This is a genomic window from Pseudomonas sp. GW821-FHT09C10, from assembly GCF_059418085.1.
Genome location: NZ_JBWKPE010000004.1, coordinates 55714 through 286399 on the forward strand (window position 1 = coordinate 55714; position 230686 = coordinate 286399).

Here is a 230686-nt window from a genome sequence, read left to right on the forward strand (position 1 = left end):
CATCAGGTGCCGATCGAATTCGGCGTTGCTGCCCATGGCCGAATACACCCGGTCGCGGCCTTCGATCAGTCCGGGCAGGATGTCGTCGATATCGGTGATGGGGAAGGCGTCGTCGGCGCCAAAGTCACGGATGGCGCCTTCGGTACCGGCACGCAGGCCGTCCCACAATTCGCGCTCGGCATTGCGTTCGCGGCAGAACAGCACGTACTCGCCATGCTGGCGACCGGGCATCAGCACGATCACCGCTTCCGGCTCGGGGAAACCGCTCAGGTACTGGAAGTCGCTGTCCTGACGATAGACGTGCTCCACATCGCGATTGCGGATCGCCACGGCGGCAGCCGGCAGGATCGCGATGCTGTTGGGTTCCATCTGCGCCATGAGCGCCTTGCGACGCCGGGTGTATTCCGCTTTGGGGATATGGATCATGGGCAGATGGGCTTCCTTTCTCTTTTAGTGCAGCGAAGGCTTGGGTGCAGCAGGCTCAGCGGACTTCCTGGTCTCGGTGAACAGCAGCAATGGCGCGACGCGCAGGTATTCCATGACTTCCATGTAGTCGCCTTCACCGTCTTCGGACTCTTCCAGGGCATCCTGCACCTGGGAGATGGCCGCCAGGTCCTGCAGCACTTCCTTGGCGTCGGTGCTCAGTTCCAGGCCGCCGGCGTTCACGCCGAAACCGTGGAGGAAACCCTGGCACCATTGGCCCAGTGCGGCGGCGCGTTCGGGGAGCGGTGCATCGTCGGTCGGCAGCAGCAGGACCACGGTGACGTCATCACCGGTCAGTTCGCCCTTGACCATCTCTTGCAGGCCGATCAGCGCGTTACGCACGTTGTCGGTCGGTTCGGTTTCCAGCAGCTCGGCCACATCGGCCAGCCAGTTGTCGGCATCAAAGCCAACACCGGTGCAACTGCGGCCGAGCAGCACGCCATGCAGCTCGGCGGGCGAGCAAGGATGGCCGCTGGTGCTCAGCAGTTTGGAAAAAGCATCGTACGGGGAGTTCTGAATGGGCATGGTGAGCTAGGCGCCAGACGGCGCAATGTCTAGAATGGAGCGCTGTATCCTAGCACCGGCAGACGTACCAAGACTATCGAGGGCGTCAGATCGTTTATCCTGCAGTTGCCATTCATCAGACAAATCCAGTGGAACCCAATGGAAGACACCGACCTGCAAGCGCTGATGGCCAGACTCGAATTGCTAATTACTCGGGTCGAGCAACTTAAGAGTCAAAACGGACTCCTATTAGCTCAGGAAAAGACCTGGCGCGAGGAACGCGCTCACCTCATTGAAAAAAACGAAATCGCCCGGCGTAAGGTCGAATCGATGATTTCGCGCCTGAAGGCCCTGGAGCAAGACTCATGAGTTCAAGCAATAGCGTCACCGTGCAGATCCTCGACAAAGAATACTCGATCATCTGCCCCCAGGAAGAGCGCAACAACCTGGTGAGCGCCGCCCGCTACCTGGACGGCAAGATGCGTGAAATCCGCAGCAGCGGCAAAGTCATCGGTGCCGACCGCATCGCCGTAATGGCCGCCCTGAACATTACCCACGACCTGCTGCATAAGCAGGAGCGCCCTGACGTACAGGCCAGCGGCTCGACGCGCGAGCAGGTGCGCGACCTGCTCGAACGCGTCGACCTGGTGCTTTCCAGCGACACAGAGCAACCCAAGGGCTGATTGCCGCGACTGTTTAAGGTATACTCGCCCCACTCCCTGGCGTGCTTGCCAGTCGGCGATGTCCCGGAGCCGATTCGCACTACCCTGGAAGTTGCACGTTGGGCTGGTGTGCATGTCCGCTAGACGGAAAGCCTTAAAGCCTACTGCTTCTTCCACCTTGAACTTTCGGGTTCAAGGGCTGAGTCGACAGCGGCTCTGTCGGGGAGCCTGAATTCCAGAACTCAATGCCAGTCCCCGGACTGGCATTGTTTTATGAGCCGAAAAACCATGAACGAACCTGCGCCGCTTTCCCGTCCGCACCTTCGACGCATGTTGCGCAAAGCCCGCCGCGCCCTCACGCCGAGCGAGCAGCGCCAGGCCGCCCATGGCCTGTATCGGCAACTGGCACAGCACCCGCGGTTTCGCCGGGCCAAACATATTTCCCTGTATCTACCGACGGACGGTGAAATCGATCCGCGCCTGCTGCTGCGTGCGGCACAGCGCCGGGGCAAGGCCACTTACCTGCCGGTGCTCAGCGCCTGGCCACGGACCAAGATGGTGTTCCAGCGCGTGAAGCCTGGAGAAACGTTGCTGCCCAATCGCTTTCGCATTCTGGAGCCACGGGTCAACGCCAGGCGCCAGCGCAAGGTATGGGCGCTGGATCTGGTGTTGCTGCCGTTGGTGGGGTTCGATGATGCCGGTGGCCGCCTGGGCATGGGCGGCGGTTTCTACGACCGCAGCCTCGCCTATCTGGCACGCCGCAAAAGCTGGCGCAAGCCGGCGCTGCTGGGCCTGGCCCATGAATGTCAGAAGGTCGATCGATTGGCACAGGCCAGCTGGGATGTGCCGTTGGCTGGCACCGTTACCGACAGGCAGTGGTATGTCGCAGAAACGCCGCAGGAAGCTACGGCGTCTTGAAGAAGGGTCAGCGCTTGAAGGGTTGCGGCTGCTGCTGAGTCAGTTCAACTGGCGCATCGGTCTTGTTCGACCACAAGCTTTGCGCATACCCGGTGGTCACGACGCCCAGACCAAACAAAATCACCAATATCCATAGTAAATCCGGTTTACGTTGCATCGATTGCCCCCCTTCAGGCATCTCGTACACGATGACAACAACGTTCCAAAGTAGTCCGTTGCAGCTGCGTCAAGCTTAAAATCCCGGCATTCTGCGATAACGTGAACCAACACGCAAACCTTGACGCCAACCGACTGTCGGTTTGTCATCAAATTGCCTGACAACTTGCCCACCGCCTTTTTCAGGAGCGCAAAAATGGCCTACTGGCTGATGAAATCCGAGCCCGACGAACTCTCCATCAACGGCCTGGAAACGCTGGGCGAAGCGCGCTGGGACGGGGTACGCAACTACCAGGCACGCAACTTCCTGCGCGCCATGGCGGTGGGTGACCAATTTTTCTTCTACCACTCCAGTTGCCCCGAGCCCGGCATTGCCGGCATCGGCAAGATCATCGCGGCCGCCTATCCGGACCCTACCGCGCTGGAACCGGACAGCCATTACTTCGACGCCAAGGCCACCCCGGAGAAAAACCCGTGGAGCGCGATCAATGTCGCGCACGTCCAGACCTTTCCCAAGGTGCTGGGGCTGGGCTACCTGAAACAGCAAACCGCCCTCGCCGAATTGCCCCTGGTACAAAAAGGCAGTCGCTTGTCCGTGATGCCGGTCACGGCAGAGCAATGGGCGGCGGTGCTGGCACTGCGCTGACCAGAACCCTGCGGTCACGCTCCCGGCGCATGCATCTGCACCTGAACCGGGTTAGGCTTGCGCTTCATTTGACCGGCATCAACGCCCCTCGGGCTGCCTCGGTCAAACTAGGACGCTAACGCCGCAGGATGCACCCATGTCGATCACGCCCCGCTCCTCCCACTTGTTTGCCGCTTTGTTGATTGCCTTGTTGCTCGCCGCCGGCGGCTTCGGTTACTGGAAGTCCACCCAGGATCGCCTGCCCGAAGGCTTGGGCATGGGCAACGGCCGCCTGGAATCCACCGAAGTGCAGATCGCCGCCAAGATCCCCGGCCGCCTGGCCGAGGTGCGGGTGGATGAAGGTGACAAGGTGCTCAAGGGCCAGTTGCTGGCGCGCATGGACACCCGCACCCTGGAAGCCCAGCGCGCCCAGGCCGAAGCCGAAGTGCTGCGCGCCAGGGAAAACTTCGCCGCCGCCGAGGCCAATGTGCAACTGCGCCAAAGCGAGCAACTGCTGGCCAACCAGGAACTCAAGCGTACCCAGGAACTGTACAAGCGCGGCTTTGCCAGCAGCCAACTGATCGACCAGCAGCAGGCCCGCCAGAACACCGGCAACGCCGCCGTGATCGCCGCGCAAGCCCAGGTCAATTCGATCAAGGCCGCCATCGGTGCCGCCCAGGCCCAGGTCGCCCAGTTGACCAGCGAAATCGATGACAGCAGCCTGCGCGCGCCCATCGACGGCATTATCCAACTGCGCCTGGCCGAGCCCGGCGAGGTCCTCGGTGCCGGCGGGCGCGTGCTGTTGTTGATCGACCCCGAGGATCAGTACATGAACCTCTACCTGCCCGCCTCCGTCACCGGCCGCCTGACGGTGGGCAGTGACGCACGCATCCTGCTCGATGCCCTGCCCCAGCAACCGCTGCCGGCCAAGATCAGCTTTGTCGCCGCCAAATCGCAGTTCACCCCCAAGGAAGTGGAAACCCGCGACGAACGCCAGAAACTGGTGTTTCGCGTCAAGCTGCGCCTGACCCAACCCAGCGCCGTGCCCCAGGCCAAACCGGGGATGCCCGGCGCCGGCTACGTGCGCATGGCTGACATCGACTGGCCGGCCAACCTGCAATGACCGGCCTGGCGCTGCACGCCACCGCCATCAACCACCGTTACGGCAAGCAGCAGGCCTTGATCGACATCGCCTTCAGCCTGCCCACCGGCACGCGCTGCGGACTGATCGGCCCGGATGGTGCAGGCAAGTCGAGCCTGTTGGGGTTGATCGCCGGGGTTAAAAAGTTCCAGGACGGCCAACTGGAGGTGCTCGGCGGCTCCATCCAGGACCGCCGCCACCGTAACAGCCTGTACCCGCGCATCGCCTTCATGCCCCAGGGCCTGGGCGGCAACCTGTACCCCGAACTGTCCATCAGCGAAAACATCCGCTTCTTCGCCACGCTGTTCGGCCTGTCCAACGCCGACTGCGACCAGCGCATGCACAACCTGCTGTTGGCCACCGACCTTGCACGCTTTGCCGAGCGCCCGGCCGGCAAGCTCTCCGGTGGCATGAAGCAGAAGCTCGGCCTGTGCTGCGCGCTGATCCACGACCCGGACCTGTTGATCCTCGACGAACCCACCACCGGCGTCGACCCGCTGTCGCGGCGGCGCTTCTGGGAACTGGTCGAGACCGTCCGCAGCGAGCGTCCGCAACTGACGCTGCTGGTGGCCACCGCCTACATGGAAGAAGCCGAACAATTCGAACATTGCCTGATGCTCGACCGTGGCCAGCTGATCGCCGACGGGCTCAGCAGCGAACTGGCGGCAGCGACCCCCAGCGGCAAACTGGATGAGGCCTTCACCCACTTCCAGGGCGACAGCGCCCACGACAACCAACCACTGGTGATCCCGCCAAGGGAAAACGCCAACACCGATATCGCCATCGAAGCCCACGACCTGACCCTGCGCTTCGGCGACTTCACGGCGGTGAACAAGGTCAGCTTTGCCATCGGCCGTGGCGAGATCTTCGGCTTCCTCGGCTCCAACGGCTGTGGCAAGACCACCACCATGAAAGTCCTCACCGGGCTGATGCCGGCCACCGAAGGCAGCGCCACGTTGCTGGGCAACCCGGTGAACGCCAAGGACCTGGCCACCCGCAAGCGCGTAGGGTTCATGTCGCAAAGCTTCTCGCTGTATGGCGAGCTCAGCGTGCGCCAGAACCTGGTGTTGCACGCGCAACTGTTCGATTTGCCCAAGGCCGACAGCGGCCCGCGCATCGATGAGCTGATCCAGCGTTTCGACCTCGGTGAAGTGGCCGAGCAGCCCTCCGGGGAACTGCCCCTCGGCCTGCGCCAACGCTTGTCATTGGCCGTGGCGGTGCTGCATCGCCCGGAAGTGTTGATCCTCGATGAGCCCACCTCGGGCGTCGACCCGGCGGCCCGGGATGATTTCTGGCGACTGTTGATCGAGTTGTCCCGCGAACAAGGGGTGACGATCTTCCTGTCTACCCACTTCATGAATGAAGCCCAGCGCTGCGACCGCATCTCCTTGATGCATGCCGGCAAGGTACTGGCCTGCGACACACCGGACGCACTGCAACGGCAATTCAACGGCGACACCCTGGAAGCCGCGTTCGTCACCTGCCTTGAGCAAGCCCAGGGTGATGCCGAACCTGCCACGTCGGCCAAAACCGTCAGCGAAACCCATGCGCCGCCCATCAGCAAGCGTGGTTTCAGCCTGTCTCGCCTGCTGGCCGTGGCCAGCCGCGAAGGCAAGGAACTGCTGCGCGACAAAGTACGCATGGCCTTTGCCCTGCTCGGTGCGATGTTCATGATGGTGATCTTCGGCTACGGCATTTCCCTGGATGTGGAAAACCTCGCCTTCGCCGTCTACGACCAGGACCAGACGCCACAAAGCCGCGCCTATCTGGAAGCCTTCCGCAGCTCGCGCTACTTCGCCGAGCAGGCGCCGATCCAAAACGCCCCCGAATTACACCGACGCCTGCAACGCTCGGAAATCAAACTGGCCCTGGAGATCCCGCCCGGCTTTGGTCGCGATCTCTATGCCGGGCGCCAACCCACCGTGGCCGCGTGGCTCGATGGCGGCATGCCGTTTCGTGCGGAAACCAGCCGCAACTATGTGGAGGCGGTTCACCAAGGCAACCTGCAGCAACTGGCCGAACTGAGCAGCCTGCCGCGCAGCACCCAGGCAGCCGCCAAACTGGAAACCCGTTTTCGCTATAACCAGGACGTGGTCAGCGTGAATGCCATCGGCCCCGGCGTGATGGCACTGATCCTGGCGTTTATCCCGGCGATGCTCACCGCCCTGGGCATCGTGCGCGAGAAAGAACTGGGTTCGATCACCAACTTCTACGCCACCCCCCTGACGCGCCTGGAATTCCTGCTCGGTAAACAGGCGCCTTACCTGGCCGTGAGCCTGGTCAACCTGGCGCTGCTGGTGGCGATGAATCGCTGGCTGTTCGGCGTGCCGTTCAAGGGCAGCGGCCTGACGCTGGCGTTTGGCGGGCTGCTGTATGTGCTGGCCACCACCAGCATGGGCCTGCTGATTTCCGCGTTCACCCGCACCCAGATCGCGGCGATCCTCGGCACCATGATCATCACCAGCCTGCCAACCATCCAGTTTTCCGGGCTGATCGTGCCGCGCTCGTCCCTGGAGGGCGCCGCCGCCTTGATGGGCGCACTGTTTCCGGCCGGGCACTTTTTGGATATTGCCGTGGGCACCTTCACCAAGGCCCTGGATCTGCGCCAGTTGTGGCCGCAATGCCTGGCGCTGTTCGGCTTCTTTATCGGGTTCACCGGGTTGAGCCTGGTCATGCTCAAGAAGCAGGAGGCCTGATGCACAAGCTCGCACACATCTTCCGGCTGGGCATCAAGGAACTCACCAGCCTGCGTCACGACAGCGTCTTGCTGCTGTTTCTGTTCTACGCCTTCACCGTCGCCATCTACATGCCCGCCGCCGGCTCGGTGATCGGCGTGCACAACGCCAGCGTGGCGTTTGTCGATGAAGACCACAGCGCGCTCTCCCGGCAGATGGCCGAGGCGCTGCAACCGCCCGAGTTCCAAGCACCGGCACCGTTGGCCTATGACCAGTTGGACAAGGTGATGGACAGCGGCCAGTACACCTTCGTGATCAACGTACCGGCCAACTTCCAGGCCGACCTGTTGGCCGGTCGCCAGCCTGGCGTGCAGGTGAACGTCGACGCCACGGCGATGAGCCAGGCGTTCATGGGCGCGGGCTATATCGGGCGGATCTTCCAACGCGAATTGCTCAGCTACAGCGGGCAAACCGACGCCACCCGCCAGGCGCCCGCGCTGCTCACGACCCGAGCACTGTTCAACACCAACCTGGAGGGCGGCTGGTTCCTGGCCGTGATCCAGATCGTCAACAACATCACCATCCTGGCCATCGTGCTCACCGGCACCGCGCTGTTGCGCGAGCGCGAGCACGGCACCCTCGACCACCTGCTGGTACTGCCGCTGACCGCACTGGAAATCATGCTGGCGAAAATCTGGAGCAATATGCTGGTGGTGGTGCTGTGCACTTGGCTATCGCTGGAGGTGGTGGTCAAAGGGCTGCTCGGGGTGCCGCTGGCCGGGTCGTTGGGGTTGTTCCTGTTTGTAACCGCCCTCTATCTGTTTGCCAGTACGGCACTGGGGATCTTCCTCGCCACCCTCGCCCGCTCCACGCCGCAGTTCGGCTTGCTGGCGATCCCGGTGATTATCCCGATGCTGCTGTTGTCAGGCGGCAGCACGCCGCTGGACAGCATGCCCGAGTGGTTGCAGTGGGTGATGCAGGGCTCGCCGTCGACGCACTTTGTGAGCCTGAGCGCAGCGATTTTGTTTCGCGATGCGGGGGTGAGTGTGGTGTGGCCGGACTTGCTGGCGCTGGCGGGGATCGGGCTGTTGTTTTTTGCGGTGGCGTTGGCGCGGTTCAGGAAGAGCCTGGCTTCCTGAACCGCAAGCCAGGCTGATTACTGAATGATCAGGTTATTGAACAGCAGGTCTTCCACCATGGGCTTGCCCGTCTCATCGCTCATTACTTGCTGGGTTTGCTTGAGAGCTTCCTGGCGCAGCTTTTCCTTGCCGTCGACCGTGCTCATGGTCTCGTTGGTCTGCTGGGTGAACAACGCGACCAACTGGTTACGAATCAATGCGTCGTTGGCCTTGACCGCTTTGGCGGCTTCTTCGCCGGTCACGCGCAGGGCGATGTCGGCCTTGAACACTTTGAGCTTGGCTGTGCCATCCAGGCCGTAGTTACCCACGAACGGTGGGCTCAGGCTGATATAGCTGACCTTCGGCGCCTCGCCTTCTTTGGCTTCTTCGGCCTGGGCTGCCATCGGCAAGGTCAGGGCCAGCATCAATAGGATCCACGCTTTCACAGTTCATTCCTCACATTCGGTTGCCGGGTAGCATAACGCTAGCAAGGCAGAGCACAAGCTTATGGCGACTTATCAGGGCCGAGCATGCTCGTTGACCCGCAGGCCTACCCTCCTACACTTATCGGCCACGACACCAAAAGGAATAGCCCGATGAAAGCTGTGCTGTGCAAAGCCTTCGGCCCCGCCGAAACCCTGGTGCTGGAAGACGTCGCAAGCCCCACGATCAAGAAGAACGAAATCCTGCTGGACGTGCATGCCGCCGGGGTCAACTTCCCCGACACCCTGATCATCGAGGGCAAATACCAGTTCAAGCCGCCCTTCCCGTTCTCGCCGGGTGGCGAGGCATCGGGGGTGGTCAGCGAAGTGGGGGAAAAGGTCAGCCACCTGAAAGTCGGTGACCGGGTCATGGCACTCACTGGCTGGGGCAGCTTCGCCGAACAGGTCGCGGTGCCGGGCTACAACGTGCTGCCAATCCCGCCGACCATGGATTTCAACACCGCCGCCGCCTTCAGCATGACCTACGGCACCTCCATGCACGCGCTGAAACAACGCGCCAACCTGCAACCCGGCGAAACCCTGCTGGTGCTCGGTGCTTCCGGCGGCGTGGGCCTGGCCGCCGTGGAAATCGGCAAGGCCATGGGGGCGCGGGTGATCGCCGCCGCGAGCAGTGCCGACAAACTCGCCGTGGCCAAGGCCGCCGGCGCCGATGAACTGATCAACTACAGCGAAGCCAGCCTCAAGGATGAAATCAAGCGCCTGACCGACGGTAACGGCGCCGATGTGATCTACGACCCGGTGGGCGGCGACCTGTTTGACCAGGCCATCCGCGCGATTGCCTGGAACGGCCGCCTGCTGGTGGTGGGTTTTGCCAGCGGGCGCATCCCGGAGCTGCCGGTGAACCTGGCGCTGCTCAAGGGTGCGGCGGTGGTCGGGGTGTTCTGGGGTTCGTTTGCCCAGCGCCAGCCCCAGGACAATGCGGCGAACTTCCAGCAACTGTTCACTTGGTACGGTGAGGGCAAGCTCAAGCCGTTGGTGTCGCAGGTGTATCCGCTGGAACAGGCTGCCCAGGCGATTAATGACCTGGGCCAACGCAAGGCGGTGGGCAAGGTGGTCGTTCGAACCCGCTGACCGACCTGAAATGCAATCAAATGTGGGAGGGGGCTTGCCCCCTCCCACATTTGTTCTCCATTGGTCTGAGAAACGCTGAGCGACCACCATTTATCTATTAGCGACATGTTCATAAGAGAACATGCAATTGCTCTCATTTCCTGTGTTTGCGCATAAGAGGCAATGCTATTTTCGGTAACGAAACTGTAACATTCGCATCCGCAGTCAAAACAAGAAATTTGGAGCTCTTGAATGTTTGCTTTCTTTCGTCCTGCCGCACACCAGGCGTCTCTGCCTGAAGAAAAAATCGACAGTACCTACCGACGGCTGCGCTGGCAGATCTTCGCCGGTATTTTCTTCGGTTATGCCGGGTATTACCTGCTGCGCAAAAACTTCTCCCTGGCCATGCCCTACCTGATCGACGAGGGTTACACCCGGGGTGAGCTGGGCCTGGCGATGTCGGCCATCGCGATCGCCTATGGTCTGTCCAAGTTCCTCATGGGCCTGGTGTCCGACCGCTCCAACCCGCGTTACTTCCTGCCCTTCGGCCTGCTGGTTTCAGCCGGGGTGATGTTCATTTTCGGTTTCGCGCCTTGGGCGACGTCCAGCGTGACCATGATGTTCATTTTGCTGTTCATCAACGGCTGGGCCCAGGGCATGGGCTGGCCGCCCAGTGGCCGGACCATGGTGCACTGGTGGTCGCAGAAAGAACGCGGCGGCGTGGTGTCGGTGTGGAACGTGGCGCACAACGTCGGCGGCGGCCTGATCGGCCCGCTGTTCCTGCTGGGCATGGCCTGGTTCAACGACTGGCATGCGGCGTTCTACGTACCGGCCACGGTCGCCTTGGCGGTGGCGGCATTTGCCTTCATCACCATGCGCGACACCCCGCAATCGGTGGGCCTGCCGCCGATCGAGCAGTACAAGAATGATTACCCGGAAGGCTACGACGCCAGCCACGAAGACGAATTCAGCGCCAAGGAAATCTTCGTCAAGTACGTGCTGCGCAACAAAATGCTCTGGTACATCGCCTTCGCCAACGTGTTCGTCTACCTGCTGCGCTACGGCGTACTGGACTGGGCACCGACCTACCTCAAGGAAGCCAAGCACTTCACGGTGGATAAATCGTCCTGGGCGTACTTCTTCTACGAGTGGGCAGGTATTCCGGGCACGCTGCTGTGCGGCTGGATGTCGGACAAGATCTTCCGTGGCAACCGTGGCCTGACCGGCATCGTGTTCATGGCGCTGGTGACCGTGGCGACCCTGGTGTACTGGCTCAACCCGCCGGGCAACCCGATGGTCGACATGATCGCGCTGATCTCGATCGGCTTTTTGATCTACGGCCCGGTGATGCTGATCGGCCTGCAGGCGCTGGAACTGGCACCGAAGAAAGCCGCCGGTACGGCTGCGGGCTTCACCGGTCTGTTCGGCTACCTGGGCGGTTCGGTGGCAGCCAGTGCGGCCATGGGCTACACCGTGGACCATTTTGGCTGGGACGGTGGTTTCGTGCTGCTGATCGGCGCGTGCCTGCTGGCCATCGCGTTCCTGATCCCAACGCTGTGGCACACCAACAGCGTCAGCTCGGCGCGTTAATCGCCTGAGCAATCCTTGGCACAACGCTTGAGCCGCGCCTCCAGGTTTTTATCTGGCATGGCGTGGCTACGCAGGGCGTTGACGGTCTGCTCGACATAATCGCGAGTAGTGCCGTAACGCCCGCAAGCGCTTTGCAGCACGTGGTTCAGCACGATATCGGGCAGGTTGCCGGCGTAGCTGGGCAAGTGCCGTTCCAACACAAACCCCAACGCCTGCACCTGGCTGCCATCTTCAAGGCGGCAACTGAGCCAGTGCGGCCGGTAGGACGGGTAAGGCATCTCGCGCTGCCACAAGGCGTAAAGCGAAGCCTCCAGTTGATCTTCCGGCAAGCGGTAGGCAAAGCCGCTGCACGAGCCTCCGCGATCCAGGCCAAAGACCAGGCCCGGCAACTCCGGCGTGCCCCGATGCTCGTGGGACCACAGGTACAAACCCCGGTGATAACCGTGGACCCGTGCCCGCACCCGCTCAGTCGACGAACATTCCGGGCGCCAGATCAGCGAACCATATGCAAATAGCCAGACCGGCCCACCCTTGTGCCGGCCCATGGTGGCCTGCATCGAGCTCATTAACTGTTCGTGAGTGAGTTGCGGCCCCAGATCGAGCCGCGGAGGGTAAGCCAATTGCAAAAGATCGGATTCAATGGCGGTCATGGCGAAAAGCGGTGCGCCTCCTGTGTGTTACCAGTTGTAAGCAACTTTACCGTAATAAAACGCGCCGCTGTAACCGTACGGCGAAAAAGTGCTATAGGCCAGGTTGCCCCCACTGCTGGCGAAGGCGTTGACCTTCTCCGGGTATTTATCGGTGACGTTGTCGCCGCCCAGGGTGAAGGTCCAATTCTTCAGCCTGTAGTCCGCCGACAGGTCCAGCACCCAGGCGGCCTTGAAGGTCTGATCGTTGACCTTGTCCGCCTGGTAACTGGTGAATTCACCATAGCGCACCAGGTTGCTGTGAAGGGCCCAATGGCCGTAAGTGAAGTCGTTACCCAGGCTCAGCTTGTGCTGCGGCGTGGTATCGCCCAGCAAACCGATGCGCTCGCGGCGGTCCACGCGCACCAGGTTCGCGCCCAGGCTGTCGAGAATGGCCGGGTTGGCCTTCACGTCCGTCACCTTGGTGTGGTTGTAGTTGTAGCCCACGGTGCTGTTCCAGCGGATGCCGCTGTCGAACTGGTAACGATAGTTGGCGACCAGGTCGACGCCGTCGGTGCTGGTGTCGGTGGCGTTAGTGAAGTAGCGGGCGGTGGTGTAGTCGATATTGCCAACACCGTTGGCCTGCAAATAGGCGCGCGTCGCCGCGTTTATACCGAGGTTGGACGACAGGCTGATACGGTCACGGATGTCGATGCGGTACACATCCACCGTCACCGTCAGGTCATCGGCCGGCTCCAGCACCAGCCCAAGGCTGTAGTTGCGCGACTTCTCGGCCTTGAGGTCTTCGGCGCCGAGCAAACGCGCCACCTGGCTGTTGGCCGGGAACGTACCGGCTTCCTGGATGGTGCTGCCGATCAGCTGCGATGAGGTGTAGGCGAAGTTCTGCTGGGCCAGGGACGGCGCGCGGAAACCGTTGGAAACACTGCCGCGCACGGCCACCTGCGGGGTGAAGTCATAACGGGCTGAGAGCGAGCCACTGACATTCGAGCCAAAATCGCTGTAGTCCTCGTGGCGCACCGCCGCCGAAGCACTGAGTTTTTCGGTGAAGTTGGTTTCCAGGTCCAGGTACTGGGCCCAGTTGTGGCGCGTGCTGGTGCCCGCGTCGGCATCACGGAAACCACCCAGGCCAGAGCTGCCGGTCTGGTAGTAGGAGGCCGGCTCGCCCGCCTCGATTTCATAACCCTGGTGCAGGTATTCACCGCCAAACGCCACGGACACCGGGTAAGGCAGCCAGCCCACGTCGAACTCGCGGGACAGGTCCAGGCTGACTTGCTTCTGGTCGTTGCTCAGAGTGCCGTTGTCGAATTTGCGCGGCGTGGCCAGGCCCAGGGAGGTATTGATGGTTTCGGTGCTGAGTGCGTACTGGTTCTTGCCATAGTTGGCCGACAGGTCGTAATGCCAGTCGTAGGCCAGCAAACCGCGCAGGCCCACCACCAATGAGGTGTCTTCAAGGTTGCCCTTGATCAGCGGCAGGTAACCGTTGGGGTTGAGCGCCGGGATGTTGTTGGACGCATTGCTCGCCCGGTAGAACGCCGCCGTCTCGCCGCGCCGCTTGCTGTAGCCGCCGAAGGTGTAGAGCTCAGCCGCATCGTTGAAGGCGTATTCGGAGTTGAACTGGAACTTGCCTTCATTGGTGGCCGGCTCACCCTGGCGGAACACCTGCTGGCCGTAAGTGGTAGAGCCAACGCTGCCAGGCCGGAAGTCTTTACCGGCACGGTTGGTGTAATCGTTATCGGCACCCTCGGCCGACAGGTTGATAAAACCGTTGTCGCCCAGTGCCAGGCCGGTATTGCCGCTGACATTGCGCTGGATACCATCGCCCTTCTTGTATTCGCCGAATTTGGTGGAGATCGAACCGCCATGGTCGGCGTGCTTGAGGATCACGTTGATCACCCCGGCAATCGCATCCGAGCCGTAGCGCGCGGAAGCACCGTCACGCAGCACTTCGATATGGTCCACCGCCGACAGCGGGATCGCATTCAGGTCCGCCGGTGCCGACCCACGGCCCACCGCGCCGCCCAGGTTGACGAAGGCACTGGTGTGGCGGCGCTTGCCGTTGACCAGCACCAACACCTGATCGGGCGACAGGCCGCGCAACTGCGCGGGGCGCACCAGCTCGGCGCCATCCACCAGGCTTGGGCGCGGGAAGTTGATCGACGGAATCAGGCGCGCCAGCACCGCCCCCAACTCATCAGAGCCCGTGCTGCGCAGGCTATCGCCGGAAATCACATCGATCGGAGACAGCGAAGCACTGGCGGTACGCTCCTGGGCGCGGGTGCCGGTGACGATCACGGTGTCGAGTTTGGGTGCATCGGTGGCGGGCGCTTCGGCCGCCAGGACAGGATTGAAGCCCACAGCGGCCAGCAAATTAGCCGACAAAATCGCTGTGTACAGCGCGTGTTGCGTGTAGCTCCCCATACCGCTCCCCTTTGAATCAAGAATCAGAACGTCAGTGTTCTGAGTTCGCAAGATCGATCCGGCTGGCGGGCGGTGGCGGTCAGTTAATGGTTATTGGAAGAAAATCGGTAGTCCGTTGAGATATAGCTTAAAGATATTTATGTAACAAATTAAATACCTTTAAAGCATAAGCGAATGCATAAGCCCGATGCCCCTTTCGTCAGGATTACACAGGGCAATCCCGCTACTTTCAGGCCCGGTTCAGCCTGGGAGCACGCCAAACCGTCAAACTGGCGCGCACATCACGACCCACCTAGCCGCCCATCAAACCGCCTATCGAGGTCGCACCCATGAAGAAATTTCGACTGCCTGGCCTGCTGTTCCTGGCCCAGGCCACCACCGCACTGGCTGGCGAAACACCGCCTGCCGAGGATGACAAAGGCTTCTGGTACGCGCAGACCAGCGTCTATACCCGGCACTTCGCGCCGGACAAAGACCACAACAACAACCAGGACCTGATCGGCCTGGAGCGCAATGAGGCATCAGGCTTTGTGTATGGCGGGGCGACGTTTCGCAACTCGTTCAGCCAGCGCTCCTACTACGTCTACGCAGGCAAGCGCTATGACATGGCCGACTCTGCGGTGTACCTGAAGGTCACAGGCGGGGCGATCCAGGGCTATCGCGGCAAATACCGCGACAAGATCCCCCTGAACCGTTTCGGTGTGGCGCCGGTGATCATCCCGTCGGTAGGCACCCATTACGGACCGGTGGCGGCGGAACTGGTGCTGCTGGGGTTCAATGCGGCGATGGTGACGACCGGAGTACGTTTCTGAGCGGGCGCAAGCCCCGTTCCACCGTTCGGTTGCGTCAGGGCCGCGGGGCGTAGGCGAATACGTCGGCGCGCATCTGGTGCGCATCCATGCCGGCATCGACCAATGCATCCAGCGTGCCGTAGATCATCGCCGGTGAACCGCTGGCGTAGACATGCACCGCCTTGAGGTCGGCAATGTCTTCGCACACCGCTTCATGCAGCAGGCCGCAGCGCCCTTCCCAGCCACAGAGGTCGCTGACCACCTTGTGCAGGAACAGGTTGGGCAGTTGCAGCCATTGGTCCCAGTGCTCGATCTCGTAGAAATCTTCCGGGCGACGCACGCCCCAGTACAGGTGCACCGGGTGCTTGAAGCCGGACGCGCGGCAATGCTCGATCAGGCTGTGCATCTGCGCCATGCCGGTACCGGCGGCGATCAGCACCAATGGCCCGTCCGGCAGCTCGGCCAGGTGGGTGTCGCCAAAGGGCAGCTCGATGCGCGCCATCTGGTTGCGCTGCAATTGCTCCAGCAAGTTGCGCGCGCTGTCCTCGCGGACCAGTACATGCAGTTCCAGCTCGCGACCGGCGTGGGGCGCCGACGCCAGGGAAAATGCCGACTTCTCGCCATTCTCCCGCTCGATCATCAGGTATTGCCCGGCGTGGTAACGCACCGCCTTGCCGGCCGGGGCCCGCAGGCGCACGCGCCACACATCGCCGCCCACTTCCACGCACTCGCTCAATTGGCACGACACCTTGCGCAACGGCAACTCTCCCGGCGCCAGCACGCCATCCCACAACACAATGCAATCTTCCAGCGGCTCGGCGATGCAGGTGTAGAACTCGCCATGGTCGCGAACCTCGCCGGCTTGCTGCACCCGGCCTTCCACCAGCAGTGCGGCGCACACGTGGCACACGCCATTGCGGCACGCCTGGGGGCATTCGTAGCCCAGGCGGCGCGCGCCTTCGAGGATTCGCTCGCCGGGGACCAGCTCCAGCACGGCGCCGGAAGGTTGCAGGGTTACACGCATCAATCTATTCCCAATTCTTTCCAAATCGCATCGACACGTGCCGTGACGGCCTCATCCTTGACGATCACCCGGCCCCACTCGCGGGTTGTTTCACCCGGCCATTTGTGGGTCGCATCCAGGCCCATCTTCGAGCCCAGGCCCGACACCGGCGACGCGAAGTCGAGGTAGTCGATCGGCGTGTTGTCGATCATCACCGTATCGCGCTTGGGGTCCATGCGCGTGGTGATGGCCCAGATCACATCGTTCCAGTCCCGGGCATTGATGTCGTCGTCGGTGACGATAACGAACTTGGTGTACATGAACTGTCGCAAAAACGACCACACACCCAGCATGACCCGCTTGGCATGGCCAGGATACGACTTCTTCATGGTCACGATGGCCATGCGATACGAGCAGCCTTCCGGCGGCAGGTAGAAGTCGGTGATTTCCGGAAATTGCTTTTGCAGGATCGGCACGAACACTTCGTTCAGCGCCACACCCAGAATCGCCGGCTCATCTGGCGGACGGCCGGTGTAGGTGCTGTGGTAGATCGGCTTGATCCGATGGGTGATGCGCTCAACGGTGAACACCGGGAAGCTGTCGACTTCGTTGTAATAGCCGGTGTGGTCGCCGTAAGGGCCTTCATCGGCCATCTCGCCGGGGTGAATCACGCCTTCCAGGATGATTTCGGCGGTGGCCGGCACTTGCAGGTCGTTGCCACGGCACTTCACCAGCTCGGTGCGGTTACCACGCAACAGGCCGGCGAAGGCGTATTCGGACAGGCTGTCGGGTACCGGGGTCACGGCGCCGAGGATGGTCGCCGGGTCGGCGCCCAGGGCCACGGACACCGGGAACGGCTTGCCGGGGTGCTTCTCGCACCATTCACGGAAGTCCAAGGCACCGCCACGGTGGCTCAGCCAACGCATGATCACCTTGTTGCGGCCGATCACTTGCTGGCGGTAAATACCCAGGTTCTGGCGGTCCTTGTTCGGGCCCTTGGTGACGGTCAGGCCCCAGGTGATCAGCGGGCCGACATCGCCGGGCCAGCAGGTTTGCACCGGCAGCATGGCCAGATCGACGTCATCGCCTTCGATGACCACTTCCTGGCATACCGCGTCCTTGACCACCTTGGGTGCCATGGCAATGATCTTGCGGAAGATCGGCAGCTTCGACCAGGCATCCTTCAAGCCCTTGGGCGGCTCGGGCTCCTTGAGGAACGCCAGCAGCTTGCCGATCTCGCGCAACTCGCTGACCGACTCGGCGCCCATGCCAAACGCCACGCGCTCGGGGGTGCCGAACAGGTTGCCGAGCACCGGGATATCGAAACCGGTCGGTTTCTCGAACAGCAGCGCCGGGCCCTTGTTACGCAAGGTGCGGTCGCAAATCTCAGTCATTTCCAGCACCGGTGAAATCGGCATCTGGATACGTTTCAACTCTCCGCGCTGCTCAAGTTGCTGCACGAAATCCCGAAGATCCTTGAATTTCATTAACCATGCCACCCGTAAAATAGGCGTACATCCTACCTGCTCTGAGGGCTGCTGGCAGCTTATCGAGGTGCATTTGGCCGTTGCAGGGACCGAAAAACCGACACAAAAAAAATGGCGCCCCTGGGGGCGCCATTTTTTCGGACCTGAAACGTCGTGATTACTTACGTTTCATCGACAAGAAGAACTCGTCGTTGGTCTTGGTGGTTTTCAGCTTGTCGATCAGGAACTCGATGGCTGCCACTTCGTCCATCGGGTGCAGCAGCTTGCGCAGGATCCACATGCGCTGCAGTTCGTCGTCGGCGGTCAGCAACTCTTCGCGGCGGGTGCCGGAGCGGTTGATGTTGATCGCCGGGAACACGCGTTTTTCCGCGATGCGACGGTCCAGGGGCAGTTCCATGTTGCCGGTACCCTTGAACTCTTCGTAGATCACTTCGTCCATCTTCGAACCGGTTTCAACCAGTGCGGTGGCGATAATGGTCAGCGAGCCGCCTTCTTCGATGTTCCGCGCGGCGCCGAAGAAACGCTTCGGTTTCTCCAGGGCGTGGGCATCGACACCACCGGTGAGGACCTTGCCGGAGCTCGGGATCACGGTGTTGTAGGCACGGGCCAGACGGGTGATGGAGTCGAGCAGGATCACCACGTCCTTCTTGTGTTCGACCAGGCGCTTGGCCTTCTCGATCACCATTTCGGCAACCTGCACGTGGCGGGTCGGCGGCTCATCGAACGTCGAGGCAACCACTTCGCCGCGCACGGTGCGCTGCATTTCGGTGACTTCTTCCGGACGCTCATCGATCAGCAATACGATCAGGTGAACTTCAGGATTGTTACGTGCGATGTTCGCTGCAATGTTCTGCAGCATGATGGTCTTACCGGCTTTCGGCGGGGCGACGATCAGGCCACGCTGGCCTTTGCCGATCGGGGCACACAGGTCGATCACGCGACCGGTCAGGTCTTCGGTGGAACCGTTACCGGCTTCCATCTTCATGCGCACGGTCGGGAACAGCGGCGTCAGGTTCTCGAAGAGAATCTTGTTTTTCGCGTTCTCGGGACGATCGAAGTTGATCGTGTCGACCTTGAGCAGGGCGAAGTAACGCTCGCCTTCCTTCGGTGGGCGGATCTTGCCAACGATGGTGTCACCGGTGCGCAAGTTGAAGCGACGGATCTGGCTCGGCGAGACATAGATGTCGTCTGGGCCGGCGAGATAGGAGGCGTCTGCAGAGCGGAGGAAGCCGAAGCCGTCCTGGAGAATCTCCAGCACGCCATCACCGGAGATTTCCTCGCCGCTTTTTGCGTGCTTTTTCAGCAGGGAGAAAATCACGTCCTGCTTGCGCGAACGGGCCATATTTTCTATGCCCATTTCTTCGGCCAGTTGGAGCAGGTCGGTAATCGGCTTTTGCTTGAGTTCAGTCAGATTCATATAGGAATGACGTAATCATTTATGGAGGGGGGGAAATTAAGCTTTTGGCTTAATGAGGCCGCGCCGCGGAGAAGGCGACAGGATCGCGTACTAATCGAAAAGGAATGCGTCGGCGACGGCTTGCAGGGGGCAGTGGAGAAACCAGTGCGGGGCCGAATGTACCACCTGAGTTTCGGAGCGTCTAGCCCTGTTTCACGAAAAAGCCCCGCTATTTGCGGGGCTTTTTGACGACGCTTAGATGTTGGCGTCGAGGAAAGCTTGCAGCTGGGACTTCGACAGCGCGCCCACCTTGGTGGCTTCGACGTTGCCGTTCTTGAACAGCATCAGCGTAGGAATGCCGCGCACGCCATGCTTGGCCGGGGTTTCCTGGTTGTCGTCGATGTTCAGCTTGGCAATGGTCAGCTTGCCTTCGTAGGTGGTTGCAATGTCGTCCAGGACCGGAGCGATCATTTTGCAAGGGCCGCACCATTCAGCCCAGTAGTCAACCAGCACCGGGCCAGCAGCCTTGAGTACTTCGGCCTCAAAGGTCGCGTCGGTGACGTGCTTGATAAGATCGTTGCTCATGGATGTCTCCGGATTGTAAGCAAAAAAAACGTTGCCCATCATAGCCGCCCTTCCCCCGTTCAGGAAGCCGCCTCTGATTGAGTCTTCCTATGATGGTGCATGAGTTTGGATATAGCCCAACTCAGGGCGCAACAGGAGTCACGAAGGCAATCCCCGTGCGCAACGCCGCATTGCGTACGTGCTCCTGCATGGTTTTCTGCGCCGACGCACTGGCCCGCCGGGCCAGGGCACGCAGGATCTTGCGATGTTCCTGCCAGGTTTCCATGGCCCGCTCCGGGCGGATGAACGGTAGTTTCTGGCTTTCCAGAAACACCTCGGCACGGGCACTCAGGATGCTCACCATCGCCTGGTTGCCGCTGGCCAGCAGGATGCGCTGGTGGAATTCGAAGTCCAGCCGTGCGGCCGCTTCGAAGTCGCCGGCCTTGAGCACCTTGCGCATGGCCTCGACGTTGTCTTCCAGGCTGTCCAGCTCATCGATCGTCAGCGTGACCGCCGCCAAACCCGCCGCAAACCCCTCCAGCGCATAGCGCAACTGGAAGATATCGAGCGGCGTGGCCTGGGCCGCAAAAGGCCAGACAAAGCCCGGCGCATCCTCCACCGCCTGCACGAACACACCTTTGCCCGGCTGCACACTGACCACACCCAAGGCGCTCAAGGACGACAGCGCCTCGCGCAGCGACGCCCGGCTGACGCCCAACTGCACCGCCAGGTCGCGCTGGGACGGCAGTGCATCGCCCGGCCCGAAGCCTTGCTCCTTGATCAGTTTGCGGATGGCCTGCAGGGCCGCTTCCGGTACGGCTTGGGCGATGGAATTCATAAAAAACTCAAGGTTTGCGTCAACAGAGCGGCTAGTTGTAAAGCTATTCAGGAGCCACGGCAAGCCACGCCCCAAAGGGGCTCGCGCAGTTTTACCAACGCTCGAAAAGGGTGCGAAAACCCGCACAACTGTTCAGACCAGTAAGACCACCAAAGCTCAACAAACTCGCGCCTCGCAGACGATCCGCGCAGTACTGGCATGGGCTGTGCACTGAGCAAATCCAGAAAATTCCTTCGCCCTTCTCGGAGAGTTGCCATGACCAAGCGCTGCAGCGCCCTGCTCACTGCCCTGTTTGCCAGCCTGATGCTGAGCCAGGCACCCGCCCAGGCCAACGGTCTGGACGATATCGTCGCCCGTGGCACCCTCAAGGTCGCCGTGCCCCAGGACTTCCCACCGTTCGGCTCGGTCGGCCCCGACATGAAGCCCCGCGGCTTGGACATCGACACCGCCAAACTGCTGGCCGACCAACTCAAGGTCAAGCTGGAGCTGACCCCGGTCAACAGCACCAACCGCATCCCGTTTCTCACCACCGGCAAGGTCGACCTGGTGATCTCCAGCCTGGGCAAGAACCCCGAGCGCGAAAAGGTCATCGACTTCTCCAAGGCCTACGCACCGTTCTACCTGGCCGTATTCGGCCCGCCTGACGCCGCCATCAGCAGCACCGACGACCTAAAGGGCAAGACCATCAGCGTGACCCGTGGCGCCATCGAAGACATCGAGCTGACCGCCGTAGCGCCGAAGGAAGCCACCATCAAGCGCTTCGAAGACAACAACTCCACCATCGCTGCCTACCTGGCCGGCCAGGTCGACCTGATCGCCAGCGGCAACGTGGTCATGGTGGCGATCAGCGAACGCAGCCCGAAACGCGTGCCGGCGCTGAAAGTGAAGCTCAAGGACTCGCCGGTGTACGTGGGCGTGAACAAGAACGAGCCGGCGCTTCTGGAGAAGGTCAACCAGATCCTGGTCGCGGCCAAGGCTGACGGCAGCCTGGAAAAGAACGCGATGCAGTGGCTCAAAGAGCCATTGCCTGCTGATCTCTGAAGCGGAGCTGATTGATGGCCTATCAATTCGACTTTGTGCCGGTGCTGGCCAATACCGATCTGCTGTTACGCGGCGCGCTGTTCACCCTTGAGCTGACGGCCATCGGCGCAATCCTGGGCGTCGCCCTGGGCACTGTCGGCGCCGTGGTGCGGGCGTGGAAGATCCAGCCCTTTGCCTGGTTCTTCGGGGTGTATGTCGAGTTGATCCGCAACACGCCGTTCCTGGTGCAGCTGTTCTTCATCTTCTTCGGCCTGCCCTCCCTGGGATTGAAAATCACCGAGTGGCAAGCAGCCGTATTGGCGATGGTGATCAACCTGGGGGCCTACTCCACGGAGATCATCCGCGCCGGCATCCAGGCCATCCCGCGCGGGCAACTGGAAGCCGCCGCCGCGCTGGCGATGACGCGTTTCGAAGCGTTTCGCCATGTGGTGCTGCTGCCGGCGCTGGGCAAGGTGTGGCCGGCCCTGAGCAGCCAGATCATCATCGTGATGCTCGGTTCGGCGGTGTGTTCGCAGATCGCCACCGAGGAGCTGAGTTTTGCCGCCAACTTTATCCAGTCGCGCAATTTCCGCGCGTTCGAAACCTATGCCCTGACCACCCTGGTGTACCTGTGCATGGCGTTGATGATTCGCCAGTTGCTCAACTGGATCGGCCGCCGCTTTGTGATGAGGAACAGCCGATGAGTGATTTTTCCTTCTGGGACATCGTGCGCAACCTGCTTACGGGCCTGCAGTGGACGCTGTTGCTGTCGATCGTGGCGTTTATCGGCGGCGGCCTGATCGGCTTGCTGGTGATGACCCTGCGCATCAGCCGCAAGGCATTCGCGCGCAATGTTGCGCGCACCTATATCGAACTGTTCCAGGGCACCCCGTTGTTGATGCAGCTGTTCCTGGTGTTTTTCGGCATTGCCCTGCTCGGCGTGGATATTTCGCCCTGGCTGGCGGCCGCAATCGCCTTGACGCTGTTCACCAGCGCCTACCTCGCCGAAATCTGGCGCGGCTGCGTCGACTCCATCGCCCATGGCCAGTGGGAAGCATCGGCCAGCCTGGCGTTGAACCCGCTTGAACAACTGCGCTACGTGATCATGCCCCAAGCCCTGCGCATTGCCGTGGCGCCCACCGTTGGGTTCTCGGTGCAAGTGGTCAAAGGCACCGCCGTCACTTCAATCATCGGCTTTACCGAACTGACCAAGACCGGCGGCATGCTCGCCAACGCCACCTTCGAGCCCTTCATGGTCTACGGCCTGGTGGCCCTCGGTTACTTCCTGCTCTGCTACCCCTTGTCCCTCAGTGCGCGCTACCTGGAAAGGAGACTGCATGCCTCTGCTTAGAATTTCCGCCCTGCATAAGTATTACGGCGATCACCACGTCCTCAAGGGCATCGACCTGACCGTTGAAGAAGGCCAGGTGGTGGCAATCATCGGCCGCAGCGGCTCGGGCAAGTCCACCCTGCTGCGCACCCTCAACGGCCTGGAATCGATCAACGACGGCGTGATCGAGGTGGATGGCGAATACCTCGACGCCGCCCGCGCCGACCTGCGCAGCCTGCGGCAGAAAGTCGGCATGGTGTTCCAACAGTTCAACCTGTTCCCGCACCTGACAGTGGGTGAGAACGTCATGCTTGCACCGCAAGTGGTGCAGAAAGTGCCCAAGGCCAAGGCCGCCCAATTGGCCAGGCAAATGCTGGAACGCGTGGGCCTGGGCGAGAAATTCGACGCGTTCCCCGATCGCCTGTCCGGCGGCCAGCAGCAACGCGTTGCCATCGCCCGCGCACTGGCCATGTCGCCCAAGGTGCTGCTGTGCGATGAAATCACCTCAGCCCTGGACCCGGAGCTGGTCAATGAAGTACTCAGCGTGGTGCGCCAACTGGCCAAGGACGGCATGACCTTGATCATGGTGACGCACGAAATGCGCTTCGCCCGGGAAGTCGGCGACAAGCTGGTGTTTATGCACCAAGGCAAGGTGCACGAAGTCGGCGATCCCAAGGTACTGTTCGCCAACCCGCAAACCCCTGAGTTCGCCAACTTCATCGGCTCGGTGGAACAGCCGGACTGACCAGTTCGAAACTGCCACGCCCCTCCAGCACCACTTGATTGGTGACTTGCAGGGCGTTGGCGGGCAGGTCGGTGTCGACTTCAACCTGGGCAGTCAATCGCTTTCCCACCGCCCGAGCGACCAGGACCTGGCCCGGCAACAACTGCCCGTCGAAGGCCTTACCCGGAAGGTGGGCCTGCGCCCATTCGACGGCACGCCCATCCACCTGGGCGTGCTTGAGAGTCAGGCTGAACCGCCCATGATGCCCAAACCGAAAACCTTGCCCGTCGGCCACGCCGGTAAATCGCAATGCGACGGCTGCCGGCTCTGCGCACAGTACGTTCAGGTGCACCCTGCGCGTACCCAGTGCAATTGAACGGCTCTCGACAAGCGCCTCCCGGCGAATGACGCCATAGTCGATATACGGCTGGCTGACGGACAGTTGGCAGTTTTCGGCACGTACTCCACCGGCCATCGACAGGGTGCAGAGCAATGCGAAAAAACCCGCGATCTTCAGTTTAACGACCATGGCACACCGCCGATGTAGTCTCATAGAACTTGTCATGGTCGGCCTCGGTCTCGGGAGCAAGGTTGAGCAGGCAAGAGGAAGCGTCCGGCAACGCAACGCGCAGGTGCTGCGAGTCATTGAGGTCGTTCAGAAAGATCATGCCGTCACCCACCACGCTGGTCAGGAAGCGATTGTTTTTATCGAACACCGAAGCGCCCTGAGGCAGTGTTCGCCCTTGTTGATCAGTGGCCGTGACTAACACACGACGCACTGTCACCACATCGAATGCGACGGTATTGACGGACCCTCGCCCTGGGGCAAGCACTCGGGTGCCGTTCTTCAGGTCAACGCGCTTGGGCAAGGACTGGGTCTGCACTTCGATGCGACTGTTCGTGTAGGCGGGCAAGCCTGGGATCACGGCCTGCCCGCTGAAGTCGGTCCACACCGGACCGTAGGGCGTGTCGAGTTTTGCAGAGCCGATATTCCCTACCGAGGCAATGCCAAAGGTGTCCTGGATGGCATACGGCGAGAAGGTCAGGCCACCCGTGTGGGCCACTACGCCACCTTGCAGTTGCCCCGTGTAACTGGTGCCCGATGGGTCGCGACTGACCCCCAGGCCCACACGGGTGTAGCGTGGCACCAGGTCCACCTGGCCGCGTATCGACTGCTCCCGAGCGCTGAGGTCGCGCTCGACACCGACCTCGTAATTCACATATTCATTGACCCGCTCACTGAGCGCCGTACCGGCTCGGGATTGATTGCCACGCCGGCTGACGTAGCTGTTCACCCGCCGATCGCTGCCCAGGGGTACGCTGACCTGCAGCCGCACGGACAGGTCGCTGTCATCGACCGTATCGCGCCGACGGCCCTCATACAGGGCGTCGCGGCGTGCCGAAGTACCGCCTACCTGAGAGTCAGCGACCAATGCGACGTCCGCATAGCGGAACGACTTGTTCCATGCCGCAAACACATGGTCGGCCGATTGCCCATCAAACTGGGAACTGCGGGTATACCCCACGGAAAATGCACCCAGCGTGTTGTCGACCCAGCTCACACCCGCCGTGTACTGACTCTTGAAGCGTGCGTCCCACTCGTCGGCCCTGGTCGATCGGCCCGCTTCAAGGACCTCGCGATAACCACGGCTTTGCGTAGTGGCACTGAGGTTAAGATCGATATTGGCGTACACCGGGCTGCTTGCAGACACGCTGCTGCGTGATCCGGACACCGCATTACGGCTGTCCCGGGACACGTTGTGACGTGCGCCAACAGACACCCGTTGGAAAAACACGCTGCCCAGGGTGCCTCCTGCCGCCCCATACTCATCGGCGCTCAACAAGCCGAAGCCCGCCGAGGTGTCTCGTCCCAAGCCCCAGGTGCCGCTGCCCATGGCAACGACCGGACTCGGGCCTTCCTCATGCGCATTTCTACGCACCTTGCCCAGGGAGAAATAGTAGCCAGGCTCCGCCGGCGCGCTCCCGGCAAATGAAGCCGCAGGTACCACGAAGCTGCGCTTGGCACCTCGCACATCGATGACGCTGACCTCCAGGTCGCTGGTGCCGTTGAGCAATGGCAGGCCCGTCAGCCGGAACGGTCCCTCGGGCACCAGTGTGCTGTGGATCAACACTCCCGATTGACGGACTTCAATCCGCGACTGACTCTGCGCCAGCCCCTCCACCACAGCATTGTTACTGCCCGCCGGCGTGCGCGACCGACCGTCAGGAAAAAACTGCACACCGGACAGCTGAACACCGCCAAACAGTGGGTTGTTGCTGGAGAGCTGGCCTACCTGAAAGGTCGATTGCAACGCGGCAATATCCCGCTGCGCATAAGCATAAAGATGCTCGTTGCGGGTCACGCCGTTGTCGGACACATAAAACTGGCGACTGCGGACAATCCAATCGCCCAGGTTGAAACCCGCCTCGGTGTAGGCCGAAACAAAACGATTGCTTCCACTGTTCGAATAACTGTCGAATCCTTGCACGTCATAGTTGAACAACGCCGCCGCCCCGCCCCGGGCAAACTGGCCAGCCTCCCACTGCGGTTCACGCAATGATCCTGTCGGTACTACCAGCGCCACTTCGTCATTGCCTGGGCGCAGCCGCACCATCGTGGCCGGGAAAGCCCCCAGGAAGTCATGGCAGGCCTGGTCTGCAGTAGCGCCCTTGCGGATAATGCCTTCGGGCTTTACCAATCCGGCTTTATCAAGCAGCCCCGGGGTGAAACACAGCTGCCCTTGTGAGTCGAACCGGGCATCGACCAACCCGAGCGGGTTGCCATTGACCCGCAACCCCACCACATGGACACCTTCGCGAAAGCGCGCCGCACTGCGAAAGTAATCGGAGACCTTCGGATCAATGCCGTGGGTAGTCAGGGCCGCCAGGTCGAAACCCTCCCCCAGCTCAATCGCGGGGGCCAGGCAAGGCAAGCCCCACAGTGTCGCCACCCCCATCAGTAGAGTGGGCCGACACGGCCACAGAGGGGCCATTCGTTTGTTATTCGACAGGTTGACCATGGGTCGATCAACCCCTGTCGGCATTGATCGGGGCCCGGAAGCTGTCCGCCGAAAAGCCGTAAAGCGTAGCCGGCTGGATCTCGACGCCTGTTACCCCTTCCATCACGCCATCCACCTTCAGCGTCAGCGTTTCCCCCGGCAACACGTAAGTGCGCGGCAAGGTTGCCAGGGCGCCTTGTGGCAACAGCCGCACCTCCGGAACCAGGCGCACTACATAGGCACTGTCGTTGTGAACCGTCAGCCCCGCCCCTGCGCGCGTCCACTTCAGCAGTTCCCAGGGCGTGTGATGAACCGGCAGATCTTTCGGGTGAAGGATCAACGGCAAATTCTGTCGCAGCGTGATGCCGATAGTCGCACCGCCTGCGGCGCGCGCCTGGGGGATGCCTTCGAAAGACACGCGTTTCAACCGCTGGGTCTTCAGTGGCTCCTTCAAGGTGCTGATGAAACGCACCAATTGGGTTTCCCCCGCCTCCACGCGGGTAATGGGTGGCGTCACAATTAACAGCGACTCCACATCCTCGGGCACATTCTCTACGACCGAGTGAAGCAGCGCTGGCGCCGCGTCGGTATTCTTGATATTCAGCGTGGCTTCGCCCTGGGCTTCATAAAGCACAACTACCGTAGTTTCGGGCAACATACCGTCGGCGAATGCAATACCGGTAAAACACAGACACGCGCCCACACAAAACAACCGTGCATTATTTATTAATGAAAGACTAAGCACTCAGCGTTCTCCACGACCTTTAAGTTGTTTTTATCCAGACATCCACATAAAAACAGCCGATAAGAAGCGCTCGGCTTCTTTATCGGCTGTAGTTCGAGCGCTTAGATGTAACTCAACTCAAGTGTCGCGCGCCCATCCAGGGTAATGTCACGACTCAGGTCCAGATCCTGCCCCCTGTTGATCACCGCCCGCACCGCGATGGTTCCGGTCAATTGAGCGATTGAGGCCGGGGTGATGGTTGTGCCGCTGCGCCATGAATACTGAGTGGGCGATTGGGCGACCTTACCATCGCTGTTCTGCCAGGCACCGCTACCGATACGCATGATGGGAGACAGTACTGTACTCGACGACCTGAGGTCCCTGAGGGTGACCGCAAAGCCGCCGGTTCGCCGGCCGTTCGCAGTGCCCAGGCCATAGTTGTGCACCTCGGTATAGCCTGCGCCGAGCACATTGAGGATGCCCGGGACCTTGCTGGCCGCCTGCAGGTCGACGAATTTCAGTCCGAACGTGGCAGGCGTGGTGCCGCAAGTGACGGTCAACGGGGCGGTTCTTTCCGCCAGTGGGTTGAACGCGGTTGGCAGCAGTTGGCCAGAGGGAATGTCGCCGTAGTTGATGATGCCACCACCGGTCATGCTGAGGTTGCAGGCGGCTGGTTTGATCGTCCCCCTGACGATCAGCTCGGCACTGGTGGATGCATGGACGTTGAGGGCGGCGGCCAGCCAAGCAATACCGAGAGTCAATCCAACAATTTTTTTCATAGTCGACCTGTCACTTAAAGTTGTCAGGCGTACTTATTTTTGCCTTGAAGACACAAGCCACAAATAAATAACACCACGGCACGATTGCCGAATGACAGTCTGTCGCCTCAAGGCCCGAATAAAGAATAAGGCAATACCGTGTTTAGTGTGGGAGCGATAAAAACAAATTGTCGGCACAACCCACCACGGCAGTAGTCCTGAACATAAAAACCAATAGCGCTCCGTCTCAAAAGTTGTAGGCGAAATCAAATATCGCCTTATAAAAATCCGAAGTTAAATTCCCCTACAGAACTACGCGTATGCGCCAACAGAACCATGGAAAGACACCCTACACTTTCCATAAAAATCCCCTACAGACGAGCGCAGAGAAATTCACGGAGCACTACGCGTTGGCGTCAGCGGTCGATCGTGGCACGATGGTAAGGTTATCGACCGAGACCCCCTAACCATGCCGCAATCCCAAGCCAAGAATCTGTCCCTGATCGCCGCCATCGACCTGGGCTCCAACAGCTTTCACATGGTCGTGGCCAAGGCCCAGAACGGCGAAATCCGCATCCTTGAGCGGCTCGGCGAAAAAGTGCAGCTGGCTGCCGGGATCGACGACGAGCGCCAGCTCAATGAAGAATCCATGCAACGCGGCCTCGACTGCCTCAAACGTTTTGCACAGCTGATCAACGGCATGCCCCTCGGCGCCGTGCGAATCGTCGGCACCAACGCCCTGCGCGAAGCCCGTAACCGGGGCGAATTCATCCGTCGCGCCGAGGAGATCCTCGGTCACCCGGTGGAAGTCATTTCCGGCCGTGAAGAAGCACGCCTTATCTACCTCGGCGTGTCGCATACCCTGGCCGATACCCCTGGCAAGCGCCTGGTGGCGGACATCGGCGGTGGCAGTACCGAGTTCATCATCGGCCAGCGCTTCGAACCGCTGCTGCGCGAAAGCCTGCAGATGGGCTGTGTCAGCTATACCCAACGCTATTTCAAGGACGGCAAGATCACCCCGGCGCGCTACGCCCAGGCCTACACGGCAGCGCGACTGGAGATCATGAGCATCGAGCACGCCCTGCACCGCCTGACCTGGGATGAGGCCATCGGCTCGTCCGGCACCATCCGTGCCATCGGCCTGGCGCTCAAGGCCGGCGGCCATGGCACCGGTGAAGTCAACGCCGAAGGCCTGGCCTGGCTCAAGCGCAAGCTGTTCAAGCTGGGGGATGCCGAGAAGATCGACTTCGACGGCATCAAGCCCGACCGTCGCACCATCTTCCCGGCCGGCCTGGCGATTCTCGAGGCGATCTTCGACGCCCTCGAACTGCAACGCATGGACCACTGTGACGGCGCCCTGCGCGAAGGCGTGCTGTATGACCTGCTGGGCCGCCATCATCATGAAGACGTACGAGAGCGCACGCTCACCTCGCTGATGGAGCGCTATCACGTCGATCAGGAGCAGGCAGCCCGCGTGGAGCGTAAAGCCCTGCATGCGTTCGACCAGGTCGCCGAAGACTGGGACCTGGAAGACGGCGTATGGCGCGAACTGCTCGGCTGGGCGGCCAAGGTGCATGAAGTGGGCCTGGATATCGCCCATTACCACTACCACAAGCACGGCGCCTACCTGATCGAGCACTCCGACCTGGCGGGTTTCTCCAGGGAAGACCAGCAGATGCTCGCACTGCTGGTGCGCGGCCATCGTCGCAACATTCCCAAGGACAAGTTTGCCGAGTTCGGCGATGAAGGCATCAAGCTGATCCGCCTGTGCGTGCTGCTGCGCTTCGCGATCCTGTTCCACCACATTCGTGGCACCCAGCAGATGCCCCAGGTGACCCTGCGCGCCAATGGCGACAGCCTGGATGTCGTATTCCCCAAAGGCTGGCTGGATGAGAACCAGCTGACCCAGGCGGACTTCGCCCAGGAAGCGGAGTGGCTGACGCGGGTGGGGTTCAGCCTGAACCTGCGCTAACCCGATCTCATGAACACTGCGAAAACAAATGTGGGAGGGGGCTTGCCCCCGATTACGGTGTGTCAGTCGCGAATACTTTGACTGAACCACCGCAATCGGGAGCAAGCCCCCTCCCACATTTTCAGAGCGTGTTGTCTGTTAGTTCACCGACAGAATCGGGCTACCCAACTTTTCCAGCAAGGTCGCCTGGGCGCTGCGCGGGTTCTGGTTGCCGGTCGGCGTGTTACGCACATAACGGCCATCCGACTGCAGGCTCCAGCTGTGGGTGTTATCGGTGAGGTAGCTTTCCAGCTCCTTCTTGACCCGCATGATCAGCTTCTTGCCCTCGACCGGGAAGCAGGTCTCCACACGCTTGTCGAGGTTGCGCTCCATCCAGTCGGCACTGGAGAGGAACATCTGCTCCTCGCCGCCGTTGAGGAAGTAGAACACCCGCGTGTGTTCCAGGAAGCGGCCGATGATCGAGCGCACATGGATGTTATGCGACACGCCGACAATGCCCGGACGCAGGCAGCACATGCCGCGCACCACCAGGTCGATACGCACGCCGGACTGACTGGCCTTGTACAGCGCGCGGATGATCTTCGGATCGGTCAGCGAGTTGAACTTGGCGATGATGTGCGCCGGTTTGCCCTCGAGGGCGAACTGGGTCTCGCGGGCAATCATGTCGAGCATGCCCTTCTTGAGGGTGAACGGCGCGTGCAGCAGCTTCTTCATGCGCAACGTCTTGCCCATGCCGATCAACTGGCTGAACAACTTGCCGACGTCCTCACACAAGGCGTCGTCGGAAGTCAGCAGGCTGTAATCGGTATAGAGCTTGGCGTTGCCGGCGTGGTAGTTGCCGGTACCCAGGTGAGCGTAACGCACGATCTCACCGGCTTCGCGGCGCAGGATCAGCATCATCTTGGCGTGGGTCTTGAAGCCAACCACACCATAGATCACTACCGCGCCGGCCGCTTGCAGGCGGCTGGCCAGTTGCAGGTTCGACTCTTCGTCAAAGCGTGCGCGCAACTCGATCACCGCAGTGACTTCCTTGCCGTTGCGCGCGGCGTCTACCAGCGCGTCGACGATTTCCGAGTTGGCACCGGAACGGTACAGGGTCTGGCGCACGGCCAATACGTGCGGGTCCTTGGCGGCCTGGCGCAGCAGGTCGACCACCGGGGTGAAGGACTCGAACGGGTGCAGCAGCAGGATGTCCTGCTTGCTCACGACGCTGAAGATGTTCTCGCTGTTTTGCAGCAGTTTCGGGATCTGCGGCGTGAACGGCGTGTATTGCAGCTCCGGATGGCTGTCCAGGCCGGTGATGCTGAACAGGCGCGTGAGGTTCACCGGGCCATTGACCTGGTACAGCTCGGTCTCGCCCAGGTTGAACTGCTTGAGCAGGTAGTCCGACAGATGTTTCGGGCAGGTGTCGGCCACTTCCAGGCGCACCGCATCCCCGTAGCGCCGCGAGAACAGCTCGCCGCGCAGGGCGCGGGCCAAGTCTTCGACGTCTTCGGAATCCAGCGCCAGGTCGGCGTTACGGGTCAGGCGGAACTGGTAGCAGCCCTTGACCTTCATGCCTTGGAACAGGTCATCGGCGTGGGCGTGGATCATCGACGACAGGAATACATAGTTGTCGCCAGCGCCCCCCACCTCTTCGGGTACCTTGATGATCCGTGGCAGCAAGCGCGGCGCCGGGATGATCGCCAGGCCCGAATCGCGACCGAAGGCGTCGATCCCTTCCAGCTCGACGATGAAGTTCAGGCTCTTGTTCACCAGCAGCGGGAACGGGTGTGTAGGGTCCAGGCCGATCGGCGTGATGATCGGCGCGATTTCGTCGCGGAAGTAGCGACGCACCCAGGTCTTGATCTTGGTGGTCCAGTGGCGGCGACGGATGAAGCGAACCTGATGCTTTTCCAGTTCCGGCAGCAGGATGTCATTGAGGATCGCGTACTGGCGATCCACATGACCGTGCACCAGCTCGCTGATGCGCGCCAGCGCCTGGTGCGGCTGCAGGCCGTCCGCGCCAGCTTGTTCACGGGCGAAGGTGATCTGTTTCTTGAGGCCGGCGACGCGGATCTCGAAGAACTCATCCAGGTTGCTGGAGAAAATCAGCAGGAATTTCAGGCGTTCCAGCAACGGGTAGGACTCATCCAGTGCCTGTTCAAGCACGCGGATGTTGAATTGCAGTTGTGACAGCTCGCGGTGGATGTACAGGCTGCTGTCATCCAGGTTGGTCACCACGGCGGCCACCGGGGCCGGGGCTGGCGCTTCGGCGACCACCACAGGCGCGGCCGGCTCGTGCTCCGGCGGCGTCTCGGTGACTTGTTCCACCACCGGGTGAGCGTCTTTTACGGCAACTTCGGAGAGTCCTTCGGTATTCATCGAATGTTCCTGTGAGGGCTATTGTTGCTCTCTAAGCAATTGGGCGGCGCGGGCGGCAAAATAGGTCAGGATGCCATCAGCCCCGGCACGTTTAAAGGCCGTCAAGGATTCTAGGATTACCCCTTCACTCAACCAGCCATTTTGGATTGCAGCCATGTGCATGGCGTATTCGCCACTGACCTGATACACAAAGGTCGGCACTTTGAATTCCTCTTTGACCCGGTAAAGGATGTCCAGGTACGGCATCCCCGGCTTGACCATCACCATGTCGGCGCCTTCGGCCAAATCGGCCGCCACTTCGTGCAAGGCTTCATGGCTGTTAGCCGGGTCCATCTGGTACGAAGCCTTGTTGGCCTTGCCCAGGTTCAGCGCCGAGCCCACCGCATCGCGAAACGGGCCGTAGTAGGCGCTGGCGTACTTGGCCGAGTAGGCCATGATCCGCACATTGACGTGGCCGGCCAGTTCCAGGGCTTCGCGAATCGCCTGGATGCGGCCGTCCATCATGTCCGACGGCGCAACCACCTGGGCGCCTGCTGCCGCATGGGACAAGGCCTGCTTGACCAGCGCATCGACGGTAATGTCGTTCTGAACATAGCCGTCTTCGTCAAGAATGCCATCCTGCCCGTGGGTAGTGAACGGGTCCAACGCCACGTCGGTGATCACCCCCAGCTCCGGGAAACGCTCGCGCAGGGCGCGGGTGGCGCGCTGGGCGATACCGTCCGGGTTCCAGGCTTCGGCAGCATCAAGGGACTTGAGTTCAGACGGCGTGACCGGAAACAACGCCAACGCCGGAATCCCCAGGTCGACCCAGCCCGCCGCCTCTTCAAGCAGCAGATCAATGGTCAGACGCTCTACACCCGGCATCGACGCCACCGCTTCCCGGCGATTTTCGCCGTCGAGCACAAACACCGGCAGGATCAGATCATTCGTGGTTAGTACGTTTTCACGAACCAGGCGGCGAGAAAAATCATCACGACGATTACGACGCAGGCGGGTAGCAGGGAACAGGCGATTGGCAGGGGTAAAGCTCACGACAGACTCCTGAGCCCGGGTTCACGGGCGAGCGTTGCAGTTATAAGCGGGCATTATGACGAAGGTATGACAGTTGTGCTTAACGATGCGACCTGTAGTCGCATTCGTCGCCCAATGTAGGAATTGTTCACTTCGTGACACATCTCGATACTTTCATGAATGTTCACGAAGGCGTAGGCTGCGCGTTCATTTCGCCAGCACCCAGACCATGCTTCAACAATTTCTGCATGACTTCGGCTACTTTGCCCTCTTCCTAGGCACGTTCTTCGAAGGCGAAACCATCCTGGTTCTCGCAGGCTTCCTGGCGTTCCGTGGGTACATGGATATCAACCTGGTGGTGGTCGTTGCCTTCTTCGGTAGCTACGCCGGCGACCAGCTTTGGTATTACATGGGGCGCAAGCACGGCCGCAAACTGTTGGCGCGCAAGCCGCGCTGGCAATTGATGGGCGACAAGGCCCTGGAGCATATCCGCAGGCACCCGGATATCTGGGTGCTGAGCTTCCGCTTTGTCTACGGTTTACGCACGGTAATGCCCGTTGCGATCGGCCTGTCAGGCTACCCGCCCCTGCGCTACCTGATCCTCAACGGTATTGGTGCTGCAATCTGGGCCGCGGCCCTGGGCGCTGCGGCCTATCACTTCGGCGCGGTGCTGGAAGGCATGCTGGGCAGCGTCAAGAAATACGAGCTGTGGGTACTGGGCGCTTTGCTGCTGCTGGGCTTTGGCCTGTGGCTGCGCCGCCGCTTCAAGAACGCCCGTATCGCCCGCCAGGCCTGTGCCGACGCCAAGGCGCAGCCAGCCACTACCGAGCCCGCCCCGGTAGAAGCGCCTAAGACACCAGTCGAGTAAGCCGGCCTCTGCAGCAGTAGAGGCCAATCCCGCTGAGCAGGCTGTAGCTCGCCAGGCCCAGCCAGCCCAGGTTGCTTGCCGGCCACAGCCCGACCACCGGCGCCAGCCACACCAACGGCACATTCAGCGCCAGGCGTATCAGCTCGGCCTTTAAGGCCCATGAGCGATTCTCCAGGGCCACGCCGAGGGTAAACAACCCAAGCGCCATCGCACTCCAGCCGACGATCAGCGCTGCACTGGGCAGCCCCTCGCCGAAATTCATCAAGTAGCTGCCAAATCCCACATACGCCGCGAACTGCAGGGCGATATAGACCTGTTGGCGCGTGTCCAGCGGCACCTCGAATTTGCGGAACTGGCTCAAGTCGGGCTTGGCCGATGGATACTTGGCCTTCACGTCCGCCGGGCGCCAACCGGTACGCATGAACCAGATGCGCAGCTTGTCCCACCGACTCTCGGTACGCCGTGCATCACTCCAGAGCTGTGCATAAAACTGCAGGTTGGCCCATAACGGATTCCAGCTGGCCAAGGGTGTGGTCACGCCGAAAATCACCGGCTCGTTGTCGTCTTCTTCCTGGAAGGTGCCGAACAGCCGGTCCCAAAGAATGAACACACCGCCGTAGTTGCGATCCATGTAGAGAGCGTTCTGTGCATGGTGGGCCCGATGATTGGATGGCGTGACGAAAAACCACTCGAACCAGCCAAGCTTGGGCACGTGCCGGGTATGCACCCAGAATTGATACAACAGGTTGAGGGACGCCACGCTGATAAACACCACCAGCGGCACGCCAAGCACGGCCAGGGGCAGGTAGAAAATCCAGCTCAGCAGGAAGCCGGTGCTGGTCTGGCGCAGGGCGGTGCTGAGGTTGTAGTCCTCGCTCTGGTGATGCACCGAATGCGCGGCCCACAGGATGTTGCGCTCGTGCCCCATCCGGTGCAGCCAGTAATAACAGAAGTCGTAGAACACAAACGCGAACACCCAGGTCCAGACACTCTGGGCAGGCAGCTCGATCAACGCCAGGTGCTTGAGGGCGAACGCATAGGTCAAAAGCCCCACGCCCTTGGTCAACAAGCCAGTAGTGGTGGACAGCACGCCGGTGCTGAGGCTGTTGATGGCGTCCGCCACCCGGTAGTTGCGCTGGCCACGCCAACGGTCGGCGAGCAGCTCCACCACAATCAAGGCAATGAAAAACGGTACCGCGTAAGGCACGAAGTCCATGGTCTGGTCCGGTCTATTTTTGTTACATCAAGATTAGGTGCAGCGGCGCGAGATCCCATTGGCAACAGGTGACAAATTAGTAGACATTTAATGCCAAGACTCCAGGAGAAATGCCCATGAGCAAAAAGATTGCAGTGATCCTTTCCGGCTGCGGCGTGTACGACGGCGCAGAGATCCACGAAAGCGTGATCACCCTGCTGCGCCTGGATCAGCGCGGTGCTCAGGTCCAGTGTTTTGCACCCGATATCGCCCAGTTGCACGTGATCAACCACCTGACCGGCGAGGAAATGCCCGAGTCGCGCAATGTGCTGGTGGAGTCGGCCCGCATTGCCCGGGGCGAGGTCAAGGATATTCGAGACGCCAACGCCGACGAGTTCGATGCGCTGATCGTACCCGGAGGGTTCGGTGCGGCGAAGAACTTGTCGAACTTTGCCGTCGAAGGCGCGGGTTGCAGCGTCAACCCGCAAGTGCTGGAGCTGGCCGAGGCCTTTGCCGAAGCGGGCAAGCCGGTGGGGTTGATCTGCATCTCGCCGGCCCTGGCCGCGAAGATCTACGGCCCGGGCGTGACCTGCACCATCGGCAACGACACCGACACTGCCGCAGCCCTGGACAAGATGGGCGCCACCCACCAGGAATGCAGCGTGGAAGACATTGTCGAGGACACCGCACGCAAGTTGGTCAGTACGCCCGCCTATATGCTCGGCAAGAGCATCACTGAAGTGGCTTCAGGCATCAACAAGCTGGTGGATCGGGTGCTGGAGCTGACCCACGAGAACGATTAGTGGCGATGCCGGGCTCCCTCTCCACCGGATCAGGACTGGCGCATTAACCGCGTCAGTATCCTGTCGAGTGCGTTGGCAAACGCCTGCTTGTCCTTCTCCCCATGGGGCGGTGGTCCACCGCCCATCTGGCCCTGCTCGCGCAGGTCGGTAAACAGGTTGCGCACCGCCAACCGCTCACTCATGTTTGCCGGGCTGAACTCCTTGCCCCGAGGGTCGAGGGCCGTGACGCCCTTCTTCACCAGGCGGTCGGCCAGGGGCACATCGCTGCAGATCACCAGTTCACCGGGCACGGCGTGCTCCACCAAATAGTCATCTGCTGCGTCCGGGCCGCTGGGCACCACGATCAACTTCACGCACGAGAAGCTCGGCTTGATCTGGCTCTGCCCCGCCACCAATACAACTTCGAACTGGCGCTTGAGGGCGAACTTCACCACCTGGTCCTTGGCGGCCCGGGGGCAGGCGTCCGCATCGATCCATACGCGCATGTTATGCCGCCACTCGCTGCTTTTCTGCCAGCCGGCTGCGACCGTAGAGCACCACAATGGCCAGGATCGCCACGGCCTGTGCGCTCAACGAGTATGCATCGGCGTGGATGCCCAGCCAGTCGAAGTCAAAGAACGCCACCGGCCGGGTGCCGAAGATGCCGGCTTCCTGCAACGCCTTGACGCCATGTCCGGCGAACACCACCGACAACGCGCACAGAAGCCCCGCATTGATGCCGAAAAACAGCGCCAGCGGCAGTTTCGCCGAACCGCGCAGGATCACCCAGGCCAGGCCCACCAGCAGCACCAACGCCGTTGCACCACCCGCCAGCACCGCGTTGTGCCCGGCCGGGCCCGCTTGCAGCCACAGGGTTTCGTAGAACAGGATCACTTCGAACAGCTCGCGGTAGACCGAGAAGAACGCCAATATCGCAAAACCGAAACGTCCACCACCGCCCACCAGGCTGCTCTTGATGTAGTCCTGCCACGCCGCGGCATGGCGACGGTCGTGCATCCACACGCCAAGCCACAGCACCATCACACTGGCGAACAGCGCCGTGCAGCCTTCGAGCAATTCGCGCTGGGCGCCGCTGACGTCAATCACATACGCCGCCAGTGCCCAGGTGGCCAAGCCGGCCAAGAGCGCCAGGCCCCAGCCGACGTTGACGCTGCGCACCGCCGATTGCTGGCCGGTGTTGCGCAGGAACGCGAGGATCGCCGCCAGCACCAGGATGGCTTCCAGGCCTTCACGCAGCAGGATCAGCAGACCGGAGATGTAGCTCAACGACCAGCTCAAGCCATCGCTGCCCAGCAAGCCTGCGGACTCGGTGAGCTTGCCCTTGGCCACGTCCAGGCGCTGTTGCACCTGCTCGATCGGCAGACCGTCCTGTAACGACTGCCGGTAAGCCATCAAGGCCTTCTCGGTGTCCTTGCGCACGTTGGCATCGACGTTATCCAGTGAGCTTTCCACCAGCTCAAAGCCTTCCAGGTACGCCGCCACCGACAAGTCATAGGCTTGCTCGTGGTCACCGCTGCGGAACGCCGCGAGGCTCTTGTCCAGGGTGCTGGCGGTGTAATCGAGCAACTGCGCCGGGCCGCGCTTGACCTGCGGCGGTTGCGCACGCTGGGCGCGGAAGGTCGCGGCAGCGGTTGGGCCGCTTGCGGCCAGCACTTCATTAGGCGTCTGGCGAGCCAGGTCGGCAAGGTTGAAGGGCTGCTCGCTTTTCGCCGCAGCCGGGTCGGCGGTGAAGCCGGCAATGTAGGTGGCCAGGTCCCAGCGCTGGCGGTCGTCCAGTTGGTCGGCGAAGGACGGCATGTCAGTGCCTTCGACACCCAGACCCAGGGTGTTGTAGATCGCGTAGAGGCTCAGGCGATCCAGGCGCGCAGCATCCGTCAAATTGGCCGGAGGCGGCGTCATCCCCACGCCGGCCGGACCATCGCCGGCACCGGCAGTGCCGTGGCACACCGAACAGTGCTGGGCGTAGAGCGGTGCGCCGCGCGTCGGGTCGGGCGTGATGGCCGGGGCTTGGCTGACTTCATACGCGACTGCCAGCTTGGCGCCCAACTGGCGGGCCTGGCGAGCGACGGTCGCGCCGTCTGCATGGGCGGTGACAGCCGCCAGCAGTTCCTCGACCCCCTTCACCAGCTCCGCGCGCTCGGGCTTTTGCGGCAAATCCGCCACCAACCCCTGCAAGACCCCGAGAAACTCTACCTGCTCACGGTATTCCGAATCATCCACCACCTTGCCCGCCGCCACCGTCGGTGGGTAGTCGGCACCAATGTAGTCCAGCAGATGCAGGGCTTGTGGCGCGCCCTCGGCCGTCGCGGCCAGCAGGTTGAAGCTGCACGACATCAAGGCCGGCAACAGCAGCCAGGCGAGAAAACGGAAGGGCGCAATCATGAACGAATCTCAAGTGGAAATACGAAGTAACACATTGTTAAGCGTTAAAGGGTTTGACTCAAGGCGTTAGTGATTTGTCGTTTGGGAGAACGGGCATTTGAGAGATACGTTAGTGGCATCTTGGCCAGCTCAGATGAGGCAAAAAGCCATTGTTTTGCCAGTAACGATGCTTATAATGCCGCGCCCTGTTAGTGCGAAAGGGAATTTCGTTCCTCTGCTTTATGAGGAATCACCATATTGGTTGACTACTTTCAGGGAAGAAGTGACATGGCTTTTCGCGCCTTACCTCCGCTCGCGCTCGCGGCAGTCACTTTGCTCAGCGGCTGTTCAATGTTTCGCAGCTACGACGCCGAGCTGCAAGCCACCAACCAGCAACTGGCCACCGGCAATGTCGACGCCGCCCTGACCTTGTTGGAAAAGAACAACACCGGCGAAGACAAAGACCTGCTGTATTTCTTCGAAAAGGGCGAGTTGCTGCGGGCCAAGGGCGACCTGACAGGCAGCCAGACCGCCTGGCGCAGCGCCGACCTGCAAGTCTACAAGTGGGAAGAGTCGGTCAAGTTCGACAGCGCAAAATACCTGTCCCAGTTCGGCAGCTTCCTGGCCAATGACAAGGTGCGTCGCTACGAAGGCTATGACTACGAAAAAGTCATGCTGACCACGCAGATGGCCCTGAACCTGCTGGCCTTGAACGACTTCGACGGCGCACGCACCGAAATCAAGAAGACCCACGAACGCGAAGCAGTGATCGCCGACCTGCGCGACAAGGAATACCTCAAGCGCGAAGACGAAGCCGAGCGCCAGGGCGTGACCACCCAGATCAAGGACCTGCACGGCTACCCGGTGCAAGCCCTCGACGCGCCGGAGGTGGTCGGCCTGAAGAACAGCTACCAGAGTGCATTCAGCCATTACCTGGCCGGCTTCGTCTACGAAGCCCTGGGCGAAAAAGACCTGGCCGCGCCCGGTTATCGCAAGGCTATCGAGCTGCGTCCTAACACGCCATTGCTGGAAAAAGCGCTGCTCGACCTGGACAAATCCAAGGTCGGCAGTGATGAAACCGACGTGCTGATCGTGGTGCAGAGCGGCCTCGCACCCGCCCGCGACTCGATACGCCTGCCGCTGCCGATCCCGATCAATGGCAACCTGGTGATCACCCCACTGTCGTTCCCGGTGATCAAGGCCGACACCTCCACGGCGACCTTCGCCCAGATCGGTGTCGACGGCCAGCAACAGAACCTCACGGTGCTCAACAGCACCACAGCCATGTCCCGCCGCGCCCTGCGTGACGACATGCCGGGGATCATTCTGCGCACCACCGTGCGTGCGGTAAGCCGTGGTGTGGCGCAGAACAACCTGAACAAGACCAACCCCATGGCAGGCCTGGTACTGGGTATCGCCTCGGCCGTGACCGAAGGCGCCGACACCCGCACCTGGCGCACCCTGCCGGACATGACCCAAGTCACGCGCCTGCGCCTGAAGCGCGGTGAACACCAGGTCAGCCTGCCCAACGCCCTGGGTGGCACGCTGGTAACGATCAAGGCCGACCAGCGCTACCAGGTGATCACCCTGCGCATGGTCGGCAACCAAGTGTTCGCCGGTGGCCTCGCCGCCCATGTGCTGCCCGGCACGACAACCCAGGCCATCGCCCTCAAACAACCTTAAGGAGCACCCTATGCGTCACTTTATCCTCGGCGCACTGGCGCTGGTCCTGCTTGTCGGCTGTGCCACCCCGCCACCACCGGAACCTGGCAGCGCTGCGAGCAAGATCGTGGTGATGGGCAAGTTCAAGGGCATCGCGGTCGGCGCCATTCGTGTGGCCCGCGAGAACGGCTTCCTCACCGCCAAGGTGCAACTGAGCAACATCACCAGCAGTAACCAGATGATGTATTACCGCTTCGCCTGGCTGGGCGCCGATGGTTTCCCGGTGGGCGATGAAGAGACCTGGAAGGTGCTGAACCTGTACGCCAACCAGGCGACCTTCCTGCCCGCCATTGCCAATGTGCCCCAGGCCGCGGACTTCCGCCTTGAAGTCAAAACCCCTTGAGCCGTTCATTCTTTTTGCTGCTGAGAGATTTCCCCATGCTTGCACGTTTCTCGATCCTCGCCGTGGTTGCCGTCCTGGCCAGCGGCTGCGCGAATACCTCCCCGGTACTGGGGGGTAAAAACATCAGCTACGGCGACACCAAGGCGGTGGAACTGGTGACCAACGAGTTCGGCTCCACCGACCTGCAGATGATCGCCGAAAGCATGACCCGCTCCCTGGCCCAGTCCGGCATCCTGCAAGGCCGCCCGGTGGTGCAGGTGTATGACGTGAAGAACAAGACCAGCGAGTACATCGACACCCGCGAGATCACCACGTCGATCAAGACCCAGCTGATGAAGACCGGCACCGCACGCTTCGCCAGCGACAACACCGACATGCAGAGCCAGGTCGACCAGCTCAAGCTGCAGAACCAGAGCGGCTTGTACAAGAAGTCCAGCGTCAGCAAGACCGGCAACATGGTCGCCGCCAAGTACCGCCTGGAAGGCTCCATCAGCTCCATCGTCAAGCGTAGCTCGGACTACAAGGACGTGTTCTACAAGTTCAGCCTGCAGCTGATCGACGTCGAGAGCGGCCTGGCTGAATGGATGGACGAAAAAGAAATCCGCAAGACCACGGAGCGCTAGGCAATGCGTGCATGGATTGGTTTGATCGGCCTGTTGTGCGCCTTTGGCGCCTCGGCCGCCCCCAAGATCGCGGTGACCGACCTGGCCTACCAGGCGCAGGTCGAGGAATACATCCACCAGGTTTCGGCCAGCAACAACTTCCAGGCCAGCGCTTATAACGCCAGCGGTGCATCGAACTACAGCGAGTACGAGAGCCGTAGCAGCTACATCGAGCAGATCGAGCTGCGCAAGTTCAGCGGTGATATCAAGGGGGAGATTCTCAAGTCCCGCCAGTTCCAGCTGGTGCAGGGCAGGCCCTACACCGCCGATGCCAAGGGTGACGTCTATGACGTGATCAAGCGCATCAAGGCCGGTCACTTCAAGGGCGCGGACTATGTGCTGTTCGGAACGCTGTCAGACATCGACTTCACCCAGGACATCAACGCCCTGGACCACACCAACAGCTACTCGGCAGTGCTGGGCCTGACGCTGGTGGCGGATTTCAGCCTGATCAATACGCGCACCTACGAAATCACCTCGGCGTTTACCGCCATGGGCGAAGGCCAGGACACCAAGCTGGTGAACAGCCGCGACATACGCGTGAGCCTGAACCGGCCGCGGGTGGTGAAGGAGGTGTCGAAGGCGCTGGGTGAGGACGTCGCCAGGCAGTTGGCGGAACAGTTGGGCGGTGGGTATCAGGACCCGGGCCAGCCGGTGCCGCGCAACCACCTGCCACGGGATGAAGCGCCGAAGATCCTGCACTGAACGGTAATCCTCAAGGCAACACAAACCAATGTGGGAGGGGGCTTGCCCCCGATAGCAGGGTGTCAGTCAACTTAGCTGTAGCTGAGACACCGCCATCGGGGGCAAGCCCCCTCCCACACGTTCAAGTACCGAGGTTTACGCCGTTGCGCGATGCAAGCTGGCCAGGAAACCCGCGGCCCCTACGAACAATCCGGCAAACGTCCGGTTCACGCGTTTCTGCTGCTTGGGCGTGCGCAACAGGCGCAGGACTTTGGACGCCAACCCCGTATACCCGGCCATCACGATCATATCGACGCTGATCATCGTCGCACCGATGATCAGGTACTGCACCAGCAACGGCGCCTGGGGATTCACGAACTGCGGCAGCACCGCCAGCATGAACACCAGGGCCTTGGGGTTGCTGGCGTTGACCAGGAAACCACGGAACATCATCGCCATCGGCTTGCCGAGCGGGCGTATCGCCGCGTCATCGGCCATGTCCATGGGCAAGGCACGCCATTGCTTGACGGCCAGGTACACCAGGTACGCCACGCCAAACCACTTGATCGCGTAGAACGCGGTCGACGACGCCGCCAGAATGGCACCCAAACCGCCCGCTACCACGGCAATCTGCATGGCCAGGCCCAGTTGCAGGCCAATGGCGTTCCAGTATCCGCGCAGGAAGCCGTATTGCAGGCCGCTGGACATCGAAGCGATGGCGCCGGCGCCAGGGGAAAGGGAGATGATCCAACTGGCCAGGAAAAAGGCCAGCCACGTGTCGAGTGCCATTGCACACCTCGGGAATGAGTCAGCGAATGTTGTGCCTTAAGCTAACTCCGCCGAGCAGAGGCTGGCTATAAATTTTTACAGGATGTAAACGCTAGCGGTCGCCCGGGAACACATGGGTGCCGGGCCAACGCCGCACCGAGCGCTGGAAGAACAGGCTGTTAGGCACCTGTACGATGGCGCTGTCGGTGCCTGCGGCTTCTACTTCGATCAGTGTGGTGTAGAGCAAGTTGATCGCCACTACCCTGCCCTTCACGCCGGGCTTGTCGACGGTATCCACCAACTCGACGATGTCACCGAGGCGAAACGGTCCGACGGTAAAGATCAGGATCGCGCACAGCAGGTTGGACAACACCGACCACATGGCGAAAAACGCCACTGCCGCCACTGCGACAAACCCCGACAGCGCGGTCCACAACACCGTAGCGGAAACACCCAGCCGCCCCAGCACAAAGATCAACGCACTGCCCATGATCAGCCAGCGCAATCCGCCACGCAGGGGCATCAGCAGTTGCGGCGGGAACGGGTAGCGCTCACCCAGGCGCGTCAGGCCCTTGGCGACAAACCGCTGGGCGAGGTAGCCGGCCAGCAGGATCAGCAGGATTTGCACGCCGATCCATACAGGCTCGATCCATTGCGCAGGCAACGGCAGTTGCAAGGCCTCCATCAGGACAGCGCCTCCAGCTCCGCTTGCAGGGTTTCCAGCAGTTCGAGGGCTTCCATCCAGGTTTCCTCCAATTGCCCTTCGCGCACCTTGAGCCTGGCCTGTTCGGCCAGCAGGTCGCGCAGCTCATCCTTACGCGCAGCCTCGTACACGGCGCTGTCGCCCAGGCTGGCTTCGATCTTGGCCAGGCGCTCGTGGACCTTGCCCAACTCGGCCTCAAGCTTGTCGGCTTCGCGCTTGTGTGGCGCCAACTGCTGGCGCAGGGCGGCAGCGGCCTGGCGCTGGGCTTTCTTGTCGGTCTTGTCCGGGTTGACCGGGGTGTTGCTGACCGGCGCATTGCGCAGGCGGTAATCCGTGAGCCAGCGTGCGTAGTCGTCCAGGTCACCGTCGAACTCTTCGACCTTGCCATCCGCTACCAGCAGGAAGTTGTCGGTGGTGCTCTTGAGCAAGTGGCGATCGTGAGACACCACCAGAACCGCACCGCTGAATTCCTGCAGGGCCATGGTCAGCGCCAGGCGCATTTCCAGGTCGAGGTGGTTGGTCGGTTCGTCGAGCAGCAGCAGGTTCGGGCGGTCCCAGGCGATCAACGCCAGGGCCAGGCGGGCTTTTTCGCCACCGGAGAAGTTCAGCACCGGCTCATCGATGCGCGCGCCACGGAAGTCAAAGCCACCGAGGAAGTCGCGCAGGGTTTGCTCGCGCTCGGTCGGCGCCAGGCGTTGCAGGTGCAGCAGCGGGCTGGCCTTGGCGTCGAGGGAGTCCAACTGATGCTGGGCGAAGTAGCCCACCACCAGGTTCTCGCCACGGGTCAAACGACCGGCCAGGGGTTGCAGCTCGCCCGAGAGGTTCTTGATCAGCGTCGACTTGCCCGCGCCGTTCGGGCCGAGCAAACCGATGCGCGCACCCGGGGTGAGCTGCAGCTTGACCTTCTCCAGGATGGTTTTCTCGCCATACCCCAGGCGTGCATCCGAGAGGTCCAGCAACGGGCTGGAGATTTTCACTGATTCGCGGAACACAAAGTCGAACGGCGAATCGACGTGGGCCGCCGACAGTTCTTCCATGCGCTCCAGGGCCTTGATCCGGCTCTGGGCCTGGCGGGCCTTGGTGGCCTGGGCCTTGAACCGGGCGATGTAGCTTTCCATGTGCGCACGCTGCGCCTGCTGCTTCTCGAACGCCTGCTGCTGTTGAGCCAGGCGCTCGGCACGCGCCCGTTCGAACGCGGTGTAGCCGCCACGGTAGAGGGTGATCTTCTTCTGTTCGACGTGGGCAATGTTGTCGACCACGGCGTCGAGGAAGTCCCGGTCGTGGGAAATCAGCAGCAAGGTGCCCTGATAGCTCTTGAGGAAGTCCTCCAGCCACAGGATCGCATCGAGGTCCAAGTGGTTGGTCGGTTCGTCGAGCAGCAGCAGGTCCGAGGGACACATCAACGCCTGGGCCAGATTAAGGCGCATGCGCCAGCCACCGGAGAAGTCGGCGACCGGACGATCCATCTGTTCGTTGGTGAAGCCAAGGCCGGCGAGCATCTTGCGGGCGCGGGCGTCGGCGGTGTAGCCGTCGGCGCTGTCGAGTTCCGCGTGCAGGCGGGCCTGGGCGGCGCCGTCCTGAGCTTTCTCGGCCTCGGCCAGGTCGTGTTGCACCTGGCGCAGGCGCAGGTCGCCATCGAGCACGTAGTCGATCGCGATGCGGTCCAGGGTGTCGATCTCCTGACGCATATGGGCGATGCGCCAGTCGGCCGGCAGCAAGCAGTCCCCGGAATCCGGGGTCAGCTCACCCAGCAACAGGGCGAACAACGTGGATTTGCCGGCGCCGTTGGCACCGATCAGGCCGGCTTTGTGACCGGCGTGCAGGGTCAGCTCGGCGTCTTCGAGAAGACGTTGCGGGCCACGCTGTAATGTTAGGCTTTGAAGTCGGATCATAATGGCGGCGGAGTCTACCAGCTTCGTTGGCCGCTGGCTTGGGTGTGAATATGAACGCTGACCTGTGGAGCTTTGCTCTCTCGACTTACGCCCGCCCGGGCGTCGAAGCTGCCTGCCTGCGCTTGCAGGAGCAAGGGGCGGACGTGTGCCTGTTGCTCTGCGGCGCATGGTTGGAACAGCGGGGTGTGGCACTCGAGCCGGAGCGCATGCGCATCCTGCAACAACTGGCGCAACCATGGCAGGCGCAGGTGATCGAACCCTTGCGGCAGCTGCGTGTGCAATGGCGCGCCATGGTGCAGCAGGATGAGCAACTGGCGGCGCTGCGCGAGCGGGTCAAAGCCCTGGAACTGGATGCCGAACGGCAATTGCTGACGCGCCTGGAAGCGTTGACGCAGGCATGGCCGAGAGGGGAGATGACTCAACCGCGGTGGCTGGAAGGACTGGCGGCTGAGGATGCCGCCGACCTTGACCATGACGCGCTGCAGCAGCTGCGCATCATGATCACCGGCACTTAGGAAGCGCTGGTTGGGGTGGTGCTTGGCGCTACCGGTGCAGGGGTGCTGCTGGCCGATGCGGTTGGAGCGGTGGTCGCTGCCGGAGTAGCAGCAGGTGCTGCTGGCTTGGCCGGTGCTGGTTTCGCAGCGGCAGGCTTGGCGGCTGGCTTTGTAGCAGCAGGTTTGGCAGCCGGCTTGGCGGCTGGTTTCGCAGCTGCGGTTTTGGCAACTGGCTTGGCGGCTGGTTTGGCAGCAGCAGTTTTGGCAACTGGCTTCGCAGCTGGTTTCGCAGCTGCGGTTTTGGCAACTGGCTTGGCGGCTGGTTTGGCAGCAGCAGTTTTGGCAGCTGGCTTAGCGGCTGGTTTGGCAGCAGCAGTTTTGGCAACTGGCTTCGCAGCTGGTTTGGCAGCAGCGGTTTTGGCAACTGGCTTCGCAGCTGGTTTTGCAGCAGCGGTTTTAGCAGCTGGCTTGGCAGCTGGTTTTGCAGCAGCAGTTTTGGCAACTGGCTTCGCAGCTGGTTTGGCAGCAGCGGTTTTAGCAACTGGCTTGGCAGCCGGTTTTGCAGCAGCGGTTTTAGCAACTGGCTTGGCAGCCGGTTTTGCAGCAGCGGTTTTAGCAACTGGCTTGGCGGCTGGTTTGGCAGCAGCAGTTTTGGCAACTGGCTTGGCGGCTGGTTTGGCAGCAGCAGTTTTGGCAGTTGGCTTCACAGCGGGTTTTGCAACCGTGGCTTTAGCCGCTGGCTTGGCTGGCGCTTTAGCCGGTGCACGGGCACCCAGCACTTTAGCTACGGCTTCCTTCACACGACCAACGCCCTGGGCCAGCTTCAGGCTTTCTTGAGCATCTTTTTTGAGTTGGGAAATGTAGGTGCGGGTTTCAGCTTGACGATCCTTGAGAGCGTCCAACAGGTCTTCGAGTTCTTTTACTGCGTCTTTGGCTTTGGCCTGTGCCTTGGCCTTGCCGGCAGTGGCGGCGTCTTGCAGTTTGGTGCGGGATTTGTGCAGTTTTTCTTGCGCTTTACCGCGTTGTTTTTCCAGCTTGGCGAGCAGTTTTTCTGCATCGGCCAACGCTTGGGAACATGCGCTTTCCAGATGTTCGAGCAAGCTGCCCGACAATTGTTGGAGTAAATGCAACGGGGTATTTACAGGCTTCTGTTTGGCCGACATGGTTTACCTCCTGGCTGACGTGGGTGCGGCTCATACTAGCCCTCTGCTCTTACCGCCGCTAGGGCATGTTGACAGTATCGTTTGCGTTGCGTTGCAACGTGCGAAAATTCTTATCGATATAACGAAAACACACGGCACTTTTTACGTACACGCACTGGCATAATCCGTCGCACTTTCGGCAGGAGAATGCCCATGTCGCGTTACCTTTTCCTTGTGCTGGGCCTGGCGATTTCCGCGGCCAATGCAAGCGAGCAATCACCGTCAAAAACTACGCCCCAAGATCAGCACGATCTCGCCTACAGCCTGGGCGCCAGCCTCGGTGAGCGCCTGCGCCAGGAAGTCCCGGACCTGCAGATCCAGGCCTTGATCGACGGCCTCAAACAAGCCTATCAAGGCAAGCCGCTGGCGTTGGATAACACGCGCATCGAACAGATTCTTGCCGAGCACGAAGCGCAGACCGAAGCCGATGCCCAAGCGCCTGAAAGTGAAAAGGCACTTGCCGCCGAGCAGCAGTTTTTAGCCAAGGAAAAAGCCGCGAAAGGAGTGCGTGAGTTGGCCGATGGCATCCTGCTCACTGAACTGACACCCGGCACGGGTAACAAGCCTGGCGCAAATGATCAGGTCCAGGTGAACTACGTTGGGCGATTGCCCGATGGCACGGTTTTCGATCAGAGCACACAACCCCAGTGGTTTCGCCTGGACAGTGTGATCAGCGGTTGGAGCAGCGCGTTACAGCAGATGCCGGTCGGGGCCAAATGGCGCCTGGTGATCCCATCGGCCCAAGCTTATGGAGGCGACGGTGCCGGCGAGCTGATCCCGCCATATACGCCACTGGTATTCGAGATCGAATTACTCGGTACCCGTCATTGAGCCAATAAAAAACGGTGCGCCATGCGCACCGTTTTTATCTCGCCCGCAAAGGTCAGGCCTGGGGGACAGCTTCTTCCTTATGGGCGTTGTGGAGCACTTCGATCAGGCAATCTTCCAGTTCAAAACGCTCATGGAGCAGGCCACCCAACTCCTTGAATTTCTCAGCAACGCACTGGCCGGCATCACACAGATCGGTGAACGCCAGCAGTTTCTCAGTGATGACATCGATACGCGGGTAAAGGGTCTCGGCCAGTTCCAGACCACGCTTATCATCGAAGGCTTCCGCCTCTTTGGTCAGCTGCTCGTAGACACCGAAATGGCCAGCAGACACATAGTCCACCAACACTTCACAGAATTCCTGCAACGGCTTGCGATTCTCAGCCAGGGCCTCGGGCTTGGCGCCAAGAGCATCAAAGGCCCGAACCAGTTCGTGACGTGCTTTCAACCAGCTGTCGATCAGCTTGTGCACCCCACCCCAGCGTTCCTGAGCATTCTGACAACTTTCCAGCATGATGATCTCTCTTCCCTATAGGGGCGCTGCCGCCTGATGCCCGCGCAACACTTCAAGGATAAAACAGCAGCGGGACAAGGCCGCGTCTGACAAACGGTTTCAATAACGCGTGCGGGCCAGATTATGCCCCCATGACTATGGCTTCAAGGTACGCAGGAGAGAAAGTTCATACAAGTGTTTAATCCTGTCCTACAAACTGCGGCCTCCGATCAGCGCCTCGCTGAGCGCAATGGACGACTCAAAAACAGTCGGGAAAATTGCATGACACCGAGGATCAACATGCTCAGGAAGAACAACAGGCTCCACTCGGGAAGGCTCAGGTCAAATAGCGTCCAGCTTATTTCCATACAATCGACCGTGCCTTTGACCGTCAATTGCAACGCCTGCCACAGCGACAGGTTCTCGAGCATGTGACTGAGACTGGGCCAGCAGTCGGCGGCCTGATCCGCTGCGGCATTTTGCAGCAGCACCTGGCGTACCGCGGTGATGGCACCCAGCAACGCACAGACCATGCTCGTAACCCCATATAGGTAAAAAGTGGAACGCCTGGGGTTGTGGATGGCGGCGACCAGATTGATCAGCGTGAAGGCAGCCAGAAAGGCCCTTTGCATCTGGCACAGAAAACAAGGGCGTAACGAGGCACCGAACTCAAGATAGAAGGACGCACCCAACGTCAGCGCACCCGCCATGAACGCAAGGAAAAACAAGGAGCGTGAAGGGGCCAAAGACATGCTTTATCCGCATCGCGAGAGATAGGTCGTTACGTTAGAGGAAAGGCCTGACCCCTTTCAATACGCGCCAGAGCAGACGATTCCGTGAGAACGTAGGGACATCCCGTCAGAGAATGGAAGACTTGAAGCGCATGAACGTAGGAGTTTGCTTCAAAGCCCCTCAGGGCCGGCATACGCTCAGCATTGAAGGGCTGGCCATCAGAAATATCTGAGCCAACCCTAGACTTCTTCCTACATCAAACTCGGGCAGGAGCTGGCAGCGGAGACGCCAGCAAGCGGTTATCCAATAAGCCCAGGCCTTCCTGGAACAGCTGGTTGCTGCGTTCAGTGTCACCCAACTGGGCCAACAGCCGCGCCAGTTCGGCACAGGCCTCGGGATTACGCTGCACCTGCAGGCTGCTTTCCAGGTAATCCCGCGCCTTGCCCCACAGGCTGTTTTGCAGGCACAGACGACCCAATGTCAACAACAGGCTGGCATCGCCCGGGTGATCCTTGAGCCAGCCTTCGGCAAACTTCAATTGCCGGGCAGGGTCACTGCCGCGCAGCAGGCCGTAGAGACGAATCAGGTGGCTGTCGTAGCCGCGCTTGATGGCACCGCGCAATGCTTCCTCCGCCTTGGCATCGGCGCCCAGTTGACGCAGTTGCTCGGCATAGGCCAGGACCAGCTGCGGCTCCTGGCGCTGGGCGGAAGTCAGTTGTTGCCAGGCCCGCTCAAGAGACTGCAAGCCGGCTTCGCCCTGCTCTTCGCGTTGGGCCGCCAGGCTCAGGTTCTCACCCCAGGCACGTCGCTCCAGTTCGGCCAATTCGCTGGCGGGCAGCACCTTGTCCTTGCGCAGCTCCGGCAACAGGCGGATCACCGACGACCAGTCGCCACGCTGCTGGTGCAGACGCTGTAATTGGCGCAGCACCTGGCCGTTGTGGGGATGGCGCTCGTGCATGGCCTGCAAGGTGGTAAGGGCGCCATCAGTGTCGCCACGGTCCAATTGCAACTGCGCATGGCTCAAGGCAACCGCCAGCTCGGCCTGGGGCTGACGCTCCAGGGCGCGCTCGAGCAAGCCGTCCGATTCTTCATAACGGCCCTGCTCATTCGCCGCCCGGGCCGCGCCCAGGTAGTACAGCAATGGCTGGCGCTCGGCTTCGGCGGCACGATGCAGGTGACGTTCGGCACTGGCCCAACGGCCTTCGGCGAGGTCCATCTGGCCCTGTTCGATGGCGATCTGCACGCGACGACTGCGGTTACGTCGCGACCACGGGTTGACCACGCCACCCGAGGTGGTGACCAGGCTCAGCAATACGCGGATCAAGTAGATGGCCAGGCCGAAGACAAACACCGCCACCACGGTAGCCCATAGGCTCGACTCGTAGTGCAGCACATGAGGGTAGGTAATCAGCACGTAGCCGGTGTGTTTCGAAATGCCCACAGCCAATGCCAGGGCGATTGCAATCGCCAGTACCAGGATCACATAGAAACGCTTCATCGGCTCTACTCCTGCTTCGCCGACGTGGCAGCCGGCGTGGCAGCCGCCTTGGCTTCGTCGGCAGACAGATGACGACGTTCGAGGTACGCCTGCACCGCAGCCAGGCTCGCCGCCAGGTCCGGTGTCACCACCGAGACCGCCTTGGGCTCAAGCTCGGCGATACGCGCCAGCATCGCCTTGCTTTGCGGGTTGTCCTGGTTGAAGTTGTCCTGCAACACGCTGCGTGCCTCACCCAGGGAGCGGCTGTACACCGCCGATTCACCATTGAGCGCCGCCCATTGTGCTTGCTCCAGGGCCAGGCTTAGGGCCAGGCGTACCTGGTTCAGGCCTTGACCGGCGAGCAGTGGACGAATGTTGTCGTCGGGGTTGAAGTCGATGCGGAAGTACCGGGAAATCTGCTCCCACCACTGGCTCCAGCGGTTGTCCGTATCGGTGCTTGGACGCCCCTGGGATGCGGGCTCGGTCAGTTGGTACTCAGGGGCGATGGCCGCCAGTTGCACGACCTGATCACGCAAGGCCGCCAATTGCAGATACAGCCCGGTGCGGTCCGGCTGTTCAGTACTGCGCAACGCGGCAAGGCTCTTGGCCAACTGCTCGCGCGCGGCGTAGGAGCCCGGATCGCTTTGCTCGCGAAGAATCTCATCGGCGCCCTGGACCAACGCCTGGGCGCTGTTGATGTCCTGCAAGGCAGACAAGCGCAAACTCGCCAGACGAATCAGGTGTTCGGCCTCAGCCAGGCGCCAATCCTTGCGGCTGGCACCCAGCACGGTTTCCAGGCGCTGGCTCAAGCGCTGCTGGTCACCCTGCAACTGGGCCACCAGCCGACGGCGCTCCTCGAGCTCATCCGCCCCCGGCAGTTGCGCCAGGCGTGCAGCCAGTTGTTGCTGGCTTTGCTTGAGGGCCTGGGATTGGTCATCCAGGGTCTGCACTTGACCCAGCTGGTGCTGGCTGCTGGCTTGCAGGGCACGGACCTGCCAGAGACCCCAACCGCCGGCGGCAACACCAGCAGCGCCAAGCAGCAGGGCGACAACTGCCAGGCCATTGCCGCGGCGCGGCGCGGTGACCGGTGACTCAACCGGCGCATCAAGTGCGGGTTGGGTTTCATCTTTAGGCAAGGCTGTTTCGCTCACGTATCCGTCCTTTGCGTATCAGAGAGTGGGAACGGCATGACTCCGTAACGCCACTAACAAAGCCGCGGCACTCGCGCCGCGACAATCCACAACTTTTTCTGCGCCAGCGGCCCGCGCCATCTCGGCGACTCGCGGGCTGGGCACGAACAACGGCAGCTGCGCCACCTGTGGCCAATCGGATCCGGCCAGGGCCTGCAGGTGCAAAAAACCCTGCCCACTGCTGACCACCAGGCCGTTCAAGCGTTCCAACTGGATGCGCTGGGTCAGTACACCGGTGTCGTAGGCCGGAAGGAAACGACGATACAACTCCAGGTAGTCGACACTAGCACCTTGCTCGCGCAAACGCTCAGCCAGCAGCTCCCTCCCCCCCTCGCCGCGCAGGATTAACACCCGCGCACCGGGCCGTGCGATAGCCTCGCGCAACGCAGGCAATTGAAGCAAGGCCTCGCTGTCGTCGCCGGTTTGGGGATAGTGAACGCAAAGGCCATGATCAGCCAGGACCTGCGCGGTGGCCGCACCGACGCTGAACCACGGCAGTTGCGGCCAGGCTTGATCCAACTGCTGCACGGCAAGCCGCGCGGCCGGTTTACTCACCACGATCACCGCACAGTAGCGACCAAGATCGCCGAAGACGGACTGTTGTTCAGGGGTAACGGGTAACGGTTCAGTGTCCAGCAAAGGCAAGCTGCTGCTGAAGATACCGGCTTCGGACAACGCCGCCGCCAGGGCCGCCGATTCCTCGGCAGGCCGTGTCAGCAGCACGCGCCAATCGGTCACTGCGGGCCGGCCTCGCCGTAGACTTTTTGCAGAATGGCGCCAGCGCCCTTGTCCAGCAGCTCTTCAGCCACCTGGACACCCAGGGCGATGGCATCACGCTGCGGACCACGCACTTCGGCAGTCAGCAGAGTGCCCCCATCCGGATCCCCAACCAGGCCACGCAGCCACAGGTTTTCACCTTCGAGCACGGCGTAGCAGGCGATCGGCACCTGGCAGCCACCGTTGAGGTGCTTGTTCAGGGCGCGCTCGGCCGTGACACGCACTTCGGTCTCATGGTGATCCAGGGGTTTGAGCAGCGCGTGGATTTCACGGTCGGCAGTGCGGCATTCAATACCCACGGCGCCTTGCCCGCCAGCAGGCAGGCTGTCTTCGACGCTGATGGCCGAGGTGATGCGGTCTTCGAAGCCCAAACGGATCAGGCCGGCGGCGGCGAGGATGATCGCGTCATACTCACCGGCATCCAGCTTGGCCAGGCGGGTGTTGACGTTGCCGCGCAGGAAGCGAATCTGCAGGTCCGGACGACGGGTCAACAGTTGTGCCTGGCGGCGCAGGCTGGAGGTGCCGACAATGCTGCCCAGAGGCAAGTCATCCAAAGACTCGAAGGTATTGGAAACGAAGGCGTCACGCGGGTCTTCACGTTCACAGATGCAAAACAGGCCCAGGCCTTCAGGGAAATCCATGGGCACGTCTTTCATGGAATGCACGGCGATGTCGGCTTCGTTTTCCAGCAGCGCGGTTTCCAGTTCCTTGACGAACAGGCCCTTGCCGCCGATCTTCGACAGCGGCGAGTCGAGCAGCTTGTCGCCGCGACTGACCATGGGCACCAGGGTCACCTTGAGGCCGGGATGGGCCTGCTCAAGGCGTGCTTTGACGTATTCGGCCTGCCACAAGGCCAGGGCGCTTTTACGGGTGGCGATGCGGATTTCGCGAGAGGACATGGATCAATCCGTACTGAATAGATACGGCAGATAATAACAGCTCAGGCAAACACGCCTTGATTTGAATCAGCAAGTGCGGGGCCTCCCTGGCCACGTCGCACCGGGATAATGACTACAAGCTCGCCAAAACCCTCGGGCTAAAGCTGCTGCATCATCTTGCGCACGCCGGCGACATGGCGCCGGCTGACGATCAACGCATCCCCGTTAAGCCCTTTGAGGAATAACTGAAAGTGCCCGAGTGGCGTGCGCTGCAGGCGCTCGATTCGCTCACGGGCCACCAGCGCGTTCCGGTGGATACGCACAAAGCGATCACCGAACTCATCCTCAAGGGCCTTGAGCGGCTCATCGAGCAACACTTCGCCAGCCTCATGCCGCAGGGTCACGTACTTGTGATCAGCAATGAAGTAGACCACCTGGTTCAAAGGGATCAGTTCGATGCCTTTGCGTGTACGGGCGCTGATATGGCTGCGCGGCCCGTTGCCGCTCTGGGCGGCCGGCTGGGTCAGGGCAGCCAGTTGGGCGCGGTTGGGGCGCTCGGCTTTCTTCAAGGCCCTGAGCAAAGCCTCGGCAGTCACTGGTTTGACTACGAAACTGACACCACTGGCTTCCAGTGCCTGCGCGGCAAACTCTTCTTGAGAGGCGCACAGCACCACGGCGGGTGGCGATTCGCGCTCACTCAGGCGAGCAGCAACTTGCAGGCCATCGAGGCCCGGCATGCGGATATCGAGCAACACCACGTCCGGCTTGAGGCTGTCGATCAACGTCAACGCTTCCTCTCCGCTGGTGGCACTCGGTTCAAGGACTGTATAACCCTCGAGTTCACTGACCAAACGGTTCAGTCGCTCGCGGGCTTGGGGTTCGTCATCAACGATCAGGACATTCATATAGCGCTGGATTCCTGCGTGAGTCTCGCACAAGGATAGCGTAGACAGGTGCGGTGACTTGCGTCACAGCGATCCACGCTAAGACTAGCGCGAGCGGCAAAAAGTGCCCTGACAGCGGCACCCATATTTACCCGGACCTGTTCAATAGCGCCCAAGATCTGCTGCCTTCGGGCATCGTCGTAGGGTTTGCTGATACACAATCCGAATACCCCCCTTTTAAATGGATAGTCAGGCTCTGACCGCATTACCCGACTTTGGTGCATTCACACACTATCAGTCCAACTGTAGACGCTCGCCGAGACGATATTGCTCAATCGTCAAATATCGTATCAATAAGCAGCTGCCTCCAGTCTCGTCCCGGACGCGGTCGGCGGCAAGGCACTTAGCCATCCTTTGCACAAATAAAAATGCCGACGACCCGCAGCACCGCCTGCAAGGGCAACCCTGTTATTATCGCCGCCACACTTTCATGCCTCTTAATAAGCAGACCACGAGCGAACCCATGAGCACCGACAAGACCAACCAGTCCTGGGGCGGCCGCTTCAGTGAACCCGTCGACGCCTTCGTCGCCCGCTTCACCGCCTCCGTCACCTTCGATCAGCGCCTGTACCGCCACGACATCATGGGCTCCATCGCCCACGCGACGATGCTGGCCAAGGTCGGCGTCCTGACCGACGCCGAGCGCGACAGCATCATCGATGGCCTGACCACCATCCGCGGTGAGATCGAAGCCGGTACGTTCGACTGGCGTGTCGACCTGGAAGACGTGCACATGAACATCGAGGCGCGCCTCACCGACCGTATCGGTGTGACCGGCAAGAAACTGCACACCGGTCGCAGCCGTAACGACCAGGTGGCCACCGACATCCGCCTGTGGCTGCGCGATGAAATCGACCTGATCCTGGCCGAAATCACCCGCTTGCAGAAAGGCTTGCTGGAGCAGGCCGAGCGTGAGGCGGGCACCATCATGCCCGGCTTCACCCACCTGCAAACCGCACAACCCGTGACCTTCGGCCACCACCTGCTGGCCTGGTTCGAAATGCTCAGCCGCGACTACGAGCGCCTGGTGGATTGCCGCAAGCGCGCCAATCGCATGCCGCTCGGCAGCGCTGCCCTGGCCGGCACCACTTACCCGATCGACCGCGAATACACCGCGCAGCTGCTGGGCTTCGATGCCGTCGGCGGCAACTCCCTGGACGGCGTGTCGGACCGCGACTTCGCCATCGAATTCTGCGCCGCCGCCAGCATCGCGATGATGCACCTGTCGCGTTTCTCCGAAGAGCTGGTGCTGTGGACCAGTGCGCAATTCCAGTTCATCGACCTGCCGGACCGCTTCTGCACCGGCAGCTCGATCATGCCGCAAAAGAAAAACCCCGACGTGCCCGAACTGGTGCGGGGCAAGAGCGGCCGTGTATTCGGCGCACTGATGGGCCTGCTGACCCTGATGAAAGGCCAGCCTTTGGCCTACAACAAGGACAACCAGGAAGACAAGGAACCGCTGTTCGACGCCGCAGACACCCTGCGCGACTCGCTGCGCGCGTTTGCCGACATGATCCCGGCGATCAAGCCCAAGCACGCGATCATGCGTGAAGCGGCCCTGCGCGGTTTCTCCACGGCGACTGACCTGGCGGACTACCTGGTACGCCGTGGCCTGCCGTTCCGCGACTGCCACGAGATCGTTGGCCATGCGGTGAAATACGGCGTCGACACCGGCAAGGACCTGGCGGAAATGAGCCTGGAAGAGCTGCGCCAGTTCAGTGACCAGATCGAACAGGACGTGTTTGCCGTGTTGACCCTGGAAGGCTCGGTGAATGCCCGTAACCACGTGGGCGGTACCGCGCCGGCACAGGTGAAGGCTGCGGTCGCTCGCGGCCAGGCCCTGCTCGCCAGCCGCTGAAAAAGGTGGGAGGGGGGCAACCCCTCCCACATCTGATCATTTTTTGGCCGCAATCATAGCCATGAACGCCGGCATCGCGGCCTCCCTGTCCGCCGCCACTTTTTGTGCATTAGGCATGGCATGCAGTCGCTCCAGTAACGCTTTGGCCGCCGGCAATTCAGCCAGCAGGTCCAGGCCAAACAGCTTCTCGCCCACCGCACAGGCGAGGTTCACGCTGTACATGAAATACAGATCCGCAATCGTAAAGCCCTCCCCCGCCACATAAGGCGCGAACTTGCCGTGACGGCCTAAAGAGCCGATCCCCAGCAGCAACTCAGCCCTGGATTTCTCCTTGATCGCCTCCGGCACCGGCATACCGAAAAACGCCTCGGCAAAACACGCGCGGGCGGGCAATTCGATGTACAGCTCAATTTCCCTGCACAACGCCAGCACTTGGGCACGCTGGAACGGTTCGGCCGGCAACAGCGACGGACCTTCCTGGGTCTGCTCGATGTATTCGAGGATCACACTGGTTTCGTTGACGAAACCCTGCTTCACGCCCAGCACCGGCACCTTGCCACGGGGGCTGACCGCCAGGGCCTCAGGGGTTTGCCCGGCATAAAAGGGCACCTCCTCAAAAGGCAGGCCTTTCTCCAGCAGTGCCAGTTTCACCATGTTGTAGTAGTTGCTGACCGAAAATCCGTAAAGCTTGAGCATCGCAAAGCCTCCAGGCCGTGTGCGGGGTTGGCTGCAGAAGTTATAGATCCCCGGGGCCGGCCTGACCAGCAGCATCACCTGCCTGAATGGGGGTAGACTGGCGCCCTTTCCTTGAGGAGCCTGCCATGAGCGAGCCGACCGATATCGACAGCGACGAAGAAGCGTTCACCGAAAACACCTTGATCGAAGCGATCGAAAACCAGATCGAAAGCGACAACCCGCCTGCCGCCAAGGCCACGTTCAATAAACTGACCCTGGTGGGCTATGAACGTGAAGAGATCCTGAATCTCATGGCTCACGTGTTGGCTTTCGAGATCGACGCGATGCTGGATGAGGACCGCGCCTTCAATACCGAATGGTATGAAACAGCGCTGCGGGCACTGCCTGAGCTGCCGCCCGAAAAGGAATAATCCCGACACACCGCAACACGCTGGACAGTTCGGCAAAGTGCGTTCACCTTATGGCCTGCTAGCCTCTAATAAATTTTAGAAAGTCTGGAGTCCTTATGTCGTATACCCCTGAGTTGGTTGCCGAACTGGAAATCCTTGTACTCTTCCCCTTGGACAGCACCAAGGAAGGTCTGAAAGTCCATCAGACCGCTGCTCCCTCTGCCATCGCCGCTGCCAAGCGTCTCCATGCGAAAGGGCTTATCGACCAACCGGACGGAGGCTACCTGACCAGCCTTGGCCGGGACGCTGCAGAGCAGGCCCAAACCCTGCTGACCATCCTGAGCACCGCCAACACCAAAGAAGCCGCCTGATACCGTATACCGCCCATGGAGTCCGCCTCTCGCGGATTCCGAGGGCGCTGCTGTGGAATGGCCCGGTTTTTGACGCCAAAAACCATTTCCCTCTAAACCTCCTACGCGACTGGCTGTAAACTCCCACATGGCCGCCCGCGTCGGGCCCTGCGAGCCACCGAGTTCGACATGACCCGCACCCATGAAATCCGCCCTGACCTGGACGAAGGCATCGACCGCAAGGTGCTGGCCCAATTGCGCGCGCGCTTCATGGCTCTCAATGAAGGTCGCATGGCTCGTGCCATCGAAGGGCTGACGCCGCGCCAACAAAGCGTGCTGACCCTGCTGCCGCTGTTTTTTCACGTCAATCATCCGCTGTTGCCGGGTTATGTATCGGGCAGTACACCGGCCGGGCTGTCGAATTTCGAGCCCGACGCACAGGCACTCACGGAAGCCCAGCGCCTGACCCGCTCGTTCTCCTACAAGCCGCGCCCGGTCAATCAACCCAAACCGATCCACGGCCTGTTCCTGATGGGCAGCCTCGGCACCCTCGCCCAGGCCGACCAGAGCGACATGGATGTGTGGGTGTGCCACGCTCCCGACCTGGGCGAAAACGCGCTCGCCGAGCTGCGCAAAAAATGCCAACTGCTGGAAGCCTGGGCCCTGGGTATGGGCGCAGAAGCGCACTTCTTCCTGATCGAACCGACGCGCTTTGTGCTTGGCGAGCGCGATACCCAACTCAGCTCCGACGACTGCGGCACGACCCAGCACTACCTGTTGTTGGACGAGTTCTACCGCACAGCGATCTGGCTGGCCGGGCGTACGCCGATCTGGTGGCTAGTGCCGGTGTATGAAGAGACCCGCTACGCGGAATTCACCCACACACTGATCTCCAAGCGCTTCATCCGCGCCGATGAAACCCTCGACCTCGGCCACCTGGCGCGCATCCCTCCCGGTGAATTCATCGGCGCCGGGCTGTGGCAACTGTTCAAGGGCATCGAATCGCCCTACAAGTCGGTACTCAAGCTGCTATTGACCGAGGTCTACGCCAGCGAACACCCGAACGTGCACTGCCTGAGCCTGCGTTTCAAGCGCGCGGTGTTCGCCAACCACATGGACCTGGATGAGCTGGACCCGTACATCGTGGTGTACCGCCGTATCGAGGAATACCTCAAGGCCCGCAACGAACCGGAGCGCCTGGAGCTGGTGCGTCGTGCCCTGTACCTGAAGGTCAACCGCAAGCTCAGCACCGGCCAGCGCGCCACCGGCTGGCAACGCCTGCTGCTGGAGCGCCTGGCCCACGAGTGGGGCTGGGACCAACGCCAACTGGCGCTGCTGGACAGCCGCAGCCAGTGGAAAGTGCGGCAGGTGGCCTCCGAGCGCCGCGCCCTGGTCAGCGAGCTGAACTACAGCTATCGCTTCCTGACCCAGTTCGCCCGCACCGAACAGACGGTCAGCCTGATCAACAAGCGCGACCTCAATGTGCTGGGGCGGCGCCTGTATGCCGCCTTTGAACGCAAGGCCGGCAAGGTTGAATTCATCAACCCCGGCATCGCCCCGGACCTGGCCGAAGACACCCTGACCCTGGTGCAATCGCCCAACCGCAAGGAGCCCGGCCAGCACCACTGGGGCCTGTACAACGGTAACCTCACGGCCCTGGAATGGGAGCACTTCGCGCCGATCAAGCGCAGCCGCGATCTGTTGGAGATGCTCACCTGGTGCCACCGCAACGGCGTCATCGACAGCAGCACACGCCTGGCGCTGCACCCCGGCACCAGCGACATGACCGAGTTCGAGCTGTTCAACCTGCTGGGCAGCCTGCAACAGGCTATCGCCCTGCCCCTGGCGAGCGTGGATGAAGCGCGCCTGCTGCGCTCGGCGGTGCCCGAGGAAGTGTTGCTGCTGATCAACGTCGGGGTCGACCCGCTCAAGCATCATCGCGACCTGAATATCCTGATGACCACCGAGCGCACCGACTCCCTGAGCTATGCCGGTGTGCGCGACAACCTGGTACTGACCCTCGATCAGGTCACGCTCAACAGCTGGAACGAGGTGATGGTGAGCCGCTACGACGGCCCCCATGCCCTGCTCGACTGCCTGCGCGACTACCTCAACCAATTGCCGTCGGATCATCTGCCTCGCCTGCGGGTGCGCTGCTTCTGCCACAATCGTGCGCAGTTCATTGCCCAGCGCGTGGAAGAAATCTTCAACACCGCGCAGCACCTGTTGTTGGGACAAGGCAATCACCGCTACGTGCTCCAGGTGCAGCAGCACTATCACGTGATGGAGTTGATGCCCGGCCAAGCCACCCACGTATCACTGGCGACCCAGGATGCGTTGGTTGCCTACCTCAGCGAAGAACTGGCCAGCTACAGCCCGCTGCATCTGGACGCCATGGCCCTGGAAGACCACGACCTGGCGCTGTTGCTGCCCATGGGCATGGCCGATTGCGTGCAGGTGTTCTACCGGGTCAACGAAGGCAGCGCCGAGCTGTATGTGCTGGATGAATTCAACGCGCTCTGGCAGCAACGCCTGCCGTTTCATGATGAGCAGAGCCTGTTGGCGCCGTTGCAGCGTTTTTTGCAGTCGATCATCTACCGCCGGGAAGCGCTGTCGCCCCTGGACACGCAACAACCGTTGGGTGAGGTGCAAATCCTGTACTACCAACTGTTACCGTCAGGCAACACGCGCGCGCGCGGGGTGGAGTCGCGGCCGGCCCCGCAGAACCCTGCCGACAAACCGTTTTATGACGTGCAGGCGATTATCGGCAAGGCGGCACCGGGCCAGGTGGGCATTACCTTGTACTGCAATCAGCGGGAGTTTTCCGAATTGGAATTCGGCGACCAGTTATTTGCCGTGGTCGCCCAGGAGATCGTCGGTCAACGCCGGGAAACCGAACGCTATCGCTGCTACATCACCGACCTCGACCTGTCGGGCCTGCTCGGTGATGTGCAAAGCCCGAGCAACCTGTACCTGCGCTACAAGGCCGAGCTGGAACAGGCACTCAATGCGGCGTTGAATCAGGTTTAGAGCGGGAAGGCACCGCCGTCTTTGGGCTGGCCTTCAACACTGAGCAGTTCAAGCTTGAGGGTCTTGCCGCCGGGTGCTGGCCAATCAATGTGTTGACCCACCTGCAAGCCGAGCAAGGCACTGCCCACCGGGGCCAGGATCGAGATCTTGCCTGCATCGGCATTTGCATCCTTCGGATAGACCAGGGTCAGGTGGTAGTCCTTGCCGCTGCCTTGCTCACGGCAATGCACGCTGGAGTTCATGGTCACGACACCCGCAGGTACTTCATCGTGACCAACCACATCGTCGGCGCGGTCGAGTTCGGCTTGCAACGCTTCGACGCCGGGAGACTCGTCGCCCAAGCGGTCGATCAGTTGCTCCAGACGCTGCACGTCAAGACGGGTAAGAATGATGGAAGGTGCGGTGGTCATGATTCAGGCAGACTCCTTTTTTCTGCACAAAAAAGCAAAACCCCGCCAGGAAAAGGCGGGGTTCTCACAGGCCTCGATGAGTTGAGGCGTATCCGGACACTACCACAGCACCGTAAATAAACAAGACGGGCTCAAAGCGTGGCCTTGCGTTGCTCGGCCTGGGCCACGATCACTCGGCGCCGCTGATCATCGGCGGAGCGCCATTCACGGATGTCTTCCACATGGCGGAAGCAGCCGAGACAGACTTTTTGCTCGTCAAGGCGACACAAACTGATACAAGGTGACGGCACCGCCGGGCTGACATTACTGAACAGCGGCTTGGGCGGGCGTACGGGCGCAGGCTGGGTCACGGTCAAATCTCGTCGAAATCCAGCTCGGCGCCGGTATATTCGTGGACCAGGCGCGCGAGCATCTCGCCCAGCAACTCCTCACTTTTGTCGCACTGCCATTTGCCGCTTTCTTCGTCGTAGTCGAAGTGAACGCCCCCGGAGCGCGCCGCCAGCCACAGCTGACGCAGCGGTTCCTGACGACTGAAGATCAGCTGCTGGCCGCTCTCGAACTTGACGGTCAACACCCCGGCCGAGTTTTCCAGATCCACGTCCAGGCCGCTGTCGTCGAAAATATCTTCCAGCGCCTGCTGGGTCGCATCCACCAAGTCGTGAAAACGGGCTTCGGTCAAACTCATTGTGGCAACCTCAAAAGTGTCTGGTTTTGCTCAAGCGCCGCACGATACGGGCGAGCCCCGCCGATTGCAAAGGATACCGATTTCAACGCGATTGACGGCGTGAAATATCCTCAACCAGCGTAGTCCGCTTCCCTACCATCTCGGCAAACCCCCGCCGGACGGGTATTTCAGCGCATAGGCAAGCTGGCGGGTGGTCGGTATACTCGGGCGCAATTAATGCATATTCAAGGATTTCGCCATGAAGCGCCTGATCTCTTCCCTTGCTGCGCTCGTCGCGGTCGCTTGCCTCGTTAGTGCCTGTGGTCAAAAAGGCCCGCTGTACCTGCCCGATGACAGCAAAGACCCGAATGAACAGGCGCAATCGTCGCAAAAGCCCTCCAAAGCGCATAAGCACGACACCTACGAATAAGGGAACTCCATGGACGCTTTTAACTACCGGGACGGCGAGCTGTTCGCGGAAGGCGTGGCGTTGTCCGCGATTGCCCAGCGCTTTGGGACCCCGACCTACGTGTACTCCCGTGCGCATATCGAAGCCCAATACCGCTCGTTCACCGACCCTCTCGAGGGCGTACCGCACCTGGTGTGCTACGCCGTCAAGGCCAACTCCAACCTGGGTGTACTGAATGTCCTGGCGCGTCTGGGCGCCGGTTTCGACATCGTCTCCCGTGGCGAGCTGGAACGGGTCCTGGCCGCCGGCGGCCAGGCTGACAAGATCGTGTTCTCCGGCGTCGGCAAGAGCCGCGAAGACATGCGCCGAGCCCTGGAAGTCGGCGTACATTGCTTCAACGTCGAATCCACCGACGAGCTGGAGCGCCTGCAAGTCGTCGCGGCCGAGATGGGCGTTCGTGCGCCGATCTCCCTGCGCGTCAACCCGGACGTCGATGCCGGCACCCACCCGTACATTTCCACCGGTCTCAAAGAGAACAAGTTCGGCATCGCCATTGCCGACGCCGAGGACGTGTACATCCGCGCCGCCCAGTTGCCGAACCTGGAAGTACTGGGTGTCGACTGCCATATCGGCTCGCAACTGACCACACTGCCGCCGTTCCTGGATGCCCTCGACCGCCTGCTGGCATTGATCGACCGCCTGGGCGAATGCGGTATCTACCTGCATCACATCGATCTCGGTGGTGGCGTGGGCGTGCGTTATCGCGATGAAGAGCCACCGGCGATCGCCGACTATATCCAGGCCGTGCGCGAGCGCATCGAAGGCCGCGACCTGACGCTGATGTTCGAGCCAGGCCGCTATATCGTCGCCAATGCCGGCGTGCTGCTGACCCAGGTCGAGTACCTCAAGCACACCGAGCACAAGGATTTCGCCATCGTCGACGCGGCGATGAACGACCTGATCCGCCCGGCGCTGTACCAGGCCTGGATGAACGTCACCGCCGTGACGCCTCGTGACACCCAAGCCCGCACGTACGACATTGTCGGCCCGATCTGCGAGACCGGCGACTTCCTGGCCAAGGATCGTCAACTGGCCCTGGAAGAAGGCGACCTGCTGGCCGTGCATTCGGCCGGTGCCTACGGGTTTGTCATGAGTTCCAACTACAACACCCGCGGACGTACCGCCGAGGTGCTGGTGGACGGTGATCAAGCGTTTGAAGTGCGTCGCCGCGAGACGGTAGCCGAGTTGTATGCTGGCGAAAGCCTGCTGCCGGAGTAAGCCATGCTGCTGCGTTTTACCAAGATGCACGGGCTGGGCAATGATTTCATGGTCCTCGACCTGGTCAGCCAGCACGCACACATCCTGCCCAAGCACGCTAAACAATGGGGCGACCGGCATACCGGGATTGGCTTCGACCAATTGCTGATCGTCGAGGCGCCAAGCAACCCGGAAGTGGATTTCCGTTACCGGATCTTCAACTCCGACGGTTCCGAAGTGGAACAGTGCGGCAACGGTGCCCGCTGCTTCGCCCGCTTTGTGCTGGACAAGCGCCTGACCGCCAAGCGGCAGATTCGCGTCGAGACCAAGAGCGGCGTGATCGAGCTGGATATCCGCAGCGACGGCCAGATCAGCGTCAACATGGGCGCGCCGCGCCTGGTGCCGGCGGATATTCCGTTCCAGGCGACCGAGCAGGCCGCCAGCTACCCGCTGGACGTTGACGGCGAGACCGTCGACATCGCTGCCGTGTCCATGGGCAACCCCCATGCGGTGCTACGGGTCAACGACATCAACACTGCCCCCGTGCATGAACTGGGGCCGAAGATCGAACACCACCCGCGCTTTCCGGCGCGGGTCAATGTGGGTTTCCTGCAGGTGATCGACCGTTCCCGTGCGCAATTGCGCGTGTGGGAACGTGGCGCCGGCGAAACCCAGGCCTGCGGTACCGGTGCTTGCGCCGCTGCCGTGGCCGCGATCAGCCAGGGGTGGATGGATTCGCCCCTGTTGATCGACCTGCCCGGTGGACGCCTGTCCATCGAGTGGGCAGGCCCTGGCCACCCGGTGATGATGACCGGGCCGGCCTCGCGCGTATACGAAGGACAGGTCCGTCTATGAGTGAGCCAAGCCAATGACCGATAAGCCTCAAGTACCCGCACAAGCAACCCCGAGCGAAAGTCTGGAGGCCGCTGCCGTCGCGGCGTACCTTGAGGCTAATCCGGACTTTTTCGTCGAACACGAAGAACTGCTCCCGGCCCTGCGCATCCCCCACCAGCGCGGCGACACCGTGTCGTTGGTGGAGCGACAGATGAAGATCCTGCGCGAGCGCAATATCGAAATGCGCCACAAGCTCTCGCACCTGATGGATGTCGCCCGCGACAACGACCGTCTGTTCGAGAAAACCCGCCGCCTGATTCTTACCCTGATGGACGCCGGCAGCCTGGAAGAAACGGTGATTGCCGTGGAAGACAGCCTGCGCCAGGACTTCCAGGTGCCGTTTGTCAGCCTGATCCTGTTCAGCGACAACCCGATGCCGGTGGGTCGCTGGGTCAGCGGCGGCGACGCGCAAACCGCGATCGGCGGCCTGCTTTCCGAAGGCAAGACCATCAGCGGCACCCTGCGCGAGCACGAGCTGGACTTCCTGTTCGGCGCCGAACAGCGCAAGCAGATCGGCTCTACCGCCGTGGTCGCCCTCAGCCATCAAGGCCTGCACGGCGTGTTGGCCATTGCCAGCCGCGATCCCGCGCACTACAAGAGCTCGGTGGGCACTTTGTTCCTCACCTATATCGCCGAAGTACTGGGCCGCGTCCTTCCGCGCCACACCACCGCCCTGCGCGCGGTGCGCTAGCCATGGAACGGCAACTGGACGCTTACTGCGCTCACCTGCGTAACGAGCGCCAGGTGTCACCCCATACCCTGGAGGCTTACCGACGGGACTTGAACAAGGTCCTGGCGTATTGCGAAAAACAGCAGGTCACCAGCTGGAAGGCCCTGGATATCCAGGGCCTGCGCAGCCTGATCGCACGGCTGCACCAAGCGGGCCAGTCCTCGCGCAGCCTGTCGCGCCTGCTATCGGCGGTGCGTGGCCTGTATCACTACCTCAATCGCGAAGGCCTCTGCGACCACGACCCGGCCAATGGCCTGTCCCCGCCGAAAGGCGAACGACGCCTGCCCAAGACCCTGGATACCGACCGCGCCCTGCAATTGCTCGATGGCGCCGTGGAGGACGATTTCCTCGCCCATCGCGACCAGGCGATCCTCGAACTGTTCTACTCTTCAGGCCTGCGCCTATCGGAGCTGACGGGACTGAACCTCGATCAACTGGACCTGGCCGACGGCCTGGTGCAAGTGCTCGGCAAAGGCAGCAAGACTCGGGTGCTGCCGGTAGGCAGGAAAGCCCGCGAAGCCTTGCAACTGTGGCTGCCGCTGCGCGCGCTGGCCAACCCGGTGGACGACGCAGTGTTTATCAGCCAGCAAGGGCGGCGCCTGGGGCCACGCGCCATCCAGGTACGGGTCAAGGCTGCCGGCGAGCGCGAGCTGGGGCAGAACCTGCATCCACATATGCTTCGGCACTCCTTTGCCAGCCATATGCTGGAATCGTCCCAGGACCTGCGCGCCGTGCAGGAACTGCTTGGCCACTCCGATATCAAGACCACGCAGATCTATACCCACCTGGACTTCCAGCACCTGGCAACGGTCTACGACAGCGCCCATCCACGGGCCAAACGCATCAAGGACGGCGACTCATGAGCATCAAGCTGATCACCTTCGACCTGGACGACACGCTCTGGGACAACGTACCCGTCATCATCAGCGCCGAAGCGTCGATGCGCGAATGGCTGGCCACCCATGCCGCCAAGGTGGGCGACCTGCCCCTGGAGCATTTCGCCAGCCTGCGCCAACAGGTGCTGCAACGGCATCCCGAACTCAAACACCGCATCAGTATCCTGCGCCATCGGGTGTTGATACATGCGTTTGAAGAGGCCGGTTATCCACAGCCTGAGGCCACGGAAATGGCCGATGTGTGTTTCGAAGCGTTCATTCACGCCCGCCATCAGCTCACGCCCTTCCCTGAGGCCGAGCCGATGCTGCAAGCGCTGCGCCAGCACTTTCTGCTGGGTGTGATCACCAATGGCAATGCCGATGTGCAACGTGTTGGCCTGGCGGACTACTTTCACTTTGCGCTACGCGCTGAAGATATCGGCATCGCCAAGCCGGATGCCCGGCTGTTCCAGGAAGCGCTGCAGCGCGGCGGAGTAGATGCCAGTGCGGCGGTGCATGTTGGCGACCACCCCGGGGACGACATTGCCGGGGCGCAGCAGGCGGGGCTGCGGGCGGTGTGGTTCAACCCGTCGGGCAAGGCGTGGGAAGGAGATAAACTCCCGGACGCACAGATTCGCAGCCTGACGGAATTGCCGGCGCTACTTCGTAGCTGGCAGTAATACGGGTGAGAAAAATGTGGGAGGGGGGGGTGACTTGTAGCCGGTTATTACAGGCATGAAAAAACCCGCAGCGACGGCGGGCTTTTTCTTACAAGCAGGTGGCTGACCTTAGATAGGTCGGCTGCCGTACTTGTTATCCGGCTTCTTGGGCGGGTCTGCAACCACATTCGGCTCGACTTCGACCACTTTGCCGCCTTTGGCAAGAAACTCTTCCATCGCACGGGCCAGGGCATCGCGCTCTTTGTTCTTGGCCTCAACGCTCGGCAATTCGTCTACCGAAACAGCAGCCTTGGCTTTGCCTTTGGCAGCTGGAACAGGAGCGTCATCACCACCGTCGTCCTCAGCAACGTCTTCCGCCGCCGCTTCAAGACCTTCTTCGGTGTCGTCTTCGTCACCTACTTCGAGTTCGTCGTTTTCCAGATCATCGTCGCTCATGTTCTACCTCATGACTTGCGAAAAGCAGATTAGTTATAGCCCAGCTTCATCCTCTGTCGAGGTCACCGGGAAAAAATCAACATCCACCGGATAACCAGTGGCTTATGCCCCATCACCGTGCAGGGTGGCGAGGACTTTACGAGCACCGCCATGATCACGGTGCTCGCCCAGATAAACACCTTGCCAGGTCCCTATCGCCAAGCGGCCGGCCTTGACCGGCAAACTCAGCTGGCAGCCCAGGAGACTGGCCTTGAAGTGCGCCGGCAGATCATCCGGACCTTCGTCGTTGTGTTCGAACCCGGCGCGGCCTTGTGGCACCAGCGAGTTGAAAAAACGCTCGAAGTCACGACGAACCGCCGGATCGGCATTCTCGTTGACGGTCAACGAGGCCGAGGTGTGCTGCAGCCACAGGTGCAACAGGCCCACGCGGCAGGCCTTCAGTTCAGGCAAACCGGCAAGCAACTCGTCGGTCACCAGGTGAAAGCCCCGGGGCTTGGCCCGCAGGGTAATCAGGGTCTGTTGCCACATACAGTTCTCCGCCCATCGGCGCGCATTCTAGCGCGCTCTGGGAAAAAACAAAGTGCCGAATACGCCTACATGCCTGTAAGACATTCGCACGCTGGAAAGTGCATGACAAACTCTGCGCAAAAACCGGCACAGCTTGTTATGACTGACAAACGCCAGGCAAAAAAATGCCCGGCAAGCCGGGCATCTTTTTTTCGCGTACTTACAGGTTGTAGCCGCGTTCGTTGTGTTGCGCCAGGTCGAGGCCGACAGCCTCTTCCTCTTCGGTAACCCGCAGGCCCATGACCACATCCAGCACCTTGAGGATGATGAAGGTGACGATGGCGGTATAGATCACGGTGAAGCCGACACCTTTGCACTGGACCCAGACTTGCGCGGCGATGTCAGTCACGGTGCCGAAGCCGCCCAATGCAGGGGCTGCAAACACACCGGTGAGGATCGCACCGACGATACCGCCGATACCGTGCACGCCGAATGCGTCCAGGGAGTCGTCGTAGCCCAGCTTGCGCTTGAGGCTGGTAGCGCAGAAGAAGCAGATAACACCGGCCACCAGGCCGATCACCAGGGCGCCCATCGGGCCAACAGTACCGGCGGCCGGTGTAACGGCGACCAGGCCAGCCACTACACCCGAGGCGATGCCCAGTGCGCTTGGCTTCCCATGAGTAATCCACTCGGCGAACATCCAGCCCAGGGCTGCAGCAGCGGTAGCAATCTGAGTCACCAGCATCGCCATGCCGGCGGTGCCGTTGGCCGCAGCCGCAGAGCCGGCGTTGAAGCCGAACCAGCCGACCCACAGCATGGCCGCACCCACCAGGGTGTAACCCAGGTTGTGAGGCGCCATTGGAGTGGTCGGGAAGCCTTTACGCTTGCCGAGCACGATGCACGCCACCAGACCAGCGACACCGGCATTGATGTGCACCACGGTGCCACCGGCGAAGTCCAGCACGCCCCAGTCCCACAGCAGGCCACCGTTGCCGCTCCACACCATGTGGGCGATTGGCGCATAGACCAGAGTGAACCAGATAGCCATGAAGATCAGCATGGCGGAGAACTTCATGCGTTCGGCGAACGCACCGACGATCAGCGCCGGGGTGATGATGGCGAAGGTCATCTGGAAGGTGATGAACACGGCTTCCGGGAACAGCGCAGCCGGCCCGGTGATGCTGGCCGGGGTCACGCCCGCCAGGAACGCCTTGCCCATACCGCCGAAGAAGGAGTTGAAGTTGACCACACCCTGTTCCATACCGGTGGTATCGAACGCGATGCTATAGCCGTAGACAACCCACAGGATGCTGATCAGGCCGGTGATGGCGAAGCACTGCATCATCACCGACAGAATATTTTTGGAGCGCACCATGCCGCCGTAGAACAGCGCCAGGCCTGGAATGGTCATGAACAGCACCAGCGCGGTGGATGTGAGCATCCAGGCGGTGTCACCGGAGTTGAGGACTGGAGCAGCCACTTCGTCTGCCGCCATAGCCAGGCTTGGCATTACGATGGACAACAGGGCTCCGAGCCCTGCGAATTTACGCAGAGTCATATTGTTTTCTCCTGGGGCGTTGGGGTTTGGCGGCTTAGATTGCGTCGGTATCGGTTTCGCCGGTACGGATGCGAATAGCCTGTTCCAGATTGACCACGAAGATCTTGCCGTCACCGATCTTGCCGGTGTTGGCGGCCTTGGTTATCGCCTCGATAACCCGGTCAAGATCCTTGTCGTCAATGGCGACATCAATCTTCACCTTCGGCAGGAAATCGACTACATATTCCGCGCCGCGATACAGCTCGGTGTGACCCTTCTGCCGACCGAAGCCCTTGACCTCAGTAACGGTAATGCCCTGCACGCCGATCTCGGACAACGACTCGCGTACATCGTCCAACTTGAACGGCTTGATGATGGCAGTGACTAGCTTCATGAAAACTCTCTCCCGAATTGGTGGACTTGCCCCAGGAAAACAAACCCGTCTCAAGTCTAAGCGCAGTGCCTGGCTTTGTAACGCATCGTCGCAAGGGCAGTTGCCATTGCGACGCCAGCGAACCACTGGTGACGAAACCTGTACCCCTGATCCGTCGGCGCACTGCATTCGTCACAGCGACTGCATCAGTGCATGGGTCATGATCGTCTAAGCAGAAACCTTGCCAGCTCCGTAAAAACCACTGAAATCAGTCCTTTGCTCACCCAGGCCCACCAACGGGGCCATCCGGCGCCTGCAATGCGCACGAAAACGGTGCATCACCGCCCGGCCTGATGCGCGAAAAGCGTGCGACCCAGGCCGTGAAAAAGACTATAGACGCTGCGTGATACACTGCCCGCCAACAGTTTTCCGGAATATTTCCCATGCTCGCGCCCAAAGACCTCCTCGACGCCCTGAGCGGCCACGCCTCTCGCCTGTTCAGCGGCGACACCCCGCTGCCCCGCAATGAAATCGAAAGCCAGTTCAAGGCCTTGCTGCAAAGCGGTTTCAGCAAGCTCGACCTGGTGAGCCGGGAAGAGTTTGATAGCCAGATGGTGGTTCTCGCCCGCACCCGTGCGCGGTTGGAGAGCCTGGAAGCGAAAGTCGCAGAGCTGGAAGCGCGGTTGACCCCTCCTGCCGAATAAATGCGCTCAGTGTGGGAGGGGGCTTGCTCCCGATGGCGGTGTATCAGCCAGAATCAATGCTGACTGACCCCCTGCTATCGGGAGCAAGCCCCCTCCCACATTTGCTCTACCTTTTGCTCTGGATACGTTCTGTAAAACCTCCCCGCCTCGCTCTTCCCTACCTCGTCTACCCTTGAAAAACCGCAGGAAGCGGCCTCCCCTTTCAAGGAACGAGCATGTCCCTCGCAATCGTCCACAGCCGCGCCCAGATCGGCGTCGAAGCCCCTGCCGTCACCGTTGAAGTGCATATGGCCAATGGTCTGCCGTCCCTGACGCTGGTGGGCCTGCCCGAAACTGCGGTCAAGGAAAGCAAGGATCGCGTGCGCAGTGCCATTCTCAACTCTGCGCTGCAATACCCCGCTCGCCGTATCACCCTCAACCTCGCGCCCGCCGACCTGCCCAAGGACGGCGGGCGTTTTGACCTGGCGATTGCCCTGGGGATCCTGGCGGCCAGTGTGCAGGTGCCGGCGTTGACGCTCGATAATGTGGAATGCCTGGGGGAGTTGGCGCTGTCCGGCGAGGTGCGGGCGGTAAAAGGCGTGTTGCCGGCCGCGCTGGCGGCGCGCAAGGCCGGGCGCACCGTGATAGTGCCGCGAGCGAATGCCGAAGAAGCGTGCCTGGCGTCGGGGTTGAAGGTGATTGCGGTGGACCACCTGTTGCAAGTGGTGGCGCACCTGAATGGACATGTGCCGATCGAGCCTTACACGTCCGATGGCCTGCTGTACTTGAACAAGCCCTATCCGGACCTGAGTGAAGTCCAGGGCCAGCTCGCGGCCAAGCGAGCGTTGCTGATCGCGGCAGCGGGCGCGCATAACCTTTTGTTCAGCGGGCCGCCCGGCACCGGCAAGACGTTGCTCGCCAGCCGCCTGCCCGGTTTATTACCGCCGTTGAGCGAACAGGAGGCGCTGGAGGTTGCCGCGATTCAATCGGTTGTAAGTCTGGCGCCGCTGAGCCATTGGCCCCATCGACCGTTTCGTCAACCGCATCACTCGGCATCCGGCCCGGCACTGGTGGGCGGCGGCTCGAAACCACAGCCGGGAGAAATCACCCTGGCTCATCATGGGGTGCTGTTCCTGGATGAGCTGCCGGAATTTGATCGCAAGGTGTTGGAAGTGCTGCGTGAGCCGCTGGAGTCGGGGCATATCGTGATTTCCCGTGCTCGCGACCGAGTGAGTTTCCCGGCGCGCTTCCAACTGGTCGCGGCGATGAACCCCTGCCCTTGCGGTTACATGGGCGAACCCAGCGGGCGCTGTCGCTGTACGCCGGAGCAGATTCAGCGATATCGCAACAAGCTCTCGGGGCCGCTGCTGGACCGGATTGACTTGCACCTGACCGTGGCGAGGGAAACGACGGCACTGAACCCGATCCAACAGGCGGGCGAGGATACCGCCCATGCCTCAGCGCGGGTCGCCCAGGCTCGCGAGCATCAGCAAAGGCGCCAGGGCTGTGCGAATGCCTTTCTTGATCTGCCGGGGCTGCGCGAGCACTGCAAGCTCGCGAAGGTGGATGAAAGCTGGCTGGAAACGGCCTGTGAACGACTGACCCTATCGCTGCGCGCGGCCCATCGACTGCTCAAGGTGGCACGCACCCTGGCGGATCTGGATCAGGTAGAGACCATCACCCGCGACCACCTGAAAGAGGCCCTGCAATACCGCCCGGCGGCGATCACTTAAACTTGGCGCAAAGCCAAATGTGGGAGCGACAGGCCTCCCACATTGTGTACAGCGGTGGTTCAGCGAAAGCGATCCACTTCATGGCGCAGGCTCGCCGCCAACGTCTCCAGTTCCTTGGCGGTAATCGCCAGGTTGGAAACCACTTCACGCTGCTCGCTGTTGGCCAGCGCAATGCTCTGCAGGTTGCTGCTGAGCAGGGTCGCGGTGCTGCTCTGCTCCTGGGTGGCGGTGGTGATGGCCGCGAACTGCTGACCGGCCGAGCGGCTTTGCTCGTCGATACGCGCCAGGGCCGAGGCCACATCGGCGTTGCGCGACAGGCCTTCCTGCATCAGCGCGTTGCCTTGCTCCATCGTGCTGATGGCGTTGCCGGTTTCCTTCTGGATGCTCTGGATCATGCCGGAAATTTCATCGGTGGCTTCACGGGTACGCGACGCCAGGTTACGTACTTCGTCGGCCACCACGGCAAACCCACGGCCTTGCTCCCCTGCGCGGGCGGCTTCAATGGCGGCGTTGAGCGCCAGCAAGTTGGTCTGTTCGGCAATCGAGGTGATCACGCCGACGATCCCGCCGATTTCCTGGGAGCGCTGGCCGAGGGTGTTGATCACCGTGGCCGTGCTGTTCAGAGCGGTGGCAATGTGTTCCAGGGACGACGACGCTTCCTGCATCGAGGTGCGACCAATGCGGGTCTGCTGGGCGTTTTCCTGGGCCAGGCGTTCGGTATTGCCCATGTTGTCGGCGATATTCAACGACGTGGCGCTGAACTCCTCTACCGCGCCGGCCATGCTGGTGATCTCGCCGGACTGCTGCTCCATGCCCTCATAGGCACCGCCGGACAAACCGGACAAGGCCTGGGCGCGGCTGTTGACCTCTTCGGCTGCGTTACGGATATGGGAGACCATGGTCGACAGCGCTTCGCCCATCTGGTTGAAGCTGCGTGCCAGTTGGCCGATTTCGTCATGGCTGGACACGTTCAAACGTGCGCTCAGATCGCCCGCACCCAGGGCCTCGGCCTGACGCACCAGGTCACTCAGGGGCTGCAACTTGCTGCGCAGCAGCCAGACCGTGGCGCCCACCGCCAGCAACATCGCCAGCACGCTGCCGATCACCAGGCGAATACCCACGGCCCAGGTCACCGCGCGGATTTCAGCTTTCGGCATGCTCGCGACCACGGCCCATGGGCCGCCTTCGAACGGTACCGAAACGCTATAAAAATCTTCGTTCTTGTCGCTCCAGAAGCGACCTTTGCCCGGGGTCTTGGCCAGGTCCAGCATCACCGGCACCGATTGATCCAACGCCTGCACGCCGGCGGGTGGCACCAGCCAGTGCTTTTGCTCATCCAGCAGCGCAAGGGAGCCGGTCTGGCCGATTCGGAAGCGCTTGAGGTTTTCGAATTGGGCATTCTGCGCATCGGTGTAGTCAAAACCGATGAACAGCACGGCGATAACCTTACCGCCGCTGTCACGCACCGGGCTGTATTGGGTCATGTAGGAACGATCGAACAACACCGCCCTGCCGATATAGGTCTGCCCACCCACAACACGTTGATAGGCCGGGCCCTGACGGTCGAGGACGGTGCCGATAGCGCGGTTGCCATCCTGCTTGGTCAGGGACGTGCTGATACGGATGAAGTCGTCGCCACTGCGCACAAATACGGTGGCCACGCCGCCGGACATTTGTTTGAACTCGTCCACCTCATCAAAGTTGTTGTTCAACACCTCGTTGCCCAGGTACAGGCTGGGCGTCTGAACACCGGCCACGCTCACGGGTTGGTCCACATGCACGCTCAACCCGGCGCCGAAGCGTTTTTCAAACAGTCCGCTCAAACGCTGAGTGCTCTCGCGCAAGGTGCTGTGGAAGGTATTGAGTTGGTCGGCGAGCAGGCGCGCCTCGCTGGCCAGGTGCTCCTCGCGGGTGTCGAGGTTGGCGGAGTCAAGGGAACGCAAGGCAAATACCGTACTGCCGCTGATAACGACAGCCAGAATCACGGCTAACGCGAGGCCTAACTGGGAGGCAATCCGGGCGCGAGGTTGAGACATGACAGCTCCTGGCCGAGGCCAGGATCATCCTGATCTCATAGCGCTGCTCGGCAAATTATCTGATGGGAAACATTGGTGCACGATAGTTCCAACACACCTACTTCGGCTGGCCGCAGCAATACTTGAGCGCTTCACAGGGGTATCACGCAAACGGTTGCGAACCAACGCCGCCAAGCATTCAGTCGAGGCGTTCGACCGCAGGCAACACCATCGCCTGCACCTCGCCTTGCAGAAATTCCGCCAGCCGTCGCAAGCGCTCGCCGCCAGGGCGGGTTTTGGGCCAGACCAGGTAGTAATTTTCCCCACTGGCCACCGCCGTCGGCCACGGCAGGCTCAATCGTCCTTGGGCGACGTCCTCAGCCACCATCAGCAAATCGCCCATGGACACGCCGTAGCCCCGCGCAGCGGCGATCATGCCCAGTTCCAGGGTGTCGAACACCTGCCCGCCCTTGAGCGACACCTGGGACGACAGTTGCATGCGCGCCAGCCAATTGCGCCAGTCGCGCCGGTCGGGCGTGGGGTGCAGCAATTCGGCGGTGGCCAGGCGCGCAGCGTCCCAAGGCCCATCCTCCAGCAGGTTCGGCGCACCGACAGGAATCAACAGCTCCGGAAACAGGTAACTGGCCTCCCAATCCGCTGGAAAACGCCCATCGCTCAGCAGCACCGCGCAGTCGAAAGGTTCCTGATTGAAGTCCACCTCGTCCACGCTCATCCAGGCGCTGGTCAGTTGCACCTCATTGCCCGGCTGCAGCGCCCGGAAGCGGCTGAGTCGCGCCAGCAGCCAGCGCATGGTCAATGTGGAGGGGGCCTTCATACGCAGGATGTCATCTTCGGTATTCAAGGTATGGCAGGCGCGCTCCAGCGCCGCGAACCCTTCGCGCACACCGGGCAACAACAGACGGGCCGCCTCGGTGAGTTGCAAGGTGCGGCCGTTGCGCTGGAACAGGCGGCAGGCGAAATGCTCTTCAAGCGTGCGGATATGTCGGCTCACCGCACTTTGGGTGATGGACAATTCCTCGGCGGCACGGGTGAAAGAGCTGTGTCGGGAGGCCGCTTCAAACGCGCGCAAGGCATAAAGAGGAGGAAGACGACGAGACATGAGGAAGCTCCGACAGCGCAATACTGAAACCCTACCAGAATCAATCAGGCATGAGTTTTAATCATGCAAACGATCGCATTTATCCCTTTGTGCAATGAGCTAAGAGCGCCGAGAATCAACCCTTCCCCAACCCTCTGACTTTTTGAGCGTGATGATCATGCAGCATCCGGCACGTACCGAACTCTGGGCCATTCTGCGGCTGTCAGGGCCGTTGATTGCCTCACAGTTGGCGCACATGCTGATGGTGTTGACTGACACCCTGATGATGGCGCGTCTGAGCCCCGAAGCCCTGGCCGGTGGCGGCCTGGGTGCGGCGAGCTATTCGTTCGTCGCGATTTTCTGCATCGGCGTGATTGCCGCCGTGGGCACCTTGGTTGCGATCCGCCACGGCGCGGGCGATATCGAAGGCGCCACCCGCCTGACCCAGGCCGGGCTGTGGCTGGCCTGGCTGATGGCCCTGGCGGCGGCCCTGCTGCTGTGGAACCTCAAGCCAGTGCTGCTGATGTTCGGCCAGACCGAGACCAACGTACATTCGGCCGGGCAGTTTCTGACCATGCTGCCGTTTGCACTGCCCGGCTACCTGAGCTTCATGGCCCTGCGCGGTTTTACCAGCGCCATCGGCAAAGCCACTCCGGTGATGGTGATCAGCCTCGGCGGTACAGTGGTCAACTACCTGCTCAACCATGCGCTGATCGAAGGCATGTTCGGCCTGCCCAAGCTCGGCTTGATGGGCATCGGCCTGGTCACGGCGATTGTCGCCAACAGCATGGCGCTGGCGTTGATGTGGTACATCCGCAGCAACCGGGCCTATGCCGCCTACCCGCTGAGTACCGGGCTGCTGCGCCTCAACACCCAGTATCTGCGCGAGTTGTGGCGCCTGGGCCTGCCGATCGGCGGCACCTATGCGGTGGAAGTCGGGCTGTTTGCCTTTGCAGCCCTGTGCATGGGCACCATGGGCAGCACGCAGTTGGCAGCGCACCAGATCGCCCTGCAAATCGTGTCGGTGGCCTTTATGGTGCCGGCGGGGATGTCCTACGCGGTGACCATGCGCATCGGCCAGCATTATGGCGCCGGGCAGTTGCTGCAGGCACGCATGGCCGGGCGTGTCGGCATAGGCTTTGGCGCGGCCATAATGTTGGGATTCGCGGCGGTGCTGTGGTTGTTTTCCGAACCGCTCATAGGACTGCTGATCGACCACGACAACCCGGCGTTCCACGACGTGATCGTCCTGGCCGTGAGCCTGCTGGCCGTCGCCGCGTGGTTTGAGTTGTTCGACGGCGTGCAAACCATCGCCATGGGTTGCATTCGCGGGCTCAAGGACGCTAAGACCACGTTCCTGATCGGTGCAGGCTGCTACTGGTTGATTGGCGCACCCTCGGCCTGGCTGATGGCTTTCACCTTGGGCTGGGGGCCAACCGGCGTGTGGTGGGGCCTGGCACTAGGACTGGCCTGCGCCGCGATAAGCCTGACCTGGGCGTTTGAAGCGAAGATGAAGCGGATGATTCGCCGGGAAGGCCCGGAGCCTGAAGCCGACACCGGCTTTCAGGCCGCACAGGCCGACTAGAGCCCCTCGCTTACGCGGGTGTGCTTGCCGTCGCCGAAGGTCAGGTATTCCACCAGCTCCGGCAACGGCAGCGGCTTGCTGATCAGGTAACCCTGGGCCTGGTCGCAGCCGAACAGCCGCAACAGCGCCAGTTGCTCGGGGGTTTCCACACCTTCGGCCACCACTTCCAGATTGAGGTTGTGCGCCAGGTTGATCATGGCGTGCACCAGCTTGCGGTTTTCCTCGCGCTCTTCCATCCCGCCGACAAAGCTTTTGTCGATTTTCAGCAACGCAATCGGCAAGCTGTTGAGATGCACGAACGAAGAGAAACCGGTGCCGAAGTCATCCAGGGAAAACCGCACACCCAGGCGGCCAAGGGCGTCCATGGTCTGCTTGACCAGGTCACTGCGGCGCATCACGGCGGTTTCGGTCAGTTCGAACTCCAACCATTGCGCTTCTACGCCGCGCTCGCTGATCAGCCGGCTCAGCGTAGAAAGCAGCTGGCTGTCCTGGAACTGGCGAAACGACAGGTTGACTGCCATATGCAGCGGCGGCAGGCCACGTTCACGCAGGTCTTGCATGTCACGCAGGGCCCGGGAAATCACCCAGTAACCCAGCGGTACAATCAGGCCACTCTGTTCGGCCAGGGGCACGAACTCACTCGGCGGCAACAGGCCGCGCTCGCCGTGGCGCCAGCGCACCAGGGCTTCCAGGCCGACGATATGCCCGTCGTCCAGGTCGAGGCGCGGCTGGTAATGCAGCTCCAGCTCATCACGGCGCAAGGCACGGCGCAGCTCGCTTTCCAGGTCGGCCAGGCTGCGCGCGTTGCGGTTGATGCGTTCGTTGAAGATATGAAAGGTACAGCCCTGGGTGCTCTTGGCCTGCTGCATCGCGATATGGGCGTGCCACATCAGCGGGTCGGCGCCGGCACGGGCGCGGGCATGGGCCACGCCCAGGCTGCAGCCGATCAGCAGGCTTTCGCCATCCACCCAATAGGGCTCGGCCATGGCTTCGGTGATGCGCTCGGCCATCCACTCCGCACGCTGGGGCGCGCGGCGCGTATCGATCAGCAGGGCGAATTCGTCGCTGCCCAGGCGCGCCAGTTGATCGCCGGCCTCCAGCTGGCTCTTGAGCCGCGAGACCACCTGCAGGATCAGGCGGTCACCGGCCTGGTGGCCGAGGGCATCGTTGGCATGGCGGAAATTATCGAGGTCCAGGTGACCGAGGGCCAGGCCGCGACCTTCGTTCTCGGCCAACCGTGCCGCCAGCAGGGTCTGGAAGCCCTGGCGGTTGGCGATGCCGGTGAGCGGGTCCTGCTCGGCCAGGCGTTGCAGGGTGTTTTCCAGCACACCACGCTCACGCACATGGCGCAGGCAACGACGCAGCGTGTCGGCGTCCAGCGCATTGCGGATCAGCCAGTCACTGACGCCCAGTGGCGAAACCAACGGTTCCTGCTCCAACAACAACACGCACGGCAAGCTGCAACGGCCAGGACCGGGTTGCAGGCTGGGCATGGTCAACAGCACGGCGCTGTCGTCGTCATCGAACAGACGACTCACCGAGTCCCAGTTTGGCGCGCTGATCAGCACAGCCCCATCGCCCATCGGCGCCAGGCACTCGCGCAACAACGCTGCCCACTCAGGCGTATCGGCCAGCAGCAGCAAACGCAAGGGTTCGACAGGCGTAGACAAGCTAGCTCCCTAGACTCTGCAAAAATTCGTTGGCGGCGGGCATTATGACGTGCGGCCTGATAATCACCAATGATAGGGGTTATCAAATACGCAGGTGTAAGCAATTGTCGCTGCTTTAACCACAAGAAGCCCCGACATCCTGCGGCAAAGTAGCAAAAGCGGCAAATTTAGATCGAGTGGTACGTCACACCGTCGATCCAGGGCAGCAGAATCTTGCCAGCCTGTTAAAATGCCCGCCCTTTTGAATAACGACTCTCTGAATTCCGTATGTCCCGACTCAATCCCCGGCAGCAAGAAGCCGTGAACTACGTCGGCGGCCCTCTATTGGTGCTCGCCGGTGCAGGTTCCGGCAAGACCAGTGTGATCACCCGCAAGATCGCGCACCTGATCCAGAACTGTGGCATCCGCGCCCAGTACATCGTCGCCATGACCTTTACCAACAAGGCCGCGCGGGAAATGAAAGAGCGTGTCGGCACCCTGCTCAAGGGTGGCGAAGGCCGTGGCCTCACGGTGTGTACCTTCCACAACCTGGGCCTGAACATCATCCGCAAGGAGCATGTGCGGCTGGGCTACAAGCCGGGCTTCTCGATCTTCGACGAGACCGACGTCAAGGCCCTGATGACCGACATCATGCAGAAGGAATACGCAGGCGACGACGGCGTCGACGAGATCAAGAACATGATCGGCGCCTGGAAAAACGACCTGATCCTGCCGCCCGAAGCCCTGGAAAACGCGCGCAACCCCAAGGAACAGACCGCCGCCATCGTCTACACCCACTACCAGCGCACGCTCAAGGCGTTCAACGCGGTGGACTTCGACGACCTGATCCTGCTGCCGGTGAAGCTGTTCCAGGAACACGCCGACATCCTCGAAAAGTGGCAGAACAAGGTGCGCTACCTGCTGGTGGACGAATACCAGGACACCAACGCCAGCCAATACCTGCTGGTGAAGTTGCTGATCGGTACGCGCAACCAGTTCACCGTGGTGGGCGACGACGACCAGTCGATCTACGCCTGGCGCGGCGCCCGCCCGGAAAACCTGATGCTGCTCAAGGACGACTACCCGTCCCTGAAAGTGGTGATGCTGGAGCAGAACTACCGCTCCACCAGCCGCATCCTGCGTTGCGCCAACGTGCTGATCTCAAACAATCCCCACGAGTTTGAAAAACAACTGTGGAGTGAGATGGGCCACGGCGATGAGATCCGCGTGATCCGCTGCCGCAACGAAGACGCCGAAGCCGAGCGCGTGGCGGTGGAAATCCTCAGCCTGCACCTGCGCACCGACCGCCCCTACAGCGACTTCGCGATCCTGTATCGCGGCAACTACCAGGCCAAGCTGATCGAGCTGAAATTGCAGCACCACCAGGTCCCGTATCGGCTGTCAGGTGGCAACAGCTTTTTCGGACGCCAGGAAGTGAAGGACCTGATGGCCTACTTCCGCCTGATCGTGAACCCGGACGACGACAACGCCTTTCTGCGCGTGATCAACGTGCCGCGCCGCGAGATTGGTTCCACCACCCTGGAAAAGCTCGGCAACTACGCCACCGAACGCAAGATCTCGATGTACGCCGCCACCGATGAAATCGGCCTGGGCGAACACCTGGACACGCGTTTCACCGATCGCCTGTCGCGCTTCAAGCGCTTCATGGACAAGGTACGTGAGCAGTGCGCCGGCGAAGACCCGATCAGCGCCCTGCGCAGCATGGTCATGGACATCGACTATGAAAACTGGCTGCGCACCAACAGTTCCAGCGACAAGGCCGCGGATTACCGCATGGGCAACGTCTGGTTCCTGATCGAAGCGTTGAAGAACACCCTGGAAAAAGACGAAGACGGCGAAATGACCGTCGAGGACGCCATCGGCAAGCTGGTGCTGCGCGACATGCTCGAGCGCCAGCAGGAAGAGGAAGACGGCGCCGAAGGTGTACAGATGATGACCTTGCATGCGTCCAAGGGCCTGGAATTTCCCTACGTGTTCATCATGGGCATGGAAGAGGAAATCCTCCCGCACCGCTCCAGCATCGAGGCCGACACCATCGAGGAAGAACGGCGCCTGGCCTACGTGGGCATTACCCGCGCACGTCAGACACTGGCCTTCACCTTTGCCGCCAAGCGCAAGCAATACGGCGAAATCATCGATTGTGCCCCCAGCCGTTTCCTGGACGAGCTGCCGCCGGATGACCTGGCCTGGGAAGGCAACGACGACACCCCGACCGAGGTGAAAGCCGTTCGCGGCAACACCGCCCTGGCGGATATACGCGCGATGTTAAAGCGCTAGAATCGACTACTTTTTAATCTACTTTCGGCGCACAACCCGCCATTAGAGGAAGCTTTCCGTGGAAGCACTGCACAAGAAAATTCGCGAAGAAGGCATCGTGCTTTCCGATCAGGTACTCAAGGTCGACGCCTTTCTGAATCACCAGATCGACCCGGCGCTGATGAAACTGATCGGCGACGAATTCGCCGCGCTGTTCAAGGATTCGGGCATCACCAAGATCGTCACCATCGAAGCGTCGGGCATCGCACCGGCGATCATGACGGGCCTGAACCTGGGCGTGCCGGTAATTTTCGCCCGCAAGCAGCAGTCCCTGACCCTGACCGAAAACCTGCTGTCGGCGACGGTGTATTCCTTCACCAAGAAAGTCGAAAGCACCGTCGCGATCTCGCCGCGTCACCTGACCAGCAGCGACCGCGTACTGGTGATCGATGACTTCCTGGCCAACGGCAAGGCATCCCAGGCGCTGATTTCGATCATCAAGCAGGCCGGTGCGACCGTTGCGGGCTTGGGGATTGTGATCGAGAAGTCGTTCCAGGGTGGCCGTGCGGAGTTGGATGCGCAGGGTTATCGGGTCGAGTCGCTGGCGCGGGTGAAGTCGCTGTCCGGTGGCGTCGTCACCTTCATCGAGTAATTTGCTACGAGGTGAACACGGATCAAAATGTGGGAGGGGGCTTGCCCCCGATAACAGTGGTTCAGCCAACACATTTGGGACTGATACACCGCTATCGGGGGCAAGCCCCCTCCCACATTTTGATCTGTGTTGGTTTTTAGTGTGCGGTTGCTTGTAAGCCAGCGAGCAATAGGCGCTGATAGAGATCCTCCTTCAACCCCTCCGGCGAATCCAACCCCATCCGCTTCAGATGCTCGGGAAACGCCTGGGGCTCCGGTGCATCCAGCGCCGCCTTGCCCAACTCCAGAATCTCCGTCAGCTTGAATTTGCTCTTGAGCCAGTTCAAGGCGCGCAACAGGTCTCGCTCTTCATCCGTGAAGTCGCTGCCCAGCGGATATTCCGGGAACAAACGCCGATGCCGCGCCTGGATACCTTGAAGCCGCTCCGGCGTGTTGTCGCCAAAGCGCGGATCGAGCTGGAAATCCTTGGGCAACTTGCCGGCCTTTTGCGCCTGCTCGATCAAGTCGGCCTGGAAGCGTGAGTCGGTGATGTTGAGCAACGTCTCGATCACCTTGGCATCCGTCTGCCCACGCAGGTCGGCAATACCGTACTCCGTGATGACGATGTCCCTCAGGTGGCGGGGAATGGTGCAATGCCCATACTCCCAGACGATATTGGAACTGACCTCCCCCGCCGACTCACGCCAGCTGCGCAGGATCAGGATCGAGCGCGCGCCCTCCAGCGCATGCCCCTGAGCCACAAAGTTGTATTGCCCGCCTACGCCGCTGAGCACGCGACCGTCCTCCAACTGGTCGGCCACGCCTGCGCCCAGCAACGTTACCGTGATCGCACTGTTGATAAACCGTGCATCCTGGCGCTGCAGGCGCTTGAGTTCTTCCTGGCCGTACAGCTCGTTGATGTAACTGATGCGGGTCATGTTGAATTCCAGGCGCTTGGCGTGGGTCATCTCCTGCAAACGCTGGTAAAAACTGCGCGGCCCGAGGAAGAACCCGCCGTGGATCGAAACGCCATCGGGTTGTGCCGCATCATCCAGCAAACCGGCGTTGGCTTGTTCCTGGGTGGCCACATCCGGGTAGACCTTGCGCCGGATAATCCCCGCATCCGCCAGCACCAGCAGGCCGTTGACGAACATTTCGCTGCAACCGTAAAGGCCACGGGCGAAAGGATCGACACCGCCTTCACGGCTGATCAGCGGGGCCCACTGGTATACATCGATGTCCGTCAGCAGCAGTCGATAGGCTTCGTTGTCCGCCTGGCGCGCCAGCAACGCGGCGGTCAGCGCATCGCCCATGGAGCCGATGCCGATCTGCAAGGTGCCCCCGTCGCGTACCAGGGTGCTGGCATGCAAGCCGATGAAATGGTCTTGGAACCCCACCGGCATGTTCGGTGTGGAGAACAGTGTGGTGCTGTCCTTTGCATCGATCAGGTAGTCGAACGCGTCCATGCCCAACTCGGAATCGCCCGGCATGTACGGCAACTCGGTGTGAACCTGGCCAACGATCAAAACGGTTTCGCCCGCTTCACGACGCTTGGCGATCATCGGCAGCAGGTCGAGGGTGATGTCGGGGTTGCAGCTCAGGCTCAGGCGGTCCGGGTGTTCGGCGCTGCTCGCGACCAACTGCGCCACCAGGTTCAGGCCGGCGGCGTTGATGTCGCGGGCGGCATGGCTGTAGTTGCTGCTGACATAGTCCTGCTGGGCCGAAGTGCTATGAAGCAGGCTGCCGGGCTGCATGAAGAACTGCTGCACATGGATATTCTTCGGCAGGCTGTCTGAGTGCAGTGCGGCGAGAAACTCCAACTCTGGGTAATCACCAAACACCCGCTCGATAAAGGGTTCGAGAAAGCGCTTCTGCAAGCCATCGCCCAAGGTCGGGCGGCCCAGGCTCAACGCGGTGTAGATCGTCAGCGCCCGCTCCGGCAGCTTGGCGATACGCCGGTACAGTGCATTGGCAAACAGGTTGGGCTTGCCCAGCCCCAGGGGCATGCCCATGTGGATATGCGCCGGTAGCCGCGCGAGTACATCGTCAACTGCTTGCTCGATTGAACACAACTGCACCATCCGACCCTCCTGAACATTCCATGATTAGGGGTTGGACAGAGAGTGGCGGGTCTTTGCTGCAAAGAACAGCCTCGAAACACAAATTACATCCACAAAAAAGCCGCTCGTAAGCGGCATTTTTGACGAAGATCGACGGTTACAGGCCGGACATCTTCTTGATCGCGCCCTTCAGGTCATCATCCGAGCAATCCGCACAAGTGCCTTTTGGCGGCATGGCGTTGATACCGGTGATGGCCTTGGCCAGGATGCCATCAAGGCCGCCCTGGTGGTCGGCGCGTTCTTTCCAGGCAGCGGTGTCGCCGATTTTCGGCGCGCCCAGCAGCCCGGTACCGTGGCATGCGTTGCAGTGCTTGGCGATGATGTCGTCGGGCGTCTTCGCAGCGCCCCCGCCCGCAGCTACCGCCACTTCCATGCCCTTGCACTCCTGGCCCTGGACGCAGACTTGGCCGACCGGCTCCAGGCGCTTGGCAATGTCATCATTGGTCGCAGCTTGAGCGCTGACAGCCCATAGGGCCAGTACGGTTGCTGGTGCAGCCAGCATTTTCATAATTAGATTCACGCGTTCACCCTCAATGGTGGCTATTCACGCCTGCGGCCACGGTTTCGCAGGCGGCGAAAGTATAACGGTTAGCCCGTCCGGCCGAAACAACCCTATTAAACAAAGGGAGATTCAGTCTCGCGAAATGCTGCTCGGGAGCCTCTGCAACGCTGGCAGGACGCCTCTTTTGTTAAAAGTTCGCGGGTGTGGCTGCGCTGATTAGTCGCGCCGGCACATCGAACGGATTACGGAAACGATGGGGCTTGGTGCTTTCAAAGTAGTAGCTATCGCCGGCTTCGAGCACAAAAGTTTCAAGACCGACCACCAACTCCAAACGGCCTTCCACCAGAATCCCGGTTTCCTCGCCCTCGTGGGTGAGCATTTCTTCGCCTGTATCGGCGCCAGGCGGGTAGATTTCATTGAGAAACGCAATTGCCCGGCTCGGGTGCGCACGGCCCACCAGCTTCATGGTGACGGCGCCGTCGGAGATGTCGATCAGCTCATTGGCTTTATAGACGATCTGCGTCGGTATTTCCTGGAGGATCTCCTCGGAAAAGAACTCGACCATGGACATGGGGATGCCGCCCAGCACCTTGCGCAAGGAACTGATCGAGGGGCTGACGCTGTTTTTTTCGATCATCGAAATGGTGCTGTTGGTGACACCCGCGCGCTTGGCGAGCTCACGCTGGGAAAGACCCTTCAGCTTACGGATGGATTGCAGTCGTTCACCGACGTCCAATGCGGGAGCCTCCTAGGATTCAGGCGTTGTTGTAATTGAGCGTTATCATGGCGACAGCGTTCAGTATTTACAACACTTGGGCCTAAATCCCGGGGAGCTGTGTTCGTCCCTGTCGCTCAAGCGCCGGAATAGAGCCTTGGCACACGACGCAGGTTGCAGAAGATCTGGTACGGGATGGTCTCGGCGGCGGCGGCGACGTCACTGGCGAGGATATTTTTGCCCCACAACTCCACCGTAGAACCAAGACCCGCCTCCGGGACGTCCGTCAGGTCGATGCACAGCATGTCCATGGACACGCGACCCAGCAATTGGCTGCGCTGCCCCGCCACCAGCACCGGCGTGCCGGTGGGCGCATGGCGCGGGTAGCCGTCGGCATAGCCCATGGCAACCACGCCGATACGCATCGGTTTGGGCGTGATGAACCGGGCGCCGTAGCCTACCGGCTCGCCGGCTGGCAGTTCACGCACACAGATCACTTTCGACTTCAGGGTCATCACCGGCTGCAAACGCGCGGCCAAGGCCTGGTCCTCACCAAACGGTGTGGCGCCATACAGCATGATGCCCGGGCGTACCCAGTCGCTGGATACGCTCGGCCAGCCCAGCACCGACGGCGAGTTGCGCAGGCTGACCTCAGCCACCAGGCCCTGGCGCGCCGCATCGAACACCGCCACTTGCTCGTTGCTGCTGACGCAATCGAGTTCATCGGCGCGGGCAAAATGGCTCATCAACACAATCTTCGCGACTTTGCCGCTGGCCAGCAGGCGCTGGTAAGCCTCGTGGTAATCCTTGGGATGCAGGCCAACGCGGTGCATCCCCGAATCGAGCTTGAGCCAGATGGTCAGCGGAGCGCTCAACCGGGCCTGTTCGATGGCCTCCAGTTGCCACAGCGAATGCACCACGCACCAGAAATCATGCTCGACGATCAGCGGCAGCTCGTCAGCTTCGAAAAAACCTTCCAGCAGCAGCACTGGCGCGCGAATACCAGCGGCGCGCAACTCCAGCGCCTCCTCGATGCACGCCACGGCAAACCCGTCGGCCTCGGCTTCCAGCGCCTGGGCAACGCGTACGGCACCATGGCCGTAGGCGTCGGCCTTGACCACGGCGAGGGCCTTGGCCCCCGTGACTTCACGGGCCAGTTGGTAGTTGTGGCGCAGGGCTTGGAGGTCGATCAGGGCACGGGCAGGACGCATGGCGGCAGGCTTCTAGGCGGCAAAGTGGAGAAAAAACCGGCGCCGACCAACAGCGTCAGCACCGGGAGAGGGATCGTTGTTTAAGGCAGCGCGGCCACGACGGACAGCTCTACCAGGATTTCCGGTTCGCACAGCTTGGCCTCAACCGTGGCGCGGGCCGGGGCGACGCCTTTGGGCAGCCACTTGTCCCACACCGAGTTCATGCCGGCGAAATCGGCGTCGATGTCTTTCAGGTAGATCGTCACCGACAACAGCTTGGTTTTGTCGGTGCCGGCCAGGTCCAGCAAACGCTCGATATTGGCCAGGGTTTCACGGGTCTGCTGTTCGATCCCGGCGTTCATGTCGTCACCGACTTGCCCGGCCAGATACACGGTACCGCTGTGAACGACGATCTGGCTCATGCGCTCATTGGTGAGCTGGCGCTGGATTGACATGTTTTGCGGACTCCTGGTGGTTGCCATAACGGGAAATATCGAGACCTTCGGCGCTGATCTGCGGCGTTTTCTTCGCCATCAAGTCGGCCAACAGGCGACCGGAGCCGCACGCCATGGTCCAGCCGAGGGTGCCATGGCCGGTGTTGAGGAACAGGTTCTTGAACGGCGTGGCACCGACAATCGGTGTGCCGTCGGGTGTGGTCGGGCGCAGGCCGGTCCAGAACGTGGCTTCGGCCAGATCGCCGCCCTGAGGATAAAGGTCGTTGACGATCATCTCCAGGGTTTCACGCCGACGCGGGTTAAGCGACAGGTCAAAACCGGCTATTTCAGCCATGCCGCCGACGCGGATGCGGTTGTCGAAACGGGTGATGGCGACCTTGTAGGTCTCGTCGAGAATGGTCGACGTCGGCGCCATCGCCGAGTTGGTAATCGGCACGGTCAGCGAGTAGCCCTTGAGCGGGTACACCGGCGCCTTGATCCCCAGCGGCTTGAGCAGCTTCGGCGAGTAGCTGCCGAGGGCCAGCACGTAGCGGTCGGCGGTTTCCAGCTTGCCGTTGATCCACACGCCGTTGACGCGCTCGCCGGCGTAGTCGAGACGCTGGATGTCCTGTTCGAAGCGAAACTCCACACCCAACTGCTTGCACATCTCGGCCAGGCGGGTGGTGAACATCTGGCAGTCGCCGGTCTGGTCGTTGGGCAGACGCAGGGCACCGGCGAGGATATCGGTGACGCTGGCCAGGGCCGGTTCAACACGGGCAATACCGGCGCGGTCGAGCAGCTCGAACGGCACACCGGACTCTTTCAACACAGCGATGTCCTTGGCGGCGCCATCCAACTGGGCCTGGGTACGGAACAACTGGGTAGTCCCGAGGCTGCGGCCTTCGTAGGCGATACCGGTTTCCGAACGTAATTCGTCGAGGCAGTCACGGCTGTACTCGGACAGGCGCACCATGCGCTCCTTGTTCACCGCATAACGGCTGGCGGTGCAGTTGCGCAGCATCTGCGCCATCCACAGGTATTGGTCAATATCCGCCGTGGCCTTGATCGCCAACGGCGCGTGGCGTTGCAGCAACCACTTGATGGCCTTGAGCGGCACGCCCGGCGCGGCCCATGGCGAAGCGTAGCCTGGGGACACCTGGCCGGCGTTGGCGAAACTGGTTTCCATGGCAGCAGCTGGCTGACGGTCGACCACGACGACTTCAAAGCCGGCCCGCGCCAAATAGTAGGCACTGGTCACACCAATGACGCCGCTACCCAAGACCAGAACGCGCATTTTTATACCCTCATCGCGGGCTTGGCCGCTGACGTGTGTTATTCGAGCAATGATGGGCGCAGTATAAAAAGCAATCGCCAGTGCATTTCACTATATAAATGCCTATATTTGGCGACAATTCTCGGCAAAAACCCTTTTTACAGAGGCGTATCCCCTATGCGTACCAACACCCAGACCAAGCGGGAGCTGGACAAGATCGACCGCAACATCCTGCGCATCCTGCAAACCGATGGGCGAATTTCGTTCACCGAGCTGGGGGAAAAGGTCGGGCTCTCCACCACGCCGTGTACCGAGCGGGTGCGGCGGCTGGAGCGCGAGGGGATCATCATGGGTTACAACGCGCGGCTCAATCCCCAGCATTTGAAGGGAAGTTTGCTGGTATTTGTCGAGATCAGCCTCGATTACAAATCCGGCGACACCTTTGAAGAGTTCCGCCGTGCAGTGCTCAAACTGCCCCATGTGCTGGAGTGCCACCTGGTCTCGGGGGACTTCGACTACCTGGTGAAAGCGCGGATTTCCGAGATGGCCTCGTACCGCAAATTGCTCGGCGACATCCTGCTCAAGTTGCCCCATGTGCGGGAATCGAAGAGCTATATCGTGATGGAAGAGGTCAAGGAGAGCCTCAACTTGCCTATTCCCGATTAAACCAGCACCTGCCGAGTGCTCGCCATGTATTCATGGATCTGCTTTTCCACCCGTGGATGAATCAGCTCCACCGGCCCCCGCCCATTGGGGCATGGCAAGGTCTTCGTGGTGCCGAACAGCCGACAGATCAGCGGCCGCTCGTCATATACGGTGCAGCCGTGGGGGCCCAGGTGCACACAGTTCAGCTCGTCCATCGCGGCGTCCTGCTCGGCAGCGGTCTTGCGTGGCAGGCGCGACATCTCCTCGGGCGAAGTGGTGACCGGCCCACAGCAGTCGTGGCAGCCGGGGACGCACTCGAACGAAGGAATCTGACGGCGCAGCGCGCTGATTTTCTGACTGTTGCAACTCATCGAAACAGGTACCGAACGGCGAATAGAGGTGGATTCTGAAGCAAAACGCCCTGCGCAGACAGCTTCGTCCGACCGCTGTATCCTGCGTCAAATTTTCCAAACAGGGATGCTCCCCATGACCGCCAGCGCCCGGCACACCGCTTCCTACTACGCCGCCAGCAGCGTGCCGCAACCCGATTACCCGGCGTTGACGGGCGAAGTAGGCGCGGACGTGTGCGTGATCGGCGGCGGTTTCTCCGGCCTCAACACGGCCCTGGAGCTGGCTGAGCGCGGCTTCAGCGTGGTGCTGCTGGAGGCGCGCAAGATCGCCTGGGGTGCCAGCGGGCGCAATGGCGGCCAGTTGATTCGCGGCGTCGGTCACGGCCTGGAGCAGTTCACCAACGTGATCGGCACCGATGGCGTGCGCCAGATGAAGCTGATGGGCCTGGAAGCCGTGGAGATCGTGCGTGAACGTGTCGAACGCTACCAGATCCCATGCGACCTGACCTGGGGCTACTGCGACCTGGCCAACAAGCCTCGCGACCTGCAAGGCCTTGCCGAAGATGCCGAAGAACTGCGCAGCCTGGGCTATCGCCACGAAGTGCGCCTGCTGCAAGCGAGCGACATGGGCAGCGTCATCGGCTCCGACCGCTATGTGGGCGGCATGATCGACATGGGTTCCGGCCACCTGCATCCATTGAACCTGGCTCTCGGTGAAGCCGCCGCCGCGCAGCAATGGGGTGTGCAGTTGTTCGAACAGTCGCAAGTTACGCGCATCGACTACGGCCCCGAGGTCAAGGTGCACACCGCCCAAGGCACTGTGCGCGCCAAGACCCTGGTCCTGGCTTGCAATGCCTACCTCAATGGACTGAATCCGCAGTTGAGCGGCAAGGTGCTGCCCGCCGGCAGCTACATCATCGCCACCGAGCCCTTGAGCCAGGCGCAAGCCGCCAACCTGCTACCGCAGAACATGGCCGTGTGTGACCAGCGCGTGACGGTGGATTACTTCCGGCTGTCCGCCGACCGTCGCCTGTTATTCGGCGGCGCCTGTCACTACTCCGGACGCGACCCCAAGGACATCGGTGCCTACATGCGGCCAAAGATGCTGCAGGTGTTCCCACAGCTGGCCGACGTGAAGATCGACTACCAATGGGGCGGCATGATCGGCATCGGCGCCAACCGCCTGCCGCAGATCGGCCGCCTGGCGGACCAGCCCAATGTGTATTACGCCCAGGCCTACGCAGGCCACGGCCTCAACGCCACGCACCTGGCGGGCAAGCTGCTGGCCGAAGCCATCAGTGGCCAGCAGCAGGGACGTTTCGACCTGTTCGCCCAGGTGCCGCATATCACCTTCCCCGGCGGCAAGCACCTGCGCTCGCCGCTGCTGGCCTTGGGAATGCTCTGGCACCGCCTCAAAGAGTTGGTCTGATCAATCGCGCCAAAAGGGTTTCAAGCCTTCCTGGCGGGCATGCTCTGCGCTCAACCCCACGTCGCGCAATTGCTCGCCGGTCAAGTGCAGCAAGGCCTTGCGTGTATGGCGGCGGTGCCAGAACAGGCTCCAGCGGCTGATCTCGCGCGGCGACGTCGCCCGCTCTTGCCCAGCCTGCAATTCCTGACTGTGTAACGTCAGCCGCACATCACTCATGCCGTTCATTTTGCTGCCCCTCATTTGCCTGTTGCCATGAGTGGCTAGAATGAGCGAGCAGGCAAAACCATTACAGATTCAACCCACCTTTATTAAATCCATACAGACACTGCCTATGGGCGGCTGAATCCTGTATTTTCCCCCTATCTGTACTGGTCACCTGGAGCGACCGCCATGACGCTTTACGTCAACCTCGCCGAATTGCTGGGCACACGCATCGAACAGGGGTTCTATCGCCCTGGAGATCGACTGCCGTCCGTACGCGCCTTGAGCGTGGAGCACGGGGTCAGCCTGAGCACCGTGCAGCAGGCGTATCGATTGCTGGAAGACAATGGCCTGGCGATGCCCAAGCCCAAGTCCGGCTACTTTGTACCGGTAGGTCGGGAGTTGCCGGCGCTGCCGGAGGTCGGCCGCCCGGCCCAGCGTCCGGTGGAAATATCGCAGTGGGACCAGGTGCTGGAATTGATTCGCGCAGTCCCGCGCAAAGACGTCATACAGATGGGTCGCGGTATGCCGGATGTATTGTCGCCCACCCTCAAACCCCTGCTGCGCAGCCTGGCGCGTGTCAGCCGGCGCCAGGATCTGCCGGGGCTGTATTACGACAATATCCTCGGCTGTATGGAACTGCGCGAGCAAATCGCCCGGCTGTCATTGGATTCCGGCTGCCAACTGATGGCCGAGGACATCGTGATTACCACCGGCTGCCATGAGGCGCTGTCCGCCAGCATCCACGCCATCTGCGAGCCCGGCGACATCGTTGCGGTGGACTCGCCCAGCTTCCACGGGGCCATGCAAACCCTCAAGGGCCTGGGCATGAAAGCCCTGGAAATCCCCACCGACCCGATCACCGGCATCAGCCTCGAAGCCCTGGAACTGGCACTTGAACAGTGGCCGATCAAGGTCATCCAGCTGACCCCCAACTGCAATAACCCCCTGGGCTATATCATGCCGGAGGCGCGCAAACGCGCATTGCTGACCCTGGCCCAGCGCTTTGACGTCGCGATCATCGAAGACGATGTGTATGGCGAACTGGCCTACAGCTACCCACGCCCGCGTACCATCAAATCCTTCGACGAAGACGGTCGTGTACTGCTGTGCAGTTCGTTCTCCAAGACCCTGGCGCCAGGCCTGCGCATTGGCTGGGTGGCTCCGGGCCGGTACCTGGAGCGGGTATTGCACATGAAGTACATCAGCACCGGCTCCACCGCCACGCAGCCGCAGATCGCAATTGCCGAGTTTCTCAAAGGGGGTCATTTCGAACCGCATTTGCGACGGATGCGTACACAATATCAGCGTAATCGCGACCTGATGCTCGACTGGGTCAGCCGCTACTTCCCGGCCGGCACCCGCGCCAGCCGCCCACAGGGCAGTTTCATGCTGTGGGTAGAACTGCCGGAAGGCTTCGACACCCTCAAGCTCAACCGCGTGCTGGTGGAACAAGGCGTGCAGGTGGCTGTGGGGAGCATCTTTTCCGCGTCGGGCAAGTACCGTAACTGCCTGCGCATGAACTACGCTGCCAAGCCCACCCCACAGATTGAAGAGGCCGTGCGCAAAGTCGGCGCTGCCGCGATCAAGATGCTGGCCGAAACGGTGGACTGACCTTTCGCGAGAAATCGCCGTCATATGTCGACAACCGCCCTGACCTGGACACGACTCCCTTGATGATTCGACGGCTTTTACCGTTTTTCCTGCTGGGAGCCCTGGCCCTGAGCGGCTGCGCCACGGTGAGTACCCCGCGCATACCCAGCGACGCCCTGCCGGCCGCCCAGTCGTCGTTCGGCCGCTCGATCCAGGCCCAGGCCGCGCCCTACCAGGGCCGTTCAGGTTTTCGCCTGCTGCCCAACAGCAGCGAAGCCTTCATGGCCCGCGCCGAGCTGATCCGCAATGCCCAGACCAGCCTTGACCTGCAGTACTACATCGTCCACGACGGCATCAGCACGCGGATGCTGGTGGATGAACTGCTCAAGGCCGCCGACCGTGGCGTGCGCGTGCGCATCCTGCTGGATGACACTACCAGCGACGGCCTCGACCAGATCATCGCCACCCTCGCCGCCCACCCCAAGATCGAGATTCGCCTGTTCAACCCCCTGCACCTGGGACGCAGCACCGGTGTGACGCGCGCCATGGGCCGCCTGTTCAACCTGTCGCTGCAACACCGGCGCATGCACAACAAGCTGTGGCTGGCGGACAACAGCGTGGCCATCGTCGGTGGGCGCAACCTGGGGGATGAGTATTTCGACGCCGAGCCCAACCTGAACTTCACCGATATCGACATGCTCAGCGTCGGGCCGGTGGCCGAGCAACTCGGGCACAGTTTCGATCAGTACTGGAACAGCGCCCTGAGCAAACCCATTGATGATTTTGTCTCCAATACGCCCTCCAAAGGTGACCTGGCCGCCGCGCGCCTGGGCCTGGAGGCGTCGCTGGCCGAGTCGCGCCAGCAGAAGCACGCGCTGTATGCGCGCCTGCGCACCTATCAGACCCAGCCGCGCATGGACATCTGGCGCCGCGAACTGATCTGGGCCTGGAACCAGGCGCTGTGGGACGCACCCAGCAAGGTGCTGTCCAAGGCCGACCCTGACCCGCACCTGCTGCTGACCACGCAACTGGCCCCGGAGCTGGAAGGCGTCAACCATGAACTGATGATGATCTCGGCGTACTTCGTGCCGGGACAGCCCGGCCTGGTGTACCTGACGGGGCGCGCCGACGCGGGCGTATCGGTGAGCTTGTTGACCAACTCCCTTGAAGCCACCGACGTGCCTGCCGTACATGGCGGCTACGCACCGTACCGCAAGGCGTTGCTGGAGCATGGGGTAAAACTCTACGAGCTGCGCCGCCAACCGGGTGACGGCGGCGGCAGCGGCCCGCACCTGTTTCGTCGAGGCACGTTCCGCGGCTCGGACTCGAGCCTGCACAGTAAGGCGATGATCTTTGATCGGCAAAAATCGTTTGTCGGCTCTTTCAATTTCGACCCGCGCTCCGTGCTGTGGAACACCGAGGTCGGCGTGCTGGTGGACAGCCCCGAGCTGGCGGAACACGTGCGCAATCTCGCCCTGCAAGGCATGGCGCCGGCCCTGAGCTACGAGGCGAAACTGCAGGACGGCAACGTGGTATGGGTGACCGAGGACAATGGCCAACTGCACACCCTGACCCGTGAGCCGGGCAGTTGGTGGCGACGGTTCAATGCCTGGTTCGCCACCTCGGTCGGCCTGGAACGCATGCTCTAGGAACAGCGAGGATCAAGCGGGCTGAGCAGCACCGAATGCGCCTTGGCGCAGCAACAGCACCACCAAGCCCAAGGCCCCGGCCGCCATCAGCCATGGCAGCGCGTGTCCGCTAATCCATTGGCTGCCGGCGCCGGCCACCAGCGGGCCGATCAGGCAACCGATGCCCCATAACTGCGCGATGTGGGCATTGGCACGCACCAGCGCATCGTCACGATAACGCTCGCCGATCAGGATCAGCGACAACGTGAACAACCCGCCAGCACTGGCGCCGAACAGCACCCATATTGGCCAGATCAGCAGCGTGTGCATCAGCAACGGAACCGCCAGGCTCGATGCCAGCAACAGCAGTGCGCAACTCAAAAACAGCGTGCGTCGTGGCAGATAATCCGCCAGCGCACCGATGGGCAGTTGCAGCAGCGCGTCACCGACCACCACCGTGCTGACCATCGCCAGGGCAATTTCGGCAGTGAAGCCCTGTTGCAGGCAATACACCGGCAGCAGCGTCAGGATCATCGCCTCAAACGCGGCGAACAGCGCCACCGCCCACGCAATCGCCGGCAGGCTCAGGCAGAAGCGCCACAGGTCCGCGAAGGTCACGCTGAACGATTCGGCACTGGGCGCACCAGAGCGACCCAGCAATGCCAGCGGAGCCACCAGCAGCAGGCCAACGCCGACCCAGAAACCATAGTCATGGTCGGTACCGATCAGGCCCAGCAGCAACGGCCCCGAGAGCTGGCTCAAGGCATAACTGCAGCCATACAGCGCCACCAGCCGGCCACGCCACTGCTCCACCACCAACTGGTTGATCCAGCTCTCACCGAGGATAAACACGATGGTCAGGATCACCCCGATCATCAGGCGCAGCACCAGCCATATCGGGTAGCTGGGCAGAATGGCCAGCAAACCTATGGACACCGCACCCGCCCACAGGCACAGACGCATGAGATTCGCGGTGCCGAGCCAGGCGGCCAGGCGGCTGGAGACCTTGGCGCCAAGCAATACGCCAAAGGCCGGCATGGCGGCCATTACGCCAATCGCGAAACTGCCGTAGCCCCAGCCCTCCAGGCGCAGGGAGACCAGTGGCATGCTGACACCCAGGGCCAGGCCGACACTGAGTACCGAGGCCAGGACGGCGAAATAGGTCGCCCAACGCATTGCCACGCTCCTGTGGATAATCATGGGTTCACACAAAACAGTGTGGGAGGGGGCTTGCTCCCGATTGCGGTGGATCATTGAGCACTGTTAGTGCCTGACACACTGCTATCGGGGCAAGCCCCCTCCCACATTTGCCTGCGGTGTTGCTTAGAGCTTGATCCAGGTCGCCTTCAGCTCGGTGTACTTGTCGAACGCATGCAGCGACTTGTCGCGACCATTACCCGACTGCTTGAAGCCGCCAAACGGTGCGGTCATGTCGCCGCCATCGTATTGGTTGACCCACACGCTGCCGGCACGCAGGGCCTTGGCGGTGAGGTGCGCCTTGGAAATATCCGATGTCCACACCGCAGCAGCGAGGCCATATTGGGTGTCGTTGGCGATCTTGATCGCTTCTTCGGCGCCGTCAAAGGTGATCACCGACAGCACTGGGCCGAAGATCTCTTCCTGGGCGATTCTCATGGCGTTGGTTACACCGTCGAAAATCGTCGGTTCGACGTAGGTGCCGCCCGTCTCTTCCAGGATGCGCTTGCCACCCGCCACCAACTTGGCGCCGTCAGTGTGGCCGGCTTCGATGTACGACAGCACGGTGTTCATCTGCTGGGTGTCCACCAGGGCACCGACGTTGGTCGCCGGGTCCAGTGGGTTGCCGGGCTTCCAGCCCTTGAGGGCCTCGATCACCAGCGGCAGGAAGGTGTCCTTGATCGAACGTTCCACCAGCAGGCGCGAACCGGCAGTGCAGACTTCACCCTGGTTGAAGGCGATGGCGCTGGCAGCGGATTCGGCGGCGGCTTGCAGGTTCGGAGCATCGGCAAAAACGATGTTCGGGCTCTTGCCGCCGGCTTCCAGCCATACACGCTTCATGTTCGATTCGCCGGAGCGGATCAACAGTTGCTTGGCGATCTTGGTCGAACCGGTGAACACCAGTGTGTCGACGTCCATGTGCAGCGCCAGCGCATTGCCGACGGTGTGGCCGTAGCCCGGCAGCACGTTGAACACGCCTTTCGGAATACCGGCTTCAACGGCCAGGGCCGCGATGCGGATGGCGGTGAGTGGGGATTTTTCGGACGGCTTGAGGATCACCGAGTTACCGGTGGACAGCGCCGGGCCGAGTTTCCAGCAGGCCATCATCAGCGGGAAGTTCCACGGCACGATGGCACCCACCACGCCGACCGGCTCGCGGGTCACCAGACCCAACTGATCGTGCGGGGTGGCTGCGACTTCGTCGTAGATCTTGTCGATTGCCTCGCCGCTCCAGCTCAGGGCATTTGCCGCGCCGGGTACGTCAATGTTCAGGGAGTCACTGATCGGCTTGCCCATGTCCAGGGTTTCGAGCAGCGCCAGTTCTTCGGCATTGGTCTTGAGCAGCGCGGCGAAACGGATCATGGTGGCTTTGCGTTTAGCCGGCGCCAGGCGCGACCAGACACCGGAATTGAAGGTGGCGCGGGCATTTTCTACGGCGCGCTGGGCGTCGGCGGCGTCACAACTGGCTACGCTGGTGAGCAGGCGGCCATCGACCGGGCTGATGCATTCGAAGGTGTCGCCGGAAACAGCAGCGGTGTATTCGCCATTGATGTAGGCACGGCCTTCGATCTTCAGATCCTTGGCGCGTTGTTCCCAGTCGGCACGGGTCAGGGTGGTCATGCGAGTGTCCTCCTCTTATTGAATACAAGGGCCAGGCGATGTCCCCCGGCAGCCTCAAAGAATTCTTGCCCGCCAGCCAGCTGTTCGGCTCAAAGGCAGCTGCCACCCTAAACCAGCGGCCGGGGATGTTTCAATATATTTGACATAACCGCGGTAAACGCCCTTGCGATGTTCATTTTAATAAACATAGACTTTGGGCTCTCCAACCGCAGGCCAGACGGGACACGCACATGAGCATCCAGGACATCGTCGACTTCAGCCAGGCCAACACCGCCCCAGACCGCTACCGCCCTGCCGCGGAAAAAATCCTCAAGGGCGATCCCGAACAAACGGTGTACAACCATTACAACAGCCCGTGCGGCCAGATGAACGCCGGTGTCTGGGAAGGTGAGGTCGGGCAGTGGCAGGTCAACTACAGCGAGCATGAGTATTGCGAGATCGTGCAGGGCGTCTCTGTATTGCGCGACGCTGAGGGCAATGCGAAGACCTTGCGTGCCGGCGACCGCTTCGTGATCCCCGCCGGCTTCAGCGGCACCTGGGAAGTGCTGGAGCCGTGCCGCAAGATCTATGTGGTGTTCGAGCAGAAGGCCTGATCAACAAACGCCAGGCAAAAAAAAGCCCGTATCGTGAGATACGGGCTTTTTCACAAGGAGGAAAATCAATTACTTGATTTTGCCTTCTTTGTAGATCACGTGCTTGCGAACGCGCGGGTCGAACATTTTCTTTTCGAGCTTGTCCGGGGTAGTACGCTTGTTCTTGTCGGTAGTGTAGAAGTGACCAGTACCGGCGCTAGAGATCATTCGAATCAATTCACGCATGATAGAGCTCCTTAGATCTTGCCAGCGGCGCGGATTTCGGCCAGCACGACAGTGATGCCACGCTTGTCGATAATACGCATGCCTTTGGCAGATACACGCAGGCGAACAAAACGTTTCTCTTCTTCAACCCAGAAGCGGTGATGCTGCAGGTTCGGCAGGAAACGACGACGGGTTTTGTTATTTGCGTGGGAAATGTTATTCCCAGTCACCGGACCCTTACCGGTAACTTGACAGACTCTCGACATGCCTCAGCCCTCTAAAACCACATGCCCAACCCGGCATGGGTTGGCCGCTTAATCTCTCAGTCATTTGGCGCCAGGCGCCGCGTTTCTTTAGGGTCTTACCGGCTACACCTACAAGCGAAGGAACCGGGCCCCTAGAAAAGAGCGCTGCTTTATACCAGAAAGACCCATGTGCAACAACAGCCCGTGTATTTTTACCGGCGTAAATCTCGGCGACAGACGCCCGAACCGTTGCCAGGAGGGGCCGCTGTAACAGCCGACCGCTCGTCGCACAGAATGATTTACAGCGCTCGCGCGCGCAGTAAAGCGCACAGCGAAACGCGCTGGGGTGCCATCAAAACAGTATTTGAAGCAAAAGCACAGGCAAAAATGGGCTAGTCATTTATCAACCAGACCACTACGGTAGGGCTTTTCCAGACTGCACTCGCAGATGGGCCTTCGATCTGCAAAGGAAACCGAACATGCGCCTCGCTGCCCTACCGCTATTGCTAGCCCCTCTATTTATCGCGCCGCTGGCCTCTGCCGCCAGCAACTTGAGCGTCTGCACCGAGGCCAGCCCCGAAGGGTTCGATGTGGTGCAATACAACTCGCTGACCACCACCAACGCCTCGGCCGATGTGCTGATGAACCGCCTGGTGGACTACGACGCGGCCAGCGGCAAACTGGTGCCCAGCCTGGCGGACAGCTGGGACGTCTCGCCGGATGGCCTGACCTATACCTTCAAGCTGCACCCGGACGTGAAATTCCATCGCACCGAGTATTTCACCCCAAGCCGCACCCTGACCGCCGAAGACGTGCGCTTCAGCTTCGAACGCATGCTCGATCCGGCCAACCCGTGGCACAAGATCGCCCAGAGCGGCTTCCCCCACGCCCAGTCCCTGCAATTGCCAACGCTGGTCAAGAAGATCGATGCCCTCGACCCGCTGACCGTGCGCTTTACCCTCGATCACGCCGACTCCACCTTCCTCGCGGCCCTGAGCATGGGCTTTGCCTCGATCTACCCGGCGGAATACGCCGACAAACTGCTCAAGGCCGGCACGCCGGAGAAGCTCAACAGCCAGCCGATCGGCACCGGGCCGTTCATCTTCAGCCGTTTCCAGAAAGATGCCGTGGTGCGCTACAAGGCCAACCCGGACTATTTCGCCGGCAAACCGGCTGTGGATAACTTGATCTTCGCCATTACCCCGGACGCCAACGTGCGCCTGCAGAAACTGCATCGCAACGAATGCCAGATCGCCCTGTCGCCCAAGCCCCTGGATGTGGGCGAGGCCGAAAAGGACCCCGCACTCAAGGTAGAAAAAACCGCAGCTTTCATGACCGCATTCGTGGCCATCAACAGCCAGCACCCACCGTTGGACAAGCCCGAGGTGCGCCAGGCCATTAACCTGGCCTTCGACAAGGGCAGCTACCTCAAGGCGGTGTTTGAAGGCACCGCCGAAGCCGCCAACGGCCCGTACCCGCCCAATACCTGGAGCTACGCCAAAGACTTGCCGGGTTATCCACAGGACCTCGCCAAGGCCAAGGCCTTGCTGGACCGTGCCGGCCTCAAGGACGGCTTTAAGACCACCCTCTGGACGCGCCCCACCGGCAGCCTGCTGAACCCTAACCCGAGCCTCGGTGCGCAACTGCTGCAGGCGGACCTGGCCAAGGTGGGCATCCAGGCCGAGATCCGCGTGATCGAATGGGGCGAGCTGATTCGCCGCGCCAAAGCGGGTGAACACGACCTGCTGTTCATGGGCTGGGCCGGTGACAACGGCGACCCGGATAACTTCCTGACCCCACAGTTTTCCTGTGCGGCGGTTAAATCCGGCACCAACTTCGCCCGCTATTGCGATCCGGCGCTGGACAAGCTGATCAGCGCCGGCAAGACCACCAGCGAACAAGGTGTACGCAGCAAGCTGTACCAGCAGGCCCAGGCGCAGATCCAACAACAGGCGCTGTGGTTGCCGCTGGCGCACCCGACGGCGTTCGCCCTGGCGCGCAAGAACGTCGAGGGCTATCAGGTGAGCCCGTTCGGGCGCCAGGATTTCTCGAAGGTCAGCGTCAAGCCCTGAAAAACATGCCCGCCCCCATGGGGCGGGCTTACATCCACCCATATTCCGCCATCGACAACGGATCACCGTCCCCCACGATGATGTGATCCAGTACCCGCACATCCACCACTTCCAAGGCCTTTTGCAGCAGCTTGGTCAATTTTCGATCAGCCGCGCTGGGCTCCACGCTCCCGGAAGGATGGTTGTGACACAGAATCAACGCCGCCGCGTTATAGGCCAGGGCGCGCTTGACCACTTGCCGCGGGTAGACCACGGCAGTGTCGATGGTCCCCTCGGACAACGCCTCGAACCCCAGCACCCGATGCTTTGAATCGAGAAACAGGCAGCCGAAAACTTCATGGGGCTCATGGCGCAACAGCGACTTGAGGTAATTGCGCACGGCCACCGGGCTTTCCAGCACCGAATCGCTGCGCAGGCGCTCGGCCATATGGCGCCGGGACATTTCCAGTACTGCCTGCAACTGCGCAAACTTCGCCGGCCCCAAGCCCAACTGCTGGCTGAACACCGCCTGGCTGGCTTCCAGCAGCGGGCGCAAACCGCCAAATTGCGTTAGTAGATGGCGCGCCAGGTCCACCGCGCTCCTGCCGGTTACGCCGGTGCGCAGGAAGATCGCCAGCAATTCAGCATCGGACAGACTCGACGCCCCCCACTCCAAAAGCTTCTCTCGCGGCCGCTCTGCCGCCGGCCAATCACGAATACTCATTCCACCTCCCTGTGCATGTGCGCCGCTGTTGCGGGGCGGGCGCTGTGTTATCGTAGGCCCTCTTTTTTGCGTGCGATTTCACCTGGGGAGGGGGCATCGCAGGCGTCACTGAACTGGCTTCACTGAACTGGAAAGGCAAACCAATGCAGCGTCTGTATCGGAAACGCATCGTTCTCGGCGTCGGCGGCGGCATTGCCGCCTACAAGAGCGCAGAGCTGGTCCGCAGGCTTCTCGACCAGGGCGCTGAAGTGCGCGTGGTCATGACCCGCGGCGGCAGTGAGTTCATTACTCCGCTGACCATGCAGGCCTTGTCCGGACACCCGGTTCACCTGGACCTGCTGGACCCGGCAGCCGAAGCCGCAATGGGTCATATCGAACTGGCCAAGTGGGCCGACCTGGTACTGATCGCCCCAGCCACCGCCGACCTGATCGCGCGCCTGGCGCAAGGCATTGCCGATGACCTGCTGACCACCCTGGTACTGGCCACCGACGCCACCGTCGCCATCGCCCCGGCCATGAACCAAGCCATGTGGCGCGACCCGGCGACCCAGGCCAACACCCAGCTCCTGCAAAGTCGTGGCCTCAAGGTGTTCGGCCCGGCCTCCGGCAGCCAGGCCTGCGGCGATGTCGGCATGGGCCGCATGCTCGAAGCCACCGACCTGGCACTGTGCGCCGCCGAGTGCTTCCAGCACCTGGCCCTGACCGGCCGGCACGTGCTGATTACGGCAGGCCCGACCCAGGAAAACATCGACCCGGTACGCTACATCACCAACCATAGCTCAGGAAAAATGGGCTTTGCCTTGGCGGAAGCCGCGGTCGAGGCAGGCGCACGCGTTACCCTGATCACCGGTCCGGTGCACTTGCCGACTCCCGATCGCGTCACGCGAATCGACGTAGTCAGCGCCCGGGACATGCTGGCCGCCTGTGAGGCCGCCATTCCCTGTGACCTGTTTATCGCTTCGGCAGCGGTTGCAGACTACCGCCCGGAAGTCGTCGCCCCGCAAAAGCTCAAGAAAGACCCTACGAGCGGCGACGGGCTGCTCCTGCAAATGGTGCGTAACCCGGACATCCTGGCCACCATTGCCACGCGGCCGGACCGCCCGTTCAGTGTCGGCTTTGCCGCCGAGACCGAGCACCTGCTCGACTACGCTGCACGCAAACTGAAAGACAAAAACCTCGACCTGATCGTTGCCAATGATGTCGCCAACCCGAGCATCGGCTTCAACAGCGAGGAAAACGCCTGCAGCGTGATCGACCGCGAGCTGCACGCCACTCTTTTCGCCCAGACCAGCAAAGGCAAGATTGCCCGCCAACTGATCTCTTTTATCGCCCAACGGCTGAACCAGGTTTAATTTCCATGCACGCTTTGCAAGCCAAGATCCTCGACCCCCGCATCGGCACCGAATTCCCGCTGCCGGCTTACGCCACCCCAGGTTCCGCCGGCCTGGACCTGCGCGCCATGCTCAAGCAAGACACCGTCCTTGAACCGGGCCAGACCGTCCTGATTCCCACCGGCCTGTCGATCTACGTCGGCGACCCGGGCCTCGCCGCGCTGATCCTGCCGCGCTCCGGCCTGGGCCACAAACACGGTATCGTGCTGGGTAACCTGGTAGGCCTGATCGACTCGGACTACCAAGGCGAGTTGATGGTGTCGTGCTGGAATCGTGGCCAGACGGCGTTCAACATCGCTGTCGGCGAGCGCATTGCCCAGCTTGTACTGGTGCCGGTGGTGCAGGCGCACTTCGAACTGGTGCAGGATTTTGACGAAACCCAACGCGGCGCAGGCGGTTTTGGGCATTCCGGCAGTCACTGACTACGCTGAACCTGGCCGGGCGCCTTTGCCCGGCTCGATGCCCCCGCAAGGCTTTTCAGGATGAAGAATGCGCGGACTTTATCAGCGAGATTTCCCATTTGAAATCAATGCATTACGCAGAAATAAAGACAGGGGCCAAGCTCCGATGGCACTTTTGCACCACGAACTCTCTGCCGAAAACACCGTCATACCCTTCAGTTTGAGCCTGCCGGTCAGCCACATTAAGGCCAGCCTTGCCCCCTTGAGATGGAGTTTCCCCCCGCGATGAGTACCGCAGCCCGAGTAGCCCCGACATTCCCCGACAGCATCTTTCGCGCCTATGACATTCGTGGCGTAGTCCCCAAGACCCTGACCGCCGAAACCGCCTACTGGATTGGCCGCGCCATTGGTTCCCAGAGCCTGGCCCAGGACGAGCCCAACGTATCGGTCGGTCGTGACGGTCGCCTGTCCGGCCCGGAACTGGTGGAACAACTGATCCAGGGCCTGGCCGACAGTGGCTGCCATGTCAGCGATGTGGGCCTGGTGCCCACTCCCGCGCTGTACTACGCCGCCAATGTACTGGCCGGCAAATCCGGGGTAATGCTGACCGGCAGCCATAACCCGTCGGACTACAACGGTTTCAAGATCGTCATCGCCGGCGACACCCTGGCCAACGAACAGATCCAGGCCCTGCACACCCGCCTGAAGACCAACGACCTGACCAGCGGCAAAGGCAGCATCACCAAAGTTGACATCCTGCAGCGCTACTCTGACGAAATCACCGGCGACGTCAAACTCGCACGCCGCCTCAAAGTGGTGGTGGACTGCGGCAACGGCGCGGCCGGCGTGATCGCCCCGCAGCTGCTCGAAGCCTTGAACTGCGAAGTGATCCCGCTGTTCTGCGAAGTCGATGGCAACTTCCCCAATCACCACCCGGACCCAGGCAAGCCGGAAAACCTGGTGGACCTGATCGCCAAGGTCAAGGCAACCGGTGCTGACGTCGGGCTGGCCTTTGACGGCGACGGCGACCGCGTAGGCGTGGTGACCGAAACCGGCGAGATCGTATTCCCGGACCGCCTGCTGATGCTGTTCGCCCGCGATGTGGTGGCGCGCAACCCGGGTGCCGAGATCATTTTCGACGTGAAGTGCACCCGCCGCCTCACCCCGCTGATCAAGGAATATGGCGGCCGTCCGCTAATGTGGAAGACCGGTCACTCGTTGATCAAAAAGAAAATGAAGGAAACCGGCGCGCTGTTGGCTGGTGAAATGAGCGGCCACGTGTTCTTCAAAGAGCGCTGGTTCGGGTTTGACGACGGTATTTACAGCGCCGCCCGTCTGCTGGAGATCCTCAGCAAGGAAAAATCCACCGCCGAAGAGCTGTTTCAGACCTTCCCGAATGATATTTCTACGCCAGAGATCAATATCCATGTGACCGAGGAGAGCAAATTCAGCATCATTGACGCACTGCACGATGCGCAATGGGGCGAAGGCGCCCACCTGACCACCATTGATGGTGTGCGAGTCGATTACGCCAAGGGCTGGGGCCTGGTTCGCGCGTCCAACACCACACCGGTGCTGGTGCTGCGTTTCGAGGCGGATACCGAGGCTGAGTTGCAGCGCATCAAGGACGTGTTCCACGCCCAGTTGAAACGTGTTGCCCCTGATCTCCAATTACCGTTCTGATTTTTACCGGAGCCCTGAATGACCCTCGAACGCGAAGCCGCTGCCAACACCGCCAAGGTCCTGTCCGAAGCGTTGCCTTATATTCGACGCTACGTCGGCAAGACGCTGGTGATCAAGTACGGCGGCAATGCCATGGAAAGCGACGAGCTGAAAACCGGCTTTGCCCGCGACATCGTGCTGATGAAAGCCGTGGGGATCAACCCCGTGGTGGTCCACGGCGGCGGCCCGCAGATCGGCGACCTGCTCAAGCGCTTGTCGATCGAGAGTCACTTCATCGATGGCATGCGCGTCACTGACGCGCAGACCATGGACGTGGTGGAGATGGTCCTCGGCGGCCAGGTGAACAAAGACATCGTCAACCTGATCAACCGCCACGGCGGCAGCGCCATTGGCCTGACCGGCAAGGACGCCGAGCTGATCCGTGCGAAAAAACTGACCGTTACCCGTCAGACGCCGGAAATGACCCAGCCGGAAATCATCGATATCGGCCAGGTAGGCGAAGTGATCGGCATCAACACCGACCTGCTGAACCTGCTGGTCAAGGGTGACTTCATCCCGGTAATCGCGCCGATAGGCGTGGGTGCCAACGGTGAGTCCTACAACATCAACGCCGACCTGGTGGCGGGCAAAGTGGCCGAAGCATTGAAGGCTGAAAAGCTGATGCTGCTGACCAACATTGCCGGCCTGATGGACAAGGAAGGCAAGGTACTGACCGGCCTGACCACCCAGCAGGTGGACGAACTGATCGCCGACGGCACCATCTACGGCGGCATGCTGCCGAAGATCCGTTGCGCACTGGAAGCGGTGCAAGGCGGCGTCGGCAGCTCGCTGATCCTGGATGGCCGTGTACCGAATGCAATCTTGCTGGAAATCTTCACCGATACGGGTGTGGGCACGCTGATCAGTAATCGCAAGCGTCCCTGATTTACAAAGCACCAAAAAACCGCAGTTTCTTACGGCGCCTACGACAATACGTACCCATGTACGGAATCTTCGTCAGGCAAAGTAGAATCTGCGGTTTTTTTTGAGCAATGAAACGCAGCCTACAACGATGATCACGAAAACGCCGCTGACGCCTTTCAGTATTAATAGGTATTTCAACACTCACTGAAAACATCATAAAGGGTGAAATTCCTCGACTTTTTTCACCGCAATAGCTATTTTCAACATTCGCTGAAAAGGGCTCAATTAATGAAAGAACTCGAAATTCACTCCAGAGATGCGCTGCGAAGCCTCCTGAGCAAGGTACCGATTCTCGAGATTAAAAGCCTCAAAACTATGCCTCCTTCCAAAGGCTGGACTCCCAACTTCATTATCGAGATTAACGCATCGGGCAAATCACGCCCCCTGGTGTGCGAGGTAAAAGCAAACGGCCAGCCCCGATTCATAAACGCGGCCATACTTCAGCTTCGCGACTATGTGAGCGAGCAAAGGCCAGAGGCTACGCCTATTGTGGTAGCACCCTATCTTTCACCCGCAGCAAGACAACTGTGTCGGGAAAAGGGTGTGGGATATCTGGACCTGGAAGGTAATGCCTGGATCTCGTTCGATGGTGTATTCATTGATCACCAAGTAGCTGACAAGCCGCTCTCGGAGCACAGGGAGCTTAAGTCTTTCTTCAAACCGAAATCAGCGCAGATCATACGCACGATGCTTCGGGATCCGGGCCGAGCCTGGCGGGTGGTAGAACTGTGCGAAGCCGCCGGGGTGAGCCTGGGACAGGTCAGCAATGTCCGCACAGCACTACTGAATCGAGAATGGGCAAGAGCGACAAACGACGGCGTATGCCTATCCGATCCTCAAGCGCTCCTGGATGCATGGACCGAAGCATACGAGCCTCCATCAGGAGAGCGTAAGGGCTTCTATACCACCTTACATGGCAGCGCATTGGAAAATGCCGCGCGCATCGCTCTTGGAGAAAGGAACGGCGGACACGCACTTTTTTCCTCCTTTTCTGCCGCTCAATGGCTCGCACCCTATGCCCGCATCAGCACGAATTACTTTTATGCCGACATTGAAGGGCTAGAAAGACTGGTTAAAGCACTGCAGTTGGTTCCTGCATCAAAGGGAGAGAACGTTGTCATCACTTTACCCAACGACGAAGGACTCCTACTGGACACCGTTGAACCCGCACCGGGCGCCCTGTGCACTAGCCCAGTTCAGACATATTTGGATCTATCTGTTGCGGGAGAGCGCGGAAAGGAAGCCGCCGAATATCTACGACAGGAAAAACTGACATGGTCTCGTTAATCCCTCAAGAACCTCAATCCGCCTCAGATTATGACGACAGAACGACCGCTGCCGTGAAGGCGGTATTAGTCGAGATCGGTCAGATCCTCGGTTCCTTCAAAGGCAAGTTTGCAGTGATCGGTGGAGCGGTGCCTTGGCTCCTGCTGGCGAACGACGATATGCAGCACGTTGGAACCCTCGATGTCGATTTGAGCTTGGACGCAGAGGCTCTCGGTGATGGCGAATACGCGACGTTGATTGAAGCACTGATGGGTAATGGGTACGAACAAAGAGGAGAACTGCGGCGATTCCAGCTCGTTCGCCAGGTTCCCGTGCAAGACGGTGGATCGGCGATAGATGTGATCGTGGACTTCTTGATGCCGCGTGACGCCGAAATCATCCAGAACAAACCTCCCATTCTCAACGACTTTGCAGCTCAACGCGCTGACGGTGCCGACTTGGCGATGCGCTTCTATCAAATGGTTGCCATTGAAGGCTCCATGCCTACGGGTGGCAAAAATCGTGTCGAGGTCGCGGTGTGCTCGATCCCCGCCCTGCTGGCGATGAAGGGATACGCCCTGAACGGAAGGCACAAACAGAAGGACGCATATGACATCTACTACTGCGTCCGTAATTTCCCCGGTGGCATCCAAGCGCTTGCAGGAGAATGTCGATCAGTACTGGAAACCGGGAGTGGAGAACAGGGATTTCAGTTCATCGGCGAAAAGTTTGATATCGCCGAAGGCTATGGCCCAACGGCCGTAAGGCGATTCGTCGAAGACAGCCAAATACTCGGAGATCGCACACCGGACCAATGGCAACAAGACGCTTTCGGGCAGGTTGACGCTTTATTGCGCGCCTTGCGACTGCGGGAGTAGCAACACCCCGAAAAGCCCGAACCGAAAAAAGGCCCCGATCAATTGAATGGAACGGGGCCTTTTTATTGTGGCGATTACTGAACGCCGAACTGCTCGCGATACGCCTTGACTGCCGGCAAGTGCTGCTTGAGCTGCGGGTCGTCTTCCAGGAACTGCAACACCTGGTTCAACGACACGATGCTGACCACTGGAATACCGAAATCACGCTCCACTTCCTGGATGGCCGACAACTCACCGTTGCCACGCTCCTGGCGGTTCAGCGCGATCAGCACACCGGCGGCCTTGGCGCCGTCCTGGGAAGCGATGATCTGCATCACTTCACGGATAGCCGTACCGGCCGTGATCACGTCATCGATGATCAATACATCGCCGGTAAGCGGCGCGCCCACCAGGCTGCCGCCTTCGCCATGGGCCTTGGCTTCCTTGCGGTTGAAGCACCATGGCAGGTCGCGCCCATGGTGTTCCGCCAGGGCCACGGCCGTTGCAGCCGCCAGGGGGATGCCCTTGTAGGCCGGGCCAAACAGCACGTCGAAGGAAATACCGCTTTCAACGATGGCTGCCGCGTAGAAACGCCCCAGTTGAGCCAGGGCCGAACCCGAGTTGAACAAGCCGGCATTGAAGAAATACGGGCTGGTGCGCCCGGACTTGAGGGTGAACTCACCGAAGCGCAAAACCCCGCGATCGATGGCAAAACGAATGAAATCGCGTTGATACGCCTGCATGAAAAAAGCCTCAGATACCACGGATTTAGCTAATTAGGTAGACGGCGTGTATCATACACGCACGCGATTTTTGGGGCCATTTATGCGGATCATCAGTGTGAACGTTAATGGTATTCAGGCTGCAGTCGAGCGTGGTTTGCTCAGTTGGCTGCAAGCTCAGAATGCCGACGTCATCTGCCTGCAGGACACCCGCGCCTCCGCCTTTGAACTGGACGACCCAGCCTTCCAACTGGATGGCTACTTCCTTTATGCCTGCGATGCCGAAGTGCCCACCCAAGGTGGCGTGGCTTTGTACTCGCGGTTGCAACCCAAGGCGGTCATCAGCGGCCTCGGCTTCGAGACAGCCGACCGCTACGGGCGCTACCTGCAAGCCGATTTCGACAAGGTCAGCATCGCGACCTTGCTGCTTCCTTCGGGGCAGAACGGCGATGAAGACTTGAACCAGAAGTTCAAGCTAATGGACGATTTCGCCCGTTACCTGGATAAACAGCGACGCAAACGTCGCGAGTACATTTACTGTGGCTCGCTGTACGTGGCGCAACAGAAGCTGGATATCAAGAACTGGCGTGACAGCCAGCAATCCCCGGGCTTCCTGGCGCCGGAACGGGCCTGGATGGACGAGATTGTCGGCAACATGGGCTATGTGGATGCCCTGCGCGAAGTCAGCCGCGAAGGTGACCAGTACAGCTGGTGGCCAGACAATGAACAGGCTGAGATGCTCAACCTGGGTTGGCGCTTCGACTACCAGTTGCTGACCCCGGGTCTGCGCCGGTTCGTTCGCAGTGCACGCCTGCCGCGCCAGCCGCGCTTCTCGCAGCACGCGCCGCTGATCGTGGACTACGACTGGACACTGACCATCTAGGGTCTTTATCCAGGCACAAAAAAACCGACATCGCTGTCGGTTTTTTTGTGGGTGTCGATTATTTGACCAGGCGCCAGGTCAAGGGATAGCGATAGGCGATCCCTTTGTTGGCTTTGATTGCGCCGATGATCGTCAGCACCACGCTTGCGATGACCAAGGCCGTCATCAGGAAAAACCCAATGACCGCGAAGGCCAGCACGATGCAAATGATCCAGGCGATGGCTACGGTGATCTGGAAATTCAGCGCCTCCTTGCCCTGGTCGTCAATGAACGGATCCACTTCTTTTTTCATCTGCCACAGGATCAGCGGCCCCACGACGCTGCCGAAGGGGAATACAAACCCCAGGAACGCCGCAAGATGGCACAACATTGCCCCCTGACGCACCTCATAGGAAGGCGTAGGCACCGGCATTTGGCTGTCATTCATGGCGCTTCTCCTTGAGGCTTACTCAGTCAGCCAGTGCGGCGTTCTGCAGTTCGAAGATCTCAGTCATGCCTTTCTGGGCCAGGGCCAGCATGGCGTTCAGCTCGGCCGGCTGGAATGGCGCACCTTCGGCGGTGCCCTGCACTTCGATGAAACCACCGGTGCTGGTCATCACTACGTTCAGGTCGGTCTCGGCAGCCGAGTCTTCCAGGTAATCCAGGTCCAGCACCGGCTCGCCCTGGTACATGCCCACCGATACGGCGGCGATCATCTGCTTCAGTGGGTCGCCGCCTTTCAGGCCGCCACGCTTCTTGATGACTTTAAGCGCGTCGACCAGCGCCACCATGGCGCCAGTGATGGACGCGGTGCGCGTACCGCCATCAGCCTGGATCACGTCGCAGTCGACGTAGAGGGTAACGTCGCCCAGCTTGGACATATCCAGGGCCGCGCGCAGGGAGCGCCCGATCAGGCGCTGGATTTCCAGGGTGCGGCCGCCTTGCTTGCCACGGCTGGCTTCACGCTGGTTACGCTCGCCGGTAGCGCGCGGCAGCATGCCGTATTCGGCGGTCAACCAACCCTGGCCCTGGCCCTTGAGGAAGCGCGGCACGCCATTTTCAACGCTGACGGTGCAGATAACCTTGGTATCGCCAAACTCGACCAGTACGGATCCCTCGGCGTGTTTGGTGTAGTTGCGGGTGATGCGGATCGAGCGGAGCTGATCGGCAACGCGACCACTTGGACGTTTCATAGGGGATACCTGTACTGAGGACGAAAAACTGCCGGCCATTATAGAGCCGCGAGCCGATTCGGGGCACTGCTAAAAATCTGGTTACGAATGCTCAGGGTTTGGGCGCGCCCGCCCCACTGCGCTACAATCCCGCGCCTTCGCAGCCTGTCGGCTTCAATTTACCCATCAGCCCGCTTTCGCGGGACTGCATCGCGAGGTACCTCCATGGTGCACAGCATGACCGCCTTCGCCCGCGTCGAAAAAGCCGGCGCCCAAGGTACCCTGAGCTGGGAACTGCGCTCGGTCAACAGCCGCTACCTGGAGCCGCACCTGCGCCTGCCGGAATCCTTCCGCGACCTCGAAGGCGCCGTGCGTGAGGCACTGCGCCAGGGCATCTCCCGCGGCAAGCTGGAATGCACCCTGCGTTTTACCGAAGAAACCACCGGCAAGCCGCTGCAGGTAGACCGCGAGCGCGCTGCGCAACTGGTCGCCGCGGCCGAAACCGTCGCCGGCCTGATCAAGCAGCCCGCCGCACTGAACCCTCTGGAAGTGTTGGCCTGGCCCGGCGTGCTGGTGGCCGACGCCTCCGATCCGCAAGCCCTCAATGCCGAAGCCCTCGCCCTGTTCACTCAGGGATTGAAGGAACTCAAGGCTGGCCGCGAGCGCGAAGGCGCCGAACTGGCCCGACTGATCAACGAGCGCCTGACGTCAATCGAAGCAGACGTGGTCACCTTGCGCGAGCTGGTACCGCAGATGCTCGCCACCCAACGCCAGAAGGTCCTCGACCGCTTCACCGACATGAAGGCCGACCTCGACCCCGTGCGCCTGGAGCAGGAAATGGTGCTGCTCGCGCAGAAGAGCGACGTCGCCGAAGAACTGGATCGCCTGAGCACCCACATCCTCGAAGTGCGCCGCGTGCTCAAGTCCGGCGGCGCCGCTGGTCGGCGCCTGGACTTTCTGATGCAGGAACTCAACCGCGAAGCCAATACACTGGGCTCCAAGGCTTTCGATCCGCGCAGCACCACGGCGGCGGTCAACCTCAAGGTGTTGATCGAGCAGATGCGCGAACAAGTACAGAATATTGAGTAAGGCACCCTCCATGACCCATAGCACCGGCACCCTTTACATCATTTCCGCGCCCTCGGGCGCAGGCAAGAGCAGCCTGGTCAAGGCCCTGACCGACGCTGACGAGCAGATTCGCATCTCGGTCTCCCACACCACCCGTGCCATGCGCCCGGGCGAGGTGAACGGCGTGCACTATCACTTCGTCGAGCGCACCGAGTTCGTCAAGATGATCGAGCATGGCGACTTCCTCGAGCGCGCCGAGGTGTTCGGCAACCTCTACGGCACCTCGCAGAGCCACCTGCAACAGACCCTGGACGAAGGCCACGACCTGATCCTGGAAATCGACTGGCAGGGCGCCGAGCAAGTGCGCCAGCTGATGCCCAAGGCACGCTCGATCTTCATCCTGCCGCCGTCGCTCGAAGCCTTGCACCAGCGCCTGACCAACCGTGGCCAGGACAGCGACGAGATCATCGAAGGCCGCATGCGGGAAGCAGTCAGCGAAATGAGCCACTATGTCGACTACGACTACCTGATCATCAACGACGATTTTTCCCACGCACTGGATGACCTGAAGGCGATTTTCCGCACCAATCAGCTCCAGCAAAAGCGTCAACAGCAGCGTTTCGGTAAATTACTCGCCGAACTGCTCGGCTGATTGGCTCTTCCCAAAACCGCTGCAAGGGCTTTACATTGGCGCTTGCAGCGGTTTTGCGAGGACCTGCGAAAAATCAGCGCTTCCCTAAACGCTGGTGATTTTTTAAACTGCTCAGTCCGCTCGCCCAACCGGGCAGCGCGCATCTTGCATTCGCTCCGAGGAATACCATGGCCCGCGTAACCGTTGAAGACTGCCTAGAACACGTGGATAACCGCTTTGAGCTGGTCATGCTCTCTACCAAGCGTGCCCGTCAACTGGCCACTGGCGGCAAAGAGCCTCTGGTCCAGTGGGAAAACGACAAGCCTACCGTTGTAGCCCTGCGTGAAATCGCTGAAGGCCTGATGAGCTACGAGTTCATCGCCAACGCTGAAATCGTTGAAGACGAACCGCTGTTTGCAGCGTTCGAGGACGAGTCCAACGAGGCCGTCTAAGCCTATGCCTGGTCGACGTAGCACGGCGCGGGGTCACAGCCTTCGGCAGGAGTTCACACTTTGCCGAGCATAGACGCCCTCGCCGATCGCTTATCGGCCTACCTCGGCCCCGACCAGGTCAACCTGGTCCGCCGAGCGTATTTCTACGCCGAACAGGCCCACGACGGCCAACGCCGCCGAAGCGGTGAGGCGTATGTCACCCACCCCCTTGCGGTGGCAAATATCCTGGCCGACATGCACATGGACCATCAGAGCCTGATGGCCGCGATGCTGCATGACGTGATCGAAGACACCGGCATTGCCAAGGAAGCGCTCAGTGCGCAATTTGGCGAAACCGTGGCCGAACTGGTCGACGGGGTCAGCAAACTGACCCAGATGAACTTCGAGACCAAGGCCGAAGCCCAGGCGGAAAACTTCCAGAAAATGGCCATGGCCATGGCCCGGGACATCCGGGTGATCCTGGTCAAGCTGGCCGACCGGCTGCACAACATGCGCACGCTGGAAGTGCTGTCCGGCGAAAAACGCCGGCGCATCGCCAAGGAAACCCTGGAAATCTACGCGCCCATCGCCAACCGGCTGGGCATGCACGCCATTCGTATCGAGTTCGAAGACCTCGGCTTCAAGGCCATGCACCCGATGCGTTCGGCGCGCATCTACCAGGCCGTCAAGCGCGCCCGGGGCAATCGCAAGGAAATCGTCAACAAGATCGAAGAATCCCTGAGCCATTGCCTGGCGATCGACGAGATCGAGGGCGAGGTCAGCGGCCGGCAGAAACACATCTACGGCATCTACAAGAAGATGCGCGGCAAACGCCGGGCCTTCAACGAGATCATGGACGTGTACGCGTTCCGCATCATCGTGGACAAGGTCGATACCTGCTACCGCGTGCTGGGCGCTGTACATAATCTGTACAAACCCCTGCCGGGGCGCTTCAAGGACTACATTGCCATTCCCAAGGCCAACGGCTATCAATCGCTGCATACCACGCTGTTCGGTATGCACGGGGTGCCGATCGAGATCCAGATCCGCACCCGGGAAATGGAAGAGATGGCCAACAACGGCATCGCCGCCCATTGGCTGTACAAATCCAGCGGCGACGAGCAGCCCAAAGGCACCCATGCCCGTGCCCGCCAGTGGGTCAAGGGCGTGCTGGAAATGCAGCAACGTGCCGGCAACTCCCTGGAATTTATCGAAAGCGTGAAGATCGACCTGTTCCCGGACGAGGTCTACGTGTTCACGCCCAAAGGCCGGATCATGGAGCTGCCCAAAGGCTCCACCGCGGTCGACTTTGCCTACGCGGTGCACACCGATGTCGGCAACAGCTGCATTGCCTGCCGGATCAACCGGCGCCTGGCCCCGCTGTCGGAACCGCTGCAAAGCGGCTCCACTGTGGAGATCGTCAGCGCACCGGGTGCGCGCCCGAACCCGGCGTGGCTGAACTTCGTGGTCACCGGCAAGGCGCGCACGCACATCCGCCACGCACTGAAACTGCAGCGCCGCTCCGAGTCCATCAGCCTGGGCGAGCGCCTGCTGAACAAAGTACTCAACGGCTTCGACAGCGCCTTGGACAAGATCGCCCAGGAGCGCGTGCAAGCGATGCTCCACGAGTATCGCCAGGAAACCATCGAGGACCTGCTGGAAGATATCGGCCTGGGCAACCGCATGGCCTACGTGGTCGCACGCCGCCTGCTGGGTGAAGGCGAACAACTGCCAAGCCCGGAAGGCCCGCTGGCGATTCGCGGCACCGAGGGCCTGGTGCTCAGCTATGCCAAATGCTGCACGCCGATCCCTGGCGACCCGATTGTCGGCCACCTGTCGGCCGGCAAGGGCATGGTCGTTCACCTCGACAACTGCCGCAACATCACCGAGATCCGCCACAACCCAGAGAAGTGCATCCAGCTCTCGTGGGCCAAGGATGTCACCGGCGAATTCAACGTCGAGCTGCGCGTGGAGCTGGAACACCAGCGCGGCCTGATCGCCCTGCTGGCCAGCAGTGTCAACGCGGCCGACGGCAATATCGAGAAAATCAGCATGGACGAGCGCGATGGTCGCATCAGCGTGGTCCAGCTGGTGGTCAGCGTGCATGACCGCGTGCACCTGGCCCGCGTGATCAAGAAACTGCGCGCCTTGACCGGTGTGATCCGCATCACCCGCATGCGTGCGTAGCCCATCCATTACAAGGAGTCATTCATGACCAAGACCGTAATCACCAGCGATAAAGCCCCAGCCGCCATCGGCACTTACTCCCAGGCCATCAAGGCGGGCAACACCGTCTACATGTCCGGCCAGATCCCGCTGGACCCAAAGACCATGGAACTGGTGGAAGGCTTCGAAGCCCAGACCGTACAGGTCTTCGAAAACCTCAAGTCCGTGGCCGAAGCTGCCGGCGGCTCGTTCAAGGACATCGTCAAGCTGAACATCTTCCTCACCGACCTGAGCCACTTCGCCAAGGTCAACGAGATCATGGGCAAGTACTTCGAACAACCTTACCCAGCCCGTGCCGCCATTGGTGTGGCCGCCCTGCCAAAGGGCGCGCAGGTTGAGATGGACGCAATTCTGGTCATCGAGTAAAACACCCGGCGCAACCTCCACAGGCTGCGCCGACTTCGTTTTAAAAGGATTTCATGATGCGCAAAGCGCTTGTAGCCTCTTCGTTGCTCGCCCTGTTGCTCGGCGGCTGCGCCAGCAACCCTGCCAACCAGGATGTGAGCGGCACCTGGATCAACCAGGTCGCCATCGATGCGGCAGCCAAGGGCGGCCCTTTGCGTGAAGCGCTGCAAAGCTATGGCCCGAACCTCGAATGGGAGGTTAACCCCAAGGCTTCGCAGGCACGTTACTACAACGGTTTTGAAGTCGCCGAAGGCAAGTTGCTCGGCGAACAGTCCGGCGCCTGGAGCGTCGACTTCTACGGCAGCTCCGCCACTGAACTCAAGCGCAAAGGCAAGCAACTGCTGCAAGTGGCCAACGATAACGAGCCCGAGCAGCTCTTCGCCCGCGCCAAGGAACCTGCACCGGAAGGTGCGCCGCTGGGCGCCAACTTCGAACGCGCCCTGTATGCAGCCTATATGGGCGGCGACTGGAAGATCACCGACGGCTTCGGCAGCGGCGCCACTGTCCAGTTCCAGCCTGACGGCAAGGTTGCCGGTTTGCCCAATGTTGATCGGTACTCGCTGTGCCTGGCCGGTGACTGTGCCTCCATGAGCGGCGGCTACGACAGCATGTGGCTGCAGCTCAACGGCGTGGGCAACCCGTGGATCTTCGTGCGCAAGGGCAAGCAGTTGGAGATCTTCCAGGCGGTCAACACCGCACAGGCGGACGAAGTGCCTTCGTTTACGCCCGGGCCGCGACAGTGGCTGCTGGAAAAATAGTGATACAGAACGAAGGGGCCCACAGGCTCCTTTTTCTTTAGCCTGCCCCCTGTTTTTCACCCATTGGCAGGTTGTCCTATGCACAAGCCCGTTGCCCTCGGCCTTATCCTGCTGAGCGGCTGCCAACAGATGCCGCCACCCGCCGACATCAACGGACTGTGGATCAACCAGGCCGCCATCGACTCCGCGACCCCAGGCCGGCCCCTGTTGCGCGCCATTGCAGCGCACGGTTTGAATCTTGAGTGGAACATCGACACCCGTGCCGGCAAGGCGCAGTTGAGCAACGCTTTCGAATCAGGCGAAGGTCAATTGTTGCCAAAAGCACCGGGCACATGGACCGTCGACTACGACGGGCACGGCTACGACGAACTGCGGTTGACGAATAATCAACTGATCCAGCAGCCCCAGTCACAACGCCCAGGCCAGGTGTTCAAACGCCCCGCCCAACCACCCAATACTGGCGCCAGATGGGGCACAACCTTCAGGTTCACATTGAATTCAGCCTATATGGCCGGCCGATGGAAAATCCTCGAAGGCCAAGGCACAGGCAACTTCGTCACGTTCGCGGCCGACGGCGCTGTGTCAGGGCTGGGAAGGCACAACCGATACGAGCTTTGCCTGGGAGGCGATTGCGCCACTCAAGGCGCCGGTAATGACACCCTTTATCTGGGCAACGACGAGACCTCGGACGGATGGATTTTTGTCCGTTCCGGTAGACAGCTGGAGATTTTCCAAGCGATCAACCTATCCCGACCAGACCAGATCCCTCATCTCACGCCAGGTCCGCGCCAGTGGTTGCTGGAAAAACAGTGAGTCAAAAGGAGCCCGACTCGGCCTTCTCACTCATTCAGCGCTTACCTTCAAGGATCGCAGCATACCCCTCGCGGTAACTCGGGTAGGTCGGCACCCAGCCCAACGCCTTGATACGCGCATTGCTGCACTGCTTGCTGCCCGCTCGCCGCACACTGGCCTCCTCGGACCACTCCGTCACGCCCAGGTAGTCTCGCAACCAAGCCACCACCTCGGCCAGCGGCGCCGGCGCATCGTCGACGCCGATATAAACCTGATCCAGCGAACCGCCCTGCTCTACATGCCGCAGCAGAAACGCGAGCAGGCCCGCCGCATCGTCCGCGTGAATTCGGTTGCCATAGAGAGGCGGGTCGACGGCTACACGGTAGCCTTGGCGCACTTGGGTCAGCAGCCACTCACGGCCCGGGCCATAGATGCCGGTGAGGCGCACGATGCTCGCCGGGATACCGCTATTGAGCGCCACGTGCTCGGCTTCCAGCATCACCTGCCCGGAATAACCTTTCGCCTGGGTCTCGGACGTTTCGTCGACCCATTCGCCATTTTGCTGCCCGTACACACTGCTGCTGGATACAAACAGCAGGTGCTTGGGCTCCTGGCCATAATCCTTCAGCCACTCCAGCACATGCTGCAACCCTTGCACGTAAGCGGCGCGATAACCGGCCTCATCGTGGTCGGTGGCGGCGGCGCAGTACACCAGGTAATCCACCCCGCCGATCGGCCAGGTGTCAGGGCAATCCTTGTTGAACAGGTCGCCGGCAATGCCGATCACCCCGTCGGGCAGGCGTGAAATATCGCGCCGCAGGCCATGAACCTCCCATTCCGAGGCCAGCAATTGGCTAGCCAGCCGACTACCCACATCGCCACATCCGGCAATCACAACAGAAGGCACAGACATCATAAAACTCCGTTCTTAAAGGTCTAGATTAGCCCTCGCAGCAGACCGGCGGCCAGAAAAAGGGCAAATAAAGTTACTGTATTACTTCTGTTAACAAGAATTACTTGCAATAATAACCGCCCATTTGTCCTCGCCCCCTTTGGGTCTGGAAGGACGATCACTCATTTTCTTCTCTCAGGTCCGGCCAGCATGACACGTAATACAACCCCCGCTTCGCCAACCAAGCTTCACAGCCCATCCCGCGCCTGGCGTGCGATTGCTGCGATGCTGTTCAGCGTACTGCTGGCGCCGACCGCCGCATTCGCTGATGCCACCGCCCCGGCTACCCCGGCCGCCGCCGAGCACAATGCTGCGGCTCCAACCGCACCCGCTGCTGCCCCCGCGGCCACCGACCCGGCCCAGGCTGCAACCCCAGCCGCCGCCGACGAAACCGGTGTCGTGCTGGAAGAAGACAACACCCTGGGCATGGCCCACGACCTGTCGCCATGGGGCATGTACCAGAATGCTGACGTGGTGGTGAAAGCCGTGATGATCGGCCTGGCCATCGCGTCGATCATTACCTGGACCATCTGGATCGCCAAAGGCTTCGAGCTGCTGGGTGCCAAGCGCCGTCTGCGCACTGAAATCGTCCACCTGAAGAAAGCCACCACCCTCAAGGAAGCCAGCGAAAGCGCGACCAAGAAAGGCACCCTGGCCAACACCCTGGTGCACGACGCACTGGAAGAAATGCGCCTGTCGGCCAATACCCGTGAAAAAGAAGGCATCAAGGAGCGCGTGGCCTTCCGCCTGGAACGCCTGGTTGCAGCCTGCGGCCGTAACATGAGCAGCGGCACCGGCGTGCTGGCTACCATCGGCTCCACCGCGCCGTTCGTCGGCCTGTTCGGTACCGTCTGGGGCATCATGAACAGCTTCATCGGCATCGCCAAAACCCAGACCACCAACCTCGCCGTCGTCGCCCCCGGCATCGCCGAAGCCCTACTGGCAACCGCCTTGGGCCTGGTCGCCGCGATTCCTGCGGTAGTGATCTACAACGTCTTCGCCCGTTCGATTGCCGGCTACAAGGCCCAGGTATCGGACGCGTCGGCAGAAGTCCTGCTGCTGGTCAGCCGCGACCTCGATCACCTGCCTACCGAGCGCAGCTCGCAACCGCACATGGTGAAAGTGGGGTAATCGGCCATGGGCCTGCATTTGAATCAAGGCGACGATGAACTCGTCGAGAACCACGAAATCAACGTCACGCCGTTTATCGACGTGATGCTCGTGCTGCTGATCATCTTCATGGTGGCCGCTCCATTGGCCACCGTGGACATCAAGGTTGACCTGCCCGCCTCCAGCGCCAAGCCGGCGCCGCGGCCGGAGAAACCGATCTTCCTCAGCGTCAAGGCGGACCAACGCCTGTTCCTGGGCGAAGAAGAAGTCAAGGCCGAAACCCTGGGGCCGGTGCTCGATGCCAAGACCCAAGGCAAGAAGGACACGACGATCTTCTTCCAGGCCGACAAGGGCGTGGACTACGGTGACCTGATGAGCGTGATGGATGCCCTGCGGGCAGCCGGCTACCTCAAGGTAGGCCTGGTCGGACTTGAGACGGCAGCCAAGAAATGATCACGACGCGCCACAAACTGACGCGTTATGGCACCAGCCTCGCCGTCGTGCTGGGCGTGCATGCCGTCGCGATTGCCATCGCGCTCCACTGGTCAGCGCCGCGCACGGTGCAGTTGCCGCCGGCAGCCATGGTCATCGACCTGGCCCCGATGCCTGCACCGCCGCCTCCGGCGCCGCCGAAAGTGGTAACGCCGCCGCAACCGCCTGCACCGGTGGAAGAGCTGCCCCTGCCGAAACTGGCCGAGGCGCCCAAGCCAACGATCCAGGTGCCCAAGCCGGTCAAGCCCAAGCCTAAACCGCAGCCGCCCAAGCCGGTGGAGAAAAAGATCGAGCCGCCCAAGGAGAAACCCTCCGAGGACCCGCCGAGCGACGCTCCGCCCACCAAGGCACCGGCTGAAAAATCGGCCCAGCCCGTACCTGGCCCGTCGCCGCAACAGATCGCCGCCAAAGCGTCCTGGGAAGGCACCCTGCTGGCACACTTGCAGAAGTACAAGAAGTACCCGCCAGGTGCTCAGGCCCGTGGCAAGGAAGGCCTGAACCGCCTGAAGTTCGTGGTGGATGGCGACGGTAACGTGCTGTCCTACGAGTTGGTGGGCCGTTCCGGCAACGCCGACCTTGACCGCGCCACCCTGGACATGATCCGTCGTGCCCAGCCGCTGCCCAAGCCGCCGGCCGACATGCTCAAGGGCGGCAGCATCGAGATCGTTGCACCGTTCGTGTACAACATCGAGAAACGTCGTCGCTGAAAATGATGGTGGCGAGGGACACCCCTCGCCACTCTCAGCAAAATCCCGCGCATTCCCCGCTCAATCCCCAGCAAAGTTCTGATAACGTGCGTCTATCGATTGCAGCCGGTATGCTTGGCCCGCAACCTCATGGACGCCCGCTATGACTCTTACAGAATTACGCTACATCGTTACCCTCGCCCAAGAGCAGCACTTTGGCCACGCGGCCGAACGCTGCCACGTCAGCCAGCCGACGCTGTCGGTGGGCGTGAAAAAGCTTGAAGACGAACTCGGTGTGCTGATTTTCGAGCGCAGCAAAAGCGCCGTGCGCCTCACCCCGGTGGGCGAAGGCATCGTGGCCCAGGCCCAGAAGGTGCTGGAACAGGCGCAAAGCATTCGCGAACTGGCCCAGGCCGGCAAGAACCAGCTGACCGCACCGCTGAAAGTCGGCGCCATCTATACCGTCGGCCCGTACCTGTTCCCGCACCTGATCCCGCAACTGCACCGCGTCGCGCCGCAGATGCCGCTGTATATCGAAGAAAACTTCACCCACGTGCTGCGCGACAAACTGCGCAACGGCGAGCTGGACGCGATCATCATCGCTTTGCCGTTCAACGAAGCGGATGTGTTGACCCTGCCGCTCTACGACGAGCCGTTCTACGTGCTGATGCCCGCCTCCCATCCGTGGACGCAAAAAGACACCATCGACGCCGGCCTGCTCAACGACAAGAGCCTGCTGCTGCTCGGCGAAGGCCACTGCTTCCGCGACCAGGTGCTGGAAGCCTGCCCGACCCTGACCAAAGGCAACGACGGCGCCAAGCACACCACCGTGGAATCCAGCTCCCTGGAAACCATCCGGCATATGGTCGCTTCCGGCCTGGGCATCTCGATCCTGCCGCTGTCGGCAGTGGACAGCCATCACTACGCCCCCGGCGTGATCGAAGTGCGTCCACTCACGCCACCGGTGCCGTTCCGTACCGTGGCGATCGCCTGGCGCGCCAGCTTCCCACGGCCCAAAGCCATTGAGATCCTCGCCGACTCGATCCGCCTGTGTTCGGTGGCCAAGCCGCCTGCTGCGAGCTAAGCAAACGTATGACTGAGCTGTCGCAGGTGTCGGTGACGGCACTCAAGGGTGTCGGCGAGGCCATGGCCGAGAAGCTGGCCAAGGTCGGCCTGGAAAACCTCCAGGACGTGCTGTTCCACCTGCCCCTGCGCTATCAGGACCGCACTCGCGTGGTGCCCATCGGCCAACTGCGTCCCGGGCAGGATGCCGTGGTCGAAGGCACCGTCAGCGGCGCCGATGTGGTGATGGGCAAGCGCCGCAGTCTGGTGGTGCGTCTGCAGGACGGCACCGGCGGCCTGAGCCTGCGTTTCTACCATTTCAGTAACGCACAGAAGGAAGGCCTCAAGCGCGGCACCCGCGTGCGCTGCTACGGCGAAGCACGCCCCGGTGCCTCGGGCCTGGAGATCTACCACCCGGAATACCGCGCCATTACCGGTGACGAACCGCCGCCGGTGGACACCACCCTCACGCCGATCTACCCGCTCACCGAAGGCCTGACCCAACAGCGCCTGCGCCAATTGTGCATGCAGACCCTGGGCATGCTTGGCCCGCAGAGCCTGCCCGACTGGCTGCCCCTGGAACTGGCCCGCGACTACCAACTGGCGCCGCTGGCCGATGCGATCCGCTACCTGCATCACCCCCCTGCGGACGCCGATGTCGACGAACTGGCCCTCGGTCATCACTGGGCCCAGCACCGCCTGGCCTTCGAAGAGCTGCTGACTCACCAACTGTCCCAGCAACGCCTGCGCGAAAGCATGCGCTCCCTGCGTGCGCCGGCCATGCCCAAGGCCACGCGCCTGCCTGCGCAATACCTGGCCAACCTCGGCTTTGCGCCGACCGGTGCCCAGCAGCGCGTGGGCAATGAAATCGCCTACGACCTCAGCCAGCACGAGCCGATGCTGCGCCTGATCCAGGGCGACGTGGGCGCGGGCAAGACCGTGGTCGCCGCCCTCGCCGCCCTGCAAGCCCTGGAAGCCGGTTACCAGGTGGCGCTGATGGCACCCACCGAGATCCTCGCCGAGCAGCACTTCATCACGTTCAAGCGCTGGCTCGAGCCCCTGGGCCTGGAAGTCGCGTGGCTGGCCGGCAAGCTCAAGGGCAAGACGCGCGCGGCCGCGCTGGAACAGATCGCCGCCGGTGCACCGATGGTGGTGGGCACCCATGCGCTGTTCCAGGACGAAGTGCAGTTCAAGAACCTGGCCCTGGTGATCATCGACGAACAGCACCGCTTCGGCGTGCAACAGCGCCTGGCCCTGCGCCAGAAAGGCGTGGGAGGGCGCATGAACCCGCACCAGTTGATCATGACCGCCACCCCGATCCCACGCACCCTGGCCATGAGCGCCTACGCCGACCTCGACACTTCGATCCTCGACGAACTGCCCCCCGGCCGCACACCGGTCAACACCGTGTTGGTCACCGACACCCGGCGCGTCGAAGTGATCGAACGTGTGCGTGGCGCCTGCGCCGAAGGCCGCCAGGCGTACTGGGTGTGCACGCTGATCGAAGAGTCCGAGGAGCTGACCTGCCAGGCCGCCGAGACCACCTATGAAGACCTCACCAGCGCCCTGGGGGAACTCAAGGTCGGGCTGATCCACGGGCGCATGAAGCCCGCGGAAAAGGCCGCGGTGATGGCTGAGTTCAAGGCCGGCAACCTGCAACTGCTGGTCGCTACCACCGTGATTGAAGTGGGCGTGGACGTGCCCAACGCCAGCCTGATGATCATCGAAAACCCCGAGCGCCTGGGCCTGGCGCAACTGCACCAATTGCGCGGCCGTGTGGGCCGAGGCAGCGCCGCCAGTCACTGCGTGCTGCTCTACCACCCGCCGCTGTCGCAGATCGGCCGCCAGCGCCTGGGCATCATGCGCGAGACCAACGACGGTTTTGTCATCGCCGAAAAAGACCTTGAACTGCGCGGCCCCGGCGAAATGCTCGGCACCCGCCAGACCGGCCTGCTGCAGTTCAAGGTCGCCGACCTGATGCGCGATGCCGACCTGCTGCCTGCCGTACGCGATGCAGCGCAGGCGTTACTGGAGCGCTGGCCGGATCACGTCAGCCCGCTGCTGGATCGCTGGCTGCGCCATGGGCAGCAATACGGCCAAGTGTGACGCCTGCCTCACTTATCCGACCTACAGGTGTATCAAGCTGGTTATACTTCGGTGACTGTAAGAAATTGGATCAGGCCATGTCAGAAGTTGCCCACGCCACAGCCCCATTGACCGCCCCGCCGGTCATTCGGGCTTTGCTCGCAAAACTCGCCATCAGCTACACGGAAGTCACCGAACATCCGGGCCTGAATCCTGCGCAAAAAGTCCAGGCCGTCTTGCTGGAAGACGCGGTGGGCGCCCTGATGGTGCTGTTCCCGCAGAACCAGCTGCTGGACCTCAACCGCCTCACCGAACTCACGGGTCGCCGCCTTACGGCCGTGTCGCCGGACCGCGTCGCGCGCATGCTGGGCAAGCACGATCTGAGCCTGCTGCCGGGCCTGCCGGCACTCACCAGTTCGCCGTGCCTGTACGAAGGCAGCCTGCTCGACGAAGCGAGCCTGCTGGTGCATTCGGGCGAAGCCGGGCTACTGCTGGAAATCGCCAGCGACGCCTTCAAGACCATGCTCACCAAAGCCAGCGCCGCCCAGTTCGGTGAACCGCTGAACAACATCCGCCCGAACCTCGACCGCCCGAATGATGACCGTGAGGAAATCACCCAGGCGATGCAGGCGTTTACCGCCCGCCGCATCCAGCAACGCCTGGAAGCGACCATCGAGATTCCACCGCTGGCCGACACCGCCCAGAAGATCATCAAGCTGCGCGTCGACCCCAATGCCACCATCGACGACATCACCGGCGTGGTAGAAACCGACCCGGCCCTCGCCGCCCAGGTGGTGAGCTGGGCCGCATCGCCGTACTACGCATCGCCGGGCAAGATCCGCTCGGTGGAAGACGCCATCGTGCGCGTGCTGGGTTTTGACCTGGTGATCAACCTCGCCTTGGGCCTGGCCCTGGGCAAGACCTTGAGCCTGCCCAAGGACCACCCGCACCAGGCCACGCCGTACTGGCACCAGTCCATCTACACCGCCGCCGTGATCGAAGGCCTGACCCGCGCCATGCCCCGCGCCCAGCGCCCGGAAGCCGGCCTGACCTACCTCGCCGGCCTGCTGCACAACTTCGGCTACCTGTTGCTGGCCCATGTGTTCCCGCCGCACTTCTCGCTGATCTGCCGCCACCTGGAGGTCAACCCGCACCTGTGCCACAGCTATGTGGAGCAACACCTGCTGGGCATCAGCCGCGAGCAGATCGGCGCCTGGCTGATGCGCTACTGGGATATGCCGGACGAACTGTCCACAGCCCTGCGCTTCCAGCACGACCCGACCTACGATGGGCAATACGCCGAATACCCGAACCTGGTGTGCCTGGCCGTGCGCCTGCTGCGCAGCCGGGGGATTGGGTCCGGGCCGGACGAGACCATCCCGGACGAACTGCTCGAGCGTTTGGGCTTGAGCCGTGACAAAGCGGATGAAGTCGTGGCCAAGGTGCTGGATGCCGAGGTGCTGCTGCGCGAATTGGCCTCGCAGTTCAGCCAGGGCTGAATCTGGCGCCTGTCAGATAGCTATCCAACTCGGTCGACCTGAAAGCCCTACTTCTTTTTCTTCGGCTTCAAATACTTGGTCAACCCCTGGAACCAGATCACCAGCGCCGGGTTGCCCTTGATCTGGATCGACTTGTCCTGAATCCCCGTCATGAACGCCAGTTGCTTGTTCTTCGCCTGCATCGTGGCGAAGCCATAGGCCGCATCCTTGAACGCAATGGCAAACGCCGGCGCCGGGTGGACACCCGAGCGACTGGTGATGCGCTGGTCCTTGACGATGAAGTGACGGGCAACCTTGCCGTCGAGGGTCTGCAGCTGGAACGCGAGGTCTTTGTCACCCAGCTGTTGCTGGAAGGCAGGATTGGTGCGGCTGGCTTTGCCCATCATCAGGCCCAGCACCCACAGGAGAAGACGAAATTTCATGCACACGGCCTCGGTGTAATTATTGAGTGGCCGCAGCAGTTTAACCAATTGCAAAAAGAACGCTACCGATCTTGCGCATTAGCGGAAGATCGGCTGGCGTTTGACGCTTATAGCAGCATGTTACTTAAACGTTAGGGCAAGGTACCGGTGCCCAGTCAACCAGGTTCGGATCGCGGCAAGTGCCTTCGATCTGCGCTTTACCGGCGCTGGCGACCTTCTTGCTTTCATCCTGCTTGGTCTGGGCGGTCTGGAAGGTTTTCTCGGTGCTTACCGCTTCTGTTGGTACGGTTGGAAGCGGTGGCTTTTTCGGTGGCTTGGTGCCGGTGCCTTTCTTCTTGCCCGGCGTCACAACGGGCGTTACATCGGCCTTGGCCACGGTGACCACGTCGGCACGCTGTACACCAACCTGCTGCAGGTCTTTCTCGTAGGCCTGGGTGTAGTTGTTCAGGTCTTCGGCGGCTTTGCCGTTGACCGCCACGATCAGGTCATTGGATTCCTTCAGGCCCGAGACGATTTCCGCCAGGCGCTTGCGGCCTTCGGTGTCGTTGACGGTCTTGGCTTTGCGATCAGCCACCAACTTGGTGAATGCGCTCTGGTAGCACTGCTGGGACGCCCTGGCGTACGCGGTGCTGCGGTCGATATCGGAGGCGCTTTTGTTCACGTCAGCCGCATACGAGGCAATGCGCTGGTTGTCGTCGGCGATCTGCTTCTGACGCTCGGTGTAGTAACCCGCTGCGCCGCCGGCCAGGGCCCCGCCCGCTGCGCCGATGGCGGCGTTACGGCCACGTTTTTCCTTGTCGCCGGTCAGGGCGCCGAGCAGGGCACCGCCGGCCGCGCCGATGGCCGCACCGGTCACCACCGACTTGGTCATGTTCGAATCGGTGGCGCGCAAGTGCTGCACCGGCTCGTAGCAGTTGGGGTAGTACTCGACCTTGGTGCTCGACGCGACCTTGGAGGCCGGCGACGTGGCGCAGCCGGTCAGCACAGTGCTGAAGCCGGCCGCGATCAGCAGCAAGTGACGCTTGGAAACCGCCTTACGGGAAAAAAGCATAGGTTGTGTTCTCTTCTAAGTTTGACTTGCCCAGCACGGCCACTGCCGCCTGAGTCCCTTCCAAGCTCGCCATACAGCCAGCGATCAGCGCTGACCGCTCGCTGCGAGCAATTCCTTCAAGATCGTCGCCGGGTCGGCCCGCTGTTGCTTGCGGTAGTTGCCGACATGGCGAACGAACAGTGTTGCGCGCGTCACCAGGCTCTTGCCGAGCACAGGCTTGCGATCCAACTCTTCCTTGATCCGTTGAAACTGCGCCTGGATCACCGCATCGGTGTAACGCGTGCCGGTGGCCAGGTTGTCGATGTAGATCGCCACCGCGCCATCGAGGGCGCTGCGTCCGTTCTCGATGGCCGTGGCAAACAGTGCCGCGCTGGCCTCTTCCTTGTTGTCCAGGGCCTGCTGGCGACTCTTCTCCAGGTTGGCCAGGCGGATGTTGTAGTTGCTGATGGTCTCGGCCACCAGCGCGGCCGACTGAATCAGGTTGCCCGCCGCTTCTTCGCGTTGCTGGGCGATCAGCGAGACATTGCGCTTGAGTTCTTCATTGACCAGCCCCAACTCAGCCTGCAGCTTGGGGTCGACGCTGGCGGCGATGATGCTGTCCAGGCGCTTGGTCGGGTCCTGGGCGTCGTCGATGGCGTCGGTCAGGGAGGCCAGGCGGCCCTCTTTCTGCCACTGCGCAAACAACTCCTTGTAACGCGAGCGCGGCGCCGACAACGCACCGATTGCCACGCGAAAACCCGTGGTCTCGTTGCTCTGCTCGGTGCCGTCGGCGGCGAACAGCGGGTATTCGCGGCGCATGCCGGTAAACAACGTACCCTCGCCTTCGAGATAATTGCCGCCCTTGACCACAAAGCCGCCGTAGGTGCCCTGGCGACGACCGGCGTGCACCAGCTGGAAGGACTCCTGGACCATTTCCGCGGCGTTGCCGATCACGTCGAACATGCCAATGGGGTTGGGCAGCTTGGTACCGATAGGCATCAAGCGTGCGGCCTGGCCAGTACCGCCGGCGACCTGGTTGAACACCGCGTAATCACCCAGCGGGCCATCGCTTTCACTGCCTTCGGTGCGGCGTGGAAACAGGCGCCCTTCCAAGTCCTGGCGGCTCACCGCCTGGCCACCGCGTGCGGCGAACTCCCACTCCACTTCAGTAGGCAGGCGCACGAAACCCAGGCCGCCGTCATCCGCCGACGACCCACGACCGCTCACCGGCAGCAAATCGCGGTGGTATTTCATCAGCCAGGCGCTGTACACCGCCGAAAAGCGCTCGGCCTCAAAGCGCGACAGCTTCACCTTGGGCAAACGCCCGGCCATGCCGGTGGGCGCATCGCACGCCGGTGCCGGTTCGCCACTGGCCAGGGATTGCGCCTGGGCCATCACCTGGGCGTACTGGCGAGCGGTCACTTCGTACTTGCCGATGAAGTACAGCATGGGCTTGAGCGGAGTCTTGGCGTCGGTCTTCGGCATCAACGGCGCGATGACTTTGCTCCAGTCTTTCGGCAAGTCCTTGAGGGTGAACTGGCCGTTGATAAAGTCGCGGCGGTAGCCGGAGATAAATGACTGCTGGTAACCCGCCTCGCCTTCGGCGAAGGGGTAGCCGAGGCTGATCTCGCGGTCATCCAAGGTCCCTTGGGCCAGCACGTAGGCGTAGCGGAACACCATAGTGCCTTCGCACGGCAGTGGCAGGCTGACGTCGTCGGGCAACGGCTTGGGGTTGTCGAGCTTGTCGCTCGCTTCATCGGCCATGGCCAGCGAGGCCAGGCTCAGCGCCACAACGGCGCCCAGTAACTTATACATCTCTGATTCCTTCAGAAGCCTGGATACGCGCCACTCGCCAACCGCCACAGGCTGCCGCCACGGCGCTGACGCCAAGGACTGCAACCAGGGCCAGGCCATAGTGACGCGCCAGCAGGTGGCTGGCGTGTTCGCCCGGCACCTGCACGAATAACTTGTTCAACGCGGCCTCGGCCAGGCCATACAGCCCAACGCTGAGTAAAGCGGCAAACCCTGCGCTGTAAAGCGCCTGCAGCACCACAAACAACAACAGCGCGCCGGTGGAAAACCCCAACAGGCGCAACACCGACAATTCCCGGCGCTTACGCGCCACAGCGGCCAACGCCCCGGCGAAGATCGCCGCAAACGCGCCCGCCAAGGCCAACCCGGCGATGATCCAGAAGACGATCGACAGGTTGCGGCTCAGCGACTGCACCTGGGCGATCGTCTGTGCCTGGGTCGATACCAACAGATTCTGCCCGGCGAAAAATACCCGCAGCGGCTCCACATCGGCCAGGCTGCGCGCATACAAGCGAAACGCCGGATACACCCGCTGCTCGCTCACACCCACCTCGTCACCGGCCCAACCCAACGCCGGTACCGCACGGCCATCGCGGTAATCCTCCGCCGCTTCCAGCAATCTCAAATCGGCAAACAACCCATCCCGGGCGAAGGCTTCCAGCGGCAGCACCGCCAGTACCTGCAAGCGCGTGCGCTGGGCTTCTACACGCCCCGCCACTTGCCGCGCAAAGCTGGTCTCCAGCCAATCCCCAGGCCGCGCCGCAAGCTTCTCGGCAGCGGTGTGGCTCAGCACGATCCGGTCCAGGCCCCTGGGCATCGGAAGGCCGCTGAGCAGCGGATCACCCGCAGCGGTCGGCAGCATTTCCAGGGTCAGCGTGCCCACCTGCGCCGTCGCCGCAATCTGCCGCGTGCGCGGTAAGGCGAATGCCACATCGCTGCGCTGGCCGAGCTGTTCGACAAATGCGCTGCTGAATCGACCACCGCCCAACGGAATAATTTCACGGGTGGCCGGATCGGTCTCCAAACGTTCGGTCAAACTGCTAACCAGTCCAAATTTCAGGCCGAACAACACCAGCAACGGCGCGATCACCGCCACCAGCGCCAACACCGAACAGACCGACAGCCAGGCATCGTTGCGATAATCCTGCCAGGCCAGGGACGCCACCAGAGGGATGCGCATCAGCACGCCTCCCCAAGGGTCGCGGTAACGCCGCCATCGGTATCGCGACGGCAACTGATGCGCCGCACCTGCAAGCCACTGGCACGGGCCAAGGGTTCGTCATGGGTGGCGATCACACAGGCGGCGCGGTGCTCGCGGGCCTGGGCCAGCAGGGCCTGCATCACGCGCTCGGCGTTCAGCGGGTCAAGGGACGCCGTCGGCTCATCGGCCAGCACCAGTTGCGGTGCATGGGCCAGAGCGCGGGCGCAGCTCACACGTTGGCGCTGGCCCACCGACAACGCGGCCGGCTTCTTGGCCAACTGGTCGCTGATCTCCAGCTGTTCCGCCAGGCGCGTCACGCTGCCATCGTCTTTCAACCCCAGCAGTTGCCGGGACAGCGCGATATTGCTGTGCACATCCAGAAAGCCCAGCAGCCCGCCGGTTTGCAGCACATAGCCCAAGTGCTGGCTGCGCAGCGCGGCCAGGGTGGATTGCTGATCGGCACGCCACAGCCCGCCAATGTCCTGCCGGTTGAATTCGAACCGGCCCACCTGATCCGGCGCCAGTACCAGCGCCAACAGATCCAGCAAGGTGCTCTTGCCGCATCCACTTGGCCCGACAATCGCCAACTGCTCCCCGGCACGCAGGTGCAGCGCCGGGATCACCAGGCTGTAACGCTGGCTGCCGACACCCCGGCTCTTGTGCACCGCGCTCAGGTTCAGCATTACGGCAGCGTCGACAACGGCACGCGGTACAACGCATCGCCCGGCTCGGCATCGCCGAAACGGACCCAGTTGGCCACGTCATTGTGGAAGGTTTCGTAGAGGCGGATTTTCGAATCCAGCTCGTCGATAAAGTCTTCCTGCTCGGCCACGCTCAACGACAACCACAGGTCCTGGGTCATGTTCAGCGACTTGCTGCGGTACGGCAGGCCTTCCAGGTATTCGCCGAGAATGCCGCCGTCGGCCAGGTTGCCGCCCTTGCGTAGGGCTTGGGGGTCGCGGCTCATATAGGCCGAGGCGCTGGCGATTTCCTGGAAGAAATCCTTGGGCGAGGTCTGGGTCTTGCGCGCCGCATCGACGATCAGTTTCAGCGACTGTTGCAGGTCGTTGAGCTGCAATTTGGTCAGCATCACGCACACCTGGAACGCCGGCAGCGCGGGGTTGGTCAGGTCGCGGTCGGCGGTCCAGGCACTGACCAGCTGCGGCGCCTGGCTAGCGTTCCGGCGACCGAGGAAGTCCATGTGCATGGCATAGCCGACCGCTGCGGATTTGTCCGCCAGGCTCGGCGCGGCACTCAGCAGCGGCACCGCTTGCGGCGTATTGCTGCGCACCTGGTGCACGAGGTTGGCGAACACGCTGCCGATCTCGTCGACACGCTCGCCCAGCTTGCGCACATCGCCACCCGGCACCGGCGTGTACAGGTCGCCGATCTGCGGGTTGGCGTCGGCGGTGAGGATGCGATATTGGCTCTCGGCGCCGGCGTGGGTTTTCTTGCCCGCGTCGGTGCGCAGGTGCAGCGCGTAGATCTTGATCTGCTTGCCCAGTGCAGCCTGGCGCACTTCGGCTTCGTTCATCTGGGTGGCGGCAAACGGGTCGTTCTTGCGCAACGCCCCGGCATCGGTGACCAGCAGGATGATACGACCGCCGTAGCCGGACCAGTCCATGCCGTCCACGGCCTGCATCACCCCGGCAAACGCGTCCTCGTTGAAGGAGTGGCTGGACACGGTAGACGCCTTGACCTGCCGCGCCATGTCGAGGAAGCGTTGCGGGTCGCGGCCCTGGTCGAGGCTGATCAGGGTCTTGGCCACGTATTCCAGGCCTGGGGTTTTCTTGATGCTGCTCCGGAAACCGACCATGCCGAAGCTGACACTGTCCAGCTCGCCACGCTCGGCGATACGGGTTTGCAGCTCGTGCACCACATCGCGGATCTGGTCGATGTAGGGCTGCATGGAGACCGTGGTGTCCACCACCATCACCACGGCAGTGCGGAAGGCGTCGGCATTGGCGTTGATCACCGGGGTCGATGGTTTGGCCGCAGCGTTGCTGCCCGGGTCGATGGAGGCGACGTTAAGCAACTGCACCGGCTGGCCGTTTTCGTCGAAGCTCTCCTTGGCGTCGAAGATCGGCAACAGGTAGAACTGGTTCTGCGGCACCGCGCTGGCGGCCGGCTCCAGGGCCAGGACCTGGCCGTTGTCGTCGCTGTTCTTCTGCGCCTTGGCCAGCACGCCTTTGGCGGCAGCTGGATCGGCGAGCAACTTTTCCACTTCGCCGGATTGGCGCAGGAACATCACCGGCGCCCGCCCAGAGCGCTCGGTGAATTTAAGCACGAGGCTTTGCTTCCAGTCGCTGACCTGGGCAGCCGGCAACCAGCCGTCGCTGCGGCCATCGGTGGCGGCACCGACGCGCACCCACGGGCTGCCGTCGACATCTTTGCGCTGGTACACATACAGCACGGAGAACGCCGGCAGGGCCTTGCCCGGCGCGCCGCCGGCGTCATTCGCCAGTTTGGCGCCGGGCTTGCTGAGCACGCGCTGGAACAAAGTCTTCTTACCGGCCATCAACAACGGCCGTTGGCCGCCGTCCATTTCGGCGGCCGCAGTGGGCGTTGCCGGGGGCACGTCGGCGACCGCCGCTGGAGGCTTGGCCTGAGGCACGACGGCAGCCGGCGGCTTGGCCGGCTCATCACTGCCGCTCAACCACCAGTAACTGCCGCCACCAATGGCCAATGCGACGGCCACCGCCACGGCGGCCAGTGCCAGTACCGGCCCACGGCGCTGCTCGGACACGGCCTTATGCTGGGTCGGCGTCACCACCGGCTGGCGCACCGGTTGCGGCTGGGGTCTGTCGGTCGGGATGTCGATGGTGACCGGCGTCATGCCCGCCAGATCAAAACTCAGCGGGATCGGCAACGGCCGCACCAGCGTGGCCTCCGGCGACTCCGCAGGCAGATTATCCAGCGCCTGCAGCAACGCCGCCGCATCCGGGAAACGCTCCGCCGGGTCCTTGGCCAACAGCTTGCGCAACACACCCTGATAACGGCCGTGGTGCACCGGCAATTCCGGCAAGGGTTCGGTCAGGTGCGCCAGCGCGGTGGACAGCGCATCGTTGCCGTTGTACGGCAGCTTGCCGACGAGGATTTCATACAGCACCACGCCCAGCGCGTAGAGGTCGGCACGGCCATCGATCTCCTGGCCCCGCGCCTGCTCCGGGCTCATGTAGCTCGGCGTGCCCACGGCAAAACCGGCCTGGGTGAATTGGGTGCGGTCGTCCAGGGACTTGGCAATGCCAAAGTCCGACAGCACCGCCGTGCCATCGGCGCGGAACAGGATGTTTGCCGGCTTGACGTCGCGGTGCACCAGCCCCTGGGCATGGGCATAGCCCAGCGCCGAGGCGATCTGGCGGATCAGCGTAATGCCCTGCTCCGGCGTCAGGCCGGCGGCGATGCGCTCCTTGAGCGTGCCGTTGGGCAGGTATTCCATGGCCATGTAGTACAGCTCACCGACATTGCCGATGTCATGGATGGTCACCGTGTGCGGGTGGGACAACCGCGCCAGGGTCTTGCCCTCGCGCAGGAAACGTTCGCAGAAGCTCGGGTCGGCCGCCAGCGCCGCCGCCATCACCTTCAACGCCACCTTGCGCTCCAGGGAGCGCTGGGTCGCCAGGTACACGCTGGCCATGGCGCCTTCGCCGATTTCGCCGTCGATGTCATAGCCCGGAATCACAATGTTCATGCCGATACCTTCACGACGATGGCGGTGATGTTGTCCGGCGCACCGCGGTTGAGCCCCAGGTGCACCAGGCTGCGCACGATTTCATCCGGCGCGTCGTGGCTGAGCACTTCGCGGATCTCATGGTCTTCGACGGTCTTGTTCAAGCCATCGCTGCACAGCAGGTAACTGTCGCCGGGGGCGATCAGCAGGTCGACCACCGCCAGCTCCAGCTGGGCTTCCACGCCAATGGCGCGGGTGACGATGTTGGCGCGCGGGTGCACGCGGGCATCGGCTTCGCTGAGCAGGCCGCTGTCCTGCAGGTCCTGCACGTAGCTGTGGTCGCGGGAGATCCCTTCGAGCACGCCGTCGCGCAGGCGGTACAGGCGGCTGTCGCCGGCCCACAGGCACACACCGCGCAAGCCGCGCGCGGCGAGCACCACCACCGTGCTGCCCATCATGGTCACGCCACGGTTGGCGGTTTCTTCACGCACGGCGGCGTTGATGCGGATCAGGTCATTGCGCAGGGCTGCCGAGTACTCGTCGAGGGAACGGCCCATGGGCACGCTGCGCAGGCTGTCGACGATCAGGCTGCTGACATAATCCCCCGCCGCGTGCCCGCCCATGCCGTCGGCCACCACCCACAGGCGGTTTTCCGGCAGGTCCAGGCACGCGTCTTCGTTGACTTGGCGGACCATGCCCACATGGCTTTTGCTCGCGGATTTGTACGTCGACCCCATCTACACCACACCTTCTTGTCCGAGCAAAAACTGCGCAAAATCGCCGGCGGCAGGCAGGCCCTGACACCGCAATAAACCAGGGGAAATCGTCTGCGAACCACGCCCCCACCACAGGCTCGCCCCGTCGCAGGCCTGCTCGGCGAGCGCGGTCATGCGCTGATGGGGCAAGCTGGCCGCCACGCGCTGCAGGCCGGCGAAACGGCTGTCCACCGCACGCGGCTCGCTCGTCGGCAGGCCGAGGGCGTCGAGGCCATCGTTGAAGCGTTCGAACGTGGCGCCGGCATCCAGGGTGCTGAGCAACAGCTCTTCGGCCTGCTCAAACCAGCTGTCCGGCCCGCCCACCAGGGACGCCGGGTTGGTATCGTGATCGAGCAAGGTAACCACCGCCAGCGGGAAATAGCGCCCGACCCGGTCAATGCTCGGCATCACCACGCCCGCCGCCGCGTCCGGCCCGCACACGCCGGGCGCCAGCACAAAGCGCCAGAGTGGGCTGACCAGGTACGCATTGAGCCAGTCGGCGCCGAGGCTACTCTGGCTGGCGAGCAAACCCGCCGCCAGCCAGCTGTCCCACGGACCGATAAAGCTCTGGGGCAAGGCACGGCTGACGAAGTCTCCGCGACTGGCCAGCTTGCCGTAGAAACCCAGCGTCGTCATAGCCGCTCCGGCAGGCTGAAGCCACTGAGCACACGGCTCTTGAACGGGTTGAAGGCGCTGTTGGCGCGCAACTCGTAGGCGATGCTCGCACCGTCGACCCGCAGGCGCAGGTTGAAGCGGTCCGGCGAGTTGCCGGCGGTGAGGTCCGACTGTTCCAGCAGGCGGAACCAGGCCCACGGCCCGTCCAGGGTCACGCCCGAGCGGCCACTGGCCGACGGCGGCATGATCGAGATACGCACCACGCCAATGCTGCCGGGGTTCGGCCATTGCATCGCAACCGGGCGGCTGGGGCCGTGGTCGTAGCTCAATTGCTGGCCGTCGAGGTCGAGCAGGAACTGGGTGATGGTCGGGTCCATCGACACCGGCTTGAGTTCGAAACGTACGATCGGTTGGGTGCCCCCGGAGCGGAAAAACGCATCGCGGATCGTCGCCGCGCGCTGGAAGGTTTGCAGCACGCCCGGCGCAATCCCGAGTTTCTGTGCCGCGCCAGGCTGCCAGCGCCAGGTCTGTGCCGAGGTGTCCACGTACGGCTGCAGGTATTTGCGGAAGTAGTTGTCCATCACCCCGCCCACACCGAAGAACTGGCCGAAGTCATCCAGGGTCGCATCCCGCGCGCTGCCCGGCGACATCGGGTAACGACCGGCGAGGGACTGGCGGTACACGTTGACCACTTCGCTGACCCACGCCGCGTTCAGTTGGTTACGCACCCCGCCCATCATGCTGTTGGTGGTGGAGTTGACCACCGACTTGACCATGCCCTGCACCAGCGGCGGTTGGCGCTCGGCGTTCAGGCTGACCCGCGTGGCCGCAGCCGCGGCCTGGTTCTTTGCCTCGCCAAGCAAGGCATCGCCGCTGGCCCCGACCATGGCGCTGACCTGCACATACAGCGCGTTCATGTCCGACAACAGGCCGTCGATGGCCGCCGGTTCACCTTCGTTCTTGCTGACGATGCTGTTGAGTTCGGCAAAGTGCGCGGTCACCGGATCATCCGCTGCAGCCGGCGCATTGGCCGTCGGTTGCTCCTGGCCGAGCAGGCTGCCGAGGCGCTCCTTGAGCTTGTCGACGCCACCTTCCACCGGCACGCCTTTGGCGGCCAATTGGCGCTCTTCGGCTTGCAGATCGGTTTCCTTGGCCACGGCCACCAGCAGTTTTTTCAGCGGCGAACTCGGGCCGGAAATCACCCGCAGCACATCGGCTGCCTGGGCCACGCTGGTGATCGGTACAAAGTCGATATCGGCGAGCAACGCATCCCACTGGCGCTGGTAGTCCTGGAAATACAGGCGACGCACATCGGCAGCCAGGCTGACCACGTTCTGCTGATCGGCCTGCTCATGGCCCAGCACCCATTGCTCTTCGGCCAGGGTGCCGGTCTGGTTCAGGCTGCTGAGCAAAAACGCCTGGCGATAGCCCTTGGCGGTGAAAAAGCCACTCAACGGCTCGCCCAACGGCTTGCCGCTTTTACGGCTGAACACCAGCGCGGCATCGCGGCCAGCGGCTTCGTTGATACGGAAGTCCGGGATGCCTTCGGGCAGTTTCTGGCGCTTGACCCGGTCGTAGACACGCTGGGCCACCGGCAGCTGTTGCAACTGGCGACGCAGATCGTCGATCAAGCGTGGGTCAAGGCGCGCACTCGGCGGATGGCGCTCGAACAGCGCCTGCAAGTGCCCGGTCAACGCCTGGCGCTGATCGGCCGGCAGGTCGCGCGGCAGGTTGCGGTCCCAGTCGAGGGCGATCCAGGCCTTGATGAAGTCCGGGTCGTAATGCTCGCTGTCGGCGAGCATCAGGTAGGCCTTGAGGCCTTCGTAGAGGAAGTCGGAGTTGCCGCCGCCGTGCAGTTGCTCCTCGATGCGCGTCACCAGGCGCGGCGCGAACACGGCGATCAACAGCTTGCGATAGACGCTGGCGGACTCGGCTTCGAGCATATCGCCCTGATACAGCCCCAGGCCTTCGGACCAGCTCGGCGAATCCCCCGCGAGGTTCTTCACCGCATTAAGCAGCGGCAGCACCGCGAGCACTTCACGCTGCGCCGGGCTGAGGTTCTGGACGGTTTGGCCCAGCGGCGCGACCTTCTGGTCGACCTGGGCGATATACGCCTGGTTGGCGCGATAACTCACCCACCACAGGCTGCTGACCACGATCACCAAGGCCACGGTGGCCGCGAGTACACCGCGTGCGATCCACGTGCGCCGACGCTCGACTTTCGGGTTAACGCCCACCAGTCCACGTTCGGCAAAGGCCACGGCGGTGAAGAGTTTTTCGATGAAGTAACTGCGCCCGGTGCCGCTCTGGCGCGCCAGGTGCTGGCGGTCCAGGTTCATGCTCTGGGCCATGGCGCCGATCAGGCGATCGATCGGGCTGCCTTCCTGGGTGCCGCTGGTGAAGTACACGCCGCGCAGCAATACGCGTTCTTCAAAGGCATTGGGCTTGAACACGCCTTCGAGGAAGCTTTGCAGGCAGTCCTTCAATGCGCCGAACTGCTGCGGGAAACCGTAGATCAGGTCGCGCCGCGCCGGGTCGCGCTCCTGTTGCAGGCGCTCCACCAGGCGTTCGTTGAGGCGCTGCTCGAGGCCGGCGAATTCGCTTTGCAGGTGCGCCAGGGGGCTGTCGCTGTTCTTGCCGTCGTCCAAGGCAAAGGTCATGCCCCAGACCTGGGCGCGTTCTTCCTTGCTCAGGTTGTCGAAGAACTCCATGAAACCCGGCACCAGGTCGAGCTTGGTCAGCATCAGGTAGATCGGGAAACGCACGCCCAGTTGGGTGTACAGCTCCTGGATACGCAGGCGGATCGCCGCCGCATGGGCCGCGCGCTCGGCATCGGTGCCCAGCAGCAGGTCCGACAGGCTGATGGCGATAAAGGCGCCATCGATGGGCCGGCGCGAGCGCTGCTTTTTCAGCAGGTCGAGAAAGCCCAGCCAGGCGGCTTTGTCCACCGTGGAATTGCTGTCCTGGGTGGTGTAGCGGCCGGCGGTGTCGAGCAATACCGCCTGGTCGGTAAACCACCAGTCACAGTTACGCGTACCACCGACGCCGCGCACCGCCCCGGCGCCCAACTGGGCCGCCAACGGAAAGTGCAGCCCGGAGTTGACCAGCGCCGTGGTCTTGCCCGAACCCGGCGGGCCGATGATCACGTACCACGGCAGCTCGTAGAGGTTGCGGCGTTCGTCGCCACCGAGCTTGGCCTTTTTCAGCAGCGCCAGGGCTTCGTCCATGCGCTGGCGCAGGGTGGTGAGCTCTTCGGCGGTGGCCACGCTGTTGGGGTCGGCGGGGGTTTCGGCCGCCAGGCTGCGCATCACTTCGGCCGCTTGGCGCCGCGCCTGGATGATGCGGAACACGCGGTAGGCGATCCACACCGCAAACACCAGGATGATCAGCGCCCAACGGCGCCCTTCCGGCACCAGCACGTCGAGCAACGGCCCCACAAACCAGATGATCAGGCTCAGGGCGATCAGGCCCAGCACGGGGATCACCCAGCGAATCATGAAACTGAAAAACGCCTTCACTCGACGCCCTCCGCCAATACGGTGATTTCAACCCGACGATTGCGGGCACGGCCTTCGGCAGTTGCGTTGGTCGCCAACGGCTCGGTGTCGCTGCGGCCCTCGGCACTGAAGCGTTCAGCCTGGCCGGTCTTGGCCGCGAGGATCTCCAATACCGACTTGGCCCGCGCTTCGGACAGCGCCCAGTTGGATGGGAAACGCAGCGTGGCAATCGGACGGTTATCGCTGTGCCCGGTGACGCGCACCTGGCCCTTGACCTTGCGGATGGCGTCGGCGATGCGCAGCATCAGCGGCTGGTAGTCATCGACGATGCTGGAGCTGGCGGACGCAAACAGCTCATCGCCACGAATGGTGACCACGGAGCGGTCGACCTTGTCTTCCACCGCGACGCGACCGGCCTTGATGTCTTCCGCCAGGAAGCCGGCCAGACGCGGACGCTCGATCACTTTGGGCTGCGCCACGGGACGGTCGATGGCCTGCACCGGGATCTCGCCCAGGGCATGGATATTCTTGAACACCGGCTCGGCCTGCGCCGCGAGCAGCAGGCGCAAGGTGAACAGCAAGGCCAGCAACAACGCCAGGCCGATCGCCACGGCGATCCACGGCGGCATGAACTGCGCCAGCCGATCACGCGCGACGGTGACGCCGCGCCAATGGGGCGACAGCTCGCGCTCGTGGTCACCGCGAGCACTGCGAATCGCCGCCGCCGTGCGCTCACGCAAGGCTTCCAATTGGCTGCGACCGTCGTTCATCACGCGGTAGCGGCCTTCGAACCCCAGGCACATGCACAGGTACAACAGCTCCAGCAGGTACAAGCGCTCCCGTGGACTTTGCAGGCAGTGGTCGAGTAACTGGAAGACTTTTTCGCCCCCCCAAGCCTCGTTGTGCACCGTGATCAACAGGCTCTGCTTGCCCCAATCGCTGGTGCTGCCCCACGGCGTGCTCAACACCGCTTCATCGAGGGCGGTGCACAGCGCGTAGCGCGCCAGCAGCACCTCGTTGCGGGCCACGCCGGCGGCTTCGGCGCGTTCTTCGAACTGGCGCAGGTACGCCAGCAACTGCGCGCGCAGGCTGGCCGGCGCCGGGTGCGCGATGGTGTTGCGCAGGCGCGTCAACAGCGCCAACAGCGGGCCGGCGGCGCTTTCCAGCGGGTTCAGGCCCTGGCTTTTGCCGGTGAGAATCGGCGCGGCCGGCATCGACAGCGGGGCCGGCTCGGCACGCGCGGGTTCCGGCGCGCGGCCACCCGGGCGCGGCATGAACTGGGTGCGGTCGTCATCATTGGGATGCATCGCGGATTATCCTCGGATCGCCCAGAAGGCCAGGTTCAAGCCCGGGAACTGCCCGGCGATATGGAAGGCAAAACCACCGGAATTGCCCAGTTGCTGCCAATGCTCGCTGCCACGGTCCAGTTCGTAGTACGTCGAGCCTGCGTGGTACGGCAGTTGGCGCGGCGCCACTGGCAACGGCAGCAAGGTGATGCCCGGCAGTTGCAGGTTGACCAGGTCGCGGATGTGCTCCACCGATCCGACCTTGCTCTGCTGGCCGAAGCGCGCACGCAGGGTTTCGCCGGGGACATCGGCACGGACCACGAGGATGAAGCTGGCGCTGTCGAGCAAGGTTTTGTCGGCCAGCATGGCCACGTGGACGCCGTAGGCTTTCTCGACAATCGGGATCGGCGTGGCCTTGCTGTCGATCAGCATCGACAGGGCTTCGCGCAGGGCCGCCATGACTGGGGCGAAGCTCAGGGCCAGGTCGTCGTGCTGGTATTGCGGGTATTCCTGGGGACGACGGCCCGAGGTGGAAAAGGTCGAGAACTCACCGGCCAGGCTGACCAGTTCGCTGAAAAAGCGCTCCGGGTGCAGCGGGCTCAACTGGCTGAAATGCTGGATCAGCGGCTGGGCGCGGTTGACCAGTTGCAGCAGCATGAAGTCGGCGATCTCCGACGCACCACCGGCACCCGAGGCAACCACGCGGCCGGCCAGGGCTTCGCCGCGCTGGTGCAAAAGGCCCAGCAGTTCGCTGCGAAACGCGCTCAACGGCTTGCTCGCGGCCACGTCCAGTACGGGGGGAATGTAAGTGTCGTCGAGGACCAGCGCACGGTCGGCGCGTTTTTCCTTGATGCGCACCAGGCCCACGGCGGCGTAGTCACTGATGCCGTCCTGAGCGGTCAGCAAGCGCAGGGCCCGGGAACCCACGGCCACCGGCGCGCGGTTTTCGAACGGCGCGTTGTCATCGCGCACTTCGCGCACCTGGCTCACGTAGCGCGCGGCTTCCAGGGCTTCGCCTTCATCCACGGTGTCGCGGGCCCCCGCACGCTTGAGTGGCAAGGCCAGGTAGACCAGGCCATCGCGCAGGTTGTCGTCGATATTCAGCGGGCTGGGCGCCAGGTCATCCTGGGGAATGTTGAACGGCGTGCCGTCGGGCAACAGGCCGCGCGCCGAGACGATGGCCAGCTTGCCCTGGGCCAGCAGGCCCTGGTCGATCAGCAATTCGGAAAACCCCCAGGCGCCGGCGGACAACGGGCGGCTGCGGGCGTCGATCAGGTTTTCCAGGTAACGGTCATGCTGCTGGAAGTGCTGCGTTCCGATGAACATGCCTTCCGACCAGACCACGCGATTGTTCCAGGACATGGGGAGCTCCGATTGCTTCTTATTGGGCAGGGCTGGATGGGGTGACCACGACGTCGGCGCGCACGGCACGCACATCGAGGCTGATCTGGTATTCGGTGTATTGGCGCGCCGGCACGTTGATCACCGTGCGCCATTGCGCGCGGTCCAACTCGCGATAACCCACCAGCAAGCCGATCTGGCGCGTGGAGGGGTCGAGGTCGCGCTGGATGCTCAGTTGCTGGCCGGGTTGCACCATGACTTCGTCCTGGTCCAGCAGGTCCAGGCCGAGGGTCGATTGCGCACGGTCGGCCAGGGCGAAGTAATCGGAGCGGGCGAAGGTGGCGGCGTTCTTCAGTTCGAAAATGCGCACCCGCACCGGCGCGGCCTGGCCGTTGGCGCCGGGGTTAAGCCCGGCAATGGCGTGGAAGTGCAGCTCGACGGCGGCGGTGTCCACTTCAGCCTCAGCAGCCGTTTCGGGTTTGACCGCATCCTTGCTACACGCGGTCAGCAGCAGCGCGGTGGCGACTGCGAGTAAAAACCTGGGAATCATCCTGCGTCCTCAATGACGTACTTAGCTATCCGTTAATCCATAGGTTGCGGCGCGGTTTTACCGACGCTGTCGCGCGCTGTGTTCTTCGTAGGCCCGGCTGAATTCACGGCCGAACAGGTCCTGGAAATCTTCCTGGGCCTCGCGGGAAATATTGCTGTAGAGCTCGGTGAACTGCTGCCAGTACTGGGCCTGGCGCGAGCCGGCGAACAGGTTCGACAGCCCGCCGGGCTTGCCCATGCGCTCTTCCAGTTGCGCCGGTTCAAAGCGCGTGAGCAGGTGCTTGATCGCTGCTTCCACCCCGGCCATCACCGCCAGTTGGTGGGCGCGCAGGTCATCAAAACTGTCGCGCACGGCAATGTCCGGCGCCATAAACGCCTGGTTGCCGTGGCGAAGCAAAAGCAGTAACGCTTCGTCGGCATTCGGTGCGAATTTCAACGGATTGTTTTCGGCAGGCTGGATCATGGTCTGCTGCATGCGGAACTCACCCTTGAGGCTGGCGCGGGCACGCAATACGTCGATCAGGCCTTCGACCATCAGGCGGTAGCTGCGGCCGATGCTTTCCATCTGCGCCTCCGCCTGGGCCTTGTCCAGGCGCAACTGGTCCAGGCCGGCACCGCGCAGGAAGGCTTGCAAGAGATCGGGCTGCCGGGTGTCGGCTACAGGGGGCGCTGGCTCGACCACGGGCGGCGGCTGGATGATCGGTGCGGGTGGCGGTGGCGGAGGTGGCGGCGCACTGGCCAACGGCGCCGGCGTGTCGCCAAACAGATCCCAGTCTTCGGGAATCACTGAACCCGAAACCACAGGCGTCTCGACCACGGGTACCGCCACCGGGGTCGGCGGGCGGAAGTCGTGTTGTTCGCTGGGAACATGGTCGGCCACGGTGGGCGGCGGCACGGCGGTAGGGCTGAGGAAGTCGAACAGGTCCGGCAGCGTGTCCATCGACGAAGCGCCCTGGAATTGCGGGGCAATCACCGGCGTCGGCGCGGGCTTGTTCGCCACGGCACCCATCAGGGCCTCAAAGCTGTTCGGCGAATCACCGGCGAATGGCTGGCTGTCGATGGCCTGCACGTTGAAGTCGATCCGCGCCTGGATCTCGTAATCGCCGATGCGGATCAGCTCGCCATCCTGCAACAGCTCGCTGTTACCCCTGCGCAAACGGATGCCGGCGTTAACCAACTCCACCCCGTTTGTACTGTTATCGGTTAAATAATAACGACCATCTTTGTATTGAATAACGCAGTGCTGCGAAGACACCAGGCGCTCGGGATCAGGCAATACCCAGTCATTATCCGAGCTGCGGCCGATAGCCATCGAGCCCTGGTTCATGGACTTTTCCGAGCATTGCCCGGGGGTAATCTTGTGATAACTAGTGATAGTCAAACACAGCGACATCTTGCCTCCTTGCTGATACTTCGCGCGCAGTCGACCCCAGGGACAGCGACGCCCGGGAGATCCCCATCAGGTCGTGCAATCGACCGTTCAAAACCTGCTGATGCCAGCATGATCGCTGATCTTAACTGGGCTCCATGACAAAAATCCTATGCCGGTGCGTCGTTCGACCCACCAGTCGCACAGGTTGTTAAGCACCGCACATCTGTCACAGAGGGCGAATAGCTTACCTTGACAAGGCATAAGTACTACACCAAAAATGCACAACTTCTTGAATACCAGTGATGGCACATTAGTGGCATCTTGCTTATATGACCAAGAAAACATGCAAAGTTCCTTGCGCAACTAATGCATGCATTGCCCGCCATCTAATAACGGGCCGATAGGGAGATCAATTTCAGTGGATGTGCCGTTGCTGCTCACCGCCGTTTCCGCCAGTTCGCCCTGTGGCGAAGACATGGAATATGACGCGGATTTTCTCCAGCTGGAGCGTGATGCCAAGGGCCAACCCGAGCGCAGCATGGGCGATTCGATCCTGCCCGCCGAGCCGCCGGAATGGCGCAGCATCCAGCAGCAGAGCCTCGACTTGCTGCAGCGCAGCAAAGACCTGCGCATCACCCATTTCCTGTTGCAAAGCTCCCTCGCCCTCCAGGGTGCGGCCGGGCTGGCTGAAGTCCTCACGTTGATCAATGCGCTGCTGCGCGAATACTGGGCCGACCTGCACCCGCGCCTGGATGCCGACGACGATAACGACCCCACCGTACGTATCAACGCCCTCTCCGGCCTGACCAGCGATGCGACCATTCGTCTGCTGCGCGAGAGCATCCTCACGCGCTCGCGCACCTTCGGCCCTGTGAGCCTGCGCGCCGCGTTGAATGCCAGCGGCCTGATGAGTTTCCCCGACGAACAGCTCGGCGCCCAGCAGCTCAACGCCGCGTTCCTCGACAGCGACCCCGAACACCTGCAGGCCACCCGCGACGCCTTGAGCGCCGCACGCGCCGCCTGCGAAGCCATTGAGCAACAGGTCAGCGACCAAGTGGGTTCCGCCCAAGGCGTGGACCTCAGCCTGTTGAAGCAACCGCTCAAGCAGGCGCTGCAGGTGCTTAACCAGTTTGTTCCGAACAGCGCTGCCGGCAGCGAACCCGAGGCCGTCAGTGACGACAATGCCCCCTCGGTGGACTTCGCCGCTGCCCCCGCCGCACCTCGCCCCAGCGGCGACATCAGCAACCGTGATGACGTGCTGCGCAGCCTCGACAAGATCCTTGCGTATTACACCCGGCACGAGCCTTCGAGCCCGTTGCCGGTGTTGCTGAACCGGGCCAAGCATCTTGTGCACGCCGACTTCGCGGCCATCGTGCGCAATCTGATTCCCGATGGGATGTCCCAATTTGAAAACCTGCGCGGCCCGGACGGCGAGTAAGCCGCTCGACTGCGCAGTAACAACACCGTCGCTCAAGCGACCAGGAGCAGCAACGTGGCGAAGCAAAGTTCTCAGAAATTCATCGCGCGCAACCGCGCGCCTCGAGTGCAGATCGAGTACGACGTCGAGCTCTACGGCGCCGAGAAAAAGGTCCAGCTGCCCTTCGTGATGGGTGTGATGGCCGACCTCGCCGGCAAGCCTGCCGAGCCTCTGGCGCCGGTGGCCGACCGCAAGTTCCTTGAAGTGGACGTCGACAACTTCGACTCGCGCCTCAAGGCCATGCAGCCGCGCGTGGCATTCCACGTACCCAACGAGCTGACCGGCGAAGGCAACCTGAGCCTGGACATCACCTTCGAAAGCATGGACGACTTCAGCCCGGCCGCCGTGGCCCGCAAGGTCGACTCGCTCAAGCAACTGCTCGAAGCCCGCACCCAGCTGGCCAACCTGCTGACCTACATGGACGGCAAGACTGGCGCTGAAGAAATCATCATGAAGGCGATCAAGGACCCGGCACTGCTCCAGGCACTTGCCAGTGCGCCTAAGCCTGCAGGGGACCAGTAATCATGACTGACAATACCGCCCGCGAAGGCGCCCAGAGCCTGGGTGCAACCGAGGAAACCAGCGAGTTCGCATCCTTGTTGATGCAGGAATTCAAGCCCAAGACCGAGCGTGCCCGCGAAGCTGTGGAAACCGCCGTGCGCACCCTTGCCGAACAGGCCCTGGCGCAAACCGACCTGGTGTCCAACGACGCGATCAAATCGATCGAATCGATCATCGCCGCCATCGACGCCAAGCTCACCGCCCAGGTCAACCAGATCATCCACCACCAGGATTTCCAGCAGCTGGAAAGCGCCTGGCGTGGCCTGCACTACCTGGTCAATAACACCGAGAGCGATGAGCAGCTGAAGATTCGCGTGCTCAACATCTCCAAGCCGGACCTGCACAAGACCCTGAAGAAATTCAAGGGCACCGCGTGGGACCAGAGCCCGCTCTTCAAGAAGATGTACGAAGAAGAATACGGCCAGTTCGGCGGCGAACCCTATGGTTGCCTGGTAGGCGACTACTACTTCGACCAGTCGCCACCGGACGTGGAACTGCTGGGCGAGCTGTCGAAAGTCTGCGCCGCCATGCACGCCCCGTTCATTGCTGCGGCATCGCCGACCGTGATGGGCATGGGCTCGTGGCAGGAACTGTCGAACCCGCGCGACCTGACCAAGATCTTCACCACCCCGGAATACGCCGGCTGGCGCTCGCTGCGTGAATCGGAAGACTCGCGCTACATCGGCCTGACCATGCCGCGCTTCCTGGCGCGCCTGCCCTATGGCGCCAAGACCGACCCGGTGGAAGCCTTCGCCTTCGAAGAAAACACCGACGGCGCCGACAGCTCCAAGTACACCTGGGCCAACGCTGCCTACGCGATGGCGGTGAACATCAACCGTTCGTTCAAGCACTACGGCTGGTGCTCGCGCATCCGTGGCGTGGAGTCCGGCGGTGAAGTGGAAAACCTGCCGGCCCACACGTTCCCTACCGATGACGGTGGCGTGGACATGAAGTGCCCGACCGAAATCGCCATCAGCGACCGCCGTGAAGCGGAACTGGCGAAGAACGGTTTCATGCCGCTGCTGCACAAGAAAAACACTGACTTCGCCGCGTTCATCGGCGCCCAGTCGTTGCAGAAACCGGCCGAATACGACGACCCGGACGCCACCGCCAACGCCAACCTGGCCGCGCGCCTGCCGTACCTGTTCGCCACTTGCCGTTTCGCGCACTACTTGAAGTGCATCGTGCGCGACAAGATCGGTTCCTTCAAAGAGAAGGACGAGATGCAGCGCTGGTTGCAGGACTGGATCCTCAACTACGTCGACGGTGACCCGGCGCACTCCACCGAGACCACCAAGGCCCAGCACCCGTTGGCCGCCGCCGAGGTGATCGTGGAAGACGTCGAGGGCAACCCGGGGTACTACAACTCCAAGTTCTACCTGCGCCCGCACTACCAGCTCGAAGGGCTGACCGTATCGTTGCGTCTGGTATCGAAGCTGCCTTCGGCGAAAAGCGCCTAACCCACGGATGAGCTGGCTCTTCTGTGGGAGGGGGCTTGCCCCCGATAGCATCACTGGGGTGTGACGACACACCGAGGTGCCTGCATCGGGGCAAGCCCCCTCCCACACAAAAGCACTGCCCATTTGGAGTCACTCAAATTCAGTGGCAAGAGCCACACAGGGAGAAAACATGGCTGTTGATATTTTCATCAAGATCGGCGACATCAAGGGCGAGTCCATGGACAAGGCCCACAAGGACGAAATCGACGTGCTGAACTGGAGCTGGGGCATGGCCCAGTCCGGCAACATGCACGTTGGCGGTGGCGGCGGCGCGGGCAAGGTGAACATCCAGGACCTGTCGCTGACCAAGTACGTCGACAAGGCCTCGCCGAACCTGATGATGCACTGCGCCAGCGGCAAACACATCGACAAGGTCAAGCTGACCGTGCGTAAGGCCGGTGGCGAAAGCCAGGTCGAGTACATGGTGATCAACCTGGAAGAAGTGCTGGTAACGTCCCTGAGCACCGGCGGTTCGGGCGGCGATGACCGCCTGACTGAAAACGTCACCCTGAACTTCGCCCAAGTGATGGTCGACTACCAGCCGCAGAAAGCCGACGGCACCAAAGACGGCGGCGCGATCAAGTTTGGCTGGAACATCCGTTCCAACACCAAGCGCTGATAGCACTGATAGCGCTTGTGGCCGTGGCTTTACGCCACGGCCACAAGCCTTTTGTCCCTCTCGCAACCCGTCCGTGGAGCTGCTTTGGTGGTAACTGAAATCGCTTCCCGCGACCGTCTGCAACCGTCCCTGCTGGACCGGTTGACCGACGACGACCCAACCAATCCCAAGGAAAGCGCCGATAAACGCGTGCTGTCCCTGACCCAATTGAAAGCCTCGGTGCTGCGCGACCTGGCGTGGCTGCTCAATACCACGTCGTTGCTCGATGCCGATGCCACGCTGCACACACAGGCCGGTACCTCGGTGGTCAATTACGGCCTGCCGGCGCTGGCCGGCAACAGCGTTTCCAGCGTCGACATCAAGGCCCTGGAAGCCCTGATCTACCAGGCGATTGCCACCTTTGAACCGCGCATCCTGCGCCACACGCTGCGCGTCAAAGCCCGCGTCGGCCATGGCGAGATGAATCACAACGCCCTGAGTTTCGAGATCGAAGGCGACCTGTGGGCGCAGCCGGTGCCCTTGCGCCTGTTGCTGCAAACCGACCTCGACCTGGAATCCGGCCATGTGCGCGTGGTGAATGCCGACCAGCGGAGACGCCCATGAACCCGCGCCTGCTGGAGCTGTACAACCAGGAACTGCACCACGTGCGCGAAAGCGCGGCGGAGTTCGCCAAGGAATACCCAAAGATCGCCAGTCGGCTGACCCTGTCCGGTATGGACTGCGCCGACCCGTACGTCGAACGCCTGCTTGAGGGCTTTGCCTACCTCACCGCCCGCGTACAGCTCAAACTCGACGCCGAGTACCCGACCTTCACCCACAACCTCCTGGAAATCGCCTACCCGCACTACCTGGCGCCGACGCCGTCGATGACCGTGGTGCAATTGCACACCGACCCCGATGAAGGCTCCCTGGCCAGCGGCTTTCCGCTGCCGCGCGACACCGTGTTGCGCGCCGCCCTGGGCCGCGAAACCCAGACCTGCTGCGAGTACCGCACCGCGCACCCGGTGACGTTGTGGCCGTTGCAGGTCAGCAACGCCGAGTACTTCGGCAACCCTGCCGCCGTGCTCGGGCGCCTGGCCGCCAGTGAGCCGAAAGCCAAGGCCGGCTTGCGCCTGACCCTGCGCACCGGCGCCGAATTGCCGTTCAACAGCCTCGACCTGGACAACCTGCCGCTGTACCTCAGCGGTGCCGACGAGCAGCCGTTCCGACTTTACGAACAACTGCTGGGCAACGCCTGCGCGGTGTTTGCGCGCAAGCCCGGTGGCGATTGGGTCGAGCGCCTGGCCCAGGACGCGTTGCGCTCGCGGGGTTTCGACGACGCCGATGCGGCCATGCCGGTGGTCGCGCGGGCCTTCCAGGGCTATCGCCTGTTGCAGGAATACTTTGCCCTGCCCCACCGTTTCCTGTTCGTCGAATTCGCCGAGCTGAGCCGCGCGGTCAAACGTTGCGACGGCCAGGAGCTGGAGCTGATCGTGCTGTTCGACCGTCACGAGCCAAGCCTGGAAGGCAGCGTCGGCGCGGCGCAGTTCCTGCCGTTCTGCACCCCGGCGATCAACCTGTTCCCCAAGCGCGTGGACCGCATCCACTTGTCCGACCGGGTCAACGAGCACCACGTGATTGCCGACCGCACGCGGCCGATGGATTTCGAAATTCATTCGTTGAGCGGCATCACCGGCCACGGCACCGGGCCAGAGCAGCCCTTTTTGCCGTTCTATGCGGTCCGCGACCCATCCCGTTATGGCCGCGACCAGGCGTACTACACCGTGCGCCGCGAGCCGCGGGTGTTGTCCAGCGACCAACGCCGCAACGGCCCGCGCTCCACCTATGTGGGCAGCGAAACCTTTGTCAGCCTGGTCGACAGCCGCCAGGCGCCGTATCGCCATGATCTGCGCCAACTCGGCGTGACCGCGCTGTGCACCAACCGCGACCTGCCGTTGTTCATGAGCGTGGGCAACGGCAAGACCGACTTCACCCTGGCCGACAGCGCGCCGGTGTTATCCGTGCGTTGCGTCGCCGGGCCCAGCCGCCCACGCGCCAGCCATGCCCATGATGCCAAGGCCTGGCGCCTGATCAGCCAGTTGTCGCTCAACTATTTGTCCCTGAGCGAGCAAGGCCAGGGCGCGGCGGCATTGCGCGAACTGCTGCGCCTGTATGGCGACAGCAATGACGCGGCGCTGCAATTGCAGATCGAAGGCTTGCGCGACGTCAGCAGCAAGGCCGTTACCCGGCGCCTGCCGATGCCCGGCCCGATTGTGTTTGGCCGCGGCCTGGAAATTACCTTGGAGTTCGATGAAAACGCGTTTCGCGGCACCGGCGTGTTCCTGCTCGGTGCGGTGCTGGAACGCTTCCTGGCACGCTACGTGTCGATCAACAGTTTTACCGAGACGGTGATCCGTACCACCGAACGCGGCGAGATCATGCGATGGAAAGCCAAGCCCGGGCGTCGTCCGACCCTGTGAGTACGTTGGATGCGATGCATCAGGAGCCCTGGGAATACGATTTCTTCCAGGCGTTGCGGCGTATCGAGTGCGAATCGCCCGAACTGCCGCGCCTGGGCCACTCCCTGCGCCTGGCGGATGACCCGTTGCGCCTGGGGCAACAGGCCGATTGCACCTTCGCCCCGGCCACCCTGGCCTCGGTCGATCCCGGCGGCGACGGCAAACCGGCGCGGCTGGAACAGTTCTTCTTCGGCCTGGGTGGCCCCAACGGCCCGTTGCCGCTGCATATCACCGAGTACGTACGCGAGCGCCAGCGCAACAACGCCGACAGCACCAGCAAGCAGTTCCTGGACGTGTTCCACCACCGCCTGCTGAGCCTGTTTTACCGGGCCTGGGCCGAGGCGCGGCCGACGGTCAGCCACGACCGCCCGGACGATGACTACTGGTCCGCACGCCTCGCTGCCTTGAGTGGCCGGGGCATGCCGAGCCTGCTTAACCAAGGATTGATCCCCGACACGGCGAAGCTGCACTACAGCGGCCACCTGTCGGCACAAACCCGCTACCCGGACGGTTTGAAGGCGATCCTCGGCGAGTATTTCGGCCTGCCGGTGGAGATCGAAGAATACGTCGGCCAATGGCTGGAACTGCCCGAACGCAGCCGCGTGGGCGTGAGCGCCCACCAGCTGGGGGTGGACTTCTGCCTGGGCAGCCACGTGTGGGACCGCCAGCATAAATTCCGCATCCGCCTGGGCCCGCTCAAGTTGGACGACTACATGGGCATGCTGCCCGGCAGCCAGCCGTTCAACGAGCTGGTGGCGTGGGTGGCCGAGTACCTGGGCCATGAATTGGACTGGGACTTGAACCTGGTTCTGCAACAACCCGAAGTACCGGCGCTGCAACTCAATGGCCAGTTCCGCCTGGGCTTCAACACCTGGCTCGGCTGCCCTGCGGTTGATGCCAACGACCTAATCCTGGCCCGGCATTACGCCGATCAAGCCACCACCTCAAGGAATCCAGAGCATGGGTGAAATCAGTCGCGCCGCACTGTTCGGCAAACTCAACAGCGTGGCCTACAAGGCCATCGAAGCCGCCACCGTGTTCTGCAAGCTGCGGGGCAACCCGTACGTGGAACTGGCCCACTGGTTCCACCAGTTGCTGCAACTGCAGGACTCGGACCTGCACCGCATCATCCGCCAGTTCAACGTCGAGCCGGCGCGCCTGGCCCGAGACCTCACCGAAGCCCTGGACCGCCTGCCGCGTGGCTCGACGTCGATCACCGACTTGTCGTCCCACGTTGAAGAGGCGGTAGAGCGCGGCTGGGTGTACGGCAGCCTGATGTTCGGCGAAAGCCAGGTGCGCACCGGTTACCTGGTGCTGGGCATCCTCAAGACGCCAAGCCTGCGCCATGCGCTGCTGGGGTTGTCCTCGGAGTTCGACAAGATCAAGGCCGAAGCCCTGAGCGAGCGGTTTGACGAATACGTCGGTGATTCGCCGGAAAACGCCCTGACTGCCAGCGACGGTTTCAACGCCGGCGCGGTGCCGGGTGAGGCCAGCGGCGCCATGGCACCGAGTGCGATGGGCAAGCAGGAAGCCCTCAAGCGTTTCACCGTTGACCTCACCGAACAAGCGCGCAGCGGCAAGCTCGATCCGATCGTGGGCCGTGACGAAGAGATCCGCCAACTGGTGGACATCCTCATGCGCCGCCGCCAGAACAACCCGATCCTCACCGGTGAAGCCGGTGTAGGCAAGACCGCCGTGGTCGAAGGTTTTGCCCTGCGCATCGTCGCCGGTGACGTGCCGCCCGCACTCAAGGATGTGGAACTGCGCAGCCTCGACGTGGGCCTGCTGCAAGCCGGCGCGAGCATGAAAGGCGAGTTCGAACAGCGCCTGCGCCAGGTCATCGAAGACGTCCAGGCCTCGCCCAAGCCGATCATCCTGTTTATCGACGAAGCCCACACCCTGGTGGGTGCCGGTGGCGCTGCCGGCACCGGCGACGCGGCCAACCTGCTCAAACCCGCCCTGGCCCGTGGCACCCTGCGTACCGTGGCCGCGACGACCTGGGCCGAGTACAAGAAGCACATCGAGAAAGATCCGGCCCTGACCCGCCGCTTCCAGGTGGTACAAGTGGCCGAGCCGTCGGAAGACAAGGCGCTGTTGATGATGCGCGGCGTGGCCTCGACCATGGAAAAGCACCACCAGGTGCAGATCCTCGACGAAGCCCTGGAAGCCTCGGTGAAACTGTCCCATCGCTACATCCCGGCGCGCCAGCTGCCGGACAAATCCGTGAGCCTGCTGGACACCGCCTGCGCCCGCGTCGCCATCAGCCTGCACGCGGTGCCGGCCGAAGTGGACGACAGCCGCCGCCGCATCGAAGCCCTGGAAACCGAGCTGCAAATCATCGCCCGCGAGCATGCCATCGGCATTGCCATTGGCGCGCGCCAGAGCAACAGCGAAGCCCTGTTAAGCGCCGAGCGTGAGCGCCTGGCGACCCTGGAAAACCGCTGGGCCGAAGAGAAAGCCCTGGTGGATGAGCTGCTCGCCACCCGTGCAACCCTGCGCGAAAAGGTCGGCGTCGTGGACAGCGGCAACGATGAATTGCGTGCACAACTGGTCGACCTGCAACAGCGCCTCACCGCGCTGCAAGGCGAAACCCCGTTGATCCTGCCGACCGTGGATTACCAGGCCGTGGCTTCGGTGGTCGCCGACTGGACCGGTATCCCGGTGGGCCGCATGGCCCGCAACGAACTGGAAACCGTGCTCAACCTCGACCAGCACCTGAAAAAACGCATCATCGGCCAGGACCACGCCCTGCAGATGATCGCCAAGCGCATCCAGACGTCCCGCGCCGGCCTCGACAACCCGAGCAAGCCGATTGGCGTGTTCATGCTGGCCGGCACCTCCGGCGTGGGCAAGACCGAAACCGCCCTGGCCCTGGCCGAAGCCATGTATGGCGGTGAGCAGAATGTAATCACCATCAACATGAGCGAGTTCCAGGAAGCCCACACGGTGTCCACCCTCAAGGGCGCGCCACCGGGCTATATCGGCTACGGCGAAGGCGGCGTGCTGACCGAGGCGGTGCGGCGCAAGCCCTACAGCGTGGTGCTGCTGGACGAGGTGGAAAAAGCTCACCCGGACGTGCATGAGATCTTCTTCCAGGTGTTCGACAAGGGCGTGATGGAAGACGGCGAAGGCCGGGTGATCGACTTCAAGAACACCCTGATCCTGTTGACCACCAACGCCGGTACCGAGTTGATCTCCCAGGTCTGCAAGGACCCGGCGAACATCCCCGAGCCGGAAGAAATCGCCAAGGCCCTGCGCCAGCCATTGCTGGAGATCTTCCCGCCCGCACTGCTCGGCCGCCTGGTGACGATCCCGTACTACCCGCTGAGCGACGAGATGCTCAAGGCGATCACCCGCCTGCAACTCAACCGCATCAAGAAGCGCGTGGAGACGACCCACAAGGTCGCCTTCGAGTACGACGACGCGGTGGTCGACCTGATCGTCTCGCGCTGCACCGAGACCGAAAGCGGCGGGCGCATGATCGACACCATCCTCACCAACAGCCTGCTGCCGGACATGAGCCGTGAATTCCTCACGCGCATGCTTGAGGGCAAGGCGCTGGCTGGTGTGCGCATCAGCAGTCGGGATAACGAGCTGCATTACGACTTCAGCGACGCCGAATAACGACTGTTGGAATGCGGTTTAAATGTGGGAGGGGGCTTGCCCCCGATAGCGGTGATTCAGCCACCGAATGCATCAACTGACACACTGCTATCGGGGGCAAGCCCCCTCCCACATTTCGAACCGGTTCCGTCAGTTATTTAGTCATTTACAGGTTAACCAATGCTATTCAACCAAGCCTCACGCCTGGCCAAGATCACCAGCCCTCTCGGGCCGGATGTGCTGCTGCTCAATGAAATGGGCGGCGGCGAAGAGCTGGGCCGCCTGTTCAGCTATGAACTGCAACTGACGTCCCTGGACGCCAACATCGACCTCAACCAGTTGCTCGGCAAGCCCATGAGCGTGGGCGTGCAACTGGCGGACGGCGGCGAGCGGCACTTCCACGGCATCGTCGCGCGGTGCAGCCAGAACATCGACCAGGGCCAGTTCGCCAGTTACCAGGTGACGCTGCGCCCGTGGTTCTGGCTGCTGACTCGCACCTCGGACTGCCGGATTTTCCAGAACCTGAGCATCCCGCAGATCATCAAGCAGGTGTTCCGCGACCTGGGGTTTTCCGACTTCGAAGACGCCCTGAGCCGACCGTACCGCGAGTGGGAATACTGCGTGCAGTACCGCGAGACCAGCTTCGATTTCGTCAGCCGCCTGATGGAACAGGAAGGCATCTACTACTTCTTCCGCCATGAACAGGACCGCCATGTGCTGGTGCTGGCCGACGCTTATGGCGCCCACACCACGGTGCCGGGCTATGCCTCGATCCCGTACTACCCCAAGGACGAGCAACAGCGCGAACGCGACCACATGCACAACTGGCACCTGGCGCAGGAGGTGCAGCCGGGCTCGCTGGAGCTCAACGACTACGACTTCCAGCGCCCCAGCGCCAGCATCGACGTGCGTTCGGCCATGCCGCGCCCGCACACTGCCGGCGACTACCCGCTGTACGACTACCCCGGCACCTACGTGCAAAGCGCCGACGGCGAACACTACGCGCGCACCCGCATCGAAGCCCTGCAAACCCTGTATGAGCAGATCGAGTTCAGCGGCAATGCTCGCGGCCTCGGCTCCGGCCACCTGTTCAGCCTCACCGGCTTCAGCCGCCAGGACCAGAACCGCGAATACCTGATCGTCGGCTGCCGCTACTACATCGTTCAGGAAAGCCTGGAAAGCGGTGGTGGTTCAGGCTCGGCGCAGTTCGAAAGCAGCCTGACCTGCATCGACGCCCAGCAAAGCTTTCGCCCCCTGGCGAGCACCCACCGCCCGATCGTCAAAGGCCCGCAGACCGCGCTGGTGGTCGGCCCCAAAGGCGAGGAAATCTGGACCGACCAGTACGGCCGCGTGAAGGTGCACTTCTACTGGGACCGCCACGACCAATCCAACGAAAACAGCTCGTGCTGGATTCGTGTGTCGCAGTCCTGGGCCGGCAAGAACTGGGGCTCGATGCAGATTCCACGGATCGGCCAGGAAGTGATTGTCAGCTTTCTCGAAGGCGATCCGGACCGCCCGATCATCACCGGGCGGGTATACAACGCCGAGCAGACGGTGCCCTACGACCTGCCGGAGAACGCGACCCAGAGCGGCATGAAGAGTCGTTCGAGCAAGGGCGGCACGCCAGCCAACTTCAATGAAATCCGCATGGAGGACAAGAAGGGGTTGGAGCAGTTGTATATCCATGCCGAGCGTAACCAGGACATTGTGGTGGAGGTGGATGAAAGTCATTCCGTCGGGCACGACCGCAATAAAAGTATCGGCCATAACGAGACGGTGACCATCGGCAACAACCGCCTGCGCATCGTCAAGCAGGAAGACATCCTCTCGGTGGGCCAGAGAAAGACCGACAGCATCAGCCAGAGCTATGTCATCGAAGTGGGCGAAAACCTGCGCCTGGTCTGCGGTGAAAGCATCCTGGAGCTCAACGCCAGTGGGCAGATCAACCTGACCGGCGTGCAAATCAGCTTCTACGCCAGCGGCGATGCCGAGTTCAATACCGGCGGCGTGCTGCACCTGAACAACGGCGGCGGCCCTGGCGCCACGCCCGACGGCCAGGGCCAGAAAGGCGCCATCGACGCCAATATCAAAGCCGCCTTCCCCGCGCCTAAAAGCTCCTGACGAGACCCGTTTGCCATGACGTACCGAATCAACGAATTCCAGTTCCAATTGCCCGCCAGTGAGTTGCAGGACGCGACGATCAATATCCTCAAGTTCCCGGAGTTGGGCACATCCCTGATCGTCAGCCGCAGCCTGTTGGCTGACGGCGAAACCCTGCACAGCAACTTCAACGACCAGCTCCAGCGCCTGGAAAAACAGGTGCAGGATTTACGCTATCAACCGGGTGTGGACGTGAGTTTGGGCGCCGCGCAGGAGGTGGAAGGCATCGAGCTGCGCAGCCAATTCAACAAGGGCAATGACAAGGTATTCCAGTATCAGTTGGCGCTGGTGATACCGGGCACGCGCAAGATGCTCGCGTTGAGTTATGTGAAGGCGGACACGCTGGGGGATGCAGAGGCGGCGCACTGGGCCTTGATCAAAAACTCGCTGTCGTTCGACGCTATTTCCTGATGAGCTGCCCGCATGTCTGACGCGTTATGGGCGGCCCGGATGGGCGATGCGCTCTCCCACACTTCGATGATGGCCGACATCCTCGGCGGTGTGCTGGAGGTGGCGGCCAACATCGCAATCACGGCGGTGGCGACTGCGGCGGTGGTTGCCGCCACCGGGATTACCGTGGCCACCGGCGGGCTCGGCTGTTTCCTGCTGGGCGCCGTGGTGGGCACGATTGTCGGCCTGGCCATGAGCAAGACCGGGGCGGACAAAGGCTTATCGAATTTATGCGAGAGCTTCAGCAACGCCCTGTTTCCACCCACGGTGCAGGCGAACATTCTCACAGGCTCCACCAATACCCTCACCAACAGTATTCCGGCCGCTCGCGCTGCCGGGGCGATCAGTTCTCACGTCGCACCCGCCGGCACTGAACTGGAAGAACCCGCGCCCGAGCCGGAAGCCAGCTACCTGGACATGGCCGAGAGTTTCTTCTCGCAGATGTGGCGCCCCACGGTTGCCACACCTGCGCCCGGCGCCGAACCCAAGCCGCTGGATTTGGTCACGTGCATGAAGCACCCGCCGATGCCGCCGCAGTTTCTGGCCGAGGGTTCGGAAAAAGTCACCATCAATGGCCAGCCGGCAGTGCGCAGCGGTGACCGCAGCACCTGCGATGCAACGGTGGTGTCGTCGGGGCTGATTTCCTCCAACGTGACCATTGGCGGCGGTTCGGTGGTGGTGCGCGAGATCCGCAGCGGCAAGACGCCGGGCGTCGGGCTGGCGGTGACGGCGTTGTTGATGCTCAAGGGCGGCAAGGGCAAGTTCTTCAGCAAGCTGCCGTGCATGTTGATCGGCGGCGCGACCTCGATGGCCGTGAGCAGCGCGATGGGGGCGATGGCCAATGCGGCCATGGGCTCGTCGAACCCGGTGCATGCGGCCACCGGCGCCAAGGTGCTGGGCGGCGATGATGAGCTGGATTTTGTCCTGCCCGGCATCCTGCCGATTGATTGGCAACGCTTCTACAACAGCCGCGACGAACGCTCGGGCAGCCTGTTCGGCGCAGGCTGGAGCGTGCCGTATGAAGTGTGCGTCGACATCCAGCCTCACCCCGACGGCGGCGAAACGCTGGTCTACACCGATGAACAGGGCCGGCCTATCGACATGGGCAGCATTCCCCTGGGCGGCGCGGTGTTCAGCGCCGGTGAAGGGCTGGCCGTGCGCCGACACCTCAACGGGCAATTGCTGATCGAAAGCGATGACGGGCTGTATCGCTTATTTGAGCCTTCCGCCAACCCGGCGTTGCTGCGCCTCAGCCAGCTCGGCGACCGCAACGACAACCGCATCCATGTTGATTACGACGAAGCCGGGCGGCTGATCCGGCTGCGCGATACGTTCGACCTGGTGCAAGTGGAGTTGATCCGCGATCAAGGCCACGTGGTGCGGCTCGAACGGCTGTACCCCGATCAGCGTCGCGAAGTACTCGTAAGCTATGGCTACGACGCTATCGGCAACCTGGCTGAGGTCCGCGATGCCACTGGCCAGGTACAGCGACGCTTCAGCTATGATGCCGGCCAGCGCATGGTCGAGCACCAGTTGCCGACCGGTCTGCGCTGTTTCTACGAATGGGCGTTGGTTGAAGACGTGGAATGGCGCGTGGTCCGGCACTGGACCGACGAAGGCGACGCCTACCAGTTCGACTATGACTTGCAGGCCGGTATCACGCGGATTACCGACGGCTTGCAACGCGTCAGTACTCGCCACTGGAACACCCAGCACCAGATCGTTCGCTACTGCGACAATCTCGGGCAAACCTGGCTATTCGAATGGAACGACGAGCGCCAATTGCTCAGCACCACCGATCCACTGGGCGGGCGCTATGCATACAGCTACGACGACGCCGGCAACCTGATCGGTGAGACCGACCCGCTGGGCCGCAGCGACTCGACCTTGTGGCTTGAGCACTGGGCACTGCCGCTGGTGGAGACCGACGCCTCCGACAATAGCTGGGCGTATCGCTACGACCCGCGCGGCAACTGCATCGCCGAAACCGACCCGCTGGGCTATGTCACTCGCTATCGCTATGACGATCACGGCCAAGTCGTGGAGATCATCGATGCCACCGGCAAAAGCAAAAAGCTGCGCTGGAACCCGTTCGGGCAATTGGTTGAGCATATTGATTGCTCGGGTTACCCGACGCGGTTCAGTTATGACGAGCGCGGTTATTTGCAGGTCATTACCGATCCGCTAGGGGAACGAACAACCTTCACATACGACACGATGGGCAGGATGCTCAGCCAGCAGTTGCCAGATGGTCGTATCGAGTATTTTCAACGCAACGCCTGCGGACAATTGACGGTCCATACCGACCCGTCAGGCCACTCGACTCATTATCAGTACAACCCCCGCGGGCGCATTCGCCAGCGCACGGATGCGCACGGCCGCAAAGTGCAATTCAGCTATGACAGCTACGCACGGCTGCAAGCACTGACCAATGAGAATGGCGAATGTTATCGTTTCACGTGGAATGCCAATGATCGCCTGGTCGAGCAGCGCGACCTAGATGGCAGCGCCCATCACTATGACTACGATGCATTGAACAGCATCACCAGCGTCACTGCTTTACCAACTCACGACAGCAATGCGTCAGGTATCCCTGTACAGCCTATTGTTCACTATTTGGAGCGTGACGCTGCCGGGCGCCTGGTTGTCAAAATCACCGACGATGGCCGCACGGATTATTTATACGATCTCCTGGATCAATTGATCGCAATCACGTTCAAGGACGCCCAAGGCAACGAACAAAAATTGAGTTATCGCTATGACGCCCTCGGCCAGCCACTCGAAGAGCAAAGCTCGGCCGGCAGTTTGAAACATCGCTATGACGAATTGGGCAATCTGACCCAGACCCAATTACCCGATGGTCGCTGGATCAACCGTCTGTACTACGGCAGTGGTCATTTGCACCAGATCAACCTCGATGGCCAAGTCATCAGTGACTTCGAGCGGGACCGCCTGCATCGTGAAGTACTTCGCACACAAGGTCAGATCAGCACCCGCACTGAATATGATCGAGGCGGGCGGTTGCGCGCTCGTGTACGGTATCCAAGTACCCTGCCGCGACCACTGACGGGAATGAGTTCGACATACTTCGACTTTGATCCCAGCGACAACCTGATCGCCCGCCACGAACAAAAAGCAGGAATTGCACACCAACAGTCGTTTCACTACGACGCCACTGATCGCATCATTGCCAGCCAGAATCCAATACATGGGACGCAGGAAAGCTTTGCTTATGACGCAGCGGCCAACCTTCTGGATGGTCCCCTGCCGGGTGTAGGCCTGGTGGTACATAACAAATTAATGACCTACCAAGACAAGCGTTACCGGTATGACAGTTTCGGTCGGCTGGTTGAAAAACGTAGTGCTCGTCGCGCCGTTCAACTATTCAAGTACGACGCTGAAAGCAGAGTGGTCGAAATACGAAATCAGCACGCCGCCAATGAAACTGTCATCACAATGACCTACGACCCTTTAGGTCGTCGGATTACAAAAACCGAACAAAACAGCAACGGTAATACGCTTGGTAGCACTCGTTTTGTCTGGGACGGGTTGCAACTGATACAAGAGCACCGTAATAACCAGACCAGCCTTTATCTTTATGAAGATGGGAGCTATGAAGCACTGGCACGTGTTGATGGCCTGGGACCACTGCAAAGAATCAGGTACTACCACAACGATCCTAACGGACTGCCGCACGAATTGACGGACCACGATGGGCACCGCGTATGGCAGGCCAGTTATTACGCTTGGGGTAATACCGCCGAGGAAACCAGAGAGTCTTCTTACATCGAAGAACAGAACTTGAGGTTTCAGGGGCAATACTTGGACCGGGAAACCGGTTTGCACTACAACACGTTCAGGTTTTACGACCCCGATATAGGTCGGTTTATAACGCCGGACCCCATAGGACTCGCCGGTGGCTTGAACCTCTATCAGTACGGGCCTAATCCGATGGGCTGGTGTGATGCGTGGGGGCTGGCAGGCAGTCCAACCACAGCGACTCATATCACCTACCTGGGCGTCGACAAAGCGACCGGCAAACCTTATGTCGGTTATGCCAGCATGCAAGGCAAACAGGTAGGTTCAGACGTGTTGAACTATCGCTACGGGTCAAATTTCGATCGCTTTGGCGGCCAAGCACCTCAAGTCCTGCATACCGCCTACGGCCAGGATGGCAAGGACACCACACGAGGGCTGGAACAACGAGTGTATGAAGGCTTGGGAGGAAAAGATGGAACCGCCAACGCACAAAACCCGGTAGGCAAAGGAAATGGCCGAAGGAAAGAATACCTGGCTGCGGCGGATAAACATTTGTCTCAGACAGACTCAGGCAAAGCACTGGATAAACGCATAAAAGCCGCGAATAAAACCAAGGGCAAAGCCCCTGTCAAAGTCGCCGGCAAAAGCAGAGGTGCGCGAGCAGGCCGCTGCTCGTGAATATCATCAATGACTATTGAAAATGGAGTGGGCCCATGGCCAAGCGCATCCTCTGGAAGGAAGGCGATCTAGTCAGCCTCAAATTGCGAGATGACTTATACACCGTAGGCCAGATGATCAAGAACTCCGTCATGCGCTTCTACGATGTGAGAAGCGTGGACGGCGTCTGGACCGATCTTGCGCTGGACAACAGTATGATCCTGTTCAGTGGTTTTGTCGGCAAGGTGGTCACCCAGAGATTGGCAACGGAAAAACTAATTTCCGTCACGCCATTTAGCCTTTCGGATCATGAGCGTTATTGGCTCAGGCCCCACGTCAGCTTTGAGGGTGGCTTTCCATTTCGAGATGCTGATCTTGTTGACCTCGGCATCGGCTGCGATGCTGACTACAGCCTGGTACCTGCACTAAAGGAAGATCTGCAACTTTCGGACAGTCGCGACATTATCGAAAAGTATGAGTTGACCAACATGTGGGGAGATGAGGACCTCAGCGACAGACTGTGTCGCTACTTCGATACCGGTGTTAACCGGGATGATTTGAAATTTGAAGTCTTTCCGGGGCTCTGGAACGATCGTGAAAGCCTCAGGCCTTTAACCCGACGACTGCCTTTGCCGTTGAGATAAACAAGCAGTGTTTAGGTGGTTTGAAGCATTAAAAAATGGGCACCCAACCCAGTCGGCGTGCCCATTTTTCCTACCACCCCGCCTCCCTTCGGACGGTACTGCTCTTACGGGTTGACGCTGTCTTTGAGCGACTTGCCCGGCTTGAACGCAACGGTGTTGCTCGCCTTGATCTTCACAGGCTCACCGGTTTGCGGGTTTTTGCCGGTGCGGGCGCCACGGTGGCGTTGCAGGAAGGTGCCGAAGCCCACCAGGGTGACGCTGTCCTTGCGGTGCAGGGCGCCGGTGATTTCTTCGAGAACGGCGTTGAGGACGCGGTTGGCCTGTTCTTTGGTGAGATCCGCTTTTTCAGCGATGGCGGCTGCGAGTTCTGGTTTACGCATATGTGAAGCCTCTTTGACGGTTTTTTGTTGTTATGTCCGTGCTGCTCGTCTGTGGAGCAGCGCCCAAAGCGCCGCAGGCTCTACTCTGCGGCAGACGGGAGTGAGGATGGCATGCCCTCGCACGCTCCGCCAGTCTCGCGGCGACCTTTCTCGGGGGAAAAACGTGCTTATTCCGACAGAACGACCGGTATTTACGCCAGCAACGGCGGAAGTTCTTTGTTGAGGGCGAGTTTTTCCATCACGGCGCTGCCGGTCAGCGCGTAACCCAGCAGGCGGCCGCTGGCGTCGCGGCACAGGGCCTTGATGTCGGCACCCTGGCCTTCGACGCTCCACACCCCTTCGGTGCCCCGTGGCGGTGGCGAAACCACCAGCGGGCAGACCGGGGTTTTCACGGTGACCGGCATCGGGCCATAGCTGACAGCTGTGGCGTTGCCGGCCAGGGTCTGGGCCAGGGCACGGGCGCAGCTCATCAGCGGCATGACGTACAGCAGGTTGAGGCCATCGACCTCGGCGCAGTCGCCCAGGGCGTAGATATTGGCGTGGGAGGTCTTGAGGTGGCGGTCCACCATGATCCCACGATTGGTCTGCAGACCGGCGGCGGCGGCCAGGTCGACACGCGGGCGCAGGCCGATGGCCGAGACCACCAGGTCGCAGTGCACCACTTCACCGTCCGACAAATGCGCTTCCAGGCCGTCAGCGCTGCGTTGCAGGCGGTTGAGCACCGGGCCCAGGTGGAAACGCGCCCCCAGCCCTTCCAGGCCGGCCTGTACCGCTGCGGCCGCCGCCGGGTGCAGCAGGGTCGGCATCACTTGCTCGCACGGCGCCACCAGGTCGATTTCATAACCGCCGAGGATCAGGTCGTTGGCGAATTCACAGCCGATCAGGCCGGCGCCGAGCAGCAGCACGCGGCGCTTGCCGGCCGCGGCGGCGCGAAAGCGGGCGTAATCTTCGAGGTCGTTGATCGGGAAAACCAGCTCAGCCGCATCGCCTTCGACGGGGACACGCACGGTTTCTGCGCCCCAGGCCAGGACCAGATCGCGATAGACCACCGCTTCTTCACCGATCCACAGGCGCTTGTGGCCGGGGTCAATGCCGCTGACACGGGTGTGGGTGCGCACTTCGGCCTTGAGTTGCTCGGCCATGGCGCCGGGTTCGGCCATGCTCAGGCCATCGGCTTCCTTGTTCTTGCCAAAGCCGGTGGAGAGCATGGGCTTGGAGTAGGAGCGCCCGTCATCCGCGGTGATCAGCAGCAATGGGGTCTCGCTGTCGAGCTTGCGAAACTCCCGGGCCACGTTGTAACCGGCCAATCCTGTGCCGATGATCACGACAGGTGCGTTCATTCCGTTCTCCTTGTAGTACGTCTCTGAAACTGAAAATTAGCCGATTTCGATCATTTCGAAATCCATCTTGCCGACGCCGCAGTCCGGGCACAGCCAGTCTTCCGGTACGTCCTGCCACAGGGTGCCCGGAGCGATACCATCATCCGGCCAGCCGTCTTTTTCGTCATAGATCAGGCCGCAGACTACACATTGCCACTTCTTCATTTACTTGCTTCCTCAGGGTCCAGGCAGGTTGGCCGGCGGTCGATGGATCCAGCGTTGCCGCGCGGCTCAGGGCGTTTTGTACTGATCGGGGCCGACAGATGCAAGCTTGATCGACGCAAGGCGCCGGGCCGGCCCGGCAAAAGATCAGGACGCCATGGTAAGCTCGCCGCCTCTTTTGCTGCCAATACTGACGCACCGTGCCGCACTCAATCGCCCTTCCCGATGCTTGCCAATGGTTGACCCAGAGCCTCCTGAGCCCTGCGCCCGCGCCCTTGACCCTGAACTGGCTGTTCGACGAAGGCTCGCTGACCCGCCGGCTGACGTGGCTGTCCCACGATGGTTTCAGCGTGACGCCGCTGTTCGAAGGCTGGCAGCCGCTGCGCGATGATGAATGCGCGGCGCTGCACATGCCACCGGCCAGTATCGGTTGGGTGCGCGAGGTGTATTTGCGCGGGCATGGTCAACCCTGGGTGTTCGCCCGCAGTGTGGCGGCGCGCAGTGCGTTGCAGGGCGACGGCTTGCAGATGGACGAATTGGGCAGCCGCTCCCTGGGCGAATTGCTGTTTTGCGACCGCGCGTTCACCCGCCAGGCCATCGAGGTGTGCCATTACCCTCGCCAATGGTTACCCACCACGGACCAGGCCGACGGGCTGTGGGCGCGCCGCTCACGCTTCGATCGCGGGCCGCTGAGCGTGCTGGTAGCGGAAGTCTTCCTGCCGGCTTTCTGGCACGCGCTACATGACCATCCGGAGAACTGCTGATGTATCAACGTCTGCTCAAATCCTTGAACCGCCTGCACCCCAGGGCCTGGGATTTCATTCAGTTGACCCGCATGGACAAGCCCATCGGCATCTACCTGCTGCTGTGGCCGACGCTGTGGGCGCTGTGGATCGCCGGCAAGGGCTCGCCGTCCCTGGCCAACATCGTGATTTTTGTGCTGGGCGTGACGCTGACTCGCGCTGCCGGTTGTGTCATCAATGACTGGGCGGACCGCAAGGTCGATGGCCACGTGAAACGCACCGCGCAACGCCCGCTGGCCAGCGGCAGGATCCGTTCGAAAGAGGCCCTGGTGTTCTTTGCAGTACTGATGCTGATCAGCTTCCTGCTGGTGCTGCTGACCAACGCCACCACCATCTGGTTATCGCTGGGCGGCCTGGCACTGGCGGTCAGCTACCCGTTCATGAAGCGCTACACCTATTACCCCCAGGTGGTGCTGGGCGCGGCGTTTTCCTGGGGCATGCCGATGGCGTTTACCGCCGAAACCGGCCACCTGCCTGCCACCGCCTGGCTGCTCTATATAGCCAACCTGTTGTGGACAGTAGCCTACGACACCTATTACGCGATGACCGACCGCGACGACGACTTGAAGATCGGCGTCAAGTCCACCGCCATACTGTTCGGCGATGCCGACCGTGTGATCATCCTGACCCTGCAAGGCCTGGCGCTGCTGTGCCTGTTGCTGGCCGGCTCACGGTTTGAGCTGGGGGGGTGGTTCCACCTGGGCCTGCTGGCGGCGGCAGGCTGCTTTGCCTGGGAGTTCTGGTACACCCGCGACCGGGACCGGATGAAATGCTTCAAGGCGTTTTTGCACAACCACTGGGCCGGGTTGGCGATTTTTGTCGGGATTGTGGCGGATTACGCGTTTCGCTGAGGTTTTTGCGGTGTCTGGTCGGGCATCATCGGGGGCTTGCCCCCGATGGTTTCAGCAGCGCCGCGAAATCAGGGCTTGATCACATGCCATGCCCCACCCTTGCCATCACCATTCTTGTCGCCGGCCTTGTGGTCATCCTTGTAGGTGTAGACAGGTTTGCCTTTGTAAGCCCATTGACTGGTCTGGTCATCACGGGTGATCACGCTCCAATCGCCCATTGATTTGTCGGTAGACTCTGCTTTCAGCGGCGGCCAGTTGGTCGCGCACTGGTCCTTGCACACTGACTTGCCATCGGCGTCCTTGTCGAAGGTGTAAAGGGTCTTCCCACTGTGATCCACTAACAGACCGTTCTGGGTCATCGCCGGCTCCGCCGCGAATGCCAGTGTCGGCAGCGTCAACGCCGCCGTGACCAGCAGGGCCTTCCAGGAAAAAGTACTGTGAGTCATCGGAACCTTCCTTTTGTGGTTGTCAGGATTCGGACCCAAAGCGTAGTCCAGAGTGCCCCGAATTGCCCGAGCGACTAAATTACTGTCACACGACTGCAATAATTCCGTTATCTAATGCGGCGCAAGACAGTTAAATGACAAGAGGATTTTAGGCATGGTTGGCAGGAGCATTCTGATTGTTGACGACGAAGCGCCCATCCGCGAGATGATCGCCGTTGCGTTGGAAATGGCCGGCTATGACTGCCTGGAGGCGGAGAACTCCCAGCAGGCCCATGCCATTATCGTCGACCGCAAGCCGGACCTGATCCTGCTGGACTGGATGCTGCCCGGCACCTCCGGCATCGAACTGGCCCGCCGCCTCAAGCGCGATGAGCTGACCGGGGATATCCCGATCATCATGCTCACCGCCAAGGGCGAAGAAGACAACAAGATCCAGGGCCTGGAAGTCGGCGCCGATGACTACATCACCAAGCCGTTTTCCCCACGGGAACTGGTAGCGCGCCTGAAAGCCGTGCTGCGCCGTGCCGGCCCGACCGATGGCGAAGCGCCTATCGAAGTCGGTGGCCTGCTGCTGGACCCGATCAGCCACCGCGTGACCATCGACGGCAAGCCGGCCGAGATGGGCCCGACCGAATACCGCCTGCTGCAGTTCTTCATGACCCACCAGGAGCGTGCCTATACCCGTGGCCAGTTGCTGGACCAGGTGTGGGGCGGCAACGTGTATGTCGAGGAACGCACCGTCGATGTGCATATCCGTCGCCTGCGCAAAGCCTTGGGCGATGCCTACGAGAATCTGGTACAAACCGTGCGCGGCACCGGCTACCGGTTCTCCACCAAGGGCTGAGCCAGTCACTTTCCTTCCTTAACAGCTGACAAGGACGCATGTTTAAGTGAACCAGAACTGGCATGGCACCCTGATCCGCCACATGCTCCTGTTGATCACCGGCTGCCTGTTGGTGGGCCTGGTCAGCGGCTATTACGGCTGGAGCCTGGCCATCGGTATCGGCCTGTACCTGGGCTGGACCCTCAAGCAATTGCTGCGCCTGCATGAATGGCTGCGCCAGCACAAACCCGATGAAGCACCGCCCGATGGCTACGGCCTGTGGGGTGAGGTGTTCGACAGCATCTACCACCTGCAACGCCGCGACCAACGGGTACGCGGGCGCCTGCAAGCCGTGATCGACCGAGTGCAGGAGTCCACCGCTGCGCTCAAGGACGCGGTGATCATGCTCGACAGCGACGGCAACCTGGAGTGGTGGAACCGCGCCGCCGAGACCCTGCTGGGCCTCAAGACGCCCCAGGACAGCGGCCAGCCGGTAACCAACCTGGTGCGTCACCCGCGCTTCAAGGAATACTTCGAGCAGGACAACTACGAAGAAGCGCTGGAGATCCCCTCGCCCACCAACGACCGTGTGCGTATCCAGTTGTACCTGACCCGCTACGGCAACAACGAACACCTGATGCTGGTGCGCGACGTCACCCGCATCCATCAGCTGGAGCAGATGCGCAAAGACTTCGTTGCCAACGTCTCCCACGAACTGCGCACGCCCTTGACGGTGATCTGCGGCTACCTGGAGACGCTGCTGGACAACGTCGAGGAGATCAACCCGCGCTGGAGCCGTGCCCTGCAACAGATGCAGCAGCAGGGTTCACGCATGCAGACCCTGCTCAACGACTTGCTGTTGCTGGCCAAGCTCGAGGCCACGGATTATCCGTCGGACAACCAACCGGTAGCCGTCCACAGCCTGTTGCAGACCATCAAGAATGACGCCAAGGCCCTCTCGGGCGAGCGCGGGCAGCAGATCAGCCTGGATGCCGACCCGCAGGTGTTGCTCAAAGGCAGCGAAGGCGAATTGCGCAGCGCGTTCTCCAACCTGGTGTTCAACGCGGTGAAGTACACCCAGGACAAGGGCACTATCCGCATCCGCTGGTGGGCCGACGAGCAAGGCGCACACCTGAGCGTGCAGGACTCCGGCATCGGCATCGACGCCAAGCATCTGCCGCGCCTGACCGAGCGTTTCTACCGTGTCGATTCCAGCCGCAACTCCAACACCGGCGGCACCGGGCTGGGCCTGGCCATCGTCAAGCATGTGCTGCTGCGCCACCGCGCACGCCTGGAAATCAGCAGTGTGCTGGGGCATGGCAGTACATTCACCTGCCACTTTCCGCCAGGGCAGATGACCCGTTCGCGGCTCGTCGGGAATGATGAATAACTCAAACACAGCACAAAACCAAATGTGGGAGGGGGCTTGCTCCCGATGGCGGTGCATCAGTATCAGATATGCTGACTGACACACTGCTATCGGGAGCAAGCCCCCTCCCACAATTGGAATTGTGCTGTTTCGAATAAAGCATTCCACACCCCACCCGGCGGCACCCACTAGGCAAGCGCCCCGTCAGCCGCTACATTGGCCGACTTGCGCCTGCCTTTCAGGCCCTTCTGTCACCCCTTATTGAACACACGGAACCTGCAAAACCCAATCATGGACCCTTCCCCTGGTATCACCCTCGCCACACTCTTCGCCGATTTCGGCATGATTCTTTTTGCTCTGATCCTGGTACTGCTCAACGGTTTTTTCGTTGCGGCGGAATTTGCCATGGTCAAGCTGCGCTCGACCCGGGTCGAGGCCATCGCCCACACCAACGGCTGGCGCGGGCAGATCCTGCGCACCGTGCACAGCCAGCTCGACGCCTACCTGTCGGCATGCCAGCTGGGTATCACCCTGGCCTCCCTGGGCCTGGGCTGGGTCGGTGAGCCGGCGTTCGCGCACATCCTCGAACCGCTGCTGGGCGCCCTAGGTGTCGAATCGCCGGAAGTGATCAAGGGCGTGTCGTTCTTTGCCGCGTTCTTCGTGATTTCCTACCTGCACATCGTGGTCGGTGAACTGGCGCCCAAGTCCTGGGCCATTCGCAAGCCCGAACTGCTGTCACTGTGGACGGCGGTGCCGCTGTACCTTTTCTACTGGGCCATGTACCCGGCGATCTACCTGCTCAACGCCAGCGCCAACGCGATCCTGCGCATCGCCGGCCAAGGCGAACCCGGCCCGCACCACGAACACCATTACAGCCGCGAAGAGCTCAAGCTGATCCTGCACTCCAGCCGTGGCCAGGACCCGAGCGACCAAGGCATGCGCGTACTGGCCTCCGCCGTGGAAATGGGCGAGCTGGAAGTGGTGGACTGGGCCAACTCCCGTGAAGACCTGGTGACCCTGGACTTCAACGCCCCGCTCAAGGAAATCCTCGCGCTGTTCCGCCGCCATAAATTCAGCCGCTATCCGGTGTATGACGCGGTGCGCAACGAGTTTGTCGGGCTTTTGCACATCAAGGACCTGCTGCTGGAACTGGCGGCCCTGGACCACATCCCCGAATCGTTCAACCTGGCCGAGCTGACCCGCCCGCTGGAACGTGTGTCGCGGCACATGCCGTTGTCGCAGTTGCTGGAGCAGTTCCGCAAAGGCGGCGCGCACTTTGCCCTGGTGGAAGAAGCCGACGGCAAGATCATCGGCTACCTGACCATGGAAGACGTGCTGGAAGTGCTGGTAGGCGATATCCAGGACGAACACCGCAAGGCCGAGCGCGGCATCCTCGCCTACCAGCCCGGCAAACTGCTGGTACGGGGCGATACGCCGCTGTTCAAGGTGGAACGCCTGTTGGGCGTCGACCTGGACCACATCGAGGCCGAAACCCTCGCAGGGCTGATCTACGACACCCTCAAGCGCGTGCCGGAAGAGGAAGAAGTGCTGGAGGTTGAAGGCTTGCGGATCATCATCAAGAAGATGAAAGGGCCGAAGATCGTGCTGGCCAAGGTCCTGCTGCTGGATTGACCCTCAATTGCCCAATGCAAAATTGGGCAATGTCCCGACCGGCTGGTTGAATTCGTAAGGAATCGACACCAGCCCGGCCGCTGTACTCTGTTGCACCACAAAGTGCAGGTGCGGCCCGCTGCTGTTGCCGGTATTGCCCGACAACCCCAGTGCGCTGCCCACCGCCACACGCTGCCCCGGCCTGACACTCACCGAGCCTTGCTTGAGGTGCAGGTACACGCCCTGGGTGCCGTCATCGTGCTGCACGCGCACAAAATTGCCTGACGCATCGTTGCCGCGTCCGATCTGGCTATTCTCGATTTTCACCACCACACCGCTGCGTGCCGCGATGATCGGCGTGCCTTCGGGCATGGCGATGTCCATGGCGTAGAGGCTTTTGGCGTCGGTGTGGCTGAAGCTGCCGTTGGGGCCTTGGGTCAGGCGGAACGGGCCGCCACGCCAGGGCAAGGGGTAGCGGTAGGCTTGTCGCGGGTAAACGGGTTGTGGCCTGTAGAGTACCGGCGGCTGTACGCGCTCGACCCTACGCTCCTGGATCACGAATGCCTGGGCGCCGGGGGTGTGCCGATCGCTGAAAAACACCATGCCGTTGGCATCGGTGGATTTGTACAGGGTCATGGCCTGGGTCGAATTGGCGACCAAGGCCAACATGCAGGACAGCAAAAGGCGAAGGAGCATGGCGCGAACCTGCCGGAGTGAATGAACAGCAAGCTAGCAAGGGATCATGACAATCCCGGGGCACGCCCCTTCGGACTGAAGGTCAGGCCCCCGGCACAAAATGCTTCTGCGCCGTACCGCGCGCAATCAGACGAGAGATGTAGTCGAGCTTCTGCGCATCCTGGTCGATAAAGCGGAAGGTCAGTTGCAGCCAGTCACTGTCCGGCTTGGGTTCGAAGGCGACGATGGCGTGCAGGTAGCCGTTCAGACGCGCCACCTCGGCGTTGTCGCCCTGTTCCAGGTCGAGCACGGCACTTTCCAGTACCTGAGGCAGGACCTCACCGCGACGCACCACCAGCAGCGCTTCCTTGATGCTCAGTGCCTTGATCACGCATTGCTGGGTGCCGCTGGACAGGCGCAACTGGCCCTGGCCACGGCCGCCAGTGGGTGCAGCGCCTGGCGCTTGGACCGGCGGGGCGTTGTTAAGCAGGCCTTTGCTTGGCGCAGGTGCCGCCGCCGCAACGGGGGCTGCACGCACGGCTTCGGGCTTGCCACCGGTCAGGGCGCTCAGGGAATCATTGCCAAAGGCCGAGTTCATCTTGGTCGGCGCGCTGGCGACCAGGGCGTCGAGGCGACCGACCTTGTGCAGGGCCTGCTTGACCTTGTTCAGCAGTTGCTCGTTGGTGAACGGTTTACTGACGTAGCCGGAAACCCCGGCCTGGATCGCCTGGACCACGTTCTCTTTATCGCCACGGCTGGTCACCATCACAAACGGCATGGCCTTGAGGTGCGGTTGCTCACGGCACCAGGTCAACAACTCCAGGCCGGACATCTCCGGCATTTCCCAGTCGCACAGCACCAGGTCGAAGCTCTCGCGCATCAGGATGGTCTGGGCCTTCTTGCCGTTTACCGCATCTTCAAGCTTGATCCCGGGGAAGTAGTTGCGCAGGCACTTCTTCACCAGGTCGCGGATAAACGAGGCGTCATCCACCACCAATACACTGACTTTACTCATCGACCCTTCATCCTATAAAAACTTCGGCACGCAAAACGCCTGACTAATGGCATTTTGCCAAAACTCTGTAGTCACGTTCGGACTTTCTTTTACCCGATTCGCAAAAAATTCAGGCGCCACAAACGAAAACGCCCGACCAAAGGCCGGGCGTTAATTTCTCGGGCAACCTTACTTATCGTCAGGTTCGCCCGGAACATTAGGGATTTGATCGGCTGAACCCTCAACTTCGGCCTTCATGCGCTTGAGGCCCATGTGCCGTACGTCGGTACCGCGCACCAGGTAGATCACCAGTTCCGAGATATTGCGCGCGTGATCGCCGATACGCTCCAGGGAGCGCAGCACCCAGATGATGCTCAAGACCCGCGAGATAGAGCGCGGGTCTTCCATCATGTAGGTGGCCAGCTCACGCAGGGCGGTCTTGTATTCACGGTCGATGACCTTGTCGTACTGCGCTACCGACAATGCCAGCTCGGCGTCAAAGCGCGCAAAGGCATCCAGGGCATCCCGGACCATGTTGCGCACCTGGTCGCCGATATGACGCACTTCGACATAACCGCGCGGCGCTTCACCCTCTTCGCATAGCTGGATCGCACGGCGGGCAATCTTGGTGGCTTCGTCGCCGATCCGCTCGAGGTCGATCACCGACTTGGAAATGCTGATGATCAAGCGCAGGTCGGAGGCTGCCGGCTGGCGACGGGCGAGAATGCGCAGGCATTCTTCGTCGATGTTGCGTTCCATCTGGTTGATCTGGTCGTCGATCTCGCGCACTTGCTGGGCCAGGCCCGAGTCGGCCTCGATCAGCGCGGTCACGGCATCGTTGACTTGCTTCTCCACCAGCCCGCCCATCGCCAGGAGGTGGCTGCGCACTTCCTCGAGCTCGGCGTTGAACTGCGCGGAGATATGGTGGGTAAGGCCTTCTTTGCTAATCATGTTGGCGTCCTTGGAGCGTCCGGTAAGGTGCGGAGAACCGCAGCGTCAGTGCAATCAGAACCACAGCTTCCTAGCCGTAGCGACCGGTGATGTAGTCTTCGGTCTGCTTCTTCGCCGGATTGGTGAACAGGGTGTCGGTATCGCCGAACTCCACCAGCTTGCCCATGTACATGAACGCGGTGTAGTCGGAAACCCGCGCCGCCTGTTGCATGTTGTGGGTCACGATAACGATGGTGAACTTGGACTTGAGCTCGTAGATCAGCTCTTCGACTTTCAGCGTCGAGATCGGGTCGAGTGCCGAGCACGGTTCGTCGAGCAGCAGCACTTCCGGCTCCACGGCGATGGTCCGCGCGATCACCAGACGCTGCTGCTGGCCGCCGGACAGGCCGAGTGCCGACTCATGCAGGCGGTCCTTGACCTCGTCCCACAGCGCCGCGCCTTTAAGGGCCCACTCAACCGCTTCGTCGAGGATGCGCTTTTTGTTGATGCCCTGGATGCGCAGGCCGTAGACCACGTTTTCGTAGATGGTCTTGGGGAACGGGTTAGGCTTCTGGAACACCATGCCCACACGGCGACGCAGTTCGGCCACGTCTTCGCCCTTGCGGTAGATGTTGGTGCCGTAGAGGTTGATGGCCCCGTCCACGCGGCAACCGTCCACCAGGTCGTTCATGCGGTTGAAGGTACGCAGCAGCGTGGACTTGCCGCAGCCCGACGGGCCGATAAAGGCGGTCACGCGCTGCTTGGGGATATTCATGCTGACGTCGAACAGCGCCTGCTTGTCACCGTAATACAGGCTCAGGCCCGGTACTTCGATGGCCACGGTTTCCTGGGCCAGGCTCAGGCTCTGTTTGTCGCGACCCAGGGCAGACATGTTGATGCCGTGGGAATGGGTGTCGTGTTGCATGGGATGCTCCCTGTGCTGTTGTGTGGGAGGGGGCTTGCCCCCGATAGCGGTGCATCAGGAACATGTGTGCTGGCTGGCACACCGCAATCGGGAGCAAGCCCCCTCCCACAAATAAGTCCGCGTTCAATTCAGATCAGCTGTCCAGCGCCTTGTACTTCTCGCGCAGGTGGTTACGAATCCACACTGCCGACAGGTTGAGCGTGGCGATCACCAGCACCAGCAGCAAGGCGGTGGCGTATACCAGCGGCCGTGCGGCCTCGACGTTAGGGCTCTGGAAACCGACGTCATAAATATGGAAGCCCAGGTGCATGATCTTCTGGTCCAGGTGCAGGTACGGGTAGTTGCCGTCCAGCGGCAGCGAAGGGGCGAGTTTCACCACGCCGACCAGCATCAGCGGCGCCACTTCACCGGCGGCGCGGGCCACGGCGAGGATCATGCCGGTCATCATCGCCGGGCTGGCCATCGGCAGCACGATCTTCCACAGCGTTTCCGCCTTGGTCGCGCCGAGAGCCAGGGACCCTTCGCGCACAGTGCGAGGAATCCGCGCCAGGCCTTCTTCGGTGGCCACGATCACCACCGGCACCGCCAGCAGCGCCAGGGTCAGCGAGGCCCACAGCAGGCCCGGCGTACCGAAGGTCGGGGCCGGCAGGGCTTCGGCGAAGAACAGACGGTCAACCGAGCCACCCAGGACATACACGAAGAAGCCCAGGCCGAACACGCCGTAGACGATGGCCGGTACGCCAGCCAGGTTGTTCACGGCGATCCGGATAACGCGGGTCAGGGTGTTCTGCTTGGCGTATTCACGCAGGTACACGGCTGCCAGCACGCCGAACGGGGTAACGATCATTGCCATGATCAGGGTCATCATCACGGTGCCGAAGATAGCCGGGAAAATCCCGCCCTCGGTGTTGGCTTCCCGTGGGTCATCGCTGAGGAATTCCCAGACCTTGCTGAAGTAGAAGCCGATCTTGGTCAGTGTGCCCATGGCGTTCGGCTGGTAGGCGTGAACGACTTTGCCGATGCCGATTTCAACTTCCTTGCCGTTCGCATCACGCGCCGTCAGGGCATCGCGATTGAACTGGGCGTGCAGGTCGGCCAGGCGTGCTTCGATGTCCTGGTAACGGGCATTCAGCTCGGCGCGACCGGAGTCCATGTCGGCCTGGGCGGCGGCGTCGAGCTTGCCTTCCAGTTCCAGTTTGCGGCCATGCAGGCGGATGCGTTCAAGCCCGGCGTTGATCGCGCCGATGTCAGATTTTTCGAGTGTCTTGAGCTGGGCAGCGAGCTTGTTGACGCGGTCGACACGCGCTTGCAGCTCCGGCCACGCGGCCTCGCCTTCAGCGATGACCTTGCCATCCTGCTTGACGTTGACCAGGGTGCCGTAGAAGTTGCCCCACTCACGACGTTCGATGGTCATCAGGTTCTTCGGCGTGCTCTGGTCCTTCAACCACTCGCCGACGATCCAGGTGAAGTCGTTGCCGTTCAGATCGCGGTTGCCGACCTTGATCAGCTCGCGGGTCATGAACTCCGGGCCCGCATCGGGCACCGGCAGGCCCGCGCTTTTCAGGCGCTCGCGCGGCACTTCTTCTTTCTGCACCACTTCGCCGATGACGATATGGTTTTCCTGGCCCGGCACGTTGTAGTTGGCCTGGATCAGGTCGGCCGGCCAGAAGTGGCCCAGGCCACGCACGGCAATCACGGCCAGCAAACCAATGGTCATGATGACCGCGATGGACACCGCGCCACCGCTGATCCAGACGCCGGGAGCGCCGCTCTTGAACCATCCATTCAGGGAGTTCTGTTTCACAGACTTCTACCTTTCTTAAAGCGACGAGTATTTCTTGCGCAGACGCTGACGAATCAGCTCGGCGAGGGTGTTCATGATGAAGGTGAACAGCAGCAGCACCAGCGCCGAGAGGAACAGCACGCGGTAGTGACTGCCGCCGACTTCCGACTCGGGCATTTCCACCGCGACGTTGGCCGCCAGGGTGCGCAGGCCTTCGAACAGGTTCATCTCCATCACCGGCGTGTTACCGGTGGCCATCAGCACGATCATGGTCTCGCCCACGGCGCGCCCCATGCCGATCATCAGCGCCGAGAAGATGCCTGGGCTGGCGGTCAGGATCACCACGCGGGTCATGGTCTGCCACGGTGTGGCGCCCAGGGCCAGGGAACCCAGGGTCAGGCCGCGCGGTACGCTGAACACGGCGTCTTCGGCGATGGAGTAGATGTTCGGGATCACCGCAAAGCCCATGGCCAGGCCGACCACCAGGGCGTTGCGCTGGTCGTAGGTAATGCCCAGGTCGTGGGAGATCCACATGCGCATGTCGCCGCCGAAGAACCAGGTTTCCAGGTACGGGCTCATGTACAGCGAGAGCCAGCCCACGAACAGGATCACCGGGATCAGGATCGCGCTTTCCCAACCATCGGGAACCCGCAGGCGGATGGATTCAGGCAGGCGGCTGAAGACAAACCCGGCCACCAGGATGCCAATCGGCAACAGCATCAGCAGGCTGAAGATCCCCGGCAGATGCCCTTCGACATACGGCGCCAGGAACAGACCGGCGAAGAAGCCGAGGATCACCGTCGGCATGGCTTCCATCAGTTCGATCACCGGCTTGACCTTGCGGCGCAGGCTCGGGGCCATGAAGTAAGCGGTATAGATCGCCGCGGCAACCGCCAGCGGCGCCGCCAGCAGCATGGCGTAGAACGCCGCCTTCAGGGTACCGAAGGTCAATGGCGCCAGGCTCATCTTGGGTTCAAAGTCGGTGTTGGCGGCGGTCGATTGCCAGACGTACTTAGGTTCGTCGTAGTTTTCGTACCAGACCTTGCTCCACAACGCACTCCAGGACACTTCCGGGTGCGGGTTATCCAGCAGCAGCGGCTGCAGCTTGCCGCCGGCTTCGACGATCACGCGGTTGGCGCGCGGCGACATACCAAACACGCCCTGGCCGTCGACCACCGGATCCACCAGCAGGGTGCGGTGGGCGGTGCTGTGGAACACGCCGAACTTGCCGGAAGCGTCGAGGGCGGTGAAGCCTTTGCGCCGCTCTTCGGCGGTGATTTCCACGATGGGCGCGGTGCCCATCTGGAAGGTACGGATCTGCTTGAAGCGCTGCTCGCCATCCGGGTCACGGGCCATGAACCACTGGGCCAGGCCGCCTTTGGAGTTACCGACGATCAGCGAGATGCCACCCACCAACTGGGTGCTGGCGGTGACTTCGGCAGTGCCATCTTCCAGTAATTTGTAGCGACCGTTGAGGCTCTTGTCGCGCAGGCTGAACACATCCGCCAGGGCACGCCCGTTGATCACGTACAGCCACTGCTGGCGCGGATCGATGAAGATCGCCTTCACCGGCTCGGTCATTTGCGGCAGCTCGACACGCTTCTGCTCGCTGGTGACTTCACCGGTCATCATGTTTTCTTCGCGGCTCAGGGTCAGCACGTTCAAGTGCGAACCGGCCGAGCCTGCCACCACCAGCGACGAATCGGTGGCGTTGAGGGCAACATGCTCCAACGGACGGCCGGCATCGTCGAGCACGATCGGCGTTTCACCGTAGGGGTATTCAATCGCAGGCGTGATGGTTTTCTTGCCGTCCGGGTACGACACCTTATAGGTGTGACGGAACACCAGGGACTGGCCATTGGACAAACCGAGGATCACCAGCGGGCTGCCCGGCTGGTCCTCACCGATGGAGGCCACGCTCACGCCGGGCGCAAGCGGCAGGTCGACACGCTTGAGTTCGGCACCGCTCGTGACGTCAAAGAACAGCGCCTGGCCCTTGTCGGAAACCCGCATGGCGACCTGGTTCTGCTCTTCCAGGGAGATCAACAATGGCTTGCCGGCGTCCTGCATCCAGGCGGGCGTCAGTGCGTCTTCCTTGGTCAGCGAGGCGCCTTGGAACAGTGGCGCGACCACGTAGGCGAGGAAAAAGAAGATCAGGGTGATCGCACCCAGAACGGCGAGCCCGCCCACCAGCACGTACCAACGGGTCAGGCGATCCTTGAGCGCGCGAATACGGCGCTTGCGTTGCAGCTCAGGCGTATTGAAATCAATGCGCTTGGGGGGAGAAGTTGTCGTCATGGTGGAATTGGCCAGATCATTCATGCGCACACCCTAGCGATCCTGTATGACAGAAAGATGACAGTGCAGTGACGCAACAAATCCGCCGCGAAGCAGGGCTGGCAGCGGACTAGAAAATTCGGATGCGGGGCCGATATCCCGGCCCCGCAGAGGCAATCAGTTGCCTTCTTTCAGACCCAGGTCAGCCAGGGCCTTGGCGGCAACCTTGGCTGGCAGTGGGATGTAGCCGTCCTTGACGACCACTTCCTGGCCCTGTTTGGACAGAACCAGTTTCACGAACTCGGCTTCCAGCGGGGCCAGAGGCTTGTTCGGGGCTTTGTTGACGTAAACGTAGAGGAAACGCGACAGCGGGTATTTGCCGTTCAGGGCGTTTTCTTCGCTGTCTTCGATGAAGTCAGTGCTGCCTTTCTTGGCCAGGGCCACGGTCTTCACGCTGGCGGTCTTGTAGCCGATGCCCGAATAACCGATGCCGTTCAGCGAGGAGCTGATCGACTGCACGACCGAAGCCGAGCCGGGTTGTTCGTTCACGTTAGGCTTGTAGTCGCCTTTGCACAGGGCTTCTTCCTTGAAGTAGCCGTAGGTGCCGGATACCGAGTTACGGCCGAACAGTTGCACCGGCTTGTTGGCCAGGTCGCCGGTCACACCCAGGTCACCCCAGGTTTTCACATCGGCTTTGCCACCGCACAGGCGAGTCGAGGAGAAGATCGCGTCGACTTGTTCCATGGTCAGGTGCTGGATCGGGTTGTCCTTGTGCACGAACACGGCCAGGGCATCCACGGCAACCGGGATAGCGGTTGGCTTGTAGCCGTACTTCTGCTCGAAGGCCGCCAGTTCGGTGTCCTTCATCTTGCGGCTCATCGGGCCCAGGTTGGAGGTGCCTTCAGTCAGCGCAGGTGGCGCGGTGGCGGAGCCGGCAGCTTGAATCTGGATGTTGACGTTCGGGTATTCCTTTTTGTAACCCTCGGCCCACAGGGTCATCAGGTTGGCCAGGGTATCGGAACCGACGCTGGACAAGTTGCCCGACACACCAGTGGTCTTGACGTAAGCCGGGATTGCCGGATCAACACCTGCGGCCACCGCGTTGGCGGTCGCAACGCCAGCAGCGACAAAAGTCATTGCCGCCATCAAACGTTTCAGTTTCATGCCTTGCTCCTAGCAGATAGGGATAGTTGGATCGGGGCCAAGTATCGAGAGGCCGTGTGAACACTCTATGTCTGAAATATGACAATTGGATGAAAGGCCAGCATTGGGCGAGCATTCGCAGTTAAGAAGAAAACGGTTGGAAATACAGGCTGGAGCGGCGATATGAACGTAATGAGGCTCTGGTTTGAAAACTCTCTGCAATTGCTGATCGGAGATTTCCCACAGCTATTTAGGGTTGTGGCTCGGAACCAGCCTTACTAACCTCCCCGCGCCGCTGCAAATTCAGCGGTCGGGACTGCAGTTAAAACCTGACCCCTTCACGGCGCGCCTCAGGTTGACAAAACAAAAGCAAAGAATAGTCTTGTCAACCTAAGGAGACCTCACATGATCAATGACCGAATTCGCCGCGCAAGGTTATTGCGTGGCATGTCGCTGGAAGCACTGGCACTGCGTCTCGGCGACATAACCAAGCAAGGCCTGAGCAAATATGAAAAAGGGTTGAGCACCCCAAACTCTCAGCGCCTTCTGCAGTTGGCAAAAGCACTGGAGGTAAGCCCCGAGTATTTTTTTCGTACTCAGGCACTGCCACTCGCACCGTTGGAGTTCCGCAAGCTTGCGAAGATGCCTAAATATCGTCAGGTCCAGGTGGAGGAACAGATTCGAGAGCACCTGGAACGCTATATATCCCTTGAGGAGTGTTTCGATCCACAAGATATCAAGACTGCCGAAACCCCAGCCCAAATGCTCCCGGTCTCCTCCATAGAGGAAGCGGAACGAGCGGCGGATGAGCTCCGTAAGTATTGGGATATAGGTGAAGATCCTATTGCTCATCTGACTGAACAGTTGGAAGAGCACGGCATTAAAGTGGTGATGCTGGATGGGCCGGACGATTTCGATGGCGCTTGCGCAGCCACCCATGACGGCGAACATGTGTTGATCGCTTTAAATGCTCAGAGAGCAGGTGAACGTATTCGCTTCACCGCTGCTCATGAATTGGGTCACTGGGTGATGAAATTGCCTGATGATATGCCCGAGCGCGATAAAGAAAACTGCTGTCACCGCTTCGCAGGAGCGTTCCTTTATCCCTCTAAAAGCGTTACCGGAGATTTTGGGAATCACCAACGCTCCCGTGTCCACCCTAGAGAACTACTGATTGCTAAGCGCCAATATGGGCTCTCAATGCATGCGGCGCTCCGTCGATTGAAGGACCTCAAACTGTTAGGGGAAAGCGGCTACAAGTCCCTGACCATTCAATTCAGTAGCAATGGCTGGCGCAAAGCAGAACCTGAGCCGTTACCTTGCAAACCACCTCAGCGCTTTGAGTCACTCGTTTTCTGGGGGTTAGCGGAAAGCCTTATCACCCAATCACGAGCGGCCGAGTTACTGCGGCGTCCTGTGAGGGCTCTAGACCCCAATTTTCTAGGCTCACTGGAGAGTGCATGAGCCTGATCTATATCAGCGATACCAACATCTGGATTGATTTCAGGAACGCTGGATTGCTGGAGCATATGTTCAGGCTGCCATTTACCCTCTGCTGCACCGATTTCGTCATGCATGAGCTTGAGGATTTCCCTCATGAGGAACTGCTCGCCCAAGGGCTGGTTGTCGAATCATTTGATGAGGGAGGCGTGCAAAAACTCTTAGGACTTAAGGTCGAACACAACAACAGTTCCTTGGCCGACGTTTCTTGCTACCTGCTGGCACAAACAACCGGAAGACCCTTACTCACTGGCGATGGGAAGCTACGTCGCCAGGCAATTCGAGATGGACTGCAGGTACACGGCGCACTTTGGCTACTCGACCTCATGGTCGAACATCGAGTACTCAATGCTATTGGCGCAGCAACGGCACTCGAACGGATGCTGGCAGGCGGCGCCCGCTTGCCAGCATCAGAATGTCAAATACGGATCTCTGGCTGGAAAGTCATATGAAACTCAACTCGGATATTGAATATCCATCCAGCACTTATAAAAATTACCCTGTCCATCTGGCAAAGTAGAAAATTCAGCCTCTACAGCCTGCTCCTGAACTGATATTACCGTCCGCGCTTCCACAGATACCCACCCACCACCATCCCCATCACACACAGGACAGCCACGTAGTAAGCCGGGCCCATCGGGCTTTCCTTCATCAGCAGCGACACCGCCAGCGGCGTCAGCCCGCCGAACACGGCGTAGGCCACGTTGTAGGAAAACGACAGACCACTGAAGCGCACCACGGGCGGGAAGGCTTTCACCATCACGTAAGGCACCACGCCAATGGTGCCGACGAACAGGCCGGTCAAGGCGTACAGCGGGAACAGCCAGTCCGGGTGGGTCATGAGGCTGTGGTACAGCGTCCAGGAAGTCGCCAGCAGCAATGCGCAACCGCTTACCAGTACACGCCCGGCACCAAAACGGTCAGCCAGGGCGCCGGAGGCAATGCAGCCAAGGCTCAACGTCACGATGGCCAGGCTATTGGCTTGCAGCGCAACAGTCGGGCTGAAGTGGTAGATGGTCTGCAGCACGGTCGGGGTCATCAGGATGACCACCACGACGCCGGCCGACAGCAGCCAGGTCAGCAGCATCGACAACACGATGGCACCGCGGTGGTCACGTAATACGGCACGCAATGGCAGCTCGGCGGCCAAGGTTTTGCGTTGCTGCATCTCGGCGAAGATCGGCGTTTCATGCAGCCAGCGGCGCAGGTACACCGACAGCAGGCCGAACACGCCACCGAGCAGGAACGGAATGCGCCAGGCGTAATCCGAGACCTGCTCAGGGCTGTAAATAGTGTTGATGGCAGTGGCCACCAGCGAGCCCAGCAGGATCCCGGCGGTCAGGCCGCTGGTCAGGGTGCCGCAGGCGTAGCCGATATGGCGCGGCGGTACGTGCTCGGAGACGAACACCCAGGCGCCGGGGACTTCACCGCCAATCGCTGCGCCCTGGATGATGCGCATCAACAACAACAGGACCGGTGCCCACAGGCCGATCTGCGCGTAGGTCGGCAGCAGGCCCATGATCAGGGTCGGCACGGCCATCATGAAGATGCTCAGGGTGAACATTTTCTTGCGGCCCAGCAGGTCACCGAAGTGCGCCATGATGATGCCGCCCAGCGGGCGTGCCAGGTAACCGGCGGCGAAGATGCCGAAGGTCTGCATCATGCGCAGCCATTCGGGCATATCGACAGGGAAGAACAGTTTTCCGACCACGGTGGCGAAAAACACGAAAATGATGAAGTCATAAAACTCCAGCGCCCCGCCCAAGGCAGACAGCGACAGGGTTTTGTAGTCGTTGCGGGTCAGCGGGCGCGACGGTTGCGCACTGCTTGCAGGCACGGAGGACATGGCAAGGCTTCTCTTATAGTAGTCAGCTTGGTAAGGACGACACGCCCGGGACCAGCGGCGGTCTGGCAAGATAGCAAATCGCTTGTAAAAGCACAGCGCCAGGAGAACAGTTGCGCGCAAAAGCCGCGATACAGCAGCTATTTACCGACCAAATGAGCGCCGGGAGGTCGTCGTGGCGCCAGGGTCTCGATATACTCGGCCCTTGCAAGCGCAAGAACCCCAGGCTTGAGGGGCTGCTGCGCCAAAACGTCGTTGGGTGCCATCCAGCCGATTTGGCAGAGTTTCCCTTTAGTACGCCTTACGAGAAACGTATCGAACGGAGTATGTTTGTGCTGAAACGTTTTTCTAATAGTCGGCTATCCACCTTGCTCCACCTATAAAAGCGTCACGGGTCAGAGGCCCCCCGGCATGATCGAACTCGAACAAGAAGATCCTATCCCGCAAGGCGATCTCGCCCTGCAAATCACCGCGCTCCCGCGTGAAACCAACGGTTTTGGCGATATCTTCGGCGGCTGGCTGGTCGCGCAGATGGACCTCGCCGGTACCGCCATGGCCAGCAAGGTCGCAGGCGGGCGTGTGGCCACCGTGGCCATTGACCGCATGGCGTTCCTGGTGCCGGTGGCAGTGGGCGCGCAACTGTCCTTCTATACCCAGGCCCTGGAAATCGGCCGCAGCTCGATCCAGATGATGGTCGAAGTGTGGAGCGACGACCCGCTGTCCAGCGAATGGCGCAAGGTCACCGAGGCGGTGTTTGTATTTGTCGCTATCGATGGCAGCGGCCGCACACGCTCGGTGCCATCGCGCGCGCGTTAAACCTCGCGGGGTTTTGACGGTCAATTGCCCCATTGCCTGCCATTGAGAGTGCCTGCTATGCCTACGCCCCACGTTGAGACCGTGAAAATCGACGAACTGGACTGCTGGCGCATCCGCCATAACGGCGCCGAGCTGATGATTGCCCAGCAGGGCGCGCATATCTTCAGTTACGGCCGCGAAGGCGAGCAGCCGCTGATCTGGCCGAATCCTGAGGCGGTGTTCAAGAAGGGCAAGGGCATTCGTACCGGCGTCCCGGTGTGCTGGCCCTGGTTTGGGGTGTTCGACCGCAACCCGCCCAGCGTAAAGGCGATGCGCCAAAGTGATCAGCCTGCGGGCGCTCACGGTTTCGTGCGTACCGCGACCTGGGCATTGGCCGGCACCTCCCTTGAAGGTGAAGCGTTGCGGGTGGACCTGAAGCTACCGGTTCCTGCAGGCGGCTTCCCCGGCTGGCCCCATCAGGTCGACCTGAGCCTGAGCCTGCTGCTGGACGACCAACTGCACATCCGCCTGACCAGCCACAACCGTGGCGACGACACAGTCACGCTCAGCCAGGCGCTGCACACCTACTTCGCCGTGAGCGACGTACGCAACGTGCAGGTCGAAGGCCTGGACGGCTCGGCGTACATCGATACCGCCGATGGCTGGAGCGAGAAAACCCAGTCCGGCCTGCTGCACTTCACTGCCGAGACCGACCGCATCTACCTCGATACGCCCCCGTCGCTAAGCATCCTCGATCAGGACTGGCAGCGTCGCATCCAGCTCACCAGCCAAGGCTCGAAATCCACCGTGATCTGGAACCCCTGGACCGAACGCGCCAAGGCTTTCGACGACATGGCCGATGATGGCTGGCAGGGCATGCTGTGCATCGAGACGGCGAATGTGCTGGATGATGTGGTGACGCTGGCGCCGGGTGAAAGCCACACGCTGGGTGTGAGCATCACCGGTGTTACCCGGTAGATGGAGTTCCAAATGTGGGAGGGGGCTTGCCCCCGATAGCGGTGAATCAGACACCAAAGACAGTTACTGGCACCCTGCTATCGGGGGCAAGCCCCCTCCCACATTGGGTTCAGCGTAAGCTTATAGATCGGACTCCTTTACCACCCGCACCTTGCCCGCATCCAGCGCGTAGGCGGCGTCGGCCAAATCGTTGTTCACCGTCTCCACCTTCAACGTGCCGGTCACCCACAGCGGCGTGTAGATATCATCCAGTTTCAAACCCTTGGGATAACGCACCAGCACCAACTGGTTAGGCGGCGGTGGCGGCACGTGGATGCAGGCGCCCGGGTAGGGCACCAGGAAGAACAGCGTGCTGCGCCCCTTGGCGTCGGTTTCCAGAGGCACCGGGTAGCCGCCGATCCGGATGTTCTTGCCATTCATGGCGGCCACGGTCTTGGTCGAATACATCACCGCCGGCAAGCCTTTGCTCTGCTTCAGGCCACCTTTGTCGGTGAACGTGCCTTGGGCTTCGGGGGAGTTGTGATCGATCTCGGGCATGGCCTCGAGGGCCTTCTGGTCCGACAGCGGCATCAGGTCGAGCCAGTCGGTTTCCGGCAATTCACCGGCATGGGCCAGGCCAGAGCCCAGCAGAAGGAGAGTCAACAGGAAACGGCGCATGGAGAGGCTCGGCAAGTACAAGTGGCGAGCATTCTAGCCCTCTGCGCCTGCGCAGCGCAGAGGACTTTGTCGGCTGATTACTTCTTTTTGATCAGGCCGTAGATCACCAGCAGGATGATTGCGCCGACCAGTGCGCCGATAAAGCCTGCGCCTTGACCCGCCTGGTAGATGCCCAGCGCCTGGCCACCGTAGGTCGCGGCCAGGGAGCCGGCGATACCCAGCAGGATGGTCATGATCCAGCCCATGCTGTCGTCGCCGGGCTTGAGGAAACGCGCCAGCAGGCCGACGATCAAGCCGATAAAGATGGTTCCGATGATACCCATGGCATTTCCCTCTGAATGAAGTGAGCTATGCCAAAGCCTAGACAGGCTTTGGCATCCTGCAATCAGAGGACGGCGATAACCGAATGGTTCCCGCCGATCCCCGGGTTATTGCTCGGCGATCAGCGCTTCGACCTTGAGGATCTGCGCTTGCAGCGTTGCGCGGTCCTTGCAGCGCAGGTTGGCGTGGCCGACCTTGCGCCCGGCCTTGAAGGCCTTGCCGTAGTGATGCAGGTGGCAGTCTTCGATGGCGATCACGCGCTCCACCGGCGGTACCACGCCGATAAAGTTGAGCATCGCGCTCTCACCGACCTTGGCCGTGGAGCCCAATGGCAAGCCCGCGACAGCGCGCAGGTGGTTTTCGAACTGGCTGCACTCGGCGCCTTCGGTTGTCCAGTGCCCGGAGTTATGCACACGCGGGGCGATTTCGTTGGCCTTGAGGCCGCCGTCGACTTCAAAGAACTCGAACGCCATCACACCGACGTAATCCAGCTGCTTGAGCACGCGGCTGGAATAGTCTTCGGCCAGGGCCTGCAACGGGTGATCGGTGCTGGCCACGGACAGCTTGAGGATGCCGCTGTCGTGGGTGTTGTGCACCAACGGGTAGAAGCGGGTCTCACCATCCCGGGCGCGTACGGCGATCAACGAGACTTCGCCGGTGAACGGCACGAAGCCTTCAAGCAAGCAGGCCACGCTGCCCAGTTCGGCGAAAGTGCCGACCACATCGGCGGCGGTGCGCAGGACTTTCTGGCCCTTGCCGTCGTAGCCCAGGGTGCGGGTTTTCAGCACGGCCGGCAGGCCGATGCTGGCGACGGCGGCGTCCAGGTCCGCCTGGGACTGGATATCGGCGAAGGCTGGGGTCGGAATGCCCAGGTCCTTGAACATGCTTTTCTCGAACCAGCGGTCACGGGCAATGCGCAAGGCTTCGGCGCTCGGGTACACCGGTACGAACTGCGACAGGAAGGCCACGGTTTCGGCCGGTACGCTTTCAAACTCGAACGTCACCAAATCGACTTCGTCGGCCAGTTGGCGCAGGTGGTCCGGGTCGCTGTAGTCAGCGCGCAGGTGTTCACCCAAGGCTGCCGCACAGGCGTCCGGCGCCGGATCCAGGAAAGCGAAGTTCATCCCCAGCGGGGTGCCCGCCAAGGCCAGCATACGGCCCAGTTGGCCGCCACCGATTACACCGATTTTCATCGTCAACACCCTCAGGCGATACGTGGGTCTGGATTGTCCAGCACGCTGTCTGTCTGCTCGGCACGGAATTTCTTCAGCACCGCGTGGAACTGCGGGTGCTTGGCGCCCAGGATACTGGCGGACAGCAAGGCGGCGTTGATGGCACCGGCCTTGCCGATCGCCAGGGTGGCCACCGGGATACCGGCCGGCATCTGCACGATGGACAACAGCGAATCCACGCCCGAGAGCATTGCCGACTGCACCGGTACGCCAAGCACCGGCAGGTGGGTCTTGGCCGCACACATGCCCGGCAGGTGTGCGGCACCACCGGCACCGGCAATGATCACCTCGATGCCACGGGATTCTGCTTCATCGGCATACTGGAACAGCAAATCCGGGGTGCGGTGGGCAGAGACCACTTTCACTTCATACGGAATGCCGAGTTTTTCCAGCATATCGGCGGTGTGGCTAAGGGTGGACCAATCGGACTTGGAGCCCATGATCACGCCAACCAATGCACTCATCGTCGTGCCTCTTCTCTCTGGGCGCCCGCAGGCGCGTCAAAAAACAACAAGCCACGCGGGAAATCCGGCGTGGCTTGTTGTACGAAATGTGGCCGGTTGGACCGGCCGAAGGCCGCGCAGTATACCGTAATAATCCAGATAAACAGCCCCTGGGATGACCATCTGTCTAGCGGGGCAAAGTGGCGGTTTTATTGACTCTCAAGTCAGCCAAATCACCACAAGCCCCCTCCCACATTTGCCCTGCATTCGGCCCGAGATTGGCTCAGGCATTCTGCGCCGCGCCACCTTCCAACTTGCGCCACAACAACCGCACATTCGCCTTGCGCACCAGCGCGCAGCGATACAGACGAATTTCCAGCGGCACATGCCATTGCGGCCCGCCGCAGACCACCAACTCACCGCGGGCCAGTTCGGCACGCACGCTCAGTTGCGGCACCCAGGCAATGCCCAGGCCTTCCAGGGCCATGCTTTTGAGGCTGTCGGCCATGGCGGTTTCGTACACCGTGGTAAAGCGCAGCGCGCGCTGGCGCAGCAACAGGTGCACCGAACGGCCGAGGAACGCCCCGGCGCTGTAGGCCAGCAACGGCACACTGCCCTCGCCTTCGAGGTCGAACAGTGGTTTGCCGTCGGCGTCGGCCGCGCATACCGGAAGCATTTCGGTGTTGCCCAGGTGCAGTGAAGGGAAGATTTCGGCGTCCATTTGCATCGCCGCATCGGGGTCGTAGAACGCCAGCATCAGGTCGCAGCCGCCTTCGCGCAGGGCATGCACCGCATCGCCGACGTTGGTAGCCACCAGCCGCGTGGCGATGTTCAGGCCTTCGTTGCGCAGTTGCGCGATCCAGCGCGGAAAGAAACCCAACGCCAGGGAGTGGGCAGCGGCCACTTGCATGACTTCGCCCTGCCCGCCTTCCAGGTGATGCAAATGGCGCAGCACTTCACCGAGCTGCTCGACCACGGTACGTGCGGTGACCAGGAACAACTGCCCCGCCGCCGTCAGCTCAACCGGCGTGCGCGAGCGGTTGACCAGGGTCAGGCCCAATGCGGCCTCAAGGCTGCGGATACGTCGGCTGAACGCCGGCTGGGTGACAAAACGCCGTTCCGCCGCCTGGGAAAAACTGCGAGTCGCCGCCAGGGCACTGAAGTCTTCCAGCCATTTGCTCTCAAGGTTCATCACTGCCTCCCACGGGTACGCACCATTTTGGCACACACGCCCGCCATGATAGCCGGGTCACACTCACATTATGCCGTTTATGCATAGGCCAGTGTTTAACAGCATTGGCCCAAAATTTCCTACAAGCCTAGCATTCGCAGCGTTCCGGCCTGTTCCGGGTCCATATCGAGATGATTTCCGTCATGTCCTCCGCTGCATCATTCCGCACAGAAAAAGACCTGCTTGGCGTACTCGAAGTACCTGCCCAAGCGTATTACGGCATCCAGACCCTGCGAGCGGTGAATAACTTCCGCCTCTCGGGCGTTCCGATTTCGCATTACCCGAAATTGGTGGTCGGCCTGGCAATGGTCAAGCAAGCGGCGGCTGACGCCAACCGCGAGTTGGGCCAGCTCAGCGAAGCCAAGCACGCTGCCATCAGCGAAGCCTGTGCCCGCCTGATCCGCGGCGATTTCCACGAAGAGTTCGTGGTGGACATGATTCAAGGCGGCGCCGGCACTTCAACCAACATGAATGCCAACGAAGTCATCGCCAACATCGCGTTGGAGGCCATGGGCCACAACAAGGGCGAATACCAGTACCTGCACCCCAACAACGACGTGAACATGGCGCAGTCGACCAACGACGCCTACCCGACCGCGATCCGCCTGGGCCTGCTGTTGGGCCACGACGCGCTGCTGGCCAGCCTCGACAGCCTGATCCAGGCATTCGCCGCCAAGGGCGTCGAATTCAGCCACGTGCTGAAAATGGGCCGCACCCAATTGCAGGACGCCGTGCCGATGACCCTCGGCCAGGAATTCCGTGCCTTCGCCACCACCCTGGGTGAAGACCTGGCCCGCCTGAAAACCCTGGCGCCAGAGCTGCTCACCGAAGTGAACCTGGGCGGCACCGCCATCGGTACCGGCATCAACGCCGACCCACGCTACCAGGCCCTGGCCGTACAACGCCTGGCCGTTATCAGCGGCCAGCCAGTGGTCCCGGCTGCCGACCTGATCGAAGCCACCTCCGACATGGGCGCCTTCGTACTGTTCTCCGGGATGCTCAAGCGTACCGCGGTGAAACTGTCGAAGATCTGCAACGACCTGCGCCTGCTGTCCAGCGGCCCACGTACCGGCATCAACGAGATCAACCTGCCGGCGCGCCAGCCAGGCAGCTCGATCATGCCCGGCAAGGTCAACCCGGTGATCCCGGAAGCGGTCAACCAAGTCGCGTTCCAGGTCATCGGCAACGACCTGGCCCTGACCATGGCGGCCGAAGGCGGCCAACTGCAACTGAACGTGATGGAGCCGCTGATCGCCTTCAAGATCTTCGACTCGATCCGCCTGCTGCAACGCGCCATGGACATGCTGCGCGAGCACTGCATCGTCGGCATCACCGCCAACGAAGCCCGCTGCCGCGAACTGGTGGAACACTCCATCGGCCTGGTCACCGCGCTGAACCCGTACATCGGCTATGAAAACGCCACCCGCATTGCGCGTATCGCCCTCGAAAGCGGCCGCGGCGTGCTGGAACTGGTGCGCGAAGAAGGCTTGCTCGACGACGCCATGCTCGACGACATCCTGCGCCCCGAAAACATGATTGCCCCACGCCTGGTCCCGTTGAAGGCCTAAGCGTTTGTTGCACCGCTCACCAGGTTGAGGGACTAGACACCTCTCACCTTTTGAGGGCCTGAAGGCTCGTTCTTCAGGCCCTTTTTTTTGCCTCAAGGTTGTGAAATGACGCCCATAAAAAATCCAATATCGCCCTGCAAACCCTCCTTGCCTGTAACAGCTTGGCTGAAACCTTTAATCAGCCCGAGCAGACGGATCACGTTCGCCTAGGTATAGTGCCGCCCCTCTTCGCGTCTGCGGCCGTCGGTAACGAGCCCGGATACACGCGATAGCGCATGAATAACAACACCCGCAAAAGGATTGGGGTCGAACCGTCGCGCACTGCCTGGTGCTATGCGAGGGGTAGGACCGTCCTGCGTTTGCCATTAGAAAAATCAGCGAGGAACACTCCATGCTCGAAGTCATCAACGACTTCCTCTCAGGGAAAGTACTGATCGTGCTCATTGTCGGGCTCGGCGGTTATTTCACGATCCGCTCGCGTTTCGTTCAATTGCGTCACTTTTTCCACATGTTTTCGGTGTTTCGCGACAGCCTGAAAAACAGCTCCGACCAACTCAGCTCGTTCCAGGCGCTGATGCTCAGCCTGGCCGGGCGTGTCGGTGCCGGTAACATCGCGGGTGTCGGCATTGCCGTGACCCTGGGCGGCCCGGGTGCCGTGTTCTGGATGTGGGTCACCGCGCTGGTGGGCATGTCTTCGAGCTTTATCGAGTGCTCCCTCGGCCAGTTGTACAAGCGCACTGACGCGGAAGGCACCTACCGTGGCGGCCCGGCCTATTACATCCAGCACGGCCTGCACAAGCGCTGGCTGGGGATGGTCATGGCGTTCCTGCTGCTGGTGACCTTCGGCTTTGCCTTCAACGGCCTGCAAGCCCACGCCGTGACCCACTCGCTGAACAACGCGTTTGGCCTGGACACCACCTACACCGGCCTGGCCCTGGCGGTATTGCTGGGCCTGGTGTTCATCGGCGGGATCAAGCGCATCGCCTCGATCGCCGACCTGCTGGTGCCGGTCAAGACCCTGGTCTACATCGCCGTGACCCTGTACGTGATCGTGCTGCAATTCGACCACGTACCGGCCATGCTCGCGACCATCGTCAAAAGCGCCTTCGGCCTCGACCAAGCCTTCGGCGGCCTGGTGGGCAGTGCAATCATCATGGGTGTGAAACGCGGCGTGTTCGCCAACGAAGCCGGCCTGGGCAGTGCGCCCAACGTAGCGGCCGTCGCTTCGGTAGAACACCCGATCGCCCAGGGCGTGGTCCAGGCGTTCAGCGTGTTCCTCGACACCTTCGTGATCTGCACCTGCACCGCGTTGCTGATCCTGCTCTCCGGTTTCTACACCCCGGGCTTCGAAGGCGACGGCATTGCCCTGACCCAGAACTCCCTGGCCGCTGTAGTGGGTGACTGGGGCCGCATGTTTATCTCGGTGGCCCTGGCGTTGTTCGTGTTTACCTCGATCATGTACAACTACTACCTGGGCGAGAGCAACCTGCGCTTCCTGGTGGGCAACAACCGCAAGGTGCTGATGGGGTATCGCGCGCTGGTGCTGGTGCTGATTTTCTGGGGTTCGATCGAGAACCTGAGCACCGTGTTCGCCTTCGCCGACATCACCATGACCATGCTGGCCTTCGTCAACCTGTTCGCCCTGGCGTTCCTGTTCAAGATCGCCATGCGCATCCTGAACGACTACGACAACCAGCGCGCGGCAGGCATCAAGACCCCGGTGTTCGACTCCAGCCAGTTCCCTGACCTGGACCTGGACCGCAAGGCCTGGCCGGCCAACCCGGCAAAACCGGACGTTGCCGCATCGGCAGAACTGAACGCTCAAGTGCAACGCTGAGCGTAGACAGATGACACGCCGCCCGGCCTTGGGCATGCTCGGGGCCCGGCGGCGTTTTTCGTTCAGGAGAATCTTCGATGTCCCCAGCCAATAACCTCATGGTGCTCTACACCGGTGGCACCATCGGCATGCAGGCCAGCGCCTATGGCCTGGCGCCCACATCCGGTTTTGAAGCGCGCATGCGCGAACAGCTCGCCAACGTGTCAGTACCCGCCTGGCGCTTCCGGGAAATGTCCCCGCTGATCGACAGCGCCAACATGAGCCCCGCCTACTGGCAGCGCCTGCGCACCGCCGTGGTCGAGGCCGTGGATGACGGTTGCGATGCCGTGCTGATCCTGCACGGTACCGACACCCTGGCGTACAGCGCGGCGGCGATGAGCTTCCAGCTGTTGGGCTTGCCGGCGCCGGTGGTGTTCACCGGCTCGATGTTGCCTGCCGGCGCACCCGACAGCGATGCCTGGGAAAACGTCAGCGGAGCCCTGCTGGCGTTGGGCAAGGGCCTGGCGCCCGGCGTGCACCTGTACTTCCACGGCGCGCTGATGGCCCCGACCCGCTGCGCGAAGATCCGCAGCTTTGGTCGCCATCCGTTCGCCGCGCTGCAGCGCAACGGCGGTGTGGCCAAGGCCGAAGCGCTGCCCGCCGCGCTGGATTACCGCCAGCCGAAGGCCCTGGCCAATGTCGGCGTATTGCCGCTGGTACCGGGCATCGCCGCAGCACCATTGGACGCATTGCTCGGCAGCGGCATCCAGGCACTGGTGCTGGAATGCTTCGGCAGCGGCACCGGGCCCAGCGATAACCCTGAGTTTCTTGCCAGCCTCCAGCGCGCCGAAGAAAACGGCATCGTGGTCGTGGCAATCACCCAATGCCATGAAGGCGGCGTGGAACTGGATGTGTACGAAGCCGGCAGCCGCCTGCGCAGCGTGGGCGTGTTGTCAGGTGGCGGCATGACCCGTGAAGCGGTATTCGGCAAGCTCAACGCGTTGCTCGGGGCCGGGCTGTCCATCGCCGAAGTCCGGCGACTGGTAGAGCTGGACCTGTGCGGCGAACTGAGCTGACCCCACCGCCGCACTGTAGATAGTCACCCCCTTCCCTGGCTGGCCGGCCCCTAGCATGGAACACCCGAGCGAACACCTCGGGCCGTTCCCATCAACCGGCAAGACAGGGATGCCCCATGACCACGCCCATCTCAATCGCTTCACAACAGCCACTGGAATTGCTCACCCAACTGCTAACAGGCCCGTCGTTCAGGGAAGTGGCGGCGGTGTTGTTGCGCCAGGCGCTGCAGGCCCGCTACCCCACACTCGCAATCGACCCCGATATCTGCCTGATCGGCACCCCCGGCTGGGAGATCATCGACGAACAGGCCTGCGCCACTACCACCGCCTACCGCACACTGAGCGACAGCCTGACCGATCAGGCCGTGCTCGGCGAACCGACCCTGTACATCGAAGGCGAACACTTCCTGACCCAGCAACCGCTCACCGAGCCGCCAACCCATTTGCCGGTGCGCATCGGTGACATCGCCCATCTGCTCAATACCCTGGCCCCCGTCATGCTGGCGGCCTGGCAGGAGCAACAGCTGGCGTTCTGGAATAAAAGCAACGGCAGCGGCCCCCATTGGCATCAGCTGTCCAACTCATTGCGCGGGGTGTGGAATGTCCGGCAGGCACCGGGCTGGAACGAAAGCGACTGCGCCATGGCACGCCAGTTGTTTCACGCGCCCACCTACGATGTGCGACGGCTCAACGACCCATACACCAGCCACGCCTACCTGCTCGATATCGATCAGGTCGACGGCGCGCAGGTGACCCACCTCAACCGGCTCGCGCTGTCGGTCCTGATCGGCAGGCAGGCCGGGCGAGACGTCATCCTCACCCACTCGCTGCTCAAGGGCTATGAGAAGTTCACGTCCCTGGCACAGCTGGGCCAAAGCCTGCCCGCCCGCCTGGACACCTCGGCACCCCGCACACAGTTGCAATGGCGCCTGTTCGAACCTGACGGCAATTTTTTCGATCACCAGGCCTGCAGCCTGATTGCCTTGCAGGTCGAGGCCATCGGCAGCCTGGACTTCTCCGGCGTGCGCCACCCGGACACGGCGCCGCCACCCGGTGCCACCGAGTTGGCCACCGGCCCCGGCCCCGGCCGCGAGTGGTACCAGCAGGCGCTGCCGGGCTGGCTGCAAGAGGCGTCGACGTCCGACCTGAACTTCTATGCGCGGCATCTCAAGGACCTCGCGTCCCTGAACAGCAGCACCGGCGGCAAGTCGTATCAGGACGATATCCCGCCCATCGAGCAGTACGCGCTCAATCACCTCAAGGCGGAAATCCTCAACGACCATCCGCAAGCCGGTGCCCTGGCCTTGGACACGCTCACCCTGAAAGTCCAGCAGCCGGTGGTGTGGGGAACTTTCGCGGTGCCCGGCATGACCGAGACCACCACCTTCAACCTCGCCGAACTGGCGCTGCACAACCTGATCGCCCTCCCGGTCGGCAACAAGACCTTGCAGCTGCATAACGGCCAAAATCTGCCGGACTGGCTGACCGTCGAGTACATCGAGAGCCTCATTTCCCGGGTGGACATCGGCCGGAACTACCCGACACTGATCAAAAGCAAGCTGCTGGAAATCCCTCGCGAGGCCTCATCGCGAAAGAACCTCTACATCCAGCACCTGCGCATCCAGCTGCCGTTGCTGGCCCTGCAAGGCAAGATTCAGCAGCAGGACGGCATCGATGACCGCGGCTATCGATACGTCGCCGCCCTGATGCAAGCCGAGGCCTCGGATCACACGGTAGACGGGCAGACCATCGTCATGCGGCCTCTGGCGTTCATCCCGCAACGGCGGGACGACGCCACTGCCGATGAGGTCGAAAACATGTACGTCATCGGCCCGCAAGATCCCGCCGCCGGCCCCTGCCTGCTCTATCGACCGCTGTTCACGCCGGCCCTGGTGCAATATCCGTCCCCGACCAACCTGATGTACGCCATTGCCCAGTCCCCCGACCTGCGCCGTTCGGTGCTGGCTTGGTTGCCGGACAGCGCGCGCGATGCTTACGCCAACTATGTGTTCCCGGGAGAATTGCCTTCCCCCTGGGCCGTCGCCGATTTTCTGGTGGACGCCTCGACACTGGAAACCATGAGCGGCCCCATCGGCCTGGGCAAAGACCCACTCAAGGGTGACCTGCTCGCCGGCCTGTTTGAAGCCAACGCCCAGGCCCTGGTCAAGCTGGCCGACCGCCAGTCGACCTCCAATACCGAAAACCGCTGGGCGACCCTCAAGCAGACAGGCTGGACGCTCCTCAATGCCGCGCTGCCCTTTACCAGCCCCAGCGTAGCGACAGGCCTGTGGATCTGGCAGGTCGTCGATCAGTTGCAACAGTTTGTCGGAGCCACGGAACAGGACGACACCGCCGCCCAATGGACCACCTTCACCGACGTACTGCTGAACCTGTCGATGGCGATTACCCTGCATATCAGCACGCGCCTGCGTCCCCGCGGCGCTCGGCCCGAGCGTGAATCCAGGCCGACCGAGCCCTCGGCAGGGCAGCGGGTCGAGATCAAACAGCTGGGCGCCATCGACGGTAATGAAAGCCCACCGGGTCACACTCCACTGCTGCATAGCAGCGGCGCGCTCAATCGGTCGGCCGCCACCCTGGGGCGGGTGCTGGACCGTTTTAAAGTCAGCCAGCCTGGCGCAGCGAGCAGCGTCGACACCCGCCCGGGGCCCACCCGCCACCTGACCCGCGTCGCCGAGCGTTTCTACGCACAGGTCGGCGAGCGCTGGTTTGAAGTGAGCGCGGACGACGAGGGCAACGTGGTCATCATCGACCCTCGGCAGCCGGATCGAACCGGACCGCCGCTGATTCACAACGCCGCCGGCCAATGGTTCGTCGACACCCGCCTGCGCCTGCGCGGCGGCGGCCCCAAGCGCATGCTCAACAGAGCCGAAGCGGAAGCAACCCTCAAGGCCGCCGAAGTACGGGCCAAGCTCGAGGCCTTCGAAAACGCCAAGAAGACCGCACAAAGAGCACTGCAACAGGCCCGCCAGGCCATGACCGACGTCTCCGGTAACGCTGCAGAAGTCAAACGCCAGCACTACATGGACACCCTCGACCAGCAAAGCGCGGATTACGAAGCGGCACTGCAACACCTCAAGACCCTGAGTGTGTTCACCCCGGTCCCCGACTATCAGCAAAAAGCCCTGGGTTATATAAGAGCGCAACTGGAGCTTACCGAAGCCGCGATCAGGGAGGCCCAGACCACCTTCACCCCCCAGCTCAGGGTCGTGCTTGACCAGCTCGAACACCCCGACACCCGGCACCCGGCGCGGTACGTCGAAGACGCGCGACAAATGACCGAGATGAGTGAAGACATGATCACGCGCCTGGACTACACCCATGCGCGCTTCACTCAACTCAAGGCCCTGGCCAAGGAGGGCGTGCAGTTGATCCAGAGCGCCAGGAAAAAACTGCCGGCCTACACCAGTATCGACCTCAAGGCCCTGCAGATAACCCTGGCGCGCAGGTTGTGCCTGCCGGAGGACAGCGCGACCCGTGCACCCCAGGCCTGGGCCAACCTCAATGAGATTGTCGACAACGCCGATCTGTCGGTCCAGGCCCTGCGCGACACCCTCAACGAACGCAGCGAGGCGCGGCTGGACGAACGCATTGAATCCCTGAGCAGCCTGATCGAACAATTCAAGGTCCTTGACGAGCGCCTGGAGGACTTCTCCCAGGAGTTTTCCAGCCTGACCCACCTCTCCCCGCTGGAACGCCTGCGCAAACAGGTCAAGGATTTCTCCAGGCAGGCCTTGACCCATCTGTCCCAGCTGCACGCTGAGCGGGACATCCTGCGCAACCGGCCCACCCCTCCACCGACGCCCCCCAAGCCCTTGAAGAAATTCATCCATACCCGTTACAACGGCGTGATGATCGGCGAGCCACGCCTGACGGCGGTCGGCCTTGAAACCGACCTGGTGGATATCAAGTCACCGCTGACCCGGCAGGTCATTGCCACCTTCCATGAAAAAAGCCCCAACGTCTGGGTGCAACGGCTGAGCCCTGCACACACCGAGCAGGCGGTGCCCGAGCTTCAGTCCAGCCTCGGACAGGGCCGCACGTTGCTGGACGGTTTGCCCGCGTTCAAGCAACGGGCCATCGAGCAAACACGCCAAGCCGGGCGCACCGCCGTCGGCATCGAATACCTGTACCACCGTCACGCGTTGCTGCTGGAAGAAACCAGCCGGCACATCGAGCTGGCCCTGGCCGACAGCACCATCACAGCGGATCAAACCCAATCGGCAACCGCCCTTGGCAAGCAGCTCAACGACGCGGCGCAGGACCTGTACCGGCGCGCGTCCGAAAGCATGGTACGCATGATCAAACAGCAGCCCCCAACCACCAAAGGCGTCGAATGGCTGAGCCAGCGCGACGAGATCGTCATCAAGAAATCCGTGAGGCGTCGCCGGCTCAAAAGCAGCACACCGGACTACCTGGACGAATACATCATCACCGAGCGCGCGACCCATCAAGTGCTCTGGTACGCGCACTTTCATTATTCGACCGACTGGACGCCTGCCAAGGCCTACCTGAGCGCACGGTTGAAAACCACCCATGAATATCGACAAGGCTCGGCGGCCGACTCGGTCAAAGGCCTGAACGAGCAGCAGCAAATCGACTATTACCGCAGCGAGATCAGCCTGGAGGCGGCCAAACGGCTATTTTTTGACCACAAGTAGGCGGCACACTCCTTGCTGCCTCTGGGCAAACCCTGGCAGGACTTCCCCATGCTGCACTCGCACCTGACTACGCTCAACGCCGTCTCCCTGGTACTCGACACCTTCAGGGCCGAGGGCGTGAGCCGCGACGTGCTGCTGGCCGGCAGCGGTATCTGCGGCGCCGACCTGAACCGCGCCGACACGCGCATCACCACCAACCAGGAGATGCGCGTATGTGCCAATGCCGTGGCCCTGCGCCGCGATATCGGCCTGGAGTTGGGCCGGCGCATGCACGTGTCATCCTACGGCATGCTCGGCTACGCGCTGCTGACCAGTGCCACCTTCGGTGACGCTTTGCGCCTGGCCCTGCGCTATCCGGCGCTGTTGGGAACACTTTTCGAGCTGAGCCTGGAAGACGACGGCCAGCGCATCTGGTTCACCGCCGACGGGTATCGGGAAAACCCGGCGCTGGCCACCTTCAATGTCGAGTTCTGCCTGGTGTCGTTGAAGGTCATCTGTGACGATCTGCTGGGCCATGCCCTGCCGTTGCTCGGTGCGCGTTTCGAACACCGCGCCCCCGACTATCGCGCACGCTATGCCGAACACTTCGATTGCCCTCTTGCCTTTGCCGCCAGTGCCAATGCCTTCGCTTTCGACCGGCACTGGCTCGACCAGCCGTTGCCGCTGGCCGACCCCATCACCCACCGCGCCATGGGCGAGCGCTGCCGCAAACAGAACACCGAATTCACCGGGCGCCAGGCCTGGCTCGGCCGGGTACGCCAATTGCTGGCCGCCCAATTGAACGCCGCCCCCGGCATCGATGGCCTGGCCGGGCAGATGAACTGTTCGCCGCGCACCTTGCGCCGGCATCTGCATGACCTGGGTTGCAGCTATCAGGAACTGCTGGACGAGTTACGCTTCGAGCGGGCCAAGCAGTTGCTGGGCGAGGACCAACTGCCGATCTATCGCATCGCCGAGCAGTTGGGCTTCAGTGAAACCGCAAGTTTCAGGCACGCCTTCGTACGCTGGAGCGGCGTGGCACCGAGTCAGTTCCGCGCTTGAGTCGCGTGCCCCCACATGGGGCGAATAACGGACACAGGCTTTGGCCATATTTATCCCCTTTTGGCCGCTCCTGCCGTTCTCCAAACCTGCCCACGCCGCAACACTGCAAGGCATCCCAAGCAGCCTGCGGAGAACAACAACAATGCTGACGATCTATTCGGACGATCATCATCTGCACCACGGCCGTTGTGAATTGATGGACGGGCAATTGATGCCCTGCTTCGAAATGCCCGCCCGCGCCGAACATGTGCTGCAGCGGATCAAGGACCGCCAGCTCGGCCCGGTGCAAGCGCCGCAGGACTTTGGCCTGGCCCCCTTGCAACGCATCCACAGCCGCGAGTACCTGGACTTTTTCAAAGGTGCCTGGTCCCGTTGGGTCGAGTTCGGCCAGGACGGCGACCTGCTGCCCTATACCTGGCCTGCCCGTACCTTGCGCGCCGTCATGCCCACCAGCCTGCACGGCCAGTTGGGTTACTACAGCTTCGACGGCGGCGCGCCGATTACCGCCGGCACCTGGCAGGCAGCCTACAGTGCGGCGCAGGTGGCACTGACCGCGCAACAGGCGATCCAGCAAGGCGCCCGCAGTGCCTTCGCGCTGTGCCGGCCACCGGGACACCACGCCGCCAGCGACTTGATGGGCGGTTATTGCTACCTCAATAACGCCGCCATCGCCGCCCAGGCATTTCTCGATCAGGGCCACAGGAAGGTTGCGATCCTCGATGTGGATTACCACCACGGTAACGGCACCCAATCGATTTTCTATGAGCGTAGCGATGTGCTGTTCACCTCGATCCACGGGCATCCGGAAGCCGAGTTTCCGTTTTTTCTCGGCTATGCCGATGAGCTGGGCGACGGGGCCGGAGAGGGTTTCAACTTCAACTATCCGTTGCCGGCCGGTTCGGGCTGGGACACCTGGTGCGCCGCACTGGAACAGGCTTGCCAGGCCATTGAGGGCTACGGCGCCGACGTCATTGTGGTGTCCCTGGGCGTCGATACGTTCAAGGACGACCCCATCTCGCAGTTCAAGCTCGACAGCCCCGACTACCTGGCCATGGGCAAGCGTATCGCCCGCCTGGGCAAGCCGACGCTGTTCGTGATGGAAGGCGGCTATGCGGTAGAAGAAATCGGCATCAATGCCGTCAACGTTCTCGAAGGTTTTGAAGGGGCAGTCGAATGAATCTGTTCAAGTCACTTGTGCTCTGCGCCGCCGTATTAAGCACTGCCGCGCACGCTGAAGAAAAAACCCTGCGGGTCTACAACTGGTTCGACTACATCACCCCCAAGGCCCTGGACGACTTCAAGGCTCAAAACCCGTCGATCAAGTTGGTCTACGACATCTTCGACACCAACGAAGCCCTGGAAGCCAAGCTGCTCACCGGCAATTCCGGCTATGACGTGGTGGTGCCGTCCAACGTGTTCCTGGCCAAACAGATCGAGGCCGGCGTGTTCCAGGCCCTGGATCGCAGCCAGTTGCCGAACTGGAACCACCTCGATCCCAAGTTGATGAAGCTGATCGAGGCCAACGATCCGGGCAACAAATTCGCCGTGCCCTACATGTACGGCACCATCCTGATCGGCTTCAACCCCGACAAGGTCAAGGCCGCACTGGGCGCCAATGCACCGGTGGACAGCTGGGACCTGATCTTCAAGGAGGAGAACATCAGCAAGCTCAAGCAATGCGGCGTGGCGCTGCTGGATTCACCCTCGGAGATCCTGCCCCTGGCGTTGCAGCACCTGGGCCTGGACCCCAACAGCAACAACCCCAAGGACTATGAAAAAGCCGAAGCCTTGCTGCTGAAAATCCGCCCGTACATCACCTACTTCCACTCCTCCAAGTACATGGCCGATATTGCCAACGGCGACATCTGCGTCGCCGTCGGCTACTCCGGCAGCTTCTCCCAGGCCGCCAATCGCGCCAAGGAGGCCAGGAACGGCGTAATCGTCGACATGCGCCTGCCCAAGGAGGGCGCGCCGATCTGGTTCGACATGCTCGCCATTCCCAAAGGCGCAAAGAACCCCCAGGACGCCTACACCTTCATCAACTACCTGCTGCAACCGCACGTCATTGCGCCGATCAGTGATTTTGTCGGCTACCCCAACCCGAACAAAGACGCTAACGGGCAGGTGGACCCGGCGATCCGCAACAACCCCAACCTGTACCCCACCGAAGCCGCGATGGCCACGCTCTATACCTTGAAACCCCTGGGACGCGACGCCGAACGCGCCAGGACCCGCGCCTGGTCCAAAATCAAGTCCGGGACCTGAGCAAACGTGGCCGGGAAGTGCGCTTCCCGGCCATGATGACTTATCTACCGACCCACCGGCCGCAGCGCCAATTACCTTGCAGCTCTTCATGCCGACCCAGGCCAAGGAGCTGCAGATGCCCAACGATTCCCCCCTTAGCAACAATCGCCCGCCCAGCAGCTATGAGCTGCTGACGCAACTGAGCGTCGGCCCGTCGATCCGCGACGTTGCCGCCAACCTGTTGCGTTCGTCCCTCATGGAGCAATACCCGACACTCGCTATCGACCCTGACCTGGCCATGGTCATCACGCCACGCTGGCGCATCGTTGGCGATGTCATCCAATCCGCACCCGCCACCGCGCAATCGCTGACCTCGGTGCTGGCCAACCAGGCTCTGGCGCCCGAGCCGGTGATCTATATCGACGGCGAACATTTCCTCACCCTGGAGCCCGAGGCCAAGCCCGCCGTGCACCTGCCGGTGCAGATCGATGCCATTGCGCGGCTGATCAATGAGCTGGCGGCGCTGATCTTTACCGCCTTCCAGGAGCAGCAACTTGATTACTGGAACGCTTCCACCGGCCTGGCGGGCCCACGCTGGCAAACGCTCTCCCATTCCCTGCGCAAAGTCTGGAACGTCACCGCGCAGGACGGCTGGGATGAACACGATTGCGCCATGGCCAGGACGTTGTTCCACTTTCCGGACCGGGCCAAGCGTCGGAACTTCGACATATTCCAGACACACGCTTACCTGATCGATATAGATGGCCTTAAAAACAACCGCTCCACTCACGTCGGCCTGTCGGATATCGCGGTGCTGATCGGGGTACATGAGCAACGCCAGCGGGTCCTGACGTATTCGCTGATCAACGGCTACGAGAAATTCGAGTCACTGCAAAAGCTCGGCGAAGCCTTGCCCGCGGCACTGACTCAAGCTGATGGGGAGGTAACCGTGCAATGGCGATTGTACGAACCCGCCGGGGATTTTTTCGACAGCCTGGCGTGCAACCTGATCGCCCTGCAATTGCAGGCCATCGGATCAATTGGCTCCGCCGACCTTGAAGCACCCGCCACGGCTGCGGTCACCGGCCAGGCCGTCGCGCGCATCCTGCCGGTGATTGAAGACTTGAGCGATCACTCATTGTCGAGCATCCACCAGATCCACGCGCAACTTCCCGACTGGCTTGCCAATGCCTCGGACCTGGACGTATCGACCTACAGCCGTTACGTGATCGAGCTGGCGGAACTGCATACCCACAACCACGGGCAGTCTTTCCAGGACGGTATCCCGCCGATCCGCGACTACGCCAGGCAGCAACTGCAAAACCGGATCAAGGCCCATGCAAATGGCGCGAGCCTGAACCTGGACAAGATAGAGATCAGCATCGAAAGCCCGGTGGTCTGGGGCACCTTCGTGCTGCCCGGAACCAGTGACATCACCCGGCGCAACCTGATCGACCTGGCCCTGGAAAACCTCACCGGGCTGCCCACCGGTACGCCCAGCGTGCACTACAACGGCGGCGAGGGGCCGCAATGGCTGACGTACAACTACCTCAAGGACGTGATCGAAACCCTCGACATCGGTGAGCGTTACCCGACGCTGATCAAACACACCTTGCTCGACGACCCCGTTCAATCGAGGCTTCGGCAAACCCTCTACACCTCTCACTTGCGGGTGCAACTGCCACTGCTGGCCTTGCAGTGGAAAATCCAGGGCCTGCACGGCATCGATGATCGCGGTTATCGCTATATCGCTGCCGCGGTGCAGGAACACGCCCATGAACGGCAGGTCGAGGGGCAAGAGATCGTTATTCGGCGCCTGGCGTTCATTCCCACCCTGCGCACCAGCCAGGCGCAGGATGGGGTGGCGAATATGTTTGTGATCGGCCCCCGCGACCACACCCAAGGCCCGTGCCTGTTGTACCGCCCACTGCTGGAGCCGGTGCTGATCCAGTACCCGTCACGGCAAAACCTGTTGTACGCCATCAAGCATCACCGCACCCTGCGCGACTCGGTACTGGCCTGGCTGGCCGAAGATGTGCGCTTCAACTACGAGCAGTATGTCTTCCCTGCCGCATTACCTTCGCCGTGGACCGTGGTGCGCGGGTTGGTGGAGCCGCACGTGGTGGTGCAAATGAGCGGCCCCCTGGCCTTGAGCGATGAAGTGGTGGGCAACGACAGCCTGGCGACGCTGTTCAGGGACAACGCCAACGCGATGGTTGAATTGGCGACGCGGCAATCGGTGTCCAACGCTCAGAAACGCTGGGCAAGCTATCGAGAAGCCGGCTGGCTGATTTTCAGCGCGGCGTTGCCATTCATGGGCCGCACCGTGGGCATCGCGGCCTGGATCTGGCAAATCATGGACGACCTGCAGGCGACCGCCCAGGTGGAGCCGGAGCCTGACGGGCAGGTGTCCTGGACAGCCCAGGTGGATCTGCTGCTCAACCTGGGCATGGCCCTGGTGCTGCACGTCGCCCTGCGCCATCCGCCGATGCGAAAGACGTCCAAGGCCACGCTGCCGAAACATGAAGCCACCCCGACCCAGGCGCCTGAAACCAGACTGCCGCCGGAGCACCGGATCCCCGTGATGCGCCGCCCCGACTTGCCCGACGCCGAACCGCCCGCTCGCCATCAAGGCCCGCTGTACAACAGCGGCGCACTCCAACGCTCACCGACAAGCCTGGGGGCCACACTGGACCGCTTCAAAGTGGCCAGGCCCGAGGGACTGGGGGCGGCCGTCAAAGAAGCAGGGCCGCACCTGCATCTCTATGCGCTTGGCGATAAATGGTACGCGCCGGTGGGCGCACGCTGGTTCGAGGTGGCGGTGGATGAGCACGACAATGTCATGATCGTCGACCCGGGCCGCTCCACTCACATCGGCCCGCTGCTGGTGAGCAACCTGGCCGGGCAATGGTTTGTCGACACTCGCCTGCGCCTGCGCGGTGCCGGTTTCAGGAATCGCCGACAATCGGCTCGCGGCAAGGTACCTTCGCGGATCACCGACCTCCGGCAGAAACTCAACCAATTCGATGCTGACGAACGGCGCGGGCAAGCTGAAGTCGCCCAGGCCCACGCCGCGATAGACCCGGTGCCCGGGCCCTCCTCCGATCGCCAGCGCCAGGCATTCCTCGACAAGGTCGACAGCCGCCTGGCCGACTATGACGTGCCCATTCGCCAGTTACGTTCGCTGAATGTCATCGATTCGGTACCCAACTACCAGAGTTCGATGATCGACTACCTGAACAAACAACTGCTGCTGACCCGCTCGGCCATCGCGGAACGCTTGCCGGTCTTTCGCGACAAGTTGCTGGTGTCGGTGGAAGACATGGAAGCCCTCACCTCCCTGGACATCAAGCAGCGTAACGAGATCGCACAGACGATGGCGAAGCTGAACCTGGATATGATCAACCGCATGGAGTATGCGCAATCGCGCTATCGCCAGCTGGAAAGCCTGGGCATAGAGGGCGCCAAGGTCATCCAGACCAGCGTGCAGGCCCTGCCCGACTTCAAGCTGCACGACCTCAAGGCCATGCAACTCACCCTCAGCCGCTACCTGTGTATTGGCGAAGGCAGCGGGGAGGCCTTCACCGACGCCCGGGCACAACTCAATGACATCGTGGATACCGCCGATCTCACGGTGCAAACGTGGATCGAGACCCTGGTGGAAACCAGCATCAGCGACCTGCACGAGCGTATTGAAGTGCTCAACAGCCTGGTCGACCAGTTCGCGATTGTCGACCAACGCCTGCTGGACCTGCACGCCGAACACCCGGAACAGGTGCAGCGAGACCCCCTGGAGAACCTGCGCCAACGCATCGATGAATTCAACCAACAGGCGGTGCATGAGCTGGCGCTGTTGATCAGGCAACGAAAAGCCCTGGAGCCCAAGCCTGGCCCATCAAAAGCCCCCCCGACACCCAAGCGCAAAGTCATCAAGACACGCTTCAACGGGGTGGTGGTGGGCGAGCCCCGTGAAGCCGAAAGCGGCCTGGTGGACGTCAAGGCCCCGGTGACGGGCAAGCTCATCGCGACCTTTCACGAAAAAACCCCTGGGGTCTGGGTTGAACGCCAGAGCACACCTTCAAGCCCCCGTGAGCCCCAGGTAATCGACCTGGGCACCCGCATCGACGCCGCCCAGAGCCTGCTGAATGAAGAGCCCGCCGCCACCCTGCGCACCCTGGACCACGCGAAGAAAGCCGGACGTATTCCGGTGGAAATCGAAGAGATGTTCCACCAGTACGCCGCACGCCTGGAACACGCAGTGGCCACGATCGAAGAGGCGCTGACCCGGCTCAACCTCACGGAAAGCGACCGCCCGCCCGCCGCCGCCCTCAACCGTCGCCTCAATGACGCCGCACAACGGCTATACGAACTGGGCACAAGCACTCGCATCAGCATGACCAAACAACAACCACCCACGGCGGCACGGGTGGAGTGGCTGCACAGCCAAGGCCTGGTGAAAATCGCCAAAGTGGTCACGCGGCGGCGGCTCAAGGGCCCCGGCAAAAACTACCTGGACGAATACGAGGTGCGTGACCACCAGACCCATGCGGTGCTCTGGTATGCGCACTTTCACTATGAGTCTCCCCAGGCGGCGCTGGAGCACTACACCGCCGGCCACCTCAAGACCCGCGACCAGCAGAAGCTGGGGGGCGCTGTGCACCGCACGGGCTTGAGCGACCGTGACCAGATCGCGATTTATCGCAGTGAAATCAGCCCGACCCTGGCCCGTTCGTTGTTTTTCCAGGCCTGACCGTCAATCGTGCTGCCAGGCCCTGCGCAACGTTGCCAGGGCCTCGGCAACGGCCGCCTCGGGTACGGCGGCAAACCCCAGCACCAGGCCGGCACGCTGGTCTACTGGAGTGCTGGGGTGCGCCAGCCAGTAACTGCTTAAACCATTGACTTCGACGCCCACGGCACGGGCCTGCTCAAGCAGCTGTTGCTCGCGGGCCAGGCTGTCCACGCGCACGGTCATGTGCAGCCCTGCGGCGATAACGGGCAACTCGCCCACCCCCGGCAGACCGCGCGGCCACCCGGCGAGCAAGGCATTGCGCCGGCTCAATGCCGCGCGCCGCATCCGGCGGATATGCCGCTGGAAGTGTCCGGCCGCCATAAACTCGGCCATCACCGCCTGGGTACTGACTTCCGAGTGGCGCATATCAACCGCACGGCGCCGTGAGAAGGCATCGACCAGGCCTGGCGGCAACACCAGATAGCCCAGGCGCAAGGCCGGGAATGCGACCTTGCCGAAGGTGCCGACGTACAGCACACGGCCGCTGCGGTCGAGCGCGGCCAGGGGCGCCAGGGGTGCGCCGCTGTAGCGGTATTCGCCGTCATAGTCGTCCTCCACGATCCAACCGCCGGTGCGCTCGGCCCAGGCCAGCAACTCCAGGCGCCGCGCCAGGCTCATCACCACGCCCAGCGGGTATTGGTGGGAGGGCGTGACATAGGCCAGGCGGCAATCACCCAAGGTATTCAGGACCTGGCAATCGATGCCGTCGCTGTCCACAGGCACGCCCTGCAGATTGGCACCGGCCAGTGCGAACGCGTGCCCGGCGGCCCGATAGCCCGGGTTTTCCACCGCCACCCCGTCACCTGGCTCCACCAGCAGCTGTGCACAAAGACTGATTGCCTGTTGTGCACCGCTGGTGATCACTATTTGCTCAGCCGTACATTGCATGCCCCGTGAGCTGCGCAGGTAAGCGGCGATCAAGCCGCGCAGGCGGCTGTCACCCGCCGGGTCGCCATAGCACAGCTGCGCCAGGTCCGGCTTGCGCCAGAACGCCCCGTTGAGCTTGGCCCAGACCTCGAACGGGAATAGATCGAAGGCTGGCACGCCCACGCGAAATGCCTTGGGCGGCCCCGCCGGCGGCTGTGGCAAATGGTGACTGTGCACGCGCCCCAAGGCCGGCCTGTGGATAACTTCGCCGTCGAGATCGTGCGGCAAATCCAGCCATTTTGTGGATAAGGCTGGGGATAAGCTTGTTGATAAGCCTGTGGATACTTTTGTGGATAGTTTTTTTGCCGTGGGCAACTGGGCGACATAGGTGCCATCACCCACACGGCCTTCGACAAACCCCTCGGCGTACAACTGATCGTAGGCGCGCACGACGCTGTTGCGGGAAATCAACAGCGCAGCGGCCAGGTCGCGGCTGGCGGGCAGGCGCGTACCGCTGGCCAGGCGCCCATCCAACACGCGCTGACGCAGGGCTTCATAAAGCTGGCGCGTCAAGCCTTGGCGTCGATCCAGCTCGATACCGGCAGGGTTGAAGGACAGCGGCGGCGAAATGGGCGACATCATATTGGACCTATGAAATTGGCCGAAGATGGCTCTTACAACGAACCATTAGCCTGCCTAGGATGCAGGCATTCGCCAAGGAAAATATTCATGTACACACCACGCGCCTTTGCCCTCGACGACTTGCCCGAAATACAGCAACTGATCCAGCACACACGCCTGGCGCAGTTGGTCACCTTTGGCGAGCAAGGCCTGCAGGCCAGCCACTTGCCGCTGCTGCTCAACCCGGATGAAGGCCCCAACGGCACGCTGTACGGGCACCTGGCCAAGGCCAATCGGCAGTGGCAAGACCTGCAAGACGGCAGCGAAGCTTTGGTGATCTTTGCCGGCGCCGAGGCCTACGTCAGCCCAGGGTTTTACCCGGCCAAGGCTGAGCACGGCAAAGTGGTGCCCACCTGGAATTACATCGCGGTGCATGCCTATGGCAAGGCCGAGGTGTTTACCGATGCCGATCGCCTGCTCGGCGTGGTCAGCGCCCTCACCGACCGCCACGAGGGCAACCGCGCCCAGCCATGGAAGGTCAGCGACGCCCCGGCTGATTACATTGACGGCATGCTCAAGGCCATTGTCGGCTTCAGCCTGCCGATCGAGCGTCTGATCGGCAAACGCAAACTCAGCCAGAACCGCAGCGCGGCGGACATCGCCGGCGTGCGCGACGGCCTGGCCGCCAGCGCCGATATACGCGACCAGACCCTCGCGCGCTTTATTCCCCAAGGAGTTTCAGAATGAGCCAGATCGAGATCCGCCAGGTCACCGCAACCGACCACGCCGCCTGGCTGCCGCTGTGGCAGGCGTACTTGACGTTCTACAACACCGAACTGCCGGACGCCGTCAGCCACAGCACCTGGCAGCGCCTGATCGATCCCCGTGAGCCGACCCACTCCGCGCTGGCCTGGCAGGATGGCAAGGCGGTGGGCATGGTCAACTTCATCTACCATCGCTCCAACTGGAGCATCGAAAACTCCTGCTACCTGCAGGACCTGCTGGTGGACCCGGCCCAGCGCGGCACTGGTGTCGGCCGTAAACTGATCGAGTTCGTCTACGCCACTGCCAAGGCCGACGGCTGTTGCAAGGTGCACTGGCTGACCCACGAGACCAACGCCACCGCAATCCGGCTCTACGAGCGCATCGCCGAACGCCCTGGCTTCATTCAATTTCGCAAAGGTCTTTAAGGAGCGCAGCATGTCCACTTCCCTCGCCGACTGGAAAGGCGTCCCGGCGCCCACCGCGCAACTGCTCGAAGGGCGCTTTATCCGCCTGGAAAAACTCGACCCGGCCCGCCACGCCGATCAATTGTGGCAAGCCCTCGAAGGCCCCGGTGCCGACCCCAAGTTGTGGGATTACCTGCCTTACGGCCCGTTTGCCGAACGCGCCGCGTTTGATGCGTGGTTGAACAACCATGCGGCGAACAGCGACCCGTATTTCTTCAGCGTGGTCGACCGTGCGTCCGGCCAGGTGCAGGGCATCCTCAGCCTGATGTCCATCGTCCCGGCCCAGGGCCGTATCGAAATCGGGCATGTCACCTTCGGCGCGCCGATGCAGCGCTCACCCAAAAGCACCGAGGCGGTGTATCTCTTGGCCAAATACGCGTTCGAACAGGGCTACCGCCGCCTGGAGTGGAAGTGCAACAACGGCAACGCCCGCTCCAAATATGCGGCGGAGCGGTTGGGGTTCAGTTTTGAGGGGGTGTTCCGCCAGCATATGGTGGTGAAGGGGCAGAACCGCGATACGGCGTGGTATTCGATCCTGGATTCGGAATGGCCGACGGTGGGCGCGGGGTTTGAGGCGTGGTTGTCGGAGGCGAACCAGGCAGGTTCCGGGCAGTTGAAGGGCCTGGCGGAGTGTCGCCGCCAGGCGCTTTAAGGCTTAGTCCAGCTTCTGGGCCAGCACCGCAATGTGCTCCGGCCCGATCCCGCAGCACCCGCCCAAGTGGCTGGCACCGCGCGTTTTCCAGTCCGCAGCCCACTGCAGGTAGCCCGGTGGGTCGAGATCCTCGCGCAAGGGGTCCAGGCCATCATTGGCCGTGGCTTCCTTGGGCTGGGGCGGGAAGGCATTGGCATAGGCGCCGATCCGAATCGCCACGCCCAACCGCTCGAAGGTCTGGCGCGCGGCATCGATCGCCGCGCCGATCACTTCCGGCTGGCTGCAATTGAACAGCAACACTTGCACACCCAACTGCGCCGCCGCTTCGGCCGCGTCCGCCACCGGTTCGCCGGAGCGCAGGCGCGGTACTTCGTCGGTGTCTTCGTCCTTCAAGGTAAACGACAGCCAGAACGGCTTGCCATCCTTCGGCAGGCCCGCATGAATCGCCCGCGCTTCAACGATTGAGCTCTGGGTCTCCGCCAGCCACAGGTCGACATGGGGTGCCAGGCCCTGCACCAGTGGCGTCAGCAACTCAGACACGCGCTGCGGCTCGAACAGATCAGGCCGATACGAACCAAACAACGGCGGCAACGAGCCGGCCACACGCACGGCCTTGCCCGAAGCCTGCACCGCCCGTCTGGCCAATTCACCCGCCAGCGCCGCCAGGGCCTGGCCTTCGGCAGCAAAGCGCGCCTCGCCTATATGGAACGGCACCACCGCATAGCTGTTGCTGGTAATCACGTTGGCGCCACTGTCGATATAGGCCGCATGCACGGCCTCCACCGCCTGTGGCGCTTCGCTCAACGCCAGCGCCGACCACTCCGGCTGCCGGAACGGCGCACCGCGGCGTTGCAGTTCACGGCCCATGCCGCCGTCCAGAATTACTGTGTTCCCTGCGGCCATATGCTTTTTACTCATAAGCTTATGAAAATAACTCACTATGAGAGTCGTTCTTATAACTATTTAATACGTTCAATTCGGTTCATAACAACTCTTTTTTATTCAGGTGCCCGTTTTGAAACTTAAACCGCTATTGGCCTTGGGCCTGACGATACTGGCTGTCTCCACCCAAGCCTTTGGCGGCGCGACCCTTGACCGGGTTGAGAAGAAAAAGGAACTGGTGGGCGTGCTGATGGAAAGCTACCCGCCGTTCTCGTTCCTCAACGACCAAAACCAACTCGACGGCTTCGACGTCGATGTGGCCAAGGCCGTCGCGCAAAAGCTCGGTGTGAAACTGCGCCTGGAAACGCCGTCTTGGGACGTGATCGCCGCCGGCCGCTGGAGCGGGCGCTATGACATCTGCATCTGCTCCATGACCCCGAGCAAGGCCCGCGCCGAAGTCTTCGACTTCCCGGTGGAGTATTACGCCTCCCCTGCCGTGATCGTGGTCAATGCCAAGGATGACAGCATCCACGGAGCCAAGGACCTGAGCGGCAAGAAAGTCGGCCTCACCAGCGCCTCCAGCTACGAGAGCTACCTGAACAAGAACCTGGTGATCGAAGGCGCCGAGGACACCCAGTTGCAGTACCCGTTCGAGAACGTACAGATCGCCCCGTACGACACCGATAACGTCGCCTTCCAGGACCTCGGCCTGGGCGCGGGTGTGCGCCTGGATGCGATCCTGACCAACCTGGTCACTGCCCAACCGCGCCTGGACCAGGACAAACGCTTCAAACTCGCCGGCGCAGCGCTGTATGCCGAACCCAACTCGGTGGCCATCGAAAAAGGCGACGCCCAGTGGGACGCCAAGGTGCGTGAGGTATTTGCCCAGTTGAAACAGGACGGCACCCTGAGCAAACTGTCGCAAAAATGGATCGGTGCCGATATCAGCCAATGAGTGTTCCCCCAAAACCTGCGCGCGCCCTGCTGGGCTTTCGCACGCGGCTTTACCTGACCTGGGCGGCGCTGTTCGCCCTGTTTGCCAGTTTCTTCCTGAGCTTTGACCTGAAGTTCTCGATCATTCTCGAGAAGCTGCCCAACCTGGTCGGCCTGCACCTGGCACCCAATGGCTTCCTGCAAGGCGCAGCGCTGACGCTGTTCCTGTGCCTGTGTGCGATTGCCGCCTCGTCGGTGCTGGGCTTTATCACCGCGCTCGGGCGCCTGTCCAAAAGTGCCGTGGCCTTTGGTATCGCCAGCTTCTACGCGTCGTTTTTCCGTGGCACGCCGTTGCTGATCCAGATCCTGCTGATCTATCTGGGCCTGCCGCAGCTGGGGCTGGTGCCGGGCGCCATCGTCGCGGGGATCATCGCGCTGTCGCTGAACTACGGCGCGTACCTGAGCGAAATCTTCCGCGCCGGCATCCTGGGCGTCCCTCATGGGCAACGGGAAGCCGCATTGGCTCTGGGCATGCGCGACAGTACGATCTTCTGGCACGTCACCCTGCCCCAGGCCATGCGCACCATCGTCCCGCCGGCGACCAACCAGTTCATCTCCATGCTCAAGGACTCGTCGCTGATCTCGGTGATGGGCGTGTGGGAAGTGATGTTCCTGGCGCAATCCTACGGGCGCTCCAGTTATCGCTACATCGAGATGCTGAGCACCGCGGCAATCATCTATTGGGTCATGTCCCTCGGGCTGGAACTGATCCAGGCGCGGATGGAACGCCATTTTGGCAAAGGGTATGTAAAACGAGGGTGAGGTCAGTCAAGTAACAATCGACCGCCACCTTAGTGCGCCAATCCTGTGGCATTCTTTTCCGCATCAGGCTAGAGACATCTCCCGCAAACGAGCACTGCCTGGCCTGACAGTTATCCCCCGAGTGCCCCGCTAAATTCCCCGCCTCATACATCAAGAGGTGGGTTTACATGCCGCTCATTCAGAAACAACTCGTACTCGCCATCACCCTCGCGCTGGGGGCCACCTGCGCTCAATACGCACAGGCACGGGGCGACATGGAGCCAGACAGCGAATGGTTCGATCCGCTCGCGGAGCACAGCGAGAAAAGCCCTTATGAACCGGCCCTGCCCGCGCCCGATAACTTCTACTTCGCTGACCATGCCACCAGCCGCAATGGCCTGAGCGTCGCCCGTGTGCTCGACGCCGCGGTGGATGACCTGCTGGCGTCGGACGAACTGAACGAGTGGGAAAAATACCGACTTGAGCAATACGGCGAGTACCTGGGCAGCCTGGAGCCAGGGCGATTGGGTGCGGTGCTGGAACAATTGGCGGGTAGCCAGAACGCCAACCTGGGCAGTGCCACCCAAAACAGCATGAAACAATTGAACGCCAGCCTGCTGTCCGCAGTACGTCAGTTGAATAACGACACCGACGAGGGCAGCCGTGTATGGCTCAAAGCCTGGGGCGGCGCCGGTACGCTGGATGCTCAACACGCAAGCGTTGGGTTGAAGCAACGCAGCCAAGGCTTGCTGCTGGGCGCCGACTGGTCGGCCGACAACGCATGGCGACTCGGCGTGGTGGGCGGCAAGTCGGGCAGTGACCTGAGCGCCAAACGTTTCAAAGGCGAACTGGACAGCTGGCATCTGGGCGCTTATGCGGTGCGCCAGGACGGGCCGCTGGCACTGCGCCTGGGCGCGCTCTACAGCAGGCATAGCGGGCAGAATCAACGCAATGTCGATTTCGACTTCATCAATGACCGCGAACACCTCACGGGCAAGTACACAGCGCGCAGCCAAAATGCCTTCGCCGAACTGGGCTATCAGTTCCACACCGGTGGCTTACGCGCCGAGCCCTTTGCCGCACTGGGTTTCCAGCGTTATCAGCGCGACCGCTTTGTGGAGAAAGGTGGCTATAGCGCACTGGATGTCGGTGCACAGACCCAGCAAAACCTCAGCAGTACCTTCGGCCTGCGTTTGACCCGCGACTTTGCATTGGGCAACCAAATGACGCTCAAACCGCACCTGAGCACCAGCTGGAAACATCTGTATGGCGACATCGGCAGCCGGGTGCGCCAGTCCTTCGCCTGGGAAAAACGCGAGGACTTCGACAGCTCGTTCACCATCGGCGGCACCTCACTGGACCGTAACAGCCTGGCGCTGCGTACCGGCCTGGACATGGCGCTGTCGGACACACACAGCGTGGGCCTGACCTATTCCGCCGAGTTCGGTAGCCACAGCCGCAATCAAGGGGTGATGGGCCAGTGGGCGATAGCGTTCTGAGCCATGAGGTAGCCTGATCATCAGGCAAAAAAAAGGGGAGCACCTGCCCCCCCGAGGATTAAACGGTCGTGTCGAAGGCTGGATCAGCCTTCGATTTCAATCAGGATTTCGCCAGGGTTCACCCGGTCGCCCTTGGCCACATGAACGGCGGTCACCTTGCCGGCAATCGCAGCCTGAACTTCGGTTTCCATTTTCATCGCTTCGGTGATCAGCACGGCCTGACCGGCCTTGACCACGTCGCCTTCCTTGACCAGCACATCGACGATATTGCCCGGCATCGCCGTGCTGACATGCCCCGGCTCGCTGGCCTGCTTGCGCTTGCTGCTGCCGCCGCCGACGAATTCGTTGAGCGGTTCGAACACCACTTCTTCCGGCATGCCGTCGATGGACAGGTAGAAATGGCGCTTGCCTTCGGCTTTCACACCGACACCGGTGATGTCCACGCGGTAGCTTTCGCCGTGCACGTCGATGACGAACTCGGTCGGCACGCCTTCACCACCGGCACGGGCCACACCGCCGGCTTCAGGGATAGGCAGCAGTACCTCAGGTGTCAGGGTGCCGGCGTCGCGTTCCTCGAGGAACTTGCGCCCGATGTCCGGGAACATGGCGTAGGTCAGCACGTCTTCTTCGGACTTGGCCAAGGCGCCGATTTCGCCGCGCAGCTTGGTCATTTCCGGCTTGAGCAGATCGGCCGGGCGCACATCGATCACGTCTTCGCTGCCGATGGCCTGGCGACGCAGCTTCTCGTTCACTGTGCCCGGCGCCTTGCCGTAGCCGCCTTGCAGGTACAGCTTCACTTCGTTGGTGATGGTCTTGTAGCGCTCACCGGCCAGCACGTTGAAGAACGCCTGGGTGCCGACGATCTGCGAAGTCGGGGTCACCAGCGGCGGGAAGCCGAGGTCTTCACGCACCCGTGGAATTTCAGCCAGCACTTCGCTCATGCGGTTCAGAGCGCCCTGCTCTTTCAACTGGTTGGCCAGGTTGGAAATCATCCCGCCCGGCACCTGGTTGACTTGCACACGGGTGTCGACGGCGGTGAATTCGCTTTCGAACTGGTGGTACTTCTTGCGCACGGCATAGAAGTACAGGCCGATCTCTTGCAGCAGTTCCAGGTCCAGGCCGGTATCGAATTCGCTTCCTTTAAGGGCGGCGACCATCGACTCGGTGCCCGGGTGGCTGGTGCCCCAGGCGAAGCTGGAGATCGCGGTGTCGATATGGTCGGCACCGTTTTCGATCGCCTTGAGTTGGCACATCGCGGCCAAGCCGGCGGTGTCGTGGGAGTGGATAAAGATCGGCAGGCTCTGCTCGGCTTTCAGCGCCTTGACCAGTTCACCGGTGGCGTACGGGGTCAGCAGGCCGGCCATGTCCTTGATCGCGATCGAGTCGCACCCCATGGATTCCAGCTGCTTGGCCTGGGCCACGAAGGCCTCGACAGTGTGCACCGGGCTGGTGGTGTAGGCGATGGTGCCCTGGGCATGCTTGCCGGCGGCTTTGACCGCTTCGATGGCCACGCGCAGGTTACGCACGTCGTTCATGGCGTCGAAGATGCGGAATACGTCGATACCGTTGACGGCAGCCTTGGCCACGAAGGCCTTGACCACATCGTCGCTGTAATGGCGGTAGCCCAGCAGGTTCTGGCCGCGCAGGAGCATTTGCAGGCGCGTGTTAGGCAACGCGGCACGCAGTTTGCGCAGGCGCTCCCACGGGTCTTCCTTGAGGAAGCGTACGCAGGCGTCGAAGGTCGCGCCGCCCCAGACTTCCAGGGACCAGTAGCCGACTTTGTCGAGCTTGTCGCAGATCGGCAGCATGTCGTCGGTGCGCATGCGGGTCGCCAGCAACGATTGGTGGGCGTCGCGCAGGATGGTGTCGGTTACGAAGATTTTTTTAGTCATTGGAATGTTCCTCACAGGCCTGCGTGGGCGGCGATGGCGGCGGCGATGGCCAGGGCCAGCTCTTCGGGTTTGCGCTTGATCGAGTAGTTGGTCAGCTCAGGGTGGCTTTCCACAAAACTGGTGTTGAACTGGCCGCTGCGGAATTCCGGGTTACGCAGGATTTCCTGGTAGTAGGCGGCCGTGGTCTTCACGCCTTGCAGGCGCATGTCGTCCAGGGCGCGCAGGCCGCGGTCCATGGCCTCTTCCCAGGTCAACGCCCAGACCACCAGCTTCAGGCACATGGAGTCGTAGAACGGCGGGATGGTGTAGCCGGTGTAGATCGCCGTGTCGGTGCGCACGCCGGGGCCGCCGGGCGCGTAGTAGCGAGTGATCTTGCCGAAACTGGGGAGGAAGTTGTTCTTCGGGTCTTCGGCGTTGATGCGGAACTGCAACGCAAAACCACGGTGCTGGATGTCTTCCTGTTTCACCGACAACGGCAGGCCCGAGGCGATGCGGATCTGCTCGCGGACAATGTCGATCCCGGTGATTTCTTCGGTGATGGTGTGCTCCACCTGCACCCGGGTGTTCATCTCCATGAAGTACACCTCGCCCTCGGCGAGCAGGAACTCCACGGTGCCGGCGTTCTCGTAGCCCACGGCCTTGGCCGCACGCACCGAAAGGTCGCCGATGTAGGCGCGCTGTTCCGGGGTGAGCTGCGGGCTCGGGGCGATTTCGATGAGCTTCTGGTTACGGCGCTGGATCGAACAGTCGCGCTCGAACAGATGCACCACGTTGCCGAAGCTGTCACCGAGGATCTGCGCCTCGATGTGCTTGGGATTGACGATGCATTTTTCCAGGAACACTTCCGCCGAACCGAACGCCTTGGTGGCTTCGGAGATCACGCGAGGGAAGGCTTGCTCGAGTTCTTCGCGGCTGTTGCAACGGCGGATACCGCGACCGCCACCACCGGAGGTGGCCTTGAGCATCACCGGGTAACCAATGCGGTCGCCTTCGGTCAGGGCCTCGGCGATGTCGGCGACGTTGCCTTCGGTGCCGGGCGTGACCGGCACACCGGCCTTGATCATGCTGCGGCGGGCTTCGGTCTTGTCGCCCATGCGGCGAATCACTTCAGCCGAAGGGCCGATGAATTTGATTCCACGTTCGGCGCAGATGTCTGCCAGCTCGGCGTTTTCCGACAGGAAGCCGTAGCCGGGGTGCAGCGCATCGCAACCGGTTTCCACCGCCAGGTTCACCAGCTTGCGCGGGTTCAGGTAGCCGGCCAGCGGCTCGGCGCCAATGCTGTGGGCTTCGTCGGCACGCTTGACGTGCAACGCATGGCGGTCGGCGTCCGAGTAAACCGCGACCGAGCGAATGCCCATCTCGGCGCAGGCACGCACGATTCGTACGGCAATTTCACCACGGTTGGCGATCAGGATCTTTTTTATCACTTGGAAATTCCCTTGAGCCGATTGCTGCGTTCTTCGACCCGCTGGAGCCGGGTCGGCGCGTGACTAAATGTTTCAAGCCAGTCGCAGCCACACACTAAGCCCGTGGAGGGATTAACAAAAATCAATAATTATTGGGTCGCTCATAAGTAAAGACTTATAGTTGGCCGGTCGACCTGGAGCGAGAGGATTTGATTAATGCGTAAGTCATTGATGCGTATGACATTACGTCAATTGCAGATCTTCAATGAAGTGTGCGATTTACGCTCTTACAGCCGCGCGGCCGAGGAAATGTCTCTCACCCAACCGGCCGTGAGCCTGCAAATTCGCCAGCTTGAAGAGCTGGTCGGCCAGCCGCTGTTCGATTATGTCGGCAAAAAGCTCTACATGACCGAGGCTGCCGAAGCCCTGCAACGGGCCAGCCGGGATATTTTCGGGCGCCTGGAAAACCTCGATATGCAGTTGTCGGACATGCAGGGTTCGTTGCAGGGCCAGCTGAAGCTCGCGATTGAATCCAGCGCCAAGTACTTCGTGCCGCACCTGTTTGCCGCGTTCAAACGCCAGCATCCCGAGGTGCAACTGCACTTGACGGTGGTCAACCGCGCCCAGGTGATCCGCCGCCTCTCCGACAACCGTGACGACCTGGTGATCATGTCCATGGTGCCCCAGGACATGGGCCTGGAATTCCTGCCGTTCCTCAACAACCCGATCGTGGCCGTGGCGCCACCCGATCATCCTTTGAGCCTGCAAGGGCCGTTGCGTTTGCAGGACCTGGAACCCTACACGCTGTTGCTGCGCGAACCGGGCTCCGGCACGCGACTGGCCTGCGAGGAGTATTTCAAGGAGAAACGCGTGCACTTCACCCAGACGGTGGAAGTGGCCTCGGCCGAGGCGCAACGTGAATGCGTATGCGCCGGGCTGGGCGTGGCCTTGCTGACGCGCCATGCGGTCAATATGGAACTGGCCACCGGCGGGCTCAAGGAGCTGCCGGTGGAAGAACTGCCGCTGTACCGCAGCTGGTGCCTGGTACAGGCCAAGGCCAAGCGCCTGTCACCGGTGGCCCATGCGTTCCTGGGCTTTATCCGCAGCGAACGGGTGCAGATCAGCGCGTTGGCTGAACGTTTCGCTGGGCAGCCGCGGGTGCCTGCCAGTGGAGTTCCGGGTAGTCACTGATGCTCTGCTGCAGCTGGCGCTGGTCGCAGCGGTCTTCGATTGCGCGACGGAACGCCATGCGGCGCTGGTCTTCCTGTTGACGACGGGTCTTGACGGAGCTGTTGCTGTCTTCGTAGGGCCGGGCCATTTGGAGTCTCCCAATGCGAGTACGGGGAGTACAGGATGGGTTGTAGCGATGACGGTTTAACGGCGCGGGGGTTACAGGACGATGAATCTTCCGGATAGGTAGACAAACCAAATGTGGGAGGAGGCTTGCTCCCGATTACGGTACATCAGCCGATTTCTCTTTGACTGACCCACTGCTATCGGGAGCAAGCCCCCTCCCACATTTTGAGCGTGTATGGCCCTGGATCAGTCGTCGAGGGCTTTGACGGACTTGGGCGACAACCGCAGGCTGCGCAAGCTGCGCTTGACGCTCTTGAGGTGGTTGACCAGGCTCGGGCCCCGCGCCATGGCCACGCCCATCGCCAGCACGTCGATCACCACCAGGTGCGCGATACGCGACGTCAGCGGGGTGTAGATCTCGGTGTCTTCGTGCACATCGATCGCCAGGTTGACCGTGGACAGCTCCGCCAACGGCGTCTGGCTCGGGCACAAGGTAATCAATGTCGCGCCGCTTTCACGCACCAGGTTGGCCGTGATCAGCAGGTCTTTGGAGCGGCCCGACTGGGAAATGCAGATCGCCACGTCGGTCGGCTTCAAGGTCACCGCCGACATCGCCTGCATGTGCGGGTCGCTGTAGGCCGCGGCGGTGAGCAGCAGGCGGAAGAACTTGTGCTGGGCATCGGCCGCCACGGCACCGGAAGCACCGAACCCGTAGAACTCGACACGCTGGGCCTGGGACATGGCAGTCACGGCCTTTTGCAGCTCCACCGGGTCAAGCTTCTCGCGCACCTCCATGAGCGTGTGCAGGGTGGTGTCGAAGATTTTCAGGCTGTAGTCGGCGACGGAATCGTCTTCGTGAATCGCAAACTGGCCGAAGCTCGCGCCGGCGGCCAGGCTCTGGGCCAGCTTGAGCTTCAAGTCCTGGAACCCGGAGCAACCGATGGCGCGGCAGAAGCGCACGATGGTCGGCTCGCTGATGCCCACGCTGTGGGCAAGGTCGGCCATGGAACTGTGCATCACGGCCGCAGGGTCAAGCAGCACGTGATCGGCAACCTTGAGTTCCGATTTGCGTAACAGGTGGCGCGACTGGGCGATATGTTGCAACAGGTTCAAAGGGCAGGACTCTTGTTATTGGCAGGGCCAGGGATGTAGCAAGCTTGTAGTTATACTACAAGAATTGCCGTTTTGCCCGCCCGATGCATCACTAAATCGCCCTGATGCCCTTTGAATCAGCGGGCAGCTGCCTTGTAGCCATATGGGCGTGCGGACTGTCTTCAGGGAAAATCTGCATTGTTGCGTAACAAATCTGCCAGCCCTTCGGCCTCCATCGGCCGACTGATCAGGTAGCCCTGCACCTCATCGCATCGTTCTGTACGCAGGAAATCCAGCTGCTGCTGATCTTCCACACCTTCGGCCACCACCTTGAGCGCCAGACCGTGAGCCATCGCAATGATCGCTCGGGTAATGGCGGCGTCTTCCCGTCCCTGACCGAGGCCGCGGATAAAGGTCTGGTCGATCTTCACGTAGTCCACTGGGATACGCTTGAGGTAACTGAGGGATGAATAGCCGGTGCCAAAGTCGTCGATCGCCAGCTTCACGCCCAGGTCGCGCAGTTGCTGGAAGGTCGCAATGATGTGTTCAACACTGTCGAGCAACTGGCTCTCGGTCAGTTCCAGTTCGAGGTATTGCGGGTCCAGGCCGGTCTCTTCCAATACCTGGCGCACCAGGCTGACCAGCTTGCCCTGGCGCAACTGGTGCACCGAGAGATTCACCGACACGCGGATCGGTGCCAGCCCCTGGCGCTGCCACTCACAGGCCTGCCAGCACGCCTGGCGCAGCACGAATTCGCCCAGCGGTACGATCAGGCCCGTTTCTTCGGCCAGGCCGATAAAGTCGCCTGGTGGCACCATGCCCCATTGCGGGTGCTCCCAGCGGATCAGCGCTTCGGCAGCGTTAAGCTTGCCGGTGGCCAGGCACAGTTTCGGTTGGTAGAACACCGTGAGCTGGCGCTCATCGATGGCTTTGCGCAGATGGTTTTCCAGCTGCAAACGCTCCAGGGTGCTGGCTTGCAGGCTGTCGGTGTAGAACTGGAAGTTATTGCCGCCCAGGTGCTTGGCGTGCTGCATGGCCATGTTCGATTGACTGACCAGCGCAGAAATTTCCCGCGCGTTATCCGGCAACAGGCTGATCCCCATCGACGCACTCACCACCAACTCATGCCCTTCTACCGTCACCGGCACCCGCAGCTTGGCCAGCAGCCGCGTGGCCACCCGTGCCAGGCTCGACAGGTTGCCGTAGGCGTCGAACAGCACGGCGAACTCATCGCCGGACAAACGCGCGATGGTGTCGGCCTCGGGCAAGGCATTGATCAACCGACGGGCCATCTTTTGCAGCAACTGGTCGGCCACTTCATGGCCCAGGCTGTCATTGAGCAACTTGAAGCGGTCGAGGTTGATATGCAGCAACGCCAGGCTGCGCCCGCCCTGGCGTACACGCTGATGGGCCTCGCGCAGCCGTTCGCGGAACAGCGAGCGGTTGGCCAGGCCGGTCAACTCATCGTAGTGGGTGAGGTAGCGCATGCGCTCCTCGGATTCGCGCCGCGCTGACAGATCGGCGAAGAAGCCCACGATATGGCTGACCTTTCCCCGAACATCGCGCACTACGTTCAGTTGCAGCCATTGCGGGTACAGTTCACCATTCTTACGCGTTTCTACCAATTCGCCCTGCCAGGTCCCATGCGTGAGTAGCGCTTGGCGGATCACCGGGAAGTGGCGCCGCGCATCACGACTGCTGGGCAGCTCGACGACGTTGCGACCGAGCATGTCATCGATCTCAAAGCCAGTGACACGGCTGAAAGCCTGATTGACGGCGATTAATTTGTAGTCCGGATCAAGGATCACAATGCCTTCGCTGGCCGCCTCGAACACGGTCGAGGCCAGTCGCTGTTGCTCCTCCAGGGCTTTGCCGGCGCTGATGTCGCGGCGGGTGCCGAGCATTCGAATCACTCGCCCACTGGGTGCACGCTCCACGGCGCGACCGCGGTCTTCGATCCACACCCAGTGGCCATCCCCATGGCGCACGCGGTATTCCACCTGGTAATCCTCAGTGCGCCCCTTGAGGTGCTCCACCAGTGCCCGCTTGAGCAGCGGCAGGTCGTCGGGATGCAGGCGCGGCTTGAGGTGGCCGAGCATGGCCGTGACGTACTCGGGCTCAAGGCCGAACAGCTCTTTGAGCTGGGTGTGGTGAACCTCATCGGTTTGCAGGTTCCAGTCCCACAGGCCCAGCTCACTGGCTTGCAGGGCCATGGCCAGGCGCGCCTCGCTTTTATTCAGGGCCAGGCTGGCGGCGTCCAGTTCCTGGCTGCGTTGCGCCACGCGGTCCTGCAGGCCGATTTGCGCCTCACGCAACTCCTGCTCGACCTGACGCCGCTGCTCGACTTCGCGCACCAGATCCTGATTCAGTTGCTCGCTGCGCTGCTGTGCCTGCTGCAGATGCTCGATCAATGCCTGGTTCTGGAAGCGCCGCAACAGCCCGCGCTGGATCAGGCGGTTGACCTGCCACGCCACCACGCTCAGGGAGGCCAGCAGGATCAGGCCGAGCACACCCCAACCCTGTTGCTGCGGCGCCCCATTCCAGAACAGATAGGCAATGGCCGGCACCAGGCACGGCAAGGCAAAGGACAGGAACGCCGGCAGGCTCACGGCGTAGGCGACACTGGCTGACAGCGTCGCCGCCCCGATCAGGCCGAACACCCAGGCCTGTTGGATAAAGCTGTCCACCGGCACCAGGGCAATGGCCGCGGTGGCCAGGGTCAGGCCACTGACCGCCGAGCCAAGCATGAACATGCGCCGCCAGATCGGTTGGGCCTGGCGGCTGGGCATGGCCGAATCAAAGGCCGCCACCTGGATCACGCGCATGGCCACCAGGGCCAGCAGCCACACCAGCCAGATGCTGTCGAGCAGGTATTGCTTGGGGTTCCACAGCAGCCAGGCGCAGACAAGGCCGTTGACCAGCATTAATAAGGTGGGCAGCAACGAGCCCTGATAGAGCAGGCGTGTGCGCTCGACCGCCATCTCGGTGGCGTAATGTTTACGGATAACCTGCGCGGGCGCCGCCGATGGGCCAAGCAGGTCGGTACTGAGAGTCATAGGCAGTGTTCTTATAATGGTGAGCCCGAAACGTCGACGGAGCATACACAAGCAAGCGCTTCGGCCAAACTGCTCCAGATCATAAAAATCATCCTGTGATCAGCCGCAAACCTTGGTGCCAGACCCCTCGGGCGAGGCACTGCGCGGGCTGTGGCCCATGACTTACCGGTCATCAGCCTTGCCGGAATGTTTGCCCCTGCGAGATCACGCGGGAGGTTTTGCATCGACCACCCGGCATTGGGATTTGCCCGAGCCCCCTTAGGCCCATAGAATGCGTCGATGCGCGATGATCTCTCTCTTTTGCTGAACTCCCTCAACGATGCCCAACGCCAGGCCGTAGCGGCCCCCGTTGGCCGTCAGTTGGTCCTGGCCGGTGCTGGCTCCGGTAAAACCCGAGTGCTGGTGCACCGTATCGCCTGGTTGATCCAGGTCGAGAACGCGTCCCCGCATTCCATCCTGTCGGTGACCTTCACCAACAAGGCCGCTGCCGAGATGCGCCATCGCATTGAGCAGTTGATGGGCATCAGCCCGGCCGGCATGTGGGTGGGCACCTTCCACGGCCTGGCGCACCGTCTGTTGCGGGCACACTGGCAGGAAGCGGGCCTGGCCCAGACCTTCCAGATCCTCGACAGCGATGACCAGCAACGCCTGGTCAAGCGCGTGATCCGCGAGCTGGGTCTCGACGAGCAGCGCTGGCCGGCACGCCAGGCCCAGTGGTTTATCAACGGCCAGAAAGACGAAGGCCTGCGCCCGCAGCACATCCAGGCCAGCGGCGATTTGTTCCTGGCCACCATGCGCAGCATTTATGAAGCCTACGAGGCCGCCTGCGCCCGCGCCGGCGTCATCGACTTCTCCGAGCTGCTGCTGCGCGCCCTCGACCTGTGGCGCGACAATCCGGGTTTGCTGGCCCATTACCAGAAACGCTTCCGTCACATTCTGGTGGACGAGTTCCAGGACACCAACGCCGTGCAGTACGCCTGGTTGCGCCTGCTGGCCAAGGGCGGCGACAGCCTGATGGTGGTGGGCGACGACGACCAGTCGATCTACGGCTGGCGTGGCGCGAAAATCGAGAACATCTACCAGTATTCCGAGGATTTCCCGGACGCGGTCACCATCCGCCTGGAGCAGAACTACCGCTCCACCGCCGGCATCCTCAAGGCCGCCAACGCCTTGATCGCCAACAACACCGGGCGCCTGGGCAAAGAGCTGTGGACCGACGGCGGCGAAGGCGAGGCGATCAACCTGTATGCCGCGTTCAACGAGCACGATGAAGCGCGCTACGTGGTGGAAACCATTGAAAGTGCGCTGAAAACCGGGCTTGCCCGTAGCGATATTGCGATTCTGTACCGTTCCAATGCCCAATCGCGGGTGCTGGAAGAAGCCTTGCTGCGCGAGCGCATCCCGTACCGCATTTATGGCGGCCAGCGCTTCTTCGAGCGTGCGGAAATCAAGAACGCCATGGCATACCTGCGTTTGCTCGAAGGCCGTGGCAACGACGCGGCACTGGAGCGGGTGATCAATATCCCGGCCCGTGGCATCGGCGAGAAAACCGTCGAGGCGATTCGCGACCACGCGCGCCATGCCGATGTGTCGATGTGGGAGTCCATGCGCCTGCTGATCGCCAATAAAGGCCTGACCGGCCGTGCTGCCGGGGCGCTGGGGGTGTTTGTCGAGTTGATCGAGAACCTCGCGGCCAAGTGTTCGGAAATGCCCCTGCACCTGATGACCCAGACGGTGATCGAGCAATCCGGGCTGATTGCCTATCACGAAGCGGAAAAAGGCGAGAAAGGCCAGGCCCGGGTAGAAAACCTCGAGGAACTGGTCAGCGCCGCCCGCGCGTTCGAAAACACCGAGGAAGACGAAGAGCTGACCCCGCTCGCCGCCTTCCTCGGCCATGCGTCCCTGGAAGCCGGTGACACCCAGGCCGATGAGCATGAAGACAGCATCCAGTTGATGACCTTGCACAGCGCCAAGGGCCTGGAGTTTCCGTATGTGTTCCTGGTGGGCATGGAAGAAGGCCTGTTCCCCCACAAGATGAGCCTGGAAGAGCCCGGCCGCCTTGAAGAGGAACGCCGCCTGGCCTATGTGGGCATCACCCGCGCAATGCAGAATCTGGTGATGACCTACGCCGAGACCCGACGCCTGTACGGTAGCGAGACCTACAACAAGGTGTCGCGCTTCGTACGTGAAGTGCCGAAGGGGCTGATCCAGGAAGTGCGCCTGTCCAACAGCGTCAGCCGTCCGTTCGGCGGGGGCCAGCAGCAGAACTCCAGCAGCATGTTCGCCGGTTCCGAGATTCCGGAAACGCCATTCAGCCTGGGCCAGCAGGTCAGGCATGCGATCTTCGGCGAAGGCGTGATCCTCAACTTCGAAGGCGCCGGTGCCCAGGCACGCGTGCAGGTGAACTTCGCCGAAGGCAGCAAATGGCTGATGATGGGCTACGCGAAGCTCGAAGCTGTCTGAAACATTTGCCTACATGAAGGTTATTGGCCCGCCCTTGTTTTTAACGAGCGCGGGCCAATATCTGTAATACGTCCTACAGACCATTCTGTTTCGGTCTTACGCAAAAGCCCGAAACATTATGTAGCTAGCCACTGTCACTACACCTGTGCAACATGGCGCGCGTGCAATCCACAAATGGGAATTCCCTTTATGAAACGTTTTCTTAGCATCGCCATGGCGTTGTGCATCGGCCTGACGATGAGCCTCGACGCCAACGCCAAACGCTTCGGTGGCGGCAAAAGCTCGGGCGCGGCGCCGACTCACCAGACCAGCCAAATGGCTCCATCCGCCGGTGCCGGCGGTGCTGCCGCTACCGCAGGCGCAGCCGGTGCTGCCGGCGCCGCTGCCAAGGCCGGCGGTGCTTCGCGCTGGTTGGGCCCTCTGGCCGGTATCGCGGCCGGTGGCCTGCTCGCTTCCATGTTCATGGGCGGCGGCTTCCAGGGCATGCAGATCTTCGACATCCTGATCATGGCGGTCATCGCCTTCCTGGTCTTCCGTTTCATCGCCGCCCGTCGCCGCAAGCAGCAGGAGCACATGGCTCCGGCCGGCGCGCCGATGCAGCGTGAAGTGTTCGAGCAGAAGCCAGCCATGGGTTCGATCTTCGGTGGTTCGGCAGCGCCTGCCGCAGCCCGCCCGGTGATCAACGCACCGGCGTGGTTCAACGAAGAGCGTTTCGTCGAAGCGGCCCGCAGCCACTTCCAGTCCCTGCAGCAGCACTGGGACGCCAACGAAATGGACAAGATCTCCGAGTTCGTGACCCCGCAACTGCTGGAGTTCCTCAAGCGCGAACGCGCCGACCTGGGCGACGGCTTCCAGTCGACCTATATCGACGACCTGCACGTGCAACTGGAAGGTGTGGATGATCGCGCCGACAAGACCATCGCAACGTTGACCTTCAGTGGCGTGTCGAAGACTTCGCGTTTCGACCAGGGTGAAGTGTTCAGCGAAAGCTGGAACATGGAACGTGCCCAAGGCGACAACCAGCCATGGCTGGTCGTCGGTATCCGCCAGAACGGCTGATACCCACGCGCTTGAGCAAGTCGTAACAAAACCCCGGACCTGTCCGGGGTTTTCTATTTCACGGTTGCACTTATAGCGAGCTACTGTATAAAACGCCCCTATAAACCGCGCCATCAGCAAGAGGATCCCGGCCGTGGAAGAAATCATCGAACAATTGCGTGAAGCCAATGAACCGGTTCCGGTTCCTCTGGAGTTGCCTGACGAAGATCAACTGGTGGAAATCGAGGAACAGCTGTTCATCGACATCCCGTTTGTCTTTCGTGAATTCCTGCTGACCGTCAGCGATGTGGTGTACGGCAGCCTGGAGCCGGTGACCGTCACCGACCCGCAATCCCACACCTACCTGCCGGACGTGGCTGCCAACGCCTGGGATGCCGGTGTTGACCGCAGCATGATCCCGATCTGCCAGGACGGTGACGATTACTACTGCGTCGAAGAAGACGGCACCGTGGTGCTGTGGTCCGGCGAAGAAGAACTCGTCACCGAAGAGACCTGGGAATCGGTGTGGCACTGGGCGCGGGACGTCTGGCTGGAAAGCTGACACCTGACCCCCGTGGCGAACGGGCTTGCGGTGGTGAGCGGGCTTGTCCCGCGCCGGGCCGCATAGCGGCCCCCACTAGTGTTCCGGCGTATCCTTATGGTTATCCAGCGTCTCCAGCAAGGCGACCTGCATCCGCGTATGCACACGGATGAACCATCGCCAGAGCACCGCCGCCACCGCCGCCGTGACCACGGCAATCAGCACCAGCAACTTGTTGGTCGGCAGAATACTGGCCGACAAGGCTGCCAATAGCACAAAGATCACCAGCAGCGACAAAATCGGGATCAGCTCCGCAATCACCCGTCGCACACGCTGGGTATGCCGCCCGGCCATTTCCGGCTTCACGCTCATCTCCGCCAGCAACATCGACAGCGCCTTGAGCTTGCGGTACGCCGCAATCAGGAACGGCAGCGACAACAGCAATGCCCCACCCCAGATCAACGCCTTCTGCCAGCTTGGATCACTGATCCAACCTTCCAGGTACCCACCAATGCGCACCGCGAAAAAGCTTCCGGCGAAGAAAATCGCGATCACCAGCGCCAGGTTCACGCCCACCTGCAGGATGATCTTGCGGATCATCGACGCCAGCATGGCGCCCTCGCCTTGCGGCTGAATACTGCGCAACCATTCGCCGTACATGCCGAACACCCGGCTCAGACGCTTGGGCATCACCGCAGCGATCTTCAATGACAAGGGGTCGGCGCCGCGAATCAAGTACGGCGTGAGCAGCGTCGTAATCGCCGAAACCGCCACCGCTACCGGATACAGGAAGTCGCTGGTCACCTGCAAGGTCATGCCCAGCGCGGCGATAATGAAGGAAAATTCGCCAATTTGTGACAGCCCCATGCCTACGCGCAGTGAGGTACGCCCGTCATTGCCGGCGATAAAGGCACCCAGGCCGCAGGACAGCATCTTGCCCAGCACCACGGCCACGGTGATCACCGCGATCGGCCAGGCGTATTGCAGGAGGATCTGCGGGTCGATCATCAAGCCGATCGCCACGAAGAAGATCGCGCTGAACATGTCGCGAACCGGCTCGATCAGGCGCTCGATCTTAACCAATTGCCGGGATTCGGCCATGATCGCACCGATCAGAAACGCCCCCAGCACCATGCTGTACTCCAGTTTGACCACGAGCAGGCAGAAACCGAAACACAGGCCCAGTACGGTGATCAGCAGCATTTCGTTGCTTTCGAATTTGGCCACGTAGGCCAGCAGGCGCGGCACCAGCAAAATACCGATGACCAACGCGACGATCATGAACAGCGAGAGCTTGCCGACCGTGGAGAACACCTCGCCGGAACTCACCGTACCGCTGACGGCGATGCTCGAGAGCAAGGCGATGATGCCGATGCCGAGGATGTCTTCCACAATCAGCACGCCAAAAATAAGTTGGGCGAAGCGCTGGTTTTTCATCTTCAGGTCATTGAGTGCCTTCACGATGATGGTAGTGGAGGAAATCGCCAGGATCGCGCCGAGGAACAGCGAATCCATGGTGTTCCAGTCGAACCAGCGGCCAATCTCGTAGCCGATCCAGATCATCAGGATGATTTCCAGGAAGGCCGCGATAAACGCCGTGGCCCCCACCTTGAACAGCTTGCGCAGGCTGAACTCCAGGCCCAGGCAGAACATCAGGAAGATCACCCCCAGCTCGGCGAGGGTCTTGATGGTGTCTTCGTCGTGGATCAGGCCGAACGGCGGGGTGTGCGGGCCAATGATGAAGCCGGCGACGATGTACCCCAGCACTACGGGTTGCTTGAGGCGGTGAAACAGGACAGTGACCACCCCTGCCACCAGCATGATCACGGCCAAGTCCTGGATAAAGCTGATGGCGTGCATGGCGAGGGGCTCCTTGAGGGTACTGGCGCTTTTCCCACTTCCGCACGCGCCTTTGAAAAATCGCAAAGTGCGGAAGGAAAAGTCTGCCTTGATCGTAAGAAATGCCCTGAGATGGGCTTTTGAAGGTTAACACCGCGACTTCCGCCGGAAAGCCGGTGCAATATATGGAAACAGATCGGTGAACGCGTGACGGCAAGCCGCCCACCGGCGTCCCGTAAGGGATGGCGCTGCAAAGATCCCAGCACCCGCAGAGGTGCCCCCCAACCAATGCCTACAACCCGTGAGTGTGCTATGGAACCCGGAAACGCCCAGCTGTCGATGACGGTATTGATGACCCCTGACATGGCCAACTTCTCAGGCAATGTCCACGGCGGCACCTTGCTCAAGTACCTCGACGAAGTGGCCTACGCCTGCGCGAGCCGTTATGCCGGTCGCTATGTGGTGACACTGTCGGTGGATCAGGTGATTTTTCGCGAACCGATCCATGTCGGCGAGCTGGTGACATTCCTTGCATCGGTCAACTACACCGGCAATACGTCGATGGAAGTGGGCATCAAGGTGGTGACCGAGAACATCCGCGAGCGCTCGGTGCGTCATACCAACAGCTGTTTCTTCACCATGGTGGCCGTGGACGACCAGCGTAAACCCGCTGCCGTGCCACCGCTGCAGCCCCATAACAGTGAAGACAAGCGCCGGTTCGTGCAGGCCCAGCAGCGCCGACAGATCCGCCAGGAGCTTGAGAAGCGCTACCAGGAAATCAAGGCTGACGCGCTGTAAGTCCAACCAAAAAATGGGGGAGGTTTGCCCCCCTCCCACATTGGGTTCTGTGTACTTACAGGCTGATCGGCGTCGCCTCGAAACGTACGCGAGGATGGGCGATGCGGTCCTGGGCGCGGACCAGTTCCAGCTCGTAACTGGCGCAGGCCTGGGTTTCCAGCAGCACTTCGTGCACCGCCGCGGCCGTGAACTCAAAAGCCGCCAACAGGCTGTCGCCCAACAACACCCGCGCCAGGAACAACCCCGACGTCAGGTCGCCCACGCCCACCGGCTGGCGCGGGAACGCCAGCAGCGGCCGACGCAGGTGCCAGCTGCCCTCGGCAGTTACCAGCAGCATCTCGAAACCATCCGGCAACTTGCCCGGGTAATCCAGGTGCTTGACCAGCACCGCCTTCGGGCCACGGGCCAGCAATGCCTTGGCCATGCCCAGGCAGTCGAACAGCGATTGCGGCTTGCGCCCGGCAAAGCTGTCCAGTTCCAGTTGGTTGGGGCACAGGAAGTCGGCCATGGCCGCCGCTTCATCCAGCAGGAAATCGCTGACCTCCTGCGGCACGATGCAACCCTTTTCCGGATGGCCCATCACCGGGTCGCACAGGTACAGGGCCTTGGGGTTGATGGCCTTGATGCGCGCCACACCGGTAAGAATCGCGCGGCCCTGATCCGCACTGCCCAGGTAGCCAGACAGGATCGCATCGCAGTTGCCCAGCTCGCCGATGGCGGCAATGCCTTCCACCAACGCAGGAATCTGCCGCGGCGCCAGCACTTCGCCCGCCCACTGACCATACTGGGTATGGTTGGAGAACTGCACCGTGTTCAGCGGCCAGACGTTCACCCCGACCCGCTGCATGGGGAACACGGCGGCGCTGTTTCCGGCGTGGCCAAAGACCACATGAGACTGGATCGCAAGCAGATGAGGTGTGCGTTTCATGCAGGAGATTTCCGTAAAGCCATTGAAATTCTGGCCGCGCAGTATGCGACTAAACGCAGCCTGTACGACAGACCGACGACACAGTTAAGCTGCTCTCACTTTGTTGGAGTTTTTCGCATGCTGACCCTGGGAAACATCTTCGTGTTGATGCTGCTGGCGACCGGCGCCGCCTGGGTATGGCACAACCACGGCCTGCGAGAGCGGGCGTTGGCGCGGGTCAAGCAGCATTGCGCCAAGCTCGATATCGAATTGCTCGACGGCGCCGTGGCGTTGAAGCGCATCGGTTTTGTGAGGGATGCCAACGGTCGGCGACGTCTGGCGCGTATCTACAATTTCGAGTTCACCGTCACGGGCGAGACCCGTCACAGCGGAACCATCACGCAATTCGGCGCCCACAGCGCGCAGATCGAACTGGCGCCCTACCCGTTCGAGGTCAAGGAAGCACTGCCCAGCGCCAATGTGATCGAGCTGAGCCAATGGCGCCAGGACCACGCCACCAAGAACCGTCAGTAACGGCAGGCGGCCAGTGCGGCCTGCAACGCGGCTACGTCCTGGGGTGCACTGAAGATCAGTTCGATACGTGAGTCGCGACGCCATTCGCTGGGTTGCCAGGCGAACGGGCTGTTATCCACAGCGTTGGCCGAGATCCACCCATCACGGCTGTGGATAACCAGTTTGGCGCGGCGCCACTCAAGGGATGTCAGCCACAGGTGCAGACGCTCGGAATCGAATTGCTGGCTCGGGTGCCAGCGCCAACCGATGCTCCAACCGCCCTCCTGGGCCTGGCTCAGGCAGATCGGCACTGCTGGATCGCTCCAGACAGCCGGCAATTGAGCCAGCCCCTTGGGCACCACGAAGTTATCCACAGCCGCTTCAGCCTGCGCATTCAAGCCTGGCAGTTTGCCGAGAGGCACGTGCGCCTGGCGCGTCCAATAAATATCGCGGTCGGGTAGCTGTCGTTCGACGGCCTCGCGTTGCGCAGCATCCAACCCCTCATCCTTGTTCAACACCAACAGCCAGGCACTGGCCAACGCTTCCTGCTGCGCCGGCGGCAAGGGTTTGCCCGCCGCCAGCGCCTGGGCGTCCAGCACCAGTACACAGGGCTGAACCGCCAGCACCTGCTGCCACGGCGCTTCGCGCAACTGCTTGAGCAACTGTGCAGGATGGCCCAGGCCCGAGGGTTCGATAAACAACCGATCCGGCTTGGCCTTACGCAGCAGCCGGCCCAGGCCTACCTGAAACGGTGCGCCATTCACACAACAGAGGCAGCCACCGGCAACTTCGCCGAGGGCAATGCCGTCGTCACCCAGGGTCAGAAGTGCAGCGTCCAGGCCGATCTGGCCGAACTCGTTGATCAACACCGCCCAGCGCTCGTTGGCCGGGCGTTGGGCAAGCAGGTGCCTGATCAGGCTGGTCTTGCCTGCGCCCAAAGGCCCGGCAATCACGTGGGTGGGAATGTTCTGCAGCATGGGTGCCATCGTTCGGACCGTGTAGAGGGTTTGATCCTACGCGGTTACGCGAGCCAATCCAGCGTCAGAATCAATCGGCGCTCATCCGCTTTCAGCGCCGGGGAGCGATGGATGAGGCCGTGGTTTTCGTTGCCGTGCCATTTGGTGCCTTTGAGCAGGGCCACTTCACCGCACTGGATCTGTTCGATGCGCTCGCTCGGTTCGGCTTCCGGTTGGCTGAGCTTGCGGCGGTCCATCACCCCTTCGCGCAACCACTGACTGCCGATGCCGGCGTAGGTGGTGATCAGCCGCACCGGCACATGGTCAACGTGAAAACGCGGGCACATGGCTTTATCCAGCAGCCGCAGGCGCACACCGATGCGCTTGGCGCCGAGCAGGCACGCAAAGGCGCTGACCAGCCACGACACATCGGCGATAAACCCTTCGTAGCCTTCAAGATCGCGGCAGCTGGATGCCAGACCGCACAGGTTCGGCTCGGCGTCTTCGCTGTTGAGGTCGATCACCAGGGACTCGGCCAACGGCTCATTGAGCGCCACCAGCAAGGCGCCGAACTCGGCGATATGCAACGGCAATTGGCGCTGCCACAGCGCCAGGTTCACGCCGTCTTCGAGAATATCGGACAGCGCCAGCGGGGTTTCACCACGGGTCTGGCGAACCATCGGGCGCAAGGGGATAAGCGGTGCCAGCATCAGGCGGCCTCTTCATACCAGGGACCAAACGGATCAGCCAGCAGGCGCCAACCTTCGACACCCAGGGCCAGTTCTTCATCGGTGAGCAAGCACGCGTCCAACTCGGCACGCATCCACGCGAAGTCGATGTTCTGTCCGATAAACACCAGTTCCTGACGGCAGTCGCCAGTACTGAGCTGCCAGTTGCCCATGATGGCGGCGACGCTTTCTTCGTCCTGGGGCCATTGGCTTTTCGGCACAAAGCGCCACCAGCGTCCGGCAAACCCATGGCGCATCAAGCCACCGGCCTGGGACCAGCTGCCCGCATCCTGATGCTTGCTGGCCAGCCAGAAAAAGCCCTTGGAGCGCAGCAATTTGCCGTTGACCCAAGGCCGGTCGATAAAGTCAAAGAAGCGTTGCGGGTGGAAGGGCCGACGTGCGCGGTAAGCCGTGGAAGCAATGCCGTACTCTTCGGTTTCCGGCACATGTTCACCCCGCAGTTCCTGCAACCAGCCCGGCGCCTGCGCGGCACGTTCGAAGTCGAAGCGGCCGGTGTTGAGGATCTTGTGCAGCGGCACCTCGCCCATGACCATCGGGATGATTTCCGCCTGGGCGTTGAGGCGTTCAAGGATCGCCATCAGTTCCTCGCGCTCGTGGCTGCTGATCAGGTCGATCTTGCTGATCAGGATCACGTCGGCGAATTCGATCTGCTCGATCAACAGGTCGGTGATCGAGCGTTCGTCCTCCTCACCGAGGGTTTCGCCCCGTGAGGCGAGGCTTTCGGCGGCCTGGTAGTCGAGCAGGAAGTTCATGCCGTCGACCACGGTGACCATGGTGTCCAGGCGCGCGATATCGGCCAGGCTTTGTTCGTTTTCATCACGGAAGGTGAAGGTTTCAGCCACGGGCAACGGCTCGGAGATACCGGTGGATTCGATCAACAGGTAATCGAAGCGACCTTCCTTGGCGAGTTTTCCGACTTCTTCGAGCAAGTCTTCACGCAAGGTGCAGCAGATACAGCCGTTGCTCATCTCCACCAGTTTTTCTTCGGAACGGTTGAGGGTAACGTCACGCTGCACCTCGCTGCCGTCGATGTTGATTTCGCTCATGTCGTTGACGATCACCGCCACGCGCAGGTTTTCGCGGTTGCGCAGGACGTAGTTGAGCAGCGTGCTTTTACCGGCGCCGAGAAAGCCGGACAACACGGTAACGGGGAGACGATTGGGCATCAGGTAATCCTCATCAGGGTTGGCCGGTCAAATCGCCCGTTTATGGCGTTCGCGCAGCTCTTGACGTTCTTTGGCTTCGATACACAGGGTGGCGGTGGGGCGCAGCAGCAGGCGTTGCAGGCCGATGGGCTCACCGGTTTCGCGGCACCAGCCGTATTCGCCGCGGGCCAGCAGCTCGAGGGCGTCGTCGATTTTGTCGAGCAGCTTCTTTTCCCGCTCCAGCAAGCGCAGTTGCCACTGGCGCTGTTCTTCGGCGCTGCCCACATCGGCCGGGTCGCTGTTGGGCTCCTGCTCGCGCAGCACCAGGAATTCGCCCTCGATGCGCGCTTGCAGTTCATGGCGCTGAGTCAGCAACAGTTCGCGGAAAAAGCCTTGCTGGGCTTCATTCATGTAGTCGGCGGGCGGTTGGGCCAGCAGGTCTTGTTCGGTCATGGGGAGCGGTTCACGGGTCAGGCTGTGCTTTTATGTTATAGTATAACAATACAAATAAGCCAATCCCCCTTGCTCGTTACGACGAAGGGCGCAATGCTTGAACACTTACCAGCCCCCGAGCCCCCTTATGAAATACCTGGTGTGCGCCCTGTTACTGGCAGTCGCGGGGCCTGCCTGTGCCCAAGCGCCAAGCTTGCTGGCCACGTGCACGCGTAGCGCCAACCTGTTGGCCTGTGTGGACCCCCTGGGCAATGCCTACAGCGTGGCAACGGTGGGCACCACCACGTATCTGCGCGGTTTCGAAGTGATCGGGAAACGTTATTGGGCACAAACCAACAGCCGCTACGGGCAATTGACGTTCTTTACCGGTTTGGCGTCGGATGGAGAGGCATGGGTGGGCTACACGCGGCGCGTGGGCTGGACCACGATCAACCGGTTTTCCAGCTCCGGTGGCGCCACTGCCAAATTCACGTGCAGCCGAATTACCGGCTGTTAGACCTGAGCATTCTTCTGTTCCTGAACCCAGGCCATGTAGCTGTTCATTGGCGGGTTCTTCTGGAAGTATTTTTTCAGGCCTTCGAACAAGCCATCCGCAACCGCTTGTTGATGACGCGCCGTCACCAGGCGCTGGGCGTCCTGGGCATTGGAGATAAAGCCGGTCTCCACCAGGATCGACGGCACGTCCGGTGACTTGAGCACCGCGAACCCCGCCTGTTCCACACGCTTCTGATGCAGGCTGGTGATGCTTTGCAGGCTCCCCAGCACCGAGCTGCCCAGTTGCAGGCTGGAAGCGATGGTGGCGTTCATCGACATATCAAGAATCACCCCGGCCAGCATCGGGTCCTTATCCTTGAGATTGAGCAACGTGGTGGCGCCCAGCAAATCCGCGCCGTTTTCGCGCTGGGCCATAAAGCGCGCCGTGGCCGAGGTCGCGCCGCCCTCCGACAGCGCATACACCGAGGCGCCCGAGGCCGTGAGCCGTGGCGCGGCATCGGCATGCACCGAGATGAACATATCGGCCTTGTGCTGACGGGCTATGTCCACGCGCTTGCGCAGCGGCACAAAGAAGTCGTCGTTACGCACCAGTTTCACGTCAAAACCCTTTTCGCGCTTCAAGCGCTTGGCCAGCAGTTGGGCGATAGACAACACCACGTCTTTTTCGCGCTGGCCCTTGGAGCCGACAGCGCCGGGGTCTTTGCCGCCGTGGCCGGGGTCGACCACCACGATAATGTCGCGCTTGGGGTGCGCCTTGTTCACCGCGGCCACCAAGGGCACCGCCTCAGCCGCGATTTGACTTTGACGCGGTGCACGGGTGGCGCTGGTCAGGTCCAGCACCA

208 protein-coding genes, 1 other RNA gene and 2 pseudogenes (2 of these 211 running past the window's edge) are annotated in these 230686 nt (G+C 61.7%); 107 read left to right on the forward strand and 104 right to left on the reverse strand.

Annotated features, from left to right (window positions below; genetic code table 11):
- Both pepP and AC07OT_RS09540 read right to left on the reverse strand, forming a co-directional pair.
- On the reverse strand, positions 1-426 hold the 5' portion of the coding sequence (pepP, locus tag AC07OT_RS09535) for a Xaa-Pro aminopeptidase (protein ID WP_108573421.1). The gene continues 897 nt to the left of window position 1, outside the view; only the first 426 of its 1323 coding nucleotides appear in the window; its start codon is at positions 424-426; its stop codon lies off the left edge, out of view.
- 24 nt (positions 427-450) lie between these two features.
- Positions 451-1008, reverse strand: coding sequence for a YecA/YgfB family protein (locus AC07OT_RS09540; protein WP_065938043.1), 558 nt, complete (start codon positions 1006-1008; stop codon positions 451-453).
- A gap of 138 nt (positions 1009-1146) precedes the next feature.
- Here AC07OT_RS09540 and AC07OT_RS09545 point away from each other — a divergent pair, with 138 nt between their 5' ends.
- The 4 genes from AC07OT_RS09545 to AC07OT_RS09560 all read left to right on the forward strand — a co-directional run bounded on the left by AC07OT_RS09545 (position 1147) and on the right by AC07OT_RS09560 (position 2567).
- Entirely contained in the window at positions 1147-1356 is a 210-nt protein-coding gene (locus AC07OT_RS09545; protein ID WP_007982902.1) for a TIGR02449 family protein, read from the forward strand.
- Positions 1353-1670: a cell division protein ZapA gene (locus tag AC07OT_RS09550; protein WP_027608375.1), complete on the forward strand. Its 318-nt coding sequence runs from the start codon at positions 1353-1355 to the stop codon at positions 1668-1670. The genes AC07OT_RS09545 and AC07OT_RS09550 overlap by 4 nt, the downstream gene beginning before the upstream one ends.
- Positions 1671-1700: 30 nt before the next feature.
- Positions 1701-1879: non-coding RNA, 6S RNA (gene ssrS, locus AC07OT_RS09555), on the forward strand.
- 58 nt (positions 1880-1937) lie between these two features.
- Positions 1938-2567: a 5-formyltetrahydrofolate cyclo-ligase gene (locus tag AC07OT_RS09560; RefSeq protein ID WP_495107955.1), complete on the forward strand. Its 630-nt coding sequence runs from the start codon at positions 1938-1940 to the stop codon at positions 2565-2567.
- A gap of 7 nt (positions 2568-2574) precedes the next feature.
- On the opposite strand, the gene AC07OT_RS09565 is transcribed toward AC07OT_RS09560, so the two are convergent.
- Positions 2575-2724: a hypothetical protein gene (locus AC07OT_RS09565; RefSeq protein ID WP_092355790.1), complete on the reverse strand. Its 150-nt coding sequence runs from the start codon at positions 2722-2724 to the stop codon at positions 2575-2577.
- A gap of 195 nt (positions 2725-2919) precedes the next feature.
- Here AC07OT_RS09565 and AC07OT_RS09570 point away from each other — a divergent pair, with 195 nt between their 5' ends.
- The 4 genes from AC07OT_RS09570 to AC07OT_RS09585 all read left to right on the forward strand — a co-directional run bounded on the left by AC07OT_RS09570 (position 2920) and on the right by AC07OT_RS09585 (position 8303).
- Complete coding sequence (locus tag AC07OT_RS09570; RefSeq protein ID WP_027608373.1) at positions 2920-3369, forward strand: EVE domain-containing protein; 450 nt, start codon at positions 2920-2922, stop codon at positions 3367-3369.
- A gap of 136 nt (positions 3370-3505) precedes the next feature.
- Complete coding sequence (locus tag AC07OT_RS09575; RefSeq protein ID WP_495107956.1) at positions 3506-4471, forward strand: HlyD family secretion protein; 966 nt, start codon at positions 3506-3508, stop codon at positions 4469-4471.
- A complete protein-coding gene (gene rbbA, locus AC07OT_RS09580; RefSeq protein WP_495107957.1) occupies positions 4468-7185 on the forward strand; it encodes a ribosome-associated ATPase/putative transporter RbbA in 2718 nt (905 codons plus the stop codon). Before AC07OT_RS09575 ends, rbbA begins: the two co-directional genes overlap by 4 nt.
- Positions 7185-8303 carry an ABC transporter permease gene (locus tag AC07OT_RS09585; protein WP_065938040.1) on the forward strand — a complete coding sequence of 373 codons (1119 nt, stop codon included), beginning with the start codon at positions 7185-7187 and terminating at the stop codon, positions 8301-8303. Before rbbA ends, AC07OT_RS09585 begins: the two co-directional genes overlap by 1 nt.
- Before the next feature lie 17 nt (positions 8304-8320).
- On the opposite strand, the gene AC07OT_RS09590 is transcribed toward AC07OT_RS09585, so the two are convergent.
- On the reverse strand, positions 8321-8728 hold the full coding sequence (locus tag AC07OT_RS09590) for a flagellar basal body-associated protein FliL (RefSeq protein WP_115485524.1): 408 nt from the start codon (positions 8726-8728) through the stop codon (positions 8321-8323).
- 150 nt (positions 8729-8878) lie between these two features.
- On the opposite strand from AC07OT_RS09590, the gene AC07OT_RS09595 reads away from it, so the two are divergent.
- Positions 8879-9856, forward strand: coding sequence for an NADPH:quinone oxidoreductase family protein (locus AC07OT_RS09595; RefSeq protein WP_495100857.1), 978 nt, complete (start codon positions 8879-8881; stop codon positions 9854-9856).
- Between the two features lie 231 nt (positions 9857-10087).
- Positions 10088-11425 (forward strand): glycerol-3-phosphate transporter, encoded by a 1338-nt coding sequence (gene glpT / locus AC07OT_RS09600; RefSeq protein WP_141156271.1) that lies wholly within the window; start codon positions 10088-10090, stop codon positions 11423-11425.
- Here glpT and AC07OT_RS09605 read toward each other — a convergent pair.
- Both AC07OT_RS09605 and AC07OT_RS09610 read right to left on the reverse strand, forming a co-directional pair.
- Complete coding sequence (locus AC07OT_RS09605; RefSeq protein WP_065926652.1) at positions 11422-12075, reverse strand: gamma-glutamylcyclotransferase; 654 nt, start codon at positions 12073-12075, stop codon at positions 11422-11424. The genes glpT and AC07OT_RS09605 overlap by 4 nt on opposite strands.
- Before the next feature lie 27 nt (positions 12076-12102).
- Positions 12103-14490, reverse strand: coding sequence for a TonB-dependent receptor plug domain-containing protein (locus AC07OT_RS09610; RefSeq protein ID WP_495107958.1), 2388 nt, complete (start codon positions 14488-14490; stop codon positions 12103-12105).
- Positions 14491-14819: 329 nt separating this feature from the next.
- On the opposite strand from AC07OT_RS09610, the gene AC07OT_RS09615 reads away from it, so the two are divergent.
- Positions 14820-15302 (forward strand): sn-glycerol-3-phosphate transporter, encoded by a 483-nt coding sequence (locus tag AC07OT_RS09615; RefSeq protein ID WP_495100855.1) that lies wholly within the window; start codon positions 14820-14822, stop codon positions 15300-15302.
- Positions 15303-15336: 34 nt separating this feature from the next.
- Here AC07OT_RS09615 and AC07OT_RS09620 read toward each other — a convergent pair whose 3' ends face one another.
- The 5 genes from AC07OT_RS09620 to AC07OT_RS09640 form a co-directional block, all read right to left on the reverse strand.
- Complete coding sequence (locus AC07OT_RS09620; protein ID WP_495107959.1) at positions 15337-16305, reverse strand: CDP-6-deoxy-delta-3,4-glucoseen reductase; 969 nt, start codon at positions 16303-16305, stop codon at positions 15337-15339.
- The gene (gene ubiD, locus AC07OT_RS09625) at positions 16305-17771 is read right to left on the reverse strand and encodes a 4-hydroxy-3-polyprenylbenzoate decarboxylase (RefSeq protein ID WP_065902367.1); all 1467 of its coding nucleotides are present in this window, start codon (positions 17769-17771) and stop codon (positions 16305-16307) included. Before ubiD ends, AC07OT_RS09620 begins: the two co-directional genes overlap by 1 nt.
- Positions 17772-17928: 157 nt before the next feature.
- On the reverse strand, positions 17929-19188 hold the full coding sequence (rho, locus tag AC07OT_RS09630) for a transcription termination factor Rho (RefSeq protein ID WP_003176825.1): 1260 nt from the start codon (positions 19186-19188) through the stop codon (positions 17929-17931).
- A gap of 234 nt (positions 19189-19422) precedes the next feature.
- Positions 19423-19752, reverse strand: a complete 330-nt coding sequence (trxA, locus tag AC07OT_RS09635) for a thioredoxin TrxA (RefSeq protein WP_015886460.1) — start codon at positions 19750-19752, stop codon at positions 19423-19425.
- Between the two features lie 121 nt (positions 19753-19873).
- Complete coding sequence (locus AC07OT_RS09640; RefSeq protein ID WP_065938034.1) at positions 19874-20569, reverse strand: FadR/GntR family transcriptional regulator; 696 nt, start codon at positions 20567-20569, stop codon at positions 19874-19876.
- 255 nt (positions 20570-20824) lie between these two features.
- Between AC07OT_RS09640 and AC07OT_RS09645 the strand changes: the two genes are divergently transcribed.
- Genes AC07OT_RS09645 through AC07OT_RS09660 form a run of 4 tightly spaced genes read left to right on the forward strand, consistent with a single transcriptional unit; the run spans position 20825 to position 23664 of the window.
- Complete coding sequence (locus AC07OT_RS09645) at positions 20825-21610, forward strand: transporter substrate-binding domain-containing protein (protein ID WP_027608360.1); 786 nt, start codon at positions 20825-20827, stop codon at positions 21608-21610.
- Positions 21611-21624: 14 nt separating this feature from the next.
- On the forward strand, positions 21625-22293 hold the full coding sequence (locus AC07OT_RS09650) for an amino acid ABC transporter permease (protein ID WP_017736949.1): 669 nt from the start codon (positions 21625-21627) through the stop codon (positions 22291-22293).
- The gene (locus tag AC07OT_RS09655; protein WP_495107960.1) at positions 22290-22940 is read left to right on the forward strand and encodes an amino acid ABC transporter permease; all 651 of its coding nucleotides are present in this window, start codon (positions 22290-22292) and stop codon (positions 22938-22940) included. The genes AC07OT_RS09650 and AC07OT_RS09655 overlap by 4 nt, the downstream gene beginning before the upstream one ends.
- Positions 22927-23664: an amino acid ABC transporter ATP-binding protein gene (locus tag AC07OT_RS09660; RefSeq protein ID WP_065938032.1), complete on the forward strand. Its 738-nt coding sequence runs from the start codon at positions 22927-22929 to the stop codon at positions 23662-23664. The genes AC07OT_RS09655 and AC07OT_RS09660 overlap by 14 nt, the downstream gene beginning before the upstream one ends.
- On the opposite strand, the gene AC07OT_RS09665 is transcribed toward AC07OT_RS09660, so the two are convergent.
- The 4 genes from AC07OT_RS09665 to AC07OT_RS09680 all read right to left on the reverse strand — a co-directional run bounded on the left by AC07OT_RS09665 (position 23636) and on the right by AC07OT_RS09680 (position 28145).
- Positions 23636-24172 (reverse strand): DUF1120 domain-containing protein, encoded by a 537-nt coding sequence (locus tag AC07OT_RS09665; protein WP_115485518.1) that lies wholly within the window; start codon positions 24170-24172, stop codon positions 23636-23638. The genes AC07OT_RS09660 and AC07OT_RS09665 overlap by 29 nt on opposite strands.
- Positions 24162-26663: a fimbria/pilus outer membrane usher protein gene (locus AC07OT_RS09670; RefSeq protein WP_495107961.1), complete on the reverse strand. Its 2502-nt coding sequence runs from the start codon at positions 26661-26663 to the stop codon at positions 24162-24164. The genes AC07OT_RS09665 and AC07OT_RS09670 overlap by 11 nt, the downstream gene beginning before the upstream one ends.
- Before the next feature lie 7 nt (positions 26664-26670).
- A complete protein-coding gene (locus AC07OT_RS09675) occupies positions 26671-27387 on the reverse strand; it encodes a fimbria/pilus chaperone family protein (RefSeq protein WP_115485516.1) in 717 nt (238 codons plus the stop codon).
- Positions 27388-27488: 101 nt separating this feature from the next.
- Positions 27489-28145, reverse strand: coding sequence for a DUF1120 domain-containing protein (locus AC07OT_RS09680; protein ID WP_065938028.1), 657 nt, complete (start codon positions 28143-28145; stop codon positions 27489-27491).
- A gap of 448 nt (positions 28146-28593) precedes the next feature.
- Between AC07OT_RS09680 and ppx the strand changes: the two genes are divergently transcribed.
- Entirely contained in the window at positions 28594-30096 is a 1503-nt protein-coding gene (gene ppx / locus AC07OT_RS09685; RefSeq protein WP_027608352.1) for an exopolyphosphatase, read from the forward strand.
- A gap of 138 nt (positions 30097-30234) precedes the next feature.
- Here the strand turns inward: ppx and ppk1 are convergent, their stop codons facing one another.
- Positions 30235-32460, reverse strand: coding sequence for a polyphosphate kinase 1 (gene ppk1, locus AC07OT_RS09690; RefSeq protein ID WP_027608351.1), 2226 nt, complete (start codon positions 32458-32460; stop codon positions 30235-30237).
- An 18-nt stretch (positions 32461-32478) separates the two neighbouring features.
- Positions 32479-33492 (reverse strand): porphobilinogen synthase, encoded by a 1014-nt coding sequence (gene hemB / locus AC07OT_RS09695; RefSeq protein WP_495107962.1) that lies wholly within the window; start codon positions 33490-33492, stop codon positions 32479-32481.
- A gap of 208 nt (positions 33493-33700) precedes the next feature.
- On the opposite strand from hemB, the gene AC07OT_RS09700 reads away from it, so the two are divergent.
- Positions 33701-34339: a DedA family protein gene (locus AC07OT_RS09700; RefSeq protein ID WP_495107963.1), complete on the forward strand. Its 639-nt coding sequence runs from the start codon at positions 33701-33703 to the stop codon at positions 34337-34339.
- Here AC07OT_RS09700 and AC07OT_RS09705 read toward each other — a convergent pair.
- Complete coding sequence (locus tag AC07OT_RS09705; RefSeq protein ID WP_495107964.1) at positions 34320-35555, reverse strand: sterol desaturase family protein; 1236 nt, start codon at positions 35553-35555, stop codon at positions 34320-34322. The two genes, AC07OT_RS09700 and AC07OT_RS09705, sit on opposite strands and share 20 nt — an antisense overlap.
- Positions 35556-35671: 116 nt before the next feature.
- Between AC07OT_RS09705 and elbB the strand changes: the two genes are divergently transcribed.
- Positions 35672-36337: an isoprenoid biosynthesis glyoxalase ElbB gene (gene elbB, locus AC07OT_RS09710; RefSeq protein WP_495107965.1), complete on the forward strand. Its 666-nt coding sequence runs from the start codon at positions 35672-35674 to the stop codon at positions 36335-36337.
- Between the two features lie 29 nt (positions 36338-36366).
- Here the strand turns inward: elbB and AC07OT_RS09715 are convergent, their stop codons facing one another.
- Both AC07OT_RS09715 and AC07OT_RS09720 read right to left on the reverse strand, forming a co-directional pair.
- A complete protein-coding gene (locus tag AC07OT_RS09715) occupies positions 36367-36822 on the reverse strand; it encodes a YaiI/YqxD family protein (protein ID WP_115485510.1) in 456 nt (151 codons plus the stop codon).
- Position 36823: 1 nt separating this feature from the next.
- The gene (locus tag AC07OT_RS09720) at positions 36824-38719 is read right to left on the reverse strand and encodes an FTR1 family protein (protein WP_495107966.1); all 1896 of its coding nucleotides are present in this window, start codon (positions 38717-38719) and stop codon (positions 36824-36826) included.
- Positions 38720-38986: 267 nt separating this feature from the next.
- On the opposite strand from AC07OT_RS09720, the gene AC07OT_RS09725 reads away from it, so the two are divergent.
- Genes AC07OT_RS09725 through AC07OT_RS09740 form a run of 4 tightly spaced genes read left to right on the forward strand, consistent with a single transcriptional unit; the run spans position 38987 to position 42130 of the window.
- Positions 38987-40381, forward strand: coding sequence for a COG3014 family protein (locus tag AC07OT_RS09725; protein WP_141156281.1), 1395 nt, complete (start codon positions 38987-38989; stop codon positions 40379-40381).
- 10 nt (positions 40382-40391) lie between these two features.
- Positions 40392-40763, forward strand: a complete 372-nt coding sequence (locus AC07OT_RS09730) for a YcfL family putative periplasmic lipoprotein (protein ID WP_495100845.1) — start codon at positions 40392-40394, stop codon at positions 40761-40763.
- A 35-nt stretch (positions 40764-40798) separates the two neighbouring features.
- Positions 40799-41386, forward strand: a complete 588-nt coding sequence (gene lpoB, locus AC07OT_RS09735; protein ID WP_027608342.1) for a penicillin-binding protein activator LpoB — start codon at positions 40799-40801, stop codon at positions 41384-41386.
- A 3-nt stretch (positions 41387-41389) separates the two neighbouring features.
- On the forward strand, positions 41390-42130 hold the full coding sequence (locus AC07OT_RS09740) for a penicillin-binding protein activator LpoB (protein WP_495107967.1): 741 nt from the start codon (positions 41390-41392) through the stop codon (positions 42128-42130).
- A gap of 135 nt (positions 42131-42265) precedes the next feature.
- On the opposite strand, the gene AC07OT_RS09745 is transcribed toward AC07OT_RS09740, so the two are convergent.
- The 3 genes from AC07OT_RS09745 to AC07OT_RS09755 form a co-directional block, all read right to left on the reverse strand.
- The gene (locus AC07OT_RS09745) at positions 42266-42898 is read right to left on the reverse strand and encodes a LysE family transporter (RefSeq protein WP_027608340.1); all 633 of its coding nucleotides are present in this window, start codon (positions 42896-42898) and stop codon (positions 42266-42268) included.
- A 91-nt stretch (positions 42899-42989) separates the two neighbouring features.
- Positions 42990-43562: a mechanosensitive ion channel family protein gene (locus AC07OT_RS09750; protein WP_003176850.1), complete on the reverse strand. Its 573-nt coding sequence runs from the start codon at positions 43560-43562 to the stop codon at positions 42990-42992.
- Positions 43562-45472 (reverse strand): ATP-binding cassette domain-containing protein, encoded by a 1911-nt coding sequence (locus AC07OT_RS09755; RefSeq protein WP_065926670.1) that lies wholly within the window; start codon positions 45470-45472, stop codon positions 43562-43564. The genes AC07OT_RS09750 and AC07OT_RS09755 overlap by 1 nt, the downstream gene beginning before the upstream one ends.
- Before the next feature lie 50 nt (positions 45473-45522).
- Here AC07OT_RS09755 and AC07OT_RS09760 point away from each other — a divergent pair, with 50 nt between their 5' ends.
- Positions 45523-45987 carry a TIGR02444 family protein gene (locus AC07OT_RS09760; RefSeq protein WP_495107968.1) on the forward strand — a complete coding sequence of 155 codons (465 nt, stop codon included), beginning with the start codon at positions 45523-45525 and terminating at the stop codon, positions 45985-45987.
- Here AC07OT_RS09760 and AC07OT_RS09765 read toward each other — a convergent pair.
- Positions 45984-47129: an AlgP family protein gene (locus AC07OT_RS09765; RefSeq protein WP_495107969.1), complete on the reverse strand. Its 1146-nt coding sequence runs from the start codon at positions 47127-47129 to the stop codon at positions 45984-45986. The genes AC07OT_RS09760 and AC07OT_RS09765 overlap by 4 nt on opposite strands.
- Positions 47130-47321: 192 nt before the next feature.
- Between AC07OT_RS09765 and AC07OT_RS09770 the strand changes: the two genes are divergently transcribed.
- Positions 47322-47999 (forward strand): FKBP-type peptidyl-prolyl cis-trans isomerase, encoded by a 678-nt coding sequence (locus tag AC07OT_RS09770; RefSeq protein ID WP_495107970.1) that lies wholly within the window; start codon positions 47322-47324, stop codon positions 47997-47999.
- A 52-nt stretch (positions 48000-48051) separates the two neighbouring features.
- Here AC07OT_RS09770 and AC07OT_RS09775 read toward each other — a convergent pair whose 3' ends face one another.
- The 8 genes and pseudogenes from AC07OT_RS09775 to AC07OT_RS09810 all read right to left on the reverse strand — a co-directional run.
- Positions 48052-48510, reverse strand: a complete 459-nt coding sequence (locus AC07OT_RS09775; RefSeq protein WP_027608335.1) for an Rsd/AlgQ family anti-sigma factor — start codon at positions 48508-48510, stop codon at positions 48052-48054.
- 209 nt (positions 48511-48719) lie between these two features.
- The gene (locus AC07OT_RS09780) at positions 48720-49241 is read right to left on the reverse strand and encodes a disulfide bond formation protein B (RefSeq protein ID WP_495107971.1); all 522 of its coding nucleotides are present in this window, start codon (positions 49239-49241) and stop codon (positions 48720-48722) included.
- Positions 49242-49477: 236 nt separating this feature from the next.
- Positions 49478-50719 carry a heme biosynthesis protein HemY gene (locus AC07OT_RS09785; RefSeq protein WP_115485501.1) on the reverse strand — a complete coding sequence of 414 codons (1242 nt, stop codon included), beginning with the start codon at positions 50717-50719 and terminating at the stop codon, positions 49478-49480.
- A gap of 5 nt (positions 50720-50724) precedes the next feature.
- On the reverse strand, positions 50725-51849 hold the full coding sequence (locus tag AC07OT_RS09790; RefSeq protein WP_065938013.1) for a uroporphyrinogen-III C-methyltransferase: 1125 nt from the start codon (positions 51847-51849) through the stop codon (positions 50725-50727).
- An 18-nt stretch (positions 51850-51867) separates the two neighbouring features.
- Positions 51868-52626 carry a uroporphyrinogen-III synthase gene (locus tag AC07OT_RS09795; RefSeq protein ID WP_495107972.1) on the reverse strand — a complete coding sequence of 253 codons (759 nt, stop codon included), beginning with the start codon at positions 52624-52626 and terminating at the stop codon, positions 51868-51870.
- Complete coding sequence (hemC, locus tag AC07OT_RS09800) at positions 52623-53564, reverse strand: hydroxymethylbilane synthase (protein WP_495107973.1); 942 nt, start codon at positions 53562-53564, stop codon at positions 52623-52625. The genes AC07OT_RS09795 and hemC overlap by 4 nt, the downstream gene beginning before the upstream one ends.
- 137 nt (positions 53565-53701) lie before the next feature.
- On the reverse strand, positions 53702-54448 hold the full coding sequence (locus tag AC07OT_RS09805) for a LytR/AlgR family response regulator transcription factor (protein ID WP_495107974.1): 747 nt from the start codon (positions 54446-54448) through the stop codon (positions 53702-53704).
- A pseudogene (locus AC07OT_RS09810) lies at positions 54445-54561 on the reverse strand (sensor histidine kinase); the annotation flags it as partial. The gene AC07OT_RS09805 and the pseudogene AC07OT_RS09810, both read right to left, overlap by 4 nt.
- Before the next feature lie 389 nt (positions 54562-54950).
- Between AC07OT_RS09810 and argH the strand changes: the two are divergent.
- On the forward strand, positions 54951-56345 hold the full coding sequence (argH, locus tag AC07OT_RS09815) for an argininosuccinate lyase (RefSeq protein ID WP_141607570.1): 1395 nt from the start codon (positions 54951-54953) through the stop codon (positions 56343-56345).
- Positions 56346-56381: 36 nt separating this feature from the next.
- On the opposite strand, the gene AC07OT_RS09820 is transcribed toward argH, so the two are convergent.
- Positions 56382-57041 (reverse strand): glutathione S-transferase family protein, encoded by a 660-nt coding sequence (locus tag AC07OT_RS09820; protein ID WP_495107975.1) that lies wholly within the window; start codon positions 57039-57041, stop codon positions 56382-56384.
- A gap of 125 nt (positions 57042-57166) precedes the next feature.
- On the opposite strand from AC07OT_RS09820, the gene AC07OT_RS09825 reads away from it, so the two are divergent.
- The 3 genes from AC07OT_RS09825 to AC07OT_RS09835 all read left to right on the forward strand — a co-directional run bounded on the left by AC07OT_RS09825 (position 57167) and on the right by AC07OT_RS09835 (position 60810).
- Complete coding sequence (locus tag AC07OT_RS09825; protein ID WP_027608326.1) at positions 57167-57451, forward strand: hypothetical protein; 285 nt, start codon at positions 57167-57169, stop codon at positions 57449-57451.
- Between the two features lie 95 nt (positions 57452-57546).
- The gene (locus AC07OT_RS09830) at positions 57547-57801 is read left to right on the forward strand and encodes a TIGR02647 family protein (protein ID WP_027608325.1); all 255 of its coding nucleotides are present in this window, start codon (positions 57547-57549) and stop codon (positions 57799-57801) included.
- A 168-nt stretch (positions 57802-57969) separates the two neighbouring features.
- Positions 57970-60810 carry a class I adenylate cyclase gene (locus AC07OT_RS09835; RefSeq protein ID WP_495107976.1) on the forward strand — a complete coding sequence of 947 codons (2841 nt, stop codon included), beginning with the start codon at positions 57970-57972 and terminating at the stop codon, positions 60808-60810.
- Here the strand turns inward: AC07OT_RS09835 and rnk are convergent.
- The 3 genes from rnk to cyaY all read right to left on the reverse strand — a co-directional run bounded on the left by rnk (position 60807) and on the right by cyaY (position 61905).
- Positions 60807-61220, reverse strand: coding sequence for a nucleoside diphosphate kinase regulator (rnk, locus tag AC07OT_RS09840; RefSeq protein WP_115485496.1), 414 nt, complete (start codon positions 61218-61220; stop codon positions 60807-60809). The genes AC07OT_RS09835 and rnk overlap by 4 nt on opposite strands.
- Positions 61221-61351: 131 nt before the next feature.
- On the reverse strand, positions 61352-61570 hold the full coding sequence (locus AC07OT_RS09845) for a DUF1289 domain-containing protein (RefSeq protein WP_115485699.1): 219 nt from the start codon (positions 61568-61570) through the stop codon (positions 61352-61354).
- 2 nt (positions 61571-61572) lie between these two features.
- Entirely contained in the window at positions 61573-61905 is a 333-nt protein-coding gene (gene cyaY, locus AC07OT_RS09850) for an iron donor protein CyaY (RefSeq protein WP_027608321.1), read from the reverse strand.
- 238 nt (positions 61906-62143) lie between these two features.
- On the opposite strand from cyaY, the gene lptM reads away from it, so the two are divergent.
- Genes lptM through AC07OT_RS09880 form a run of 6 tightly spaced genes read left to right on the forward strand, consistent with a single transcriptional unit; the run spans position 62144 to position 66729 of the window.
- The gene (lptM, locus tag AC07OT_RS09855; RefSeq protein ID WP_010207449.1) at positions 62144-62314 is read left to right on the forward strand and encodes an LPS translocon maturation chaperone LptM; all 171 of its coding nucleotides are present in this window, start codon (positions 62144-62146) and stop codon (positions 62312-62314) included.
- A gap of 9 nt (positions 62315-62323) precedes the next feature.
- A complete protein-coding gene (gene lysA, locus AC07OT_RS09860) occupies positions 62324-63571 on the forward strand; it encodes a diaminopimelate decarboxylase (protein ID WP_495107977.1) in 1248 nt (415 codons plus the stop codon).
- Between the two features lie 3 nt (positions 63572-63574).
- On the forward strand, positions 63575-64405 hold the full coding sequence (dapF, locus tag AC07OT_RS09865) for a diaminopimelate epimerase (protein ID WP_495107978.1): 831 nt from the start codon (positions 63575-63577) through the stop codon (positions 64403-64405).
- A 13-nt stretch (positions 64406-64418) separates the two neighbouring features.
- Positions 64419-65135, forward strand: a complete 717-nt coding sequence (locus AC07OT_RS09870) for a DUF484 family protein (protein WP_115485494.1) — start codon at positions 64419-64421, stop codon at positions 65133-65135.
- A 2-nt stretch (positions 65136-65137) separates the two neighbouring features.
- The gene (xerC, locus tag AC07OT_RS09875; RefSeq protein WP_495100833.1) at positions 65138-66037 is read left to right on the forward strand and encodes a tyrosine recombinase XerC; all 900 of its coding nucleotides are present in this window, start codon (positions 65138-65140) and stop codon (positions 66035-66037) included.
- On the forward strand, positions 66034-66729 hold the full coding sequence (locus AC07OT_RS09880; RefSeq protein ID WP_115485492.1) for an HAD family hydrolase: 696 nt from the start codon (positions 66034-66036) through the stop codon (positions 66727-66729). The genes xerC and AC07OT_RS09880 overlap by 4 nt, the downstream gene beginning before the upstream one ends.
- Positions 66730-66837: 108 nt before the next feature.
- Here AC07OT_RS09880 and sutA read toward each other — a convergent pair whose 3' ends face one another.
- The 4 genes from sutA to glnK form a co-directional block, all read right to left on the reverse strand.
- Complete coding sequence (gene sutA, locus AC07OT_RS09885) at positions 66838-67164, reverse strand: dormancy-specific transcriptional regulator SutA (protein ID WP_027608315.1); 327 nt, start codon at positions 67162-67164, stop codon at positions 66838-66840.
- Between the two features lie 102 nt (positions 67165-67266).
- Complete coding sequence (locus AC07OT_RS09890) at positions 67267-67692, reverse strand: secondary thiamine-phosphate synthase enzyme YjbQ (protein WP_065938004.1); 426 nt, start codon at positions 67690-67692, stop codon at positions 67267-67269.
- A gap of 199 nt (positions 67693-67891) precedes the next feature.
- Positions 67892-69229, reverse strand: coding sequence for an ammonium transporter (locus AC07OT_RS09895; protein ID WP_495107979.1), 1338 nt, complete (start codon positions 69227-69229; stop codon positions 67892-67894).
- Between the two features lie 34 nt (positions 69230-69263).
- Positions 69264-69602 (reverse strand): P-II family nitrogen regulator, encoded by a 339-nt coding sequence (glnK, locus tag AC07OT_RS09900; protein WP_002555808.1) that lies wholly within the window; start codon positions 69600-69602, stop codon positions 69264-69266.
- Between the two features lie 422 nt (positions 69603-70024).
- Between glnK and AC07OT_RS09905 the strand changes: the two genes are divergently transcribed.
- Positions 70025-70285: an accessory factor UbiK family protein gene (locus tag AC07OT_RS09905; RefSeq protein ID WP_027608312.1), complete on the forward strand. Its 261-nt coding sequence runs from the start codon at positions 70025-70027 to the stop codon at positions 70283-70285.
- Between the two features lie 215 nt (positions 70286-70500).
- The gene (locus AC07OT_RS09910; RefSeq protein WP_495107980.1) at positions 70501-71997 is read left to right on the forward strand and encodes a YifB family Mg chelatase-like AAA ATPase; all 1497 of its coding nucleotides are present in this window, start codon (positions 70501-70503) and stop codon (positions 71995-71997) included.
- Positions 71998-72056: 59 nt separating this feature from the next.
- Here the strand turns inward: AC07OT_RS09910 and AC07OT_RS09915 are convergent, their stop codons facing one another.
- Together AC07OT_RS09915 and AC07OT_RS09920 are read right to left on the reverse strand one after the other, a co-directional pair.
- On the reverse strand, positions 72057-74033 hold the full coding sequence (locus AC07OT_RS09915; RefSeq protein ID WP_495107981.1) for a methyl-accepting chemotaxis protein: 1977 nt from the start codon (positions 74031-74033) through the stop codon (positions 72057-72059).
- A 178-nt stretch (positions 74034-74211) separates the two neighbouring features.
- Positions 74212-75132, reverse strand: coding sequence for a LysR substrate-binding domain-containing protein (locus AC07OT_RS09920; RefSeq protein ID WP_495107982.1), 921 nt, complete (start codon positions 75130-75132; stop codon positions 74212-74214).
- Positions 75133-75283: 151 nt separating this feature from the next.
- Here AC07OT_RS09920 and AC07OT_RS09925 point away from each other — a divergent pair, with 151 nt between their 5' ends.
- Positions 75284-76696 carry a NorM family multidrug efflux MATE transporter gene (locus AC07OT_RS09925; RefSeq protein ID WP_495100823.1) on the forward strand — a complete coding sequence of 471 codons (1413 nt, stop codon included), beginning with the start codon at positions 75284-75286 and terminating at the stop codon, positions 76694-76696.
- On the opposite strand, the gene AC07OT_RS09930 is transcribed toward AC07OT_RS09925, so the two are convergent.
- Positions 76693-78366: a putative bifunctional diguanylate cyclase/phosphodiesterase gene (locus AC07OT_RS09930; RefSeq protein ID WP_027608307.1), complete on the reverse strand. Its 1674-nt coding sequence runs from the start codon at positions 78364-78366 to the stop codon at positions 76693-76695. The two genes, AC07OT_RS09925 and AC07OT_RS09930, sit on opposite strands and share 4 nt — an antisense overlap.
- A gap of 267 nt (positions 78367-78633) precedes the next feature.
- Between AC07OT_RS09930 and rep the strand changes: the two genes are divergently transcribed.
- Together rep and AC07OT_RS09940 are read left to right on the forward strand one after the other, a co-directional pair.
- Positions 78634-80643 (forward strand): DNA helicase Rep, encoded by a 2010-nt coding sequence (gene rep / locus AC07OT_RS09935; RefSeq protein WP_027608306.1) that lies wholly within the window; start codon positions 78634-78636, stop codon positions 80641-80643.
- 58 nt (positions 80644-80701) lie between these two features.
- On the forward strand, positions 80702-81274 hold the full coding sequence (locus AC07OT_RS09940; RefSeq protein WP_141156299.1) for a xanthine phosphoribosyltransferase: 573 nt from the start codon (positions 80702-80704) through the stop codon (positions 81272-81274).
- A 136-nt stretch (positions 81275-81410) separates the two neighbouring features.
- Here the strand turns inward: AC07OT_RS09940 and AC07OT_RS09945 are convergent, their stop codons facing one another.
- The 6 genes from AC07OT_RS09945 to dadA form a co-directional block, all read right to left on the reverse strand.
- A complete protein-coding gene (locus tag AC07OT_RS09945; protein ID WP_495107983.1) occupies positions 81411-83333 on the reverse strand; it encodes an acetyl-CoA hydrolase/transferase C-terminal domain-containing protein in 1923 nt (640 codons plus the stop codon).
- A gap of 136 nt (positions 83334-83469) precedes the next feature.
- The gene (locus AC07OT_RS09950; protein WP_043293857.1) at positions 83470-83880 is read right to left on the reverse strand and encodes a c-type cytochrome; all 411 of its coding nucleotides are present in this window, start codon (positions 83878-83880) and stop codon (positions 83470-83472) included.
- Positions 83881-84061: 181 nt separating this feature from the next.
- Complete coding sequence (locus AC07OT_RS09955; RefSeq protein ID WP_003176893.1) at positions 84062-84610, reverse strand: cupin domain-containing protein; 549 nt, start codon at positions 84608-84610, stop codon at positions 84062-84064.
- Positions 84611-84726: 116 nt separating this feature from the next.
- On the reverse strand, positions 84727-85800 hold the full coding sequence (gene alr, locus AC07OT_RS09960) for an alanine racemase (protein ID WP_495107984.1): 1074 nt from the start codon (positions 85798-85800) through the stop codon (positions 84727-84729).
- 80 nt (positions 85801-85880) lie between these two features.
- On the reverse strand, positions 85881-86234 hold the full coding sequence (locus AC07OT_RS09965) for a RidA family protein (RefSeq protein ID WP_495107985.1): 354 nt from the start codon (positions 86232-86234) through the stop codon (positions 85881-85883).
- Positions 86206-87507 (reverse strand): D-amino acid dehydrogenase, encoded by a 1302-nt coding sequence (gene dadA / locus AC07OT_RS09970; protein WP_495107986.1) that lies wholly within the window; start codon positions 87505-87507, stop codon positions 86206-86208. Before dadA ends, AC07OT_RS09965 begins: the two co-directional genes overlap by 29 nt.
- 156 nt (positions 87508-87663) lie before the next feature.
- Between dadA and AC07OT_RS09975 the strand changes: the two genes are divergently transcribed.
- On the forward strand, positions 87664-88152 hold the full coding sequence (locus AC07OT_RS09975; protein ID WP_003176896.1) for an Lrp/AsnC ligand binding domain-containing protein: 489 nt from the start codon (positions 87664-87666) through the stop codon (positions 88150-88152).
- Here the strand turns inward: AC07OT_RS09975 and AC07OT_RS09980 are convergent.
- Positions 88149-88502: a YkgJ family cysteine cluster protein gene (locus AC07OT_RS09980; protein ID WP_065926704.1), complete on the reverse strand. Its 354-nt coding sequence runs from the start codon at positions 88500-88502 to the stop codon at positions 88149-88151. The two genes, AC07OT_RS09975 and AC07OT_RS09980, sit on opposite strands and share 4 nt — an antisense overlap.
- A gap of 115 nt (positions 88503-88617) precedes the next feature.
- On the opposite strand from AC07OT_RS09980, the gene AC07OT_RS09985 reads away from it, so the two are divergent.
- On the forward strand, positions 88618-89910 hold the full coding sequence (locus AC07OT_RS09985) for an NAD(P)/FAD-dependent oxidoreductase (protein ID WP_115485484.1): 1293 nt from the start codon (positions 88618-88620) through the stop codon (positions 89908-89910).
- Here the strand turns inward: AC07OT_RS09985 and AC07OT_RS09990 are convergent, their stop codons facing one another.
- The gene (locus AC07OT_RS09990; RefSeq protein ID WP_495108097.1) at positions 89911-90135 is read right to left on the reverse strand and encodes a DUF1127 domain-containing protein; all 225 of its coding nucleotides are present in this window, start codon (positions 90133-90135) and stop codon (positions 89911-89913) included.
- A gap of 165 nt (positions 90136-90300) precedes the next feature.
- Here AC07OT_RS09990 and AC07OT_RS09995 point away from each other — a divergent pair, with 165 nt between their 5' ends.
- Entirely contained in the window at positions 90301-91725 is a 1425-nt protein-coding gene (locus AC07OT_RS09995) for an aminotransferase-like domain-containing protein (RefSeq protein WP_115485482.1), read from the forward strand.
- A gap of 62 nt (positions 91726-91787) precedes the next feature.
- On the forward strand, positions 91788-93353 hold the full coding sequence (locus AC07OT_RS10000; RefSeq protein ID WP_447893263.1) for a phospholipase D family protein: 1566 nt from the start codon (positions 91788-91790) through the stop codon (positions 93351-93353).
- Between the two features lie 12 nt (positions 93354-93365).
- Here AC07OT_RS10000 and AC07OT_RS10005 read toward each other — a convergent pair whose 3' ends face one another.
- Entirely contained in the window at positions 93366-94508 is a 1143-nt protein-coding gene (locus AC07OT_RS10005; RefSeq protein WP_495107987.1) for an MFS transporter, read from the reverse strand.
- Between the two features lie 147 nt (positions 94509-94655).
- Positions 94656-96149, reverse strand: coding sequence for an aldehyde dehydrogenase (locus AC07OT_RS10010; protein WP_141156302.1), 1494 nt, complete (start codon positions 96147-96149; stop codon positions 94656-94658).
- A 230-nt stretch (positions 96150-96379) separates the two neighbouring features.
- Here AC07OT_RS10010 and AC07OT_RS10015 point away from each other — a divergent pair, with 230 nt between their 5' ends.
- On the forward strand, positions 96380-96742 hold the full coding sequence (locus AC07OT_RS10015) for a cupin domain-containing protein (protein ID WP_027608294.1): 363 nt from the start codon (positions 96380-96382) through the stop codon (positions 96740-96742).
- A 69-nt stretch (positions 96743-96811) separates the two neighbouring features.
- Here AC07OT_RS10015 and rpmG read toward each other — a convergent pair whose 3' ends face one another.
- Both rpmG and rpmB read right to left on the reverse strand, forming a co-directional pair.
- Positions 96812-96967, reverse strand: coding sequence for a 50S ribosomal protein L33 (gene rpmG, locus AC07OT_RS10020; protein WP_003176906.1), 156 nt, complete (start codon positions 96965-96967; stop codon positions 96812-96814).
- A gap of 11 nt (positions 96968-96978) precedes the next feature.
- A complete protein-coding gene (rpmB, locus tag AC07OT_RS10025; protein WP_003176907.1) occupies positions 96979-97212 on the reverse strand; it encodes a 50S ribosomal protein L28 in 234 nt (77 codons plus the stop codon).
- Between the two features lie 458 nt (positions 97213-97670).
- On the opposite strand from rpmB, the gene AC07OT_RS10030 reads away from it, so the two are divergent.
- Complete coding sequence (locus AC07OT_RS10030; protein ID WP_495107988.1) at positions 97671-99263, forward strand: ABC transporter substrate-binding protein; 1593 nt, start codon at positions 97671-97673, stop codon at positions 99261-99263.
- Between the two features lie 28 nt (positions 99264-99291).
- On the opposite strand, the gene radC is transcribed toward AC07OT_RS10030, so the two are convergent.
- A complete protein-coding gene (gene radC, locus AC07OT_RS10035; RefSeq protein WP_495107989.1) occupies positions 99292-99966 on the reverse strand; it encodes a RadC family protein in 675 nt (224 codons plus the stop codon).
- 143 nt (positions 99967-100109) lie between these two features.
- On the opposite strand from radC, the gene coaBC reads away from it, so the two are divergent.
- The 6 genes and pseudogenes from coaBC to AC07OT_RS10065 all read left to right on the forward strand — a co-directional run bounded on the left by coaBC (position 100110) and on the right by AC07OT_RS10065 (position 106548).
- Positions 100110-101318 carry a bifunctional phosphopantothenoylcysteine decarboxylase/phosphopantothenate--cysteine ligase CoaBC gene (gene coaBC / locus AC07OT_RS10040; RefSeq protein ID WP_027608291.1) on the forward strand — a complete coding sequence of 403 codons (1209 nt, stop codon included), beginning with the start codon at positions 100110-100112 and terminating at the stop codon, positions 101316-101318.
- A gap of 5 nt (positions 101319-101323) precedes the next feature.
- A complete protein-coding gene (dut, locus tag AC07OT_RS10045) occupies positions 101324-101779 on the forward strand; it encodes a dUTP diphosphatase (RefSeq protein WP_027608290.1) in 456 nt (151 codons plus the stop codon).
- A gap of 255 nt (positions 101780-102034) precedes the next feature.
- Positions 102035-103441: pseudogene (locus tag AC07OT_RS10050) on the forward strand (phosphomannomutase/phosphoglucomutase); the annotation flags it as partial.
- A gap of 18 nt (positions 103442-103459) precedes the next feature.
- The gene (gene argB / locus AC07OT_RS10055; RefSeq protein ID WP_015886532.1) at positions 103460-104365 is read left to right on the forward strand and encodes an acetylglutamate kinase; all 906 of its coding nucleotides are present in this window, start codon (positions 103460-103462) and stop codon (positions 104363-104365) included.
- Between the two features lie 267 nt (positions 104366-104632).
- On the forward strand, positions 104633-105691 hold the full coding sequence (locus AC07OT_RS10060) for a type IV toxin-antitoxin system AbiEi family antitoxin (protein ID WP_495107990.1): 1059 nt from the start codon (positions 104633-104635) through the stop codon (positions 105689-105691).
- Positions 105679-106548, forward strand: coding sequence for a hypothetical protein (locus tag AC07OT_RS10065; RefSeq protein ID WP_495107991.1), 870 nt, complete (start codon positions 105679-105681; stop codon positions 106546-106548). Before AC07OT_RS10060 ends, AC07OT_RS10065 begins: the two co-directional genes overlap by 13 nt.
- A 74-nt stretch (positions 106549-106622) precedes the next feature.
- On the opposite strand, the gene pyrE is transcribed toward AC07OT_RS10065, so the two are convergent.
- On the reverse strand, positions 106623-107270 hold the full coding sequence (gene pyrE, locus AC07OT_RS10070) for an orotate phosphoribosyltransferase (protein WP_027608288.1): 648 nt from the start codon (positions 107268-107270) through the stop codon (positions 106623-106625).
- A gap of 82 nt (positions 107271-107352) precedes the next feature.
- On the opposite strand from pyrE, the gene crc reads away from it, so the two are divergent.
- A complete protein-coding gene (gene crc, locus AC07OT_RS10075; protein WP_003195493.1) occupies positions 107353-108132 on the forward strand; it encodes a catabolite repression control protein Crc in 780 nt (259 codons plus the stop codon).
- A gap of 58 nt (positions 108133-108190) precedes the next feature.
- Here the strand turns inward: crc and AC07OT_RS10080 are convergent, their stop codons facing one another.
- Positions 108191-108559 (reverse strand): DUF4870 domain-containing protein, encoded by a 369-nt coding sequence (locus AC07OT_RS10080; protein WP_027608287.1) that lies wholly within the window; start codon positions 108557-108559, stop codon positions 108191-108193.
- Between the two features lie 22 nt (positions 108560-108581).
- The gene (rph, locus tag AC07OT_RS10085) at positions 108582-109304 is read right to left on the reverse strand and encodes a ribonuclease PH (RefSeq protein ID WP_017735760.1); all 723 of its coding nucleotides are present in this window, start codon (positions 109302-109304) and stop codon (positions 108582-108584) included.
- A gap of 204 nt (positions 109305-109508) precedes the next feature.
- On the opposite strand from rph, the gene AC07OT_RS10090 reads away from it, so the two are divergent.
- From AC07OT_RS10090 to AC07OT_RS10120, 7 genes are all read left to right on the forward strand, one after another.
- Complete coding sequence (locus AC07OT_RS10090; RefSeq protein ID WP_065926714.1) at positions 109509-110372, forward strand: YicC/YloC family endoribonuclease; 864 nt, start codon at positions 109509-109511, stop codon at positions 110370-110372.
- A gap of 10 nt (positions 110373-110382) precedes the next feature.
- Positions 110383-111003, forward strand: a complete 621-nt coding sequence (gene gmk, locus AC07OT_RS10095) for a guanylate kinase (RefSeq protein ID WP_032884410.1) — start codon at positions 110383-110385, stop codon at positions 111001-111003.
- Between the two features lie 167 nt (positions 111004-111170).
- Positions 111171-111434 carry a DNA-directed RNA polymerase subunit omega gene (gene rpoZ, locus AC07OT_RS10100; protein ID WP_003176920.1) on the forward strand — a complete coding sequence of 88 codons (264 nt, stop codon included), beginning with the start codon at positions 111171-111173 and terminating at the stop codon, positions 111432-111434.
- Between the two features lie 60 nt (positions 111435-111494).
- Positions 111495-113600 carry a bifunctional GTP diphosphokinase/guanosine-3',5'-bis pyrophosphate 3'-pyrophosphohydrolase gene (spoT, locus tag AC07OT_RS10105; protein WP_005792489.1) on the forward strand — a complete coding sequence of 702 codons (2106 nt, stop codon included), beginning with the start codon at positions 111495-111497 and terminating at the stop codon, positions 113598-113600.
- A 24-nt stretch (positions 113601-113624) separates the two neighbouring features.
- Entirely contained in the window at positions 113625-114005 is a 381-nt protein-coding gene (locus AC07OT_RS10110; protein ID WP_003176922.1) for a RidA family protein, read from the forward strand.
- 56 nt (positions 114006-114061) lie between these two features.
- Positions 114062-114802, forward strand: coding sequence for a hypothetical protein (locus tag AC07OT_RS10115; protein WP_141156305.1), 741 nt, complete (start codon positions 114062-114064; stop codon positions 114800-114802).
- Positions 114803-114880: 78 nt separating this feature from the next.
- Complete coding sequence (locus AC07OT_RS10120; RefSeq protein WP_141156306.1) at positions 114881-115615, forward strand: hypothetical protein; 735 nt, start codon at positions 114881-114883, stop codon at positions 115613-115615.
- A 34-nt stretch (positions 115616-115649) separates the two neighbouring features.
- Here AC07OT_RS10120 and AC07OT_RS10125 read toward each other — a convergent pair whose 3' ends face one another.
- Positions 115650-116507 carry an SDR family oxidoreductase gene (locus tag AC07OT_RS10125; RefSeq protein WP_141156307.1) on the reverse strand — a complete coding sequence of 286 codons (858 nt, stop codon included), beginning with the start codon at positions 116505-116507 and terminating at the stop codon, positions 115650-115652.
- Between the two features lie 189 nt (positions 116508-116696).
- Here AC07OT_RS10125 and exbB point away from each other — a divergent pair, with 189 nt between their 5' ends.
- The 6 genes from exbB (at position 116697) to AC07OT_RS10155 (ending at position 123480) form a co-directional block, all read left to right on the forward strand.
- Positions 116697-117677 (forward strand): tonB-system energizer ExbB, encoded by a 981-nt coding sequence (gene exbB / locus AC07OT_RS10130; RefSeq protein WP_141156308.1) that lies wholly within the window; start codon positions 116697-116699, stop codon positions 117675-117677.
- 6 nt (positions 117678-117683) lie between these two features.
- Positions 117684-118109 (forward strand): TonB system transport protein ExbD, encoded by a 426-nt coding sequence (gene exbD, locus AC07OT_RS10135; protein WP_003195519.1) that lies wholly within the window; start codon positions 117684-117686, stop codon positions 118107-118109.
- The gene (locus tag AC07OT_RS10140; RefSeq protein WP_027608280.1) at positions 118106-118855 is read left to right on the forward strand and encodes a TonB family protein; all 750 of its coding nucleotides are present in this window, start codon (positions 118106-118108) and stop codon (positions 118853-118855) included. Before exbD ends, AC07OT_RS10140 begins: the two co-directional genes overlap by 4 nt.
- Before the next feature lie 142 nt (positions 118856-118997).
- Positions 118998-119918: a hydrogen peroxide-inducible genes activator gene (locus tag AC07OT_RS10145; RefSeq protein ID WP_015886540.1), complete on the forward strand. Its 921-nt coding sequence runs from the start codon at positions 118998-119000 to the stop codon at positions 119916-119918.
- 8 nt (positions 119919-119926) lie between these two features.
- Complete coding sequence (gene recG / locus AC07OT_RS10150; RefSeq protein ID WP_027608279.1) at positions 119927-122002, forward strand: ATP-dependent DNA helicase RecG; 2076 nt, start codon at positions 119927-119929, stop codon at positions 122000-122002.
- Between the two features lie 77 nt (positions 122003-122079).
- A complete protein-coding gene (locus AC07OT_RS10155) occupies positions 122080-123480 on the forward strand; it encodes an aminoacyl-tRNA deacylase and HDOD domain-containing protein (protein ID WP_495107992.1) in 1401 nt (466 codons plus the stop codon).
- Positions 123481-123527: 47 nt separating this feature from the next.
- Here AC07OT_RS10155 and AC07OT_RS10160 read toward each other — a convergent pair whose 3' ends face one another.
- The 13 genes from AC07OT_RS10160 to tagH all read right to left on the reverse strand — a co-directional run bounded on the left by AC07OT_RS10160 (position 123528) and on the right by tagH (position 141051).
- Positions 123528-123902 carry a hypothetical protein gene (locus AC07OT_RS10160; protein ID WP_003195530.1) on the reverse strand — a complete coding sequence of 125 codons (375 nt, stop codon included), beginning with the start codon at positions 123900-123902 and terminating at the stop codon, positions 123528-123530.
- 124 nt (positions 123903-124026) lie between these two features.
- Entirely contained in the window at positions 124027-124953 is a 927-nt protein-coding gene (tagQ, locus tag AC07OT_RS10165; RefSeq protein WP_027608277.1) for a type VI secretion system-associated lipoprotein TagQ, read from the reverse strand.
- 84 nt (positions 124954-125037) lie between these two features.
- Positions 125038-126696 carry a formylglycine-generating enzyme family protein gene (locus AC07OT_RS10170; RefSeq protein ID WP_495108098.1) on the reverse strand — a complete coding sequence of 553 codons (1659 nt, stop codon included), beginning with the start codon at positions 126694-126696 and terminating at the stop codon, positions 125038-125040.
- A 43-nt stretch (positions 126697-126739) separates the two neighbouring features.
- Entirely contained in the window at positions 126740-127924 is a 1185-nt protein-coding gene (locus tag AC07OT_RS10175; protein WP_115485465.1) for an FtsX-like permease family protein, read from the reverse strand.
- On the reverse strand, positions 127924-128628 hold the full coding sequence (locus AC07OT_RS10180) for an ABC transporter ATP-binding protein (protein WP_141156311.1): 705 nt from the start codon (positions 128626-128628) through the stop codon (positions 127924-127926). The genes AC07OT_RS10175 and AC07OT_RS10180 overlap by 1 nt, the downstream gene beginning before the upstream one ends.
- A complete protein-coding gene (locus AC07OT_RS10185; RefSeq protein WP_495107993.1) occupies positions 128628-131636 on the reverse strand; it encodes a serine/threonine-protein kinase in 3009 nt (1002 codons plus the stop codon). The genes AC07OT_RS10180 and AC07OT_RS10185 overlap by 1 nt, the downstream gene beginning before the upstream one ends.
- Complete coding sequence (locus AC07OT_RS10190) at positions 131633-132352, reverse strand: PP2C family protein-serine/threonine phosphatase (protein WP_065937979.1); 720 nt, start codon at positions 132350-132352, stop codon at positions 131633-131635. Before AC07OT_RS10190 ends, AC07OT_RS10185 begins: the two co-directional genes overlap by 4 nt.
- Positions 132353-133006, reverse strand: a complete 654-nt coding sequence (gene tagF / locus AC07OT_RS10195; protein WP_495107994.1) for a type VI secretion system-associated protein TagF — start codon at positions 133004-133006, stop codon at positions 132353-132355. It lies immediately after the preceding gene.
- Positions 133003-136503, reverse strand: coding sequence for a type VI secretion system membrane subunit TssM (tssM, locus tag AC07OT_RS10200; RefSeq protein WP_141607589.1), 3501 nt, complete (start codon positions 136501-136503; stop codon positions 133003-133005). Before tssM ends, tagF begins: the two co-directional genes overlap by 4 nt.
- Entirely contained in the window at positions 136500-137789 is a 1290-nt protein-coding gene (locus AC07OT_RS10205) for a DotU family type VI secretion system protein (RefSeq protein WP_495107995.1), read from the reverse strand. The genes tssM and AC07OT_RS10205 overlap by 4 nt, the downstream gene beginning before the upstream one ends.
- A 6-nt stretch (positions 137790-137795) precedes the next feature.
- On the reverse strand, positions 137796-139130 hold the full coding sequence (tssK, locus tag AC07OT_RS10210) for a type VI secretion system baseplate subunit TssK (protein ID WP_495107996.1): 1335 nt from the start codon (positions 139128-139130) through the stop codon (positions 137796-137798).
- 19 nt (positions 139131-139149) lie between these two features.
- A complete protein-coding gene (gene tssJ / locus AC07OT_RS10215) occupies positions 139150-139659 on the reverse strand; it encodes a type VI secretion system lipoprotein TssJ (RefSeq protein WP_027608267.1) in 510 nt (169 codons plus the stop codon).
- A 57-nt stretch (positions 139660-139716) separates the two neighbouring features.
- Positions 139717-141051, reverse strand: coding sequence for a type VI secretion system-associated FHA domain protein TagH (tagH, locus tag AC07OT_RS10220; RefSeq protein ID WP_495107997.1), 1335 nt, complete (start codon positions 141049-141051; stop codon positions 139717-139719).
- A 397-nt stretch (positions 141052-141448) separates the two neighbouring features.
- Here tagH and tssA point away from each other — a divergent pair, with 397 nt between their 5' ends.
- The 12 genes from tssA to AC07OT_RS10280 all read left to right on the forward strand — a co-directional run bounded on the left by tssA (position 141449) and on the right by AC07OT_RS10280 (position 158957).
- Complete coding sequence (gene tssA, locus AC07OT_RS10225; RefSeq protein ID WP_065937973.1) at positions 141449-142468, forward strand: type VI secretion system protein TssA; 1020 nt, start codon at positions 141449-141451, stop codon at positions 142466-142468.
- A 54-nt stretch (positions 142469-142522) separates the two neighbouring features.
- Positions 142523-143029, forward strand: a complete 507-nt coding sequence (tssB, locus tag AC07OT_RS10230; protein ID WP_017135823.1) for a type VI secretion system contractile sheath small subunit — start codon at positions 142523-142525, stop codon at positions 143027-143029.
- A gap of 2 nt (positions 143030-143031) precedes the next feature.
- A complete protein-coding gene (tssC, locus tag AC07OT_RS10235) occupies positions 143032-144528 on the forward strand; it encodes a type VI secretion system contractile sheath large subunit (protein WP_065926733.1) in 1497 nt (498 codons plus the stop codon).
- Between the two features lie 169 nt (positions 144529-144697).
- Positions 144698-145186 (forward strand): Hcp family type VI secretion system effector, encoded by a 489-nt coding sequence (locus tag AC07OT_RS10240; RefSeq protein WP_015886558.1) that lies wholly within the window; start codon positions 144698-144700, stop codon positions 145184-145186.
- Between the two features lie 87 nt (positions 145187-145273).
- On the forward strand, positions 145274-145789 hold the full coding sequence (gene tssE / locus AC07OT_RS10245) for a type VI secretion system baseplate subunit TssE (RefSeq protein WP_027608263.1): 516 nt from the start codon (positions 145274-145276) through the stop codon (positions 145787-145789).
- Positions 145786-147645 (forward strand): type VI secretion system baseplate subunit TssF, encoded by a 1860-nt coding sequence (gene tssF / locus AC07OT_RS10250; protein ID WP_495107998.1) that lies wholly within the window; start codon positions 145786-145788, stop codon positions 147643-147645. The genes tssE and tssF overlap by 4 nt, the downstream gene beginning before the upstream one ends.
- On the forward strand, positions 147609-148652 hold the full coding sequence (gene tssG, locus AC07OT_RS10255) for a type VI secretion system baseplate subunit TssG (RefSeq protein WP_027608261.1): 1044 nt from the start codon (positions 147609-147611) through the stop codon (positions 148650-148652). The genes tssF and tssG overlap by 37 nt, the downstream gene beginning before the upstream one ends.
- Positions 148645-151308, forward strand: coding sequence for a type VI secretion system ATPase TssH (gene tssH / locus AC07OT_RS10260; RefSeq protein WP_495107999.1), 2664 nt, complete (start codon positions 148645-148647; stop codon positions 151306-151308). Before tssG ends, tssH begins: the two co-directional genes overlap by 8 nt.
- Before the next feature lie 159 nt (positions 151309-151467).
- The gene (locus tag AC07OT_RS10265) at positions 151468-153408 is read left to right on the forward strand and encodes a type VI secretion system Vgr family protein (RefSeq protein ID WP_495108000.1); all 1941 of its coding nucleotides are present in this window, start codon (positions 151468-151470) and stop codon (positions 153406-153408) included.
- 15 nt (positions 153409-153423) lie between these two features.
- Positions 153424-153858, forward strand: a complete 435-nt coding sequence (locus tag AC07OT_RS10270) for a DcrB-related protein (protein WP_495108001.1) — start codon at positions 153424-153426, stop codon at positions 153856-153858.
- A gap of 12 nt (positions 153859-153870) precedes the next feature.
- The gene (locus AC07OT_RS10275) at positions 153871-158334 is read left to right on the forward strand and encodes an RHS repeat-associated core domain-containing protein (RefSeq protein ID WP_495108002.1); all 4464 of its coding nucleotides are present in this window, start codon (positions 153871-153873) and stop codon (positions 158332-158334) included.
- A gap of 35 nt (positions 158335-158369) precedes the next feature.
- Positions 158370-158957, forward strand: a complete 588-nt coding sequence (locus tag AC07OT_RS10280) for a DUF8309 domain-containing protein (RefSeq protein ID WP_442116581.1) — start codon at positions 158370-158372, stop codon at positions 158955-158957.
- Positions 158958-159061: 104 nt separating this feature from the next.
- On the opposite strand, the gene AC07OT_RS10285 is transcribed toward AC07OT_RS10280, so the two are convergent.
- The 3 genes from AC07OT_RS10285 to AC07OT_RS10295 all read right to left on the reverse strand — a co-directional run bounded on the left by AC07OT_RS10285 (position 159062) and on the right by AC07OT_RS10295 (position 160881).
- On the reverse strand, positions 159062-159337 hold the full coding sequence (locus AC07OT_RS10285; RefSeq protein ID WP_003213368.1) for an HU family DNA-binding protein: 276 nt from the start codon (positions 159335-159337) through the stop codon (positions 159062-159064).
- A gap of 191 nt (positions 159338-159528) precedes the next feature.
- Positions 159529-160677 carry an NAD(P)/FAD-dependent oxidoreductase gene (locus AC07OT_RS10290; protein WP_495100803.1) on the reverse strand — a complete coding sequence of 383 codons (1149 nt, stop codon included), beginning with the start codon at positions 160675-160677 and terminating at the stop codon, positions 159529-159531.
- A 36-nt stretch (positions 160678-160713) separates the two neighbouring features.
- Positions 160714-160881, reverse strand: coding sequence for a rubredoxin (locus AC07OT_RS10295; RefSeq protein WP_003213373.1), 168 nt, complete (start codon positions 160879-160881; stop codon positions 160714-160716).
- A 197-nt stretch (positions 160882-161078) separates the two neighbouring features.
- Between AC07OT_RS10295 and AC07OT_RS10300 the strand changes: the two genes are divergently transcribed.
- Positions 161079-161642 (forward strand): chorismate--pyruvate lyase family protein, encoded by a 564-nt coding sequence (locus tag AC07OT_RS10300; RefSeq protein ID WP_495108003.1) that lies wholly within the window; start codon positions 161079-161081, stop codon positions 161640-161642.
- Positions 161642-162532, forward strand: a complete 891-nt coding sequence (ubiA, locus tag AC07OT_RS10305; protein WP_495108004.1) for a 4-hydroxybenzoate octaprenyltransferase — start codon at positions 161642-161644, stop codon at positions 162530-162532. Before AC07OT_RS10300 ends, ubiA begins: the two co-directional genes overlap by 1 nt.
- Before the next feature lie 68 nt (positions 162533-162600).
- Here ubiA and AC07OT_RS10310 read toward each other — a convergent pair whose 3' ends face one another.
- A complete protein-coding gene (locus tag AC07OT_RS10310) occupies positions 162601-162978 on the reverse strand; it encodes a COG4315 family predicted lipoprotein (protein ID WP_495108005.1) in 378 nt (125 codons plus the stop codon).
- A 154-nt stretch (positions 162979-163132) separates the two neighbouring features.
- On the opposite strand from AC07OT_RS10310, the gene phoB reads away from it, so the two are divergent.
- From phoB to AC07OT_RS10325, 3 genes are all read left to right on the forward strand, one after another.
- Positions 163133-163822: a phosphate regulon transcriptional regulator PhoB gene (gene phoB / locus AC07OT_RS10315; protein ID WP_003176964.1), complete on the forward strand. Its 690-nt coding sequence runs from the start codon at positions 163133-163135 to the stop codon at positions 163820-163822.
- A gap of 82 nt (positions 163823-163904) precedes the next feature.
- Positions 163905-165191 (forward strand): phosphate regulon sensor histidine kinase PhoR, encoded by a 1287-nt coding sequence (gene phoR / locus AC07OT_RS10320; protein WP_495108099.1) that lies wholly within the window; start codon positions 163905-163907, stop codon positions 165189-165191.
- 270 nt (positions 165192-165461) lie between these two features.
- The gene (locus tag AC07OT_RS10325; RefSeq protein WP_098480703.1) at positions 165462-166802 is read left to right on the forward strand and encodes a hemolysin family protein; all 1341 of its coding nucleotides are present in this window, start codon (positions 165462-165464) and stop codon (positions 166800-166802) included.
- 3 nt (positions 166803-166805) lie between these two features.
- On the opposite strand, the gene AC07OT_RS10330 is transcribed toward AC07OT_RS10325, so the two are convergent.
- From AC07OT_RS10330 to AC07OT_RS10360, 7 genes are all read right to left on the reverse strand, one after another.
- Entirely contained in the window at positions 166806-167477 is a 672-nt protein-coding gene (locus AC07OT_RS10330; RefSeq protein WP_495108006.1) for a peptidoglycan DD-metalloendopeptidase family protein, read from the reverse strand.
- 82 nt (positions 167478-167559) lie between these two features.
- A complete protein-coding gene (locus tag AC07OT_RS10335; protein WP_495108007.1) occupies positions 167560-168471 on the reverse strand; it encodes a response regulator in 912 nt (303 codons plus the stop codon).
- Between the two features lie 168 nt (positions 168472-168639).
- On the reverse strand, positions 168640-169401 hold the full coding sequence (phoU, locus tag AC07OT_RS10340) for a phosphate signaling complex protein PhoU (protein ID WP_027608248.1): 762 nt from the start codon (positions 169399-169401) through the stop codon (positions 168640-168642).
- 70 nt (positions 169402-169471) lie between these two features.
- On the reverse strand, positions 169472-170305 hold the full coding sequence (gene pstB / locus AC07OT_RS10345; RefSeq protein ID WP_027608247.1) for a phosphate ABC transporter ATP-binding protein PstB: 834 nt from the start codon (positions 170303-170305) through the stop codon (positions 169472-169474).
- A 133-nt stretch (positions 170306-170438) separates the two neighbouring features.
- A complete protein-coding gene (gene pstA, locus AC07OT_RS10350) occupies positions 170439-172109 on the reverse strand; it encodes a phosphate ABC transporter permease PstA (protein WP_495108008.1) in 1671 nt (556 codons plus the stop codon).
- 15 nt (positions 172110-172124) lie between these two features.
- Positions 172125-174158 (reverse strand): ABC transporter permease subunit, encoded by a 2034-nt coding sequence (locus tag AC07OT_RS10355; protein WP_174562752.1) that lies wholly within the window; start codon positions 174156-174158, stop codon positions 172125-172127.
- 384 nt (positions 174159-174542) lie between these two features.
- Complete coding sequence (locus AC07OT_RS10360) at positions 174543-175529, reverse strand: phosphate ABC transporter substrate-binding protein PstS (RefSeq protein ID WP_016978637.1); 987 nt, start codon at positions 175527-175529, stop codon at positions 174543-174545.
- 384 nt (positions 175530-175913) lie between these two features.
- Between AC07OT_RS10360 and AC07OT_RS10365 the strand changes: the two genes are divergently transcribed.
- Positions 175914-176972, forward strand: a complete 1059-nt coding sequence (locus AC07OT_RS10365; RefSeq protein WP_495100800.1) for a helix-turn-helix domain-containing protein — start codon at positions 175914-175916, stop codon at positions 176970-176972.
- Positions 176969-177460 (forward strand): PIN domain-containing protein, encoded by a 492-nt coding sequence (locus AC07OT_RS10370; RefSeq protein ID WP_495100799.1) that lies wholly within the window; start codon positions 176969-176971, stop codon positions 177458-177460. The genes AC07OT_RS10365 and AC07OT_RS10370 overlap by 4 nt, the downstream gene beginning before the upstream one ends.
- Before the next feature lie 104 nt (positions 177461-177564).
- Here AC07OT_RS10370 and AC07OT_RS10375 read toward each other — a convergent pair whose 3' ends face one another.
- Positions 177565-178854 (reverse strand): MFS transporter, encoded by a 1290-nt coding sequence (locus AC07OT_RS10375; protein ID WP_027608244.1) that lies wholly within the window; start codon positions 178852-178854, stop codon positions 177565-177567.
- 408 nt (positions 178855-179262) lie between these two features.
- Here AC07OT_RS10375 and AC07OT_RS10380 point away from each other — a divergent pair, with 408 nt between their 5' ends.
- The gene (locus AC07OT_RS10380) at positions 179263-179667 is read left to right on the forward strand and encodes an acyl-CoA thioesterase (RefSeq protein ID WP_003176975.1); all 405 of its coding nucleotides are present in this window, start codon (positions 179263-179265) and stop codon (positions 179665-179667) included.
- A 57-nt stretch (positions 179668-179724) separates the two neighbouring features.
- Entirely contained in the window at positions 179725-180624 is a 900-nt protein-coding gene (locus tag AC07OT_RS10385; protein ID WP_495108009.1) for a D-hexose-6-phosphate mutarotase, read from the forward strand.
- Between the two features lie 120 nt (positions 180625-180744).
- Here the strand turns inward: AC07OT_RS10385 and AC07OT_RS10390 are convergent, their stop codons facing one another.
- From AC07OT_RS10390 to AC07OT_RS10410, 5 genes are all read right to left on the reverse strand, one after another.
- Positions 180745-181281 (reverse strand): DUF3299 domain-containing protein, encoded by a 537-nt coding sequence (locus tag AC07OT_RS10390; protein WP_053128148.1) that lies wholly within the window; start codon positions 181279-181281, stop codon positions 180745-180747.
- Between the two features lie 77 nt (positions 181282-181358).
- Complete coding sequence (locus AC07OT_RS10395; RefSeq protein WP_016978642.1) at positions 181359-181604, reverse strand: GlsB/YeaQ/YmgE family stress response membrane protein; 246 nt, start codon at positions 181602-181604, stop codon at positions 181359-181361.
- 105 nt (positions 181605-181709) lie between these two features.
- Complete coding sequence (locus tag AC07OT_RS10400) at positions 181710-182795, reverse strand: 5-(carboxyamino)imidazole ribonucleotide synthase (protein ID WP_027608240.1); 1086 nt, start codon at positions 182793-182795, stop codon at positions 181710-181712.
- Positions 182796-182806: 11 nt separating this feature from the next.
- Entirely contained in the window at positions 182807-183298 is a 492-nt protein-coding gene (gene purE / locus AC07OT_RS10405; protein ID WP_003176980.1) for a 5-(carboxyamino)imidazole ribonucleotide mutase, read from the reverse strand.
- A 262-nt stretch (positions 183299-183560) separates the two neighbouring features.
- Complete coding sequence (locus AC07OT_RS10410) at positions 183561-184469, reverse strand: LysR substrate-binding domain-containing protein (RefSeq protein ID WP_115485444.1); 909 nt, start codon at positions 184467-184469, stop codon at positions 183561-183563.
- Positions 184470-184651: 182 nt separating this feature from the next.
- Here AC07OT_RS10410 and aspA point away from each other — a divergent pair, with 182 nt between their 5' ends.
- From aspA to AC07OT_RS10450, 8 genes are all read left to right on the forward strand, one after another.
- Positions 184652-186076 carry an aspartate ammonia-lyase gene (gene aspA, locus AC07OT_RS10415; protein ID WP_025854459.1) on the forward strand — a complete coding sequence of 475 codons (1425 nt, stop codon included), beginning with the start codon at positions 184652-184654 and terminating at the stop codon, positions 186074-186076.
- A 391-nt stretch (positions 186077-186467) separates the two neighbouring features.
- Complete coding sequence (locus AC07OT_RS10420) at positions 186468-187913, forward strand: alanine/glycine:cation symporter family protein (RefSeq protein WP_065937955.1); 1446 nt, start codon at positions 186468-186470, stop codon at positions 187911-187913.
- Between the two features lie 77 nt (positions 187914-187990).
- Positions 187991-188968: an asparaginase gene (locus tag AC07OT_RS10425; protein WP_495108010.1), complete on the forward strand. Its 978-nt coding sequence runs from the start codon at positions 187991-187993 to the stop codon at positions 188966-188968.
- A 116-nt stretch (positions 188969-189084) separates the two neighbouring features.
- Entirely contained in the window at positions 189085-193647 is a 4563-nt protein-coding gene (locus AC07OT_RS10430; protein ID WP_495108011.1) for a hypothetical protein, read from the forward strand.
- A gap of 48 nt (positions 193648-193695) precedes the next feature.
- On the forward strand, positions 193696-194688 hold the full coding sequence (locus AC07OT_RS10435; protein ID WP_495108012.1) for an AraC family transcriptional regulator: 993 nt from the start codon (positions 193696-193698) through the stop codon (positions 194686-194688).
- A gap of 142 nt (positions 194689-194830) precedes the next feature.
- Positions 194831-195865, forward strand: coding sequence for a histone deacetylase family protein (locus AC07OT_RS10440; RefSeq protein WP_495108013.1), 1035 nt, complete (start codon positions 194831-194833; stop codon positions 195863-195865).
- Positions 195862-196953, forward strand: coding sequence for a polyamine ABC transporter substrate-binding protein (locus tag AC07OT_RS10445; protein ID WP_495108014.1), 1092 nt, complete (start codon positions 195862-195864; stop codon positions 196951-196953). The genes AC07OT_RS10440 and AC07OT_RS10445 overlap by 4 nt, the downstream gene beginning before the upstream one ends.
- 115 nt (positions 196954-197068) lie before the next feature.
- Positions 197069-201682, forward strand: a complete 4614-nt coding sequence (locus tag AC07OT_RS10450) for a dermonecrotic toxin domain-containing protein (protein WP_495108015.1) — start codon at positions 197069-197071, stop codon at positions 201680-201682.
- 3 nt (positions 201683-201685) lie between these two features.
- Here the strand turns inward: AC07OT_RS10450 and pdxR are convergent, their stop codons facing one another.
- Positions 201686-203227: a MocR-like pyridoxine biosynthesis transcription factor PdxR gene (gene pdxR / locus AC07OT_RS10455; RefSeq protein ID WP_495108016.1), complete on the reverse strand. Its 1542-nt coding sequence runs from the start codon at positions 203225-203227 to the stop codon at positions 201686-201688.
- A gap of 90 nt (positions 203228-203317) precedes the next feature.
- Here pdxR and AC07OT_RS10460 point away from each other — a divergent pair, with 90 nt between their 5' ends.
- The 3 genes from AC07OT_RS10460 to AC07OT_RS10470 are packed head-to-tail and all read left to right on the forward strand — an operon-like array spanning position 203318 to position 205090.
- Complete coding sequence (locus AC07OT_RS10460) at positions 203318-203956, forward strand: FMN-binding negative transcriptional regulator (protein WP_495108017.1); 639 nt, start codon at positions 203318-203320, stop codon at positions 203954-203956.
- Positions 203953-204399 carry a GNAT family N-acetyltransferase gene (locus tag AC07OT_RS10465; protein ID WP_495108018.1) on the forward strand — a complete coding sequence of 149 codons (447 nt, stop codon included), beginning with the start codon at positions 203953-203955 and terminating at the stop codon, positions 204397-204399. The genes AC07OT_RS10460 and AC07OT_RS10465 overlap by 4 nt, the downstream gene beginning before the upstream one ends.
- A gap of 10 nt (positions 204400-204409) precedes the next feature.
- Positions 204410-205090 (forward strand): GNAT family N-acetyltransferase, encoded by a 681-nt coding sequence (locus tag AC07OT_RS10470; protein ID WP_115485436.1) that lies wholly within the window; start codon positions 204410-204412, stop codon positions 205088-205090.
- Positions 205091-205093: 3 nt separating this feature from the next.
- Here the strand turns inward: AC07OT_RS10470 and AC07OT_RS10475 are convergent, their stop codons facing one another.
- Complete coding sequence (locus AC07OT_RS10475) at positions 205094-205993, reverse strand: homocysteine S-methyltransferase family protein (RefSeq protein WP_495108019.1); 900 nt, start codon at positions 205991-205993, stop codon at positions 205094-205096.
- A gap of 112 nt (positions 205994-206105) precedes the next feature.
- Here AC07OT_RS10475 and AC07OT_RS10480 point away from each other — a divergent pair, with 112 nt between their 5' ends.
- The 3 genes from AC07OT_RS10480 (at position 206106) to AC07OT_RS10490 (ending at position 209205) form a co-directional block, all read left to right on the forward strand.
- A complete protein-coding gene (locus AC07OT_RS10480) occupies positions 206106-206927 on the forward strand; it encodes an ABC transporter substrate-binding protein (RefSeq protein ID WP_495108020.1) in 822 nt (273 codons plus the stop codon).
- A complete protein-coding gene (locus tag AC07OT_RS10485; protein ID WP_495108021.1) occupies positions 206924-207727 on the forward strand; it encodes an amino acid ABC transporter permease in 804 nt (267 codons plus the stop codon). Before AC07OT_RS10480 ends, AC07OT_RS10485 begins: the two co-directional genes overlap by 4 nt.
- A 167-nt stretch (positions 207728-207894) precedes the next feature.
- Entirely contained in the window at positions 207895-209205 is a 1311-nt protein-coding gene (locus AC07OT_RS10490; RefSeq protein ID WP_495108022.1) for an autotransporter outer membrane beta-barrel domain-containing protein, read from the forward strand.
- A gap of 83 nt (positions 209206-209288) precedes the next feature.
- On the opposite strand, the gene oadA is transcribed toward AC07OT_RS10490, so the two are convergent.
- Both oadA and AC07OT_RS10500 read right to left on the reverse strand, forming a co-directional pair.
- A complete protein-coding gene (oadA, locus tag AC07OT_RS10495) occupies positions 209289-211097 on the reverse strand; it encodes a sodium-extruding oxaloacetate decarboxylase subunit alpha (RefSeq protein ID WP_115485432.1) in 1809 nt (602 codons plus the stop codon).
- Positions 211098-211108: 11 nt separating this feature from the next.
- Positions 211109-212524: an acetyl-CoA carboxylase biotin carboxylase subunit gene (locus AC07OT_RS10500; protein WP_003213442.1), complete on the reverse strand. Its 1416-nt coding sequence runs from the start codon at positions 212522-212524 to the stop codon at positions 211109-211111.
- Positions 212525-212719: 195 nt separating this feature from the next.
- Here AC07OT_RS10500 and AC07OT_RS10505 point away from each other — a divergent pair, with 195 nt between their 5' ends.
- On the forward strand, positions 212720-213694 hold the full coding sequence (locus AC07OT_RS10505; protein ID WP_027608220.1) for a LysR family transcriptional regulator: 975 nt from the start codon (positions 212720-212722) through the stop codon (positions 213692-213694).
- Here AC07OT_RS10505 and AC07OT_RS10510 read toward each other — a convergent pair.
- The 3 genes from AC07OT_RS10510 to AC07OT_RS10520 all read right to left on the reverse strand — a co-directional run bounded on the left by AC07OT_RS10510 (position 213624) and on the right by AC07OT_RS10520 (position 217947).
- Complete coding sequence (locus AC07OT_RS10510) at positions 213624-213821, reverse strand: PA3496 family putative envelope integrity protein (RefSeq protein WP_074848013.1); 198 nt, start codon at positions 213819-213821, stop codon at positions 213624-213626. The genes AC07OT_RS10505 and AC07OT_RS10510 overlap by 71 nt on opposite strands.
- Positions 213822-214045: 224 nt before the next feature.
- Positions 214046-214912 carry a transcriptional regulator HexR gene (hexR, locus tag AC07OT_RS10515; protein ID WP_010168370.1) on the reverse strand — a complete coding sequence of 289 codons (867 nt, stop codon included), beginning with the start codon at positions 214910-214912 and terminating at the stop codon, positions 214046-214048.
- Positions 214913-215073: 161 nt separating this feature from the next.
- On the reverse strand, positions 215074-217947 hold the full coding sequence (locus AC07OT_RS10520) for an EAL domain-containing protein (RefSeq protein ID WP_495108023.1): 2874 nt from the start codon (positions 217945-217947) through the stop codon (positions 215074-215076).
- 279 nt (positions 217948-218226) lie between these two features.
- On the opposite strand from AC07OT_RS10520, the gene uvrD reads away from it, so the two are divergent.
- The 3 genes from uvrD (at position 218227) to AC07OT_RS10535 (ending at position 222010) form a co-directional block, all read left to right on the forward strand.
- Positions 218227-220410: a DNA helicase II gene (gene uvrD, locus AC07OT_RS10525; protein ID WP_027608218.1), complete on the forward strand. Its 2184-nt coding sequence runs from the start codon at positions 218227-218229 to the stop codon at positions 220408-220410.
- A 189-nt stretch (positions 220411-220599) separates the two neighbouring features.
- Complete coding sequence (locus AC07OT_RS10530) at positions 220600-221469, forward strand: Tim44 domain-containing protein (protein ID WP_495108024.1); 870 nt, start codon at positions 220600-220602, stop codon at positions 221467-221469.
- 133 nt (positions 221470-221602) lie between these two features.
- Positions 221603-222010, forward strand: a complete 408-nt coding sequence (locus AC07OT_RS10535) for an SMI1/KNR4 family protein (RefSeq protein WP_017739032.1) — start codon at positions 221603-221605, stop codon at positions 222008-222010.
- 75 nt (positions 222011-222085) lie between these two features.
- Here AC07OT_RS10535 and AC07OT_RS10540 read toward each other — a convergent pair whose 3' ends face one another.
- Positions 222086-223849: a cation:proton antiporter gene (locus tag AC07OT_RS10540; RefSeq protein ID WP_027608216.1), complete on the reverse strand. Its 1764-nt coding sequence runs from the start codon at positions 223847-223849 to the stop codon at positions 222086-222088.
- 291 nt (positions 223850-224140) lie between these two features.
- Between AC07OT_RS10540 and AC07OT_RS10545 the strand changes: the two genes are divergently transcribed.
- The gene (locus AC07OT_RS10545; protein WP_003177014.1) at positions 224141-224626 is read left to right on the forward strand and encodes an acyl-CoA thioesterase; all 486 of its coding nucleotides are present in this window, start codon (positions 224141-224143) and stop codon (positions 224624-224626) included.
- Between the two features lie 55 nt (positions 224627-224681).
- Here AC07OT_RS10545 and pdxY read toward each other — a convergent pair whose 3' ends face one another.
- Positions 224682-225554, reverse strand: a complete 873-nt coding sequence (gene pdxY, locus AC07OT_RS10550; protein WP_495108025.1) for a pyridoxal kinase PdxY — start codon at positions 225552-225554, stop codon at positions 224682-224684.
- A 117-nt stretch (positions 225555-225671) separates the two neighbouring features.
- Between pdxY and AC07OT_RS10555 the strand changes: the two genes are divergently transcribed.
- The gene (locus AC07OT_RS10555; RefSeq protein ID WP_027608214.1) at positions 225672-226067 is read left to right on the forward strand and encodes a DUF3301 domain-containing protein; all 396 of its coding nucleotides are present in this window, start codon (positions 225672-225674) and stop codon (positions 226065-226067) included.
- Here the strand turns inward: AC07OT_RS10555 and AC07OT_RS10560 are convergent.
- The 4 genes from AC07OT_RS10560 to dksA are packed head-to-tail and all read right to left on the reverse strand — an operon-like array spanning position 226061 to position 229349.
- Entirely contained in the window at positions 226061-227023 is a 963-nt protein-coding gene (locus AC07OT_RS10560) for a CobW family GTP-binding protein (protein WP_495108026.1), read from the reverse strand. The two genes, AC07OT_RS10555 and AC07OT_RS10560, sit on opposite strands and share 7 nt — an antisense overlap.
- A gap of 44 nt (positions 227024-227067) precedes the next feature.
- Entirely contained in the window at positions 227068-227712 is a 645-nt protein-coding gene (locus AC07OT_RS10565) for a DUF1826 domain-containing protein (RefSeq protein ID WP_495108027.1), read from the reverse strand.
- The gene (zigA, locus tag AC07OT_RS10570; protein ID WP_495108028.1) at positions 227712-228917 is read right to left on the reverse strand and encodes a zinc metallochaperone GTPase ZigA; all 1206 of its coding nucleotides are present in this window, start codon (positions 228915-228917) and stop codon (positions 227712-227714) included. Before zigA ends, AC07OT_RS10565 begins: the two co-directional genes overlap by 1 nt.
- Before the next feature lie 27 nt (positions 228918-228944).
- Positions 228945-229349, reverse strand: a complete 405-nt coding sequence (gene dksA, locus AC07OT_RS10575; protein WP_065937939.1) for an RNA polymerase-binding protein DksA — start codon at positions 229347-229349, stop codon at positions 228945-228947.
- Positions 229350-229476: 127 nt separating this feature from the next.
- Here dksA and AC07OT_RS10580 point away from each other — a divergent pair, with 127 nt between their 5' ends.
- Positions 229477-229845: a hypothetical protein gene (locus tag AC07OT_RS10580; RefSeq protein WP_027608209.1), complete on the forward strand. Its 369-nt coding sequence runs from the start codon at positions 229477-229479 to the stop codon at positions 229843-229845.
- On the opposite strand, the gene AC07OT_RS10585 is transcribed toward AC07OT_RS10580, so the two are convergent.
- Positions 229842-230686: the 3' portion of an N-acetylmuramoyl-L-alanine amidase gene (locus AC07OT_RS10585; RefSeq protein WP_495108029.1), read on the reverse strand. The gene runs 373 nt beyond the window's last position; 845 of the gene's 1218 nt are visible here — the last part of the coding sequence; its start codon lies beyond the right edge, outside the window — the gene reads right to left on this strand; it ends in the stop codon at positions 229842-229844. The two genes, AC07OT_RS10580 and AC07OT_RS10585, sit on opposite strands and share 4 nt — an antisense overlap.

Coding starts and splice junctions, on each gene's coding strand:
- AC07OT_RS09540 (WP_065938043.1), bottom strand. CDS start 1,008: ATGCCCATTCAGAACTCCCCGTACGATGCTTTTTCCAAACTGCTGAGC.
- AC07OT_RS09545 (WP_007982902.1), top strand. CDS start 1,147: ATGGAAGACACCGACCTGCAAGCGCTGATGGCCAGACTCGAATTGCTA.
- AC07OT_RS09550 (WP_027608375.1), top strand. CDS start 1,353: ATGAGTTCAAGCAATAGCGTCACCGTGCAGATCCTCGACAAAGAATAC.
- AC07OT_RS09560 (WP_495107955.1), top strand. CDS start 1,938: ATGAACGAACCTGCGCCGCTTTCCCGTCCGCACCTTCGACGCATGTTG.
- AC07OT_RS09565 (WP_092355790.1), bottom strand. CDS start 2,724: ATGCAACGTAAACCGGATTTACTATGGATATTGGTGATTTTGTTTGGT.
- AC07OT_RS09570 (WP_027608373.1), top strand. CDS start 2,920: ATGGCCTACTGGCTGATGAAATCCGAGCCCGACGAACTCTCCATCAAC.
- AC07OT_RS09575 (WP_495107956.1), top strand. CDS start 3,506: ATGTCGATCACGCCCCGCTCCTCCCACTTGTTTGCCGCTTTGTTGATT.
- rbbA (WP_495107957.1), top strand. CDS start 4,468: ATGACCGGCCTGGCGCTGCACGCCACCGCCATCAACCACCGTTACGGC.
- AC07OT_RS09585 (WP_065938040.1), top strand. CDS start 7,185: ATGCACAAGCTCGCACACATCTTCCGGCTGGGCATCAAGGAACTCACC.
- AC07OT_RS09595 (WP_495100857.1), top strand. CDS start 8,879: ATGAAAGCTGTGCTGTGCAAAGCCTTCGGCCCCGCCGAAACCCTGGTG.
- glpT (WP_141156271.1), top strand. CDS start 10,088: ATGTTTGCTTTCTTTCGTCCTGCCGCACACCAGGCGTCTCTGCCTGAA.
- AC07OT_RS09605 (WP_065926652.1), bottom strand. CDS start 12,075: ATGACCGCCATTGAATCCGATCTTTTGCAATTGGCTTACCCTCCGCGG.
- AC07OT_RS09610 (WP_495107958.1), bottom strand. CDS start 14,490: ATGGGGAGCTACACGCAACACGCGCTGTACACAGCGATTTTGTCGGCT.
- AC07OT_RS09615 (WP_495100855.1), top strand. CDS start 14,820: ATGAAGAAATTTCGACTGCCTGGCCTGCTGTTCCTGGCCCAGGCCACC.
- AC07OT_RS09620 (WP_495107959.1), bottom strand. CDS start 16,305: ATGCGTGTAACCCTGCAACCTTCCGGCGCCGTGCTGGAGCTGGTCCCC.
- ubiD (WP_065902367.1), bottom strand. CDS start 17,771: ATGAAATTCAAGGATCTTCGGGATTTCGTGCAGCAACTTGAGCAGCGC.
- rho (WP_003176825.1), bottom strand. CDS start 19,188: ATGAATCTGACTGAACTCAAGCAAAAGCCGATTACCGACCTGCTCCAA.
- trxA (WP_015886460.1), bottom strand. CDS start 19,752: ATGAGCAACGATCTTATCAAGCACGTCACCGACGCGACCTTTGAGGCC.
- AC07OT_RS09640 (WP_065938034.1), bottom strand. CDS start 20,569: ATGAATTCCATCGCCCAAGCCGTACCGGAAGCGGCCCTGCAGGCCATC.
- AC07OT_RS09645 (WP_027608360.1), top strand. CDS start 20,825: ATGACCAAGCGCTGCAGCGCCCTGCTCACTGCCCTGTTTGCCAGCCTG.
- AC07OT_RS09650 (WP_017736949.1), top strand. CDS start 21,625: ATGGCCTATCAATTCGACTTTGTGCCGGTGCTGGCCAATACCGATCTG.
- AC07OT_RS09655 (WP_495107960.1), top strand. CDS start 22,290: ATGAGTGATTTTTCCTTCTGGGACATCGTGCGCAACCTGCTTACGGGC.
- AC07OT_RS09660 (WP_065938032.1), top strand. CDS start 22,927: ATGCCTCTGCTTAGAATTTCCGCCCTGCATAAGTATTACGGCGATCAC.
- AC07OT_RS09665 (WP_115485518.1), bottom strand. CDS start 24,172: ATGGTCGTTAAACTGAAGATCGCGGGTTTTTTCGCATTGCTCTGCACC.
- AC07OT_RS09670 (WP_495107961.1), bottom strand. CDS start 26,663: ATGGTCAACCTGTCGAATAACAAACGAATGGCCCCTCTGTGGCCGTGT.
- AC07OT_RS09680 (WP_065938028.1), bottom strand. CDS start 28,145: ATGAAAAAAATTGTTGGATTGACTCTCGGTATTGCTTGGCTGGCCGCC.
- ppx (WP_027608352.1), top strand. CDS start 28,594: ATGCCGCAATCCCAAGCCAAGAATCTGTCCCTGATCGCCGCCATCGAC.
- ppk1 (WP_027608351.1), bottom strand. CDS start 32,460: ATGAATACCGAAGGACTCTCCGAAGTTGCCGTAAAAGACGCTCACCCG.
- AC07OT_RS09700 (WP_495107963.1), top strand. CDS start 33,701: ATGCTTCAACAATTTCTGCATGACTTCGGCTACTTTGCCCTCTTCCTA.
- AC07OT_RS09705 (WP_495107964.1), bottom strand. CDS start 35,555: ATGGACTTCGTGCCTTACGCGGTACCGTTTTTCATTGCCTTGATTGTG.
- elbB (WP_495107965.1), top strand. CDS start 35,672: ATGAGCAAAAAGATTGCAGTGATCCTTTCCGGCTGCGGCGTGTACGAC.
- AC07OT_RS09715 (WP_115485510.1), bottom strand. CDS start 36,822: ATGCGCGTATGGATCGATGCGGACGCCTGCCCCCGGGCCGCCAAGGAC.
- AC07OT_RS09720 (WP_495107966.1), bottom strand. CDS start 38,719: ATGATTGCGCCCTTCCGTTTTCTCGCCTGGCTGCTGTTGCCGGCCTTG.
- AC07OT_RS09725 (WP_141156281.1), top strand. CDS start 38,987: ATGGCTTTTCGCGCCTTACCTCCGCTCGCGCTCGCGGCAGTCACTTTG.
- AC07OT_RS09730 (WP_495100845.1), top strand. CDS start 40,392: ATGCGTCACTTTATCCTCGGCGCACTGGCGCTGGTCCTGCTTGTCGGC.
- lpoB (WP_027608342.1), top strand. CDS start 40,799: ATGCTTGCACGTTTCTCGATCCTCGCCGTGGTTGCCGTCCTGGCCAGC.
- AC07OT_RS09740 (WP_495107967.1), top strand. CDS start 41,390: ATGCGTGCATGGATTGGTTTGATCGGCCTGTTGTGCGCCTTTGGCGCC.
- AC07OT_RS09745 (WP_027608340.1), bottom strand. CDS start 42,898: ATGGCACTCGACACGTGGCTGGCCTTTTTCCTGGCCAGTTGGATCATC.
- AC07OT_RS09750 (WP_003176850.1), bottom strand. CDS start 43,562: ATGGAGGCCTTGCAACTGCCGTTGCCTGCGCAATGGATCGAGCCTGTA.
- AC07OT_RS09755 (WP_065926670.1), bottom strand. CDS start 45,472: ATGATCCGACTTCAAAGCCTAACATTACAGCGTGGCCCGCAACGTCTT.
- AC07OT_RS09760 (WP_495107968.1), top strand. CDS start 45,523: ATGAACGCTGACCTGTGGAGCTTTGCTCTCTCGACTTACGCCCGCCCG.
- AC07OT_RS09765 (WP_495107969.1), bottom strand. CDS start 47,129: ATGTCGGCCAAACAGAAGCCTGTAAATACCCCGTTGCATTTACTCCAA.
- AC07OT_RS09770 (WP_495107970.1), top strand. CDS start 47,322: ATGTCGCGTTACCTTTTCCTTGTGCTGGGCCTGGCGATTTCCGCGGCC.
- AC07OT_RS09775 (WP_027608335.1), bottom strand. CDS start 48,510: ATGCTGGAAAGTTGTCAGAATGCTCAGGAACGCTGGGGTGGGGTGCAC.
- AC07OT_RS09780 (WP_495107971.1), bottom strand. CDS start 49,241: ATGTCTTTGGCCCCTTCACGCTCCTTGTTTTTCCTTGCGTTCATGGCG.
- AC07OT_RS09785 (WP_115485501.1), bottom strand. CDS start 50,719: ATGAAGCGTTTCTATGTGATCCTGGTACTGGCGATTGCAATCGCCCTG.
- hemC (WP_495107973.1), bottom strand. CDS start 53,564: ATGTCCTCTCGCGAAATCCGCATCGCCACCCGTAAAAGCGCCCTGGCC.
- AC07OT_RS09805 (WP_495107974.1), bottom strand. CDS start 54,448: ATGAATGTCCTGATCGTTGATGACGAACCCCAAGCCCGCGAGCGACTG.
- argH (WP_141607570.1), top strand. CDS start 54,951: ATGAGCACCGACAAGACCAACCAGTCCTGGGGCGGCCGCTTCAGTGAA.
- AC07OT_RS09820 (WP_495107975.1), bottom strand. CDS start 57,041: ATGCTCAAGCTTTACGGATTTTCGGTCAGCAACTACTACAACATGGTG.
- AC07OT_RS09825 (WP_027608326.1), top strand. CDS start 57,167: ATGAGCGAGCCGACCGATATCGACAGCGACGAAGAAGCGTTCACCGAA.
- AC07OT_RS09830 (WP_027608325.1), top strand. CDS start 57,547: ATGTCGTATACCCCTGAGTTGGTTGCCGAACTGGAAATCCTTGTACTC.
- AC07OT_RS09835 (WP_495107976.1), top strand. CDS start 57,970: ATGACCCGCACCCATGAAATCCGCCCTGACCTGGACGAAGGCATCGAC.
- rnk (WP_115485496.1), bottom strand. CDS start 61,220: ATGACCACCGCACCTTCCATCATTCTTACCCGTCTTGACGTGCAGCGT.
- cyaY (WP_027608321.1), bottom strand. CDS start 61,905: ATGAGTTTGACCGAAGCCCGTTTTCACGACTTGGTGGATGCGACCCAG.
- lptM (WP_010207449.1), top strand. CDS start 62,144: ATGAAGCGCCTGATCTCTTCCCTTGCTGCGCTCGTCGCGGTCGCTTGC.
- lysA (WP_495107977.1), top strand. CDS start 62,324: ATGGACGCTTTTAACTACCGGGACGGCGAGCTGTTCGCGGAAGGCGTG.
- dapF (WP_495107978.1), top strand. CDS start 63,575: ATGCTGCTGCGTTTTACCAAGATGCACGGGCTGGGCAATGATTTCATG.
- AC07OT_RS09870 (WP_115485494.1), top strand. CDS start 64,419: ATGACCGATAAGCCTCAAGTACCCGCACAAGCAACCCCGAGCGAAAGT.
- xerC (WP_495100833.1), top strand. CDS start 65,138: ATGGAACGGCAACTGGACGCTTACTGCGCTCACCTGCGTAACGAGCGC.
- AC07OT_RS09880 (WP_115485492.1), top strand. CDS start 66,034: ATGAGCATCAAGCTGATCACCTTCGACCTGGACGACACGCTCTGGGAC.
- sutA (WP_027608315.1), bottom strand. CDS start 67,164: ATGAGCGACGATGATCTGGAAAACGACGAACTCGAAGTAGGTGACGAA.
- AC07OT_RS09890 (WP_065938004.1), bottom strand. CDS start 67,692: ATGTGGCAACAGACCCTGATTACCCTGCGGGCCAAGCCCCGGGGCTTT.
- AC07OT_RS09895 (WP_495107979.1), bottom strand. CDS start 69,229: ATGACTCTGCGTAAATTCGCAGGGCTCGGAGCCCTGTTGTCCATCGTA.
- glnK (WP_002555808.1), bottom strand. CDS start 69,602: ATGAAGCTAGTCACTGCCATCATCAAGCCGTTCAAGTTGGACGATGTA.
- AC07OT_RS09905 (WP_027608312.1), top strand. CDS start 70,025: ATGCTCGCGCCCAAAGACCTCCTCGACGCCCTGAGCGGCCACGCCTCT.
- AC07OT_RS09910 (WP_495107980.1), top strand. CDS start 70,501: ATGTCCCTCGCAATCGTCCACAGCCGCGCCCAGATCGGCGTCGAAGCC.
- AC07OT_RS09915 (WP_495107981.1), bottom strand. CDS start 74,033: ATGTCTCAACCTCGCGCCCGGATTGCCTCCCAGTTAGGCCTCGCGTTA.
- AC07OT_RS09920 (WP_495107982.1), bottom strand. CDS start 75,132: ATGTCTCGTCGTCTTCCTCCTCTTTATGCCTTGCGCGCGTTTGAAGCG.
- AC07OT_RS09925 (WP_495100823.1), top strand. CDS start 75,284: ATGATCATGCAGCATCCGGCACGTACCGAACTCTGGGCCATTCTGCGG.
- rep (WP_027608306.1), top strand. CDS start 78,634: ATGTCCCGACTCAATCCCCGGCAGCAAGAAGCCGTGAACTACGTCGGC.
- AC07OT_RS09945 (WP_495107983.1), bottom strand. CDS start 83,333: ATGGTGCAGTTGTGTTCAATCGAGCAAGCAGTTGACGATGTACTCGCG.
- AC07OT_RS09950 (WP_043293857.1), bottom strand. CDS start 83,880: ATGAAAATGCTGGCTGCACCAGCAACCGTACTGGCCCTATGGGCTGTC.
- alr (WP_495107984.1), bottom strand. CDS start 85,800: ATGCGTCCTGCCCGTGCCCTGATCGACCTCCAAGCCCTGCGCCACAAC.
- AC07OT_RS09965 (WP_495107985.1), bottom strand. CDS start 86,234: ATGTCAATCCAGCGCCAGCTCACCAATGAGCGCATGAGCCAGATCGTC.
- dadA (WP_495107986.1), bottom strand. CDS start 87,507: ATGCGCGTTCTGGTCTTGGGTAGCGGCGTCATTGGTGTGACCAGTGCC.
- AC07OT_RS09975 (WP_003176896.1), top strand. CDS start 87,664: ATGCGTACCAACACCCAGACCAAGCGGGAGCTGGACAAGATCGACCGC.
- AC07OT_RS09980 (WP_065926704.1), bottom strand. CDS start 88,502: ATGAGTTGCAACAGTCAGAAAATCAGCGCGCTGCGCCGTCAGATTCCT.
- AC07OT_RS09985 (WP_115485484.1), top strand. CDS start 88,618: ATGACCGCCAGCGCCCGGCACACCGCTTCCTACTACGCCGCCAGCAGC.
- AC07OT_RS09990 (WP_495108097.1), bottom strand. CDS start 90,135: ATGAACGGCATGAGTGATGTGCGGCTGACGTTACACAGTCAGGAATTG.
- AC07OT_RS09995 (WP_115485482.1), top strand. CDS start 90,301: ATGACGCTTTACGTCAACCTCGCCGAATTGCTGGGCACACGCATCGAA.
- AC07OT_RS10000 (WP_447893263.1), top strand. CDS start 91,788: ATGATTCGACGGCTTTTACCGTTTTTCCTGCTGGGAGCCCTGGCCCTG.
- AC07OT_RS10005 (WP_495107987.1), bottom strand. CDS start 94,508: ATGCGTTGGGCGACCTATTTCGCCGTCCTGGCCTCGGTACTCAGTGTC.
- AC07OT_RS10010 (WP_141156302.1), bottom strand. CDS start 96,149: ATGACCACCCTGACCCGTGCCGACTGGGAACAACGCGCCAAGGATCTG.
- AC07OT_RS10015 (WP_027608294.1), top strand. CDS start 96,380: ATGAGCATCCAGGACATCGTCGACTTCAGCCAGGCCAACACCGCCCCA.
- rpmG (WP_003176906.1), bottom strand. CDS start 96,967: ATGCGTGAATTGATTCGAATGATCTCTAGCGCCGGTACTGGTCACTTC.
- rpmB (WP_003176907.1), bottom strand. CDS start 97,212: ATGTCGAGAGTCTGTCAAGTTACCGGTAAGGGTCCGGTGACTGGGAAT.
- AC07OT_RS10030 (WP_495107988.1), top strand. CDS start 97,671: ATGCGCCTCGCTGCCCTACCGCTATTGCTAGCCCCTCTATTTATCGCG.
- radC (WP_495107989.1), bottom strand. CDS start 99,966: ATGAGTATTCGTGATTGGCCGGCGGCAGAGCGGCCGCGAGAGAAGCTT.
- coaBC (WP_027608291.1), top strand. CDS start 100,110: ATGCAGCGTCTGTATCGGAAACGCATCGTTCTCGGCGTCGGCGGCGGC.
- dut (WP_027608290.1), top strand. CDS start 101,324: ATGCACGCTTTGCAAGCCAAGATCCTCGACCCCCGCATCGGCACCGAA.
- argB (WP_015886532.1), top strand. CDS start 103,460: ATGACCCTCGAACGCGAAGCCGCTGCCAACACCGCCAAGGTCCTGTCC.
- AC07OT_RS10060 (WP_495107990.1), top strand. CDS start 104,633: ATGAAAGAACTCGAAATTCACTCCAGAGATGCGCTGCGAAGCCTCCTG.
- AC07OT_RS10065 (WP_495107991.1), top strand. CDS start 105,679: ATGGTCTCGTTAATCCCTCAAGAACCTCAATCCGCCTCAGATTATGAC.
- pyrE (WP_027608288.1), bottom strand. CDS start 107,270: ATGCAGGCGTATCAACGCGATTTCATTCGTTTTGCCATCGATCGCGGG.
- crc (WP_003195493.1), top strand. CDS start 107,353: ATGCGGATCATCAGTGTGAACGTTAATGGTATTCAGGCTGCAGTCGAG.
- AC07OT_RS10080 (WP_027608287.1), bottom strand. CDS start 108,559: ATGAATGACAGCCAAATGCCGGTGCCTACGCCTTCCTATGAGGTGCGT.
- rph (WP_017735760.1), bottom strand. CDS start 109,304: ATGAAACGTCCAAGTGGTCGCGTTGCCGATCAGCTCCGCTCGATCCGC.
- AC07OT_RS10090 (WP_065926714.1), top strand. CDS start 109,509: ATGGTGCACAGCATGACCGCCTTCGCCCGCGTCGAAAAAGCCGGCGCC.
- gmk (WP_032884410.1), top strand. CDS start 110,383: ATGACCCATAGCACCGGCACCCTTTACATCATTTCCGCGCCCTCGGGC.
- rpoZ (WP_003176920.1), top strand. CDS start 111,171: ATGGCCCGCGTAACCGTTGAAGACTGCCTAGAACACGTGGATAACCGC.
- AC07OT_RS10110 (WP_003176922.1), top strand. CDS start 113,625: ATGACCAAGACCGTAATCACCAGCGATAAAGCCCCAGCCGCCATCGGC.
- AC07OT_RS10115 (WP_141156305.1), top strand. CDS start 114,062: ATGCGCAAAGCGCTTGTAGCCTCTTCGTTGCTCGCCCTGTTGCTCGGC.
- AC07OT_RS10120 (WP_141156306.1), top strand. CDS start 114,881: ATGCACAAGCCCGTTGCCCTCGGCCTTATCCTGCTGAGCGGCTGCCAA.
- AC07OT_RS10125 (WP_141156307.1), bottom strand. CDS start 116,507: ATGTCTGTGCCTTCTGTTGTGATTGCCGGATGTGGCGATGTGGGTAGT.
- exbB (WP_141156308.1), top strand. CDS start 116,697: ATGACACGTAATACAACCCCCGCTTCGCCAACCAAGCTTCACAGCCCA.
- exbD (WP_003195519.1), top strand. CDS start 117,684: ATGGGCCTGCATTTGAATCAAGGCGACGATGAACTCGTCGAGAACCAC.
- AC07OT_RS10140 (WP_027608280.1), top strand. CDS start 118,106: ATGATCACGACGCGCCACAAACTGACGCGTTATGGCACCAGCCTCGCC.
- AC07OT_RS10145 (WP_015886540.1), top strand. CDS start 118,998: ATGACTCTTACAGAATTACGCTACATCGTTACCCTCGCCCAAGAGCAG.
- recG (WP_027608279.1), top strand. CDS start 119,927: ATGACTGAGCTGTCGCAGGTGTCGGTGACGGCACTCAAGGGTGTCGGC.
- AC07OT_RS10155 (WP_495107992.1), top strand. CDS start 122,080: ATGTCAGAAGTTGCCCACGCCACAGCCCCATTGACCGCCCCGCCGGTC.
- AC07OT_RS10160 (WP_003195530.1), bottom strand. CDS start 123,902: ATGAAATTTCGTCTTCTCCTGTGGGTGCTGGGCCTGATGATGGGCAAA.
- tagQ (WP_027608277.1), bottom strand. CDS start 124,953: ATGCTTTTTTCCCGTAAGGCGGTTTCCAAGCGTCACTTGCTGCTGATC.
- AC07OT_RS10170 (WP_495108098.1), bottom strand. CDS start 126,696: ATGGCCGATGAAGCGAGCGACAAGCTCGACAACCCCAAGCCGTTGCCC.
- AC07OT_RS10175 (WP_115485465.1), bottom strand. CDS start 127,924: ATGCGCATCCCTCTGGTGGCGTCCCTGGCCTGGCAGGATTATCGCAAC.
- AC07OT_RS10180 (WP_141156311.1), bottom strand. CDS start 128,628: ATGCTGAACCTGAGCGCGGTGCACAAGAGCCGGGGTGTCGGCAGCCAG.
- AC07OT_RS10185 (WP_495107993.1), bottom strand. CDS start 131,636: ATGAACATTGTGATTCCGGGCTATGACATCGACGGCGAAATCGGCGAA.
- AC07OT_RS10190 (WP_065937979.1), bottom strand. CDS start 132,352: ATGGGGTCGACGTACAAATCCGCGAGCAAAAGCCATGTGGGCATGGTC.
- tagF (WP_495107994.1), bottom strand. CDS start 133,006: ATGACGACGCTGGGTTTCTACGGCAAGCTGGCCAGTCGCGGAGACTTC.
- AC07OT_RS10205 (WP_495107995.1), bottom strand. CDS start 137,789: ATGCATCCCAATGATGACGACCGCACCCAGTTCATGCCGCGCCCGGGT.
- tssK (WP_495107996.1), bottom strand. CDS start 139,130: ATGTCCTGGAACAATCGCGTGGTCTGGTCGGAAGGCATGTTCATCGGA.
- tssJ (WP_027608267.1), bottom strand. CDS start 139,659: ATGATTCCCAGGTTTTTACTCGCAGTCGCCACCGCGCTGCTGCTGACC.
- tagH (WP_495107997.1), bottom strand. CDS start 141,051: ATGTCGCTGTGTTTGACTATCACTAGTTATCACAAGATTACCCCCGGG.
- tssC (WP_065926733.1), top strand. CDS start 143,032: ATGACTGACAATACCGCCCGCGAAGGCGCCCAGAGCCTGGGTGCAACC.
- AC07OT_RS10240 (WP_015886558.1), top strand. CDS start 144,698: ATGGCTGTTGATATTTTCATCAAGATCGGCGACATCAAGGGCGAGTCC.
- tssF (WP_495107998.1), top strand. CDS start 145,786: ATGAACCCGCGCCTGCTGGAGCTGTACAACCAGGAACTGCACCACGTG.
- tssG (WP_027608261.1), top strand. CDS start 147,609: ATGGAAAGCCAAGCCCGGGCGTCGTCCGACCCTGTGAGTACGTTGGAT.
- tssH (WP_495107999.1), top strand. CDS start 148,645: ATGGGTGAAATCAGTCGCGCCGCACTGTTCGGCAAACTCAACAGCGTG.
- AC07OT_RS10265 (WP_495108000.1), top strand. CDS start 151,468: ATGCTATTCAACCAAGCCTCACGCCTGGCCAAGATCACCAGCCCTCTC.
- AC07OT_RS10270 (WP_495108001.1), top strand. CDS start 153,424: ATGACGTACCGAATCAACGAATTCCAGTTCCAATTGCCCGCCAGTGAG.
- AC07OT_RS10275 (WP_495108002.1), top strand. CDS start 153,871: ATGTCTGACGCGTTATGGGCGGCCCGGATGGGCGATGCGCTCTCCCAC.
- AC07OT_RS10280 (WP_442116581.1), top strand. CDS start 158,370: ATGGCCAAGCGCATCCTCTGGAAGGAAGGCGATCTAGTCAGCCTCAAA.
- AC07OT_RS10285 (WP_003213368.1), bottom strand. CDS start 159,337: ATGCGTAAACCAGAACTCGCAGCCGCCATCGCTGAAAAAGCGGATCTC.
- AC07OT_RS10290 (WP_495100803.1), bottom strand. CDS start 160,677: ATGAACGCACCTGTCGTGATCATCGGCACAGGATTGGCCGGTTACAAC.
- AC07OT_RS10295 (WP_003213373.1), bottom strand. CDS start 160,881: ATGAAGAAGTGGCAATGTGTAGTCTGCGGCCTGATCTATGACGAAAAA.
- ubiA (WP_495108004.1), top strand. CDS start 161,642: ATGTATCAACGTCTGCTCAAATCCTTGAACCGCCTGCACCCCAGGGCC.
- AC07OT_RS10310 (WP_495108005.1), bottom strand. CDS start 162,978: ATGACTCACAGTACTTTTTCCTGGAAGGCCCTGCTGGTCACGGCGGCG.
- phoB (WP_003176964.1), top strand. CDS start 163,133: ATGGTTGGCAGGAGCATTCTGATTGTTGACGACGAAGCGCCCATCCGC.
- phoR (WP_495108099.1), top strand. CDS start 163,905: ATGCTCCTGTTGATCACCGGCTGCCTGTTGGTGGGCCTGGTCAGCGGC.
- AC07OT_RS10325 (WP_098480703.1), top strand. CDS start 165,462: ATGGACCCTTCCCCTGGTATCACCCTCGCCACACTCTTCGCCGATTTC.
- AC07OT_RS10330 (WP_495108006.1), bottom strand. CDS start 167,477: ATGCTCCTTCGCCTTTTGCTGTCCTGCATGTTGGCCTTGGTCGCCAAT.
- AC07OT_RS10335 (WP_495108007.1), bottom strand. CDS start 168,471: ATGAGTAAAGTCAGTGTATTGGTGGTGGATGACGCCTCGTTTATCCGC.
- phoU (WP_027608248.1), bottom strand. CDS start 169,401: ATGATTAGCAAAGAAGGCCTTACCCACCATATCTCCGCGCAGTTCAAC.
- pstB (WP_027608247.1), bottom strand. CDS start 170,305: ATGCAACACGACACCCATTCCCACGGCATCAACATGTCTGCCCTGGGT.
- AC07OT_RS10355 (WP_174562752.1), bottom strand. CDS start 174,158: ATGCAGGACGCCGGCAAGCCATTGTTGATCTCCCTGGAAGAGCAGAAC.
- AC07OT_RS10360 (WP_016978637.1), bottom strand. CDS start 175,529: ATGAAACTGAAACGTTTGATGGCGGCAATGACTTTTGTCGCTGCTGGC.
- AC07OT_RS10365 (WP_495100800.1), top strand. CDS start 175,914: ATGATCAATGACCGAATTCGCCGCGCAAGGTTATTGCGTGGCATGTCG.
- AC07OT_RS10370 (WP_495100799.1), top strand. CDS start 176,969: ATGAGCCTGATCTATATCAGCGATACCAACATCTGGATTGATTTCAGG.
- AC07OT_RS10375 (WP_027608244.1), bottom strand. CDS start 178,854: ATGTCCTCCGTGCCTGCAAGCAGTGCGCAACCGTCGCGCCCGCTGACC.
- AC07OT_RS10380 (WP_003176975.1), top strand. CDS start 179,263: ATGATCGAACTCGAACAAGAAGATCCTATCCCGCAAGGCGATCTCGCC.
- AC07OT_RS10385 (WP_495108009.1), top strand. CDS start 179,725: ATGCCTACGCCCCACGTTGAGACCGTGAAAATCGACGAACTGGACTGC.
- AC07OT_RS10390 (WP_053128148.1), bottom strand. CDS start 181,281: ATGCGCCGTTTCCTGTTGACTCTCCTTCTGCTGGGCTCTGGCCTGGCC.
- AC07OT_RS10395 (WP_016978642.1), bottom strand. CDS start 181,604: ATGGGTATCATCGGAACCATCTTTATCGGCTTGATCGTCGGCCTGCTG.
- AC07OT_RS10400 (WP_027608240.1), bottom strand. CDS start 182,795: ATGAAAATCGGTGTAATCGGTGGCGGCCAACTGGGCCGTATGCTGGCC.
- purE (WP_003176980.1), bottom strand. CDS start 183,298: ATGAGTGCATTGGTTGGCGTGATCATGGGCTCCAAGTCCGATTGGTCC.
- AC07OT_RS10410 (WP_115485444.1), bottom strand. CDS start 184,469: ATGAACCTTGAGAGCAAATGGCTGGAAGACTTCAGTGCCCTGGCGGCG.
- aspA (WP_025854459.1), top strand. CDS start 184,652: ATGTCCTCCGCTGCATCATTCCGCACAGAAAAAGACCTGCTTGGCGTA.
- AC07OT_RS10420 (WP_065937955.1), top strand. CDS start 186,468: ATGCTCGAAGTCATCAACGACTTCCTCTCAGGGAAAGTACTGATCGTG.
- AC07OT_RS10425 (WP_495108010.1), top strand. CDS start 187,991: ATGTCCCCAGCCAATAACCTCATGGTGCTCTACACCGGTGGCACCATC.
- AC07OT_RS10430 (WP_495108011.1), top strand. CDS start 189,085: ATGACCACGCCCATCTCAATCGCTTCACAACAGCCACTGGAATTGCTC.
- AC07OT_RS10435 (WP_495108012.1), top strand. CDS start 193,696: ATGCTGCACTCGCACCTGACTACGCTCAACGCCGTCTCCCTGGTACTC.
- AC07OT_RS10440 (WP_495108013.1), top strand. CDS start 194,831: ATGCTGACGATCTATTCGGACGATCATCATCTGCACCACGGCCGTTGT.
- AC07OT_RS10445 (WP_495108014.1), top strand. CDS start 195,862: ATGAATCTGTTCAAGTCACTTGTGCTCTGCGCCGCCGTATTAAGCACT.
- AC07OT_RS10450 (WP_495108015.1), top strand. CDS start 197,069: ATGCCCAACGATTCCCCCCTTAGCAACAATCGCCCGCCCAGCAGCTAT.
- pdxR (WP_495108016.1), bottom strand. CDS start 203,227: ATGTCGCCCATTTCGCCGCCGCTGTCCTTCAACCCTGCCGGTATCGAG.
- AC07OT_RS10460 (WP_495108017.1), top strand. CDS start 203,318: ATGTACACACCACGCGCCTTTGCCCTCGACGACTTGCCCGAAATACAG.
- AC07OT_RS10465 (WP_495108018.1), top strand. CDS start 203,953: ATGAGCCAGATCGAGATCCGCCAGGTCACCGCAACCGACCACGCCGCC.
- AC07OT_RS10470 (WP_115485436.1), top strand. CDS start 204,410: ATGTCCACTTCCCTCGCCGACTGGAAAGGCGTCCCGGCGCCCACCGCG.
- AC07OT_RS10475 (WP_495108019.1), bottom strand. CDS start 205,993: ATGGCCGCAGGGAACACAGTAATTCTGGACGGCGGCATGGGCCGTGAA.
- AC07OT_RS10485 (WP_495108021.1), top strand. CDS start 206,924: ATGAGTGTTCCCCCAAAACCTGCGCGCGCCCTGCTGGGCTTTCGCACG.
- AC07OT_RS10490 (WP_495108022.1), top strand. CDS start 207,895: ATGCCGCTCATTCAGAAACAACTCGTACTCGCCATCACCCTCGCGCTG.
- oadA (WP_115485432.1), bottom strand. CDS start 211,097: ATGACTAAAAAAATCTTCGTAACCGACACCATCCTGCGCGACGCCCAC.
- AC07OT_RS10505 (WP_027608220.1), top strand. CDS start 212,720: ATGCGTAAGTCATTGATGCGTATGACATTACGTCAATTGCAGATCTTC.
- AC07OT_RS10510 (WP_074848013.1), bottom strand. CDS start 213,821: ATGGCCCGGCCCTACGAAGACAGCAACAGCTCCGTCAAGACCCGTCGT.
- AC07OT_RS10520 (WP_495108023.1), bottom strand. CDS start 217,947: ATGACTCTCAGTACCGACCTGCTTGGCCCATCGGCGGCGCCCGCGCAG.
- uvrD (WP_027608218.1), top strand. CDS start 218,227: ATGCGCGATGATCTCTCTCTTTTGCTGAACTCCCTCAACGATGCCCAA.
- AC07OT_RS10530 (WP_495108024.1), top strand. CDS start 220,600: ATGAAACGTTTTCTTAGCATCGCCATGGCGTTGTGCATCGGCCTGACG.
- AC07OT_RS10540 (WP_027608216.1), bottom strand. CDS start 223,849: ATGCACGCCATCAGCTTTATCCAGGACTTGGCCGTGATCATGCTGGTG.
- AC07OT_RS10545 (WP_003177014.1), top strand. CDS start 224,141: ATGGAACCCGGAAACGCCCAGCTGTCGATGACGGTATTGATGACCCCT.
- pdxY (WP_495108025.1), bottom strand. CDS start 225,554: ATGAAACGCACACCTCATCTGCTTGCGATCCAGTCTCATGTGGTCTTT.
- AC07OT_RS10555 (WP_027608214.1), top strand. CDS start 225,672: ATGCTGACCCTGGGAAACATCTTCGTGTTGATGCTGCTGGCGACCGGC.
- AC07OT_RS10560 (WP_495108026.1), bottom strand. CDS start 227,023: ATGCTGCAGAACATTCCCACCCACGTGATTGCCGGGCCTTTGGGCGCA.
- AC07OT_RS10565 (WP_495108027.1), bottom strand. CDS start 227,712: ATGCTGGCACCGCTTATCCCCTTGCGCCCGATGGTTCGCCAGACCCGT.
- zigA (WP_495108028.1), bottom strand. CDS start 228,917: ATGCCCAATCGTCTCCCCGTTACCGTGTTGTCCGGCTTTCTCGGCGCC.
- dksA (WP_065937939.1), bottom strand. CDS start 229,349: ATGACCGAACAAGACCTGCTGGCCCAACCGCCCGCCGACTACATGAAT.
- AC07OT_RS10580 (WP_027608209.1), top strand. CDS start 229,477: ATGAAATACCTGGTGTGCGCCCTGTTACTGGCAGTCGCGGGGCCTGCC.